Raw genomic sequence first — 163,063 nt, forward strand, 5'->3', positions numbered from 1 at the left:
GACCGACGCTTTTCTTTTAATTCTTTTCCTTTCATTTGATTTACTTTAACGTAAACCCTTTTCAGGACAAGACAGACGGGAAGCATAACTATACAATTGTTAACTGTATCTTATCCAACTCAATCCTTAAGCCTGAATATCATCCTTAACGACCTGTCGCGTGATATGTAGGCAGTTGCCCAGCTGATGAGCGTGCGGAATTTGTTGCGGTAATTTACCAGTGAAATAAGGTGAACGAACAGCCACATAAACAAGGCTAAAAAGCCACCGAAATGGAGCTTGTTCTTAAACAGGTCAACCACTGCTTTATTACGGCCTATTATAGCCATATCACCTTTGTCGAAGTATTTAAATGGTACAAGCGTTTTGCCTGTTGCCATAGCAGTAAAGTTTTTAGCCAGGGTACGGCCTTGTTGTATAGCCACTTGTGCCAGTTGCGGGTGCCCCTTTGGATACAGCGGATCGGTGATTTGTACGCTTGAGTCGCCAATGGCGTAAACATCATCCAGGCCGGTTACTTTGTTATGCTCATCGGTCACCATGCGTTTACCAATGCCCAGGCTGGTTTCGGGGATGCCCTCGAAAGTGTTAGCGGTAATACCGGCTGTCCATATCAGGGTTTTCGCTTCAATTGTTTCACCTGTTGAGAGGGTGATCACGCTGCCGTCGTAGTCCCTTACCTGAATGCCCGATTTTACAATAACACCCAGATCGGTCAATATTTTACGGGCCGCGGCATGGGTTTTCTCACTCATTGGGGCCAACAGGTTAGGGCCGCCATCTACAATATAGATCTGGCTTGGTGAACCAGCCAGTTCCGGGTATTCTCTGCGAATCACCCGTTTGCGCAATTCGGCAAGCATGCCCGCCACTTCAACACCGGTAGGGCCGCCGCCGGCAATTACAATGGTAAGCAGTTTTCTTTTTTCTTCGGCATCAGTAGCCAGGGTTGCTTTTTCGAGCGTGTTCAGCAAAGTGTTACGCATTTTCAGCGCATCATCAATGGTCTTCATCGGGATGGCGTATTTCTGCACGTTCTCGTTACCAAAAAAGTTTGATTTGGCACCGCTCGCAAACACCAGATAATCGTATTCAATGCTGCCGTTGCTCAGGTAGGCTACCTTGTTTTGGGTATCAACCTTTTGCAGTTCGGCCATGCGGAAGCGCAGGCTTTTGTTTCTGAATAATTTACGGAAAGGGTAGCTGATGTTTGATGGTTCCAAGAAACTGGTAGCTACCTGGTATAGCAGGGGAGGAAAGTAGTTGTAGTTGTGCCTGTCTACCAGTGTAATATCATAGTTGTTGTTTTTTAGCAGTTCCTGCGCAAGGTTTACGCCTGCAAATCCACCGCCTATAATTACAATTTTTTTTGGCACTAATTGAGTTTTCATTTTATTAACTATTTAAAGTTCGCATACAGTACATCATGTTTCCGTTGCCCTTATCAATTGTTGCTGATGATATGCCGTATCGAAATTGAATTATCTATGTATTAAATACAAATTGTTATTTGTGCTAAGTTTGTGTTTTGTTTTCTTTTGGTTGATTAACAATGTGTTATGTTTATGTGCGACTCATAGAATTAAATCGATTTAGTATACAAATTGACATAATTTTAATGGTGTATTTGTAACACTAACGTCAATAAATAAGGGTAGTTCTGCTTAATGCCTTTTATGAATTTTGGCTGACAAAAAAGTGATTTGTCAACCCTTTTTTTGGAATTAACTAAACAACTATTTATGGAACACAGATTTTTAGGTGCATCGGGCTTACAAGTGCCTGTGCTTAGCTTTGGTACTGCTACCTTTGGCGGTGGTAACGAATTTTTTAAAGCCTGGGGCGATACACAACTCGACGAAGCAAAAAGATTGGTAAACCTTTGCCTTGATGCAGGCGTTAACTTTTTTGATACTGCCGATGTATACTCACACGGCGTATCTGAAGAAATACTGGGCAAAGCGCTGGAAGGTATCCGCAACAAGGTGATCATTTCTACAAAAGCTACCTTTAATATGGGCGGCGGCCCCAATGATGTAAGTTCATCGCGCTACCACCTCATCAAATCGGCCGAGGATAGTTTACGCCGCTTAAAAACTGATCATATTGATGTTTACCACATGCATGGCTTTGATGGTAACACCCCCGTTGAAGAAACCCTGCGTTCCCTTGACGACCTTATTTCGGCTGGTAAGGTTCGCTACATTGCCTGCTCTAATTTTTCGGGCTGGCATTTGCTGAAATCCCTGTCAACATCAGAAAAATATGGCTGGGCTAAATACATAGCACACCAGGCTTACTATTCACTGCTCGACCGTGAATTTGAATGGGAACTGATGCCTGCCGGTATAGATCAAAAGGTAAGTACCATAGTTTGGAGCCCGCTATCTTCAGGCCGTTTAGGCGGCAAGTTCCGTCGCGGCGTGCCTGTACCCGATGATAACAGGATCAGCCAGGGAGGTTCGCATGGCCCGGCAACAAACTTTGAGCGTTTGTATGATATTGTCGACGCGCTTGATGAAGTGGCCGAAGAAGTTGGTAAAACCGTACCGCAGGTAGCCCTTAATTGGTTATTGCAACGCCCTACGGTGGCCAATATAGTGGTGGGTGCCCGTAACGAGGAGCAACTGAAACAAAACTTAGGTGCCATAGGCTGGAATTTAACCACAGAGCAGGTGAAGAAACTTGATGCCGCCAGCTATACCGACCCAATATATCCATACTGGCACCAGCGCCAGGATACCAAACTGAACCCGCTACCTAATTTTTATAAGTAATAAGGTTCTTTTTTGGAAATATTGAAAATGCAGTTCCGCCTAACCGGGACTGCATTTTTTGTTCGCGGATAAAAATATAAGATGAATTAACCGGTTTTATATACTAACTTAGGTTAAGTAATTATGCAACAGGTTATTGAAACTTTTGTAAGGCTATTCAGCATATCAACCGTAAGGTATTTTATACTGGCGGGGATACCTTTTTTGCTGTATTATAAATTGCTTAACGGCTGGTACAGTCAATCAAAAATTCAAAAGCGCGAAGCTGCCGGGAGCGATTTTTTTCGGGATATACTGCATTCCATGCAAACTACAGCGGTATTTACGGTTATTGGTTTCGCTATCTTATATACGCCTTTCAAAAGTTTTACACGCATTTATGAGGGCATAACTGATTACCCTTTATGGTGGATCCCGGTCAGTTTATTTTTAAGTCTTGTGGTACACGATACCTATTTTTACTGGATGCACCGTTTACTGCACCACAAAAATCTGTTTAAGTACGCGCACGTATTGCACCATAAATCAACCAATCCATCACCGTGGACATCCTACTCGTTTCACATTCTTGAAGCGGTTGCCGAAGGTTTAGTATTGCTGGTGATCACGCTGCTTATTCCGATGCATTTCATTACGCTGATATTATTTGTGCTGACGGGCTTTGTTATTAATGTTTACGGGCACCTTGGTTATGAGATAGCGCCTAAATGGCTGCGTAAAACTTTCCTGTTTGAAATTTTTAACACATCGGTTCATCATAACCTGCATCATAGTAAGTTTAAGGGTAACTACGGCCTGTATTTCAGGTTGTGGGACAGACTGCTTAAAACTGAAAACCCCGACTACGTAAAAGAGTACGACCGCATACAGGAACAGCGTTTAAATAGAAAACGTGCCAAAACCTATCAGCCATCAGCACCTGCCGAATTTGATCAAACCGTAAATCTTTCTGCCCTGAACGAGAATAGCCGGGGATAAGCTAAATTTACAGCAGTTTTAATACCTGCTTATGCCAAACAGCCTTTCTGCCATTATCGAGATACTCGGTACTATCGCCTTCACTATTTCGGGTGTATACTCGGCTATGCAAAAAAAGCTGGATATATTGGGCGTTATCATTATCGGCTTTGTTACGGCTATCGGAGGCGGTACTATCCGCGATGTACTCATCGGCCATACCCCGGTTACCTGGATGCAGGATCTTACCGGACCGGTAGTAATATTAGCCACGGCCATCATCACCATATTGTTTAAAAAGCGGATAGGGAATTTCAAGGTAACACTCTTTTTGTTCGATGCGCTTGGCCTGGGTTTGTTTACCGTTATTGGTTTGCAAAAAGGGCTGGCGGCAGGTTTACACCCGGGTGTTTGTGTAGCGCTGGGTACTATCACCGGTTGCTTTGGCGGTGTATGCCGCGATATTTTGCTGAACCATATTCCTGTTTTGTTTCATAAGGAGATCTACGCCACGGCCTGTATCATTGGCGGTGTGGTATATTTCATGCTGATCAACACCTGCGGCAGATCAATAACCGAAATGGTTGCCGTGATTGTTATTTGCAGCATCCGTATCATCGCCTATCGTAAAAACTGGAAACTGCCGGCCCTGTAAATCTTATTGGTTTTATCACTTTAATATGAATGCGCAATGTGCAAATCCGAACGTTGCAGTGTTCGGTTACGATACAGTTTTACAGGTTTTATTTTTATTAACGCATTGATTTATAATTGATTGTATTTAAGGCAAGGTATTGGTTTGTTTTACAGCGGTTTAGCTAAATATCCATAACCTTAACATACTTATGATCAGGAACTATATAAAAATGGCCTGGCGTAACCTTGTAAAAAACAAAGTGTACGCTTTCATTAACATTGCAGGTTTATCAGTAGGCATGGTAGTAGCCATACTAATTGGCCTCTGGATGTGGGATGAATTGTCTTTTGATAAGTACCATCAAAATTATTCGCGCATTGCGCAGGTAAAGCAACACCAAAGCTTTGATGGTACCATACGTACCAGTTCGGCTATTCCTTTCCCCTTGGGCGATGAGATGCGCAAAAGTTACGGCAGCGATTTTAAGTATATGGTCATGTCATCGTGGACGTGGAAACACATGCTATCGGTTGATGATAAAAAGATCTCGCAATCGGGTACTTACATGCAGCCCGACGCGCCCAAAATGCTTACCCTTAACATGCTGAAAGGAACCCGCAACGGCCTTAGTGATATGTCGTCGGTATTGATCAGCCAATCGGTATCAAAAGCATTATTTGGCGATGCCGACCCAATGGGTAAAACGCTTAGGATCGATAACAATTTTCCGGTAAAAGTTACCGGCGTTTACGAAGATCTGCCTTACAACACAGAGTTTTACGACACCAAATTTTTAGCGCCATGGGATCTCTACATCACCACCGAACCCTGGATAAAACGCTCAACAACCAACTGGTTCAATAACTCTTTTCAACTGTTTGTACAGATTGCTGATAATGCCGATATGGCCAGGCTATCGGCAAAAATAAAAGATGTAAAACTACGCAAGATAGGCAAGCGGGATATGAGATTTAATCCGCAGATCTTTCTGCATGGTATGGATAAGTGGCACCTGTGGTCGGAGTTTAAAGGGGGCGTAAATACCGGCGGCCGGATACAATATATATACATGTTTGGTGCTATAGGCATATTTGTACTGCTGCTGGCCTGCATCAACTTTATGAATTTGAGTACTGCGCGATCAGAGAAGCGGGCTAAAGAGGTGGGCATCCTTAAATCGATAGGTTCAAACCGCGCGCAGCTGATCGGGCAGTTCTTCGGCGAATCGTTAATGATCACGGTGCTGGCATTTGTGGTTTGTTTACTGATGGTACAATTATGCCTGCCATTTTTTAATACCGTGGCCGATAAAAAGATCACCATCTTGTGGACTAACCCTACATTTTGGGCCTGCTGCCTGTCGTTTTCGCTAATTACGGGTTTAATAGCAGGCAGTTACCCCGCATTGTACCTTTCATCATTTAAACCGGTGAGCGTGTTAAAGGGTACTTTCAGAATGGGACGTTTTGCCGCCATACCAAGGCAGGTGCTGGTTGTATTGCAATTTACGGTTTCAGTGGTGCTTATTATTGGTACGGTGATCGTTTTCAGGCAAATACAGCATACAAAAGATCGCCCGGTAGGATATGATCGCGATGGTTTGTTATCCATCGATATGGCTACTGCCGATCTGCATACGCACTTCGCCGTTTTAAGGCAAGATCTCATCAATTCGGGCGCTGTGCTTGACGTGGCCGAATCATCAAGCCCCGTAACCAGTGTAAACAGCAACAGCAGCGGTCTGGAATGGAAGGGCAAAGACCCCAACATGACCGACGATTTCGGCACCATCGGCATCACACAAAGTTATGGCAGCACCCTGGGCTGGCAGTTTATTGATGGCCGCGATTTTTCAAAAGATTTTCTTACCGATTCGAGCGGTATAGTTATTAACGAGTCGGCAGCCAAATACATGGGCATGAAGCACCCGGTAGGCGAAACCGTAAAATGGGGTAAAAATTATAAGATCCTTGGTGTTATAAAAGATATGGTAATGCAATCGCCGTACGAACCGGCCAAGCAAACAATATTTTATCCGGATACCAGCATTGGCGGCGTGTTAAACATCAGGGTAAACCCTAAAATGAGCATGACGGCCGCTTTACGTACTATTGAGGACGTGCACAAACGCTACACGCAAGAACCTTTCAGCTATAAATTTGCCGATAAAGAGTACACAGCCAAATTTTCGGCCGAGAGCCGCATTGGTAAACTGGCGGCTTTCTTTACCATTGTGGCCATATTTATCAGCTGCCTGGGTTTATTTGGTATGGCCTCCTTTATGGCCGAAAAACGTACCAAGGAAATAGGGATCCGCAAGGTGCTGGGGGCTACCATATTTACATTATGGCGCCTGTTATCAAAAGATTTTGTGGTGCTGGCTATAATAGCGTTGGTAATAGCTATGCCTTTATCTTACTATTTTATGCATAGCTGGCTGCAAAATTACCAGTACCGTACCGAAATTGCCTGGTGGATATTCGCGCTGGCAGCGGTTGGCGCGATAATAATTACCCTGTTAACGGTTAGTTATCAAAGTATTAAAGCTGCGCTGGCCAACCCGGTACGCAGCATAAAGGCCGAATAACCTATACGTCATCATAACAAAAACAAGGCTGCCGTTTTAATTACTGTTTACAGGATTATTACGGTGGCTTTTTATGTTAATATGCATTGTGTTCAATAAAATCGCTTTTTGTTCATTTTAAGATAAATAATGATCAAATTACATCTTGCTAATTAATTTATATATCTTTAATTAAGCACGGCGCGACTAACCAATGAAGAAAATATCCGTAGTTTTTGTATTTATATTATTTTGTGTTACTGTTTGTTACGGCCAGGCAGAAAAAGTTGGGCACTTAAAACGGCAGCTGCCGTTTATAAAAGATAGCCTGCGTTATGTTGACGCGCTGAACCGGCTGGCCATGCTGATGTATGAAAATGACATTGACAGCACTGTTATTTATACCACCCAGGCACGTGGTATAGCCACGCGCTTGCAATATGCCAAGGGCATGGCTGATGCCACCAATAACCTGGGGATCTATTACGATATTAAGGGAAACCTGCAACTCGCCCTCCGTTATTACAACGATGCCTATAACCGGTATAAGATACTTCACGATACCTCAAATATGGTGCAGGGGCACATGAACATTGCCCAGGTATTTAATGAAATTGGTAAAGATCAAAAATCTATTAGAGGTTTTAAAGAAGCCATAAGCCTTGGGCGTAAGCTGGGCCATGATTCTATAATGGCATTGGTATGGTACAATTATGTACTGATGTATTCGGATAAATTACCGAAAGATTCTGTTGATCTGTATATAGGTAAGGCGAAAAAGATAGCCGCCAAATATAAAGATGAGCGTGTAATACTGGCAATAGAGCAGTTAGTGGCTGACAATTATGTAAGTAATGGTGAGCGCGACAAAGGCGTTGCCATGTTACAAAATACGGTTAACGATGTACTGAAAAGAAATCTTTACTACCTGAGTTTGGACATGTTGATAGACCTTGGCGATATCTTTGCCAAAACAGATTCGGCAAGGGCGGTAGGCTATTATCAGCAAGCGTTAAAGATAAGCGACGATAAAGAATACCGCATCTACACCCAATCTATCACCAAAAAACTGTACGATTTTTATAACGGTAAAAAAGATACCGCGACCGCATTTTATTACAGCCAAAAACTACTCACCATTCGTGAAGAACAGGAGAAAGTTGATAACAGTTCGGGGATTGATTATATTGAATACGCCATAAAAGACCAGCAACTGGATTCGGCAAGGGTACAGGCCGATTATCAGCAAAAGTTTTTGGTATTGGCTATACTGATATGTGTTATGACCATTGTGATCATCATTGTACTGTGGCGCAACTGGAAACAATCGCGCCGTACCACCGAGGTGTTGCGCACCCAGTTTCAGCAAACCGAAACAACTATGGAAGCGCTGGATGTGATGAACAAGAATTACGCGCGTGTGATTAAAATTGTAGCGCATGATCTTCGTAACCCTATTGGCGCTATTTACACCATCACCACCATGATTGATGATGATACCACACCCGAAGAAACCAGCGAGTATGTTAACCTGATAAAGGTATCTACCAAAAATTGCCTCGAACTGATCAACGAACTTCAAAAAACAGATTTCGACAGCCAGCAGGAACTCAATATTGAGGAAATAGATTTTGACGAATTATTAAGTCAGTCGATACAATTACTTAGCCTGCGTGCTAAAGAAAAAAGCCAGGAATTGCTGCTCAATACCAATTTAGGGGTGAAGATACATGGTGATAACGAGAAATTGTGGCGGGTGATCAACAACTTGGTAGTGAACGCCATTAAGTTTAGCCCGGAGGGAAGCGAGATAATGATAGATACCCGCCTGCTGCAAAAGGATATATTGATAGTAATAAAAGATAAGGGTATAGGCATCCCGATAGCGATGCAGAGTAAGATTTTTGATCCGTTCACTACGGCCCGCCGTTCGGGTACGCAGGGTGAGCAGCCTTTTGGTTTGGGCCTGTACATCAGCAAGCAGATCATCGAGGCACATCACGGTAAAATATGGGTAGAAAGCGAGCCGGGCAAGGGTACTTCGTTTTATATAGAGTTGCCGGTTTAACAAACCGTTATTAAAATCAGATTGTCAGCCCTAAATCAGTTTTTTTCTCCGTGGCATCCAAGCGCTGTTATATTTCGTTACTAAGCTAAATCTGCCATAACCCGGCAGGGATACTACTTAAAAAATATGAAGAAAATAGTTTGTTCAGTGATCCTGCTTTTATCAGTAGGATACGTGGCGCTTGCATCATCGCCGAAAAAAATAACATCACCGGTAAATGGTAAAGCTGCCAAGGTTGATACCGCTACTTTTGCTACCGGTTGCTTTTGGTGTACCGAAGCCAAGTTTCAACAGTTAAAGGGGGTGAAGAAAGTATATTCAGGTTTTACAGGCGGCACCGCCGTTAACCCAAGTTACGAAGAGGTTTGCACCGGCAAAACCGGCCATGCTGAGGCTTGTAATATTATTTACGATCCGCAGCAAATTACTTATGATGAATTGCTTGAAGCCTTTTTTGTAGCGCACGATCCAACCCAACTTAACCGCCAGGGCAACGATGTAGGCACGCAGTATCGTTCGGCCATATTTTACCACAATGCCGATCAAAAAACCAAAGCTGTTTATTATATTGATAAACTGAATGCTGCCAAGGCCTATAAAAATAAGATAGTTACCCAGGTAGCGCCGTACAAAGTGTTTTACAAGGCCGAAGATTATCACCAGAATTTTTATAACCTTAACCCCGATCAACAGTATTGCAAATACGTAATACAGCCCGAACTGGAAAAATTCAGGAAGGTGTTTAAAAATAAACTGAAGAATTAAGTATAAAAATCATGTCATTGCGAGGTACGAAGCAACCTCGTCGTCTACAGAGCTGATTTGAACAGCTACGGGATTGCTTCGTGCCTCGCAATGACATATAGTAAATGGATAACCAATGAGATCAATACTAAGTATAGCCACCATCATACTACTGCTGTTCGGCAAAAGCTACGCGCAGCAAGCTAAAACCGTGGCCGGGCACGAAAACAACCCTTATTACTCCAATACCGATACCAAACATTTAAAGGTATCAAACAAGGAATGGAAGAAGATTTTACCTGCCGACCTGTACGCCGTAGCCCGCGAACAAAATACCGAACGCGCCTTTACCGGTAAATACTGGAAACAAGACACGAAGGGTACTTATTATTGCGCGGTATGCGGCAATAAACTCTTTAAATCGGATGCTAAGTTTGCCAGTACCTGCGGTTGGCCGAGCTTTTTTGAGCCGGTGCGCAAAAACAGTGTAAACTATAACGAAGATAATTCATTGGGCATTCAGCGTATTGAGGTTACCTGTGCCCGCTGCGATTCGCACTTAGGGCATATATTTGACGACGGTCCGCCCCCAACCCATAAAAGATATTGCATGAACTCCGTTTCACTTGATTTTGAACCGGATGGTTTAACCAAATAAGGGAATAAACAAAAAAGACCTTTAGCAACTGGCTAAAGGTCTTTTTTGTTATTTATTGATCTTGCCTTTCCAAAAATTGATCTTCTGGTAAAAGTCTTCAAAGTCGAATGGTTTAATAATATAGTCGTCCATACCGGCTTCAAAACATTCTTCGCGGTCTTTTTCGTAAGCTCCGGCTGTCATGGCTATAATTACCGGTCTGTTGCCGCCGTATTCTTCAATAATTTTGCGGGTGGCCTGTAATCCGTCCATCTCGGGCATTTGCACATCCATCATCACTATATCGTAATGTTGCCTTTGTAATGAGGATAGTACTTCCAGTCCGTTAGCTACTACATCGCAGGTTTGCCCAATATTTTGGAGCGCCTTAATTACTATTTTTTGGTTGATGATATTATCCTCGGCAACCAGCACACTTAAGGTAGTATCCGGAACGGTTACGTTGGCAGCAATTACAGGCGTGCTTGCTTCTGTTTTTTGCACCGGAGCCTGTGCCAGTTTATCCATCAGCATTTTTTGAAAGTACGATTGCTTTATCGGCTTATCAACCACAGCGGCGAACAGGTTAAGGTCTTTTTTATTTTCGGGAGGAAAGTGCCCCACCGAACTGAACAGTACCAGCGGCATCTTGTTGCCGTACTTACTTACAATTTGCTTTGCTACTTCAATGCCGTTAAGATCAGGCATCAGCATATCAATAATGGCAATATCGTAGTGTTGGTGTTCAATGGCCTTTATGCCGTCGGCGCCGTGCTCAAATATATCGGCATGCATGCCCCAGTGCTCGCAATGGCCTTGCAAAATGCGCAGGTTGGTAAGGTTATCATCAATAATGAGTGCACGCTTGCCCGCCAGGTCTTTAGGTACTTTTACAGGTTTGTACTCCTTAACGCCGGTGCTGGCCTTTATATGAATGGTGAATTTAAAGGTGGTGCCAACGTTAACCTCACTTTCCACCCAAATGCGGCCTTCCATTTTTTCAACCAAACGGGCGCTGATGGCCAAACCAAGGCCCGTGCCGCCATATTTGCGCGTGGTAGATGAATCAACTTGCGAGAAGGAATTGAACAGTTTATGCATCTTATCTTCGGGGATACCGATGCCGCTGTCTTTTACCGAAAATTCCAGTTCGTATATATCATCAATTTTGTTGGCCAGTTTAATGCTGGTAAGTATTTCGCCGTGGTCGGTAAACTTAATGGCATTGCCCACCAGGTTCACTACAATTTGCCGCAGGCGGGTCATGTCGCCGATAACTTCTAACGGCACATCGGGTTCTATCACGTATAGCAGATCGAGCCCTTTATCGTGCGCCCTTAGCGCCAGCAGATCATAAGTTTCTTCAACTATTTTATGGATGAAGAAAGGGTGCTCTTCCAGTTCCAGCTTGCCCGATTCAATTTTTGAGAAATCGAGAATTTCGTTGATGATCTCCAGCAGGGAGTCGGCGCTGATGCGGATAGATTCTACAAAGTCGAACTGCTCTTCGTTCAATTGTGTGTTGCGCAGCAAACTCGTCATACCAATCACACCGTTCATCGGCGTGCGGATCTCGTGGCTCATGTTGGCCAAAAACTCCGATTTAGCTTGATTTTGAGCATCGGCCAGGCGGCTTTTTTCTTCCAGCTGTACGTTAAGGTCTTTAAGGTGCTGGTCGAAAAGGTATTGCTGGGTAATATCATCAAACGTCCACAACATACCGCTGATGTGTTTGGATAGGGTAGGCGTACAGCAAACATTCAGCACAAACAGGTCGGGTTCGGTAAAGATCCATTGCCAATCCTTCACCCGTTTATCTTTCGATTGAAAGAGCTGCATGCCACGCTTAAAAATATCTTCTTTATTACTGGCTTTGGCGCGCAACTGCTGCATAGCTGCCGAAAGATGGGCGGGCTCTACATTGCCGCCATCTATATTAAACAGTTTGGCAGCTTCTTCGTTCACCCAGCTGTTATTGCCGGTATCGTCAATAAAAACAATGCTTTGCGGTACGGTTTGCAAAATAGCGTTAAAACGCACCTTCAATTCTTCGAGCGAATAATAAGTGCGTGCCAGTTTAGCGGTTTCGTTGATCTTGCTGAAGCAGGTGTTGATAAACTCCACAAAATCTTCGCTGAAATCAATATCATTTTGCCATACTAACAGCATATAACTGGTAAAATCCAGCTGTTTTACAGGCAGCATCACCAGCGCGGCCGGCGAATTGAACAGCAAGAGCAACTCAGGCTTAAAAGCCTCGACCGGTAGATGATAAAACCTGGGTTGGAGCCCGTCGTTAAACGCTTCCAGAATTTCGGGGCTCACATATACCGAATCACTATCGTCACTGCCTTTTTGTATCACACGGGCGGTAAGCGCGTCTTCATACTTGATCAGCATAACCTGATCGGCACCTGATGCCTCCTGCAAATAAGCCATGTTACGCTGCATTATGGCTGTCCAATGCTCGTAACTATCGTTTATGCCTAACCGGGCGATAAAATTTAAAGCCCGTTTAGCCCAGTTGATATTGGTATATTGTTGTTGCAAAGCGTTATATAAATGATTTTATGGCCGCTATAACCTGGTCGGGAGCGCTAATGTGCGGAAAGTGGCCTTCGGCATCAACATATAATAATTTACTGTTGCTGATGTGTTGGTTAAGATATTCTGCAACTTCTTGCGGCACGGCAATATCGTGTTGTGTTTGCAGCAGCAGGGTTTCTTTTTGCAGCTTGCCAAGCTCTTTACGCACGTCCGATTCAAATATCACCTTCGCTACTGACAAAGCCACATCCGGCCTGATCTCGCCCAGCGTACGGGCAAAGCTTTCGCCCAGTTCGGGTTGGTCAGGGTTGCCCATGGCTGCTGCTGAAAAGCCGCTTACCCAGGCGTAGTAATTGGTGGTCATGGTTTCGTACATGCTATCCAAAGCGGGCTGGGTGAAGCCGCCTGTGTAGTTTTCGCTCTCATCATTCAAATACCTTGGCGACGCGCCAACAAAAACCACTTTCTTAAATATAGCCGGGTTTTTAACGTTGGCCAGCAGGGTGATCATGGAACTTACCGAATGCGCAATTACAATGGCATCTTCCAGTTGCAGGTCGTTTACTATAGCCAGCAGGTCATCGGCATAACTGTTCAGCTTATTATATTTTATAGGGCTGTAAGCTGCCGGATCGGCATGGCCGCCGCCTACATTATCATATAGCACGAGGCGGTAATCATCTTTAAAAGCCTGTTTCACGGCATCCCATGCGGTTTGGTCAGTACCGAAACCGTGGGCGAAAATGATGGTTTGTGCGGCATCAAGGTAACCCTCAATATTTATGTTATTCTTCTTTTTCAGATGTGAGGTCATAGCACAAAAATTAACCGTATTCGGGGTTTACGTAAAAAAACGAATATAGGTTTCCTCCTGTATAAAACATTAGCGCTAATGCTCTTAAATGAAAATAATATTCGAAATATAGCTGTAAACGAAGGTTTTAATTTTAGGTTAGCCGGAAGTTAAACTTTGTGTAATGTATTTTATTGGGGCGAAACCGCGAATGAATTGATTTTTATGAAGTGAGTATGGTTTGCCTAATAAACACTGTCGGGTACCTGATAATCCATTATAAAATCGGCAATTTCCTGCTGTTCTTCGGTGCTTAAGTGTGTGCCTGTATATGCCCAGGTGCCATTTTCTTTATTAAGATCGATAGTGCCTAAAAAATCGGGATTGTTTTCATCGGAGGGTTCGGGTTTCTTATCGGTGCCATCCTCGGGCAGGAAACCGCTGTTGAATAATTTGTATACGCCGCTATCCCAAATGCCGCGTTCGGTAACTATTTCTATTTGCCTTGCTTGCGTGGTGCCTTCGCCTATTTTTACAATTACCATATCCTTTTGTATTTATTATTAATGGTACAATGCAGGCGCATAGTTGTTTGTATTTGGTTTATTCAGCTTGTGTCGATTGGATGTTTTTAATTCCTTTTTGAGGCTGTAACCGTCAACTAAAGTGTTAAACAAAGCGCATAGTCAACTCACCCGGTCTACGCTTCGCTGGACCTCCCTCTCTTCGGCTTTGCCGTAAAGAGGGGGGAATAAAAAAGCAAAAATCCCTTCTCTCCGCGAGCGGAAAGAAGGGATTCGAAGTTCTTTATTTTGCAAGATCATCCAACCCTCTTTGCGCAGCAGAGAGGGTGGTCCAGCGAAGCGTAGACCGGGTGAGTTAGCTATACGATTCGCTTTTGCCGCAAAGTGCATAGTTGTTTGTATTTCCTTCATTGTGGATAGATAATTTCGGCAATACTGCATACTCCATCGCCTCATTTTCCTATTTTTGCCATCGTGACTGTAAAGAAAAAACCTGCCGCTCCTCCACGTAAAAAACCTGCCGTTAAGCGTAAGCCATCGCCCCGAAAAAAGAAGAAGACCAACAAGATCAACACCAACCTCATTATTGCTCTTACCGGGATAGCGCTCATTTTACTGTCGCCATTTTATTACGGTTATGTGCTCAATACTTTTTCGTCGGCCTGGCAATGGGTGAGGGATTTCGGGAAAGATCCGCATTACCGTACCTACAAAAGCTTCGGTATCAACATCCCTACAAAATATACGGTGCATGGTATTGATGTATCGTACGCACAGGGTAAAATAGACTGGCACAAGGTAAAGGCCATGCAGGAAGACAGTGTGCACATCACCTTCGCGTTTATAAAAGCTACCGAAGGCGTTTTACTGGTCGATCCGTACTTTAAGCGGAACTGGCGCGAGGCGGCCAAAGCAGGCATTATCTGCGGAGCGTATCACTATTTCCGGCCCGAAAAAAGCGGCAAATGGCAGGCTCGTTTCTTTATGCAGAATGTAAACGTAGAGAAAGGCGACATGCCCATGGTAGTTGATGTGGAAACCCTGAAAGGCGCATCACCCGAACAAATGCGTAAAGAGCTGAAAGCGTTTTTAGAAAGCGTGGAAGCCAAAACCGGCACTAAACCTATTATTTATTCGGGTTTGAGTTTTTATAAAGATTACCTGCAAAGCTATTTTGAAGGCTACCGTTTGTGGATAGCCCATTACTATAAACCCGAACTAAAAGCAGGCCGGAATACCCAATGGTTGTTTTGGCAGCACTCCGACAAGGCAAGGGTGAACGGTATTAACCACACGGTTGATTTCGACGCTTTTCACGGCGACTCGATAGCGTTCCGCAATATGCTGATCACCGAGTGATTTAGTCGGCGTATTCCCACGCGCTTTGGTAGGCGTTCATCTTTTCGGCATAGTCAATCAGGTTGGCATAAAACGGCAGAACCGATAGGGTAGAGCTGTCGCCAATGATCACCAGTTTCTTTTTGGCGCGGGTCATGGCCACGTTCATCCGGCGGATATCGGCCAGGAAACCTATCTCGTTATCGGTATTGCTCCGCGTCATGCTGATGTATACCATATCGCGTTCCTGCCCCTGAAAACTATCGACCGTGTTAATCGAGATCTTTTTTAAATACGGTTGCAATGTGGTTGATGCGCTGATGAGTTCGTTAATGGTATAAATTTGCTGCTTGTACGGCGCTATGATGGCTATCGACGGAAATTGCGCCGCCGGGTAATGTTCGTCTAATTGCGTCGCCATCAATTCAAGGTGCTTCAGCAGAAACACCGCCTCTTCGGGATTGGTTACGCTGGTACCTTCCTGTTTTTCGTTAAAGCCGCAGCCCGCAGTATCAATAAACAGCAATGGCCTGTCTTCGTTAAACAGCAAATGTTCTGCAACCGATGGATGGGCGATCAGCCTGTCCTGGTAAAATACGCCCGACGAATAACCCATAATTTGGTTATGCATTCGGTATTGCTCTTCCAGCAGTATTACCGCTTCGGGGTATAGGTTAACGCATTTCTCAAACAGGGTAGTACCTAATCCGTTTCGGGCGGCCTGTATTGATTTTATGGTAGGTTGCAGCTGACAATGATCGCCCGCTAAAATTACTTTTTGCGCTTTGATGATGGGAATCCAGCAGGCAGGTTCAAGCGCTTGCCCGGCTTCATCAATTACAACGGTGTTAAATTTTAAGTGCCTTATGGTGTAATGGTTTGCGCCCACCAGCGTGGCGGTAATTACCTGCGCTTTTTCTATTACATCGTCAATAATAAACTGTTCGGCATCGTCGGCTGCCTTAACCAGTTTACGGGCTTCGTTAAACAGGGCATTGCGCTGGTCGCGCTCGGCTTTGCCGAAACTGCGTTTGTATTTATGCGCCATGTTTTTGTACTCGCCTGCCTGTTTGCGCAGCTTTTTAATTTCCTTGCTATCCTTATGCTGGGTAGTTTGATGATCGAGCGTGAGGCTCATCAACCTTTCAGATACCCTTGCCGGGTTGCCGATGCGCAGCACATTAAGGCCTTGTTCGCTTAGCTTTTCACTTAACAGATCAACGGCGGTATTGCTGGGCGCTACTACCAGTAATTGTTTTTTGCCATGCTGCAAGAGTTGTTTAATGGCTTGTACAATGGTGGTGGTTTTACCCGTTCCGGGCGGACCGTGCACTATAGCCAGATCCTTAGCCGAAATGATCTTATCAACCGCCGCCTGCTGCGATGCATTGAGGTTAGTAACCGCTATCGGCAATTTTTCATCAGTAAATGCCGGTGCTATATTGCCCGTCAACACGTTGATGAGGTGCCCTTCGGGTTTGCTTTGCATGGCGGCGGCTTGTTTAAGCGCCTTCTGCATTTCCTGGTAAGTATTATCGTCGAACAACAGGTCGATGCCCAGTTTACCGTTGCGGGTCCAATCGGGCAACTCGTCGGTATTGAGGGTGAATTTTAACCGGGTATTATTTTGGTATACAACGGTACCTTCAATACGGTCGTTTTTAGCATCGTGATTGGAGAATAAGGCCACAGGCACCCCTGTACGAAACTGGTGCGCTATATCATGATGGGTGGTACGTTCAACCTCTACCTGCAAATAATCACCACGCCCCAGTTCAGTATCCCTTATGGCAACAGGGTACCAGGTAATGCCGCTTCCGCGACGATCAGCCGCTGATGATGTTTCAGTAAGTTTCAGATATTGGCTGCGATCCTCATCCCATTCCATCTTCAACAGATCAGCCTGCTCCTTAAAATAATCCATCCGCAAATATATTAATGCTTTGCGAGTGTAGCCGGGCGAAATAGTTATTTACCGATTAGTGTAATTCAGCAAATGGAAATTACTGTGTCATTGCTGTGAGGTACGAAGCAATCTCGTAGCTATTTAGGTTTGCTCTGTATACGACGGGATTGCTTCGTCGTTCCTCCTCGCAATGACAATTTTTTATATCCAATCAAAAGATTTCTTAAACATTGACAATATAATCCACCACTTGCTGTTGCTCTTCATGGCTTAGCAAATCTCCTTCGTAATGCCATTTCGCGTTGCTTTCTGTGGTTATCTTTCCTAAGTAGTCTGGGTTGGCCGCGTCGGCCAGGTCGTTGTTTTCTTTGCCTATTTCCAGCGGTTCGGTAAAGAGGATGGTTTTATCGTCGAAGGCGCTTTTGTATAACTTGTAAACGCCTGTTGCATGCACTTGTTCACCGGGGCTTTTTTCAATTACCGGTTCAATAATCAATTTTCTTTCACTGCCATCGGGGCTAATTACTGTAAAGGTTACGGGGTTGATCATGGGGGCTTGCTTTGCGTTACAATATCAGGACAATTTTATAAATAATTTGTTTCCGTAAAGCCAAGATATGATTACAAAGAGAGATTGAAAAAGTTGAAATATAAAGCATATATTGTAAATATGTACATACATTTATACATTGTTTATTCCTAACTTTTTGGCTATATCGATATGAAAATAAGAGTATTTACTTTTTTGCTGATTTTAACCGGGGTGCAAACTTCATTGGCGCAAATTAAAACCAAGAAGCCTGTGCGCAGGGAGGTTATAATAGCTTTAAAATATGTAGGAAATTACGGATTAGGAGATAAAGCGACTACCACTCAATTTGATGATAAAGGCAATAAAATTGTCAAGGCTAATATGCAGGGTGATAATTTGTTTTGGATGCTGATTCCGTACGATAAAAACCAACCTAACAATTTTCATTGGCCGCTAAATACATATCTGAATGAATTACATGCAGAACCTTATCAATATTTATACAAAGATATTTTCTTGATAAATGATATTAACCAAAATGGGATCTATCAAGCTTTTTGCAACGAGTATAAACTTAACAAACAAAAGCTCATTAAAGATCAACCTAAACCGGAAGAATTTGCTTCCGGATGGAAAAATAACGATGTATACCTGATGCAAACCAAAAGCGGCGCAGTAGCTAAAATGTGGATCATTGATGCCTTGTGGGATGAATATACAGTAAATGACAAGCCGCAGTTTTTTAAGGGACTATATCCTCGTACTTTGAATTTTGAAAACTATCACATATTTACCCTCAAAACTATCATCAGTTTAAAGCCCGTCATCGGCACTGATAATGATGAAGACAATGCATGCATATTGGTAAAGAAAGATGCAGCGTTAATTCCCTTTGAAAAACCAAAAGGCAGATAGGGATGGATTTTTTATGCCGATATTTCATGAATTGGCAAATTTCAAGATTCGGCACCCTTAAGTGCTTATGTAAGCTGATTGTCTCCGACTCATTTCTCTCGAATTATTAACAGATTTTATCCTCGACGATCACTTATTGTCTTGTATTTAAAGATCATCTGATTCCCCTGTAGACGATCATCAGCCCAAAACATTTTAAATAAAATGCACCTTGTGATATTTGCCTGACACAAATTTTGTGATGATAACACAATTATGACAAAACCCGTTTTCAATGTCATGGAGGCGTAAAATAGGTTTAAATACGTCAACTTGGTTTACTAATATCGTCAACTTGGTTTACATTTGTACTGTCGTTTTAAACGTTATGAATACACCAGTACACATCAGCAACACAAGCACAACACGCACCCCGGTAAGCGGTGGCAGCAGCTTGCTAAAAAATACCACTAATTACGTAGTAGGTGCTTTGGGCGAAGGCCTTAAGCAGAATTTTTTAGGCGCTGATATCAACATGGAGTTTTTAACGCTTACCATTCGCGTAATGGCATCGGCATCAATAAAAACAATACAGCAAAAAGTAATAAAGCCCATCGCGGCCAAAACACGCACGGCTGTAAAATACCCATCACTTAGTCAACCAGCATTTTAACAACCACCAACACAATTTAGTAATGAAACAGTTTTTCGCCTCCACCATACATAGAAGCCTTACGGTGATAGCCCTCGTGCTGGCATCGTTTACAACAAGCTTTGCCCAAACAACGGTAAAGGGGGTAGTTACCGACGCCCGCACACATGAAGCTATGGCTTATGTGTCTGTCGCTTTTGCCGGTACCTCACAAGGTATGAGCACCGACGGACAAGGCCACTACAGCTTAACCACCAACGCAACCGACCGTAAGCAGATACAGGTATCTTTTGTGGGTTACCGCACCGTGTTAAGAGATATTGAGGTAGGTAAAGATCAAACCATCAATATAGCATTAACCGAAGAACGTAATAACTTAGCCGAAGTGCTTATTAAATCGGGCAAGAAGAAGAAATATACCAACAAGAATAATCCCGCTGTTGAACTCATTCGCCAGGTTATTGCCCACAAAGCGCAAAACCAGGTAGAAAACTATAACTACGCCGAGTACAAACAGTACGAAAAGATGGCCTTTTCGTTAAGTAACCTGTCGGATAAATTCAGGCAGCGCCGGGTATTTAAAAACTACCAGTTCCTGTTCCGCGAGCAGCAAGATTCAACAGCTATCGGCGGTAAAACATTGCTGCCGCTTTATATGGAAGAAAAGCTATCGAGCAATTACTTCCGCAAAGCGCCTTATGTTAAAAAGCAAATAATTGAAGCCAACAAACAGGTAAAGTACGATGAGAACTTTGTTGATAACCAGGGTTTGGCCGCATACTTTAACCGTATGTACCAGGATATCAATATTTATGATAATAACGTATCCTTATTGAGCAACCAGTTGTTGAGCCCTATTGCCAATAACTCTCCCGATTTTTACAAGTTCTTTATTACCGATACGCTTAAAGATCAATCGCCAAAACTGATTGAGTTGAGCTTTACTCCGCGCAACACCAATAACATGCTGTTTGAGGGTAAAATATACATCACCATGGATGGCAACTATGCCGTGCAAGGCGCGTTCTTAACCGTTAATAAAAACATCAACCTCAACTTTGTGCGCCAAATGGAGGCCTCGCTATCATTTGAGAAAAACAATGATGGCCGTTACCACCTGAGCCAAAGTAATCTGCGTATCGATTTCGGTTTGAACAAAAACAAAGGCGGCGGTATCTTCGGTGAGCGTTTGGTTACCATTAACGATTTTGTGATCAACACCCCACGTCCTAAAGAAACTTACGATGGCCCTGCACAGGTGTTTGTTTCAAATGCGGAGAAAAAGGATGACCTGTACTGGACAGCAAGCCGCCCTGTAAAGCTGGATTCGGCATCAGCCATGGTGTATAAAAACATTGATAGCCTGCAAACTATCCCATCGTTCAGGCGTACTATGGATATTGCCACGCTGGTATTGGCCGGTTACAAAAACTTCGGTCCGTTTGAGGTTGGCCCTATCAATACATTTTATAGCTTTAACCCGGTAGAAGGTTTCCGCGGCAGGTTAGGCGGTCGTACCACTACCTCGTTAAGCACACGCTACTATTTTGAAACTTACGGCGCTTATGGTGCAAAAGACGAACGTTTTAAGTACTTTTTAAGCTCAACATATTCGTTAAATAACAAGTCGATCTATTCATTCCCTCAAAACTACATCAGGGCAAGTTTTCAGCACGATACAAAAATACCGGGACAAGAGCTGCAATTTGTTCAGGAGAGTAACTTCTTCCTGTCGTTTAAAAGGGGCGATAATGATATCTGGTTATACAACGACATTTTCAGGTTTGATTATGTGCACGAGTACCTGAACCACTTCTCGTACGCGGTTGGCTTTAAAAAATGGAACCAAAGCCCTGCCGGCGCCTTATTGTTCCAAAACCTGATGCCGAACGGCGAGCTTAACAATGTAGGCTTGATCCATACTACAGAGCTGTCGTTACAACTGCGTTACGCTCCGCATGAGAAGTTTTATCAGGGCAAATTATACCGTACGCCAATTCCTGATAAGTACCCGATTTTTACATTAAACTATACACAGGGTATTAAAGGTTTCTTTGGCGGCGATTACAGCTATTCAAACCTGGTAGGTAATATCAGCAAACGTTTCTACCTGTCGCAATTAGGTTATACCGATATTACTACCGAGGGTGGTTACCTGTTTGGCAAAGTGCCTTTCCCGTTGCTGGATATTCACCACGCCAACCAAACTTATGCGCTGCAATTACAATCGTACAACCTGATGAACTTTCAGGAGTTTGTGAGCGACCACTACGCCAGCATATTTATTGACCATAACTTTAACGGTTACATTTTTAACCGCGTGCCATTGCTTAAAAAGCTGAAACTGCGTGAGGTTGTTAGCTTTAAGAGCCTTTGGGGCGGTGTAAGAGATGAGAACAACCCTGCGTACGATCATTCGTTACTACGCTTCCCTAATGCGGGCGGCGGTACCTATTCGTTAGGTTCAACACCGTATATGGAAGGCAGCGTGGGTATAGGAAATATATTTAAACTGATACGTGTTGACCTTGTTAAAAGGTTCACTTATCTCGACCACCCGGGCGCGCCGGAGTGGGGCGTAAGAACCTTAGTGAAATTTGATTTTTAATTGTAGTTTAGTAAACCGGGTTGACGTATTAAATACACAACGGTATAATAATTGCATATTATAATCATATAGTTTTTTAAACACCCTGTTAGTTTAAATATTCAGCGGAGAAAGATAATGAATACACAGAACGAGGATAGTAAGAGAGTTGCATGTAAGCTGGTTTATTTGCTTAAACGCTTTACCGATCAGTGGATGGATAAACGTTTGTGCAGTGTGGGGCATCCAGGATTTAATAATTCGCACCTGCCTTTGTTAATGAGTATTGGCACTACAGGTATATCAAACAGCGCGCTTGCCGGCAAGCTTAACGTAACCAAGCAGGCTACCAGTAAGGTAATTAAAGAACTGGAGAACATACACCTTGTTAAAAGCGAAAAAAGTGCTAATGACGCGCGTGTAGCCATGTTATACCTTACCAACGAGGGCGAAAGCTTTTACCAGAACGTAAAGAAACAGGTGTTTGAATTAGAAGACGAATATAAAAAAGTAGTAGGAGTTAAAAATTACGAGATAGCTATAGATGTAATGCTGAAGCTGATCACTTTTCACGAAGAAAATAACTGTGTTTAACAATAAGAGGCTGGTTTAATACAAACTGATAACCTGCTTTATATTCAAAGACACATCCTATATATCGCCCGGCCGTGGTTTACCCACCGGCCGTTTTTTTTGCTTTATAGTTTCACTCATCCTGACATCGCTTTGCTCGTCGTCCCTCTCTACGTAAACGTAAAGAGGGATTTTTGATTTTAGTATCAATAACCCTCTTTGAGCAAAGCTCAGAGAGGGTGGTCCAGCGAAGCGTAGACCGGGTGAGTCAATCGTAAACTACACTATAAATAGTATCGATATAACGCTGATCAATAAATGGAAAACGCCCATCACCAGCCTGTCCGACTGTTCATCGTTCAATTTGTAATCGAGCGGGTTTATCTTTAGTTTGCGTAGTATTAAAATACCCGATACACCTGTTATCAGGGTTAAGCCAATTACCAGAAATTGGGTCTTATCGTAAAAATTCTCGGCCATATCACTTATCTTTTAGGTAGCCTGGTCAGTTACAGGAATATAATTAATACATATTTATATCTAAATATTATAAAGTATAGTATTTATTGTGTTCATTATAATAAACGTGTTCACTTTGTTCATTCTGCCCTTTTTGAGCTCGAAACGGCAATTCTCACTTAACTTTCCAATAAATAAGACCGTATTAAACGGAGCATCAAAATGCCTGCGATGCGTATGATTTCAACAGCGGGAATTTAATAAGGATAGCTGCGATTGATAAGGCTGGTTTTGAAAAACATCTAATCACTATATGATATGAACAACGGAGACATCTTAGCCGATAAACTTGACTTTACATACAAAAAGGAGGAAGGCCCGGGTGAAGTACGAAATTTGGTGGCTATATGCCGTAACTACTGGTACTTGTTTGTACTAAGTTTAATTGTTTGCCTTGGTGCCGCGTTCTTTTATGTGCAATACGCCCCCAACCAGTGGAATATATTGAGTAAAGTAATTGTTGAGGAAGATAATAACTCACCGGCTAAATCGCTTACTAATGGTTTAAATGCCGATATGGCCTCGATATTCGATATGAAGAACAGTGCCGATAACGAGGTGAAGATTTTGCAATCGCGCGGATTACTGAAAACGGTTATAGCCGATATGCAGCTTAACGTGCATGTGTATGATGATAATGGTTTAAGGCAGCACGAATTATTTGACGAAGCTCCTTTTACCGTTACTATGGATTACAAATCTGATTCGTTAAAGCTGGATGGATATAAGATAATAGTAACCGATGCAAGCCACTACCAAATAGGCAAGTTGAAAAGCGACAATCTGGAAAATGCCACTTTTGGTCAGCCCGTATCGTTTGATCATTATAATGTTACCCTCAACAAAACAAAATACTTTCAGCCGCAGGGCGATTATAAACTGGTTGTAAAAACCATTAAACAAACAGAGAAAGAACTTTCTTCGGCTTTCGCGGTAGGGTTGGATGATAAGCAAGCCACCGTGATTAACCTGCAATTAAGCTACAATAATCCTAAACGGGGTGAGCAGGTACTTGAAAAACTAATGGAAGTTTACCTGCGAAACAACCGCGCCAACAAGATCCGTATTGCCGATAGCACCATGAAGTTCATCAACACCCGTTTGGCGGTGGTTGGTACCGAACTGAATAATGCCGAAAAAACACTGGAACAATACAAGGTAAAAAACAAAATATCAGACATTAACGCCCAGGCCAAGGCATTGATAACCGGTGCCGACGAATATCAGGGCAAACTGAATGATAACGAGGTGCAATTGGCTATAGCTAACGATTTGTACAAGTACGTTAACGATGGCAATAATCCGCAGGTTGTACCAAGCTCGCTTATCACCAAGGATATGGCATTTGGTACGGCTATAAACGGCTATAACGAAATGCTGCTGCGCAGAGAGCAACTGAAATTGACATTAACCGAATCGAGCAATATTATCAAGAACCTCGATCAGCAAATTGAGCTGGCCAGGCTTGCGCTGATGTCGAGCCTGAAAAATTACAGACAGAGTTTGCAGGTATCGTTGTCGGCCTTTAAAAGGCAGAACGCCACCATTGAAGGTAAAATATCAAGCGCCCCTGTTAAAGAACGAATCTACCTGGACTACGCCCGCCAGCAAAGCTTGAAGCAGGATCTTTACCTGTTCCTGCTGCAAAAGCGTGAAGAGACGGCCATCTCGCAAACGGCTACGCTGGCCAGCTGCCGGGTGCTTGATGAAGCCGAAAGCATTGATGAGCCATTCGCCCCCAAAAAATCACTGATCTATATGATCGCTTTGTTTGCCGGGGTATTTATACCGGCTGCGGGTTTAAGCGCCAAGGAGATCTTTAACATCCGCATCAATACCAAATCAGATATTGAGAAACATACCAATGTGCCGCTGCTGGGCGAAATCAGCCGCAATGTAAACCGTAAAAAGTTGTTGGTGTATAACGATAACAGGTCTATCATATCTGAAGAAATAAGGGCCTTGCGTACCAGTTTAAAATACGTTACCGAAAAAGGAAAGTGTAATGTGATCCTGTTCACCTCCAGCATGAGCGGCGAGGGTAAATCATTCATCTCGCTTAATTTGGGTAACTCCATCGCGCTTTCGGGCAAAAAAGTTGTATTGTTAGAGCTCGACTTACGTAAACCACGCCTGCTCGAAAATATTGGGGTTGATAACAATTACGGCTTCACCAATTATGTAATATCAAGCGAAAAGAATGCCATTGATAAACTCATCAAGCCATCAACCTTTAACGATAATTTCTCTTTCATCTCATCGGGCCCCATACCGCCAAACCCGGCAGAACTGCTGATGAGCGACAAGTTGAAAACATTGATAGATGACCTGAAAACCCGTTTCGATTATGTGATTATTGATACAGCCCCGGTAGGCATGGTATCTGACGCGCTGATTATTGAGGAGTTTTCCGACATTACTTTTTACGTGGTAAGGCAAAACTACACGCTCAAATCGCAGCTGGGAATAGTGAACGATCTGCACAAAACTAAAAAGGCAAAACACCTGTACCTTATAGTAAATGATATCGAAATTAAAAAGAATAGCATAACAGGCTATGGCCACGGTTATGGTAATTACGGCTACCAAATACCCGAACCAACCAGCAACAAGTTTTCGGCACTGATAAAAAGATTAAAGCCGGTAACCAGATAAAGTAAACTTTATGCTGCAAACTATCCAAACCAATCTCCACCGTTATTTTAACAGGGGGCACGAGCGTTCTTTAAAAACAAAAAAGAACATCGTAAAATCCATCCTGTTAAAAGGCGGCAGTGTGGCCGTTTCTCTTACACTGATACCGCTTACTATCCATTACATTAATCCAACCCAATATGGTATTTGGCTTACGCTAAGTTCTATTATTACCTGGGCAGGGCTGTTTGATATGGGGCTGGGTAATGGCCTGAAAAATAAGCTCACCACCATGATCACGCTGGGCGATGTCTCGGGAGCACGCAGTTATATAAGTTCTACTTATGCGCTGCTGTTTATCATCGCTTTGCTGATGTTTTTGGTGTTTTATTTTGTAAACCCGTTTATCGACTGGCGTACGGTGCTCAATGCCAAAGGTAGTTCAGGCGCGGAGTTGAGTCGTGTGGTGCTGATCGTGTTCGGTTGTTTTTGCTTTCAGTTTGTTATTCAGTTGATTAACAATGTGCTAACGGCTAACCAAGTGCCTGCAAAGGTAGCGCTGATAAGCCTGATAGGGCAGATCTGTTCGCTGGCGGCTATCCTGGTACTCACCAATGTAAAACAAGGTACACTGACAGATCTGGTGATCGTAATAGCGGGTATCCCACTGGTGGTTTTAATATTTGGCAGTATATGGTTTTACCGCGGCGAATACAAGCACATTGCGCCTGGGTTTAAATACGTGAATTTTAAATATGCCAGGCAGTTACTGGCCGTAGGCAGTGCTTTCTTTATTATTCAGATCAATGCGCTGGTGTTGTACGAAACGGATAATATCGTTATAACACAGTTGTTTGGCCCTAAAGAAGTAACCACGTTTAACGTAGCGTACAAGCTGTTTTCTATTATCTTGATGTTCTTCGTAATTGTGATCACCCCGTTTTGGAGTGCCTTTACCGAGGCCTATACCAAAAACGATTATGAGTGGATTCGCAACGCGGTGAACAAGATCAACAAATTGTGGCTGGTATTGAGTTTTTGCTCGGTGCTACTGCTTATTGTATCGCCATGGCTGTACAAGGTATGGCTGGGTAAAAGCATTACTATGCCAATAACGCTGTCAATAGCCATGTGCCTGTACACCATCACCATTATTTGGCAAGCTATACACGTGCAGTTATTGAATGGCATAGGTAAAATAAAGTTGCAGGTGTATTTGGGGATAATAGGGTCGATAGTCAACATCCCGCTATCCATCTTTTTAGGCCGGCTGCTGGGTATAGCAGGTGTTACGCTGTCAAACATCATTCTGTTTGTCATTATGGGCATAACTTTTTCTATCCAAACAAATAAAATAATTAACCGTACCGCTACCGGCATTTTTAATGCTTAGCGTGCTTTGAATAAACAGGTATAAATATTTAGCGTATGAGCCCGATTTATTTCATCAGGAAGATTTACAGAGGATTACGGTTTTTGTATTATAAACTGTCGCGGGGGTACTCGTGGCTTATATCCTGCTTTAAGTTTTACCTTAACGGGGTCGATTTTCAACGAGATTTTGTAGGCTATGGTATCCCCATTTTAGATATAAACATGAAGGGGAAGTTCAGCATCGGTAAAAAATTCTGGTTCAACGGCGGTAAATACCATGCCATGGGGGGCAGGCAGCAGCAATGCTATTTTGTAGTAGCTGCCGGCGGCGAACTTACCATAGGTAACAACGTAGGCGTAACCTCGGTAGCCATTATTTGCCACAACAACATCAGCATTGGCGATAACGTGAAAATAGGCATCAATACCGTGATATACGATACTGACTTCCACTCGCTGTACGCCGATATGCGCAAAAGCATTCCCGAAAGGTTAGATGGTGTAAAAACCAAACCGGTAGTAATAAAAGAGGGTGCTTTTATAGGCGGACACACCACCATATTAAAAGGGGTAACCATAGGTAAAAATTCAATAGTTGGCGCGGGGTCGGTGGTGTTTCAAAGCATTCCCGATGAGCAGATATGGGCGGGCAATCCGGCGGTTTACATCCGCGATACATCGCCTTATTATCAACCGGCTTTTAAAACAGCATAAAATGGCACAAAGAGTATATCCGCTTTTATTATTGGTATTGATACTGGCATCGTACTTTCACATGCAGGCTATTGTACTGGCTATAGCGCTGTTTATAATTGCCATGCCCATGCAGTGGCATTTTACCGCCATAAAAATGGCCCGCTTGTTCGCGGTGTTATTGCTGCCTTCGGTATTGGGCCTTATTGCCGGGTATAAAAACGATAACTACCTAATTATAAAAGATTTTTACTACTTCCTGATGCCGGTGCTCTTCATCGCGTCGGGCATAGTGCTGGCCTGCCGTATCACTATCGAAAGCTTTTTGAAAACGCTGGTTGTGGCGGGTACAGTAGTAACGGGTTTGGTTACGGCTATATCGGTATCCTACGTAGGCTTTGGCGCGCTTACCGATCCTTATTCGGCGCATTATGCCATTGGTATAGTGGGTACGCCGGGGCCGCCCATAGCATTCGCGTGTTTGCTGCTTACTTATAAGTTTAATATCAGGCTGTATAAACCTATGATGTTTAACGCCCTGGTGGCCATTAACGCGTTCGGTATCTACATGTTCGCGTCGCGTACTTATCTCATCATTACGTTATGCTTCCTGTTTTTACTGGTGGCCGATAAAATGAAGAAGGTATGGATACTGCCAATCATCTTTATCATCGCAAGTATATTCATCGTGTTGCCGTTCAACTTATTGCAGGGCGATTCATCCAATCCCTTCGTAAATAAAATACTGCACTCTTTCTCTGAAATGAGCATCGGCGAATACAATACCGAGCAGGATATCAATACCAAATACCGTGGTTACGAATCATTTATGGCACTAAAAGGTTATGCCGAAGGCGATGTGAAAGACTGGATCTTCGGCGGTCTGGGTAAACTGATCGACCTTAAAACCTTTGTGCGCCTGGGCGAAGATTCTGATTTTCAGTTTATCCCCGTGCTGCATAATGGCTGGCTGTATATACTGGTAAAAACGGGTATTACGGGTGTAATGGCCTACATTATTGTATTCTTCACCCTCATTGCCATCAACTGGAAAAAATATGCCGATGCGCGCGGAAAGCCTGTAATACGCCTTTTTGCCGCCTTAACGGTGGGCTGTATACTTAGTCTGCTGCTTACCAATTACATAGTTACCGCGTTTTTTAATGTGGAGATGAGCATCATCATGATAACGCTGGGCTATAGTTACCTCAACTTCCACTCGCTGCTGTTTAAGCTGAAGGAGATGGAAAAACCAATTGAAATAAAAGTAACCGGGTTTCAGGCCTCTTAGCTATTAGATATATGAAACAGACAAACACCAATCCTGTAAAAGTTACGATAATAACCATCGTATACAATGCCGAAGCAACTGTTGAAGAAACCATATTGAGCGTGATAGGGCAAACCTACCCGAATATAGAATACATTGTAGTTGACGGTGGCTCTACCGATGGTACACTGGCCATTATAGAGAAATACCGCAACAAGATCAGCCGTTTCGTATCCGGCCCGGATAAGGGTATTGGCGATGGTTTTAACAAAGGAATTGCCATGGCCACAGGCGAGTGGATAGGCATGATCAATGCCGACGACTGGTACACCTCAAACGCGGTAGAAGTAATGATGGATAATGTAACCCCGCAGGATGTGGTTTGCTGCGGCAATATTATGTTGGTGGGTAACAATGGTTTTGAGAAGGAGAAAAAGAGCAAGGTGGGTTGGCTCAACTTCGGTATGTATATTATGCACCCAACCTGTTTTGTAAGACGCGAGGTTTATCAGGCAGTCGGCAATTACGATATAGGCCTAAAAATAGCCATGGACTTTGATATGTTTTTACGTATAAAACGTAAAGGTTTCAAAATAAGATATATAGATAGTTTGATTGTGTACATGCGCACCGCCGGTGTAAGCAGCGATACCGCTAAAATGCACCGTGAAGAACTGGCCGTAATGCGCAGGCATTTGCGCGGTTTAAATTACATCAGTTCGTACGTGTTCAATTATCTGAACCGCCTGCGCTGGCGCTTTGTGTACAACGATCCTTTCAGAACGCAATTAAACTAACGCTATTAGCCTGTGAAAAAAAAGATACTGATATCGGCTTATGCTTTATCCCCGGTGAAGGGGTCGGAGTTTGCGGTGGCCTGGAACACGGTTACCAAACTGGCCGATCATCATGAACTGTGGGTACTGTACGGCATGTCTGATGATCACATGGGCGATACGCAAACCATGCGGCAGTATATTATCGACCATCCGCTGCCATCGGTTCATTTTATTGAGGTGCGCGGGAGTTGGCTGGCCAATACCATTAACCTGCTGAACAAGGTTGGCTTGGGCTGGTTCTTTTATTTCGCTTATTATTTATGGCAAAAGGAGGCTCTAAAAACAGCCCGCGAAATTTTAAAAAGGGTTGATATTGATGTAGTGCACCAACTGGGGCCTATTGGTTTTCGTGAGCCGGGTTTTTTGTGGGAACTGAATAAACCAATGGTTTGGGGGCCGATAGGCGGGATGATATTCACAGATGAACGCCTGTTGCAGGGCAAAGCTCTATTAACCCGGTTAAAGTTTCGGTTAAAGAACAGTATTAATACCTATCAGCTTAATTCGGGCCGAATAAGAACTGCTTTTGAAAAGGCCGATGTATTGTTCACCTCCACGCAATCGGGCAGGGAAATAGTGAAAGAAAAGTTTGAGAGGGATAGCTATTACTTACCAGAGGTAGGCATTTTAAAGCAAATGCCTTTTGATCGCGATAAGTTTAAAAATATTGCAGACGGAAAGGTAGAACTGGTATGGTCTGGCAGTCATATTGAACGTAAAAACCTGGAATTATGCCTTGATGCACTGGCTAAGGTTAAAGCGAGCAACTGGGTACTCAATGTATTAGGCAGCGGTCCGCTTACCGAAAAACTGAAACTCAAAGCAAGCCAATTAAATATAGGCGACCGCATTAAATGGCATGGCCACTTAAAACGGGAAGAGGCTATAAACGTAATGGCGCAATCGCATCTACATATTATTACCAGTATTGCCGAAGATAATACTACCGTAATATTTGAGGCCATGAGCTTTAACGTACCCACGCTGGCGCTTAACCATTGCGGCATGCGTGATGTAATTTGCGATAGCTGCGGCATCCGTATAGATATAGACGACCGCGATATGATGGTGAACAATTTGGCTGTGGCTTTAAACGGATTACTCACCAATCCGCAACGCTTGGAAATACTGGCCAAAAACACAGGTATTTGCGCCGATTCGCACAGCTGGGATAAACGATTGGTACGGTTAGAGAATATGTACAACGAGGCAATTTCATTGCATAACGAGCGTAAACGGGTTCCTGAAATATTAATGGCATAACCAAATGAAGTTGGACTTAAACAGCAAGATAAAATTAGGTATCGATGCCAAATGGTTCTTCGAGGGGCCGCCGAGTGGTAACATGGTGGTAAAAAACCTTGTAGACGAAATTATACGCAACAACCGTGGCCGCTATGATATTTACCTGCTGCTTACCCAAAAATCGAAAGCGCAGGCCATTGCACATTTCCCGGCAGGGATAAACCTTATTTTTTTGCCAAACGTGCCCAACCTGTTATCCAACATGCTCATCATTCCTTACGTGGCCTGGAAACATAATATCGAAGTAATGCTGTTTCAAAATTTCAGCAGTTTATGGTCGCTGGGTTTGTATACTATTGCCTATATACATGATGTGCTGTTTCTCGATCATCCTCAATATTATACCAAAGCCGAGCTGCTTTACTTTAAAAACATGAAGTACCTCGCCGCCCGTGCGGATATGATCATCACCATATCGGGTACGGAAAAGGAGCGACTGGTAAAAAATCATGTATCCAGCGAAAACAAAACCGCTGTGGTGTATCATGGTATAAACGATCATTTCAAAACATTATCCAGCTACCCCTTGCAGCAAATGGACGATGTAGCCCGCAAGTATAATTTGCCCGGCCGCTACTTGCTGTGTGTGGGGAGGGTGAACATCCGAAAAAATTTGATCAGCCTGGTGAAAGCGCTGGCATTGATAGATGACCCGGCTATTAAACTGGTGATCGTGGGTGAACAGGGCAGCATTAATTCGCAAATTGAAGACCATATTGAAGCCGGCAATTTAAAGGATAGGGTAGTGTTCACCGGGCATGTACCCGAGGAAGACCTCTACCTGATCTACGCCCGGGCGACAATCTTTTGTTTTCCATCATTTGCCGAGGGCTTTGGTTTACCGCCTTTGGAGGCCATGCAATGCGGCGTGCCCGTAGTGGTATCAAACCGCACGGCTATGCCCGAGGTATGCGGCGACGCGGCGGTTTATATCGACCCGGATAGCACTTTCGATATCGCCCACAAAATAAATAACCTGCTAAACGATGTAGATTATTACCGCCAAAAGGTTACCGAAGGTATCAACCACGCTAAAAACTTTACCTGGGAACGTTCGGCTAATAAAATCCTCAACATAATTGATAACGCGTATGTTAATTGAAAAGATCATACGCAAACTAAAAGGCAACCCCGATTATAAGTGGGAGAACAGCTACAGCCTGAAGGAATTATTCGTGATCCTGTCGGGGCGCTTTAGCCAGTTGCTGCGTGGGGCATGGGGCAAAATGTTCTTCAAAAGCTCGCACGGTCTGGTGTTTATGGGTTCAAACGTGGTGATCAAACATGCCTACCTGTTTTCGGCAGGCACCAACCTGATACTGGAGGATAATGTGTATGTTAACGCTTTATCGTTCGATGGTATCAATATCAAAAACAATGTTTCCATAGCCCGCAACTGCACCATTATTTGCACAGGGGTAATATCGCAAAAAGGCAAAGGCATTACCATTGGCGATAACAGCGGCATTAACGCGGGCACATATTTAGCCGGGCAGGGGGGAATTGAAATAGGGGATAACGTGATCATAGGGCCTGGGGTAAAGATATTTTCAGAGAACCATAACTTTTCCGATCTGCATGTGAACATTAAAGACCAGGGTGTATCGCGCAGCGGGGTTACTATCAAAAACAATTGCTGGATTGGTGCCGGTGTAACCATTTTAGCCGGGGTTACCATTGGCGAAGGTTGCGTTATAGCAGCGGGCAGTATCGTAACCAAATCGGTAGCGGCAAATTCGGTAGTGGCAGGTGTGCCGGGTCGGGTATTAAAAAGCCGCAAAGAACTAAACAGCAGGGATATCCCGGTATAATATTAATTACAGATACAGTATAATGAGCAACGGTTTCAATAAGTTTAAAGGATCATGCCTGTTTATCGCCTGCGGCTTTATCAGTTGGCTGCCGTTTCACACATTGCGTATTGGGCTGTTGCGTTTGTTAAAAGCAAAAATAGGCAGTCGGGTGGGTATTTACAGGGGCTTTGAAGTACGTAGTCCATGGAAGTTGCGGGTGGGCAATAGCTCTATCATAGGTCATAACGCCCTGCTTGATGCCCGCATGGGTTTGCATATAGGCAGTAATGTGAACATCAGTAACGAGGTAATGATATGGACACTGCACCACGATTATAATACTACCGATTTTGCGCAGGTAGGTAAAACGGTAGTAATTGAAGATTATGCCTGGCTATGCTCACGTTCGGTAATTTTACCGGGAGTAACCATTGGCAAGGGCGCAGTTGTAGCCGCGGGGGCGGTGGTTACCAGAGATGTGCAGCCTTACACCGTGGTAGGCGGCATACCGGCCAAACCCATAGCCAAACGAATGGAAGATCTTACTTATGATCTGGGCGATGCCATATTGCCCATCATATAACAATCCGGTTTAAAGCTTCCAGCTGATATTTGACTTGAGTACCCGCATAGGGTTTCCGCCAAAAATATTGTTTTCGCCCACCAGTTTTTTGGTCACCAGCGAATTAGCCGCCACAATACTTCCCGAAGGGATAACAGAACCTTTTAATATAGTACAACGGCAACCCACCCATACTTTGTCGCCAATAATTACTTCTTTAGGATGATTGAATACTTCGCCGTTCTCGTCGAATATATGGTGAAAGTCAGTATCCATAACTAATGATTCCCATGAGATGCCGCTTTGGTTACCTATCTCTATCTTTTTGGCGGCTACCAGCGCGCACTCTGTGCTCATGTTAAAATCTTCGCCTATAATCAGCTGTCCCTCGGGGCCAACATTGATCTTGCAGCCGTGCATAATAAAGGCCCTGCCGTTAAATACCACTTCGCCGTAAACCTCCCAAATAGCCCGCGACCGCTTAAAATCAGATATGCCGATGCGACCGTAGCCAATTTGTACCATGGCCGTTTTAATGGGGCCGTTCAGCGTAACCTTTCCCTGGGTTTTGTATAAGTATACATTGTTTGATATAAATACAGGCAGCTTAACAGCGGTTTTAAAAGGGAAGTATTTCAGGTTGAAAACAATGGTTTTAAGATTGATCCTTTTCAGCAGTTTCAGCACCTTGCTCATACGTTGATAGTTGTTTAATGTAGCTATACTTTAATTATACCACAATTTATTTACAACTCCAATTCGGCATAATATCTATTCTATTCGCCTGTGAACAAATTCATTCAGTTTGTTCATAACAGCCTGAAACACGGCATTTAAGGGCTTTCGTCCGTATAATTATTAAACTTTTGAAGCCGGGGGATAACACATCATCAGGTACTCAAAAATAGTAATTAATTATATCCGTGAACTAAAACATTTGAGAATATGCGTATCGCCATCATTGGAACCAGGGGAATTCCGAACCACTACGGAGGTTTTGAACAATGTGCCGAATATTTAGCGGCAGGCTTAGCAAAAAAGGGCTATGAGGTTGTAGTTTACAACTCGCACAACCATCCTTACCAGGAAAAAGACTGGAACGGGGTGGAGATACGGCACTGTTACGATCCGGAATTTAAGCTGGGTACAATAGGCCAGTTTCTTTACGATCTTAACTGCATAAAAGATGTGCGTAAAGATAAGTTTGATGTGATCCTTCAATTGGGTTACACCAGCGGTTCGGTTTGGGGATGGTTGCTGCCGCGCAATGCCGTAGTTACCACCAATATGGATGGCATGGAATGGAAACGTCAGAAGTATTCAAAACCGGTACAAAAGTTCCTGCAATTTGCAGAGAAACTGGCCGTAAGGTATAGTGATCATTTAATTGCCGATTCGGTAGAGATACAACGTTATTTGGGTGGAAAATATCATAAACCGTCAACCTATATACCGTACGGAGCTATCGTTTTTGAACAACCCAAGACTTCAATTTTGGCCGATTATGAGCTGGAACCATACAACTACGATATGCTGATTGCCCGTATGGAGCCGGAAAACAGTGTAGAGATCATACTGGATGGCGTGGCCAAATCAAAGCTTAACCGTAAGTTTTTGGTGGTAGGCTGTACAGATAATACGTTCGGCACTTATCTTAAAGATAAATTTAAAGATCATCATAATATTGTTTTCTGCGGAGGTATTTATGATATGGGTAAATTGAACAACCTGCGCTATCATTCTAACGTATACTTCCACGGGCATACAGTGGGTGGTACCAACCCTTCGTTACTGGAGGCAATGGCATCAAACAGCCTGATCTGCTCGCACAATAACAAGTTTAACAAAGCCATTTTGGGTGATGACGCGTTGTATTTTGCAAATGCCGATGAAGTGGCCGATAGTTTAATAGCCGCCGTAAAAAGCAGCGGTGTTTATAATAAGTTTTTGGTGAATAATAAGGATAAAATTAACAATATTTATACCTGCGAAAACATCATCAATTCTTATGCAAGCCATTTTGAATCGATAGTTTTGGAAAGAACCAAAGTATACCCGAATGTATCCGGCCGTACCGAGGTTGCTTTAGTGCTTGAAAATTCATAAACCTAACCATATATGCCTATAAAAAAACAGTTTCTTACTTTGCTTTGCCTCATCAGCATGGCCACCGTGTTATTCAGTTCGTGCTCGTACAAACAAAACCAGGTGCTTTTTGAAAACCCGGTGGGCGCGGCACCTGTAAGCAACACAGGCTACGAAGCACCGATATATAAAATTAAACCACAGGATATTTTGCAGGTTCGTAACCTGCAAAATATCAAATACATAGTTGAAGATGTTTCATCGGCTGCCACACCATCGGGCGGCGGCTCATCATCATCAGCTAACGCGCAGGGCCAGGCTTACCAGGTAGAGGAAGATGGAACAGTCGCCTTACCGGTTATAGGCCGCATCCCGGTGGCGGGTTTATCAAGACTGGAAGCTGCCAAGAAAATAGAGGCATCATACAAAGAAAAACTGCTTAAAGATCCCATTATTGAGGTGAAGATAGTTAACCTGAAAGTTACCCTTTTTGGCGAAATAAAAGTGCCCGGCAACTACCCGTTAATTAAAGATAAAACCACGTTGGTTGACATCATCGGCGAGGCCGGAGGTTTAACAGATAAGGCGAACGAAAAAACGATAAAGATCATTCGCGGGGGGACATCAAATCCGCAAACCACGGTGATAAATTTAAGCGATATCAACTCGCTCACCAACCCGGCAATTGTACTGCAAAACCAGGACATTGTTTATGTGGCGCAAAACAAACGCGCCATCCGCAGCGAGAAATTACAAAATTTTTCTTTAATAGCACAGCCCGCTTTGCTGTTACTGAACACCGCGCTAATTATACTGACTTTAGCCAAGTAAAATACACGATTACGGTTGCAAATGACGGCGCGAGGCCTGTCTGTTAACCGTAATCGTTACAAGTTTTATGCTATCCAAGCAGGCTGCTGGTAAAGGTGAGTTTTATTTTAGTTTGAAAGTTTTGAATCACCTTGAAGATCTCCTTCAGCGTAACCCGCTCAATTTTGCTCAATCCCGAAATATCTATGTAGTTATCCGGCGAGGTATGATCGTGCAGCAGCTGTATGGTTTGGTTTTTAAGCCGCATGCTCATCAAAAAATAGTACGATTGTGTTAGCTCATTATACTCGGCATCGGTGAAGATGCTTTTCTCTTTCAGCGCTTTCATCCGTTCACCTGTATTTACTTCAAAAATGCTGTTCTTAAGCGCGTAAACCCGCACGAGGTCAACAATGGGCGACATGGCTTTTTTAATATCGAATACCTCGCGCGAGTCTTTAGTAAAGGTACGGATATTGTTAAAAAAGGTTAGCGGCGGCTCGTATTGCAAAGCGTTTTTAGCCATGTGGAAAAATAAGCGGCCTAATGGTTCCTGTAACTTTTCGCCCAAAAAATCATGCAGCTCATCCATTATCGTATCATCGCCATAAATGGTGCGGCAATCAAAAAAGGTAGAAAAATTGATCACCGTTTCCGGTACCGATTCGTCCATCCATTCCTCGTAATTCTTTTTCCAGTGCGATAACGAGTGTGTCCACTTAGGGTTTTGCGCCATAAAGCCACCGGTACAAAAGCTAAAGCCAATGGTATCCAGCTTGGTTGATACCTGCGTGGCAAACTCCAGGAAATAATCCCTTACCAGTTCGCGGTGTTCGTTGGCCTTGTCTTCGTAAATAATGGCGTTATCCTGGTCGGTTTTAAAGGTTTGCTCTTTACGGCCCTCGCTGCCCAGCACCATAAAAACAAATTTGGCAGGCGGCTGCCCTAAACCGGCAATTACATGCTCAATTACCTTTTGGGCAATGGTATCGGCAATGGTGGTTACTACCTGGTTGGCTATTTGGGCATGTACCCCGCGTTGTAATAGCTGGTTCACAAAGGCTGGTACGGCATCCCATTTGCGCTTCAATTCATCATCAGAAACGGCCGACTTTACCGACTGAATAAACACCAGCGGGGATTGCGCCTGCTCGCTTAATAACTTGTTCCGGCTTAAAAAACCGATGTAATCTCCATCGCGTTTTACCAGCAGGTAACGTGTTTTGGTGCTGAACATCATTAGCAAGGCTTCGTAAACATAAGCTTCGGCATCAACACTTACCACCGGTTTATCCATAACGGTATTGATAGCATCCTGTGGATTACGTTGTTGCGCTATCACTTTATCGCGCAGGGTAATATCGGTTACGTAGCCTTCAATTTTATGTTGTTCGTTGCAAATGAAAAGACAGCTCACTTTTTGCGCAGCCATAATACGCGCCGCCTCGTGGATAGGGGTAAGGCCGCTGCATTTTACAATGGAGCGGTACTCAATGCTCTCTATCTTCCGCGAATATAGCTGATCGGCTGCCGAATAATCTTCTTCAACGGCCGTGGGGCGCTTAAAAAAATGCACAAACTCTTCGTTCTGCATACGTTTGCCAAACTCCGACGAAAAGTACTGGAAAAATGCTTCGTTCGATTTGCAAAGCGCCCTGAAATCGCGGCGGTGCAAAAAGTAAACTGTGGTGCCCTTGGTGGCCATTACCGTACGCAACGACTGCCGCCTGTTGAGCAATACCGATACGCCGCCGTAGCAAAAGCCGGGTTCGTGTATCTCAACCAATCGTTTATTTTGGGCGCTATCGTAAAAAAAAGATTCGTAATGGCCTTTCACAATAATATCCACACCCTTCATCTTGGTTATTTCCTGCTGATAAATAATGGTGTCTTTATTATAGCTGATCTCCTGCAACTGGTCGGCCACTTGCAGCAGCGTATCTTCGGGGAGCAGGTTAAACGGTGTTACGCTCTTAAGAAATTCCAATCGTTCATTCATACCAGATAAAAGATTAAAATGCCTATCAATACTACTAATAACGCAGGTAATACGCAACCTGTATTTTTACCTGTAGGATTTCGCCATTTAGCAGCTTCCGCGTTTTGCTCATCAATAAGTTTTGAGGTTATTTCGCCGCGGTTAAGCAGTTCAAAATAGCATTCCGCGGTAGCCTCGGTATCCACCAGCGCATTATGCTGGCCTTCCAGTTCTTTGTAAAAAAGTACCCTGTATAATTCATCTAATCGCAGCTGTCGTGGCATGGGATTGCGGGCCAGGTATTTTGAAGCCAGCATAGTGCAAAAAACGGGGAGAGTGTGCAATGGATTATCAATGCCTGCACGGTGAAGGTCGGCGCTGATCACATAATAATCGAGCTTGATAAAATGGCCTATAACCATTGGCCTGAACCTTAGCATATCGTTCACCAGTAAATTCATCACCTCGCTGCGGCTTTTGCCATGTTGGGCAAGGTACTCATCGGTGATGCCATGCACGCGCAAGGCCGATTCGCTGATCTCGAAATCAGTATTGCGGATATAATGATCCTGCCGTTTTATCTCCTCACGATCGTGATTATAAATTATCCATGAAACCTGAACCGCGTGAGGCCAGTTATCGACGGCCGTATAAGGCACCGACCAGTTTTTGGGCAACCCGGAAGCTTCGGTATCAATAAACAAAAAATAATCACTCACAAAATAGCAGGTTTGGCCATACGGCAGGTTTAGGCAGTGAATTTACAATAATTTACCTTTTATCAGCAAACCACACAAAAAAGTCGCGGTAACTATTATGCTACCGCGACTTTGATTTTTTTGATATAAAGCGATTGCCGTTATATTTTTATACATAAAATAGGATAACCATATTATGAAAACATTAAGTGTTTGTAACATTGTGCTATTGGTGAGCGGCTAACAGTATGTTAGGTTTTTATTAAACTGTTTGGAATTCAGGTTTTTATATCTTCATAAACATCCGTTGCTTTTTTGTTTAAAAGATATTAACCCGTTAACCTATTTCTAATGCACTTGCTTATTAGTTACTTTGTAACTTTTAAAACTACCTTATACCAATGGAAGAGGATATCCTGCTACAGATAAGTAACCGAATAAAAGAACGTCGTCGCGAAAAGAATATAACCGTACAGGAACTTGCCATAAGGGCCAATGTAAGTAAGGGACTTATTTCACAAATTGAGAACAGCCGTACTATACCATCATTAATAGTATTGATAGATATTATTAAATCGTTGGATATAGATTTGAACGAGTTCTTTAAAGATATCCGCTCAAAAGATAATCAGCAGCCTATACTTATAAAACGTAAGGAAGATTATGATCATTTTGAGAAGGAGCATGCCAATGGCTTCAGTTACCAGCGTATCTTCACACAATCTATACAGCAATCAACCATCGATATCGTTATATTGGAGTTAACTCCCGATGCTAATCGTCCGTTGGTAGAAACCGAAGCTTTTGAGTATAAGTACATACTAAAGGGTAGGGTAGAGTATCAGTTTAATGATGACCTGATAGCGCTTAACGAAGGCGACTCGATGCTTTTCGACGGCCGTATACCCCATACACCACGCAGCCTTAGCGATACAGGCGCTACCATGCTGGTGATTTACTTTTTTGAAGATAAAAAATAGCCGGTTTTATTTCGCCATTAATACTTAACTATACTTTAACACAAAATTAGTTTGATTTTAATAAACAAAGTTTAGTATTGTTAAACTTTATTTGTGCGATAAATGGCAATAAAATTAGTAGTATTTGATATAGCCGGTACCACGGTTAAAGACGACCACGATGTAAGCAAAGCCTTTCAGGCGGCGCTGAAAAAGTTTGGTTACGAGGTTCCCGTCGAGCTGATCGATCCATTGATGGGCTACGAAAAAAATCAGGCCATCAGGCAAATGCTGCGCCTGCACGAGCGTCGCGAAGAAAAGATCACTGCCGAACTGGTAGGCAAAATACACAAGGAGTTTGTACAGCAAATGATACTGCACTACCGGCAAGCGCCCGGTATTGAGCCATTGCCCAATGTAGAAGAAACTTTTGCCGCGCTCCGTGCCAAAAATATACAGGTAGGTATCAATACAGGTTTCTCGCGCGATATTGCCGACGCTATAGTAAACCGCCTGCAATGGCAGGAAAAAGGTTTGATAGATTATTTGGTAGGATCTGACGAAGTAGAGCTTGGTCGCCCGCACCCGTACATGATCCAGAAAATGATGGATGCCGCCGGCATTAAAACCGCTAAAGAAGTAGCCAAAATTGGCGATACCGAAGTTGATGTACGCGAAGGCCAAAACGCAGGTTGTAAATATGTAATAGGCATAACCACCGGCACATTCACCCGCACCGAGCTGGAAGCCTACCATCCAACCCATATAATTGACGATATAGCACAAGTTATTGACATAGTTAGCGCCAAATAAAATGAGTATCATTAACAATTTGCGCGCAAAGGTCGCGGGATGGCCTTACGCTTTATTATCGGTAATGGCAGCAGTATCTGCTTTTGGGGCTTATACTTCTATGTACGCTTTCCGCAAGGCTTTTGCGGCGGGTACATTTACCGGTCAGCATTATTTTAATGTTGATTATAAGGTTTGGCTGGTAATAGCGCAGGTGGTGGGGTACACCTTTAGTAAATTTTACGGTATAAAGTTTATTGCCGAAGTAAACCCGGCCAGGCGGGCGCAAAGCATATTGCTGCTCATTGGTGTATCATGGCTGGCATTGTTGGGCTTTGCGTTTGTACCTGCACCTTACAATATAGTTTTTCTTTTTATCAACGGTTTTCCGCTCGGTATGATATGGGGGTTGGTCTTCGGGTATCTCGAAGGCCGCCGCTCAACCGAGTTTATGGCAGCCGTTATGTCTATAAGTTTAATATTCGCGTCGGGTTTTGTGAAAACTGTGGGGCGTACGCTGCTTAGCGCGTTCCATGTAAACGAATATTGGATGCCGTTTATCACCGGGGCTATTTTTGTACTGCCCCTGCTGCTGTTCGTTTTTTGTTTGGAACTGATACCGCAACCATCCGCAGAAGATAAACAACAGCGTGCCGAGCGCACACCCATGAACGCCACCGAACGCAGGCAATTTATCATGCGTTTTTTGCCGGGTATTATCCTCACGCTTATTATTTACGTACTGCTCACCATAATGCGCGATGTACGCGATAATTTCGAGGTAGAGATCTGGGCTGATCTGGGTGTGAAAAGCAACAGTATTTATACCAATATCGATACGCTTATCTCTGTCATTGTACTGGTAGCCATGAGCTTACTCATCCTCATTAAAAAGAACTTACGGGCATTCAGCGTTATTCACCTCATGATCATCGGCGGTTGTGTGCTGGTAGGCGTGTCAACCATATTGTTTGATCTGGAAGCCATCAGCCCAATAACTTGGATGACCATGGCCGGGTTAGGTTTATACCTGGGTTATGTACCCTACAATGCCATTTTCTTCGAGCGGATGATCGCTTCATTCAAATACCGAAGCAACGTCGGTTTTGTGATGTACATAGCCGATGCCGCCGGATATTTAGGCAGCGTAAGCGTACTACTCATCAAAGAACTGGGCAGGCCTACCATTAGCTGGGGCGCGTTTTTTAAGGAAGGCGTTCTGATTGTTGCCATAGTTGGCGGCGTAAGCGCGGTAATGTCATTAATATATTTTTTACAAAGCGCGCGAAAAAGTAATAAAAGCGCTAAAAATTTAAACATCATCACGGTATGAAACAAAAGTCGGCAATAGTTATAGGAGCAGGCATAGTGGGCCTTGCAACGACAAGGGCACTGGCTACACGAGGTTATAAAGTCACCGTATTTGAACGTAACGAGCGTGCTGTGGGTGCATCAATACGTAATTTTGGTATGGTGTGGCCAATAGGGCAGGCCACCGGGCCAATGTTTGAAAGGGCCATGCTGTCTCGCAGCATCTGGAAAACGGTTTGTACCGAAGCCGATATCTGGCATGACGAAGTTGGCTCGCTGCATTTGGCTTATCATGATGATGAGCTACAGGTAATTGCCGACTATGTGGAAGCCAACAAAAATGACCGCGACTGCGCCTTACTTACACCGGCCGAAGCACTGAAAAGATCACCGGCTGTAAACCCGGATGGTTTAAAGGGCGCTTTATGGAGCGGCGAAGAAATGATCATTGAGTCACGTGTAGCGGTAGGGCAGGTGGCCGCTTACCTTGCCGGTAAATTCGGTGTTGAGTTTCATTGGAACACGGCCATAAGCCAAATTGAAGCGCCAAAGGTTTACTCCGGTAAACGTACCTGGGAGGCCGACGAAATATTTGTATGCAGCGGTGCCGATTTTGAAACCCTGTATCCCGAATTATTCCTGCAAACCAATATCAGCAAATGTAAACTGCAAATGATGCGTTTGGTTACCCAGCCCGAGGGTTGGCGCATAGGTCCGTCGCTTTGCGGTGGTTTATCTATGATCCATTATCCAGGTTTTCAGATAGCTGCTTCATTACCTGCGCTTAAGCAGCGTTATGAGGAACAGTATGCCGAACATTTAAAATGGGGCATCCATGTAATGGTATCGCAAAATGGCGGCGGCGAACTTACTATAGGCGACTCGCACGAATATGGTTTGGTGCACGATCCGTTCGATAAGGAATTTATTAACAAATTAATTACCGACTACCTGCATACCTTCGCTACTTTTAAAGACTGGAAACTGCTGCAATCGTGGCATGGCATCTACCCAAAAATGATGAACGGCGAAACCGAATTTATCACCGATCCGGAACCGGGTGTAACCATCATCAACGGTGTTGGCGGCAACGGGATGACACTGTCATTCGGCCTTTGCGAGCAATATTTTGCGGGCAGGTGATCTGCTAATTGAGCTTTTCAATAACCTAAATAGAGAAAAATGCGTCTGGTTTAACTACCGGGCGCATTTTTATTTCGCTGTAAATCAGTGATAAATAATTTATTTCAAATAAAAACTATAAAATCTATGTGAATAGTAGTTTAAATGTGTATGTTTGCATCATAATAATTGTTCTTTATTATACTTATCCAGAAAGACAGAGGGAAAGGCCCTATGACGTCTTAGCAACCTGTACCGGCTCTTGAGCTTGTAAAAGGTGCTAATTCCTGCTCCGCCACAAAGGAGGAAGATAAGATGACAAATATTTTAAGACTCGCTCAGCAGCTTTTCTTTTTTGCCTCTTTTCCGGATAAGTCGATACAAAAACATAACTGTTAACGATTTATAAAAAGAGAAACAAAATGAGAATTTACCTTGATAACGCCGCAACCACTCAACTTGATAGCGAGGTATTTACCACCATCACCCCTTACTTACTCGAATTTTTCGGAAATCCTTCGTCGCATCATGAGCATGGCAGGCAGGTAAAAAGTGCTATTGAGCAGGCAAGGCAAACCATTGCAGGTTTACTGAACGCGTCGCCGAACGAGATCATCTTTACAAGTGGTGGTACCGAGGCCGATAACACGGCCATACTATCAAGCGTACGTTCTCACCAAATAAAACACGTTATCACTACGCCTTTTGAACACCATGCGGTACTGCACACGCTGGAAGAACTGCAAAAACAAGGCGAAATAAAATTAAGCTTCATCAATATAGATAGCAGGGGTAACCTTGATATCGATCACCTCGAAACCTTATTGCAAAACAATACACGCTCGCTGGTATCGGTAATGCATGCCAATAACGAAATTGGCAACCTGAACGATATCGAATTGATAGGCGAGGTCTGTTGTAGCTACGGAGCAATTTTTCATTCAGATACGGTTCAAACCATCGGGCATTACCGCCACGATCTGTCAAAACTAAAAACACATTTTTTAGCAGCTTCGGCACATAAGTTTCATGGGCCAAAAGGGGTAGGGTTTCTTTACTGTCGCGATGGTGTACAACTTTCGAGGTTGTTGCACGGCGGCTCGCAGGAACGCAAATTAAGGGCAGGTACCGAGAATATTCACGGTATAATTGGCCTGGCAAAAGCGCTGGAAATAGCTTACCGCGATATTGATGAGCATCAAAAATATATACAAACATTAAAAAACAGGATGATCTATAAACTACAGGAACAGGTTGGCGATGTATATTTCAATGGTAATTCGGCCATTGCAGATAAAAGTCTTTACACTGTGCTAAGCGCGAGCTTGCCGGTTAACGCCAACGCTTTCGATCTGTTAGCTTATCTCGATCAAAACAACATCTCGGTATCGGGCGGCAGCGCCTGCTCTACCGGCTCGGCATCGCATGTATTACAGGCCATTAATGCCGATGCATCGAGGAACACCATTCGTTTCTCGTTCAGTAAATACAATACCGCTGCCGAAATTGACCATGCAGTAAGCGTGTTAGCAGCGGTTTATGATTCGGTTGCAGCATAATTAATTAGGATACAAATAACAACATAAATACATAATCACCATGAGTTTACGATTAGGAGACAAAGCGCCCAACTTTACGGCGCAAACATCATTAGGCGAAATAGATTTTTACGAATTTTTAGGCGACAGCTGGGGCGTGCTATTCTCGCACCCTGCGGACTATACACCTGTGTGTACTACCGAGCTTGGCCGCACGGCATCATTGAAAGATGAGTTTGATAAACGTGATGTAAAGGTAGTTGCCCTGAGTGTTGACGGAGTAGAATCACATAAAGGCTGGATACAGGACATTAACGAAACCCAGAATGTGGAAGTGAACTTCCCGATCATAGCAGATGAGCACCGCGAAATAGCCGAGGTTTATGATATGATTCACCCGAATGCATCGCTAACCGCAACGGTAAGGTCATTGTTCATCATAGCGCCCGATAAAACCATTAAACTGATCATTACTTACCCGGCATCAACAGGAAGAAATTTCCAGGAAATATTACGGGTGATAGATTCATTACAGCTAACCGCCAATTACAGCGTAGCCACACCTGCCGACTGGAAAGAAGGCGAGGACGTGGTGGTGGTACCCGCAATTAAGACGGAAGATATCCCGGCCAAATTTCCTAAAGGTTTTACCCAGGTTAAACCTTATTTGCGCTTAACACCGCAACCCAACAAATAATTTATTGAGCAATTTGATGAATGAGTGCAGGATGTGATAACAACATTGTAGGTTAATTAGTTATCATGCCCACTCAATCACTCATTCACCAAATCACTCAATAACACAAAATAGTCGCGTGACCGAGAGGAGAGGTGGGGGTCTGCAAAACCTTATACGGCAGTTCGAATCTGCCCGCGACGTCTGTAAAAATTACTTGCAATGTCAAAAAACCGTTGCATAAGGTAATTGTTGAGAATATGAATACTTTATCTTATAAATTGCAGTTCGAAATACATCATATCAATAAAAGACATGGAAAATAAAAGTCGCCGAAAATTCATACAAACAAGTTTAACCGCTACAGCGGCAATAGCGGTAGGTTTACAGGCCAAAGGCGCGTTTGCCGCCGATGCATTAGCAGGTGCCGAGCCTTTTAAATTTACACAGGTGGCATTGCCATTTAAATATGCCGATCTGGAGCCAAGCATCGATGCTTTAACCAACGAAATACATTATACCAAGCACCACACCGCTTACATTAAAAATGTAAACGATGCCATAGTTGCCGAAAAGATACCCTACACTACCGAAAAGGAATTTTTTGCCAATGCTTCAAAATTATCAGCAAAAGCACGTAACAATGCAGGCGGCGCCTGGAACCATAACTTCTTTTGGTTAAGCCTGCGTGCACCGGGTGGTGCAGGCCCAAGCGGCAAACTGGCTGATGCTATCACTGCTTCATTCGGTTCGCTTGATAAGTTTAAGGCCGAATTTAATGATGCCGCTACCAAACGTTTTGGTTCGGGTTGGGCATGGTTGGTTAATGATGGCGGCAAGCTGAAAGTAACTTCAACCGCTAACCAGGATAACCCGCTATTTGACAATGCCGAAGTAAAAGGCACGCCGCTTTTAGCGCTTGATGTGTGGGAGCACGCTTATTACCTTAAATACCAAAACCGCAGGCCTGAATACATCGCCGGTTTTTGGAATGTGGTAAACTGGGATGCCGTAGCTAAAAGATTAGTATAAAACATTTAACATAAAAAGCAAAGCGCCGTGTACGAAAAATACACGGCGCTTTGTGTTGTAAAAGGTATTGGTTAAAACCTTACTGTTTCCGGTTCGTAATGGTACACGATCTGGAAGGGAGTGTTTTTAAGCTTGGAGGAGATCTGGCCAATACGCAAATCTTCGGGTTGCAGGGTAGGTTCGCATACCGAATAGGTTTTGCCCTTGTAAACTATAGGTTTGCCTACAGGCTTATCAAGCTGTACCGCTATGGTTATATGTGTAGGATACAGCATGGCTATCATTGGCTTATTGTAGATCTCGCGTACCAAATAAAAGAACAAGGCTGCCCGGTCGTCACAATCGCTGTATTGGGCAAACAAGGTTTCCTCCGGCGACAGGCGTTTTTCCTTGCCATAGTTTTCCTCATCATCTTCATATAAAAAGGCGTAGCGGGTAAAACGCATCAGGTAATCGATGCCTTTCTTTTGGCTCATGCCTTCCAGGTTCTTCTTTAACAGCGGAATGAGTGAACCGTAAGTTTCTTTACTTAGCGGGATGTTAAAATACGATTCAAAATCAACACCCGGATAGTTGGCGAAGATGCTTTGCACGTCCTTATTCAGCTTCACATTAAAGTGGTATACTTTATGCTTATACTCAAACTCCAGCTTTTTCTCTACGTAGTTTTCCGGTTTAAAATCGGGCATGCGGGTAACCTTGTATGAGAATGCCTTTTTAGCTTCGGGCACTATAATATCTACCGGGTAAGGCGGATCCTTATGTAGGTCTGTTTTAGCATAATCGTGGTAATTGAGGCACATGTATTTTTTGTTGTTTACCTCAAAAAACGGAATATCGCTTATGTCTTCATCGTTATAAATATAAAATATCACTTTGTAGTCGGCGGTAAGTGCCAACCTTGCATCGTAGCCCGATTTGGCGAGCAGGAACCATTTGTACAGGGTGTAGCGACTATAATTATCAGCTTTGGGGCTTATTTCCTGCGCTGTTTTACGAATAAGTTGATAATACAGCCAATCGTTAAGGTGGTGGCCGTTTTTATAAGCCAAAAGCGAATCCATCAGTGGCTGATAGACTGATTGGCTGATGCTACTATAAAAGGCTTTTATATCTGCCGGTTTTAATTCGGCAGGTGCCGCGATAACCATATCGGTGTTGATCTCAGCGTTGAAGGTGCCGTCGTAAAAGTCAATAGAGAAGCTGCGCTTATCTTGCCCGTAGGTAGTTGTAAGTGTTAAAAGGAGTAAAACTGTCCCGAATATTTTGAATAAGCGGTCCATAATTGGTTACTTTAATTATATATAAATATAATAATAAATTAATATATAAATCAAAAGTTTTTATTAAAGAAACTATTTTATGTTTTATTGACAAAATTGTAGCAGAAGCATTGGTGTATTTTTTACACTTTTGTATACATGGATACAAATACCGATCAAAAATTCCAGGCCTTAAGCAAACTGGCCGACGGCGATTTCGAAGCTTTTTTATATGATTGTGACGGCACCCTGGCCGATAATATGCCCGCCCATAAAGCAGCGTTTATAAAATTGGCCGCCCAAAGCGGTGTTGACCTTGATGGCGCCGCCATTGTTGATGAACTTGCCGGCTGGCCTGTGGTTAACGTAGTAGAAGAAATTAACAAGCGTTTTAACAGTACATTCGACCCGGTAACTTTTGCCGAGCAACGCTACAAGATATTTTTCGACGAGTTTATTGATGATACCCTGCCGATTGATTTTGTGGTAGAACACTTGAAAGCCAACGCGGGTAAGATCAGGATAGGTATAGTATCCGGAGGACACAGGCACGCGGTTGAAAAAACGCTGCGCATATTGGGCATATACGAACTGGCAGATGTATTGGTATGCGCCGGGGAAACCCCGCATGGCAAGCCTCATGCCGATCCGTTTTTGGCCGCCGCGGCAGCACTGGGTGCCGATCCGGCAAAGTGTATGGTGTTTGAGGATGGCGATGCAGGTGTAAAAGCCGCCGAAGCCGCCGGTATGCAATGGATTCGTATAGACAAGATATAATTTCCCTCAATATTTAAAAAACCTGCAATACATAATGCATTGCAGGTTTTTTTATGTCTTTTTAAGTTTTTGAAAGGATAAAATATTGTATATGAAGCACTGTTTGACAAATTATTTAACAAAAAATATAAAATCTATAGGATTAGTAGTTTATTTTATATAAGTTTGCTGTCAATTACCACAATGTACTTTCAATAATGAAAAAGCTATCACATACTGTTCCATCTCAATGGCTAAATATTGACAACAATATTTTAGTATGTGTATGTTGTTGTTGCTGATCTCCCCATCCCGATAAGTCTTAAAATTTTTCAGGTTTTTTTAATTGCTCATACCTAACTGTAACTGCTTACAGCTGTGTTTTGCTGCGCCTCGAAATAAATTTTCATGCTACGGGTATGCACTGCCGCCAACGGGGCAGTCAATAAAACATTCAAATTTTACCGGATTTAAAAAGGAGGTTTAACGGAATACAACATTTATCAAACCAGTTAACTGCTTAAACAGCAGTAATAAACATAAAGGAGATGCACAAGGCACCTCCCCAGCATTCAATCAAACTGAAACAGGTTATCAATTGGCGTTGCACCTGAATCAATCATATAATTAAACATTGTAAAAATATGCAAAAAAATGACAATGCCGGGCAGTGGTATAAAACCGCCCTGCAAAGCTCATTAGTAAACAAAAAACCGGCTTATTCACGTAATTTAACATTTGCAAAGCCGGGTGTTACTAATTTCTTTTCGCTTTTTAACAGGCAAACGGCCCTTGTGCTTATCAGCCTTATATTAACAGTTCCGTTTGCGGCAAAGGCGCAAAATACTCCCATTATTAACTCCACACTGGAGGGCAGGGTAGTTGACGCGCAAACCAAAGAAACCTTGCCGGGTGCATCGGTATCAATAAAAGGTACCACCCACCAGGTAGCAACCGATGGCGATGGTAAATTTAAATTTGTTACCGGCCAAAAATTCCCGTATACCCTTATTGTAACCTTTGTGGGCTATACCACGCAGGAAACTGTGGCCAATAGCGGCACTATCGAAGTTCGCCTTCAACCGGCATCGCAACAGTTAAATGATGTGGTAGTGGTAGGTTACGGTACTCAACAACGTAAAGATGTAGTAGGTTCCATTTCTAAAATAGATCCGTCTAAAACAAAAACAATACCCGAGGGGAGCTTTGATGCGCAATTGCAAGGTAAGGCAGCCGGTGTACAAATCAATTCAAACATTGGTGTACCGGGTTCTGATATCTTCATCCGGGTACGTGGGGCTACTTCAATTAACGCGAGCAATAGTCCGCTATATGTAATTGACGGTGTATTTGCCAATAACGGTACGCTGCAAAACATTGGCCAAGACAGGGCTACATCGCCATTGGCGGATATAAATCCATCAGATATTCAAAGTATCGAGGTACTGAAAGATGCCGTTGCCATAGCTATTTACGGTTCGCGCGGTGCTAACGGTGTAGTTATAGTAACCACTAAACGCGGTAATTACGGACAGAAGACCAAAATAGAGTTTAGTGCTACAGAAGGTTTCGCGAAAGCGCCAGCCGATAGGGTATGGAAAACTACCACCGGCCCCGAGCATGCTTTGCTGGTGAACGAATACAGCCGCAATATGGGCAAGGCCGAGCCTTTCAGACCGGCCAGCGAGGTTGTTAATGGTGTAGCAGGCAGGGGATTACCCCAGGATCAGCCTACTTATGATCGTATGAGTTACCTGAACCGTACCGCAAGCCTGCGCGATTATGATCTGGGCATCAGCGGAGGTTCCGAAAAAACGAAGTTCTACTTAGGTGCCGGGTATACCAACCAGGAATCTATCTGGAAACCAATGTCGTTTGAGCGCGAGAGCATGAAGATCAACCTCGATCATAAGATCAGCAGCAAGATCTCTATAGGTACAAGCAATACCCTGAGCAGAAGCTACCGCAACCAGGCCCGCCCGGCAAATGGGGGTAATGGTACACTGTTACAGGCATCGTTAAACATACCAACTTACCTACCCATATTTGATGCCAATGGCACACCGCTTAAATGGGTGAACTTTGATAACATCGCTACGCTAACCAGCCGTGTTAACCTATGGTCAACCAGTTTACATTATATAGGTAATACCTATTTAGATATCGAGATCAGCAAGCACTTGAAATTCCATTCGAGCGTGGGTGTTGATTACAACAACTACGAAGAGAACGAATATTGGCAAAAGAACACCATTTTGGGTAATGCCGGTGGTAAGGGCACGCAGAGCGTAACGGCGCTGTCAACCCTGGTTAACGAGCAAACGCTGAACTATAATAACAAAGTTGAAAACCACAGTTTTGGAGTACTTATTGGTAACACCATACAAGGGCAGTTTGTAAAGAACGTAACCGCTACAGGTACGAATTTCCCTAACGACTCATATACTCAAATTTCATCGGCGGCTTTGCAAACAGCATCGCAGTCAAACTCGGTGAATAAGCTGGCTTCGTTCTTTTCGAGGGTAAGTTATGATTATGCCAAAAAATATTATTTAGAGTTTACCGCACGTGCCGATGGTTCATCAAAATTCGGTTCGGATAAACGCTGGGGCTTTTTCCCGGGAGCAGGTGTTTCATGGCGTATTAACCAGGAGAAATTCCTGAAAGATGTACAGCAGATCAGCAACCTGAAACTACGCGCCAGCTATGGTAGCGTGGGTAACCAGGAAGGCATCGACGATTTTGCATCTCGCGGATTATGGAATGGTGGTTATGGCTATTCAGACCAGGCCGGCGGGAGCGAAGGTCCAGGTACGGCGCCATACCAGTTAGGCAACAGCCAGCTGCATTGGGAACGCACCACACAGTTCAGCGTTGGGTTAGATCTGGGCTTGTTTAACGATCGTTTAGGTATTGAGTTTAACTACTACAATAAAAAAACCAGCGATGCATTGCTGAAGATTCCTTTGGCCGCCATAGCAGGTTTCCCGAGCTACTTTAACAACTTCGCGCAGATCAGCAATAAAGGTTTCGAGTTGGGCATTACATCTACCAACGTTAAAACAGAAAGCTTTAACTGGAGTACCGAGTTCAACATCTCACAAAATAAAAACAATATAGATAAGATTCAGGCCGATATTCCATTCGCAGGTCGCGATTTGATCCGCCTGCAACAAGGTAAACCGCTGTACTCTTACTGGTTATACAAACAACTATCCGTTGACCCTCAAACCGGTGATGCCGTATTTGAAGATGTAAACAAGGATGGTAAAATTACCGCCGAAGACCGCCAGATAGTAGGTAGCACATGGCCTAAGTTCTTTGGTGGTTTAACCAACAACTTCAGCTATAAAAGCTTTGATCTGGGTATCTTCTTTACTTACTCATTTGGTAACAAAGTATGGAACCACAACCGCATGCTGGGCGAAACCGGTGGTACGCTGGATGCCAACCGCGTGTTACTGGCCTCACAACTGGACAGGTGGACAACTCCCGGACAAATTACCGATGTACCAAGGTTAACTGATGCCAACTATTCAAGGCAGGAGAACAGCCGCTTTTTGGAAGATGGCTCGTTTGTGAGATTGCGCTCACTGTCATTTGGTTACACATTGCCAAAATCACTTACCGAGAGGGCTAAAATTGAGCGCCTGCGTGTATTTGTTACCGGCTCAAATCTGCTGCTGTTCACCAAATACAAAGGTGCCGATCCGGAATCAAACATCGGCCGGGATAACATACAGGGATACGATTATGGCGTGCCGCCGCAGCCGCGCACCATTCAATTCGGTTTAAACTTAACGCTTTAATATCATGAAAAAATTAACATATATAACACTTTCGCTGATAACGGTATTCGCGCTGTCGTCGTGCAAAAAGTACCTTGAAACCGAGCCTAAAAACTTTGTTTCCGACGAAACACCCATATTCGATGCCATTTCCAGTCAAACCGCTTTGCGTGGTGTATACCGCCAGTTAGGCTCAACCGGTTATTATGGCGAAACTTATGTTACGTTAGGTTATTTTCCTACCGGGGATGTGAAAAACCTCACTACAGGCGGCGCGGCTAACCTGGTGAATGTGAATTTCAGGGCTGATGATGTGAACTTTAATACCGCGTGGACGGCTATTTATTACACCATTAACCGTGCTAACAACGTAATTACCCGCGTACCTGATGTGCAAGATCCTTTGTTTACCGACGCTGCCAAGAACCAGGTAGTAGGTGAGGCAAAATTTATCCGCGCGCTGGCTTACTTTGATTTGGCCAGAGCATGGGGCGGCGCGCAGATCATCCTGAAACCAACCACATCCATACAAGACCTGCCGAACATAAAACGCAGCACTTTAGATGAAACCTATGCGCAGGTATTAAAAGACCTGGACGAAGCCGAAGCTGTATTGCCCGATGCAGTAAACCGCATACGTGCTACAAAGCGTACCGTTTGGGCATTAAAGGCAAGGTTATACCTGTACCGCCAGCAATGGGCATTGGCCGAAGAATTTGCAACCAAGCTGATCGATAAACCGGCCGATTACAAACTGTTGAAGCCTTTCAGCTCGTGGTTTGCCAATAATGTGGTGGCTACGCAGGAGTCGATCTTTGAGTTGGAATACAGTGCCATTAACCAAAGCACCATCCGTGCGCAAATGCAGCATCCTACCAATGGCGGTACCTATCGCTACGCGCCAACAGATAAGTTTGTGCAGTTACTGAATGATCCTGCTGTATCGGGTGGCCGTAAAGCCTTAATAGGCAGCGTCACACAGGCCGGTAATACCTTGTGGTTTGGTAATTTATACTATCGTAAAGATGCTACCGATCCTGCTTATATTTTCAGGATAGCCGAAATATACCTGATCCGTGCAGAAGCAAGGGCGCACCTTAATAAATTATCAGATGTGGATGGCGCCTTGTTCGATTTGAACCAGGTACGTGCAAGGGCAGAAGTAGCACCGTCAACCGCTGTTACGCAGCAGGAAATACTATTGGCAATTGAGAACGAACGCCGTGTAGAATTTGCTTGGGAAGCACACCGCTGGTTTGATTTGGCACGTACCGGAAGGGCTAAAACAGTGCTGGAGGCCATCGACCCTAACATTAAAGTTGAAGCTTATGAGTTACTGTTCCCGGTACCTATTACGCAAATACAGCTCGACCATAACTTAACGCAAAACCCCGGCTACATAGGCAATTAATTTATCAGACCGCTATTAAAATTATAACCGTATGAGTTTTTTTAATATATCCAAAGGACATTCTTCGCAATGGAAGAATTATGAAAAACTGGCGCTGCGCTTCTTCTTCATTTATTTTGTGATACAGGCCGTACCGCTCGACTGGAAGTTTTATCGTGCCCTGTTTTCGATAAACTGGCTGCACCTCAATTTTTACGACCTGTTCAGCCTATCGAAATACTCACCGCAATTCTTTTCACTTACCGGCTACAGCAACTGGCTGGTGGCTATAGTGATAGCTTTAGCGGGCACCGCTATTTGGACGGCCGTGCAAAAAAAAGAAGAGAATTACGACAGCCAGCTTTACTGGTTGCGGGTAATATTGCGTTACAGGCTGGCTATCGGCATTATCGCTTACGGGCTCATCAAATTGTTCCCGTTGCAAATGCCGTATCCATCGTTAAGCAACCTGCACACCAACTACGGCGATTTTTTTGCCTGGAAGATATATTTTCATACCATAGGTATAGTACAAGGCTACGAGGTGTTTTTGGGCATAGCCGAAATACTGGCGGGCGCGCTGCTGTTCTTTCGCCGTACGGTTACTTTTGGTACCGGTATTATACTGGGCTTTACCGGTAATGTACTGGCTGCCAATATAGCTTATGATGCCGGCGAGCAGGTGTACAGCGCCTACCTTGTAGTCATAGCCCTGTTCTTATTCGCTTACGATGCGCCGCGTTTATATAACCTGCTCATCCAGGAAAATTATACCATCGCCAATAAGTTCAACCCTGTTTTCAGCGAAAGTAGGCTGAAGAAACTGCGCATCGGTTTACGTGCGGTATTTGTGTTGTTTGTAGTGGTTTTAGGTTTTACTACCTATGCCAACTACAATACCGCGCCCTATAAATTACCGCAAACGCCGGGCATAAAAGGCACCTATGGCTTTTACAATGTACGCCAGTTTAAGTTGAACAATAAAGAGATCCCGTATACTACTACCGATAGCAACCGCTGGCAAAATGTAGTGTTTGAAAAATGGGCGACCATCAGTATCAAGATAGCCAAGCCTATTAAGCTGGACGCTGGTACAGGCGATGTATACCAGGTAAACGATATCGACCGCGATTTTGAATCGGCAGGAGTAGGCGGCAGGCGTTATTATGCCTACAAGGCTGATACACTGGGTAGAACCATATCGCTTCAAAACAAAAACAAATACTACCCTAACGAAAAGTATCAGCTTAGCTATCAATTGGTAAACGATTCTACCATTATTGTTCAGGGGGTAAATGAACACCGCGATTCGGTATATGCCGTGCTGGACAAGATCACCAAGAAATACCTGTTGTTTGAAGGCCGCAGAAAACCTATAAAACTGTAAGGCCATGGCAGCATACACAGATACAATTGCAGAAGAACCTGTAGCAGCGGTAAACGCCGCCGCTACAGGTTCAGATACGGCAGCCCCGGTTTGGACAAATACCGAGAAGATAGCCTTCCGTATCGCTTTTATCTTCTTTTTTATACTGACGGTTCCGCTCACGCTGGAGTACTATCAGCAATGGTTTAATATAAATTGGCTTAATCCTCATATCCGCGATCTGGGAGGCCTTGGTGGTTCTGGTCTTTACTTTACAAGTATTAAATCAGAGAGCGGCATATTTGGATTGGCCAGTTATATCAACTGGGGCATAAGTTTGGTGATCGCCATTATTGGTGGAGGCATCTGGACATTGATTGACCGTAAAACTACCAATTACCGGGTATTGTACTACTTTATTACGGTAGCTGTAACCTTCGCCATGATCACCCGTTTGCAGGGGCTTACCTTTTCAAAGATCTTCCCTTCGCAAATGCCCGAACTGGCCTTAACGCAACTGAATACCCCCTTTGGCGATTTTGTAGCGCAAAAACTTTACTGGATACAGCTGAGCTTTGTACCCCGCTACGAAACCTTTTTAGGCTTGGCCGAACTGCTGGTAATGATATTGCTGTTCTTCCGTAAAACAAGGGCGTTTGGTGCCGCGCTGGCGATATCAATGATAGGCAACATTGCCATATCAAACCATGTGTATGATGGTGGCGTGCATGTGCTGGCATCGTTTTACGCCCTGGGCGGCACTTTTGTATTGTGGCGCTACCTGCCCGCGATATGGAATTTGCTGGTGCGCGAAAAAAATGTAAAGCCGCAATTGTATTATTTTCCCTTCAACAAGCCCTGGCAAAAGGATGTCCGCATTGGGCTTAAAGTGTTTACGGTGGCTATTTATTTTGTACTGAGCGCTTATCTGCATTACGATAACTACAAGCACGACTCATACAAAGTACCTGCAAAGCCGGGATTGGCTAACTCACGTGGGTTATACGAGGTTACCGAATTTAAGGTGAATAATCAGTCTGTGCCATACTCGCCGCTTGATTCTTTACGCTGGCAAAATGTAACGTTCGAAAAATGGTCTACCATATCATTTACAGTATTCAACATCTTCAATATACATGGCGAAGCGGGGCGGGGCAAGCAGTTTAAAGATGTTGACCGCACGTATGAGTCGGCAGGTACCGGCGGTGGCCGCAGACATTATTATTATGAGGCCGACACCGTGAAAAAGATCCTTGTGCTATATAACAAGAACAAAAGATATAAGGACGAAAAGCTGTTGCTGCATTATAACCGGCCGAATAATAACCGCATTGTATTATGGGGCAACAACGAGTATAAACAACCCATTTATGTAGTGCTGGACAGAAACGACAAGCAATACGCGCTTTACGAGGGCCGCGAAAAGCCCTTTATTGATAAACCCTGATAATATAAATTTTAGCAATTAATAATCATGGCTGAAGTAATTACCGAACCCCAAACCGCTCCCGCTAATACCGAAGTGAAAATACCGGCACAGGCATTTGAATTTAACCCCTGGACAAATATCGAGAAGATAGCTTTCCGCATAGCCTTCGTGTTTTTCGGTTTGTTCTCTATCCCGTTAGATGAAGGCTTTTATGTGTTCATTTACAATATCGATTATGCCCACTTAAACTACCGGCAGCTTACCGAAATTGTGGCATTCTTTAATCCGCAGTTCATAAACATATTTTCGGCAAGCGGCTTTTTTGGGCTGGAGAGTTATGTGAACGTGCCCCTTGTGCTGCTGGTAGCCTTGCTTACCGCGGCTATCTGGACAAAACTTGATAAAAACAGTAAAGAATATCATAAGCTCTACTATTGGGTAAGGGTAATTGCCCGTTACCGTGTGGCTTATGCCGCTATCGCCTGGGGGTATAAAAAGCTGTTCATTATGCAAATGCCCAGCGGAAACGAGGGCTTGTATAATACCGAGTTTATCGATTTTTTCGCCAAACGTTTGTATTGGGAGGCAATAGGGGTAGCTCCGCGTTACGAAGTGTTCTTGGGCTTCGCCGAATTTATAGGCGGCTTCCTGCTGCTGTTCCGTAAAACTACGGGATTAGGCGCGGCTATTACCTTTGTGGTGTTCGGTAACATCGCGATAGCAAACCACGCTTATGATATTGGTGAGCATGTACCAAGCGCAGGTTTGGCCGCTGTTTCGCTGTTTATTTTATGGTATGATCTGCCCGGTATATGGAATTTGATAGTGAACCAAGTGAATACCCGCATAGTGCATTACTACCCGGTATTTAAAGTGCGCTGGCAAAAATACCTGCGCTGGGCTATTAAGTATTCGTTCAATTTTGTATTCGTGCTGTTGTTCTTCATTTTTGAAGTGTATGGCTATACGCATAACGATTTTTATAAGATCCCGAACACACCAGGTTTAGCAGGAGCAAAGGGCTACTACAATGTAACCGAGTTTAAGCTGAACGGCAAGGTGATCCCGTATTCGCCGCTGGATAGTATACGATGGCACGATGCCGCTTTTGAAGAATGGTCGTCATTAAGCTTTAAGGTAGCCAACAGGCCGCAACAGATAGAAATGTTTGCCGCAGGCAGTTACCCCGGCAATGATGAGGTGTACGATGGGAAATGGCATTTTGACTGGCGCGGCGATATCCGTAGGTTCAAAGAGGGAAAGAAAAAGAAGAAGCACAGCGCTGAGGGGCGCGATCTGAGTATCACCTGGGAGCTATCCGGCTTAGGCGGCAGGCAATACTATTATTATAAGGCCGATACGGTTAATCACGTATTGCATCTTATCAACAAAAACAAAGCGAACCGCGATCAGAAACAGGAGCTACATTACAGCAGGCCAACGGCAAACCGGGTTATTTTGTGGGGAACAAACGAGTTTAAAGATTCTATTTACGTGGTGTTAGACCGTACCCATCAGCAATACCCGTTAGCTGCCGAGCGCGATACCAAACTCACGTTTACACCATAAATGAACGATAAGCGGAAATTAGAATATCTTTGCGGTTTACATAAACAGCATGCTTGATATTCTTTTTCGCGACGAACACCTGATAGCTATTAACAAACCACATGGTTTGCTGGTGCACCGTTCGCCCATTGCCATTGATGCCGAGGAGTTTGCCCTGCAAATGCTCCGCGATCAGATTGGCCAAAAGGTGAACCCCGTGCACCGTATAGACAGGAAAACCGGCGGACTGCTGCTGTTTGCTTTCGATAAACCAACAGAGATAGCCATGCAGCAGCAGTTTATGGAAAACCAGGTGAGCAAAAGCTATTTGGCCATAGTACGTGGTTATACTGATGACAGCGGCGAGATAGATTACGCCTTACGTAAGGAGAACGGAACTTTGCAGGAGGCCTTTACCGCTTACACTACCTTACATCGTGCTGAAATTGATGTACCGCTGGGCGCGCACGCCACTTCAAGGTATTCGCTGCTAAGGGTGGTGCCCACTACGGGGCGTATGCATCAGATCCGTAAGCATTTAAGCCATATTTTTCATCCTATTATTGGCGACCGCACACACGGCTGCAATAAGCAAAATAGGTTTTTTAAAGAGAAGTGGGACATGACCACCATGTTGTTACACGCTGAAAATTTAGCGTTCAAACATCCCGTAACCGGTGAACAGGTAACTATAAACGCGCCTGTATTGCCTGGTTTTAAACAGGTTATGGATATGATGGGCTGGGCTTTGTAATCAATAGCCGAAATCAGTATCTCGTAAAAATATTGTTTCAATAACGATTTAGCATCACGTTTTCAAAAACAAAATTGTAAGGCACGTTGTAATTATTAAAAAAGCGTGTTATGTTAGCCCCTGTTAGTTATAGACTATTCCATGATGGAAAGTATCGTGTTATTTCCATTATCCCTGTAAATGAAACCCTTCCAAACGGGATGCTGCATTCAACGGGTGTGTATAAACTTTCTGAAGGGCCTGTAGGTTTGGGCGAGATCGTGTTTGACAGTAAGATGGAAAACTGGGAGTATAACGGCTTCGGCGACATCAGCTACCAGCAGGTAAACGAAATAATGCTCTACATAAAAAGGATAAACGAAGAGCAGGACGAACTGTAGCATTTAGCCACGTTTCTGAATGATCTTGGCACCTTTCTTAATCATTAGTTGCTGCTCTTTCGAAAACTCTTCGCGACCGCCAAAATCCTGCACCCAATACTTTTTACTGGTTGATACGCCCACTTCTTTAAAACCCGGGTTCATGAGGTTGCGGCAATGGCCTTCGCTTTTAAACCAGCCGTTTTGTACTTCCTCAATGCTTATTTGCCCAAAGGCTATGTTTTCGCCAATCTCAAAACTACGGAAACCTTTGTAGGTATACCCCGCGTTAATAATACGGTCCTGAATGCGGCGGCCATCTTTGCTTTCGTGGTTAAAGTAGTTGCGTTTGGCCATATCTTCGGCATGGCCTTCGGCAGCCTTTTCGAGTTGTTCGTTCCAAACCAGGGGAGGTGCGGGCGGCATGTATTGCGTACCACATTTGCAACCGGACTGGCGCACGCGGTTTATTCGGTCTAAAAACTCCTGCTTAAAACTGCTGTTACTGTAGTCCTGCGTGTTGCTAAGCAGTATCAATATAAAACTTAATCCTGCTATACTTAATCCCAATCGTTTCATATATCAGTATGACAAACGATAAAGCCGGTGGTTTAATTATGTGGCTTTGCTGATTTTTAAATCAAGATCAGATAGATGCCAGCTTTTTAGTCACAACAGGTTTAGCGGTTCTTTTATTCAACGCTTTCTTTTTTACCGGTTGATTATCGGCTATGCTGAGTGTTTTAGCGGTATTGATGCGTAAGGTATCGCTCAATAATTTTGATTTGCGAAGCGCTATTGAGGCCTTCTTTTTATCCTTCATTTTGGTATACAGCCTTGCGTAACTTTTTTGCACCACAGCCTGTTTAGGCGCAACGCCGGTATGGGTGGATAGCGCGAGTGCCTCGTTCAGATCGCGCATGGCAAGGGTATAATCTTTAATATCGGTTTTTATGGCTGCCAGTTTTATCAGCGATGTAATAATGTTGGCTGTATCATTCTTCATCCGCGATAGCGTGTTCGATTGCAATATAAACCATTTGGCCTGGCTGTATTTTTTTTGAGTATGATATATCTTAGCCAGGTTATCAAAAGAAGTACGCAAACCTGTAGTATCGCTGTATTTGCTGTACACATGCAACGCCTGATAGGTATAGTTAAGGGCCTCGTTTTGGCAATTGAGTTTTTGGCGTTTATTCAACAGGCTATCGTATTGCAGCATGTATTCACCGGCTATTTGAATATAGATGGGGCCTTTCAGCGAATCGTTAGTAGTTAGTTGCAATTGTTGTTTCAGGCTATCAAGGCCAATACGGAGGGTATCGGTATCACCGGCAATGGCTGATGATCTTATGGAAACGGCAATAATAATTGTAATCAGGGTAAGCAGTTTTTTCATATACTGTACAGGCTGTAAAATAACTTATTACGCCTACAACAAATAGAATGCCCCAATTTTGCTTCTGCCCAAATTATTTCATCCGCATAAAAACATTATAGCCTTTAAGTATGTTTCGGGCATTTGGTGGTTGAAAAATATTCCGGATAAAAAATAAGCCGATAATGCAGATCATCGGCTTAGTATAATATTTAGTACAATAAATGTTCAGGAAATTATTTTATCAGCAGCTCGTACTTATTTAAAAAGTTGCGCAGAAAAGCCACTTTGGTAAACAGCAGGTTGAAAGTGATAATACCCACAATAGCGGTTGTAATACCAAACAATACATCCAGCACATAGTGGTGACTGGTGTACACTGCCGAAAACCATATACCTATCATCACCAAACCAAAAAACAGGTTAACCCAACCCAGTCGGTTTTTAATGCCATAATACAGCACAATAACCGGGTACGATGAATGCAGCGAAGGCATAGCCGCGAAAACGTTTGACCCCTTAGCGTAAATGGTTTGAAATATATTCACCCCAAAAAAGCGGTCGAATTTAAATAGCTCGCCGGTATTGCCGGGAGTATGCTTAATAAAATCAAAACCGTGATGCTGCACATACCATGGCGGTGCGGCAGGGTAGGTGTAATAAACCACAAAGCCCAGCAGGTTAACCAAAAAGAAGGTGAGTAGAAAGCTCAAAAACTGCCTGCGGTTATAAAAAAACAGGTAAACCGCAAAACCCATAGGTACGGGGATCCAGCAGAGGTAAAATATACCGCTCATTACATCTAAAAATGTAAGGCTGTTTAGTCGCCAGTATTCGTTGGGGGTAAGCAGGCTGCTGTTGAAATTAATCCCGAAGATAGATTTTTCGGCATTGTACAGGCCTGCGATATGTACCGGGTTATAATCATAATTAGGAAAAGCCTTCATATAATCATAAATGATCCAGTAGATCACGAAGATGGCAAAACCTGTAATAAACTTACGCGTAATGCCCGACGCGTAAAAGAACGCGTTAAAAAGAAATACGAGAAATAACTGGTCGGTTTTAAAACCTACCAGCAGCCATGATAGCAGCAGGTATGCAATAGAAGCAAGCGAAACAGTAAGTACCGATGTGGTGTTTAATGTTTTAACTGCGGCAGCAGTTTGTGCCATATTATTTTTTAATGAAATCTGAACGGAACACCTTGTCCCACATAGGTGAGCTTACGCCATAACCTTTGCTTGGGTCGGAGTAGTGATGCAGCATGTGGTGCTGCTTAATTTTTTTCCAAAAGCTGTTTTTGAAATTAAAGTGATGTATAGCATAGTGAGATATATCATACACCAGGTAACCTATAATAAAGCCCGGGAAAAATGCATTGGCATAATGCAGCGGTAATAACCATTTAAACAAAAAGTAAAAACCGGTAGCCAGCGGAATACTTGCCGATGGCGGCATTACCAATCTTTTGGCATCGCTTGGGTAATCATGATGTACGCCGTGGAAAATAAAGTGCAAACGCAATGCCCATCCGGCTTTAGGTACAAAATGGAAAACAAAGCGGTGTAAAATGTATTCAACAAACGTCCATACGAATAAGCCGCCCAACACCAGGCCAAAGAATAAGCCTACGCCAATATTATCTTCAAAAAGCGCAAGGTATGAGCAATATAGAATAACCGGAACGTACACATATAATGGTACGGTGTAATGTACTTTAGATAAACTTTCAAGGAAGTCGTTTTTGAACATCCTTACCGATTCCTGTGAATTTGAAACAAAATTCTTCATCTTACTATTCAGGGTTTAAACCTTTCTGTTATTTCTTTGCCTGTTGATATATCTGTGCCCTTAAATTCCACATATATAACGTTTGGCGACCAAAAGGCTCCTCCATTAATCCTGATGAAAATACGGTTAAGAATTACTTGCCTTTTAGAAATAGTTACGAAGATATGATATTTTCCGTCACTTCCCTTCATTAACGTGAGCGGAATTTTTTTGTATGACACAAATCTGATATCGTACTTATCCTTGCCCACATTTTTAATATTGAGCCCGTAAGCGAATTTTCGCTGTATAAAATTGAGCTCTTCGCGTTGCCCTTTATCGGTATAGCGCAGCCAGTAAGCATGCACCGGGCCGTCGTCTTCATCAGCTTCGCCGTTCTTATTCAATACAATATCGTAGGCTACGGTATTGGTATTAGGATCGCGCTGTAAATAAAATAAACGTAAATGATTGGCTGCCGGGGTAGGGAACTTTTCATCTGCAAGGGTATCTAACTTAGCAATGCCATGGTTATTTACACTTGCAGATGCGGTAAAACATACGAACGAAAAAAAGAATAGTACAGTAAAAATTAACCTCATGCTTACGCCTGTTCCTTTTCTTCAAGGGCTTTTTTAGCGTCTCTTAACCTGTTAAAAGCGGTAACGTTGGTTAAAACGGCCAGTATGGTAATAGGTATAGTGAAGATCGACATGGTTTCGAACACGTGGTACCTGATACCCGGGATAAACAATTTATAATCGCCGCCAATGTAGTTAGACATGATGCCGCAAAGCATGGCGCAAAGGCCAATGGTTACCACACGCTCGGGGCGTTGCATCAAGCCGCCTTTTACCTCAACACCTAATCCTTCGGCACGTGCACGTACATAGCTTACCATCATAGAGCCGATTAGCGCTATAAACGCGAATATCGAACTTAAAAAATAGTGGTGTGCTACCAGGTAATAGCAAATACCTAAAAACATGATGAGTTCGCTGTAACGGTCGAGTACCGAATCGTACAGTGCGCCAAAGGTTGATTTCATGTTGCCTAAACGGGCTACCTGCCCATCAAGCATATCAAATAAGCCTGCAAATAGGATAAGGCCACCGGCCCAGCCTACATAGCTAAAATCAATACGGCTGCCACCTTCGGCGCCGGTAATAAATATAATGGCCACACCCACATTCAGTATAAAACCGATTGAGGTAACCGCGTTAGGTGTAAGGCCAAGTTTGATCAATACCTTTACAAAAGGATCGATCACCTTATAAATACCCAGCTGCAAATTGGTGCGCAGCGTTGTAGTTGTTGTTGTTTGTGCCATAATTTTTAATTCGTGTTATTAAAAATCAAACGTTAAACGGGTGCGTATACCCCATTCAGATACATTTGGGTTATCTAAATAGTTAAATCGCTTAACCAAATCTAAACGTATAAATTTAAAAATATTTTCAATACCTACACTACCCTCAACATAAGGGGTTTTACCAAGTGCATAAGTTATAGGCGCGCCATTGGCATCCACCGGAAACTGGTAAAGGTTAGGGTGAAGAGATGGATCATTCTCGCTTCTGATACCGCCATAAAGCGCCTTGAATGATACAACCTCGCGCCATTTTAGTTTTTTAAGCAGCGGGATCTTGTTAAAGAAGAAACCATAAAAATGCTGATCGATATTGATAGCCTGGTAATGATCGCTCACAAACTCCAAAAAGTTCATCAGGTTGTATGATTCAATATCGTAAGCATAACTCTGGTTGGCCCTGTGTATGTTCAGCAGGGGATAAGGTACCTGCCCGAATATGCGCCCGGCCTCAACCGATACATCGGCATAACCGAATACCGAAAGGTAAAAGTGCTTATCTATACGGCCAAATATCCTGTTGTAATTGTATTCGCCGTTGAAAAGATCTTTCACGCCGCGAGTATAGTTAAAATAAAAGATAGGATACTTGGTTGGCACCGTTCTGCGAAACATTTTACCTTGATAATACAATTCGTGCGGTGCGTAGCGCAAAGTAGCCGATAGCTCGGTAGTAGTGAGATCTTTATCGGTAGTAAGGGTATTATTTATAAAATTGTTGAAATATAATGACCCGGCAGGCTCCTGTGTCCACTTCGTAAAGCCCAGGTTAACCGAAAAACGGTTCTTAAACTCGTGTACATAATCAAGCTTGTAATAATCATTATACAGGTACTTGTCGTTATTACCCCGCTTAAATGATAGCAGGAAGTTGTCCTCGCGCACAAAATCGAGCACTAAACCGGGTATCTTGGTATCGCGCTGAAAGCTTGCCCTTATAAAATGCTGCGGGAATTTATAGATGGATTTATTATTAAGTGAGAACGTACCGCTTAAAAAATACTTCCAGCGTTCATCCTTAAAACCATAAGCCGCGTAAGTTTCAAAGTAAACCCGCGTGCTCAATTCAGGCGTGGTACGGCCGCCCAAACGCAGCCTGAAACCTTCTACCGGGTTAAAGCTGTAAAATGAGTTAGCAGGGCCCATCTCAAATTTACCGAAGCCTTTGTAGCCAAATACCAGTAACGAAGCAATATCAGATAAGCGCCTGTAAGACGGCATGTGGGTAAGGCTGTCGATGTTTTTGTAAACCTTTGATTCGGCCGTGGTAAGCGTATCCAGTCGGTTCTCCGTCCAAAAACGCTCGTCGCGGTTTTTTACCTCGTCGTTTTGTTCAACGGCATCGCCCCGGTAGGTACTGTCGGGCCGTGGCGAACCAACCGCGTAGTTTTTAAAGGTGAGCGTTCGTATACCAAACAAACCACCATTGCTTTTTTTGTTGAAACCAAAATCGGCAAGTGTGCTGCTTTTACTCAGGTGATAACGGCCATCGGGGTTTTGCTCAAAATCCAGATCAACCCGCATCGATTTAACGAAGTTAAGGTTGATGTTGCGGTTCAAATATAAAACGGCACGCTGCACGGCGTAGTTACCATCGGTAGTGATATACATTTTGCCTTCAAAAAGCATATCTGTAGTGTTGCGAGGCGTAAAGCTTAGCTCCACCAGTTTGCTGTTATTTTCGGTAGTAACGGTATCGGTAATAAAGAATTTGTAAAATGTTGGGGCCGGGCCCGATATAGGACTAAGCCACTGGTTGGTAAGTAAAAATATATTGGTATCGTATATATTTACTTCGGCGTACATGTGCTTAAAGTACTGGCCCATACCATCGTTATCAATAAACGACCCGAAGTTTACACCGCGTTCGCCCAGTACAATGGTCTTCTCCCTTTTAGGATCTTTACGGTAATAGTACTGCGATATCTTTTCGTTCAAATAAAACGGCAACAGCGTTTTGCCCGGTACGGTGGTACTATCGCGGTTCTCGATAATGAACTTATACTTACGGAAGAATTTCTTTTCGGACAGTTTATCGGATACGTTGAGGAACGAAAACTGCATTTTATCGTACATTTTGTACTCCACAAACGGGTAGCTTTCGGGCTGGTTCTTCTCCTTATTTTCAATAACCTTGCGGATGAGCTCAACTGCAGGATTGTTCTTGTTGCTGTATTTTGCACGTTTGGCACCCTTTATAGATACCTCGTCAAGTTCCTGTGCCTCGGCTACAAGGCGAACATTAACCGTTTGTTCGATGCCCGGCTTAATATTTAAAGTGGCTGATTTATAGCCAACAAATGAAACCTGTATAGCAGTTTGCGGTTTGGTAGAGCGGATGGTGAATTTACCCTCGTTACCGGTACTTACACCAATGGTGCTGCCGGTAAACGAAACCGATACATAAGATATGCTTTTGTGGGTGCGGGCATCGGTAACTATGCCGTTAACAACCGTGTTTTGAGCAAACAGTATGGATGAAGTGAGTAGGAATAGGGGGAATAAAAGTAATTTTTTCAACAAGATTTTACAGTCCATTTATATGATTGAGCGTTACGCGAAAACAAACTTTTTTTGGAGGAAATAATTATACCCTATACCCACCACCAACGACACAATTATTTTTGATATATATTTATCTAAACCACCAAAGTGTGTAGCTAAAAAAACGCCTCCGTTGTTCAATATCAAATTACCTATCCAAACCACTATGTACTTAATAATTTGTGTAGGCGCATTCTTTTTTTTACCATCAAAAACCCAAAACCGGCCTAAAGCGAAGTTGGCAACGCCGCCCATAACCGTACCCGTAAAGTTTGAATAAAGGTACCACACATGGAAAACCTCATTACATACCACGGTGGTCAGATAGTCAATTACTGATGCTATTAACGAAGATGCCTGGGCTTTTATAAACGTAGCCATAATATAAACTATATTCCTAAATCATTAAATAGCAATTCATTAATATTATTTGCCGGCGTACTTCATTTACCAGGCCTGTAAGGCAATTGTTGTTTTAGCTTTGTTATATTGACGTAAAAAACAGCAAAAAGTTACTTACTATAAATAATTTTTAATTGGCGCGAAAGTACGCAAAAAAGCCCGGTTATTTATAACAATAACCGGGCTTTACAATTTATAGTTTTAACTATTGTTCGCTTTCAACAAGTTCTTCGTAATAGTCAAGTCCTAAGTGGGTTATCAAATCTTCGCCCATCAGGTAACGCAAAGTGTTTTGCAGTTTTATCAGTTGTTTGAAAATATCATTCTCGGCCGGTAAACCAGGTGCGGTTTGCGGCGATTTTAAGTAGAATGATAACCACTCCTGTACGCCGCTCATGTTAGCGCGTTTAGCGAAATCGCTAAATAAAGCTAAGTCAAGCGCGATAGGCGCAGCTAAGATTGAGTCGCGGCAAAGGAAGTTGATCTTAATTTGCATAGGGTAACCCATCCAACCGAAGATATCGATGTTATCCCAGCTTTCTTTGTTATCGCCATGAGGAGGGTAGTAGTTGATACGGATCTTGTGGTAAATCTCACCGTACAATTCAGGATTGCTTTCCGGTTTTAAAATATCTTCCAGTACACCTAATTTTGATACTTCTTTGGTTTTAAAGTTATCCGGATCATCCAATACCAAACCATCGCGGTTGCCCAAAATGTTGGTAGAGAACCAGCCTCTAACACCCAAAGCACGAGCCTCGAAGCCCGGAGCCAAAATGGTTTTCATTAAGGTTTGACCGGTTTTGAAATCTTTACCCGCAATCGGCGTATGAGTTTCTTTAGCTAATTCAATAAGTGCAGGAATATCTACAGTTAAGTTAGGCGCGCCGTTAGCGAAAGGAATACCTAATTTTAACGCTGCGTAAGCATAAAGCATACTTGGTGCAATTTGCTTATCATCATTTTTTAAGCCTTGCTCAAATTTTTCAAGTGAGCTGTGTACGTCAGATGCTTCAAAGTAAACTTCGGTTGAACCGCACCATACCAATACAACGCGATCAAGACCATTTTTTTCTTTAAAGTTGGTGATGTCCTCAATTAATTGCTGGGCCAGTTCATAACGGGTTCCTTCTTTAACGTGGGTACCATCAAGGTTTTTAGCGTAGTTTTTATCAAACGCGGCTTTCATAGGCACAATGGCCTGTAATTCTTCTTTTACAGCTTCAATGTGATGTTGCTCTAATACACGCGCGTGGCTCGCAGCCTCGTATACGTTATCGGCGTAAACATCCCATCCGCCCCAAACAATATCATTAAGATTAGCCAATGGCACAAAATCTTTGATTTTAGGGTTACGGTTTTCAGTTCTTTTACCTAAACGGATATTGCCCAATTGAGTAAGAGAGCCGATAGGTTGTGAGATGCCTTTTTTTACAGCTTCAACACCGGCAATCAGTGTGGTTGCTACGGCGCCGAGGCCAGGAAGTAAAATTCCTAATTTACCTTCAGCAGGTTTAATGTTGCTTTTCATTCTTCTTCTTCTGTTAATTATATAATATGGTTTAGAGCCACTTATTAGCTTTATACCAATTAAGCGTTTCTGTTAAGCCGGCATGCAGGTCATAGTGCGGGGTAAAACCAAGGTCGTGTTTTGCCTCCTCTATATCGCAATACCAGTTAGCAGCAGTAAGTTCATTAAGTTTCTCAATATTCAGTGCCGAAGCCTTATTGCTCAAAGAACTAACTTTTTCGGCAATACCGGCTATCACTTTTACAAAGTTTACAGGCAGATGAAATTTGTAGGTACGCAAATTTAACACACTTTTTGTTATATCTCCTAACGCGTATTTATCATAAAAATTTCCGTCGGCTATGATATAAGTTTTTTTATTACCTGCGTATAAGGCTTTTATGCTGGCCTTCGCCAAATCTGTTACATAAATAAAGCTCAGCTTTTGCGCTTTTGAGCCAATATAAGGTTCAATGCCCTTAACAACCTGTTTAAAAAAAATAAATATATCCTTATCACGCGGGCCATAAACCGCCGTTGGGCGTAGTATGGTATAGTTTAAGGTTTTAAATACTTTAAGGCGTTCTTCGGCTGCCAGTTTGCTGCGGCCATAAGCAGTTACCGGGTTTGGTGTAGTGTTATCTTTTATTATACCATCAAGGCTATGCAAAGGGCCTACGGCGGCAAGGCTGCTGATCAGCACCAGCTTTTTCACGCCCGAATCGGCAGCAGCTGCGGCTAAATTGGCCGTATTGCCGGCGTTTATAAGGTCGTATTCACGCTGCGAACGCGCTTTGGTAACACCCGCGGCATGTATAATATAATCGAACTTCTCATTTTTCAGCGTTTCGGTCAATGCCTCGCGATCGCTGAAATCCGGGTAGATATATTGAATATCAAACTCTTTAAGGTGGTCTATCTTACTGCTTTTACGTACAGCGGCGCACACCTCTAAGTTGTTCTTTAAAGCTTCATTAACAAGATGATACCCTACAAAGCCGCTTGCACCGGTTATTAAAACCCGCTCCTTCATATATTTTTTTCGTAGATACGGTATGTTTTGTACTGATTGCCGCCTATGGCTTCAATAGCACGGTTTACCATCTCATTGTGTTCAAGTGTCCAGCTGGCCTCGGCGTAATCGAGGTTTTTGCGGCGGTATTCTTTAATAATGCTGCCATACAAACAAGCTTCAATCCCCATTTTACGGTAGCCATCTATTACACCAAGCAGCATAATGCGTATGCCACGTATCTTCTTTTTATTGAATAATAATTTGAAGATACCGGTAGGCAATAAGCGGCCTCTTTTAATGGTGCGCAATATTTGGTTTACATCGGGTACGGCTACGCCAAAACCTACTATTTTACCATCCTGCTCGGCCAAAAAGGCAAAGTCGGGGTCTAATATCATTTTCAGATCCTTTGCTATGTAATCAAACTCATCATTCGTCATCGGGAAGAAACCAAGGTTTTTATCCCAGGCATGGTTATACACCTCGCGCAGCGCGGCAACTTCCTGTTTGAAATTTTTAAGGTTGATTTTGCGGATGATGATATTGCTGCGCGTTAAACGCTGTTGCAGCTTATCGAGCAAGGTAAGCGATTTATCGTTATAATGCTGGCCTTTCCAGCTGTAAGCAAAAAGATCAACCTGTTTGGTTAAGCCGTATTTCTCCACCAACTCAATATAGTATGGCGGGTTATAGGTCATCAACACTACAGGCGGACTATCGAAACCTTTGATCAATAAGCCTGCTGTTTCGTTGGTTGATGGATTTGCCGGGCCAACCAGTTTGGTAGCGCCTCTTTCCTTTACCCAATCGGTAGCCGCGTCGAAAAGCATTTTGGCGGTTTCCCAATCGTTAATACAATCAAAAAAGCCAAAAAAGCCATCGGTAACATTATTGAAGCTGTTATGGTTGTTGTTAAATATAGCGGCTATACGGCCAACTATTTTATCGCCATCATACGCCAAAAACAGTTGCAGAGATGAGTGCTTGAAAAAGGGGTGGGTGTCAGTTAAAATGTCCCTTTGGGCGATAAATAGTTCAGGGACATAGTTAGGATCGTTCTTATACAGATCGTGCGGGAAATCAATAAAAGCCGCGAGTTCTTTTTTCGATTTAACCGAAACTAATTGTTTCATTATGGTATAATGATGTTTATGTAGTGGTACAATTAAATAGAGCACCGTTGTCGCGGTGCTCTATTTAATTTATATTCTTTCTTTGATGGTGGTAACTCCCACCTCTTTGAAGGCTTTCGATATTTTTTCAACAGCTTCGTCTATCTGGTCAAAAGTATGTGTGGCCATTAACGAGAAGCGGAGTAAAGATGAATCAGAAGGTACAGCAGGTGATACAACCGGGTTAACGAATATACCATCGTTTTGCAGCTGGTTGGTTACCAGGAAAGTTTTATCGTTATCACGTATGTAGATAGGCAATATCGGGCTTTCTGACGCGCCAATATCAAAACCTTCTTCTGTAAATAATTTAGTAGCGTAGTTGGTGTTCTCCCAAAGCTTGGCAATACGCTCAGGCTCTGATTCGATAATATCTAACGCGGCAATTACGCTGGCTACAGAGCCCGGGGTCATGCTCGCGCTGAACATTAATGAACGTGCACGGTGTTTAAGGTAATCAATAGTATCATGATCGCTGGCGATGAAACCACCTAATGATGCCAGTGATTTACTGAATGTGCTCATGATCAGATCTACCTCGCCGGTTAGGCCGAAGTGTGACGCTGTACCCGAACCATTTTCGCCGATAACGCCTAAACTATGCGCGTCGTCAACCATAATGTTGGCACCGTACTCATCGGCAAGTTTCACAATTTCAGGTAACTTAACAATGTCACCTTCCATGCTGAAAATACCGTCAACCACAATTACCTTAACTGCTTCCTCTGGCAGCAAGCTAAGCTTGCGCTGAAGATCAGCCATATCATTGTGCGCGTATTTTATAACTTTTGAAAAAGAAAGACGGCTGCCATCTATTAAAGAAGCGTGGTCATACTCGTCAAGTATCAAATAATCGTTACGGCCTGTAATGCACGACAGTACCCCCAGGTTCACCTGGAAGCCGGTACTAAATAAAACCGCGGCTTCTTTACCTACATAGGTAGCCAGCTTGTTTTCTAATTCGATATGTATGTCAAGTGTACCGTTTAAAAAACGAGAACCTGCACAGCCTGTACCATATTTATCAATTGCTCTTTTGGATGCTTCTTTGATCTTAGGATGGTTGGTTAACCCCAAATAGGAGTTTGACCCGAACATGAGTACGCGTTTATTATTAATAATAACTTCAGTATCCTGTCCTGATTCGATTGGTCTGAAAAACGGATACAGACCTTTCTCCCTGATCATATTTGCATCCTGGAACTGAGCAATCTTTTGGTGTAGCTTTTTACCCATGTATTAACCCTGCTTAAATTTTTTGTAAAAATAGTATGAATAAATAATATATAACGATGTCGAGTGTAAATTTTTTATCACCCTCCAAAAAATTACCATATTCATTCTAACCTGCAAATTAATCAAATTTTTTATTTAATCAGTGTCAAATTTTTTCATTTCGCTATAAAAAAGATTAATAATCGGGTGTTTAGTAACAGGTAACACAACCTTTACGTAAAAATTTTGTTGTGTGTAAAAAGTAAGTCATATTAATAACATATTAGCAAACAATCGCTTAAATATTACAAAGTATTTAGAATTATTGAGCGTAGTTTTGCTGCTTATAAAAATCTACTATATCTGTTTATATGAAAAAAATTCCACTATTGATATCCTGTTTCAACCTGTTATCAATAACCGTTTTTGCCCAAATCAGAACAGATAGCTTGCCCGAAACCGTAAATTTAAACCAGGCCATTGATTTCGCGCTGCGCAATCAACCTGTGGTAAGGCAGGCTTCTATCGATGAGCAAATCAACGAACGCGATATTCGTATTGGTTTGGCAGGGTGGCTTCCCCAGGTTACCGGTACAGGCAATGTACAACATTATTTTAAAGGTAGCCCGGTTGCGGGTGCTGCCGGCGGCGGTTTGCCGGGTGGTACCACTGGTGATATCAGTAACCTTTCTACTTTAGGTTTACAGGCCAATCAGGTATTATATAATAATGACGTATTCCTGGCTGCGCGTGCTGCCCGTTATTCGAGGCAATATTATAAAGAGAATGTGGTAAGCAGCCAGATTAATGTAGTGGCCGATGTAAGCAAGGCCTTTTTTGATGTATTGCTCTCTCAAAAACAACTCAACATTACCAACGAAGATATTATACGCCTGCAACGCAGCTTAAAAGATGCCAGCAGCCGCTACCAGGCCGGTGTATCTGATAAAACAGATTACAAACAGGCTACTATTGCGCTCAATAATTCAAAGGTTACCCGTAAACAAACAGAAGAAGCTATAAAAAGCAAACTGGCTTATTTAAAGCAAATTATGGGTGTGAGCAAGGTAGGTGATTTAACCTTGGCTTATGATTCGAGCCGTTATGAGCAGGCCGCTTTAATAGATACCAACCAAACGCTCGACGTTAATAACCGTATCGAGTACCGTTTGCTGCAAAGCACCAAATCATTACGTAACCTTAATGTAAATTACTACAAGTGGGGCTTTTTGCCATCGTTATCGGCATTTGCCAACTACAACTTAATATACGCCAATAAAAATCTGTCAAACCTGTATACCAATACATTCCCTAACGGTTACGTAGGGCTATCGTTAAGTATACCAATATTTACGGGTACAAGGCGTTTGCAAAACTTAAGCAAAGCCCGCTTGCAGGAAGACAGGGTTGATCTCGACATAATCAATACCAAAAACTCGCTGAATACGGAGTATGTGCAGGCTTTGGCCAACTACAAAACAAACTATACGGCCTGGCAATTGGTAAAAGAAAACGTAGAACTGGCTAAAGACGTATACAATGTGGTAAGCCTGCAATACCGCGAAGGTGTTAAAACCTACCTGGATGTGATTGTATCGCAAGCCGATTTGCGTACCGCGCAGCTTAACTATTATAACGCGTTATTTCAACTATTATCAAGTAAGATAGATTTTCAAAAATCATTAGGAACCCTTACACCTCAACAAAACTAAACTACCGAATATGAAACACAATTATATATATTGGCTGGCTCCAATCATCATCCTAACATGGTCAGCATGCGGTAATAAACAGCCGCAGGCAGGTCCGCCACCTGCTACCCCGGTAAACGTAACCGAGGCAAAAAAGGCCGAATCAGTTTATTACGACAGTTACCAGGGTATTGTGGTGGCACTTAACAATGTTGAGCTGCGCAGCCAGGTGCCGGGTTTTATAACAGGCATCTTCTTTAAAGAGGGTGAGGTAGTACAAAAAGGTAAAGCGCTATACGAAATTGACCGCCGTAAATATCTTGCTGCTTATCAGCAGGCACAAGCCAATGTATTAAGTGCGAAAGCCAATTTGGTAAAAGCGCAAAAAGATATCGACCGCTATAATATGTTGTTGAAGAACGACGCGATTGCCCGCCAAACGGTTGATCAGGCATTGGCGGCTTTTGAAACCAGTAAAGGCCAGGTTGCCGTAGCCGTGGCAGCGCTTGAATCTGCCCGTACCGATCTTTCTTACGCTACCATTACCGCGCCTTTTACAGGCCGTATAGGTATATCGCAGGTTAGGTTAGGTTCGCAGGTATCATCAGGTACTACCTTACTAAATACCATATCAACCGAAAACCCTATAGGTATTGATGTTGTGATCAACGAGCAGGATATTGAACGTTTTTACAAACTGCAAAGCAGCACCAACGATACTACCTTTAAACTAAAACTGTCTGACGGCAGCATGTATAATAAGCCGGGTAAAATTGTAGCTATTGATAGGGGAGTTAACAACCAAACCGGTAGTATTAAGGTAAGGGTGCAATTTACCAATGATAAAGATGTGCTGCGCGATGGTATGAGCGGTGTGTTACAAGTACTGAACAACCAATCGGGCGACCGTATCCTGATTCCGTACAAATCAGTAACCGAGCAAATGGGTGAGTTTTTTGTGTTTACCGCTAAAGATACCATTGCCTTGCAGAAAAAGGTAGTGCTTGGCCCACGTATACAGGATAAGGTAATTGTAATGGATGGTTTAGAAGTTGGCGACAAGGTGATCACCGAAGGTTTCCAGCGTTTACGCGACAGCGGTAAGATCACTTTAGGTCCGCCGCCGGGACAAGCTGCACCTGAAATGAAAAAGGGCGCGGGTAAATAACCAAGCGTTCCTGCCTTATATCTACCCATTAAAATTGTACTTGCGGGTGTATGTTTTATGCCCGTTTAAAATATAAAAAAGAATGATTGCAGAAACCTTTATACGAAGACCGGTTACCGCTATTGTTATATCATTAGTGATTGTAATAGTAGGTACACTCGCCATTATGAGTCTTCCGATAGGCCAGTATCCTGAAATTACACCCCCTACGGTACAAGTTACCGGTACATACACGGGTGCCGATGCACTCACGGTGGAGCAAACTGTTGCTACACCGGTAGAGGTACAGGTAAACGGTACCCCGGGCATGACCTATTTGCAAAGTAATAGTACCGGTAACGGTGCTATGAGCATGACGGTTAACTTTGAAATTGGTACCGATATTAATATTGCCGCGCTCGATGTGCAAAACCGTGTAGGTATAGCCCTGCCAACCTTGCCGCAGGAAGTACAGCGTTTAGGTATGATCGTACGTAAACGTAACCCGAGTATTTTGATGCTTGTGGCCATGTTTTCACCAAAAGGATCGCACGATGTAACCTTTGTAGATAACTATACCAACGTATTTATTAAAGATGCGCTTTTGCGTACCAAAGGTGTGGGGGACGTATTTACCCGTGCCGATGACTTTAGTATGCGTATCTGGCTTAAGCCGGATAAACTGGCTGCCTTAGGCATGACCGCCGCCGACGTTACCGCTGCCTTACAGGAGCAAAACGCGCAGGTAGCCGCGGGTACAGTAGGTTCAACCCCGCAAATGACCGGGCAAACGTTTGAATATACCGTACTGGTAAAAGGTCGTTTAACCCAGGCATCGGAGTTTGAAAACATAGTAGTAAGAACACAGCCTAACAATGGCGCTATAGTGCATTTAAAAGATGTGGCCCGTGTGCAGTTAGGTAAATTCAACTACGCCGGTAACTCATTTGTTGATGGTAAACGTGCTTCGTACCTGTTAATATACCAGGCGCCCGGCAGTAACGCTATTGAAACTGCCGACGCGGTTACCGCTACGATGGAAGATTTGAAAAAGACCTTCCCTAATGATATTTCTTACGTAGTACCTTTCGAATCGGTAACTGTGGTAAAGGTATCTTTGGATGAGGTGGTAGAAACCCTGGTTATCGCGCTTGCGCTGGTAATTATAGTGGTATTCCTCTTCCTGCAAAACTGGCGTACAACGCTTATCCCGGTACTGGCTATCCCGGTATCTATTATTGGTACGTTCATCTTCTTTATACCGCTCGGCTTTACTATTAATACGCTTACCATGTTCGGTTTCGTACTGGCTATCGGTATTGTGGTGGATGATGCCATTGTGGTGGTAGAGGCCGTGCAGCACTACATGGATGAAAAGGGCATGTCGCCGAAGGATGCAACCCTGCATGCCATGCGCGATATCTCGGCCCCGGTAATTGCCATTGCCCTTATTTTGGGCGCGGTATTCGTACCGGTTGGTTTTATACCGGGTATTGTTGGTCGTTTGTATCAGCAGTTCGCTATTACCATCGCTATATCGGTATTGATATCGGCATTTGTGGCGCTTTCATTAACGCCGGCATTGTGCGTACTGATATTACGTCCGCATAAGATAGACGAAAGCTCAAAAGGCCTTGATAAATTCTTCTTTAAGTTTAACAGCTGGTTTGATAGGGTAACCCATAAATACCGTAACACGGTTGATAAGGGTATCAAACATTCCAAGTTTGTAATTATTATACTGGTATGTATCATTATAGGTACGGTATTACTCTTCAGGGCTAAGCCATCAGGATTTATTCCGCTGGAGGATGAAGGCCGTGTGTTCGTTACTTATGATTTGCCGGAAGGTTCATCAACCGAAAGAACCGTTGCCGTATTGCACGAAATGATGAAAGTGCTGGACAGCGTACCTGCTATTAATCACTACGCGGCATTGGGTGGTTTGAACGCGGTTAACTTTGCAACAAAATCAAACAGTGCTACCATATTCGTTCAGCTTAAAAAATGGGAAGAACGTACTAAGGAAGAAGATAAACTGCAAGGCGTTATCGCTACCCTGCAAAAAAAGCTGGCACGCTTTAAAGAGGCCAGTGTGGTAGTTATCTCACCTCCGGCAATTCCGGGTTTGGGTAACACCGGTGGTTTCTCGTTCATTTTACAGGAAAGAGAAGCAGGTGGCGATATTAAAACCTTTGAGAAAACACTGCAAACCTTCCTGGCTGCTGTAAACCAGCGACCGGAAATTGCACGCGCGTTCTCGTTCTTCACGGCTCGTACACCGGCTTACCAGTTGACCATTGACCGTGAAAAAGCTAAAAAATTAGGCGTGCAGATCAATGATATCAACACTGCCCTGCAAACCTACATGGGTAGCTCGTACATTAACGACTTTACCGTGTATGGCCGTAACTTTAGGGTAGTAGCCCAGGCCGATACTAACTATCGTACCAATATCCAAAACATCGGGCAGTATTTTGTGCGTAACTCATCGGGCAGCATGGTGCCTTTAAGCACGCTTACCAGTTATAAGGTAATCGAAAACGCGCCGCTCATTTCTCACTACAACCTGTTCCGTTCTGCCGAGATCAACGGTGGTACCAAGCCGGGTTACAGTAGTGGTGATGCTATCAACGCGTTGAAAGAAGTAGCCGCTCAAACTTTACCGCAAGGCTATGGTTACGAGTTCTCGGGCTTAAGCCGTGAGGAGTTGTTATCGGGTTCAAAAACCATTTACATCTTCGCGTTGTCAATCGGTTTCGTGTTCCTGTTCCTTGCCGCCTTGTACGAAAGCTGGTCGGTGCCGTTCTCGGTACTGTTGGCAGTGCCGCTGGGGGCGTTTGGTGCAATCTTGTGCCTGTACTTCTTCCCAAGTTTAACCAATAACGTTTACGCGCAAATAGGTTTGATAACGCTCATAGGTTTGGCGGCCAAGAACGCCATCCTGATTGTAGAGTTTGCCAAGGAGCGTGTTGATTTGGGGGTTGACCTCGAAGACGCGACGCTTGAAGCGGTACGACTACGTTTAAGGCCGATCATCATGACGTCGATGGCATTTATATTGGGTATCTTACCTTTATTGTTCTCATCAGGCGCTGGTGCTGAAGCCCGTAAAACAATCGGCTTTACAGTATTCGGGGGGATGGTCGCGGCAACATCGCTGGCTATATTTATAGTGCCGGTATTGTTCTACATTATTACCAAGTTTGCCTACGGCGAAGAGAAACTGGCCGAATTAAAGGCTAATCACAAGCCAGATCCGGATCACGATCCGCAAGCGTAATTTACGCGATACATATAAGCAGAATGGCCCGGTTTACCGGGCTTTTTTGCTTTAGTGCAGTTTATAATATACACTTTGATAATACAGTGTTGACATGGTTTTAATACACTTTGTCAGCCTGACAGGACATATTGTTTTTAATAATATATGATACATACTATATCATATTATGAAATTTAAGCTGATATGCGCTAATATTAAACGACTGAATAACAATTTGAAAGATATTTCAATTATGAAATATTTCGTCATATTTCATGTTGCGGCTTCCGTCATACAAATATCACAACACACTAAGCAGGCCTTGTTGGCAGAGTATTTGTAAAGGTTGACATGAAAATCTAAATGATTATTTACAAAAACACACAACAATGAAAACAATGACTAAAATTGTAGCTACAGCCCTTACAGCAGTTGCTATCTTTATCGGAACTACTAATGTACAAGCACAAACTAATGATAAAAGCGCATGGCGTTTAGGTTTCGGTTTAGAAGGCGGTATTCCAACAGGTAAAATAAAAGACTATACAAGTTTCCAATTAGGTGGTACTGCCCGTTTACAATACGGTTTGGCTGATAACTTAGCCCTTACTTTAACATCAGGTTACTACAACTTTTTTGGTAAAGATGTAACCCAATCAGGTGTAACTTTTAAAAATGATGACATCGGTATCATCCCGGTAAAATTGGGTATCAAATCGTTCTTTACCGATAACCTGTACTTTGGTGCAGAGGCCGGTGCCGGTTTTGCTACTAACGAAGGTAACAACACTAAATTAATATTAGCGCCAACTTTGGGTTGGGCCGATAAATCATGGGATGTAGGCGTTAAATACGAAAACTTCTCAGGTCAGAGTAATAACTTTGGTACTATCGGTTTACGTTTAGCTTACGGCTTCTCGTTGTAATCAACAGTACTTTAAAAGCAAAAAGGCCCGCAATTCGCGGGCCTTTCTGCCTTATATAAGGTTTTGCTTAGCTTAATTTGCCTAAAGCTTCTTTTATTCTTCTTACAGCCTCAATCAGTTTTTCTTCTGATGCCGCGTATGATAAACGGAAAGAAGTTTTATCGCCGAATGAATCGCCGCCTACTGTGGCAACATGGCCTTCTTCAAGCAGGTAAATGCTCAGTTCATCAGCATCGTTAATGGTTTTGCCATTATAGCTTTTACCGAAGAACGAAGTTACATCAGGGAAGAAGTAGAACGCGCCATCGGGCAGGTTAACTTTTACACCGTCAATATCTTTTAACAGGTTGTACACAATGTCGCGGCGTTTTCTGAATTGCTCGCGCATTTGGTGTACGCTCTCTAAACCGCCTTCGTAAGCGGCAACACCGGCACGTTGGGTAATTGAGCAGGTACCTGAAGTGATCTGACCTTGCATTTTATCGCAGGCAGCCGCAATTTCTTTGTTTGATGCCGTGTAACCAATTCTCCAACCAGTCATGGCATAAGATTTTGAGAAACCATTGATCACTACCACACGGTCCTTAATGCTGTCAAACTGGGCGATTGATTCGTGCTTGTCAACAAAGTTGATGTGCTCGTAAATCTCGTCAGACAGGATATAGATTTGCGGATGCTTTTCGAAAACCTTTACCAGTGACTCCAGCTCTTCTTTAGTGTAAACGCTGCCTGTAGGGTTACATGGCGACGAGAACATGAACAGTTTTGATTTCGGGGTAATGGCAGCTTCCAGTTGCTCGGCAGTAATTTTAAAGTTTTGCTCAACGGTAGTGTTAATGAAAACGCTGTTACCTTCGGCAAGTTTTACTACTTCAGAGTACGAAACCCAGTAAGGGGTAGGGATAATTACCTCTTCGCCAGGGTTAACCAAACATAAAACCGCGTTAGCGATAGCCTGTTTAGCACCGGTTGATACTACGATCTGGCTAATGTCGTAATCAAGGTTGTTCTCGTCCTTAAGTTTCTTCACTATAGCTTTACGCAGATCCGGGTAACCGGCTACGGGTGTATAATAGGTAAAGTTTTCATCCATCGCCTTCTTAGCGGCATCCTTAATATGTTCAGGGGTATGAAAATCAGGCTCACCAAAGCTAAGGCTTATCACATCAACACCTTTAGCAGCAAGCTCACGGCCCATTTTGGCCATTTTAATGGTTTGTGATTCCGACAGGTTATTTATCCTGTTACTTAATGTACTCATATTATTTGTGTTATCGCGGCAAATATAGAAAATAAGTTTACTGCTACTTACTGATGTTATTTTTTAAATTTGAACTCTAAATTCGGAACGCTTTGAGGGAACAGAAAAGAATCATTTTAATTTCGCTGATAACGGGTGCTGTGCTGATGTTTGCGAAGTTTATTGCCTACTTTTTAACAGCCTCAAACTTTGTACTTACCGATGCTGCCGAAAGCATTGTGAATGTGGTAGCCAGTTCGTTCGCGTTCTTCAGCATTTATCTTTCTTCGCTTCCGCGCGATGAAAACCACCCTTATGGGCACGGTAAGGTAGAGTTCTTTTCGGTATTTATCGAAGGCGCGCTCATCGGCATTGCCGGTATCATGATCATCATAAAATCAACCTATAGCATATTTCACCCAACCGCTATTCACGATCTTTTATTGGGTGCCACTATTATTGGTATCACCGGGTTGATCAATGGCGCCTTGGGGTATTACATGATACGAAAAGGTAAAGAGCTTCGCTCTATAACAGTTGAGGCCGATGGGCACCACCTGCTTACCGATACCGTTACAAGCATAGGCCTGGTGGTAGGCTTATTATTGATTCATTTTACTAAGATACTTTGGCTGGATAGCGCGCTTTCTATCGCTGTTGGCTTATATATCGTATTCACAGGTTATAAACTGGTACGCCGTTCGGTTGGCGGATTGATGGATGAAACCGATTTTCAGCTGGTAAACAACCTGCTGAAAGTACTAAGCGATAAACGTAAGGACGAATGGATAGATATTCATAACCTGCGTGCGCAAAAGTATGGTAATGAGCTACATATCGATTGCCATTTGACCCTGCCAAATTATTTCGACCTGATACGGGTGCACGAGGAGGTTTCTTTGGTGGATAAGATGATCAACAGCGAAGCCGGCATTAAAACCGAGTTATTTATACACACCGACCCTTGCCTGCCCGACTGCTGCCACTATTGCAGTATGCCCAATTGCCCCATACGCTCGGAGCCTAAGCGTATTGAGATAGAATGGACCTTGGATAAGGTAATGCCTAATAAAAAGCACTTCGAATAACCATGAGCAAAATAAATTTACGGGTTTACGGCTTGCTGATCAACAGCGATAACGAATTGCTGATAAGCGATGAGCAGGAGTACGGTATGAGGTTCAGCAAATTCCCGGGTGGGGGATTAGAGTATGGTGAGGGCTTGATAGACGGCCTTAAGCGTGAGTTTATGGAAGAATGTAATATGGAAGTGGAGATATTAAGCCATTTTTACACTACTGATTTCTTTATTAAATCGGCCTTTGCCAATCACATAGATACGCAACTGATCAGCGTGTATTACCTCGTAAAGAATGTTGATCCGTTTAACCTGGTAATGAAAACCACGGCATTTGATTTTGATGGAGAGGGCGAAGCGTTGCAAGCTTTCCGCTGGAAAAAAATCAGTGAACTGCAACCCGCTGATGTTACCTTTCCGATAGACCAGCACGTGGTTAAACTGTTAAAAACACAATATGAATTTAGCTGAAAGAGATTTAAAAGTTATATGGCATCCTTATACGCAAATGCAAACCGCCAAGCCACCTGTACCCATAGTACGCGGCGAGGGCGCTTGTTTGTACGGTGAGGATGGCAAAAAATATATCGACGCGGTATCGTCGTGGTGGGTAAATATACATGGTCACGCTAACCCTTACATAGCTCAAAAAGTTGCCGAGCAATTGCTGAAACTGGAGCATGTGATCTTCGCCGGGTTTACGCACCCCGCGGCTGTTGAACTGGCCGAGCGACTGCTGGCCATATTGCCCGCTAACCAGGCAAAAGCCTTTTACTCCGATAACGGCTCTACCGCCATTGAAGTAGCCATTAAAATGTGCCTGCAATACTGGAGCAACCAGGATAAACCACGCACAAAGATGCTGGCCTTTAAAAATGCCTATCATGGTGATACTTTTGGTGCCATGTCGGTAAGCGGGCGCAGCGCTTTCACGGCTGCTTTTGATAGTTTGTTGTTTGAGGTGGAGTTTATCGATCTGCCAAATGAAGATAATATTGGCAATCTCAAATCTCACATCTCCAATCTCAAATCTGACCTCGCTTGCTTTATTTTTGAGCCATTGGTGCAGGGTTCAGCAGGGATGATCATGTACGAGGCTAAATATTTAGATGAACTGATGGCGCATTGCCGTGAGCAAGAAGTACTCACCATTGCTGATGAAGTATTTACCGGTTTCGGGCGTACAGGGAAACCGTTTGCCTGCGATCACCTAAACACCCAGCCGGATATCATGTGCTTTTCAAAAGGACTTACCGGCGGCACCATGGCCTTCGGTTTAACCACCTGCACGCAGGCCATATATGATGCCTTTTTAAGCGACGATAAGTTGAAGACCTTGTTCCACGGGCATTCTTACACTGCTAACCCGGTAGCCTGCGCGGCTGCTTTAGCCAGTTTAGATCTGTTTTTGGATAACGCTACCGCGGATAATATCAACAGGATAGTAGCTGCCCATACTCTGTTTGAAGAAAAGATAAAACATCACCCTAAAATAAAAGCCACCCGCCAAACCGGTACCATACTGGCTATGGAATGGGAAACGGGCGATAATACTTCGTACTTTAGTTCGCTGCGTGATAGGCTATACTATTACTTTTTGGATGCCGGAGTTGTACTGCGCCCGCTTGGCAATATTATCTACATTTTACCTCCTTATTGCATTAGCAACGACGAGCTAAACTATATTTACCGCAAAATTGAGGATGCCCTCGAAGAAATTTGATCCCTATGGAACTGAACACAATTTTACCAAACATAATTGCTGATAACCAATTACACGCCCGCTGGTTAAACACGCTTTCGCTGATGGAAAACACCGGCGCACGCAAAATATCTGCCAGTGAAGACCCGATAACGGTTACCTATATCATACTGAAACATGCCGCCGAAGAACACCGCCATGCTTTCTACCTCAAAAAACAAATAGAAAAAACAGGCAACGATTTATGTCCAACTTACGCTGCCGAATACCTGCTGGCACCGGCTTACAGTAAATATTATTTGAACCAGTTGGATGTAGAGGTTTGCCGTTATCTTAAAAAGGAACTTGGCCTTTCAGGAAAAGAATTACGTTTCGCTGCGTACCTGTTAGTTACTTACGCCATTGAAGTGCGTGCCGATGAACTATACCCGATTTACCAGGACGCGCTGGATGCCGTAGGCAGCAAAATAAATGTAAAATCGATCATATTGGAAGAAGAAGGCCACCTCGAAGAAATGATCAACCAACTTCAGCACTTCTCACCCGACTGGCAACTCCACGCCAGCAAAGCTGTAACCATAGAAACCAAACTGTTTGGCGACTGGGTAAATGCTTTGGGGAATGAGTTGAATTGAGTTGTAGGTTGTGTGTTGAAAGTTGTGGGTAGGAGGTTCCGGGTTTGAGATTTCAGGTTCCTGTTTTTAGTTCTTACGCTCTCGCGGGCTTGCAGCCCGTGAGTAAGCATGTTTGCAGCTTTCAGCTGCCGGATACCCGTTTCACCTTTGACAACTTTTTAAAAGTTGCCAAAGGTTGATCCTTGAAAATGCATTCTCCGCTGTCGCGAATTTAGCATAGCGTAACTCGTGACGTACGCATGGCGTAAGCTTTCAGCTTACATACTAAATACGCATATTGTATAGCGGCGGGACGCCGCGGGATAGTCGTCACTCGGCTGTAGCCGTAGCGACTGCGGAAGTGTAAAAGTTTGCATACCGATAGGCTAACTCACCCGATCTTCGCTTCGCTCGACCACCCTCTCTACTTCGTAAAGAGGGAATTTAAGAAGTATACTTTTACTGCGATTTTTTTACCCTCTTTTTCGCTTGCGAAAGAGAGGGTCGCCCAGCGAAGCGTAGGCGGGGTGAGTCAATCGCCAGTGCAAAAGCACAAACCTAACATACCCTAAAGAATGCGGCATCGTAAGGAACGGATAGCATAAGCCCTGCCACAGCACAACCCAAACATAGTTCCTTGCGCAGCCGCGACTTTTTTCTTTGGTGACTTTCTTTTTTGAGAGAAAAAAGAAAGTTACATCCACTAACGTTCAATAAAGCATAACCATTCCTAATGAAAAGCCAACCGAATAATAGATGTTTCGTACCTCAACATGACAGGGGGGTAGTAAGGCTGACAATCCACTTACAACTTCATATACTCCGTAAATATCTGCTGCATAAAAGCTTTGCCATATTGCAAAGTGCTATCAGTGAGTTGTTTATTTTGGTCTTTGTTCTGAATAAATATCACTTGCTGACCGCCGCTATCGTACGATACTACCTGGTTGGGTTGCATAAAGCCAAAACCGTTGTCCCAATCGAAAAACGCAAATGGTTTTGAATAGGGGTTCAGCAGGTTTTTCGACCATTTGAACTGGTTATGCGGCAGGTCAAGCTGAGCGAGCAGGGTAGTGGCAATATCGGTTTGGTTACCAAGTTTATTGATCCTTTTGCCACGGTATTCGGGTTTTATCACATCGCCAAAAAACAATAGCGGGATATGGTATTTTTCCGGCTCGAACGGGTCGGCGTTGTTGCGTGGTAAACGATGACCATGATCGGCCACTAAAATGAATAGCGTGTTTTTGTACCAGTCGTATTTTTTAGCCAGATCGAAATATTCTTTTAAACTGGCATCGGTATAATAGGCCGTGCTCCTGAATTTATTACTCAAATCATCCCCCGGAAAATGCGGCGGAACCGGCAACTCAAAAGGCTCGTGGTTGCTCAACGTTTGCACGTAAGAAAAGAAGGGTTGCTGCTGGCCTTTTAAAAACTTGATGTTCTTTTTCAGCACCACATCGTCATGCGCTCCCCATTTGGAGTTCATGTCTTTTTGCTCAAAGTTCTTCTTGTCTATCAGGTTATCTATTTTATGGCTTAACAGGTAAGCCTTAAAGTTCATAAACTCGCTTTCGCCGCCATAAAAATAGGAGGTAGGGTAGCCCAGTTTTTCAAATACGTTACTCAATGCAGGCAGGCGTTCCTGTTTGCCATTATCAACAACTATGGTACGGATGGCCTGCGATGGAAAAGCGCTCAGTATGGCTACAATGCCCTTATCGGTACGATCGCCGGCAGAGTACACACTATCAAACAATACCCCTTCACGGATGAAATTCTCAAAGTTTGGCGCATCACCCTTTTCACCGCCTAATGATTCAATTACGTCGGCCGTATAACTCTCCAGTTGGAAAATGACAATGTTCGGGCGGTTAGTGGTAAGTATGTGCGTGGTGCTGTCGCGCTCGACCTTATACATGCTGTTCACCAATGCCGTTGCCTCGCCCGGGTGCATAAAAACGTAGGGGTTGTATGGCGTTTTGAAATTTTCAACCGTATTATGCAGCAGGTTCCATTCGGTATTGAGGGCGCTTTGGTTAAGTATCTGCTTATCAGAAAAGTAGGCCATACTTTGGTTCATGGGGGCCACCTGTAAGCCGCCGCGTATCACCAGTACATTTAAGCCAACAAGCAAAAGCGCTAAAAATGGTTTTGCATATATGGAAACCTGTGGCTTTTTAAAGTTGTAATCTATAATTACATGCGATAATAAGATACCCGATGCCAGCAGGAACGCGCCGATAAGCAAGCTAAAGCCGATAGGCGATGAGCCGGTAGAGGCAACCGCTTCTGATGGTGAATGATAAAATGTATCAAATACCCTGAAAATGATCTTGGTACCCCATTCCCTAAAGATGTTGAGGTTAAGAATAGCGATCAGCGAGATGATGAATATGCAGAAGTATACGTAGATCCTTAAAAAAATGGGCTTGATGTAACCTCTCGGGATAAACCAGTTAATGATAAAAGCCAGCAGGGGAATAGCCGAAATATAAGCGGCGGTAGAAAAATCGATACGGACGCCGTAGAGGAAGCTTTGTATAATTTCGCTGACGGTAACGTTCTTGAACTTATCAATAAAATACAGTTCAAAGGTAGCCCGGGTTATTACCGAGAAGACTACCCAAAATATCAGGAAACGGACAAAAGTAATTAGGCTCTTTAACATTGAGGCGCAAAAATAGCGAATTACCTCAATGTTAAAAAGCCTTTATTAAATTGTTAATCAGTGATGACAGTAATTCTTAGTTACCGCCGCCACCCATAGCTTTAAGATCTGAAATGGTTACTTTTTCAAAGTCGGCCGGTATAGCGAATATGCCTGCCGGTACTTTATCGCCTGTAATTGATTTCAGGTTGATGTTAATGGCTTGTCCCATTTGTAAAGTAGTGAACTGAACCGGTATGCCACCTGCTTTTTTAAAGTGGGTGCTCATCATGTTGGTAGGGATAGTAATATCATTAGTTACCCAGGCATCGTAGTTGCTGCCGCTTTTGGTATCTTTTACAGTTACTTTTTTACATTTAAAACCATTGATCACTTTAGTTTCGGTTGTAGGGGTGAAAGTAAAATCAGGAGATTTTGATTTAAAATCTTCCAGTTCGGCAGGAGTAGCTATGGCTGCTTTTTTAATTGATGCAACAGGTACGTCAACCAATACCGCGAAGAAAGTGCCTTCGTTAGTGCCGATAAATTTAATATCTGCCGGGCCTTGCTGCATGCTGTACGCGCTGCTATCGCCTTTGAAATATGTTTTGGCATCAATAGTGCCCTGCGGCGACTCAATAGTATAGGTAATAACACCTTCTTTATACTCTTTTTGCGCACTTGCGCTCATTACAGTGGCGGTAAGCGCTAAGCCCAGAGCAGCCGAGAAAAATTTGATATTCATGGTCGTTGTTTAATTAATACAATGTAGGTTTTTTATACTTGTATAGCAATTATATTTTTCAATTAGATGGGGCTATAAATGATTTGTTACGCTTGAGCAGATAATATTTTACATGATGCGCTCGTGCCGCGTTTACCAATTCATTTATTAGTTTTTTCCCGTTATCGGCCGCTATAATAAGCATTTTGCAGCTATTGTTATGTAATAAAGAAGCAATGTCAATTTCAGGATTACCGCTGACGTAAACGTAATGGATATTTATATCGCTTGCAGGCAAGCGGTTAGCAGCAGATGTGAGTATTAAAATAGTCAATGATCGAAATCTTAGCAATCCACCGTTTTTGTAAACTAAGCTTGTTTTTACATTGCTATCGATATTTGCCAATGTTATAGTGGTTACCTTGCTGCTATCCAAATAAGGCTGTACCGAATATTGATAGCCTTTATCATCGGCCGGTATATCGGTAATTACTACGGCCTTGCTTCCCTGCCTTAACACGATGCCAGTATGCTTACGCAGATTAAAAAAAGCCACATCACTGCTGCTGTAAGCACGGTATTTTTTATAGCTGATACTGATGCAAAACAACAGAAGCAAACCAATGCCGGTTTTTAACAGCTTGCTGTTTTTATTGTAGATGAAATAAAAGCCTGTGATAATGATGGCATACAGCAACAAATATTCGGCAGTGGTAAGCCACACTTTGCTGATGCCGGCAAAAGGTGCATGCTCTACAAAAGCCAGCACGCGGTTCATCAGTAGTATTAATTGCTCGGTGATGTAAGCCAGCCACTTGCTGATCAGCCAATGCTCGGGCAGTAACAGGCAGGCAATCCCGGTATACATAATGGCCGCCGAAGGTATGAGGATGAACAGGTTGCTGAATAAAAAGTAAACCGGTATTTGATGGAAATAATAAGCGCTTAGCGGAAAGGTGATCACCTGCGCGGCTATGGATACCGAGCATAACAGCCACAACTTATCCAGCCATTTATTTTTTACGGGTATCCATTTATAAATAACAGGTTGCAGCACAATTAAACCGGCAACGGCAAGGTAGGAGAGTTGAAAGCCTACATCGGTAATTAAAAAAGGATCGGACAGTAAAAGCGCGAAAGCCGAAAAACCCAGCAAGTTGAGCGTATTGATATACCTGCTATAAGTTTTACCCGCCACAATGAGAGACAGCATTACCGCTGCCCTGCACACTGGCGGCGAAAACCCGGTGAGTAAAGCATAGTACCACACCAGTGCGATGATGATACATGCGCGTATCAAACGCCCATGTTTATATCTATCTAAAAACGATAACAGGAACCCCAAAACTAAATACACCAAACCCACGTGCGCACCCGAGACAGAGAGTACATGAATGGTACCCGTTTTTGAATAGGCCTGCAAAATATCGTTACTTAAATCGGCTTTGTAACCGAGTATGAGCGTAGATGCTACGGCCGCCGCATCCGGATTATGAATGTTGGCTTTTAGTTTTTGTACCAGTTGCTGCCTTAAACGCGAGGCGTAACTGATGATAGGATTGCCTTTATCTACATCAAGCACCCTATACTGGCCGGGGTACAGATAAGCCTGGTGATAGATGTTCTTATTGGCCAGGTACTTTTTGTAGTTGAACTCCGCCGGGTTAAATGGCGGGTCAACCTCGTTATATTTCGCGGGTATCAGCAATATATCGCCGTAATATAAGCTGCTTGCGGTGGTGTCTTTAATCGAGATCAGCAATTGCCCTACGGTGTTTTTTCGCTTATGGCCGTTTATACTTTGTATGACGGTGGCGGTGAATTTGTAGAGATCGTTTTTTAATACAGGTTCACTGTTTATCTTTACAATGATGCTACTGCCGGTATACTTAGAAAAGTGAAGTGGATCATTAACCTGTTTGCTGCGGATAGCGTTAAAAATGCCTGCCGATGTGAGGGTAAGCAAGATCAGCACACCGCCCAGCCAGCGCATTTTATAAATGCCCAGCTTTTTATAACCTAAATTAAGAATAATGAATATAGCCGAAAGTAATAAGAATACAATCCCAAACAACCATACCGGCGTGGCTGATAAACAGCCAATGCCAAAGGCGATACCCAGCAGGTAGGGGATCAGTAAAATTATAAACGGAATTTCGCCTTTATGACCGGCAATCATATCTATTAGCCCTGGTTTGGTTGCCGATAAAGATATGTTTTAGCCTCCGGAATTAGAGCTGATCGCGCACTTCGAGCAGGAATTTTTTCAGGTTATCCAAAGCATCTATCACACGCTGGTTATCTTTGGTATCGCCCATGTTATTTTTGAGATGCTCTTTTGCGCCGTTAAGCGTATAACCTTTATCACGTATCAGGTGAAAGATCACCTTCAGGTTTTCAAGGTCTTCGGGGGTAAAGTAACGGTTGCCTTTTTTGTTCTTTTTAGGTTGCAGAACATCAAATTCTTTCTCGTAAAATCTTATTAACGATTGATTTACATCAAACATGGCCGATACCTCACCCATGGTGTAGTACATCTTGTTTATTTCACGTTCTTTGTAAGGCATACCTGCAAAGGTAAAAGATAATTTTCAATTTCGGATTTCGGATTTTCAATTTCGAATTTATTTATCAATCTCTGTATATAATTACTTAGTATCATCCCGTTAAGGTTTCTCAATATATCGTAGTGTAACATATTGTGTAATTATGAGTATAAATTATACAAAATTTTACATTTTTGCACCTTACTGCATTCTACAAATAAAGTACTTACTAATGACTGCTAACGAAATACGTCAGGCTTTCCTGGATTTTTTTGCTTCTAAGGGGCATACTATTGTGCCTTCTGCGCCTATTGTTATTAAAAACGACCCAACCCTGATGTTTACCAACGCGGGGATGAACCAGTTTAAAGAAATATTTTTAGGTGAAGCGCCTGCGAAAAGTCCGCGTGTGGCAGATACGCAGCGCTGCCTGCGTGTATCGGGCAAACATAACGACCTGGAAGAAGTGGGTATCGATACCTATCACCATACCATGTTCGAGATGTTGGGCAACTGGAGCTTTGGCGATTACTTTAAAAAGGATGCCATTGCCTGGAGCTGGGAACTGCTTACCGAAGTTTATAAATTACCTAAAGACCGTCTGTACGTTACTTATTTTGAGGGCGACGCAAAAGAGGGTTTGGAAAAAGATACCGAAACTTACGAGTTATGGAAAACCTATGTTGACGAAGCGCACATACTGCCCGGCAACAAAAAGGATAACTTTTGGGAAATGGGCGAAACCGGCCCATGCGGACCATGCTCTGAAATTCACTTTGACAGCCGTCCCGATAATGAGCGTGCCGAAGTAAGCGGCGCTACGCTGGTAAATGCCGATCACGACCAGGTGATCGAAATTTGGAATAATGTATTCATGCAGTTTAACCGTTTGAAGGATACATCGCTACAGCAACTGCCGGCTAAACACGTGGATACCGGTATGGGTTTCGAGCGTTTGGTGAGGGTGCTGCAAGGTAAAACTTCCAACTACGATACCGATGTTTTTCAACCGATGATCCAGTTCATCGCCGACAAATCGGGCAAACAATATAATGCAAAGTCAGTACCTGGTGATACCGATTGGAATGAAGCCGTAGCCATGCGTGTATTGGCCGACCATATCCGTGCCATCAGCTTCGCTATAGCCGACGGACAATTGCCATCAAACAACAAAGCAGGCTACGTAATCCGCCGGATCTTACGCAGGGCTGTGCGTTATTCGTATCAATACCTTGGCTTTAAAGAGCCTTTCTTTAACCAATTGGTGCCTTTATTGGCCGAACAGTTTAAGGATGTATTTACCGAATTGTATAGCCAGAAAGATTTTGTACAGAAAGTTATTTTGGAGGAAGAGGTTTCTTTCTTAAGAACCTTGTCAGTGGGAATACGTCGATTCGAGAATTATTTTTTAGTAGATGGAGATGCATCAATTGCTGATTATTCTAATGAATTAAGTGAGTTTTTAAGTGATAGATGGGATTACGCTACGGATAGAAATAATAAAAAAGTGGCTGGCAAATTCGCTTTTGAGCTTTCAGATACTTATGGATTTCCGATAGACCTTACAGAATTAATGGCCCGGGAGAAAGGTTTTACTGTTGATATAGATTCTTTTAATAGTGCGCTTCAAGAACAAAAATCCCGTTCCCGCGCAGCTACCGCTATTGATACCGGCGACTGGACGGTGATCCGCGATGAAGAGGCTGTAGTATTCACCGGTTACGATGAAACCGACAGCATTGCACATGTAGTAAAATACCGCAAGGTAACCGCCAAGGGTAAAGATCAATACCAGCTGGTATTAGATAAAACTCCTTTTTATGCCGAAAGCGGTGGCCAGGTGGGCGATAAGGGCGAACTGGTTTTTCCTAACGGAGAGATCATTTATGTAACCGACACCAAAAAAGAGAACGGCCTTACCGTTCACTTTACCGATAAATTGCCAACGGATATTCTCGATGCGCTTACCGCCATCGTTGAGCCATCCCGCAGGCATAGTACCGAGAGTAACCACTCGGCAACGCACTTGCTGCATGCCGCTTTAAAGCAGGTATTAGGCAGCCACGTAAACCAAAAAGGTTCATTGGTAAATGCTGAATATTTGAGGTTCGATTTTTCGCACTTCAGTAAAGTTACCGATGAAGAATTGGCGCAAATAGAGGCAATTGTAAATGCTAAGGTACGCGAGAATGTTCCGCTGAAAGAAGAGCGTAACGTACCGTATCAGCAGGCGATAAATAGCGGTGTTACTGCTTTGTTTGGTGAAAAGTATGGCGATTTTGTACGGGTGATAACTTTTGATGATACCTTCAGCAAAGAGCTTTGCGGTGGTACGCACGTAAAAGCAACCGGGCAGATCGGTTATTTCAAGATCATCTCTGAAAGCGCTGTTGCGGCAGGTGTTCGCCGTATTGAGGCCATTACCGGTATTGCTGCCGAAAACTATATCAACGCCCAAACCAAATTGGTAACGGATATTAAAGAGCTGCTGAAAAATCCGAAGGATCTTTCAAAAAGCATCGAAAGCCTGCTCGAAGAAAATGCCAAACTGAAAAAGGAGCTTGAAAAAAGTGTGCTCGAAAAATCCTCAGGTTTAAAAAATGAACTGGCCGAAAAAGTAGAGAACATTAACGGTATCAATTTCATCGCCCAAAAAGTGGCGCTGCCAAATGCCGATGCTATAAAGAACCTGGCTTATAACCTGAAGGACATTGTACCCAACCTGTTCCTGGTGTTGGCTGCCGATATTGAAGGCAAACCAAACCTCACGGTAATGATCACCGAAGAACTGGCCAAAGAGAAAGGCCTAAATGCAGGCAACATCGTCCGCGAACTGGCCAAAGAGATCCAGGGGGGCGGCGGCGGCCAACCATTCTACGCCACAGCAGGCGGTAAAGATATCACCGGATTAGACAGGGCACTTGAAAAAGCAAGGAGTTTTGTAGCGTAGATTATAAATCTACACCATTCTACCCAAAACGCGTCATTGCCTTTACGAAGCAATGACGCGTTTTTTTATGCGTGTTTCCCGTCAGCAAGCAGCTTCGGGCGAAAACGGGCAGAACTTTAAGGCCATGAGCGCAAAGGCGGGCATAGTGAACTTGTTGCATGCGGGGGAGGAGTGAGCGGCAGGGCAAAAGTTCCAGCCCCAAGTTCTGCACGTTTTGCAGGGGAGGCCTTGTGCGGCAAAGAAGCCTATTGCTGGACAAGGGTTTTGTTACTTTTACCCTCAAAAGTAATGGGGCCCTGCGCCCAAGAGCAGGCTAACGTTGATTATAGCACAAGCTTAATCTAAGTAGAGATTGCTTCGTGCCTCGCAATGACGCGTTTATATTTTTCAACTATTAATGCCTTCCATGTCCTCCATGCCCACCACGATTCCCGTGATTGCCATGGCCGTTACCATGCCCGCGGTTTACCACGTGTACCCGGTTAACTACACGTGTATGGTTTACTACTCGCGGACGTGATACATAATGTGTTCTGTTAACCACTCTTGGGCGGGCTACATAATGCGTTCTGTTTATTACCCGTGGACGGCTTACATACCTGTCGCGTACTACAATGCCGTTGCCGCGGTAGCCGCGATATTTTACGTAACGGGTGCGGTCGTTATTAAAATAACGGTAAGGCCTGTCGCGGTAAACGGCTACTTTATAACCATTGTTAATGTTGTAGGTGTTGTAACGCACCGGTAACGATCTGCGCCATACCCAGTTGCCGCCATCTAAGTAAACGTATTGACGTGTTGGGGCATAATAATAGCTCTCCACTTCGGGCAGGTAATAATAGTTAACGGTACTGTATGCGGGCGGCGGTGTCCAGGCGCCTATATTAACGTTTAAACTAACTTGTGCTTTGGTGCTGGTGTAAGTGGCCGCAAGCAAAACTGTAGCTGCAAGCAGGCCTTTAAGAGGGTTTTTCATGTTATCTGTAAGTATCTGTTTTATATGTTGGGCATTAATCAAACTTTGTGCCTATTTAATTGACAATGCTTTACTAAAAAGGTTTAACTTTATATATTTGGGGCTTTACAATCAGTAAACAAAAACTGAATACTATTTTCTATGACAGTTCTTACAGGCGCACAGGGTGATAAATATGAATTGGTGGTTGGTTTAGAGGTGCACGCGCAGTTATCAACCAACAGCAAGATCTTTTCGCCCGATTCGGCAGCTTTTGGCGCTGAACCAAACCACCACATTAGTGCCATATCATTAGGGCACCCCGGTACTTTACCTTTTACCAATAAAAAGGCGGTAGAGTACGCGGTAAAAATGGGTTTGGCCTGTAATTGTAATATCAACCTTAATAATAGCTTCGCACGTAAAAATTACTTTTATGCCGATCTGCCCAAAGGTTACCAAATCTCGCAAGATCAGGCACCTATATGTTTGGGTGGTTCGGTAAAGGTAAAACTGGCCGACGGTAGCACTAAAACGCTTACACTGCACCACATCCACATGGAAGAGGATGCAGGCAAAAGCTCGCACGATAACCACAGTACCGATTCGCTGATAGACCTGAACAGGGCAGGAGTACCGCTGATAGAAATCGTATCCAACCCTGATATCCGCAGCAGCGAGCAGGCCGTTCAGTTCCTTACCGAAATTCGTCGTTTATTGCGTTACCTCGATATTTGCGATGGCAACATGGAGGAAGGTAGTATGCGTTGCGATGCCAATATTTCCATCCGCTTAAAAGGCGCTACAGGATACGGCAACCGCTGCGAGGTGAAAAACCTTAACTCTATCCGTAACGTACAGCGTGCCATTGAGCATGAGTTTGCCCGCCAGGTAGAAGTGATAGAAGCAGGCGGCCATATCGACCAAAATACTCTTAATTTTAATGCCGATACCGGCGAAACATCGGTATTACGCTCCAAAGAAATGGCGAACGATTACCGCTATTTCCCGGAACCCGATCTGCAACCGATACGTTTAACGGTAGATTACGTAAACAACATCCGCGAAAGCCTGCCCGTTTTACCGGCCGAACTTTACGAAAAATACACCCAAACTTTGGGCCTTTCAGATTATGATGCCTCGGTAATTACTGCCGATAAAGAGGTGGCCATGTATTTTGAAGAACTGATAAAAAATACACCTAATTATAAAGCAGCGGTTCACTTATTGATGGGGCCGGTAAAATCGCACCTTAATGAAAGCGGTAAACATATCAGCGACATCGGGTTGAAGGCGGCTAACCTTGCCGGGTTGATTAAATTGATTGACGACGGCCTGGTAAATAATACGGTAGCCTCGCACAAGTTGTTCCCGGCTATGCTGCATGCGCCCGATAAAACTGCCGAAGAATTGGCTAAAGAGCTTAACTTGCTCATCAGTGCCGATACCGATGAACTCGACCAGTTCATCCGCGAAGCGATAGCGAAATTCCCTGATAAGGTAAAGGAATACCATAAAGGCAAAAAAGGCGTTTTAGGCTTGTTCATGGGCGAGATCATGAAACGCTCGAAAGGGAAGATCGATCCGCAGAAAACCAACCAGCTATTAGTAAAAGAGTTAGAAGCCTCAAAATGAGAAACAGCTTAAAGTATATCGCCTTCGCGATATTGGCAGTATTTATTGCGTCGTGCCAAAAGGATGAAAATAGTTTTCATATAGCAGGTAAGTTAGCCAATCCGGGACCAATAAAAACGGCTTACTTACTTCGTTTGGATAGTACACAGCTTACTGTTGTTGATACAGGCATACTTGATGAAAAGGGCGAGTTTGAACTGAAATTTTCATCGCCTTATAAAAACCTGTATAAAATACGCCTGGCCGAAACATCTTACGATCTGATAGCTAAAAATGGTGATGATATTACCTTTTCGATAGAATTTGCTAACGGTAAAGGCCCTGTTAATATTAAAGGCTCCGCAGAGACGAAAGAGTTACTTGAGTTTAACAGGATAAGCAGTTTTTGGGGAGGCAAAAATTCTAAATTGGCGCTTGAGTATGAGCAAAAAAGCCAGAAGGGTGCCAATAAAGATTCACTTTTAGCTGTATACAGACCTGTTTTTCAAAGTAACCTAAGAGATTACAATAAAGAAACGATTGATTTTATTAATAAAAACAAGGACAGTTTTACAGCATTCTACGCGTCAACCTCGGTTGATCCGCGCGAAAATGAGCAGCAGTTGGTAGCTTATGCCGATGCCATAAAAGATAAGTTTACGGATAACCCGTTCGTGCAAAAGTTTGTTAAGCAGATGGCCATTGTAAAGCCGGTATCGGTAGGGCAAAAAGCACCCGATTTCACCATACAGGATATGGATGGCAACCCCATTAATTTGGCCGATTACAAGGGTAAATACGTAATGCTTGATTTTTGGGCATCATGGTGTTTGCCTTGTCGCCAGGAAAACCCTAACGTGGTTAAGCAATACGCCATTTATCACCCTAAAGGCTTTAATATATTGGGTATATCGCTCGATCAGAAAGTACCTGCCTGGAAGGATGCCATAGCAAAAGATAAATTAACATGGGCGCACGCGTCTGATCTGAGTAATTTTGATGGACCAGTTGAGCGTCTTTATCAAATAGAATCCATACCTTCAAATTTTATAATTGACCCACAGGGAGTTATCGTTGCCAAGAATATAACCGGGGTGCTACTTGAAGATTTTCTTAAAAAAACGTTTAATAAGCCTCAATAAATTGTTAATATATCGTGATACTTAACAATTTGTTAATATTAGGTTAACTATTTACTTCAATTAAGCGTATACTTTTATGCAAAAATTTAACGGATGAGTAACACTGCCAAACAAAAGATTTTAATTGTTGATGACGAACCGGATATATTGGAGCTGATTGAGTACAATTTAAAAAAAGAAGGTTACCAGGTATTTTTGGCCCACAATGGCCAGGAAGCGGTAACTGAAGCTAAACGCTCATTGCCCGATCTGATAGTTCTTGATATCATGATGCCTAAAATGGATGGTATTGAAGCATGCCGTATTATGCGCACCATGCCCGAGTTTAAAAATACCTTTATGGTGTTTTTAACTGCCCGCAGCGAAGAATACTCAGAAATTGCCGGTTTTAACGTAGGCGCTGATGATTATATAGCTAAACCTATAAAACCACGCGCGCTGGTAAGCCGCATCAATGCTATATTACGCCGTAATGCTCCATCTGAAGATGTGGTAGATAACAAACTGGAAATTGGCGACCTGGTTATCGACCGCGAAGCTTATTTGGTATACAAAGCAGGCGAGCGTATTGTATTAGCTAAAAAAGAATTTGAATTATTATACCTGCTGGCCTCAAAACCGGGCAAGGTTTATACCCGCGAAGTGATCCTGAAAAACATCTGGGAAGATTCAGTGGTAGTAACTAACCGTACTATTGATGTACACATCCGCAAACTACGCGAAAAACTTGGCGACGATTGCGTATCAACCGTAAAAGGTGTTGGTTACAAATTTGGCGCTTAAGCTGTGAAAATATTAAATTAAAAAAATGGATGGTATCAATTACCATCCATTTTTTGTTTATAGCTATTTGCTTGCTGCTGGCTTGCGTTTGGTTGTTGTGGCTTTTGCAGCTACTGCTTTTTTAACAACGCTGGTTTCTGCTTTAGCCTTTGTGGTTACCGCTTTGGCTTTGGTCGTGGCATCGGCTTTTATGGCTTTCACTTCTTTTTGAGCCTTGGCAGTAGTCGCTTTAGCTTTTTCGGTTATGGCTTCGGCTTTGTCGGCTGCTTTGGCTTTTACACCGGCGGCGGTAGCCTTGGCCTTCGCGGTGGTATCAGCTACTTTTTTGCTTGCTGCTGTTTTGGTAGCGGCAGTCTTTTTGGCTACGGTTACTTTCTTGGCCGTAACTTTTTCTTTCAGTTCTTCTATTTTATCGCCGGCTTTGTCTGATAGTTCTGCGGCTTCATCTTTGGTGCCTTCCCAAATATGACTGATCGTTTCTTTCACCTTTTCGAAAAATCCCTTTTCGTCGTTAACTGGTTGAGTTGATTTAGTACTCATGATATGTATGCTTTAATTGATAGATTAATTTGTTGATTATAAAATATTTAACAAGTGGTGTCGGGCTTTTGTTTTATTGGTGATATAGTGACAATAGTTGGCCTTATCAACGGTTTATTTTGCGGTAGTAAAGCCGATTAAAGCAACCGCGTGCGGTATAAAATTAAAAGCGTATTTTTGCAGGCTATAATAAAATATGAAGATCCCAAAGTTTGCCGACCTGATACTGTTTGAGAACGATGACCTGATTGTGGTTAATAAGCCACCTTTCATCAGTTCGTTAGATGAGCGTGAAGGCGGAGAGATAAATATGCTGCGCCTGGCGAAGAATTATTCGGACGACGCGCAGATATGCCACCGTCTGGATAAGGAAACCTCCGGTGCCCTTATAATAGCCAAGAACCCCGAAGCATACCGCTCTGTATCTATGCAGTTTGAAAGGCGCCAGGTTAAAAAAGTATACCATGCCGTAATTGATGGCACGCATGTGTTCGAGAACCTGTTTATCGATCTGCCTATACTTAACGTAGGTAAGAGTAGTGTTACCATCAGCAGGCAGGATGGTAAACGTGCCGAAACCTGGTTCAACTCCTTAAAATACTATAAACACTACACGCTGGTAGAGTGCCGCCCGGTAACAGGCCGTATGCACCAGATCAGGATACATTTGGCCACGCAAAGGGCTTCCATAGCGGGAGACGAGATGTACAAAGGTCAGCCCGTTTTTCTGTCGAAACTGAAACGTAAATACCATTTAGGCAAAGAACAGGAAGAACTGCCCATCATGAAACGCTTTGCGTTACATGCCTACGAGGTAAGTTTTAAACTGCTCAACGGCGAAGAAGTAACCATCCATGCCCCATACCCTAAAGATTTTGAAACGCTATTAAAGCTGCTGGATAAGTTTGACGCGTAAGGGAAAATGATTGAGTGATTTAGTTAATGATTGATTGAGTGATATTGATTGATCAGTGATATAAAAAGGAAAGAGCGAAAACCATTGGTTTTCGCTCTTTCCTTTTTTATGCTTAATAAGTGACTAATGCCCCAATGACTAAATCACTCATTCACCACTCACCAAATCACTAATTAAGTAGTGTATCCAAGTATTTTCAATACTTGTTTGCTGTTTTGTTCTTCGCCGAATACTTCGAAGTTGAATGTTTCATCGCGGTTGCGGCGGATAATTACATGCTTGGGCGATGGCAGCAGGCAGTGGTGTATACCGCCGTATCCGCTTAATACTTCCTGGTAAGCTCCTGTGTTAAAGAAGCCAAGATATTGCACCTTACGGGTTTTAGGCATGTACACACTGTTCATGTGCGCTTCCTGGTTGTAATAATCTTGTCCGTCGCAGGTGATACCGCCAAGGTTAACACGGTCGTACTCCGAATCCCAGTTGTTCACCGGCAGCAGGATGTATTTTTGATTGAGTGCCCAAACATCAGGCAGGTTGGTAATGAAAGAACCATCCAGCATCAGCCATTTTTCCCTGTCGTTCTGTTGTTTACGGCCAATCACCTTGTATAAAATACCCGAAGCTTCGGCCACTGTGTATTTACCAAACTCGGTAATGATATCCGGTTCAATAGTATCGTGCTCAGCACAAATCTCTTTAATACGGCTAACGATCTCGTTGATCATGTACTCGTAATCAAAATCGAACACCAATGAATCTTTAAACGGCATACCACCGCCAATATCTAAAGTATCCAGATCAGGGTTTACCTTTTTGAATTTGCAATACAGGGTAACGTATTTTTCCAGCTCGTTCCAGTAGTATGGCGTATCAGATATACCCGAATTGATAAAGAAGTGCAACAGCTTTACCCTGAAATTAGGGTTCTTCTCAATTTTGTTGTGATAAAAGTCGATCACATCCTCCATACGTACGCCTAAACGCGAAGTATAGAACTGTGAATCGGGCTGCTCTTCTGCCGCTATACGGATACCCAGGTTACAAGGCGTATCCATCTCGATCTCGTCATCGTAAATGTTAAACTCTTCCTTGTTATCCAGCACCGGGATGATGTTTGTAAAACCATCGTGCAGCATATCCACAATATATTGCTTGTATTGGAAGGTTTTAAAACCGTTGCAAATCACGGTGATATCTTTTGTTACAGTACCTTTTTTCTCCAGTGTATCAATCATCGGCATATCAAAAGCTGATGATGTTTCCAGGTGGATCTCGTTCTTAAGTGCCTCTTCAACAATGTGTTTAAAGTGCGAACTTTTGGTGCAATAACAGTATTTATAACTACCGCGGTAGTTGTTTTTAATTATGGCCTGCTGAAATAACAGCTTGGCCTGCTGTACTTTCTTCGAAATTATTGGCAGGTAGGTAAAACGCAGGGGGGTACCATACGTTTCAATCATCTCCATCAAATTAAGATCATGAAAGTATAATTCATCATCTATTATCTCAAAACCATCCTGCGGGAAACCTACACTTAGGTCAAGAAATTCCTGGTAACTCTGCATGTTATAAAATTTTGGCAAAAATGTAAAATTCAAACGGATTTTTCAGCTATTTATTAGGCCTAATTTTATAGTTGAAATGTAATTTGTTTTGTGCTCGGTTTTTGAGCGGATTTATCGCTTGATTATGATGCCGGTTATATGAAAATGAATGTTTGTAATATGCTTGTATATAATATGTTATGTTGGATAATTTGCGAATGTTACACTTTCTGCTCCCAAAGTTTTTTAAACCGCAGAAAGTGTACTTTAAAGAAGCTTTAAACGTATGTGGATAAAGAAACAGAGAATATCTCCCAATCGAAGGCCGAGAAACTGATTTTTCTCATACAAAAGATGATGAACAGGTAATAGTTTTTGATTTTTGACTTTTAACTTTTGAATTAAAACAAGGGCGTTTCCCTCCTTCGTCGGGTCGGGCTTTACGTTGCAAATCCTCGCCTTGCCTCATACTCAATTCCTTCCCGCGCTGTGGTTTTTTCACTGCAATCCCTAACGCGGCGGATACAACATTTACAATCAGCACTAATAACAAAAACTTAACAAACAACAGGTACTCATAATACGTTAATTTTCAAAACGAAACAATCTCAATATGAACATGAAAGCAGCATATTCAACCATTATTGCTTTTACACTTTTGTTGGTAACTGCAAGTTTTAAAAGCGGAGTAAAAACATCTTCAACGGCAGCGCCTCCTGTGGAGGGTTGGTTTTTCCGGGCCGTTAGCGGCTACCCGGCAGCTATACGGTTTGAACCGGTGGTGTTATTTAAAAACGGCGACTTTTATGAAGTGAGCGACGAACCCATCGATCAGCTTAACATAGCCGAATCAAAAAGTAAAACCCCCAAGGTTTGGGGTAAATGGCGTAAAAGCGGCGAAACCTACTACCTCACCAACAGTAAAGGCCAGGAGCACGATTATAAATTGGGTAACGGAAACTGGTTTCCGGCCTATCCTTATACAGGTGCCGTCAAACTGAAAAAGGGGTATCAAAAGGTAAGCGGCGGTGATTACGGCAACGGACTTAATGCCTTATCCATAGCAAAAATAAACTTTGTTGATGCTACGCATTTCACCGAAGGCAGTAATACCGGGGTATCAACACCCGCTGCCAAGGCCTGGAATAAAACAAGCGCCGCCGGAACCTATAAAGTTTACGATAACACCATTGAACTTACCTTTACCGACGGCAAAACCGTTAAAAAGTCCTTCGCGTTCGGTGCTTCGGGTAGACCGGCAAAAGCAACCAACACGATGATATTTATTGGAGGTGATGCTTACACTGATACGGAATAATAACCAAAACTATTTTGGCGTAAAAGAAACAATAAATGTGCTTTGTATTAATACAGAGTGCATTTATTGTTATAAAAAGATTTATAATGATTTACTTGATATAAGTAATTGTAGAATGCATATTTGATATCTGCATAACTCTTAACACTATCAAAAAATGAACAAAATGCTGATCGCTATGATGCTGATGCTTAATCTACATAACAGTGATCAATCGTTGGATATAAGCGACATTATCAAAAAATCAGAGAAAATCGCTTCTGTCAAATTCGATAGAGACGCCATGGATAATAAATATACCGCCAAAAAGTGGGTGGTATGTAACAGGTTCGTGAAAAACAATGATCTCAGCAATATTTTGCAAGATGCCAACAAGGGTGAATGTGTTGACAGCACGGCTTCATACCGTTTAAATGTCGAATCATATAAACAAAGCGAAACCACCAACCCCATATCCATGAAAGCCGATGAAGATTTTAACTATGTTGAAGTAGTTACACCTTGTTATGATAAAAAAAGGAATGTTTTTACAACTATCTTATGGATCAAAGATAAAAGCTATACAAGTGGTTTCTGTATATTGGTTGATTACAAGGTGGTTAAGAATAAGTGTATTTTTATAAAAGGCTATCCGATGGTTATTTCTGACATTCAGCAAATAGACTGACTTGCCTTTATATTTTTCAAAAATTTTACTTTAATGCTGGCAAATGTACTTCCGCCATCATGCACCTCGCGCTGCCGCCGCCAAGAGTTTCTATAGTACTGATGTCGGCATACACTGGTTTACTGTAGCTGCTAAGTAACTCTTTTTGCTCGTTGTCTAACGAGTCCCAGGCGCTTTTCGACATCACCAGTAAACTTTCGCCGGTCTTGTTTTGTATTTCGAGCATGTTTCCTGCAAAATGATTCATCTGCTCAAAACTGATCGGAATGATCTCTTTACCCGTTGACGAAAAAGCGTCGATCAATTGTTCCAATTCTTCATCGTTGGTAATGGTATCCAGGCATATTACCACATATTTACTGCCCATTGCCATTAGCACGTTGGTATGGTAAATGGCTTTCCCATTTTGATCGAAAGCATGGAACAATACCGTTTTATAACCCGACTGTTCACTAAACTCCTGTAAAACATCCTCATTAGTACGTGGCGAAATGCAGGCATAAGCGATCTTGTTTTCCCGGTCGAGAACCATACTGCCGGTGCCTTCCAGAAATTTATCTTCCAACTCGTAACGGCTGAGGTCGGTAATATGGGCTACCTTAAAATCACCTTGCAAATCCCTTAAAATATCCTCGCGGCGTTCCAATCTGCGGTTTTCGGCCTGCATAGGGTATAAGTACACCGTGCCGTCATCATGAAACGATACCCAATTATTAGGGAAGATGGAATCGGGCGTGTGTGGCTGCGGTGTATCATCAACCATAATTACATTTACACCGGCATCGCGCAGTATTTTCACAAAGCTATCAAACTCATGCACCGCTTTGGTTTGTGCGTCCTGCTGTTCCGCATCGCGATTTTGAAAAGCGTTACTATCAGCTGTTTGCTCGTTAAACCCGAAATTAACCGGGCGAATCATTAATATGTTGGAGGTGGTTTGCATATTAGTTATTTGTCTGAACCGGAATTTTTAGAATTTATGAATTTACAGAATGAACTTAAATGGTTAACAGGATTGAGTAATAATTTAAGTAGAAAAATTCTGTTCATTCCTTAATTCTCCCAAATTCTGGTTCGGACAATATTATGAATTTACAGAATGAATGAGAATAGGGATATAGGCAAGGAATTAAAAAACATTCTGCCAATTCCTTAATTTTCCCAAATTCCGGTTCAGACAACTGCCTCTCTCCACAACGGCATACTCATGCAATGGAAACCACCGCGGGCGCGTGAAAGTTCGGCCGAGGGCATCAGGATGAGGGTGTCGGTAAGGGATTGCGGGTCGAGTTCGTTGTTTTCAAATTTTTGGAGCAGTTCATCTACCTTAATAATGGTAAAGCCATTCTGCTTAAATGCTTCTACGGTTTTGTCGTTGCGGTCGTACCCTAAAACAACGCCTTCTTTAAGCGCCAGCAGGTTACATGAGTCTGTCCATTGCTCACGGGCATCGTAAGGGAAAGTATTATTGCCCGAGTAAATAAACTTGGTATCGCCCTCGCTGCCAAAATCTTTTTTGCTGATATCTGATAACAGGTGTTCGATATTGTCGAACGTTTTTGGTCTTTTACCTTGCCTGAACTGTACTATTTCGGGTTTCTCTTTCAGTTTTTTGTCGGCAAACCAATTGGCCGGGCCTTCTTCTTTAACAGGTTTATCGGCCACTGCCAGCGAATGTAATACCACCCACATATCGCGTTTTACTTGAGTGAAAACGGTATCAATGTGCATATAATCGCGCTTGTGCGGTATTTTAACTACGGTCACTTTTTTAACCACATCGTGCTCAAATAAAAGCTTTATGGCTTCATCGGCACCGCTGGTTGACGTACGCTCGCTGCAACCTATAATTAAATGCTGCGGACTCACCATCATTACATCGCCGCCCTCTAAAGTGGTTTTGGTATCGGTATCCTCGCCGGGACGTAAAAAGTGCTGCACGGTTTCGGGAATCTCCAATATGTTATCCCTGAATTTAACGAATAACGGATGGTTAAAAAAGATATATCGCACCAGCAAACTCTCGCGGAAGCGTGCCTTTTTTGCAGGTTTATTCAGCAGTATATGGTTGTTAACGGCAATCCCCAGGTCCCTCGAAAATATAAGGTTGGGGATAGGGGCAAATATCATTTCGTCATCATTCAGCGAGCCGGAGATGAAAATTTTCGCCAGTTCAATAGGAGGGGTGTCTATCAGTTTCAACTGTAAACGATAATTGCAGCCCTCAATGGCACAAACCGAGGCCACGAGCTTTTTGCGGATATCGGTTTCCTCTAAAATGTCGCTTAACAGGGTTTGCAGCTCAATTACCTTGGTTGAGGCATGAAAGTTTTTATTATCGGGTTTGTAAAAAGAGCGGTCTTTACCCAATTGCTTTAGTTTGCCTTTTATTTTATCAGGATCGAGAAAGTACAGCAACAGCTTAACGTAATAGTCGTATTCTTTTTTACGGAGGGTATCCAGGTGCACTATATCCTCAAAAAGCCAGTCTTGCGCTTTTGAAGGTACCACTTTGCCAAGGCCGCTATCGGGGCTGTGTATGAGCAATGCGCGCAGGTTGCCTATCTCTGAAGTAACATCTATTTTAAAATCTTTATCGTTAAGTGTCATACAGTTTGTAAACAACAAATCTATTCAGAAATTATCAATAAAATATCATGCGGCTTTAACTCACCCAGTCTACTTCGTGCGTAAAAGCAAAAGGCTGAAAGCTGAAAGGTAAAAGGATAAAGGTAAAAGGATAAAGGTTAATGACAGATGACAAAATGCCGAATGACAAAAAACTTTGCGCAGCAGAGAAGGGTGTCGAGCGCAGCGATGACGGGATGAGTCACCACCATTGAATTTTTATATAGAACTCCCGGCATTTTAATTAATTTTGCCCGATGAATTTTATTGTTGAAGCAGCCGTTAAAGCGGTTAAAGACTTATACCAAACCGATATTGCCCCCGCGGATATCAATTTACAGGAAACCCGTAAAGAATTTGAAGGCCAGTTAACTATTGTAACCTTTCCGTTCACCCGTTTTTCACGTAAATCGCCCGAGCAAACCGGTACCGAAATTGGCGAATACCTGAAGGCCAACCTGCCCGAAGTAGCTGCTTTTAACGTAATAAAAGGCTTCCTCAATATTTCTATCAGCGATGCTTTTTGGCTGGATACCTTGTACAACGAAATATTACCGGCAAGTTTCGCCGAAGCAAAGCCAAACGGACAAAAGGTAATGGTGGAATATTCATCGCCCAATACCAATAAACCGCTGCACCTTGGCCACATTCGCAACAACTTATTAGGTTATTCGGTAGCGCAAATTTTAGGCGCGGCCGGTTATGAGGTGATAAAGGCCAACCTGGTGAACGATCGTGGTATCCACATTTGTAAATCAATGTTGGCCTGGCAACTGTTTGGTAATGGCGAAACTCCTGAATCATCGGGTCTTAAAGGCGATCATTTAGTGGGTAAATACTATGTAATATTTGATAAGGAATACAAAAAACAGATAGAAGCTTTAAAAGCTGAAGGCCAAACGGAAGACGAAGCTAAAAAGAACGCTCCGCTGATAAAGCAAGCCCAGCAAATGCTGCAACAATGGGAAGCCGGCGATGAAGCGGTGATCAGCCTGTGGAAAACCATGAACAGCTGGGTATATGCCGGATTTGCCGATACTTACAAGGCGCTTGGCGTTGACTTTGATAAATACTATTACGAATCAAATACCTACCTGTTAGGTAAGGATATTATTGAAGAAGGGCTTGCAAAGGGTGTTTTCTTCAAAAAAGAGGATGGCTCTGTTTGGATAGATCTTACTGCCGACGGACTGGATGAAAAACTGGTTTTACGTTCGGATGGTACATCGGTTTACATTACCCAGGATTTGGGTACAGCGCAATTAAAGTATAACGAATTCCACATGGATAGGTCGATATACGTGGTGGGTAACGAGCAGGATTATCACTTTAAAGTGCTTTTCCTGATACTGCAAAAATTAGGTAAGGCCGGTGCCGGTGGCTTGTATCACCTATCGTACGGAATGGTCGATTTGCCTTCGGGTAAAATGAAATCGCGTGAGGGTACGGTAGTTGATGCCGACGATCTGATGGCCGAAATGGTGCAAACAGCCAAAGAACAAACGGATGCTGCCGGTAAGGTAGATGGTTTTGGTGAAGAAGAAAAACAGCAGTTATACCATACCATCGGTATGGGCGCGTTAAAATACTTCCTGTTAAAGGTTGACCCGAAGAAACGACTGTTGTTTGACCCTAACGAATCAGTAGATTTTCAGGGACATACCGGCCCGTTCATTCAATATACACATGCCCGTATCCGTTCGGTATTGAGCAGGGCAGGTATAGGTTTTGATGATCGTACACCTATAACCGAACTGGCCAAAGAAGAACGCGACCTGATCGTATGGCTAAACCAGTTCCCGCAGATCATAACTACAGCGGCTAACGAATACAGCCCGGCGGTAATAGCCAATTACGTATACGAACTGGCTAAACTGTTCAATAAATTCTACCACGAAAAATCAATACTTTCTGCCGAAGATGATACCCTGAAACAGTTCAGGCTGCAATTATCGGCAGCATCGGCCAAGGTGATCAAGAAAGCCATGGGCTTGCTGGGCATCGAAGTGCCGGAAAGGATGTAAAAGAGTATAGTGTTTGCATTTTAACTTTGACAACTTTTTAAAAGTTGTCAAAGTTATATGCGGTTCTCTGTTAAACAAGAATAGGCGTATCGTTATGTATCAAGCTTTAACCTTTACGCTTTAGCCTTTCAGCTTTTACCTCTAAACTTATCCGCCACTACCAATTCCTTACTCCCCGGTGTGTATTTGTAAAACCCATTGCCCGATTTTACACCTGTGCTACCCGCCGTTACCATATTTACCAGCAGCGGACAAGGTGCATATTTAGGGTTGCCAAAACCGCTATGCAATACATTTAAAATAGCCAGGCAAACATCCAAACCAATAAAGTCGGCCAGTTGCAGCGGACCCATGGGGTGCGCCATCCCAAGCTTCATTACGGTATCAATTTCGTGCACACCGGCCACGCCTTCGTACAAAGTATAAATAGCCTCGTTTATCATAGGCATCAGTATGCGGTTGGCCACAAAGCCGGGGTAGTCGTTTACCTCTACCGGGTCTTTTCTCAGTTGCTTCGATAACTCCATAATGGTGGAGGTAACCTCATTGGTGGTGCTGTATCCGCGAATTACCTCTACCAGTTTCATTACCGGTACGGGGTTCATAAAGTGCATACCAATTACATTGCCCGGCTTTTTAGTGACCGACGCGATGCGGGTGATGGATATAGAGGAAGTGTTTGAGGCCAGTATGGTATCCTCGCCGCAAATATCGCTAAGTTGTTTAAACAGGTTCAGCTTAATATCCGGGTTTTCGGTGGCGGCTTCTACTACCAGATCGGCGTTTTTTGCGCCTGCGGTTAAATCGGTATAGGTGGTAATGTTGGCAAGGGTATCAGCTTTTACCTGTTCAGTTATGCTGCCTTTTTTTACCTGCCGGTCGAGGTTATTGGCAATAGTTTGCAAGCCCTTGCTTAAAGCTGCCTCGTTTACATCAACTAAGGATACTGTAAAGCCGTATTGCGCGAAGGTATGCGCTATACCATTCCCCATAGTGCCCGAACCTATAACCGTAATATTTTTCATTGGTGTGCTGTTTGTAATTGATATACTAATGTGAGGCAAATTATTCGCATAGCAAAATGCCGCTTATAATTGAATGTAATCGCCTGCCTCAATAATTATCTTTTTATCAATAGCCGGATATTCCGGGATATGGCCCAGCAGTTTTGCACCGGTATAATCCAATATGTATTTCTCCGAATAGCTATCGCTGATGCCGTTAAAGATAATGCCCTCCAGTGGAATGCCGTATTGTTTTAAGGCCGCAACCGATAACAAGGTATGGTTGATACTGCCCAAATAATTACGCGATACGAGTATTACCTTAGCGTTTAGTTGCTTTATCAGGTCAATCAATAAGTTGCCCGAATTAAGCGGTACCATCAATCCGCCTGCGCCTTCAATTAGTAAGCGGTTATTTGTTTCGAGGAGATTGATCTGTTGCAGATCTATCGTAATGCCATCCAGATCGGCCGATTTATGGGGCGAATAAGGCTGTGTTAAACGATATGCTTCGGGGTGAAAAACGGTTTCGGTATTCGATACCAGGCTCTGTACTTTCAGGGTATCGCTATCATCCAAATCGCCGGATTGGATAGGTTTCCAGTAGTCGGCCTTTAGTTTTTCTACCAATATGGCCGATACAATGGTTTTGCCAATGCCGGTGCCAATGCCGGTTATAAATAATGGTTGTTGATCAGCCATGTAGCAATGTATTAATGGTGTTAGTAAGTAAAGCGATCTCCTCTATAGTATTATAACTATGCAGGCAAATCCTGATCCGTTCGCTGCCCTGTGGCACTGTCGGGCTAAATATCGGCCTGATGTCCATTCCTGCTGCCTGTAATGCTGCGGCTACCTCGCGGGCTTTTTCGTTGCTGTTTAGTATCAGGCATTGTATCGGGCTATCGCTGGCCAGCAGGGGATAGGCAGGGTTATGTTTTACGCCTTGTTTAAAAGCGGCTATATTGTTTTGTAAAGATTCAATCTCGCTATCGGCATCCTGCAAAAACTCATAAGCCATTTTTACTGATGCCAGTTGATGAAATGATGCCGCCGTGGTATAAATAAAAGAACGCGCGAAATTGATGAGGTATTCCCGCAATTTGTTGCTGCCTAAAACTATCGCCCCATGGCAACCCAAAGCTTTACCGAAGGTAACTATCCGCGCAAAAACTCTACCCTGTAAGCCTTGTTCGGCTACAATCCCTTTCTTATGCAGGCCAACGGCATGCGCTTCGTCAACAATAAGGGCGGCGTTGTATCTTTCGGTAAGCTCAATAATTTCTTTTATAGGCGGGGTGTCGCCATCCATAGAATAAACACTTTCAATACCCACATAGCAATTGCCTTTGGCCTGTTTCAGTTTGTCATCGAGGCTTTGCAGATCGTTATGCTTAAAGGTATAGCGGTTAGCGTGACTTAAACGTGCGCCGTCAATTACAGAGGCATGTATCAGCTCGTCTAAAATAATGGTATCGCCGCGTTGCGGGAGGGATGAGAACAAGCCTACGTTGGCATCGTATCCCGAATTGAATAATAATCCAGCTTCACTATCGTGCCAGCTGGCTATTTCTTTCTCTAAAGTTTCGGTATAAGTTAAGTTGCCGGCCAGCAAGCGCGATCCGGCGGAGCCGTTCATGCTACCGGGGTGCTGGTTTACCTCTGCGGTTATTTTTTCTTTTAGTGCGGACGATCGCGCGAAACCAAGATAATCGTTTGAGCAAAAATCTATCAGGGTGTTCTCCGGCTTTAGGGTTCGGTAAATACCTGCCGACTTCCTTTCGGCGAGTTTTTGTTCTATAAAGTTTTCAAACGACCTCACAATGCGAAAATGAATTTCGGCTAAAATAAGAAAAGCGGCCGATAGCCGCTTTTCTTTAAATTAATTTTGTGATGGAGGAGGGGTTCCGCCGTCACCGCCGCCCTGGCGCATTCTGCCCATTCTTTCTTTTTGTTGCTTGTCAAACGCTTCAGCTTGTTCTTTAGTTAATAAAGCTTTCACTTTGTCGTTCGATGCTTGCATCAAAGGCATCATAGCCTTCATCAACTCTTGTCTGTCGGCATTGTCACCGGCAGCTTTTCTTACGCTGTCTCTTTTAGTGTTTTGCTCTTTGTAAATAGCAACAATCTTAGTGGTCTGATCGTCAGTTAACTTTAAATCAGATTGTAGTTGTTTAGCCCTGTCTTCGGGGCTCATTCTACGGCCACCACCGCCACCCTGGGCATGGCTTACTGCTGCAATTCCTAAAAACAGGCAGCACATTAACAAAATCTTTTTCATTCTTCTATTTGTTTGGTTTTTATAGATGTTTTGATAAAAGTAATGTATAATGGTTTAGCCGCACCCGTGTAACTTAATTGTTGCTTGTAACTTAGTTGTTGCTTTGCAGCTTGGATATTGAGCGTTGCATTTGGGCCATCATGGCTGTTAAACTTTCCATAGTAGGCTCCGGTGTTGGGGTAGGTAACTGTGTTGATATATAGCCCTTCGCCTTCCATATTTCCAGTATATCCTCGCCGCCTATTTCATAAGGTTCATACGCCGGATTGTCTGACATTAGTTTCAGCTTTTTGTTATCCCTGAATTTGTTGCCTATACGTTTATATACTACACCTTCGGTTTTTGATAACACCACGTAGGTTTCACCTTGTTTAATATCGCCCCAGTTTTCTACATACTCACCTATTATAATAGTACCCGATAATAAAGGCAGCATCGAGTCGCCTTTTATTTCGAAAGCACGGTAAGTGCCCTGCTTAAACATGGGCAAATAAAACTTAGGTAGTTTTGATACATATTCTGGGTCGGCGTAGCCATTCATATAGCCCGCACTGGCCTTCATAGGTACCAGTTCAATATTCTCGTTATCATCCTTATCTACCGATATACTAAGCACCCTCAAATTGGCCGGATTACCTTTTGGCTTAGGCGCCCATTTCTCATCGATGGTTTCTTTTATAAAATCATCAATGGTTACATCAAAGAAAGATGCTATCGTTTTTAGCAATCCGTATTTTGGTTCAGCTCTTTCTTCTTCATACGCACCCACTAAAGATCGTTTTATACCAACCTGATCTGCAAATTGTTGCTGGGTTAAGCCTTTCTTTTTCCTTAGGAATTTAATATTTGATGAAATAATTGACATAAAATTTGGATTTGCTAAAATAGTTAGTATTTTTATGCTCATAAAATTAGTAATTATTTTTTAAACAGCAAATTTTATTATCATGAAACGCTTTATTTATATCATTACAGACAGAAACAGAAACAATTTGCACGTAGGCTTAAGCTCGGATTTGCTAAAAACACTGGAGTTTTACAAACAGATGCCAACCCTGTTTTTCGACAGCGCGCAGCAGCTTACCCGCCTTGTTTATTTTGAAGAGATAAATTCTGAAGAGATGGCTATGGAGCGTTTTAAATTTGTGAGCACTTTTACCCGCATGCAAAAAGAAAGAATGATCAGGGCTGTTAATAAGGAGTGGGTTGATCTTACTATTGGTTTAAGCCACGAAGGGAACACCCGTGTAAGACCACAGCTGCGCCCTTCAATTAGCCCACGCCGCGCGGTTACTTTTTAATGAATTTTAACGCGCCCGAGTTCATGCAGTACCTTTTACCGCCACGGTCGGCAGGTCCGTCGTCAAATACGTGGCCAAGGTGCAGGCCGGTGCTTTTTTCAACCACCTCGTCGCGGCTCATGCCAAAGCTGCGATCAGTTACTATGGCAATTTTGCTCATACTAACCGGTTTAACAAAACTCGGCCAGCCGGTGCCGCTGTCAAATTTATCGTCGGATGTAAATAATACTTCGCCGGTGGCAGCGCTAACATAAACACCTTTTTGGTGGTTATTCCAGTATTCGTTCTTATAAGGGGTTTCGGTGCCCTGTTCAACCATAATGTGGTATTGGTTGGGCGTAAGCTTGGTTTTCCAGACTGATTTATCTGCCTTGGTAACTTCTTTGGCAGCGTCGTTCTTTTTATCGGTTTGGCCTTTTGTGTTTTCGCAGCCAATAGCTGTAATAACACCTAATATCAGTATAATTATTATTGACTTTTTCATACTTAAAGATACGTATGAAAATGCCCTGTAGTTTGTCAGCTAACGGTCTTGTTTATAAAGCCGGGGAGGGGATGAGCAAAGCGGTTACGGTATGCAAAACCCCGTTAAGCTGCTGCACATCAAAACGACTGATCAAACTTTGGCTTCCGTTTTCATCGGTAAGCGCTATATTGCGATTAGCATCTATCTTAGCTGTAAGCTTGCTGCCTGCAAGCGTGGTAAATACAGCCTGCCCATTATTCATTTTTATTTGCCTCGCAATATCTGCCGATGTTATTTTACCGGCCAGTATATGGTTATTGATCAACCTTGCCAGTTCTATTTTATGTTCGGGTTTTAGCAGGGTGTCGATAGTACCGGCAGGTAAAGCCGCGAACGCTTTGTTGTTAGGCGCTAAAATAGTTATGGGTGCAGTACCTGTAAACTGTGTTGATAACCCCGCCTTTTGTATAGCATTTAGCAAAACCGTAAAGTTTTTAGCCGTAGCTAAATTATCATAGATACTTTTTGTTGCAGGCATGCTATCGCCTTCAATGGTTTTCACCTGCGCGCTAACATGCAAACATAGCAAGCCTGCTAAAAAGGCTAATATAAATTTCCTCATCACTATAAAATTACCAACCCGGTGTAAATGCAAGCCCGAATACCGGTTTTTTAACATCGGTACGGTTGAATGGAATTGCAAAATAAGGTTCTAAAATAAGTGCACCGAAAAGGTTAACACGTAATGATATACCGGCACTTAGCGCAGGCACTCTTTGGTTTGTATTATATAGCGGACTATTTTTATCCTCAACCGTATTGCCGTTACTGTCCAAAATTGGGTTTCCGTTAACATCCCTTGCAATATCGTAACCTAACAAATCGGGTGCCTTTTTGAAGATCACTTCGTTGCCTTTACTCCAGGCTAAACCCGCGTCAAAAAACAGGTTAAGATCTGTAAACAAAAATCCCGATTTAATTTGTGCCAGCTTTTCCGGACCGGTGAATGGTAAACGAATCTCAAAATTTGCTACTGCTATTCTATCACCCGATAATTGATCGATGTTAAAGCCATTAGTTGAAAACCTTTGGGCATTGTAAAAGCTTTGTGCTTCGTAACCCCTGATCAGGAAAGGATAACCCACATATAAAGGATACAAACGATTATCACTATTGCCAAAACGCCCGGTGCCATATAAACGGGCAGCGAAAGTAACCGGGGCCACACGCACATATTTCCTTAAATCGATAGTAGGCGAGAAGAAATTGAATGAACCGAAAACATATTCGGCCTCTAAATGATACCTGAAACCATTAAGCGGCCCGGTAACTCCGAAGAAAGAGTTATCGCCAATTAAAGCCACATTGGCTTTTAACAACGTGTATGATTTAAGGCTGAAACCCAACGTATTTTCAACTTCATCATTATTAACCTTTTTACGGTCGGAATTATAAAAATAAGAAAGGTTATTTACCGTATCAATTACCGATGTTGTACGGTAACGATCTGTACGATAAGAGTTGTATGATGCACCGGTACCAAATTGCAATCGGTTAATCCGTGAAATAGGGTAAGAGGTAAATATATTTACCGCATCTTCAAAGTTCCTTACGATATAGTTATCGCTGTTGAACACCAACTCGCGGTTACCATTAATTTCCTGATAATCGTACGACTGATTGTAGAAACCAAACTGGTAAGGAATATGCGATACGCTGATACCTTTATCCCACCTGCCTTTTTGATTAACATAGGCAAACTGGGCACCAAAATCGTAGATCTGTCCGTTTACGTTAGCGGCGGCATATATTTGATTTTGGCCCAATATATCGCTGAATATAGCTTGTATACCACTTGACAAGCCTGTGCCGTAATAGCTGTTTACTCCAATACCGATACCGCTGCTCGCCAGGGCATCCATTTTGAACATCGGGCGGTAAGGCGAGCTTTTGATCGAATCGCTGCCTATACGCGGGTAAGCCAAAAAGTTGTTGAGGTTGGAGTTGATCAGGTCGACACCTACCGAACGCGGCGGCGGCAACATTCCCGCTGCAAAGTTTACATCGGTAGCCTGTACCTCTTTTGGTTTAAAATCGGTAGCCTTGGCATTGTATAATAGATATTTCTGCTTGCGGTAATAAGAGTATAAAACGTCATCGTTATTTGACACGCTCAACGCAGGCGAAAATTCCGTAATACCACTGATACCGGTGAATAACTCCGTCATCTGCTCAATTTTACCTGTTGCAGGTTCAAAGCGGTAAAGGTTGCGGTACCCATCGCGGTTTGACAGGAAGAAGATCTTATTACCATCGGCCGAGTAAACCGGGTTAAGGTTATTGGCACCGTTAAATATCATGTAGTCGGTTACCTTGCCGGTGGCTATATCCAGTTCGGCCAGGTTAAAGCTGATATCCTGCGAAGTTGATCTGTCGTAAGTAGTACGGTCGCTTGCGAAAACTATCTTTTTACCATCGCGCGAATAGTTCGGCTGGTAATCGGAGTATTTATCGTTAGTAAGCTGTTTTAGTTCTTTGGTTTCGAGGTTGTAAGTATACAAGTCGCCCTGGCCTTCTGATAAACCCTGGAAAGCGATATGCTTACCATCCGGCGACCAGGTAAGGTTACCGAATTGTTCGGCTTTACCCATCGAGAGGTCGTATTTTACACGGCCATTATTTACATCAACAACCAATAACCTGTTGCGGCCTTTGTTGAATACGCTGAAAGCAAATTGCTTGCTATCCGGCGACCATGCGCCAGCTGACTCGATAAAGTTAAATTCATCAATATGCGTGTTAGATACCTTGCTGCTTAACCGCCTGATGATACGGCCCGATTTGGCATCGGCGAGGTAGAGGTCTATCGTAAACAGATCCTTCGACGACAGGAAAGTAAGGTACTTACCATCCGGACTTACAGTAGGGGCAACGCTCATTTCGCTGCCGCTTTTTTCGTCTATCACGCGGTAACCTACCGGTTTCTGTACGGTATCTAATAGTAGCGGTTTGTAGGTGTTCTCAATAGAGTTTTTCCAAAGACGCGACAGGGTTTTATCATCATAGCCAAACGTACGGCGGATACCATACTCCAATCCAAAGCGTGCCGTGTTTTTAAAGAAAGGCACAATTACGGTATCGCCATAAGTTGAACCAATGAACGACCAAAAGGCCTCGCCATAGCGGTAAGGGAAGTATTTATTGCTCTCGGTAAGGTCTTTTACCGATGGGATATCTTTATTTAAATAGGCATCGCGCATCCACATGGCGGTGTAAGGGTCTTTTTTACCGATGGATAAGTACTCGGCCATACCCTCAATCATCCACAAGGGGATGTTCCCCAGGTTTTCGTAGCTGGTTGAATCTTTGCCTAATAAAATATGGTACTGAAACGCGTGCACCAATTCATGGCCAATTACGTGCCTGGTGGTATGGTTAGTTTCCATTACCGGCATCACCACGCGGTTTTTTAAACCTTCGGTAACACCACCTGTACCCACGCTGATCTCGCCGTCAATAGCGGTTGTTTGCTGAAAATCGGGGTGGTTGTTATATAATATTACCGGGTTAGCAATATTAAAGGTATCCCTGAAAACCTGTTGATGCAAGGTGTACCAAAGCTCATTCTCCTGCGCGAAACGTTTGATCAAACTATCATTATGCATGTAATAATAGATATCAAAGTGCGGGGTTTTATACAGCTTAAAGTTCAGTTTTTTGTAGCGCACCTTGTTTTGGCCAAAGTACTGCGCGTTTGCCTGCGTGGTAAGTAATACAGGCGATGCAAAGCAAAGGGCGATAAGGATATATTTTACAACTTTATATACAGGGGTAAAAGTTTTATTCATGGTTGATGAATTGATAATAACTTAGGGCTAATTTACTTAAATGGCTAATTAAATTTATAAGCTGTTAAAATAATTATTACTGTGTTACAGGTTGTTCACCTTCGGGCTGTGTTTCGGGAGTGGTGGTTTCAGGCGCTGTTATCGCGCTGTCGGCATCAAAGCCCATGCTATCGGTTGATGTGGTATCTACCGATATATGCGGCGATGGGCACATGTACTCTTTGGTTATCTTCACCCATGGCTTAGGGAATGCGCCATAGGTATAGCCCGATTTAGGATCGCCATATACTTTCTCCATAAAACGACCGAATATTGGCAGCGCGGTACGCGAGCCTTCGCCGGTTTCTGATGTTTTGAAGTGTACGCTGCGGTCATCGGCGCCTACCCATATACCGGTAACCAAATCTTTGGTGATGCCCATATACCAGCCGTCTACATAGTCGGATGAGGTACCTGTTTTACCACCTATCTGGTTGTTTTTCTTCCATATATCGTACTCCCAAAGGGCTTGTGAAGTACCACCCGGTTCTTCCATACCACCACGGAACATGTACAACATCAGCCAGGCAGTTTCCTCGCTCAATACCCTTTCGGTTTTAAGCGTAAACTCCTGCAATACATTACCTTGCTGATCGGTGATTTTTGTTACCAGCAGCGGGTCTATTTTTTCGCCTTTATTAAGAAAGGTACTGTAAGCCCTTGCCATTTCATAAACCGATACATCGTTTGAACCTAATGATACCGATGGTACCGATTTTAACGGACTTTCTATTCCGCATTTATGCGCGTATTCCACAATTTTATCCCAGCCTACCTTTTCGGTTAGCTGCGCGGTAATAGAGTTTACAGATCGGCCCATGGCCCAGCGTAACGACATTTCTCGGTACGAAAAGTTGAAATCGGCATTGTTGGGCTGCCAAACTTCGTCCTTACCGTTATCCTTATATTTTATGGTGACCGGTTTATCGGTAAATTTATCGCACGGAGTGTAACCGTTATCAAGCGCGGTTAAATAGGCGAACGGTTTAAAGGTTGAACCCGCCTGGCGTCTTGATTGCTTTACGTGATCGTAATTGAAGTACTTATAATCGATACCACCTACCCAAACTTTTATTTTACCGGTGGTTGGTTCAATGGTGATCATCCCCGTATTAAGGATGTGCGCGTAATATTTAATAGAATCGATACTGGAAAAGGTGGTGTCTTTTTCGCCGTTCCAGGTGAATACCTTCATCCTTTTTTTGGTTTTGAAGTAGTTCTGGATCTGTACGGTATCGCCTTTGTATTTCTTTTCTAAAAGCTTGTAAATGGGCAAGCGCTGCTCGTTTTTCAGGATAAAATCTTTTATTTCTTCACCCTTTGAATCTCTCCACGGGTTTTTATCGCCCCAAACGTTATTAAAGCGTTTTTGCAGCGATTTCATTTTTTCAACAACCGCTTCTTCGGCATACTGTTGCAGGCGCGAATCAATGGTGGTATATATCTTCAGGCCGTCTTCGTACAGGTTGTAATCATTATCCTTGCACCATTTATCCAGCCATTTTTCTACCGCGCGACGTATGTACGAGTCGCCATGCGAATCGTTATCCACATAACTTAAATCGAGATTAAGCGGAAGAGTTACATTGCTTTTGTACTGAGCCTCATTAAGATAATTGTTCTTTTTCATTTGCCCCAAAACCACATTCCGGCGTTCAATAGCCCGCTTAGGGTTGCGTATAGGGTTGTATGTAGATGTGGCTTTCAGCATCCCGATCAATGTAGCCGCCTCTGCCGGATTAACCAGGTCGGGCGTTTTATCGAAATATTTAAGCGCCGCTGTTTTTACCCCAAAGGTATTATTACCGAAAGGCACGGTATTGAAATACATGGTAAGTATTTCCTGCTTGCTGTAAATATGCTCAATCTTGAATGCGGTAAGCCATTCTTTAAACTTATAAACCACCGTGCTCAATACCGGGATATATCTTACTACACCCTGCGATTTCTTTTTACGGGTTTTGAAAAGATTTTTAGCCAGTTGCTGTGTAATGGTACTGCCGCCGCGCCTGTCCCCCTTGGCGGTGGAGAGCATACTGCTAAAAAATGATACTACATCAACACCGTTATGTTTGTAAAAACGCTCATCTTCGGTAGCTACAAGGGCATTAATGAGGTTAGGAGATATACTTTTAAAATCGACAGGAGAGCGGTTTTCCTTAAAATACTGCCCTATAAGCTTGCCGTCGGCAGTATAAACTTCTGAGCCAACTGATAGTGTTGGCATTTTAATATCCTGCATATCAGGTGAATAACCGAATAGCCACAGGAAGTTTAGCTCGATAGAGCAAAAAAATATGATTGTGAAGTAAATAAATATAACAAAATAGCGCAGGTATTGGTTTCTTATGCGTCTGAACATGTGGTAAAGATGTAAAAATATGGTGCTAAATCATAGCGGGATAATAAATATTAACAACGTAAAAATATCACGTAAATTTTAGGTTCATATTTTTATCTGCTTATTTTTTAATTATGAAGGATATAAAAAGTAAATTAAAGGTCGATCAAGGTAAAAAATTCAACTTAAAAGACTATGATCCGGCCTACTCGGCCGACCTGAAAAAGGAAGATGCCGAAGGCATACTGCAAGGTTTGGTAGCCGAAATTTCGGAATTGCAAAACCAATTATACGCTGCCAATAAGCAATCGCTGCTGATAATTTTTCAGGCGATGGACGCGGCGGGTAAGGATAGCGCCATTAAGCATACCATGAGTGGCATCAACCCGCAAGGCTGCCAGGTATACAGTTTTAAACAGCCCAGCACCGAAGATTACGACCATGATTTTTTGTGGCGACATTACAAGGCTTTGCCCGAACGCGGCAGGATAGGCATCCATAACCGGTCGCATTACGAAAATGTGCTGGTTGTAAAAGTACACCCCGAATATGTACTGAAGGAGAGTATCCCCGGTATTGATAGCGTAAAGAAGGTAGATAAGGATTTTTGGGCGCAACGTTACGAGAGTATCCGCCAGTTTGAAAAACACCTTACCGCTAATGGTACGGTAATTATCAAATTCTTTTTAAACCTTTCAAAGGAAGAGCAGAAGGAGCGTTTTCTGAAACGGATAGATGACCCTTCAAAGAACTGGAAATTCTCGGCCGCCGATTTGCAAGAGCGCGGATATTGGGATGATTATATGCAGGCCTACGAAAAAGCCATCAGCGAAACATCTACAACAGATTGCCCTTGGTATGTTATCCCGGCAGATAAAAAATGGTTCACCCGTGTAGCGATATCAACCATTGTATTGGATACGCTTAAAGGATTAAAAATGGCCTATCCGGAGTTGTCAGATGATGATAAAACGAGGTTGGATGGTATCAAAACCGAACTGGTTAATAGCAAATAAGAATATAAATAAAGAAAATGTTCAGCCGCTCGCCTCCAGGCGAGTGGCAACTATCCCACGGCCTCCGGCCGTACTCAAATAATGAAAATGCTTTCGGCCGGAGGCCGGGTAATAATGGTCACTCGCCCGGAGGCGGAGCGACTGCGAAATTGTTAATATAAAATCCTTTTACTCTACTGTAATTTCATCCGCAAAAATATACGACGGACTGCCTTTGCTTTCGTGCCACTCTGGTAGTGGGCCATATTGTTTAGCAATCACTTTAATGAAACGGGTACGCAGGTTAATGTCGGCACTGAAATCCTGCGTTTGCGCTTTGGTATCGGTAACATCAACTTTGGTATTAACCGTGCTTACAAGCTTATAATTTTTGCCATCGTTTGATACAAGGTACTGCACATTTTTAGGGAACACAATCCACGAGCCGCTATCCTGCAAAGTACCAAGGCTTACCTTTTTAACTTCTTTAACCTGTCCAAGGTCAAGCACCGCTTCCAAATCCTTACCCTGGTAGCCCTGCCAGTTGCCTATGCGCCAGTTGGCCTTACCACGGATGCCATCTATGAGTGCGATATCGCCTTGTGCGGCATAATTGGGCAGGTAGCGGTTGGTAAGCGTTAGCTTAATATCGCCCCTTATTTTAGTAAAGGTGCCCACATCTACAAAACTTTGTTTGCCATTATTAATAGCGATGGTTTTTACAGTAGTGCTGTTGCTAATGCTGAACGGCTTGGTGTATAGGGTAGAGCTTGCTGTAGGTTCAGTTCCATCTAATGTGTAATATAATTTCGCGAGACTATCGGCACTTGATATGCTGATGCTCATAGGGCTGGTAAAGGTTTGCGATGGCGCGATGATGTACGGGTTAGGAACGATCAGGTTATCGGTAATGGCCGACTTGCCCTTTTCCAGATCCTGCATAAAGATCTTATTAGGTAACCTGCCGGTGAATACTTCAAAATCGCCGCCTTTGTTAATGTCAGTAAAATCAAGATATAGCTTGTTGTAAACCTCTTTGTTGAAGTTCATACCCTGCAAATAGGTATTGGCCCGTGTAATAGCCGCACCGCTGTTACTGATCACAAATTTTTTGCCGTTCTCTAAATTAATGGTGGCTTTTTCAAACTGCGGCAGGCCTATCTGGTATTGCAGCTGACCCGGCGCTATGTTGTAAATACCCAACGCACTCATTACATACCATGCCGACATCTGCCCGCAATCTTCATTCCCGGCCAGGCCGTCAGGCTGATCACTGTATTCTTCATCAAAAATTTTGCTGAGCATGTACTGTGTTTTATGCGGCGAATTGGTGAAGTTGTACAAGTAAGCAATATGATGACTTGGCTCATTGCCATGTGCATACTGACCGATCAAGCCCGTAACATCGGCTTGCTCTCTGCCGCTTAGTTTAGCTTGAGTGGTAAATAATTCATCTAACTGAATTTCAAAATTAAGCTTGCCACCCATGCTTTTCATCAAACCTTCCACATCCTGCGGAACCAAAAATGAGTATTGCCAGGCATTGCCCTCGGTGTAGTTATTGTTGATCTCGGTTGGCTCAAAAGGGTTATACCAGCCGCCATTGGCGCGGGCCTGCATAAAGCTATTTTCGTCGTTGAAATTGTTTTTCCAGTATTGGGCGCGCTGTATGTATTCGGTATAGTCCTGCGGTTTGTTCAGCATTTTGGCCATTTGGGCTATGCACCAATCATCGAAAGCGTATTCTAAAGTTTTAGATACCGACTCATGTTCATCATCGCTAAGTACCACACCATTTTTGCGGTAAACATCAAGCCCGAATTGCGTGCGATTAACGGCGGCTTTCATAGCGGTAAATGCCTTCTCCGCATCAAAATCGCGGATGCCTTTGGCGTACGCGTCAACAATAACCGGAATAGCGTGATTGCCCACCATACAATAAGTTTCGGTACTTGCCAGTGGCCATATCGGCAGCAGGCCGCCCTCATCATACATTGCCAAAAACGATTTGATAAAATCGAGCGTGCGTTTGCGATCGATGATGCTCAACAGCGGGTTTTCGGCACGAAAGGTATCCCACAACGAGAATACGGTATAATAGTTAAAGCCCTGCGCGGTATGAATCTTTTGATCGAGGCCGCGATATTGGCCATCCACATCGTTATAAATATTGGGGGCCAGCATGGTATGGTACAATGCTGAGTAAAATATCACCTGTTTTATCCTCGCCGGGTCGGGTAATTTCTTTTTTGTTTCGGGGCGACCGTATCCATTATATACACCGTTTGATGTTGATGGCTGCATAGGCAGAGGCGGAGCGCCGCCTTCCACCTGTATTTTTGAAAGCTCTACATTCCAGGCGGCTTTAGCGGCTTTTCTTACTTTCGCGAAATCGAAATCGGGCACCTCGGCATCCAGATTTTTCAATGCGCCTTCGGCACTAACGGCAGATATCCCCACTTTGGCAATTACTTCGCCGGGGTTATCAAACTGTATGTACATCTTTATGTTTTTACCCTCGGCCTTGTTTTTGCCTTGCTCAACCTTATCGTTAACGGCTATACCGTAGGTTTTAAATGGTTTGGAGAACTTAGCGTAGAAGTATACATGCTGATCGTTAGCCCATGATTTTGATTTGCGAAAACCACGGATCTCATGGTCGTTAACTACTTCAATCCACGATTCAAGCACCTCGTCGCGGTGTTGCAGGTCGATAATGATATTGGCTTGCGCTGTCTTCGGGAAATCGTACCGGTGTACGCCCACGCGTTGCGTAGCGGTAAGTTCGGCCTCTATATCGTATTTTGAAAGTTCGGTTTTGTAATAGCCGGGAGAGGCTTCTTCATCTTTCTTTTTAAATGGCGAACTGTATTCGGTGTTCTTAAATTTAGGTTCGCCGGTAGTTGGCATAAATAGTACGTCGCAATAATCGGCAATGCCTGTACCGCTTAAGTGCGTGTGCGAAAAACCGTAAACTACGGTATCGGTATAATGGTAACCCGAGCAGCCATCCCAACCGGTTAACCTGGTATCCGGACTAAGCTGTACCATTCCGAAAGGCATTACCGCGCCCGGGTAAGTATGCCCGTGGCCACCTGTACCTATAAACGGGTTAACAAATTGCGTGTAATCTTTCTTTTTTTGGGCCGATGCCGTTACGGAAATGATTAATACCAATGCGCCGGTTAAAACGCCGCGTATTACAGATACCATTGATTGATTTTTAGATTTTTTAATTAACGCAAAATACTACGTTTAGTGTGAATATCTGAAAAAATCCAACAACCTGAACGAAATTTGTATCTGTAAGTAAAAAGGCGTGGCTAATACGCTCAACAAGTGCGCTTTGATTTGTTTGTGCGGATAACTGCCTATTATATTCTTGTACCCAAGCTATCTGTATTAATCTTTGATCTCGAACTTATCGGCATCCTTTAAAAAGGGGAGGGCGCGGCGTGCTTTTTCCAGTTCGTAGGCTATAATGGTGAAGGTGTACACGTCTTCTTCGTCGCGTTTGTAGTATACCACGTTGCCGTTGGGGTCTATGCAGGTTGAATCGCCGGAGTGGTATACCTCGTTGCCATCGTGACCTACACGGTTTACACCTATTACATAACTTTGGTTCTCCACCGCACGCGCGGGGATAAGGGTACGCCAGTGCAAAGCACGGCGCTCGGGCCAGTTAGCCACAATCAGCAGCAGATCATACTCGGCATCTACATTACGCAACCAAACCGGGAAACGGAGATCGTAACATATAACCGGGCAAATTTTCCAGCCGTTAAGTTCAACAATTAATTTTTTTACGCCAGCGGTATACGTTTCGTGTTCTTTACCAAGGGCGAATAAATGGCGTTTATCATAATGCTCATAGCTGCCATCGGGGCGCATCCATATCAGGCGGTTGTAGCATTTGCCGTTTTCGGCAATAATGAGGCTGCCGGTAATTACGCAATCAAATTTTTTGGCGGTGGTGTGCATCCACTCCATGGTTTTGCCGCCCATCGGTTCGGCTAAAGTGGCGGCATTCATGGTGAAGCCGGTATTAAACATTTCGGGCAGGATGATCAGATCAGTTTTTTCGCGGATGCCGGATAACCGGAGGGTTATATTCTGGAGGTTTTTATCAATATTTTCCCAAAATAAATAGCCCTGAAATACTGTGATCTTTAAATTATCCATAAGCGAAATGTTTTTTATAGGTTCGGCAAATAATAGCCTTGTACGTACATACTATGCTTTAGGTTATTAAACCTTCATCAATCTATCAACGGCTTTATCGAGCGTTTCTTGTCTTTTGGCAAAACAAAAACGTAATACATGATGATCAGTACCCTTGCTATAAAACACCGATGTAGGGATAGATGCCACCCCAAATTCTTTAGTTAAACGTATGGCGAAGTCCATGTCTTTCTCGTCGGTAATGTCATTATAAGTTACTGACTGAAAGTATGATCCGTAGCATGGTAATAGCTTGAAACGGGTCTGCTCAAGTCCCTGCCGAAACGAATCTCTCTTTTGCTGAAAAAAGCCCGGCAAGTTCAGATAATTATCTTCATTTTTTAAAAATTCGGCCAACCCATATTGCATAGGTGTATTCACGCTGAACACCAAAAACTGGTGGATCTTGCGGAATTCCTTCATCATATATTCGGGCGCTATGCAGTAACCAACCTTCCAGCCGGTGGTATGAAAAGGCTTACCTAAGGATGCGATGATGAAGCTGCGGTCGCGCAATTCGGGGTAAGCGGCAATGCTGTGGTGGGTTTCACCATCGTATATCAGGTGTTCGTATACCTCATCGCTTAAAATAAAAATATCCTGGTTTTTGATGAGGCTGTATAACTGCTCGATATCCTCCTTATGCAAAATGGTAGAGGTAGGGTTATGCGGCGAGTTAAGGATGATCATTTTTGTACGGTTGGTGATCAGCCTTTTTACCATCTCCCAGTTAATACGATAATCGGGCGGATCAAGCGACAATGATTTTACCACGCCGCCCATCAGTTTAATGGCAGGGGCATAGCTGTCAAAAGCAGGTTCAAAAATAATTACCTCGTCGTTAGGGTTAACTACCGTGCTTATTGCTGTAAATAATGCCTGTGTACCGCCTGCTGTAATAGTGATCTCCGTTTCGGGATTGTATACCGCGCCGTAAAGTTTTTCGGTTTTAATAGCCAGCTGTTCGCGAAGCGACATAACGCCTCCCATTGGCGCATATTGGTTATGACCTTGTTTCATGGCAGCATTAACAAGGTCGGTTAACTCGGCAGAGCACTCATAATCAGGGAAACCCTGCGAAAGATTAATAGCGCCAACCTCATTGGCCAGGGCCGACATGGTAGTGAATATGGTAGTTCCGGTTTGCGGAAGTTTTGATATAAAAGGAATCATCAATGGCTAAAATAAGCGTTTTAATGTTTGAAGGGTGTGATTTGTTGAAAAATATGGTTTGGTAGAGGGTGGGTTTAACTACATAAAGCTATTAACCACAGAGGGCACAGAGGTTTGCACGGAGTTACACAGAGATTTTTTTGAGATTGTTAGGTTTTATAATTGATAATAAAAGAACTTTTCTTTCAAAACAAATACTCTATGTAAACTATTAGCCTTTCTCTGTGTAACTCCGTGCAAACCTCTGTGAACTTTGTGGTAAAAAACAATAGCCATAAAAAACAATAATCATAAATGTCATCACACCGCAATTACCAAATTCTTTCCACTTTCGCTTTTCTTACTTTTATTTACCTTAGTAAAATGATGAAGCCTCTAAAATTTATTAGTGCCCTGTTTATATTAGCAGCTATTGTTTCGTGCCAATCAAAAACCAAAAGCGGCGTGCCCGTTGTAGGTTTTGTAGAGGCTTTTGAAGATGCTACCATATCGCAAGCCAAAACCGGTTTTGTTGACGCCCTTAAAAAGAACGGCTTTAGCGAAGAACAAAAGAACATCAAAATAGAATACAGTAACGCCCAGGGCGATATCCCAATGCTTACGCAGATCGTTAACCATTACGTATCTGAAAATGTCGACCTGTTGGCAACCTCAACTACTTTATCATCGGTAACTGCCGTTCAAAAAACAACCACCATTCCCATCTTCGAAATGGTATCGCCTACGCCGGAGCGTATGAATGTACTTAAAGACGGTAAGGCACCGGTTAACCTGTTCGGTACGGTGGAAGATCTGAACTACATCGATACCTCGTTTTCCATCATCCCAAAACTGCTTAAACCAAAAGGAGCGAAGCTGGTGATCGGGATGATCTATAATCAATCTGAACCACAATCGGCCGACGCTATGCAACGTATTAAGGGCCTGGCAGATAAATTGAATGTTACGCTGATTGCCCTGCCGCTTAATTCATCTGCCGATGCGCAACTGGTAACGCAATCGTTATTGGGTAAAAACATCGACGCGTTTTTCGCCAATCCGGATAATACCGTGTTTGCTGCGTTTGAAACCATTAAAAAGAATTGCGACCAAAAAAACGTGCCCATTTTTACCAGCGAAGCCGGTTTGGTGCAGCGCGGAGCAGTAGCCGCTTTTGGCGCCGATATTTACCAATGGGGATACCAGGCAGGTGAACAGGCTGCTCAATATTTAAAAACACATAAAACCGATGGCCTGAAACCCGAAATGGTGAAGATCAGGAAAAGGGTATACAATCCGGAAATGGTTAAAAAATATAATATCAGCATCCCCTCAAATTTTGAAGCTGTAAAATAAAATGGATTTTTACCTTACCGCGCTTTTACAGGGTTTGTGTTTTTCGGGCATCGCGCTGGGTATTTTCATATCCATGAAAATCTTTAACATTCCGGATATTACTACCGATGGAAGTTATACGCTGGGCGGTGCGGTAACGGGGGTATTGCTCACCCATCATCAACCGGTGTACATTGCCTTGCCTGTTGTACTTTGCGCGGGGGCATTGGCAGGCGCGCTTACGGGCATCATCCATACCAAATTAAAAATAAATGCCCTGCTCGCCGGTATTTTAGTCATGACGGCTTTATACTCCGTTAATTTAACCATAATGGGGCGCTCTAATTTGCCGCTTATTGGTACCTCTACACTGTTCGATCTGCTGCATGTGATCACCGATCCTAATCAAAATACATTTTTAATATTGGCTGTAGTAGTGTTCATTGTGATACTGTTAATAGGTTACCTGCTCAAAACAGATTTCGGGCTTGCTATGCGGGCTACGGGTAACAGTGAAAGCATGATCAGGGCATTAGGTGTAAATACCGACCGCATGAAGATCACCGGGTTGGCACTGGCCAACGCTTTGACCGCGTTGAGTGGTTATTTAATGACGCAGTTTCAGGGCTTTGCCGATATCAATATGGGCATTGGGGTAGTTATAGTAGGTTTAGGCTCGGTAATTATTGCCGAAACATTTATCAACTGGTTAAGCATTACTTCTATATGGGTAAGCCTGGCCCTGGTACTGGCCGGGGCGATAATATTTCAACTGGTGCTGGCTATCACGCTTGATATAGGGGTGGATGCCAACCTCCTGAAAATGGTAACTGCTGTATTTGTTTTATTGATAGTGGGGATACCGCGTTTAACCTTTAAAAGATAACGATGATACAGTTAAGCAACGTAACCAAGGTATTTAATAAAGGTAAACCCGCCGAAATAACGGCGCTCAATAATGTGAGCGTTGAGATTAAAACGGGTGAATTCGTGGTGATAGTAGGGGCTAATGGTTCGGGAAAGAGTACGCTGCTTAATTTGGTAGCGGGCAGCGTTATTGCCGATGAAGGCAGAGTGCTGATTGATGATAACGATGTAACAAAACTTGCAGACCACCATCGCAGTAAATGGATAGCAAGGGTATTTCAAAATCCGCTAAGCGGTACCGCGCCCGATTTGAGTATATTGGATAATTTCAGGCTGGCGGCTATCCGTACCAAAAGTAAAGGCTTATCGATAGGTATTAATGCCGGGTTTAAAAATGAAGTGAGAACCAAAATTGCCACGCTGGGCATGGGGCTCGAAAATAAGATAGAACAACCCATGGGTACCTTATCCGGCGGACAAAGGCAGGCACTTACCTTACTGATGAGCGTTATGGACGATTGCAAGGTGCTTTTACTGGATGAACCTACCGCGGCGCTCGATCCGCGATCTGCCGGGGTGGTGATGCAAACTGCTGATAAACTGGTAAAAGATTTCGCGCTGACCTCAATTTTAATCACCCATAATTTAAAAGATGCCTATAATTATGGAACACGCATTATACAGATGGGCGAGGGGCAGATATTAAAAGACATTCCACAGTCACAAAAATTACAATTAAAGCAAAATGACCTTTTTGATTGGTTTAGTTAGGCTCCCGTAAAAAACTGGCAAAGTTATTGTAAAAGGGTAAGTATGATGAAGACTAACAACTTTGAAACCATATACGACGCTTACCAACTGGTAAACGGTGCAAAAATAAAAGGCAAAAAACAAGACGAAATATTTGAGCTTGGCCATTACGATGCTAACAAACGCGGCTATACCGTGTACCCTTACGAAGAAGGCGTACGCTATAAAGACTTTAGCGTACTGGTATCTGAAAAAGAACTTAAAAACAATTACCTGATAGAAGTGGTAAAAGTAAAAGCCATCAATTCGGGTGTATCGCAGGTTGATGTGATGCAGGATATCAATAGCTTGAGAAGCGCTTAATTACCGCATTTTATTAAACTATTGCTGTCGCGAGTTTAGCATAGCGTAACTCGTGACAGAGCGTGCCGAAAGCTTTCAGCTTTCGTAAACAACAGTATGTATATTGAATTGGTTAAGCTGAAAGCTTAAGCCATATGTTATCCGAGTTACGCTATGTTAAACTCGCGATAGTGTATTAAAAAGAATCATATCTGCCTGTATAACACCTCTTATTTCCCTAAACCATTAATCTGCTGTATCTTAATTTTTGTAATACCGGTACTTTATCGTTACTTTTGCAGCAAAACATACTGCAATGCTACGGATAAACAACTTCTGCAATAAAAATGTGGTGCGGCCTATGGCCTCGCTTCATAAGCAGTGTGCAGCTACGTTACCACTCTTCTCTGTGCCGGTATAGTACAGTATCCTTACCAAAAAACGTACACAATTACTAATTACAATTTTTATTACGGCTTTTAATTTTAAGCCATCATCATAAATTTTTTTATGGACACTTTTTATTCTGTTGATGAAAAATATCTGCAGGCAGTTGACGAGTTAGCTTACGGCGAACGACCAATGGGCTTGCGTTTACTTACCGAGATCATCAATAACGACCCAACTTATGCCAAGGCGCATTACCAGTTGGGTAAAATATATTATTACGAGGTGCACGATTATCAAACCGCCGGTTATCATTTCAAAACTTGTATCGACCTTGAACCTACCTTTCCGAACGCGTATTATCATTACATGCGTTTACTGGTATTTTTAAATATGAAAACCCAGGTAATTAAGGTAAAGGAAAAGGCGCTTACTGTACCGGGTGTTTCCGCTGCTTCAATTTACAAGGTATCGGGTTTATTTCAGGAAAAGAACAAGAACTGGACAGCCGCCCTTGCCGATTACCGAACCGCTTTTATGGAGGTTACCGATAAACAGCAAAAAATTGATATTGAAGAAGCGATTGAACGTGTAAAATCAAAAATTCAACAAAAGCAGTCTTATACTTATGAGGTTATAGAGTAAGGGTTCTCATACTGGATTAAACAAATGCGTCATTGCGAGGAACGAAGCAATCTTTTAACGATACAGGGCCACTCTGTAAGTAGGGGATTGCTTGGTTCCTCGCAATGACGCATTTTTGGTTTAGCTTGTTATTTTCTAATCGCTACTTGCGATTTCGACATAACCTTCTTTATTAATATTTACTTGCGTTATTCAATAACTCAATATCAGCCTCGCTTAAATTAAGCTGTGCTGCTTTCGCAATATCATTGAGCTGTTTGGTGCTCGTGGCACTGGCAATAGGGGCGGTGATGCCCGGCCTTGCAATTACCCAGGCCACGGCTACCGTTGCCGGGTTAACGGCATGGTCTGCCGCTACTTTATCCAGTGCATCCAATATCCTGAAACCGCGCTCATCCAAATATTTCTTTACACCGCCGCCACGCTGGCTCTTGTTCAGATCATCCTGCGAGCGGTATTTGCCGGTTAAGAAACCACTGGCCAGCGAGTAATAGGTAATTACCCCGATGTTGTTTTCGCGGCAAAGCGGCTCCAGTTCGGCTTCGTAACCTGCACGGTCATACAAATTATATTCGGGTTGAAGGCTTTGGTAGGCGGCCAAATTATTTTCGGCACTTACCTGTAAAGCTTCCTTTAAACGATCTGCCGTAAAGTTTGAAGCGCCTATCGCGCGTACTTTACCTTGTTTTATCAGGTCGCTGTAAGTTTCGAGTGTTTCGGTAAGCGGCGTGTCTTTATCATCGTCGTGCGATTGATACAGGTCGATGTAATCGGTTTGCAAACGTTGCAAAGAATCTTCAACGGCTTGTGTAATGTAAGCTCTCGATAGCCCCTTTTTACCTTCGCCCATTGGTTTGCCCACCTTGGTGGCAATGGTAACCTTATCGCGCTTGCCCGATTTTTTTAACCAGTTGCCAATAATGATCTCCGATTCGCCGCCTTTATTGCCGGGTACCCAGTAAGAGTATACATCGGCGGTATCAATCAGGTCGAAACCCGAATCAACAAAGGCGTCCAGCAGCTCAAACGATGTTTTTTCGTCTGCTGTCCAGCCAAAAACATTCCCTCCAAAGGCAAAAGGGTTTACATATAATCCTGAACTTCCAATCTCTCTCTTTGTCATACTTAAAATTAAATGCTTATTGATGTGAATAATTAATTTGCTCGGCCAGTTCGTCTACCCAACCCGAAAAATAAGGTTCGGTACCGGCAACACGCACCCAGCGGCCATCATCATCTTTAGCAATAATTAAATGCAGGGTATTATCAACAGATTTAAATTCGTAGGCGGGCCCATAACCGTCGTACACTGTTTGTTGTACCATGCCATCAATCTGGCTGTCTGATCCGGTGAGTGTTGCTTCAAATATTCCTTCCATAATAATAAGTTTAAGTGTTAAGAACACCAAAAACGCTTATTGTGTTTGCAATGGCAAAGTGCTTTATTGTCTGATATATGTAATAAGAAACCTCGTGTATTAAGTGCATATTAATTATTTATTAAAACTATTAACTGTACTAAGCTGTTCTTTAAAAGTATTCTGAAACCTATTTTAAGCATTATGAAAAAGAGTAAACCGAATTATTTCCAGGTTTCCCAGGGTGTTTGGGGAATGAAAATAACTTTTGTAAACATATATATGATAGCCAACCGCCGCAGCGCGGGTAAAGGTTGGGTATTGGTTGATGCAGGTTTACGGGGTACGGCAAAAAGGATCATCGCCATGGCCGAATCATTATTCGGACCGGGTACCAAACCTGCCGCTATTGTACTTACGCACGGGCATTTCGACCATGTGGGTGCCTTGCAGGAACTTTTAAAATACTGGGATGTGCCTGTATACGCGCATCCGCTGGAAATACCTTATTTAACTGGGGCATCATCATACCCACCGGCTGATCCAACCGTAGGTGGCGGACTGATGGCCCTCATGTCGTGGGCGTATCCTTCAAAACCTATCAACTTAGGCAGCAGGGTGATCCCCATTGATAAATACGATGGTGTGCCCGAACTACCGGAATGGAAAGTGATCCATACTCCCGGCCATACGCCGGGTCATATATCGCTATTTTGGCCGCTGAATACTACGCTGATAGCGGGGGATGCTTTTACTACCACCAAAACCGAATCGGCTATTTATGTGCTTAATTTTATCCGTAAGCTATCCGGTCCACCAAAGTACTTAACTACCGACTGGCACGCTGCCGGTAAATCGGTACGTAAACTGGCTGCCCTGCAACCGCGCATCGCGTCTACTGGGCATGGCGAAGTAATGCGGGGTAAAGAATTGCAAACAGAATTGAGTTATCTGGCCAATAACTTTAAAGAACTGGCGGTGCCGCATCATGGCCGTTATATAAAACGCGCGGCAATGGCCGATGAAACAGGGGTGAAATACGTACCGTCGTATACCGACGATAGCAACATTAAACTAAAGGCCGCCGCTATTGCTGTTGCGGCTACGCTTGCGGGCTTTTTAATAACACGGGTAGTAAATAAGCGACTGGTTTAACACCAATAGCCTATATTTACCGGGTGGAAAATTTAACACCCGACCCGCAGATACTGGTTGACGCGGTACAAACTAAAATGCCTTTCGGTAAGTATAAAGACACGCTGATATCAGATATCCCGATATCATACCTGGAGTGGATGCACAGCAAAGGCTTCCCTCCGGGTAAGCTGGGAATGCTGTTATCAACCGTGTACGAGATAAAAATTAACGGAGTGGATAAGATATTGTTCCAAGTTAAGCAAATGATCAGAAACAGGAAGCAGTAAACGCTCTTCTGTTTACTTAAGGCTGACCATCCGCTGCAATTTCATCTTCGTATATTCAGTTAGTTATATGTCTGTTCAAGGTTTATTGAAAACGACATTGACCATTAAATTTATCAAAGATGAAAAACTGTATATTATATTTAGCGTGCACATTCCTGCTGTTTAGCTGCGTAAACGGTCAAACTAAAAAAGGAGCAGACAAAAATGACTTTGCCGCTGTTCCTGCTGCCAAACCCGGCGAAGAGGTTGCCACTTTTGGCGGAGGCTGTTTTTGGAGCATGAGCGAAGCGCTATCCGAATTAAAAGGAGTGAACAAGGTAGTAGCTGGATTTGCCGGTGGCGCAACTGCCAACCCTACTTATGAAGATGTATGTACCCGTACCACAGGCCACGCCGAAACTGTACAGGTTTATTACGACCCTAAAGTTATCAGTTACGAAACCCTGGCGGAAGGTTTTTTCAGCGCGCACGACCCCACTACATTGAACAGACAAGGCCCTGATGAGGGTACAGATTATCGCTCCATCGCATTTTACCGCACTGCTGCTGAAAAAGCGACACTTGAAAACGTAATTAAAAAGGTGAATGCATCAAAGCATTACAATAATCCAGTAGTTACACAGATGGTGCCCTTCAAAGTATTTTACGCCGCCGAAAATTATCACCAGGGTTATTATAAAGCCAATCAGGGTAGTTTCTACATTCAATCGGTATCAAAACCCAAAGTTGAAAAATTTAGGAAAGCGATGAAGGCGTATTTGAGGTAGGGTGGGAGTCCGAAAGTCGGGAAGACAGGAAGTCCGGAAGACAAAATATATTGCTGGGGAGTCTGAACGTTACTATACAAAGAAGTCCGGAAGCTCAAGGCTTCCGGACTTCTTTGTTATACGAGTTGAGAAAACTTTCCGTCTTCCGGACTTCCCGTCTTCCCATCTTTCGGACTTTCTTTCCCGACTAAAGAATTACTCCCCTCTCTTCAAACCGTATTTTTCGATTTTACTGTAGAGGTGGCTTCTTTGAATATCGATATCGTCGGCGGTTTTTGATACGTTCCAGTTGTTTTTTTCCAGCTTGAACTTAATGTATTCGCGCTCGGCGAAGTCTTTATATTCCTGGAAGTTTTTGAACTGGTTGAAATCTGTTTGGGGCGCGGCTGCTACCACGGCGGCACTTACGCTTACCGGTGCCGATGGATTGGCGAAGGCCCTTACATCGTTATCGGTAATGATCTTATCGCTCAGGATGATCAGTCTTTCTACCATGTTGCGCAGCTCGCGGATATTACCTGTCCACGGCAGTGCTTTAAGGGCATCTAAGGCCGCGTCGGATATTTTTTTAACCGGCATACCGTATTCACCACAAATCTCCTCTAAAAAGCTTTGGGTAAGCAGGCCGATGTCTTCTTTACGATCAACCAGCGGTGGTACATGGATAAGGATAACGCTTAAGCGGTGGTACAAGTCCATACGGAAGTTGCCATCTTCAATCTCCTTTAGCAGGTCTTTGTTAGTCGCGGCTACTACACGTACATCTACCTCAATCTCTTTTTCGCCGCCCACACGGGTAATTTTGCTTTCCTGCAAGGCACGTAATACTTTGGCCTGGGCCGAGTGGCTCATATCGCCAATCTCATCCAAAAACAAAGTACCGCCATTGGCCGATTCAAACTTACCTATCCGTTGTTTTATAGCCGATGTAAACGAACCCTTCTCGTGACCGAACAACTCACTCTCGATCAATTCCGACGGAATAGCCGCGCAGTTTACCTCGATGATAGGGGCGTTTGAGCGGTTTGATTTTTCGTGCAGCCAGCGTGCTACCAGTTCTTTACCGCTACCATTGGCGCCGGTTACCAGCACCCTTGCATCGGTAGGGCCAACGCGATCAATGGTTTCTTTTATTTTTACTATGGCCTGTGAGTTACCCAGTATAGGGCGCACTTTTGATACCTTACGTTTTAAAACCTTGGCTTCAACAACCAAACTTCCCCTGTCGAGGGCGTTACGTACGGTGATGAGCAGGCGGTTAAGATCGGGTGGTTTCGATATAAAATCGAACGCGCCTTTTTTACTGGCTTCAATAGCTGTTTCAACCGTGCCATGGCCGGATATCATGATGAAAGGCAGATCGGGTTTTATCGCCAAACCTCCCTGCAATACCTCCATGCCATCCATGCGGTTCATTTTAATATCGCACAGTACCAGGTCGTAATCGTTATTACGGATCAATTCTAAGCCGTCAATGCCGTTGTCAACATCCTCAACCTGGTAATCTTCATACTCTAATATCTCGCGCAGGGTACTGCGTATTGCCCTCTCATCATCAATTATTAAAATTTTAGCCATGTTTATATTTAGTCAATAAGATATTAAAGTTTACAGTGAATCTAATGTATGATATATGTATACAAAATTAAACACTTTTGGTTTTAAAAAAATAAACCCCCTCCTTATAAAGGGAGAGGGTGTGCAGCAGCAAAGCTGTAAGCCGGGTTCTGTTCCGCCCGTTTTAAGGGGGCGGCTTCTATCATTTATCTGGCCCTGTTATCGCTAACAGGTTCAAGCAACCTACCCATTCCGGCAATACTGTAAACAGTAAAAAGAAGCGAGCAGCTTCACGTCCGGAACCTATTTGGTCTTTCAACTCCTGAGGTTTACCGCGATCCCGGTTACCCGGAAAAGCCGTGAGCTCTTACCTCACGTTTTCACCCTTACCGTAATTAAAAACCACGGCGGTATATTCTCTGTGGCACTTTCTGTCGCCGGCTGCCGGCGCCTTCCCGTTAGGAAGCAGGATGCTCTGTGTTGCCCGGACTTTCCTCCATAAGCAAGCTCATAGCGATAGAACGTTTTGCAAATGCAAAGGTAGGGTTTTATTTGGGAAGTCTGTATAAGTCGGGAAGTCCGGAAGACGGGAAGTCAGGAAGTCGGAAAGGTTAAAGCTGAAAGGCGAAAGCGAAAAGGTAAAAGCGAAACTATCCATTCCAAAACCTTTGTTATTCTACAATAACTTTCGGACTTCCCGACTTACGCGGACTTCCGGACTTTCTATCTTCACAACTACTTACACGCTTTCAAACTCTTCTCCACCTCGTTTAAATTGATCACCCCGGTTTTATTACCGAAGCTGTTACCTACATAGGTTAGCACCTCTGCAATTTCAATGGGGGCAAGGTTGGCGGGGGGCATTTTATTATCAAAGAATTTTCCCGATACATTGATTATTCCACTCAATCCGTTTTGCAGATAGCAGGGTAGCTGCGCCCGGTTTTTAGCGATGAATACGGTATCGGTAAGCGGTGGCATTAGTGTAAGCAGGCCTTCGCCATTTTTACCATGGCAGTTTTGGCAACGGGTTTGATATATCACGCTGCCACTGGTGTAATAACGTTTAAATTCAATTTCGGCATCGCTTTGGCACGATACCACCGCGAAGGCTATAGCCAGGCACAGTAGGCCGATGATCTTGAGCTTTATCATTTGGCTTCGGCCTGTTCAGGTTCGGTACGCAATGTTTTAATATCGGCTATCAACTTCTGCACTTCTTTTTCATCAACACCGGAGTATGAGCCGCGGATGCGTTTTTGCTTATCAACCAATATAAAAAAACCATCATGAATAAATTGCTCCTTGGCATCTTCTTCGGGGCGGGTTACGAGGTAGCTTTCAGATAGTTTGTAGGTTTCATCCTTTTTGCCTTGCAGTAGCCACCAGGTATTGCCTTGTACGTTTAGCTTGTCGGCATACTTTTTCAATACCTTAACGCTATCGTATTTAGGGTCGATACTGTAGGAGATGATCTTAAAATCGTTCAGGTTTTTAAATTCATTGTACACGGCCAGCATGTTACGGTGCATCACCGGACAGATAGACGGGCAACTGGTAAAAAAGAAATCGGCCACATATATTTTACCATCCAGGCTTTTGTTGGTAATACTATCGCCATACTGGTTAATAAACTTAAACGCCGGTATGGTATGGTAAACGGTATCGGTTACTTCCTTGCCGTTCACTGTTTTGGTTACAGGTTCGCGCTCGCCGTATATAGGCAGCTTTTGCGTATCGGCAGTATTAAAAGTACAGGCATTAAACAGCAGCAATGCAATTGCCGCGGTTCCAATTAGCTTTTTCATTTATTTTTTATGAGTTAACAAAAATTTGTTTGAAGCTTCAACAGCGGCCTTTGTTAATGAATCTATCTTAATTATTTGTGCATGCTGATCGTTCAGGTACTTCATGGCTTCATCATGCGATTTGGCTGAATAGTCCGGTTCAAAATGGTGCATCCAGTCGTCCATAGCGCTATCGGCAGCGGTGGCGGTTTTACTTAAATTTAGCGCTATGTCATGGTCTTTAGCCGCCAGGGTAGGTTGTGTAAGCAGGGTATCCAGCTGCATTTTGTTTTTGATAAGCGCGTCCTTATCGGCCATTACCTTATCATGCAATTCTATCACTTTATTGTATACCTCTTTTTCCTGTTGTTTATTATCGGCACAACTAAAAATGGTGAGGCTTAAAAGCGCGGCGGCAAATATTTTTTTCATGGTATATTAAAATTGATCTTGCTGTATAAATATTCGGCTATCATTATCTTGTAAACATAATATAATCGGTACCCGGCAGCGCGGCTGCACCGGCAAATTTGAGGTGCTGACCAACCTGCGCACGGTGGTGTGTGCCGTGGTTAATGATATGCGTTAATATTTGAACCAGTGTATTGGTGAAAGGCATGCCGTTTGAAGTTTGGTACGAAATGGTACCTTGCAGATCTTCATCCGTAAGTGATGCGAGGTGCTCCATCCATAAGGTATAATTGCTGTCTACAATGGCTCCTAATGCATCGGCAGGCCAGTTTTTCGGTTGCAGGTCAACATCATCAGCCTCAATATGCAAACCCTTGCAACGGTAAAGCCATCTTTGCTGGGCTGCCAACAGGTGGGCCATAATTTGTACAGCTCTGTCGGTATGCGGGCTTTTCAGCAGGGTATCAAGTATCAGGTGATTGGCGTACTTGTCGTAATTAAACAGGTGGATGAAATAATCTTTCATTCACCAAAGGTAGGTAACGCATATATAATATAACAGGGCGGGTAAAATTATTACAAACTGCTTAACAATTAAATAATATTAACTGTAGGATAAATACATACGTGTGGAGTAGCTTTATAATAATTAAAAATTGAAGGCTATGAAATTGATCAGCTTATTTTCAAAACTGCTTGGCGGTTTGCGCGAATGGATGGTGTTAAAAAGCATGCGTTCATCGTTTATACACTAAGTATTTATTCTGAAACGCTTTTTAAATACAATTATATTGTACAATTTGGGCTTAACTTTTAGCTCAATTTAATGGAGAACGCTGCGCGTACGTCTGATTTTAATAAACAACTTTTTGGTGATGATTTTGCCTGGGGCGTGTCAACTGCGGCATTCCAGGTAGAAGGTTCGTGCGATATTGACGGCAAAGGGCAGTCGATATGGGATGCTTTTACCGCCAAAAAGGGCAAGGTATTAAATGGCGATAATGCCGACATCGCCTGCGATTTTTATAATAATTACCAGCGGGATATCGACCTGATAAAGGAAATGAATATCCCCAACTTCAGGTTCTCCATCTCGTGGACACGTATTTTACCTGAAGGAACCGGCGCTATCAACCAGGCCGGGATAAATCATTATAACAAAGTTATTGATTATTGCCTGTCACAAGGCGTTGAACCCTGGCTTACCATATACCATTGGGATTTGCCGCAGGTGCTGGAAGCTAAAGGGGGCTGGACAAACCGCGATGTTATAGGCTGGTTCACCAACTTTGCCGAAATATGCGCCCGCAGTTTTGGCGACAGGGTGAAACACTGGATGGTAATGAACGAACCTGCCGTATTTACCGGCGCAGGCTATTTCTTTGGCATCCACGCGCCGGGCAGAAGCGGGATCAAGAATTTTTTACCCGCCATACATCACGTAGTGCTTAGCATTGTGGCAGGGGCAAGGGTGTTGCGAAACCTGTTGCCGCATGCCAATATAGGCACCACCTTTTCATGCTCGCATATCGAGCCACACTCCAACAAGCCACGAGATATAGCCGCGGCCAGAAGAGCCGACGCGCTGATCAATCGTTTATATATTGAGCCTATATTAGGTTTGGGTTACCCTGATGAAGAGATTCCGGTGCTAAAAGGCATCCGCAGGTATTTTTACCCGGGCGATGAAGACGATATGAGTTTCGATTTTGACTTTATCGGCATACAAAATTACACAAGGGAGATTGTGCGTTATTCCTTTTTTACGCCCTACATCAGCGCGCGATTGGTAAAGGCCGAAAACCGGAATGTGCCGCTAACCGATATGCGCTGGGAGGTTTACCCGCAGGCTATATACGAGGTGATTAAAAAGTTTAGCGCCTATCCGCAGATAAAAAATATCCTGATCACCGAAAATGGAGCCGCTTTCCCTGATACGGTTAACGACGGCAGGGTTGACGATGCCAAAAGGGTAGATTATTTGCAAAACCACATAGCACAGGTATTAAAAGCCAAAAATGAAGGCCATAACGTAAACGGCTACTTTGTATGGACTTTAACCGATAATTTTGAATGGGCCGAAGGTTATCATCCACGCTTTGGGTTGATCCATGTCGATTTTAAAACGCAGCAGCGTATAATCAAAGGGTCCGGTCGATGGTATGCCGATTTTCTGAAATAGCTTTTAAACTATTGCAGATTGCTCGGGTTTATTAAGACGTATAAAGAATGTGGTTCCCTGCTTTTCGGCGCTTTTAAGCCATATCTTGCCGTTGTGTTTCTCTACTATTTGCTTGCAAATGGAAAGCCCCAGGCCTGTTGATGTTTCGCCGAATGTACCCGTGCGCCTTGCATCGGTAAAAGAATTGAAAACTTTGTCCTGAATACGCTCGGGTATGCCTATGCCATTATCTTTTATGGCAATTTGTACAAACTTAGGTTGCTCGGTTACCTCAACTATTATTTTGCCCCCAACCGGACTAAACTTTATAGCGTTGCTTAAAATATTGGTGATCATTCGCCAAATTTCCTGCTTGCTGATAAACAGACTGATCTCTTTATCCGGCACAATCAGTTCAATTAACTGTTGTTTGTCTTCGGCTTTAAGGGTAAGTATGGTAACGCAATTTTTAACAATGTCTATAATATCATTAAACTGACCGCTCAATTCCGAATTTTCGAGCTTGCCCGAGTAGATGATCTCCTTGGTGAATTCCAGGGAATTATAAGAGATCTCTTTTATGTAGTTTAAGAACTGCTGGTTCTCTTCAGATATTTCGCCGTTGCTCAATATCATATCGGCTAATGAGATGATGCTGGTAAGCGGGTTCCGCAGATCGTGCGCTACGGCATACAGTGCGCGGTCTTTTTCTTTGCGTTGTTCAGCCGAATTTATCTGTATCTGTATACCCGGAATTTCCTGCTGCACACCATCACCTTTATTGCTAATAAATGTTGCCTCCGGAGTTTGTGCCGAGGCAGTTGCAGCGCGGTCAAACCCCGATTTTTTTAGGTGGGCACGTATCTGTCCGTGAGGTTTTATAAGCGCCGGTGAGCAGAAGATATTCTTATACTGTGCGTACATACGTTTAACTATGTGATAAATGCTTAAAAAGCTAATTTACATAACTACGTAGTAAACACCTAATTGGTTTTGAAAGTTTTTAACAAAAAAGCAATATTTTTGAAATTTATACAACAGTTGACTGCTTTTGCAGCTGAATATAAAATGTGGTACCTGCACCGGGAGTGCTTTCGAACCAAATTTTACCATCGTGTTTTTCTATGATCTGCTTACAGATGGAGAGGCCAAGGCCGAACGATTTTTCGCCTGCTGTTCCGGGTCGTTTGGCATCGGTAAACATGTGGAATACCTGGGTTTTTAAATTATCGGGAATGCCTATGCCTTTGTCTTTTACGGCAACGCACACATCATTATCGTTATCAATTACGGTTACATAAATAACCGAACCAAACGGACTAAACTTGGTAGCATTGCTGATAAGGTTGCTGATCACCCGCCATATTTTTTCGCGGCTGATGAAGAGTTCTTCCGGTGTATCCAGTAATTCGAGTACTATCTTCTGATTTTTTTCGGCGGCTTTAAAGCGCAATAATTCTACACTATTGCTAAGCAAAGCGTTGATTTCTACAAACTCCTTATTCAGTTTACCATTGCTATTGTTGGTGGCCTCCAGTATCTCGTTAATCAGTTCGAGCGAATTGTAGGATGTTTCTTTGATCAGATTGATGAGCTCTTTTTGCTCGTCGGTGTATTCATCATCCATCATGGATGAGGTAAGCGAGGCTATACCACCCAGCGGGTTTCGCAGATCGTGCGCTACGGCACGCATAATGCGGTCTTTCTCACGGTTGTGGCCGTTTAGTTCGGTCAGGGTATCTTCCAGCACGTTGTTCTGCTCGTTAATTTGCTTATTAAGGTTATTAACGGTAAAGAAAGCCTTGCGCGATCGCTTCCAGTTGCGGTAAATAAGCGATATAATAACCGATAGCATTACGGCACATATAATGGCCACATACAAATAGGTTTTTTGCAACTTGTTATTATTACTAAGCGTATTGATCTCGTGTTGCTGCTCGTAATTGGCCAATTGCTGGTTTACATCGCTTTCTTTGAGCGATAAAAGCTTCTTATCTATCGAATCTTTCTGAACGTTGTACACCTGTAAATAGCGCACTGCCTTCTCAAAATCTTTGTTCTTTAAGTAATAATTGGCCAGTAAACGGTTCCAGTCGGCCTCGGCATTTTCATTTTTCAGGGTATCCAGCTGTCGCCGCATTACAGCAAGCAGGCTTTTTAACGAATCTATCTGGTTATTATCCAAATAGAGCTGCCCCAGTTTTACTTCTGTTAGCTGAGCGTCAATATTGTCATTTCCCTTGCGCAGGTTGATGCTGATACTTTTCTTTAGCAAATCGATAGCCTGCTGATGCTTGCCTTGCTTAACTAGTACCTCGGCCATGTTACCATACACTACGCCTAAGCCTATATCCATAAAGTTGGCCTTTTCAGGGTAATTGTGCCCGTAAGCTTTGATATATTCAATAGCACTGGTAAAATAGAACATGGCGCTATCGGGGTTGTTCAGTTTTTTATAACCCAGGCCAATGTTATCCAGTATTTCCTGCCGGCGATAAAAGGCCACAAAGTTTTGCTTACTGCTCGATTGCTTGTAGCTGTCTTTAAAATAGTTTACTGCAAGCTTGTAATGCCCTTGCTTGTACATGATCATACCCATGCGGTAGGTATAATCGGATAGGGCATCGTTGTTAAGGTAGTTTTTACCTACCAGGTAACCCTGATAAAAACACTCGTATGCATCGTTGTAACGCTTAATATCAAACAGTACATCGCCTTTTGAAAAATTAGCTTCGGCAAAGTTTTCGGAGTATTGTTTGGTGGTGACGCTCTTTTTGGCGTATTGCACCATGCTATCGGCATACAGTAAGCCATTTACATTATCGCCTTTAGCTCTTTTGGTAGCCACATAATGCAGGCCGTAAGTTCTGAAGCGGTCGTTTATAGTAGGGTGTGGAATGGTAGCTACGGCAGAATCGAGATACCGCATGCTCTCGTTTATCTTATTATGAAATATGAGTTGCTCGGTATTCTTAAATATTACTTTAAACTCATCTGAGTAATCGCCGTTGTCTGCGGGTTTGTGTGTACATGTTACACTAAACAGCGTTGCTATACAGCAAAGCCATAAAACACGGCTTTTAAGCGAATAGTTCAAATAATCAGAGGAATTAGCCAAGGGTCAATTAACTAATAGATAATCAACAAATATAATATTCTGCACCGTAATCATATTACTTAATATGATTAAATTAATCAAAAAATAACTGTAAATAATACTATTTAAAAGCCTCCTCACCCGTGATGTCGGCTCCTGTGATAAGTAGGTGAATATCATGTGTACCTTCATACGTAATTACCGACTCAAGGTTCATCATATGGCGCATTATTGGGTAATCTCCGGTAATTCCCATGCCGCCAAGTATTTGGCGGGCTTCGCGGGCTATGTTTATGGCCGTTTCCACATTGTTTCGCTTAGCCATGGAGATCTGCGCGGCGGTAGCCCGGTTCTCATTTTTAAGTGTAGCGAGGCGCCAAACCAGTAATTGCCCTTTAGTGATCTCGGTGATCATTTCGGCCAGTTTTTTTTGTTGCAGCTGAAATGCCGCTATAGGTTTGCCGAACTGCTGCCGTTCTTTTGCGTAACGCAGGGCGGTATCGTAGCAGTCCATAGCCGCGCCCAATGCACCCCAGGCAATACCGTAGCGGGCCTGATTAAGACATCCTAACGGACCTTTTAAGCCTGCTGCATTGGGTAACAGGTTTTCTTTGGGTACTTTAACATTATCAAATACCAGTTCGCCGGTGGCCGATGCACGTAACGACCATTTGCCATGTGTTTCAGGCGTGCTGAAACCTTCCAGGCCGCGCTCCACTATTAATCCGCGTATTTTACCGGCTTCATCCTTAGCCCACACAATAGCTATATCGGCAAATGGCGCGTTAGAGATCCACATTTTGGCACCATTGAGCAGATAATGATCGCCGGCATCTTTAAAGTTGGTCGTCATGCTGCCGGGGTTCGATCCATGGTCGGGTTCGGTTAGTCCGAAACAGCCGATCAGCTCGCCGCTTGCCAGTTTAGGCAGGTATTTTAGTTTTTGCTCTTCAGAGCCATAAGCATATATCGGGTACATCACCAATGAGCCTTGTACCGACGCGGTGGAACGTATTCCCGAATCGCCGCGTTCAATTTCCTGCATAATAATGCCATAGGCCATGTAGTCAAGCCCAAGACCGCCATATTCGGCCGGAATAGTAGGGCCGAAGGCGCCAATTTCGGCAAGGCCCTTTAATAATTGTTTCGGAAATTCGGCTCGTTGGGCGTAATCTTCTATAATGGGGCTTACCTCTTTCTTAACCCAGTCGCGCACACTTTGGCGAATAAGTTTATGTTCGTCGGTAAGTAATTCATCTATTAAATAATAATCAGGCGATTCAAAAAGGTCAGTTTTAGCCATGGGGTTTAATATTTGGAATAGTCAAATCTACATAAAGCAACTTAGATTGGGCAATTACTTAATGTTAATTACTTTTGATGCATGATCACAGTAGCACTACACGGCGCGGAGTTTTTTGCATACCACGGCTTTTACGCCGAAGAGCAGGTAATAGGCAATAAGTTTTTGGTAGATGTAACGGTACAGTTTTTACCGCAGGGCGATTTAAACGGCGACGAAATGACCAATACCGTAAATTACGAGCACATATACAAAATATGCTGCGAAGAAATGAAGCATCCCCGAAAGCTCATAGAAACCGTAGCCCAGGCTATTGCAGACAAAATTAAGGCAGACTACCCCTTCGCCGAAACCATCACCCTAACCCTCAAAAAGCAAAACCCACCCATGAAAGGAAAGGTGGAATATTCAGCAGTGACGATTACGTTATAATGTGCAGATTTTTTGATGTGCAAATGTGCAGATGATTTTCGGATGTGCAAATTCATTGATGTGCAAATATGCAGATGTGCAGATAATTGATTGATCAGTTAATTCATTTCAACATCAAAAGATCATCTGCACATCTACATATCCGCACATTTGCACATTAAATAAATCAATTCGTATTTAAAATCAACGGTGGTTCATCGTATTCTATCATTTTTTGGCGTTGCTCTTTGGGGATAGATACCGATTTGTTGGCCGAATAATCATAGCTGATACAAACGGTTTTCCCTGTTGTGCATACCTCATCGCCGTTGGGCGTGTGTTTTACCAGTACGTGCATTACATCAAAACTGCTGTTGCCTATGCGGGTAGTGCGCACATAGCACGATATTTTATCGTTAATGGTAAGCGGTTTCAGGTAATTGATCTCCGAGCGACCTAAAATGACCCCGGCACTGGTCCAATCCCAGCCGATGGCATCGCGCCAGTAGTTTGAACGGGCTATTTCAAAGTAGGTAAGATATACCGCGTTATTAACGTGTCCGTACGAATCCATATCCGAAAAGCGGATAGGGATGTCGGTTTTGTATTTATATAATGATAGTTTTTCAGGCATAAAATGTCAATTTGTCTGTATTAAATAAAGAGAACGGACAAAATGACCGTTGATTCTTGTAAAAACGGGGTTGGTACAAGAGTTGAACAACCCTCCACGAAGTTAATAAAAAGATAAAAAACTTAGGAGGATATAACAATGACTTTAGTAAAATTTGCAAACGGACACAACAAACGCGCTGTAAACCCATTTTTTAGCGACGTATTCGATTCATTAATTAACGATTCATCTATCATCGGTCGCGGCCCAGCCGTTAATATTGCCGAAACTGAAAACGAATTTCATATCGAATTGGCTGTACCCGGTTTGAAAAAAGAAGATTTTAAAATTAGCCTTGATAAAAATGTATTAAGCGTTGCTGCTGATAAAAAGGTAGAAAATGTGGAAGAAGGCAAAAAATACAGCAAACGCGAATATAGCTACAATTCTTTCAGCAGGTCATTCACCTTGCCAGAAAGTGCAGATCACGCCAAAATTGAGGCCGACTACACTGATGGTATCTTAACCCTGAATGTACCTAAAAAAGAAGAAGCTAAAATTCAATCAAGAGAAATTACTATTAAATAATAATAGTAACAAAGAGTGTTTTCATAATAAGTTGGTTTGATGAAAAGGCCGTTTCCGCAAGGAACGGTCTTTTTTAGTTACTCATAATACATCATTACGAGTTTACCAATTCAATGGACTTTTATGACTCAATGACGCATGTTAATTGTTTGATAATTAAATATATGAAAATTTATAATGGGGAAAACAAGGCAATCTCTTCGGAGATAGATTGGCTAAATAGCTAGTAAAATATGCATTTCTCTAATTCTTTGTATATAGCCATATCTTCAGTTATTAATAAGGAAAGATTTTGCTTAAACACATCTGGATTGATGCTTGTAGTAATACCACAAAAATTCTTGATCTTATTAACCTCATCTTTGATATGAATATCAACAATATTCGTTACAAGCTTATCGTATTCAAGTTCATTAAATATCTGCCCCTTTTCGGTGCAATATTTTATTAATACCTCTTTATCAAAAATATAGTTTTCAATTTCCCAACGAATCAAGACCCTATGCGATTTAGGATTGTTTTGTAAATACTCATATCTTTCTTGTTGTGAGGTTGGTTTACCTGATGAGATATCTCGATCTTTCAGAACAAGTATATCAATCTCAGAAAAAACCTTTGATAGAAGTGCAATAGCAATTTCACTGCGTTGGTCTAACTCCGTATTGCCTCCACTTGAAATAAATAATGTATCATGGTACTTTTCATTGAATATATTATTATAAACTTTGGCATCTAAACCTTTTTCTTCGCCATAAGTTCCGGGTTTATCTTTACCTTCACAATATATTAGCTTTTTGGGGCTAACTAATCCTGTTAAATCAGCTAAGGCTGTTTCAAAAATACTACTCCAATTGCCTCTTGTTTTTTTCATTGAAGTTAGCACATGAGTGCTTGCAGCCCAATCTATATCAGGTTTAAATTGAATTATATCACATTCATCTTTCAAATCCTCTTGCAGTGCCCTTAAAAGTCCAATGCTATGAGTTGCAACCCAAATTTGACAATTAGGCCCTATTAGTCTATTTATTTCAATGAAAAGATTTTTTTGTATGGCAGTATTTATGTGTAATTCAGGTTCATCGAAAAGAAAAATGGTATCATTATACTCATCTTGTCTTAAATAAAGATCAAGTAAAATATCAACTACTTCTTTCTCTCCTGATGATAAAAAATTAAACTCAAAGGAATTTTGATAGTCGGGTTTTTTAAAGAATAATGTTCCTTCACCCGCTTCTATATCTCCAATACTGACTATTTCTAATTTTAAACAATTTGTAAGAGAACTGTTTAAATCGCTTATTATTTTTGCCTTTGCTTCACTTGGTTTGCAATCTTGTTGATGAAGGAATTTATTAAATTTAATATATAGCCGTCTATAGTTATTTTCCATTTTATCATCAATGTCGATTGATGCAGAAGCTCCATAATTATTCAATCTTATTTCTGGAATTGCTTTTGATTGATCAACTTTTAAATTGGCATTATAGCGATATGGACTCCTAAAAGAAAAGATTGTATTTTCCAACCCCGATGCCAACTTTTGTTCTTTTATTGTATAAAAAGTGCCTGGAATGTCGAAATCAATTAATATATTCCTGTAATCATAATTGTGGATTTTATTTAATGAATGAAAATCATATCCTTTTCTGCCTTTTTCACCAATAGTAAGAAAAGCATTATTAACAAATAACATTGCATCAAACACACTGCTCTTGCCGCACCCATTAGGTCCTACTAAAGCTATGATACGCTTGGGATTTTCGCCTAGATCAATTGTTAAATCATGAAACCTTTTATATCCATTTTTTAATTGAATTTTTTTAATCTTCATCAAATTGTGTTTAGGTTGTTCAATAAGTATGAATCTATTAGTAATATACTTTCCCCAAAGATTGCTTCTTGAGTCAGTGGTGCTCGGGTTAGATATGGAGCCTAGCTGCGCATATTAATATACTGCAATGGCTGCCCGAAATCTTCAGTGCGGCAAAGGCTTATTACGGCTTGCAGGTCATCAATCTTTTTGGCTTGTACACGTACCTGGTCGTCCATAATGGATGCCTGTACTTTAAGGCCGCTGTCTTTTATCTTTTTTACTATCTTTTTGGCGGCCTCTTTATCAATGCCTTCCTTAACCTTAATTTCCTTACGAATCATATTGCCCGACGCGTAATGCTCGTCGCCAAAATCAAGCGCTTTGGCATCCAGTCCCTGTTTAATCATCCGGCTGATGATGGCATCCTGAATAGCTTTCAGACGCATATCATCTTCGGTAACAATAGTAATGGCGTTGGTTTTCTTATCCAATTCAACGGTGCTTTTTGAATCGTTAAAATCATAACGGTTTAAAATTTCCTTTTTCGCGTTGTTCATGGCGTTATCAAGGGTTTGTCCGTCTATCTTGCTTACAATATCAAATGATGGCATAATGGTAGAATTTAAAAAGTACAAAGCTAATGTAAACAATGTATTTATTTAACCTGTATAATATAAAATACGTACATTAACTAACCTACTGCTTCATGATGAGTTAATATTAACTTAACAAATAAATAAGCACATTTGTGAACGCCGCTGTAAAGCGGTGTATTTTTATATGGATACCAAACGCATACCATTAGTAAACAGGGAAATAAGCTGGTTGTATTTTAACGACAGGGTGTTGCAGGAAGCTGCCGATCCAACCGTGCCTTTGATTGACAGGATCAGGTTTTTGGCTATATTTTCTTCAAACCTTGATGAATTTTACCGCGTAAGGGTAGCAACACTCAATCGTTTAGCCAACCTGAACGAAAAATCGAAAGAAATACTGGGCTATAATCCTAAAAAGATTTTAAACCAGATAAAAAATATTGTAGTAAAGCAGGAACGTAAGTTCAACAACCTTTACGAAAACATTATTGTAAAGCAGCTTGCCGAAGAAAAGATCTTCCTGTTGGACGAAAAGCAGCTGAACGTAACCCGCGGTACCTTCGTTAAAAATTACTTTCGCGAAAAGCTGCTGGCTACACTGGTGCCTATTATGCTGGAAGACGGCGCCTTGCTGCCCGAATTGCGCGACCGTGCCGTATATTTCTTTGTAAAACTTACCAAAAATAAAAAATCGCGCTATGCGCTGATCGAATTTCCTGATAACCTTTCGAGGTTTTTGGTATTGCCCGAAACCAATAACCTGAAATTTATCATCCTGCTTGACGATATTATCCGTTATAGTTTGGAGGATATCTTCTTCATTTTCGATCATGATTCCATTGAGGCCTACTCCATACAGCTTACCCGCGATGCGGAGCTTGACCTGGATAAAGAGGTAAGCGAAAAATTTGTTGATGCCTTAGCTAAAAGCTTGCAGAAACGCAAAAAGGGTAAGCCGATGCGTTTGCTGTATGATACCGATATGCCGCTGGATATGTTGAACCATTTGGTGCAAAAAATGGGACTGAACGGCGAAAGCTTAATTCCGGGTAACCGATACCATAACTTTAAAAACTTTATATCGTTCCCTAACGTAGGCAGACCCGAACTGGAATATGCCCGTAACCCACAATTAGCGGTTGACGATCTTTCGTTCGGTAAAAGCTTAATGAGCATGATAGCTAAGAAAGATTACATGGTGAGTACGCCATATCAGTCTTTCGATTATATCATCCACTTTTTACGCGAAGCCGCTATCGATCCGAAGGTAAAAGAGATCAGTATCTCGGTATACCGTTTGGCCGAAAATTCGAGGGTAGTGCACGCGCTAATTAATGCCGCTAAGAATGGTAAAAAGGTGAACTGCCTGGTTGAGTTGCGCGCGCGTTTTGATGAGCAAAACAATATTTTTTGGAGCGGCAGGCTCGAAGAGGAAGGTGTAAACGTGGTTTACGGTGTGCCGGGCTATAAGGTACATTCAAAAATATGCCTGGTTACCCGTACCGAAAAAGGGAAGGCGGTGCATTATGCCTGTCTTTCAACCGGTAACTTCAACGAAAAAACGGCGCAGATTTATGCCGATCATACCCTGTTCACCATGAACCCTAAAATAACTGCCGACCTGGTAGATGTATTTAAGGCATTGAACAAGAATACGTTGCCAAAGGGCATGAAGAATTTGATTGTATCGCCGATAGATTCGCGCCCGGCAATATACAAGCTGGTTGATAATGAGATAAAGAATGCCAAAGCCGGTAAAAAGGCTTACATGATACTGAAAATGAATAGCCTTGCCGATGAACAATTGATAGGCAAGTTATACCAGGCCAGTAACGCGGGCGTTAAAATACAATTGATCATAAGGGGGATGTGCTGCCTGGTTGCAGGTATGAAAGATTACAGTGAAAATATCAGCGTAATTAGTATTGTTGATAAATACCTGGAGCATGCCCGTGTACATATTTATTGCAATGGCGGTAAAGAGCTGATCTACCTTACTTCGGCCGATTTTATGAGCCGTAATATTGATAACAGGGTAGAGGTTGGTTTCCCTATTTATGATGAAGCTTTGCGCAAGGAAGTAAGGGATATGATAGATCTTCAATTGTTGGATAATACTAAATCGCGCGAGATCTCGGCCACAAATTCAAATAAATACCATAAAACAAAATCGGCCACGCCACACAGGGCGCAGGTAGAAATTTACGATTACCTTAAACATAAAAACAAATAATTACGTGAGATACGCTGCTATAGATATAGGTTCAAACGCGGTAAGGTTACTTATTGCTGATATTACTGAGAATAACAATTCTATTTCCTTTAAAAAGAACACCATGATACGGGTGCCCCTTCGCTTGGGCGACGATGCTTTTTTGAATCAGCATATTTCTGATAAAAAAGCGGGCGATCTTATTAAAGCTATGCAGGCTTTCAGTAATTTAATTGACGTATACAAGGTAACCGAATACATGGCCTGTGCTACATCGGCTATGCGCGAAGCCAAGAATGGCCCCGAAGTAGTTAAGTTGATCAAAGAGAAAGCCAACATCAACCTCGAAATAGTACATGGCGCTACCGAAGCCCGTATTATTTACAACAGCCATGCCGAGCAAACTATCGACAAAAGCCGTAACTACCTGTATATTGATGTAGGTGGCGGCAGCACCGAACTTTCATTGTTTTCGGCAGGGGAGTTGCTTGCTTCACATTCGTTTAACTTAGGTACCATCCGCATTTTGGATAACCAGGATAAAGAAGAAACCTGGGATGAAATGCGCGATTTTATCCGTAAACATACCAAAGGCCTTAAGGATATTGCAGGTATAGGCACGGGTGGTAACATTAACAAAATATATAAACTATCCGAGCAAAAGGATAAGTCGCCATTGGCATTCACCAAGCTGAAATCGCTGTATAATTACTTAAACTCATTTTCGCTGAAAGACCGCATTAATGTGCTGGGCTTAAACCAGGATAGGGCAGATGTAATTATCCCGGCCTGCGAAATTTTTATGACCGTGATGAAGACTGCCGGTATCAAAAATATCTATGTACCAAGCGTGGGTATGGTTGACGGTATTATTCAAACACTTATAGAAAAGAACTTCCCTGATGCCAGGTGAAAAAAATATTAAGAAATTACAAAATAATTATAAAACTGTTCTTATATTTGTAGTGCCCTTCTCATAGGGCATGTTTTTCATAGGTAGATGTAGGGTCGGGTACTTGTATTCGACCCTTTTTTATGCCCTCAACTTTTATCCCTCCCGTTTTGTTATACTTGCAATTATGAAGAAAAAGATAGTGGTTGCCATTACCGGTGCCAGCGGCGCTATTTATGCTAAGTTATTGTTAGATAAGTTGCAGCAGCTCAGCAGCCAGGTGCAGGAGGTAGGCGTTGTAATATCTAACAACGCTAAAGAGGTTTGGCGTGTGGAGCTGGATAATGAGGATTACAATAACTATCCCTTTAAATTTTATAGTAAAACAGATTTTAACGCGCCGTTTGCATCCGGTTCGGCAAGGTTTGATACCATGGTGATCGTACCGTGCTCTATGGGTACGCTCGGCCGCATAGCAGGCGGAATATCCGACGACCTGATTTCCCGAGCTGCAGATGTAATATTGAAAGAGCGGCGCAGATTGATACTCGTAGCCCGCGATACGCCCTTAAACCTCATCCATATCCGTAATATGGAAACCGTTACCCTTGCCGGTGGTATAATTTGCCCGGCAGTACCCTCATTTTACAGTAAACCCCAAACCATAGAAGAAGTAGCCATGACGGTAGTAAACCGTGTAATAGACCTCATTGGTTTGGAAAATGAAAGTTATAGGTGGAGCGAACAATAGTTAGTCAATAGTTAGTGGATAGTAGTCAATAGTTAGTGGATAGTAGTCAATAGTTAGTTAGTTAGTTAGTTAGTTAGTTAGTTAGTTAGTTAGTTAGTTAGTTAGTTAGTTAGTTAGTTAGTTAGTTAGTGCCGGATGGCAGGGAGCAGCTTTCAAATCATCAAAACCCTTATAACCAAAAGAGCCCGATAAATTGTTATCGGGCTCTTTTGGTTATTGTTTTATTTAAACATCGTGTTTAACAAGTGAAGCTATCTCTTCTTTTGAAAGCGGATGGTCTTCATCGTGTTTTACACCTCTTAACCTGTCTTTAAGCCTTGTGCGTATCAGGTACATACATGGCACCAGTATCAGGGTAATAATGGTTGCAAAACCCAAACCAAATATCATTGTCCATGCTAATGGTCCCCAAAAGGCTACGTTATCACCACCAAAGTGGATGTGAGGTTTGAATTCAGTGAATAGGCCCACAAAATCGATATTGAAACCTACAGCCAAAGGTATTAAACCTAATATGGCCGCTGTTGCGGTTAATAACACCGGTGTCATCCGGGTACGCCCGGCTTCAACTACGGCATCGTGTAAGCTCATACCTTGTTCAAGCAACAGATCGGTAAACTCAACCAGTAGTATACCGTTACGTACCACCACACCGGCAAGCGCGATAATACCAATACCTGTCATTACAATAGCCATTGTCATACCAAATATAGTTACCCCCAATAGTACACCGATTATACTAAAGAATATTTCGCTGATAATGATCAGCGTTTTACCTATCGAATTGAATTGCATCATCAGGATAACCAATATCAAACCAAATGAAGTTAACAACGCCCCACCAAGAAAGGTAACTGCTTCCATTTGATCTTCCTGGCCACCACCCTGACGTATAATTACATTGTCGGGCTTTTTAAAATTGTTTACTGCTCTTAAAATATTAGCATTAACCTCGTTGGCATTGTAAGGCTTAATTACGTTTGAACCCAAGGTTAATACCCTGCGCTGCTGTTTACGCTTAATGTTACTAAATGTGTTGGTATAACGAATATCGGTAAAGGCGGAAATAGGCACCTGACGTATAGCACCACCTGTTGCCATATCGCGATAGGTGATTTTTAGATTTCGTAATTCGTCAATATTTCCGCGCTGCTCTTCAAGTGCTCTAACTTTAATTTGGTAATCATCCTCCTTCGTGTTACGGAAATCAGCTGCTTTGGCTCCGAAAATGGCCGTAGCAAGATTTTGTGTGATTTGCCCGGTTGATATGCCTTCGCGGTTCGCGCGTTCACGGTCAATGTCAAATACAACCTCGGGTTTATCATTCTGCACGTCGGCTACAAGGTTTTCTATACCCGCAATATTTTGTTTCTCCAGGTAAGCTTTTAAACGGTTTCCCGTTTTAACCAATGTATCAATATTATCACCTATAATTTCTATACTGATATCCTTTTGTACCGGCGGACCGCTGGCTTCTTGTGCAACCGCGATAGTAACGCCAGGTACTATATTTTGTAACTGGTTACGAATATCAGCGAGTATAGGCTTGGTATCTTTACTATTACGTTTGCCAAACTCTACAAAAGCTACTGTCACCTTACCACGGTTCTGATAATCACCCTGATCTTCATCCTGTGGGTCGGTAACGCTTTTGGTAACGTTTGAAATGATTGACGAAACGATATCTTTATTCGGTTCAACTATTTTTGCAACGCGCTGCTCAACCTTGCGTGTTACCTCATTAGTAGTAGCCTGATCGGTACCGATAGGCATAGTGATGTAGATATACGCGAAGTTAGGATCGCCCGAAGGAAAAAACTCAGGTGTTTTACCAAAAGTGGCCGTTAAAAATATCGCCAGTACAAACAAACCTACTGTACCTAACAGCATGGTAACCGGGCGGCGTACAGCGCGATCAAGCCATTTGGCATACCAGTTTTGAAACTTTGGCCACGAGTTTTTTTGGAATCTGTCAATGATTTTTAACAGGAAGAAGTGATTGATCAGGTACAGTACAATAAAGAGTACCATTAGGTTACCGAAACCAAAGTTTAGCAAATAACCAATAACTGTAAAACCAACCAACCAAAGTAATGTGCGTTTGGTAGCTTTGTCAAACTTAGGATTTTCATGTTCACCATCGTGGTGAGGCTTCATAAAGTCAACCGCGAATACAGGGTTCATGATATAGGCTACAACCAATGAGGCCAGCAAGGTGATGATCAGCGTAATAGGCAGGAAGAACATGAACTCGCCGATGATACTGTTCCAGAACGCCAGTGGAATAAATGGTGCAAGCGTAGTCATGGTTCCTGAAAATACCGGGAGGAATACTTCACCTGCAGCCATCTTCGCAGCTTCTTTAATAGGCACCTTACCGTTATTAAATATACGGTGTGTATTCTCTATCACCACAATAGCATCATCCACCACTATACCCAACGCGAGCAGGAAGGAGAACAGAACTATCATGTTCAACGTAAACCCTATCCATGGCATTACCAGGAAGGCGATAAAGCACGACAATGGTACCGACAGTGCCACGAAAATGGCATTAGTGGTACCCATAAAAAACATCAGTATGACGGTTACCAATATAAAACCAATAATAATCGTATTGATCAGGTCGTTTAGTGTTGTACGTGTTTTGTCCGATTGATCGCCTGTAACGGTAATGTTCAATCCTTTAGGGAAGACAGATTTCTGTTTTTCTTTTATCAGAGCATTTATCTTGTCAGATGCCTCTATCAGGTTTTCACCGGCTCTTTTACTAACATTCAGGGTAATAACGTTCTTAAACTTATCCTGATCAGGGGTTTTTAAACGGGCATAGCTCTCTTGTTCTAAAAATGAATCTTTTACCTGTGCTATATCGCGCAGATATACAGCCTGACCTTTGGGGTTACGAATAACCATCTCGGCAACTTCGTCGGCGTTCTTGAAATCCTTTTTTATATCGATACTACGGCGTACACCATCAGTTTTGATAGTACCGGCAGACGCCAGGATATTTTCTCCACCTATTGCCCTTGTAATATCATCAAAAGTGATCTCGGCGGCCGACATTTTATTCAGGTCAACATTCACCTGTATTTCAGGAGTTAATGCACCAATTTCATCAACTTTTGATATTTCCTTATAACCCTCTATTTCATCCTTTAACAGATCGGCATATTCTTTAAGTCTTTTAAGATCGTAATCTCCGGAAAGGTTTATGTACAGAATAGGCAGATCGGACACGTTAATATCAGACACCGTTGGCTCTTTAAAATTATCATCATTCTGCGGCAAATCCTGGCGTGCTTTATCAACAGCATCCTGCACATCTATCTTAGCATCTTTAACTTTAATGTTAGCGTTAAATTCGGCTGTAATGATAGATACGTTTTGCACCGAGTTAGAAGTTACTTTCTTTAAGCCCTTAAGCGATTTAAGCTTTTTTTCAATTTGCCTGGTAACTAAATTCTCCACATTTTGCGGAGATTGCCCCAGGAATTGTGTAGTTACAAAAACTTTGGGCACAGCTATATCCGGAAAATTTTCTTTCGGCAGGTTGTTATAGCTTATCAGTCCAAGTGCCGTGATCATGAACATGAGCACATAAATGGCTGTTTTATTATCAATGGCCCAGCTTGAGGGCGCAAATTCTTTTTTGAGATCTTTCATAGTTAACAGATCAGGATACGTTAATTAAATTGCAGATTTTGAAGCCTTAATTTTGTCACCATCCTCAATATCGGCGGCGCCTTCGGTCACTATCTGATCACCTGCTTTTAAGCCTGATAAAATTTCGGTTTTACCACCGTAGGTAACCCCCGCTTTAATAGCATTACGTTTGGCGATACCGTTTTGGTTAACATAAACATAATCGCCCTCCTCCGAGCGTTGTATGGCTTTTACCGGGATGATAATAGCGTTAGCTTTTGTATAATCTGCAATCTTTATAATCGCCGTCATGTTTGGGCGTAATGTTTTGCGCTGAGGCAATTTTATTTCAACACCAAAACTGCGGGATGTAGGATCAATAACCTTTGCCGCAAAGGTTACAGTGGTAGTCAGCGAGTCGTTAGCATCAGGCACTAATATTTTAACCTGATTACCTGTTCCCACACTACCTGAATATGATTCAGGCACATCGGCCTTAACCTTCAGTACATCGGCATTCACTATTCTGATGCCGGTTGTACCCGGTTGCGCAACCTGCCCCAGTTTTAGATCCATCTGGTCTATCGTTCCGCTTATTGGCGAAACTATGCGATACATATCCGATTGCTCACGTAATGCTGATAAAGCTTTTTTGTTGGCTTGTAAAGTGGTTTGAGCTTGTAGAAATTGCACTTCAGTGCCGATCTTTTGATCCCATAGCGCTTTTTGACGATTAAAAAGCGTTTGGCTAAGATTTACCTGTGCTTCAGACTGTGCTATATTTTGGCGTAACACATTATTATCTAATTGAGCTAATATTTGACCCTTTGATACATGCTGACCAACTTTTGCATAAATAGCAGTGATTGTACCCGGAGATTGTGGGTAAGCAGTAACGTTATCCTGCGCGTCAATTTTACCTTGTATTTGTACAAAGTTGGTAAATTTGCCTGTTACCACGTCTATAATTCCTACTTCGGTGGTCTTCGCTGAATCTGTGCCGCCCACTTCACTTTGTAGCTTAGCTATTTTAGTATTCAGATCTGCCTGTTGTTTCTGTAGTTCGGCCAGTTCGGCTTTTTTATCTTTCGGTGCGCTTGAGCATGCTGCCAAAAACACTAATGAGGTGATGTATATATAATTTTTCATTTGTTATATTGTAATGTGATTGTTTAGTTAATACGTCCGTATGCTTTATCAAGATCAACCTTGCTTACCAGCACATTGTAAAGGGCTTGTATATAATCGTTATTGGCTTGCTCTAATGCAGTTTGAGCTTGCGAAACCTCAATGCTTGAGCCTACACCCTGCTGATATTTAATGCGCGATACCCGCAGTACTTCCTGCGCCAGTTCTCGACTTTTAGTTTGGTTATCGAGCGAGTGTACACCATTTATATATGTCACATTAGCTGAACTTGCCTGTAACTTAAATCCATTAACCGCGTTGTGCAGGTTGTTTTTGGCCTTTTCAACCTCTATAAGTTTTTGCTTTAATTGATTACTGCGTTGTCCGCCGCTGAAAATTGGCACGTTAAGAGAAAAACCAATATAGTTGTTGGTATAAAACTTATCGAACAAATAGCGCCATTGGTTTTCTTGGAAAACACCCTGATAGCCCCCATTGGCAGTTAGCGTTGGTAAAAACTCAGCCTTTTTTGCTTTAGCATCTAATTTGTTAAGGTCTATTTGGGTTTGCAGTAAACTGTACTCAATACGGTTGCGGTAAAATGCAGTATCAGCAGCATTTTCCGCCACATTTTTGTTAAGGTCGATATTCTCAAGCTTATCCTTCAGTATCAGTTCTGTTTCTATCGGCATTCCCATTTGAAACTTCAGCATCTGGTTGTTCAACGTTAAGGCGCGTACGGCATTATCACGATTGGTTACGAGGTTATTATATTGTACCGATAAACGGTCAACATCAATCTTTTCTACAAAACCCTGTTTGTTTTGCGCGGTAGTTTCGTCAAGTTGTTGTTTTAGCTGTTTAATGTTGGCATCAAGCAGTTTGATCTGCTCGTTGCTCACCAGTACCTGATAATAAGCCTTGGTAACATTCACATTTGTTTCAATTTTTGAACGTGTTAAACTACGTTGCGATAGTTCTTTAAATACCTTTACTGCCTGTAAACCAACAATGAATGTACCGCTAAACAGTAGCTGTGTTGCAGTTATAGTATAATTATTGGTGTACTTAATAGGGCCGAAAGGGAACTGCACCAAACGAGCATTCGGATCAATTGATTGCCCGGGCTGTAATCCGATAAAGTTAGGACCAACACTAACAGGTGGTTTTAAAAAATCCTGGAAAGTAACTGAGCCGTTGATTTGCGGCAGGCCCTGCCCGATGGTTTCTTTTACCCTGTAGCCGGCACTTTTAACATCCAGCGCGGCATTCTTTACCGAATCCTGGTTTTCATAAGCATAGTTGATACAATCCTGCAAACTGAAACTGTAGGATGTAGCTACCGGGGGCGTTGCCTGCTGCGCGAAACCGCTAAGCGCGGTTAGCCAAAGCAACGTGGTTAGTAATATTTGTTTTGTATTCATGTATATATTGTGAGGTTGTGTGTTTTTTAGTGATTGACGTATGGTTTATTTAGCAAGTTACAAGCTCAAAGAAAATGCTTCGGTTTGACAGCCCTGTGTCAGCAGTTACTTTATTCATCATTTTTGTTTATATATTTATTTAGTAATTCGTGCCCTTGCATGGTACATATCCCGAAAGTGAAATGCTCCAACAACTGGTACTGTACTTTCCATGTATTAAACTCGGCCACCGGGAATATCAGCGTATTAAACCCGAACTCCACCTGATGCACCCGCATGCGCGCTATAATGCGCACATCAATTTCGGGGCGCACATAGCCTTGTTCTTTGCCTTTGGTAAGTAGCTGCTCCAATGTTTTCATTAGTATATCCACCTTGAAATTCTGAAAATACGTCCAGGCATCGGGGTGGTACTTCTGCATATCATGTATCACAATAGGGTTTATGCGCGAAAAAACATCTTCAGACGCCTTCATCATCCCCACCAATTCTTCTATCGCGTTGCCATCAGCGTTAATGAGGCCGCAAATCTGGTCTTCGTCTTCCTGTAGCTTGCGTTTTACCAATGCAGTAACCAGTTCGTTCTTATCCTTAAAGAACTGGTAAATGGTTTTTTTCGACATACCCAGCTGTTTGGCTATATCGTCCATCGTTACGCTCTTTATCCCTGCCTTTAAAAAAAGCTCTTCGGCTCCTGTTAAAATCCTGTCTGTCTGTTCCATTGTGTCGCCACAAAACTATGGAAACATTTTTTGATTTCAAAGTTTCCATTAATACAAAAGATATTAACAGATGTGCAGATGATGTATGAGGACGATCGCCCATTGTTTAACATCTGCACATCTGCTAATTTGCATATCTGCACATCAATCCCTCATCTGCACATCTGCACATCAATCATCTGCACATTCGCATATCTGCACATCAAAAACTATCTTTGCAAAAATTTTAAAGAACTATGCACTTAACAGCTTTATCAGCAATATCACCTATTGACGGGCGCTACCGGAACACAACTGCCGGTCTTGCTGAATATTTTTCTGAATATGCCCTTATCAAGTACCGTGTATTTGTTGAGATAGAATACTTTATCGCATTGTACGAGCACCCGCTGCCGCAACTGCAGGATTTTGATAAAGGTCTGTCGGAAAAGTTACGTGACATTTATAAAAATTTCAGCGAAGCCGATGCCGAAAGCATCAAAACCATCGAAAAAACTACCAACCACGATGTTAAAGCCGTTGAGTATTTTATTAAGCAACAGTTTGATAATCTTGGCCTTGAGGCTTACAAAGAGTTTATCCACTTCGGTTTAACTTCGCAGGATATTAACAATACAGCCATTCCATATACTTTTAAACTGGCACTTACCGAAAGCTATCATCCGGCCATTACCGAGCTGGTTAACACGCTTAAAGGTTTTGCTGCCGATTGGGAGCATATACCTATGCTGGCCCATACGCACGGGCAACCGGCATCACCAAGCCGTTTGGGTAAGGAAATACAGGTATTTATTGAACGTTTAGAGAAACAACTTGCCTTACTACAGCAGGTGCCTTATTCGGCTAAGTTTGGTGGTGCTACGGGTAACTTTAATGCCCATAACATCGCTTACCCGACTATCGACTGGAAGGCCTTCGGCAATCACTTTGTAGATAACATTTTAGGATTGAGCCGCTCGCAGTATACTACGCAAATTGAGCATTACGATAACTTTGCCGCGCAATGCGATGCTTTGAAGCGCATCAATAATATCCTGATAGATCTTGACCGCGATATGTGGACCTACATATCAATGAACTACTTTAAGCAGAAAATTAAGGCAGGTGAGGTAGGCTCATCGGCCATGCCGCATAAGGTGAATCCGATTGATTTTGAAAATTCGGAAGGTAACCTGGGTATTGCTAACGCTTTATTTGAGCATTTGGCAGCCAAATTGCCTATATCAAGATTACAACGCGACCTTACCGATTCTACCGTGCTGCGTAACATTGGTGTACCTGTTGCGCATACGCTGATCGCTATAAAATCTACTATTAAGGGATTAAACAAACTGTTGCTTAACGAGGCTGCCATCAACGCGCACCTGGAAGCTAACTGGGCTGTGGTAGCAGAGGCTATACAAACCATTTTGCGTCGCGAAGCATACCCTAACCCTTACGAGGCATTGAAGGAGCTAACCCGTACCAACACACAGGTTAACGCGCAAACAATAGCTGAATTTGTGGATACCCTGCAAGTAAGCGACAGCGTTAAAGAGGAAATCAAACAGATCACGCCGTCAAATTATACAGGGATATAAGTCACCTATAGGTCATAACTAAATTAGTGTATACTACTAATTGAAATCCTGTTTAAATTTGTTTTTAATATAAATAAGAAAAGATGAACATCAACGTATATACTGAATCTACACCAAACCCGGCAACAATGAAGTTCATTGTGAACAAGTTGCTGATAAACGGCAGTGTTGACTACGCGACAAGAGATAGCGCCGAAGGCTCTGCTTTTGCTAAAGAGTTGTACAAATTTTCGTTTGTTAACGGTGTGTTTTTTGCAAGTAACTTTGTTACCGTTACCAAAACTGAAGATGCAGACTGGAACGATATTGAGCCGATACTAAAAGAGTTTGTAAAAGGCGCGGTAGAATCCGAGCTGTCTGTACAAAAAGAAGAGCAACAGGAAGTTAACTTTGAAGGTACCGATACTGAAGTTAAAATTCAGCAAATATTACATGATTACGTTCGCCCGGCTGTAGAGCAGGATGGCGGCGCTATTTCATACCGCTCATTTGATGAAGGTGTGGTAACAGTTGAACTTCGCGGTTCATGCAGTGGTTGCCCGTCATCTACCATCACCCTTAAAGCCGGTATTGAAAACCTGCTGAAACGTATGGTGCCTGAAGTTACCGAAGTGGTATCAGAAGCATTATAAAATATACACGAATTACACGAACCTGTTTGGTGAATACCAATTTCACTGATGAGTAGGTAAATAACACAAAAGAGGCCGTTACTTAGTAACGGCCTCTTTTGTGTTATTATAGGAATATTATGTGTTGTTTTCTTAGTGCGTAAACTTAATCCTGTTAGTGAAATTCATAAACACCAGGCAAGTTCGTGTAAATCGTGTTTATTATTTAAAGTACTTCTGAATATACCCTAACATATCCTCTGTTATTTTACCGTTGGTAGCCAACAGTTCGCGGGTTTCTATGCATTCGTCGCCGCCTTTAAAATTAACAACGGTACCGCCTGCCTGCTTTACTATCACTATACCGGCAGCCACATCCCAGGCGTTAAGGTTATACTCATAAAACGCCTCAAAGCGCCCACAGGCTGTATAAGCCAAGTCAACAGCTGCCGAACCTAAACGGCGCAGGCCATGGCAATTACGCATCAGGTCGGCAAAGAGTTCAATATAGATATCTTGCTTGCCGAAATCATAATACGGGAAACCGGTTGCCAGTAAACTCTTCTCTAAAGTGGGGGTATTGCTTACTTTTATTTCTACTCCGTTAAGGTATGCCGGCGCACCTTTCCAGGCGTAAAAACATTCATCCATATTTACTTCGTAGATGATGCCTGCTACCAGTTCGTCATATTCTTTTAGCGCTATGCTGATAGAAAATACAGGCAAACCATGAATAAAATTGGTCGTGCCATCCAGCGGATCAATGATCCAGTTATAACGTTCGCTTACTTTAGTGCTTGTTTTTTCTTCGGTAATAAAACCCGCTTCGGGTAATATGGCTTCTAAACCGGCAACTATTTTTTGCTCAGCTGTTTTATCAACGTACGATACCAGGTCGTTAAGGCCTTTGTATTCAATTTTATCGGCACTAAAAGTTTTACGTTCCTGCCTGATGAATTCGCCTACCTGTTTTGAAAGCTCAACTACCTGCTTTACTATTTGCTCCATAAATGTTATTGCTGAATGTTTAACAACCTACTTATGCCGTAGCCGCCTTTTTACGAAAGTTTGCCGATACCAATACCAACCCGCCTAATACCAATATTAATGAGATCATTTCGGCCTGGGTAAATGAAATGCCTGCAACGTGGTACTTGGTATTTACACGTATCAGTTCGATAAAGAAACGTTCTAAGCCATTTAATATCAGGTAAATTCCAAAGAATACTCCCGGTACTTTGATACGATCGCGGATGCTCCATAAAAACAGGAACAACAACAGGCATACGATGCACTCATAAAAAGAGGTTGGGAAAACAGCGTCTTTAAGTTCGTAACAGAACTTGCCTACGCAGTTGGGGATGGGGTTATTATGATCTACCTCGTTTACGTTATGCGGAAATTTGAAGGCCCACATCCAATCGGGAGCCCAGCTTAACCAGCCCGGTTTAGGCGCGTTGTTTACAATACCCCAATCACCATCGCCCGACATTTGGCAACCAATACGGCCAACAGCGTACGCGAGCATCATGCCCGGTCCGCCAATATCAAGCATGGTTAAAGGCTTTATGCCATGCTTATTGGCTATGTATAATACTGCTGCGCCGCCGCATATTAAGCCACCGTAAAAGGTTAAGCCGCTGAAACCTATCAGCATCCCAACAGGATCGGCCATAAATTCGCCCCAATTTTCGAGTGCGTTAAACAGCTTTGCACCGGCGAAACCGAATACAGCAGCCCATAACAGGATGCTGCCCATCAGGTCGTGCGTTGGCATTAATACCCTTTTTGTTACCGGTTCGGCTAAGCGTTGTTTTTTATTTTCGGCATAAGCCCAATAAGTTATACCTGCGGCAAATATGATACCGCCAAGCAGGTTACCACGCGACGATAGGATAAAGGCCTGTGTATCGTTAACCAACTCGCTGTAGTGTAAAGCGGCATCAATTAGTTTGTAACCTAATATAAACCCGAATATGGCATTACCCAATAATTCGCCGGTTGTGATGGCCTGGCCAATGGTAACTGTTTTTTCAAACGGATGTATTTCGCCCAGCTTTTCGCGGCGTTGAAACTCTTTGGTAAAAGCCCAGTAAGCGGCCATAAAAGCAAGCGCTACAAAAAAGCCGAAAGTTTGTATAGGCAATGGAATATCAAGCCCGGTGAAGTATTTTATCAGCGCGGAGATAGTAGGGAACATAGGCAGTAATTTGTGGGACGAATATATACTTTAATGCACTAATATTTCTTCGGCTTCTGTAATTTCTACATCACCGTCGGATGAAATATTTGTTAAGTATACTTTCTTTAATTCATTAACCAAAACAGGATCGTATTTGGCTTTCACTTTCACGTAGTTACGGGTAAAGCCGTGCATATAGCCTTCTTTAATATCACCCTCAAACAATACCTCTTCGGTTTTATTCAGCTGAGTTTCGTAAAAGGCACGGCGTTTTTTCTCCGATAATATATGCAGCATTTTGCTCCTTTCGGCACGGGTTGAGCCCGGTACCGAACCGGTCATTTCGGCAGCTAATGTGTTTTCACGCTCCGAATAGGTGAACACGTGCAGGTATGAAATATCAAGATCGTTCAGGAAATTATAAGTATCGACAAAATCTTCGCGGGTTTCGCCGGGGAAACCGACGATCACATCTACACCGATGCAGCAATCGGGCATTATGGCCTTAATTTTAGCTACACGGTCGGTATATAAATTACGTTTGTAGCGGCGGCGCATCAGCCCCAATATCTTGTCAGAGCCTGATTGCAGCGGGATATGAAAATGCGGTACAAACCTTTTTGAAGTAGCCACAAAATCAATGATCTCGTCGGTTAGCAAATTGGGCTCGATGGATGAAATGCGGATGCGGTCGATACCTTCTACCTCATCAAGCGCCTTTACCAAGTCGAAGAACTTATCTTCGCGCTGACCATTGCGGATACCGAAATCGCCCAGGTTTACACCTGTAAGTACAATTTCTTTTACGCCTGAAGCGGCAATATCAGCGGCCTGTTTCAATATATTTTCAATGGTATCGCTACGGCTGGCGCCACGTGCAAGCGGAATGGTACAAAAGGTGCAAGAATAATCACAACCATCCTGAACCTTCAGGAATGTGCGGGTACGATCGCCAAATGAATAGGCAGGCACAAACTGGTTAGCTTCAGATACAGGCTGATTTAAAACCAGTGCCTTTGGCTTTTTGGTAAGATCGGTAATATGATCAATGATCTGGAATTTTTCGGCAGCACCCAAAACCATATCAACGCCTGGTATTTCGGCAATTTCCTTTGGTTTCAGTTGCGCGTAGCAACCCACAATAGTTACATAAGCATTAGGCGAAACCTTCAGGGCTTCCTTAACTATCTTTTTACACTTTTTGTCAGCATTTTCGGTAACAGAGCAGGTATTGATCACAAATACATCGGGCGTATCGGTAAAATCCACAGTACTATAACCCGCCTGACTAAACATGCGACCAATACTCGACGTTTCCGAATAATTAAGCTTACAGCCCAGTGTATAAAATGCTACCTTCTTGTTCATTTTTTGCAAGCTGCAAAGATAGAAAATTTGATTGAATTGTTAATTACGTTGATTAACTGATGGTTTGGCTAATGTAAAATTTAAGGTTGGGGTTCAAAAGAGTACAAACAACTCACCCCGACATCGCTTCGCTTGTCACCCCTCTCTCCGCAAGCGGAAAGAGGGGAATATACGTATTATTTTATTCAGCCCTCTTTACGGCAAAGCCGTAGAGGTACTGTCTTTAAAAGCAAATAATATTTAATAATTTTGATCATTCAATGAGG

138 protein-coding genes, 1 tRNA gene, 1 other RNA gene and 1 riboswitch are annotated in these 163,063 nt (G+C 42.9%); of the genes, 74 read left to right on the top strand and 66 right to left on the bottom strand.

The annotated features are described in order from the left end of the window. Positions 1-119: 119 nt before the first annotated feature. A complete protein-coding gene (locus AC07NA_RS23220; RefSeq protein WP_494900164.1) occupies positions 120-1,391 on the bottom strand; it encodes an NAD(P)/FAD-dependent oxidoreductase in 1,272 nt (423 codons plus the stop codon). Between the two features lie 351 nt (positions 1,392-1,742). Between AC07NA_RS23220 and AC07NA_RS23225 the strand changes: the two genes are divergently transcribed. The 7 genes from AC07NA_RS23225 to msrB (AC07NA_RS23255) all read left to right on the top strand — a co-directional run bounded on the left by AC07NA_RS23225 (position 1,743) and on the right by msrB (AC07NA_RS23255) (position 10,407). Beyond that, complete coding sequence (locus tag AC07NA_RS23225) at positions 1,743-2,777, top strand: aldo/keto reductase (RefSeq protein WP_494900165.1); 1,035 nt, start codon at positions 1,743-1,745, stop codon at positions 2,775-2,777. 123 nt (positions 2,778-2,900) lie between these two features. Further along, on the top strand, positions 2,901-3,755 hold the full coding sequence (locus tag AC07NA_RS23230; RefSeq protein WP_494900167.1) for a sterol desaturase family protein: 855 nt from the start codon (positions 2,901-2,903) through the stop codon (positions 3,753-3,755). 31 nt (positions 3,756-3,786) lie between these two features. Continuing rightward, a complete protein-coding gene (locus AC07NA_RS23235) occupies positions 3,787-4,389 on the top strand; it encodes a trimeric intracellular cation channel family protein (protein ID WP_494900168.1) in 603 nt (200 codons plus the stop codon). Positions 4,390-4,579: 190 nt separating this feature from the next. Continuing rightward, entirely contained in the window at positions 4,580-6,958 is a 2,379-nt protein-coding gene (locus AC07NA_RS23240; protein ID WP_494900169.1) for an ABC transporter permease, read from the top strand. Positions 6,959-7,151: 193 nt separating this feature from the next. After that, positions 7,152-9,005, top strand: a complete 1,854-nt coding sequence (locus AC07NA_RS23245) for an ATP-binding protein (protein ID WP_494900170.1) — start codon at positions 7,152-7,154, stop codon at positions 9,003-9,005. Positions 9,006-9,131: 126 nt separating this feature from the next. Further along, positions 9,132-9,770 carry a peptide-methionine (S)-S-oxide reductase MsrA gene (msrA, locus tag AC07NA_RS23250; RefSeq protein ID WP_494900172.1) on the top strand — a complete coding sequence of 213 codons (639 nt, stop codon included), beginning with the start codon at positions 9,132-9,134 and terminating at the stop codon, positions 9,768-9,770. Between the two features lie 115 nt (positions 9,771-9,885). Continuing rightward, on the top strand, positions 9,886-10,407 hold the full coding sequence (msrB, locus tag AC07NA_RS23255) for a peptide-methionine (R)-S-oxide reductase MsrB (RefSeq protein WP_345211114.1): 522 nt from the start codon (positions 9,886-9,888) through the stop codon (positions 10,405-10,407). Between the two features lie 48 nt (positions 10,408-10,455). Here msrB (AC07NA_RS23255) and AC07NA_RS23260 read toward each other — a convergent pair whose 3' ends face one another. The 3 genes from AC07NA_RS23260 to AC07NA_RS23270 all read right to left on the bottom strand — a co-directional run bounded on the left by AC07NA_RS23260 (position 10,456) and on the right by AC07NA_RS23270 (position 14,271). Continuing rightward, positions 10,456-12,936 (bottom strand): hybrid sensor histidine kinase/response regulator, encoded by a 2,481-nt coding sequence (locus AC07NA_RS23260; protein ID WP_494900173.1) that lies wholly within the window; start codon positions 12,934-12,936, stop codon positions 10,456-10,458. 4 nt (positions 12,937-12,940) lie between these two features. Continuing rightward, positions 12,941-13,747 carry an alpha/beta fold hydrolase gene (locus tag AC07NA_RS23265; RefSeq protein ID WP_494900174.1) on the bottom strand — a complete coding sequence of 269 codons (807 nt, stop codon included), beginning with the start codon at positions 13,745-13,747 and terminating at the stop codon, positions 12,941-12,943. A 224-nt stretch (positions 13,748-13,971) separates the two neighbouring features. Beyond that, a complete protein-coding gene (locus tag AC07NA_RS23270) occupies positions 13,972-14,271 on the bottom strand; it encodes a hypothetical protein (RefSeq protein WP_494900176.1) in 300 nt (99 codons plus the stop codon). A 453-nt stretch (positions 14,272-14,724) separates the two neighbouring features. Between AC07NA_RS23270 and AC07NA_RS23275 the strand changes: the two genes are divergently transcribed. Then, positions 14,725-15,609: a glycoside hydrolase family 25 protein gene (locus AC07NA_RS23275; protein WP_494900177.1), complete on the top strand. Its 885-nt coding sequence runs from the start codon at positions 14,725-14,727 to the stop codon at positions 15,607-15,609. A 1-nt stretch (position 15,610) separates the two neighbouring features. Here AC07NA_RS23275 and AC07NA_RS23280 read toward each other — a convergent pair whose 3' ends face one another. Both AC07NA_RS23280 and AC07NA_RS23285 read right to left on the bottom strand, forming a co-directional pair. Then, the gene (locus tag AC07NA_RS23280; protein ID WP_494900178.1) at positions 15,611-17,512 is read right to left on the bottom strand and encodes an AAA domain-containing protein; all 1,902 of its coding nucleotides are present in this window, start codon (positions 17,510-17,512) and stop codon (positions 15,611-15,613) included. Positions 17,513-17,717: 205 nt separating this feature from the next. Beyond that, positions 17,718-18,044 (bottom strand): hypothetical protein, encoded by a 327-nt coding sequence (locus AC07NA_RS23285; protein ID WP_494900180.1) that lies wholly within the window; start codon positions 18,042-18,044, stop codon positions 17,718-17,720. 171 nt (positions 18,045-18,215) lie between these two features. Between AC07NA_RS23285 and AC07NA_RS23290 the strand changes: the two genes are divergently transcribed. From AC07NA_RS23290 to AC07NA_RS23305, 4 genes are all read left to right on the top strand, one after another. Next, complete coding sequence (locus tag AC07NA_RS23290) at positions 18,216-18,941, top strand: hypothetical protein (RefSeq protein ID WP_494900181.1); 726 nt, start codon at positions 18,216-18,218, stop codon at positions 18,939-18,941. A gap of 367 nt (positions 18,942-19,308) precedes the next feature. Continuing rightward, positions 19,309-19,593, top strand: a complete 285-nt coding sequence (locus tag AC07NA_RS23295) for a hypothetical protein (protein WP_494900183.1) — start codon at positions 19,309-19,311, stop codon at positions 19,591-19,593. A gap of 22 nt (positions 19,594-19,615) precedes the next feature. After that, the gene (locus AC07NA_RS23300) at positions 19,616-22,180 is read left to right on the top strand and encodes a DUF5686 and carboxypeptidase-like regulatory domain-containing protein (protein ID WP_494900184.1); all 2,565 of its coding nucleotides are present in this window, start codon (positions 19,616-19,618) and stop codon (positions 22,178-22,180) included. Positions 22,181-22,297: 117 nt separating this feature from the next. Further along, positions 22,298-22,753, top strand: coding sequence for a MarR family winged helix-turn-helix transcriptional regulator (locus AC07NA_RS23305; protein ID WP_345212911.1), 456 nt, complete (start codon positions 22,298-22,300; stop codon positions 22,751-22,753). A 258-nt stretch (positions 22,754-23,011) separates the two neighbouring features. On the opposite strand, the gene AC07NA_RS23310 is transcribed toward AC07NA_RS23305, so the two are convergent. After that, positions 23,012-23,212 (bottom strand): hypothetical protein, encoded by a 201-nt coding sequence (locus AC07NA_RS23310; RefSeq protein ID WP_345212912.1) that lies wholly within the window; start codon positions 23,210-23,212, stop codon positions 23,012-23,014. Positions 23,213-23,509: 297 nt separating this feature from the next. Between AC07NA_RS23310 and AC07NA_RS23315 the strand changes: the two genes are divergently transcribed. The 9 genes from AC07NA_RS23315 (at position 23,510) to AC07NA_RS23355 (ending at position 33,742) form a co-directional block, all read left to right on the top strand. Beyond that, on the top strand, positions 23,510-25,906 hold the full coding sequence (locus AC07NA_RS23315) for a GumC family protein (protein WP_494900186.1): 2,397 nt from the start codon (positions 23,510-23,512) through the stop codon (positions 25,904-25,906). Between the two features lie 10 nt (positions 25,907-25,916). Next, positions 25,917-27,278: a lipopolysaccharide biosynthesis protein gene (locus AC07NA_RS23320; protein WP_494900188.1), complete on the top strand. Its 1,362-nt coding sequence runs from the start codon at positions 25,917-25,919 to the stop codon at positions 27,276-27,278. 35 nt (positions 27,279-27,313) lie between these two features. After that, on the top strand, positions 27,314-27,973 hold the full coding sequence (locus AC07NA_RS23325) for an acyltransferase (RefSeq protein WP_494900190.1): 660 nt from the start codon (positions 27,314-27,316) through the stop codon (positions 27,971-27,973). Position 27,974: 1 nt separating this feature from the next. Further along, positions 27,975-29,243: a hypothetical protein gene (locus AC07NA_RS23330; RefSeq protein WP_494900192.1), complete on the top strand. Its 1,269-nt coding sequence runs from the start codon at positions 27,975-27,977 to the stop codon at positions 29,241-29,243. 11 nt (positions 29,244-29,254) lie between these two features. Next, positions 29,255-30,019 (top strand): glycosyltransferase family 2 protein, encoded by a 765-nt coding sequence (locus AC07NA_RS23335; protein ID WP_494900193.1) that lies wholly within the window; start codon positions 29,255-29,257, stop codon positions 30,017-30,019. Positions 30,020-30,031: 12 nt separating this feature from the next. After that, positions 30,032-31,324, top strand: a complete 1,293-nt coding sequence (locus AC07NA_RS23340; RefSeq protein WP_494900195.1) for a glycosyltransferase family 4 protein — start codon at positions 30,032-30,034, stop codon at positions 31,322-31,324. 4 nt (positions 31,325-31,328) lie between these two features. Beyond that, entirely contained in the window at positions 31,329-32,468 is a 1,140-nt protein-coding gene (locus AC07NA_RS23345; protein ID WP_494900196.1) for a glycosyltransferase family 4 protein, read from the top strand. After that, positions 32,458-33,177, top strand: a complete 720-nt coding sequence (locus tag AC07NA_RS23350; RefSeq protein WP_494900197.1) for an acyltransferase — start codon at positions 32,458-32,460, stop codon at positions 33,175-33,177. Before AC07NA_RS23345 ends, AC07NA_RS23350 begins: the two co-directional genes overlap by 11 nt. 292 nt (positions 33,178-33,469) lie before the next feature. Continuing rightward, a complete protein-coding gene (locus AC07NA_RS23355) occupies positions 33,470-33,742 on the top strand; it encodes a DapH/DapD/GlmU-related protein (protein ID WP_425562996.1) in 273 nt (90 codons plus the stop codon). A 9-nt stretch (positions 33,743-33,751) separates the two neighbouring features. Here the strand turns inward: AC07NA_RS23355 and AC07NA_RS23360 are convergent, their stop codons facing one another. Beyond that, positions 33,752-34,417 (bottom strand): acyltransferase, encoded by a 666-nt coding sequence (locus AC07NA_RS23360; protein ID WP_494900198.1) that lies wholly within the window; start codon positions 34,415-34,417, stop codon positions 33,752-33,754. 249 nt (positions 34,418-34,666) lie between these two features. Here AC07NA_RS23360 and AC07NA_RS23365 point away from each other — a divergent pair, with 249 nt between their 5' ends. Further along, the gene (locus tag AC07NA_RS23365; RefSeq protein ID WP_494900200.1) at positions 34,667-35,827 is read left to right on the top strand and encodes a DUF1972 domain-containing protein; all 1,161 of its coding nucleotides are present in this window, start codon (positions 34,667-34,669) and stop codon (positions 35,825-35,827) included. Between the two features lie 12 nt (positions 35,828-35,839). Continuing rightward, positions 35,840-36,637, top strand: a complete 798-nt coding sequence (locus AC07NA_RS23370; protein ID WP_345212924.1) for a polysaccharide biosynthesis/export family protein — start codon at positions 35,840-35,842, stop codon at positions 36,635-36,637. Positions 36,638-36,707: 70 nt separating this feature from the next. On the opposite strand, the gene AC07NA_RS23375 is transcribed toward AC07NA_RS23370, so the two are convergent. Beyond that, on the bottom strand, positions 36,708-38,615 hold the full coding sequence (locus tag AC07NA_RS23375; protein ID WP_494900202.1) for a DUF294 nucleotidyltransferase-like domain-containing protein: 1,908 nt from the start codon (positions 38,613-38,615) through the stop codon (positions 36,708-36,710). Further along, positions 38,612-39,313, bottom strand: coding sequence for a 3'-5' exonuclease (locus AC07NA_RS23380; protein ID WP_345212926.1), 702 nt, complete (start codon positions 39,311-39,313; stop codon positions 38,612-38,614). The genes AC07NA_RS23375 and AC07NA_RS23380 overlap by 4 nt, the downstream gene beginning before the upstream one ends. 380 nt (positions 39,314-39,693) lie before the next feature. Here AC07NA_RS23380 and AC07NA_RS23385 point away from each other — a divergent pair, with 380 nt between their 5' ends. The 8 genes from AC07NA_RS23385 to AC07NA_RS23420 all read left to right on the top strand — a co-directional run bounded on the left by AC07NA_RS23385 (position 39,694) and on the right by AC07NA_RS23420 (position 46,722). Continuing rightward, a complete protein-coding gene (locus AC07NA_RS23385) occupies positions 39,694-40,272 on the top strand; it encodes a helix-turn-helix domain-containing protein (protein ID WP_494900204.1) in 579 nt (192 codons plus the stop codon). A gap of 102 nt (positions 40,273-40,374) precedes the next feature. Continuing rightward, entirely contained in the window at positions 40,375-41,064 is a 690-nt protein-coding gene (locus AC07NA_RS23390) for an HAD-IA family hydrolase (RefSeq protein WP_494900206.1), read from the top strand. A gap of 1 nt (position 41,065) precedes the next feature. After that, entirely contained in the window at positions 41,066-42,376 is a 1,311-nt protein-coding gene (locus tag AC07NA_RS23395) for a DUF5690 family protein (RefSeq protein WP_494900208.1), read from the top strand. Continuing rightward, positions 42,373-43,497, top strand: a complete 1,125-nt coding sequence (locus tag AC07NA_RS23400; RefSeq protein ID WP_494900210.1) for a TIGR03364 family FAD-dependent oxidoreductase — start codon at positions 42,373-42,375, stop codon at positions 43,495-43,497. Before AC07NA_RS23395 ends, AC07NA_RS23400 begins: the two co-directional genes overlap by 4 nt. Before the next feature lie 181 nt (positions 43,498-43,678). After that, a riboswitch (SAM riboswitch) is annotated at positions 43,679-43,793 on the top strand. Between the two features lie 105 nt (positions 43,794-43,898). Then, positions 43,899-45,035 carry a cysteine desulfurase family protein gene (locus AC07NA_RS23405; RefSeq protein WP_494900212.1) on the top strand — a complete coding sequence of 379 codons (1,137 nt, stop codon included), beginning with the start codon at positions 43,899-43,901 and terminating at the stop codon, positions 45,033-45,035. 40 nt (positions 45,036-45,075) lie between these two features. Continuing rightward, the gene (locus tag AC07NA_RS23410) at positions 45,076-45,711 is read left to right on the top strand and encodes a peroxiredoxin (protein ID WP_494900214.1); all 636 of its coding nucleotides are present in this window, start codon (positions 45,076-45,078) and stop codon (positions 45,709-45,711) included. 112 nt (positions 45,712-45,823) lie between these two features. Beyond that, positions 45,824-45,894 (top strand) — tRNA-Cys (locus tag AC07NA_RS23415). Between the two features lie 111 nt (positions 45,895-46,005). Continuing rightward, complete coding sequence (locus AC07NA_RS23420) at positions 46,006-46,722, top strand: superoxide dismutase (protein WP_494900215.1); 717 nt, start codon at positions 46,006-46,008, stop codon at positions 46,720-46,722. A gap of 71 nt (positions 46,723-46,793) precedes the next feature. On the opposite strand, the gene AC07NA_RS23425 is transcribed toward AC07NA_RS23420, so the two are convergent. Beyond that, on the bottom strand, positions 46,794-48,005 hold the full coding sequence (locus AC07NA_RS23425) for a hypothetical protein (RefSeq protein ID WP_494900217.1): 1,212 nt from the start codon (positions 48,003-48,005) through the stop codon (positions 46,794-46,796). Between the two features lie 138 nt (positions 48,006-48,143). Between AC07NA_RS23425 and AC07NA_RS23430 the strand changes: the two genes are divergently transcribed. The 8 genes from AC07NA_RS23430 (at position 48,144) to AC07NA_RS23465 (ending at position 59,395) form a co-directional block, all read left to right on the top strand. Further along, positions 48,144-48,761, top strand: coding sequence for an HAD family hydrolase (locus AC07NA_RS23430; protein ID WP_494900219.1), 618 nt, complete (start codon positions 48,144-48,146; stop codon positions 48,759-48,761). 623 nt (positions 48,762-49,384) lie between these two features. Continuing rightward, a complete protein-coding gene (locus AC07NA_RS23435) occupies positions 49,385-52,549 on the top strand; it encodes a SusC/RagA family TonB-linked outer membrane protein (RefSeq protein ID WP_494900221.1) in 3,165 nt (1,054 codons plus the stop codon). A gap of 4 nt (positions 52,550-52,553) precedes the next feature. Then, the gene (locus AC07NA_RS23440) at positions 52,554-53,939 is read left to right on the top strand and encodes a RagB/SusD family nutrient uptake outer membrane protein (RefSeq protein WP_345212936.1); all 1,386 of its coding nucleotides are present in this window, start codon (positions 52,554-52,556) and stop codon (positions 53,937-53,939) included. A gap of 31 nt (positions 53,940-53,970) precedes the next feature. After that, the gene (locus AC07NA_RS23445) at positions 53,971-55,305 is read left to right on the top strand and encodes a DoxX family protein (RefSeq protein WP_494900224.1); all 1,335 of its coding nucleotides are present in this window, start codon (positions 53,971-53,973) and stop codon (positions 55,303-55,305) included. 4 nt (positions 55,306-55,309) lie between these two features. Beyond that, on the top strand, positions 55,310-56,731 hold the full coding sequence (locus tag AC07NA_RS23450) for a hypothetical protein (protein ID WP_494900226.1): 1,422 nt from the start codon (positions 55,310-55,312) through the stop codon (positions 56,729-56,731). A gap of 27 nt (positions 56,732-56,758) precedes the next feature. Next, positions 56,759-58,282, top strand: coding sequence for a hypothetical protein (locus AC07NA_RS23455; protein ID WP_494900228.1), 1,524 nt, complete (start codon positions 56,759-56,761; stop codon positions 58,280-58,282). Positions 58,283-58,331: 49 nt separating this feature from the next. Continuing rightward, positions 58,332-59,015 carry a pseudouridine synthase gene (locus tag AC07NA_RS23460; protein WP_494900230.1) on the top strand — a complete coding sequence of 228 codons (684 nt, stop codon included), beginning with the start codon at positions 58,332-58,334 and terminating at the stop codon, positions 59,013-59,015. A 110-nt stretch (positions 59,016-59,125) separates the two neighbouring features. Continuing rightward, entirely contained in the window at positions 59,126-59,395 is a 270-nt protein-coding gene (locus tag AC07NA_RS23465) for a hypothetical protein (RefSeq protein WP_494900232.1), read from the top strand. Positions 59,396-59,398: 3 nt separating this feature from the next. Here the strand turns inward: AC07NA_RS23465 and AC07NA_RS23470 are convergent, their stop codons facing one another. From AC07NA_RS23470 to spt, 12 genes are all read right to left on the bottom strand, one after another. Beyond that, complete coding sequence (locus AC07NA_RS23470) at positions 59,399-59,953, bottom strand: CAP domain-containing protein (protein WP_494900234.1); 555 nt, start codon at positions 59,951-59,953, stop codon at positions 59,399-59,401. A 67-nt stretch (positions 59,954-60,020) separates the two neighbouring features. Beyond that, positions 60,021-60,773: a hypothetical protein gene (locus AC07NA_RS23475; RefSeq protein ID WP_494900236.1), complete on the bottom strand. Its 753-nt coding sequence runs from the start codon at positions 60,771-60,773 to the stop codon at positions 60,021-60,023. A gap of 215 nt (positions 60,774-60,988) precedes the next feature. After that, on the bottom strand, positions 60,989-61,927 hold the full coding sequence (locus tag AC07NA_RS23480; protein WP_494900238.1) for a phosphatase PAP2 family protein: 939 nt from the start codon (positions 61,925-61,927) through the stop codon (positions 60,989-60,991). A gap of 1 nt (position 61,928) precedes the next feature. Beyond that, positions 61,929-62,546, bottom strand: a complete 618-nt coding sequence (locus AC07NA_RS23485) for a sterol desaturase family protein (protein WP_345212945.1) — start codon at positions 62,544-62,546, stop codon at positions 61,929-61,931. Positions 62,547-62,554: 8 nt separating this feature from the next. Further along, on the bottom strand, positions 62,555-63,127 hold the full coding sequence (locus AC07NA_RS23490) for a DUF4833 domain-containing protein (RefSeq protein ID WP_494900240.1): 573 nt from the start codon (positions 63,125-63,127) through the stop codon (positions 62,555-62,557). A 2-nt stretch (positions 63,128-63,129) separates the two neighbouring features. Beyond that, positions 63,130-63,855 carry a CDP-alcohol phosphatidyltransferase family protein gene (locus AC07NA_RS23495; RefSeq protein ID WP_345212947.1) on the bottom strand — a complete coding sequence of 242 codons (726 nt, stop codon included), beginning with the start codon at positions 63,853-63,855 and terminating at the stop codon, positions 63,130-63,132. Positions 63,856-63,873: 18 nt separating this feature from the next. Further along, positions 63,874-66,432 carry a DUF5686 and carboxypeptidase-like regulatory domain-containing protein gene (locus AC07NA_RS23500; protein WP_494900243.1) on the bottom strand — a complete coding sequence of 853 codons (2,559 nt, stop codon included), beginning with the start codon at positions 66,430-66,432 and terminating at the stop codon, positions 63,874-63,876. Positions 66,433-66,447: 15 nt separating this feature from the next. Beyond that, entirely contained in the window at positions 66,448-66,819 is a 372-nt protein-coding gene (locus AC07NA_RS23505) for a GtrA family protein (protein WP_345212949.1), read from the bottom strand. Between the two features lie 226 nt (positions 66,820-67,045). Beyond that, a complete protein-coding gene (locus AC07NA_RS23510; RefSeq protein ID WP_345212950.1) occupies positions 67,046-68,371 on the bottom strand; it encodes an inositol-3-phosphate synthase in 1,326 nt (441 codons plus the stop codon). 31 nt (positions 68,372-68,402) lie between these two features. After that, positions 68,403-69,383 carry an NAD-dependent epimerase/dehydratase family protein gene (locus tag AC07NA_RS23515; protein ID WP_345212951.1) on the bottom strand — a complete coding sequence of 327 codons (981 nt, stop codon included), beginning with the start codon at positions 69,381-69,383 and terminating at the stop codon, positions 68,403-68,405. After that, positions 69,380-70,498 (bottom strand): GNAT family N-acetyltransferase, encoded by a 1,119-nt coding sequence (locus tag AC07NA_RS23520; RefSeq protein ID WP_494900246.1) that lies wholly within the window; start codon positions 70,496-70,498, stop codon positions 69,380-69,382. The genes AC07NA_RS23515 and AC07NA_RS23520 overlap by 4 nt, the downstream gene beginning before the upstream one ends. Positions 70,499-70,567: 69 nt before the next feature. After that, positions 70,568-71,773, bottom strand: a complete 1,206-nt coding sequence (spt, locus tag AC07NA_RS23525; RefSeq protein WP_345212953.1) for a serine palmitoyltransferase — start codon at positions 71,771-71,773, stop codon at positions 70,568-70,570. A 350-nt stretch (positions 71,774-72,123) separates the two neighbouring features. Here spt and AC07NA_RS23530 point away from each other — a divergent pair, with 350 nt between their 5' ends. From AC07NA_RS23530 to AC07NA_RS23545, 4 genes are all read left to right on the top strand, one after another. Further along, positions 72,124-73,464, top strand: a complete 1,341-nt coding sequence (locus AC07NA_RS23530) for a TolC family protein (RefSeq protein ID WP_494900248.1) — start codon at positions 72,124-72,126, stop codon at positions 73,462-73,464. A gap of 10 nt (positions 73,465-73,474) precedes the next feature. Next, positions 73,475-74,611 carry an efflux RND transporter periplasmic adaptor subunit gene (locus tag AC07NA_RS23535; protein ID WP_494900250.1) on the top strand — a complete coding sequence of 379 codons (1,137 nt, stop codon included), beginning with the start codon at positions 73,475-73,477 and terminating at the stop codon, positions 74,609-74,611. 82 nt (positions 74,612-74,693) lie between these two features. Continuing rightward, a complete protein-coding gene (locus tag AC07NA_RS23540) occupies positions 74,694-77,873 on the top strand; it encodes an efflux RND transporter permease subunit (protein ID WP_494900252.1) in 3,180 nt (1,059 codons plus the stop codon). Between the two features lie 371 nt (positions 77,874-78,244). Beyond that, positions 78,245-78,781 carry a hypothetical protein gene (locus AC07NA_RS23545; protein WP_494900254.1) on the top strand — a complete coding sequence of 179 codons (537 nt, stop codon included), beginning with the start codon at positions 78,245-78,247 and terminating at the stop codon, positions 78,779-78,781. 67 nt (positions 78,782-78,848) lie between these two features. Here the strand turns inward: AC07NA_RS23545 and AC07NA_RS23550 are convergent, their stop codons facing one another. Then, positions 78,849-80,042: a pyridoxal phosphate-dependent aminotransferase gene (locus AC07NA_RS23550; protein WP_494900256.1), complete on the bottom strand. Its 1,194-nt coding sequence runs from the start codon at positions 80,040-80,042 to the stop codon at positions 78,849-78,851. 92 nt (positions 80,043-80,134) lie between these two features. Here AC07NA_RS23550 and AC07NA_RS23555 point away from each other — a divergent pair, with 92 nt between their 5' ends. The 4 genes from AC07NA_RS23555 to AC07NA_RS23570 are packed head-to-tail and all read left to right on the top strand — an operon-like array spanning position 80,135 to position 83,436. Next, complete coding sequence (locus tag AC07NA_RS23555; RefSeq protein WP_494900258.1) at positions 80,135-81,109, top strand: cation diffusion facilitator family transporter; 975 nt, start codon at positions 80,135-80,137, stop codon at positions 81,107-81,109. 2 nt (positions 81,110-81,111) lie between these two features. After that, a complete protein-coding gene (locus AC07NA_RS23560; RefSeq protein WP_494900260.1) occupies positions 81,112-81,570 on the top strand; it encodes an NUDIX domain-containing protein in 459 nt (152 codons plus the stop codon). Then, on the top strand, positions 81,557-82,822 hold the full coding sequence (gene bioA, locus AC07NA_RS23565) for an adenosylmethionine--8-amino-7-oxononanoate transaminase (protein WP_494900262.1): 1,266 nt from the start codon (positions 81,557-81,559) through the stop codon (positions 82,820-82,822). The genes AC07NA_RS23560 and bioA overlap by 14 nt, the downstream gene beginning before the upstream one ends. A gap of 5 nt (positions 82,823-82,827) precedes the next feature. Further along, a complete protein-coding gene (locus AC07NA_RS23570; protein ID WP_494900263.1) occupies positions 82,828-83,436 on the top strand; it encodes a hypothetical protein in 609 nt (202 codons plus the stop codon). Positions 83,437-84,220: 784 nt separating this feature from the next. Here AC07NA_RS23570 and AC07NA_RS23575 read toward each other — a convergent pair. The 4 genes from AC07NA_RS23575 to AC07NA_RS23590 all read right to left on the bottom strand — a co-directional run bounded on the left by AC07NA_RS23575 (position 84,221) and on the right by AC07NA_RS23590 (position 89,359). Then, positions 84,221-86,089 (bottom strand): LTA synthase family protein, encoded by a 1,869-nt coding sequence (locus tag AC07NA_RS23575; RefSeq protein ID WP_494900265.1) that lies wholly within the window; start codon positions 86,087-86,089, stop codon positions 84,221-84,223. Positions 86,090-86,165: 76 nt separating this feature from the next. Next, positions 86,166-86,813, bottom strand: a complete 648-nt coding sequence (locus AC07NA_RS23580) for a DUF4412 domain-containing protein (protein ID WP_345212964.1) — start codon at positions 86,811-86,813, stop codon at positions 86,166-86,168. Between the two features lie 58 nt (positions 86,814-86,871). Continuing rightward, a complete protein-coding gene (locus AC07NA_RS23585; RefSeq protein ID WP_494900268.1) occupies positions 86,872-88,971 on the bottom strand; it encodes a ComEC/Rec2 family competence protein in 2,100 nt (699 codons plus the stop codon). Positions 88,972-89,023: 52 nt separating this feature from the next. Then, positions 89,024-89,359 (bottom strand): MerR family transcriptional regulator, encoded by a 336-nt coding sequence (locus tag AC07NA_RS23590; protein WP_345212966.1) that lies wholly within the window; start codon positions 89,357-89,359, stop codon positions 89,024-89,026. A 211-nt stretch (positions 89,360-89,570) separates the two neighbouring features. On the opposite strand from AC07NA_RS23590, the gene alaS reads away from it, so the two are divergent. Beyond that, positions 89,571-92,288: an alanine--tRNA ligase gene (alaS, locus tag AC07NA_RS23595; protein WP_494900270.1), complete on the top strand. Its 2,718-nt coding sequence runs from the start codon at positions 89,571-89,573 to the stop codon at positions 92,286-92,288. A gap of 52 nt (positions 92,289-92,340) precedes the next feature. Continuing rightward, the gene (locus AC07NA_RS23600) at positions 92,341-92,463 is read left to right on the top strand and encodes a hypothetical protein (RefSeq protein WP_494900272.1); all 123 of its coding nucleotides are present in this window, start codon (positions 92,341-92,343) and stop codon (positions 92,461-92,463) included. 219 nt (positions 92,464-92,682) lie between these two features. On the opposite strand, the gene AC07NA_RS23605 is transcribed toward AC07NA_RS23600, so the two are convergent. Further along, the gene (locus AC07NA_RS23605) at positions 92,683-93,264 is read right to left on the bottom strand and encodes a hypothetical protein (protein WP_494900274.1); all 582 of its coding nucleotides are present in this window, start codon (positions 93,262-93,264) and stop codon (positions 92,683-92,685) included. A 141-nt stretch (positions 93,265-93,405) separates the two neighbouring features. Between AC07NA_RS23605 and gatB the strand changes: the two genes are divergently transcribed. The 3 genes from gatB to AC07NA_RS23620 all read left to right on the top strand — a co-directional run bounded on the left by gatB (position 93,406) and on the right by AC07NA_RS23620 (position 96,782). Beyond that, positions 93,406-94,878 carry an Asp-tRNA(Asn)/Glu-tRNA(Gln) amidotransferase subunit GatB gene (gene gatB / locus AC07NA_RS23610; RefSeq protein WP_494900276.1) on the top strand — a complete coding sequence of 491 codons (1,473 nt, stop codon included), beginning with the start codon at positions 93,406-93,408 and terminating at the stop codon, positions 94,876-94,878. Further along, positions 94,875-95,999 (top strand): redoxin domain-containing protein, encoded by a 1,125-nt coding sequence (locus AC07NA_RS23615; RefSeq protein WP_494900278.1) that lies wholly within the window; start codon positions 94,875-94,877, stop codon positions 95,997-95,999. The genes gatB and AC07NA_RS23615 overlap by 4 nt, the downstream gene beginning before the upstream one ends. Positions 96,000-96,092: 93 nt before the next feature. Beyond that, positions 96,093-96,782, top strand: coding sequence for a response regulator transcription factor (locus tag AC07NA_RS23620; protein ID WP_345212971.1), 690 nt, complete (start codon positions 96,093-96,095; stop codon positions 96,780-96,782). 63 nt (positions 96,783-96,845) lie between these two features. On the opposite strand, the gene AC07NA_RS23625 is transcribed toward AC07NA_RS23620, so the two are convergent. Beyond that, positions 96,846-97,322, bottom strand: coding sequence for a hypothetical protein (locus tag AC07NA_RS23625; RefSeq protein ID WP_494900280.1), 477 nt, complete (start codon positions 97,320-97,322; stop codon positions 96,846-96,848). Between the two features lie 196 nt (positions 97,323-97,518). Here AC07NA_RS23625 and AC07NA_RS23630 point away from each other — a divergent pair, with 196 nt between their 5' ends. Continuing rightward, positions 97,519-98,238, top strand: a complete 720-nt coding sequence (locus tag AC07NA_RS23630; protein ID WP_494900282.1) for an RluA family pseudouridine synthase — start codon at positions 97,519-97,521, stop codon at positions 98,236-98,238. Between the two features lie 173 nt (positions 98,239-98,411). On the opposite strand, the gene AC07NA_RS23635 is transcribed toward AC07NA_RS23630, so the two are convergent. After that, complete coding sequence (locus AC07NA_RS23635) at positions 98,412-99,806, bottom strand: arginine decarboxylase (protein WP_345212974.1); 1,395 nt, start codon at positions 99,804-99,806, stop codon at positions 98,412-98,414. Between the two features lie 598 nt (positions 99,807-100,404). On the opposite strand from AC07NA_RS23635, the gene AC07NA_RS23640 reads away from it, so the two are divergent. Together AC07NA_RS23640 and AC07NA_RS23645 are read left to right on the top strand one after the other, a co-directional pair. Continuing rightward, positions 100,405-101,103: a hypothetical protein gene (locus AC07NA_RS23640; RefSeq protein ID WP_494900284.1), complete on the top strand. Its 699-nt coding sequence runs from the start codon at positions 100,405-100,407 to the stop codon at positions 101,101-101,103. A 157-nt stretch (positions 101,104-101,260) separates the two neighbouring features. Beyond that, positions 101,261-101,770 carry a hypothetical protein gene (locus tag AC07NA_RS23645; RefSeq protein WP_494900286.1) on the top strand — a complete coding sequence of 170 codons (510 nt, stop codon included), beginning with the start codon at positions 101,261-101,263 and terminating at the stop codon, positions 101,768-101,770. A 25-nt stretch (positions 101,771-101,795) separates the two neighbouring features. Here AC07NA_RS23645 and ctlX read toward each other — a convergent pair whose 3' ends face one another. Both ctlX and AC07NA_RS23655 read right to left on the bottom strand, forming a co-directional pair. Continuing rightward, the gene (ctlX, locus tag AC07NA_RS23650) at positions 101,796-102,713 is read right to left on the bottom strand and encodes a citrulline utilization hydrolase CtlX (RefSeq protein WP_494900288.1); all 918 of its coding nucleotides are present in this window, start codon (positions 102,711-102,713) and stop codon (positions 101,796-101,798) included. Positions 102,714-102,943: 230 nt separating this feature from the next. Continuing rightward, the gene (locus AC07NA_RS23655; RefSeq protein WP_494900289.1) at positions 102,944-104,380 is read right to left on the bottom strand and encodes an arginine deiminase family protein; all 1,437 of its coding nucleotides are present in this window, start codon (positions 104,378-104,380) and stop codon (positions 102,944-102,946) included. Between the two features lie 275 nt (positions 104,381-104,655). Between AC07NA_RS23655 and argS the strand changes: the two genes are divergently transcribed. Further along, on the top strand, positions 104,656-106,422 hold the full coding sequence (gene argS, locus AC07NA_RS23660) for an arginine--tRNA ligase (RefSeq protein ID WP_494900291.1): 1,767 nt from the start codon (positions 104,656-104,658) through the stop codon (positions 106,420-106,422). Between the two features lie 128 nt (positions 106,423-106,550). On the opposite strand, the gene AC07NA_RS23665 is transcribed toward argS, so the two are convergent. The 5 genes from AC07NA_RS23665 to AC07NA_RS23685 all read right to left on the bottom strand — a co-directional run bounded on the left by AC07NA_RS23665 (position 106,551) and on the right by AC07NA_RS23685 (position 110,572). Further along, positions 106,551-107,447, bottom strand: coding sequence for a 3-hydroxybutyryl-CoA dehydrogenase (locus AC07NA_RS23665; RefSeq protein WP_494900292.1), 897 nt, complete (start codon positions 107,445-107,447; stop codon positions 106,551-106,553). A gap of 63 nt (positions 107,448-107,510) precedes the next feature. Then, positions 107,511-108,128, bottom strand: coding sequence for a dethiobiotin synthase (bioD, locus tag AC07NA_RS23670; protein ID WP_494900293.1), 618 nt, complete (start codon positions 108,126-108,128; stop codon positions 107,511-107,513). Next, positions 108,121-109,248: an aminotransferase class I/II-fold pyridoxal phosphate-dependent enzyme gene (locus AC07NA_RS23675; protein WP_494900294.1), complete on the bottom strand. Its 1,128-nt coding sequence runs from the start codon at positions 109,246-109,248 to the stop codon at positions 108,121-108,123. The genes bioD and AC07NA_RS23675 overlap by 8 nt, the downstream gene beginning before the upstream one ends. A 60-nt stretch (positions 109,249-109,308) precedes the next feature. Continuing rightward, positions 109,309-109,707 (bottom strand): hypothetical protein, encoded by a 399-nt coding sequence (locus AC07NA_RS23680; protein ID WP_494900295.1) that lies wholly within the window; start codon positions 109,705-109,707, stop codon positions 109,309-109,311. A 91-nt stretch (positions 109,708-109,798) separates the two neighbouring features. Continuing rightward, entirely contained in the window at positions 109,799-110,572 is a 774-nt protein-coding gene (locus AC07NA_RS23685) for an XRE family transcriptional regulator (protein WP_494900297.1), read from the bottom strand. A gap of 82 nt (positions 110,573-110,654) precedes the next feature. Between AC07NA_RS23685 and AC07NA_RS23690 the strand changes: the two genes are divergently transcribed. Then, positions 110,655-111,008 carry a GIY-YIG nuclease family protein gene (locus AC07NA_RS23690; RefSeq protein WP_494900298.1) on the top strand — a complete coding sequence of 118 codons (354 nt, stop codon included), beginning with the start codon at positions 110,655-110,657 and terminating at the stop codon, positions 111,006-111,008. On the opposite strand, the gene msrB (AC07NA_RS23695) is transcribed toward AC07NA_RS23690, so the two are convergent. From msrB (AC07NA_RS23695) to AC07NA_RS23710, 4 genes are all read right to left on the bottom strand, one after another. Beyond that, the gene (gene msrB, locus AC07NA_RS23695) at positions 110,998-111,492 is read right to left on the bottom strand and encodes a peptide-methionine (R)-S-oxide reductase MsrB (RefSeq protein ID WP_494900299.1); all 495 of its coding nucleotides are present in this window, start codon (positions 111,490-111,492) and stop codon (positions 110,998-111,000) included. The two genes, AC07NA_RS23690 and msrB (AC07NA_RS23695), sit on opposite strands and share 11 nt — an antisense overlap. 52 nt (positions 111,493-111,544) lie before the next feature. Further along, positions 111,545-112,096, bottom strand: a complete 552-nt coding sequence (locus AC07NA_RS23700; protein ID WP_494900301.1) for a fasciclin domain-containing protein — start codon at positions 112,094-112,096, stop codon at positions 111,545-111,547. A 10-nt stretch (positions 112,097-112,106) separates the two neighbouring features. Next, positions 112,107-115,322, bottom strand: a complete 3,216-nt coding sequence (locus tag AC07NA_RS23705) for a tolB protein precursor (RefSeq protein WP_494900303.1) — start codon at positions 115,320-115,322, stop codon at positions 112,107-112,109. A gap of 76 nt (positions 115,323-115,398) precedes the next feature. Continuing rightward, on the bottom strand, positions 115,399-117,723 hold the full coding sequence (locus AC07NA_RS23710) for a penicillin-binding protein 1A (RefSeq protein WP_494900305.1): 2,325 nt from the start codon (positions 117,721-117,723) through the stop codon (positions 115,399-115,401). Positions 117,724-117,836: 113 nt separating this feature from the next. Here AC07NA_RS23710 and AC07NA_RS23715 point away from each other — a divergent pair, with 113 nt between their 5' ends. Further along, positions 117,837-118,718 carry a polyphosphate kinase 2 family protein gene (locus AC07NA_RS23715; protein ID WP_345212990.1) on the top strand — a complete coding sequence of 294 codons (882 nt, stop codon included), beginning with the start codon at positions 117,837-117,839 and terminating at the stop codon, positions 118,716-118,718. 168 nt (positions 118,719-118,886) lie between these two features. Here AC07NA_RS23715 and AC07NA_RS23720 read toward each other — a convergent pair whose 3' ends face one another. The 3 genes from AC07NA_RS23720 to AC07NA_RS23730 all read right to left on the bottom strand — a co-directional run bounded on the left by AC07NA_RS23720 (position 118,887) and on the right by AC07NA_RS23730 (position 124,091). Further along, the gene (locus AC07NA_RS23720) at positions 118,887-121,910 is read right to left on the bottom strand and encodes a GH92 family glycosyl hydrolase (RefSeq protein WP_494900307.1); all 3,024 of its coding nucleotides are present in this window, start codon (positions 121,908-121,910) and stop codon (positions 118,887-118,889) included. Between the two features lie 189 nt (positions 121,911-122,099). After that, positions 122,100-122,879 (bottom strand): amidohydrolase, encoded by a 780-nt coding sequence (locus AC07NA_RS23725; protein WP_494900309.1) that lies wholly within the window; start codon positions 122,877-122,879, stop codon positions 122,100-122,102. Positions 122,880-122,945: 66 nt separating this feature from the next. Next, positions 122,946-124,091 carry a methionine aminotransferase gene (locus AC07NA_RS23730; protein ID WP_494900311.1) on the bottom strand — a complete coding sequence of 382 codons (1,146 nt, stop codon included), beginning with the start codon at positions 124,089-124,091 and terminating at the stop codon, positions 122,946-122,948. 363 nt (positions 124,092-124,454) lie between these two features. On the opposite strand from AC07NA_RS23730, the gene AC07NA_RS23735 reads away from it, so the two are divergent. The 5 genes from AC07NA_RS23735 (at position 124,455) to AC07NA_RS23755 (ending at position 128,396) form a co-directional block, all read left to right on the top strand. Beyond that, a complete protein-coding gene (locus AC07NA_RS23735; RefSeq protein ID WP_494900313.1) occupies positions 124,455-125,426 on the top strand; it encodes an ABC transporter substrate-binding protein in 972 nt (323 codons plus the stop codon). 1 nt (position 125,427) lies between these two features. Then, on the top strand, positions 125,428-126,291 hold the full coding sequence (locus tag AC07NA_RS23740; protein WP_494900315.1) for an ABC transporter permease: 864 nt from the start codon (positions 125,428-125,430) through the stop codon (positions 126,289-126,291). A gap of 2 nt (positions 126,292-126,293) precedes the next feature. Beyond that, positions 126,294-127,043: an ABC transporter ATP-binding protein gene (locus AC07NA_RS23745; RefSeq protein WP_494900317.1), complete on the top strand. Its 750-nt coding sequence runs from the start codon at positions 126,294-126,296 to the stop codon at positions 127,041-127,043. Positions 127,044-127,085: 42 nt separating this feature from the next. Continuing rightward, on the top strand, positions 127,086-127,385 hold the full coding sequence (locus AC07NA_RS23750; protein WP_494900319.1) for a hypothetical protein: 300 nt from the start codon (positions 127,086-127,088) through the stop codon (positions 127,383-127,385). A 489-nt stretch (positions 127,386-127,874) separates the two neighbouring features. Continuing rightward, positions 127,875-128,396 carry a tetratricopeptide repeat protein gene (locus AC07NA_RS23755; protein ID WP_494900321.1) on the top strand — a complete coding sequence of 174 codons (522 nt, stop codon included), beginning with the start codon at positions 127,875-127,877 and terminating at the stop codon, positions 128,394-128,396. 172 nt (positions 128,397-128,568) lie between these two features. Here AC07NA_RS23755 and AC07NA_RS23760 read toward each other — a convergent pair whose 3' ends face one another. Further along, positions 128,569-129,519, bottom strand: a complete 951-nt coding sequence (locus AC07NA_RS23760; protein ID WP_494900323.1) for an aldo/keto reductase — start codon at positions 129,517-129,519, stop codon at positions 128,569-128,571. 16 nt (positions 129,520-129,535) lie between these two features. Beyond that, positions 129,536-129,775 carry a hypothetical protein gene (locus tag AC07NA_RS23765; RefSeq protein ID WP_345213000.1) on the bottom strand — a complete coding sequence of 80 codons (240 nt, stop codon included), beginning with the start codon at positions 129,773-129,775 and terminating at the stop codon, positions 129,536-129,538. Between the two features lie 183 nt (positions 129,776-129,958). Here AC07NA_RS23765 and AC07NA_RS23770 point away from each other — a divergent pair, with 183 nt between their 5' ends. The 3 genes from AC07NA_RS23770 (at position 129,959) to msrA (AC07NA_RS23780) (ending at position 131,945) form a co-directional block, all read left to right on the top strand. Next, entirely contained in the window at positions 129,959-130,909 is a 951-nt protein-coding gene (locus AC07NA_RS23770) for an MBL fold metallo-hydrolase (protein WP_345213001.1), read from the top strand. Between the two features lie 23 nt (positions 130,910-130,932). After that, positions 130,933-131,178, top strand: coding sequence for a DUF3820 family protein (locus AC07NA_RS23775; protein WP_494900326.1), 246 nt, complete (start codon positions 130,933-130,935; stop codon positions 131,176-131,178). A gap of 119 nt (positions 131,179-131,297) precedes the next feature. After that, positions 131,298-131,945 (top strand): peptide-methionine (S)-S-oxide reductase MsrA, encoded by a 648-nt coding sequence (gene msrA / locus AC07NA_RS23780; protein WP_494900328.1) that lies wholly within the window; start codon positions 131,298-131,300, stop codon positions 131,943-131,945. A 195-nt stretch (positions 131,946-132,140) separates the two neighbouring features. Here the strand turns inward: msrA (AC07NA_RS23780) and AC07NA_RS23785 are convergent, their stop codons facing one another. From AC07NA_RS23785 to AC07NA_RS23810, 6 genes are all read right to left on the bottom strand, one after another. Next, the gene (locus AC07NA_RS23785) at positions 132,141-133,523 is read right to left on the bottom strand and encodes a sigma-54-dependent transcriptional regulator (RefSeq protein ID WP_494900330.1); all 1,383 of its coding nucleotides are present in this window, start codon (positions 133,521-133,523) and stop codon (positions 132,141-132,143) included. 122 nt (positions 133,524-133,645) lie between these two features. Then, positions 133,646-134,035, bottom strand: an RNA gene (gene rnpB / locus AC07NA_RS23790) — RNase P RNA component class A. A gap of 202 nt (positions 134,036-134,237) precedes the next feature. Next, positions 134,238-134,657, bottom strand: coding sequence for a c-type cytochrome (locus tag AC07NA_RS23795; protein WP_494900332.1), 420 nt, complete (start codon positions 134,655-134,657; stop codon positions 134,238-134,240). Beyond that, positions 134,654-135,310 carry an SCO family protein gene (locus tag AC07NA_RS23800; protein ID WP_494900334.1) on the bottom strand — a complete coding sequence of 219 codons (657 nt, stop codon included), beginning with the start codon at positions 135,308-135,310 and terminating at the stop codon, positions 134,654-134,656. The genes AC07NA_RS23795 and AC07NA_RS23800 overlap by 4 nt, the downstream gene beginning before the upstream one ends. After that, complete coding sequence (locus AC07NA_RS23805) at positions 135,311-135,721, bottom strand: hypothetical protein (RefSeq protein ID WP_494900336.1); 411 nt, start codon at positions 135,719-135,721, stop codon at positions 135,311-135,313. 43 nt (positions 135,722-135,764) lie between these two features. Then, positions 135,765-136,226, bottom strand: coding sequence for a DinB family protein (locus AC07NA_RS23810; RefSeq protein ID WP_494900337.1), 462 nt, complete (start codon positions 136,224-136,226; stop codon positions 135,765-135,767). Between the two features lie 300 nt (positions 136,227-136,526). Between AC07NA_RS23810 and AC07NA_RS23815 the strand changes: the two genes are divergently transcribed. Continuing rightward, on the top strand, positions 136,527-137,882 hold the full coding sequence (locus AC07NA_RS23815) for a GH1 family beta-glucosidase (protein WP_494900339.1): 1,356 nt from the start codon (positions 136,527-136,529) through the stop codon (positions 137,880-137,882). A gap of 3 nt (positions 137,883-137,885) precedes the next feature. Here AC07NA_RS23815 and AC07NA_RS23820 read toward each other — a convergent pair whose 3' ends face one another. The 3 genes from AC07NA_RS23820 to AC07NA_RS23830 all read right to left on the bottom strand — a co-directional run bounded on the left by AC07NA_RS23820 (position 137,886) and on the right by AC07NA_RS23830 (position 142,261). Then, a complete protein-coding gene (locus AC07NA_RS23820) occupies positions 137,886-138,785 on the bottom strand; it encodes a sensor histidine kinase (protein ID WP_494900341.1) in 900 nt (299 codons plus the stop codon). Between the two features lie 106 nt (positions 138,786-138,891). Further along, positions 138,892-140,979, bottom strand: a complete 2,088-nt coding sequence (locus AC07NA_RS23825) for a tetratricopeptide repeat-containing sensor histidine kinase (protein WP_494900343.1) — start codon at positions 140,977-140,979, stop codon at positions 138,892-138,894. Positions 140,980-141,079: 100 nt separating this feature from the next. Further along, positions 141,080-142,261, bottom strand: a complete 1,182-nt coding sequence (locus tag AC07NA_RS23830) for an acyl-CoA dehydrogenase family protein (protein WP_494900345.1) — start codon at positions 142,259-142,261, stop codon at positions 141,080-141,082. An 81-nt stretch (positions 142,262-142,342) separates the two neighbouring features. Here AC07NA_RS23830 and folB point away from each other — a divergent pair, with 81 nt between their 5' ends. Next, complete coding sequence (folB, locus tag AC07NA_RS23835; protein WP_494900347.1) at positions 142,343-142,693, top strand: dihydroneopterin aldolase; 351 nt, start codon at positions 142,343-142,345, stop codon at positions 142,691-142,693. 166 nt (positions 142,694-142,859) lie between these two features. Here the strand turns inward: folB and AC07NA_RS23840 are convergent, their stop codons facing one another. Next, positions 142,860-143,306, bottom strand: coding sequence for an acyl-CoA thioesterase (locus AC07NA_RS23840; protein ID WP_345213014.1), 447 nt, complete (start codon positions 143,304-143,306; stop codon positions 142,860-142,862). A 138-nt stretch (positions 143,307-143,444) separates the two neighbouring features. Between AC07NA_RS23840 and AC07NA_RS23845 the strand changes: the two genes are divergently transcribed. Continuing rightward, entirely contained in the window at positions 143,445-143,873 is a 429-nt protein-coding gene (locus tag AC07NA_RS23845) for an Hsp20/alpha crystallin family protein (RefSeq protein ID WP_345213015.1), read from the top strand. 223 nt (positions 143,874-144,096) lie between these two features. On the opposite strand, the gene AC07NA_RS23850 is transcribed toward AC07NA_RS23845, so the two are convergent. After that, on the bottom strand, positions 144,097-145,704 hold the full coding sequence (locus AC07NA_RS23850) for an AAA family ATPase (protein ID WP_494900348.1): 1,608 nt from the start codon (positions 145,702-145,704) through the stop codon (positions 144,097-144,099). Between the two features lie 101 nt (positions 145,705-145,805). After that, positions 145,806-146,297 (bottom strand): YajQ family cyclic di-GMP-binding protein, encoded by a 492-nt coding sequence (locus AC07NA_RS23855; RefSeq protein WP_494900349.1) that lies wholly within the window; start codon positions 146,295-146,297, stop codon positions 145,806-145,808. 169 nt (positions 146,298-146,466) lie between these two features. Here AC07NA_RS23855 and ppk1 point away from each other — a divergent pair, with 169 nt between their 5' ends. From ppk1 to AC07NA_RS23870, 3 genes are all read left to right on the top strand, one after another. After that, a complete protein-coding gene (gene ppk1 / locus AC07NA_RS23860; protein ID WP_494900350.1) occupies positions 146,467-148,515 on the top strand; it encodes a polyphosphate kinase 1 in 2,049 nt (682 codons plus the stop codon). 4 nt (positions 148,516-148,519) lie between these two features. Continuing rightward, a complete protein-coding gene (locus tag AC07NA_RS23865) occupies positions 148,520-149,407 on the top strand; it encodes a Ppx/GppA phosphatase family protein (protein WP_345213018.1) in 888 nt (295 codons plus the stop codon). 166 nt (positions 149,408-149,573) lie between these two features. Continuing rightward, positions 149,574-150,137: a UbiX family flavin prenyltransferase gene (locus AC07NA_RS23870; protein ID WP_494900352.1), complete on the top strand. Its 564-nt coding sequence runs from the start codon at positions 149,574-149,576 to the stop codon at positions 150,135-150,137. A gap of 225 nt (positions 150,138-150,362) precedes the next feature. On the opposite strand, the gene AC07NA_RS23875 is transcribed toward AC07NA_RS23870, so the two are convergent. From AC07NA_RS23875 to AC07NA_RS23890, 4 genes are all read right to left on the bottom strand, one after another. Then, the gene (locus tag AC07NA_RS23875; protein WP_494900353.1) at positions 150,363-153,803 is read right to left on the bottom strand and encodes an efflux RND transporter permease subunit; all 3,441 of its coding nucleotides are present in this window, start codon (positions 153,801-153,803) and stop codon (positions 150,363-150,365) included. Between the two features lie 24 nt (positions 153,804-153,827). Next, positions 153,828-154,931 (bottom strand): efflux RND transporter periplasmic adaptor subunit, encoded by a 1,104-nt coding sequence (locus AC07NA_RS23880; RefSeq protein WP_494900355.1) that lies wholly within the window; start codon positions 154,929-154,931, stop codon positions 153,828-153,830. A 23-nt stretch (positions 154,932-154,954) separates the two neighbouring features. Then, entirely contained in the window at positions 154,955-156,334 is a 1,380-nt protein-coding gene (locus tag AC07NA_RS23885; protein WP_494900356.1) for a TolC family protein, read from the bottom strand. Positions 156,335-156,444: 110 nt separating this feature from the next. Further along, positions 156,445-157,056 (bottom strand): TetR/AcrR family transcriptional regulator, encoded by a 612-nt coding sequence (locus tag AC07NA_RS23890; protein ID WP_345213023.1) that lies wholly within the window; start codon positions 157,054-157,056, stop codon positions 156,445-156,447. A gap of 236 nt (positions 157,057-157,292) precedes the next feature. Between AC07NA_RS23890 and purB the strand changes: the two genes are divergently transcribed. Together purB and AC07NA_RS23900 are read left to right on the top strand one after the other, a co-directional pair. Further along, positions 157,293-158,636 carry an adenylosuccinate lyase gene (gene purB, locus AC07NA_RS23895; protein WP_494900357.1) on the top strand — a complete coding sequence of 448 codons (1,344 nt, stop codon included), beginning with the start codon at positions 157,293-157,295 and terminating at the stop codon, positions 158,634-158,636. 83 nt (positions 158,637-158,719) lie between these two features. Then, positions 158,720-159,268, top strand: a complete 549-nt coding sequence (locus AC07NA_RS23900; RefSeq protein ID WP_345213025.1) for a NifU family protein — start codon at positions 158,720-158,722, stop codon at positions 159,266-159,268. A 201-nt stretch (positions 159,269-159,469) separates the two neighbouring features. Here AC07NA_RS23900 and AC07NA_RS23905 read toward each other — a convergent pair whose 3' ends face one another. Genes AC07NA_RS23905 through mtaB form a run of 3 tightly spaced genes read right to left on the bottom strand, consistent with a single transcriptional unit; the run spans position 159,470 to position 162,797 of the window. Continuing rightward, on the bottom strand, positions 159,470-160,255 hold the full coding sequence (locus AC07NA_RS23905) for an inositol monophosphatase family protein (RefSeq protein WP_345213026.1): 786 nt from the start codon (positions 160,253-160,255) through the stop codon (positions 159,470-159,472). A gap of 31 nt (positions 160,256-160,286) precedes the next feature. Next, positions 160,287-161,447 (bottom strand): prolipoprotein diacylglyceryl transferase, encoded by a 1,161-nt coding sequence (locus AC07NA_RS23910; protein ID WP_494900358.1) that lies wholly within the window; start codon positions 161,445-161,447, stop codon positions 160,287-160,289. A 30-nt stretch (positions 161,448-161,477) separates the two neighbouring features. Further along, a complete protein-coding gene (gene mtaB / locus AC07NA_RS23915) occupies positions 161,478-162,797 on the bottom strand; it encodes a tRNA (N(6)-L-threonylcarbamoyladenosine(37)-C(2))-methylthiotransferase MtaB (protein WP_494900359.1) in 1,320 nt (439 codons plus the stop codon). Between the last annotated feature and the right edge of the window lie 266 nt (positions 162,798-163,063).

Source organism: Mucilaginibacter sp. GW821-FHT07G05, assembly GCF_059418565.1.

Coding starts and splice junctions, on each gene's coding strand:
- AC07NA_RS23605 (WP_494900274.1), bottom strand. CDS start 93,264: ATGAAAAACCCTCTTAAAGGCCTGCTTGCAGCTACAGTTTTGCTTGCG.
- AC07NA_RS23315 (WP_494900186.1), top strand. CDS start 23,510: ATGAACAACGGAGACATCTTAGCCGATAAACTTGACTTTACATACAAA.
- AC07NA_RS23220 (WP_494900164.1), bottom strand. CDS start 1,391: ATGAAAACTCAATTAGTGCCAAAAAAAATTGTAATTATAGGCGGTGGA.
- AC07NA_RS23880 (WP_494900355.1), bottom strand. CDS start 154,931: ATGAAAAATTATATATACATCACCTCATTAGTGTTTTTGGCAGCATGC.
- AC07NA_RS23795 (WP_494900332.1), bottom strand. CDS start 134,657: ATGATAAAGCTCAAGATCATCGGCCTACTGTGCCTGGCTATAGCCTTC.
- AC07NA_RS23295 (WP_494900183.1), top strand. CDS start 19,309: ATGAATACACCAGTACACATCAGCAACACAAGCACAACACGCACCCCG.
- AC07NA_RS23465 (WP_494900232.1), top strand. CDS start 59,126: ATGTTAGCCCCTGTTAGTTATAGACTATTCCATGATGGAAAGTATCGT.
- AC07NA_RS23640 (WP_494900284.1), top strand. CDS start 100,405: ATGAAAGCAGCATATTCAACCATTATTGCTTTTACACTTTTGTTGGTA.
- AC07NA_RS23665 (WP_494900292.1), bottom strand. CDS start 107,447: ATGAAAAATATTACGGTTATAGGTTCGGGCACTATGGGGAATGGTATA.
- AC07NA_RS23870 (WP_494900352.1), top strand. CDS start 149,574: ATGAAGAAAAAGATAGTGGTTGCCATTACCGGTGCCAGCGGCGCTATT.
- spt (WP_345212953.1), bottom strand. CDS start 71,773: ATGGGTAAAAAGCTACACCAAAAGATTGCTCAGTTCCAGGATGCAAAT.
- AC07NA_RS23485 (WP_345212945.1), bottom strand. CDS start 62,546: ATGAAGAATTTTGTTTCAAATTCACAGGAATCGGTAAGGATGTTCAAA.
- AC07NA_RS23395 (WP_494900208.1), top strand. CDS start 41,066: ATGAGTATCATTAACAATTTGCGCGCAAAGGTCGCGGGATGGCCTTAC.
- AC07NA_RS23225 (WP_494900165.1), top strand. CDS start 1,743: ATGGAACACAGATTTTTAGGTGCATCGGGCTTACAAGTGCCTGTGCTT.
- AC07NA_RS23910 (WP_494900358.1), bottom strand. CDS start 161,447: ATGTTCCCTACTATCTCCGCGCTGATAAAATACTTCACCGGGCTTGAT.
- AC07NA_RS23365 (WP_494900200.1), top strand. CDS start 34,667: ATGCGTATCGCCATCATTGGAACCAGGGGAATTCCGAACCACTACGGA.
- AC07NA_RS23550 (WP_494900256.1), bottom strand. CDS start 80,042: ATGAGTACATTAAGTAACAGGATAAATAACCTGTCGGAATCACAAACC.
- AC07NA_RS23635 (WP_345212974.1), bottom strand. CDS start 99,806: ATGCAGAGTTACCAGGAATTTCTTGACCTAAGTGTAGGTTTCCCGCAG.
- AC07NA_RS23290 (WP_494900181.1), top strand. CDS start 18,216: ATGAAAATAAGAGTATTTACTTTTTTGCTGATTTTAACCGGGGTGCAA.
- AC07NA_RS23845 (WP_345213015.1), top strand. CDS start 143,445: ATGACTTTAGTAAAATTTGCAAACGGACACAACAAACGCGCTGTAAAC.
- AC07NA_RS23710 (WP_494900305.1), bottom strand. CDS start 117,723: ATGTTCAGACGCATAAGAAACCAATACCTGCGCTATTTTGTTATATTT.
- AC07NA_RS23625 (WP_494900280.1), bottom strand. CDS start 97,322: ATGAGTACTAAATCAACTCAACCAGTTAACGACGAAAAGGGATTTTTC.
- AC07NA_RS23730 (WP_494900311.1), bottom strand. CDS start 124,091: ATGATTCCTTTTATATCAAAACTTCCGCAAACCGGAACTACCATATTC.
- AC07NA_RS23370 (WP_345212924.1), top strand. CDS start 35,840: ATGCCTATAAAAAAACAGTTTCTTACTTTGCTTTGCCTCATCAGCATG.
- AC07NA_RS23830 (WP_494900345.1), bottom strand. CDS start 142,261: ATGGCTAAAACTGACCTTTTTGAATCGCCTGATTATTATTTAATAGAT.
- AC07NA_RS23480 (WP_494900238.1), bottom strand. CDS start 61,927: ATGGCACAAACTGCTGCCGCAGTTAAAACATTAAACACCACATCGGTA.
- AC07NA_RS23875 (WP_494900353.1), bottom strand. CDS start 153,803: ATGAAAGATCTCAAAAAAGAATTTGCGCCCTCAAGCTGGGCCATTGAT.
- msrB (WP_345211114.1), top strand. CDS start 9,886: ATGAGATCAATACTAAGTATAGCCACCATCATACTACTGCTGTTCGGC.
- AC07NA_RS23785 (WP_494900330.1), bottom strand. CDS start 133,523: ATGGCTAAAATTTTAATAATTGATGATGAGAGGGCAATACGCAGTACC.
- AC07NA_RS23240 (WP_494900169.1), top strand. CDS start 4,580: ATGATCAGGAACTATATAAAAATGGCCTGGCGTAACCTTGTAAAAAAC.
- AC07NA_RS23760 (WP_494900323.1), bottom strand. CDS start 129,519: ATGACAAAGAGAGAGATTGGAAGTTCAGGATTATATGTAAACCCTTTT.
- ctlX (WP_494900288.1), bottom strand. CDS start 102,713: ATGCAAACCACCTCCAACATATTAATGATTCGCCCGGTTAATTTCGGG.
- AC07NA_RS23515 (WP_345212951.1), bottom strand. CDS start 69,383: ATGAAGGAGCGGGTTTTAATAACCGGTGCAAGCGGCTTTGTAGGGTAT.
- AC07NA_RS23700 (WP_494900301.1), bottom strand. CDS start 112,096: ATGAGGAAATTTATATTAGCCTTTTTAGCAGGCTTGCTATGTTTGCAT.
- AC07NA_RS23810 (WP_494900337.1), bottom strand. CDS start 136,226: ATGAAAGATTATTTCATCCACCTGTTTAATTACGACAAGTACGCCAAT.
- AC07NA_RS23335 (WP_494900193.1), top strand. CDS start 29,255: ATGAAACAGACAAACACCAATCCTGTAAAAGTTACGATAATAACCATC.
- AC07NA_RS23770 (WP_345213001.1), top strand. CDS start 129,959: ATGAAAAAGAGTAAACCGAATTATTTCCAGGTTTCCCAGGGTGTTTGG.
- AC07NA_RS23360 (WP_494900198.1), bottom strand. CDS start 34,417: ATGAGCAAGGTGCTGAAACTGCTGAAAAGGATCAATCTTAAAACCATT.
- AC07NA_RS23540 (WP_494900252.1), top strand. CDS start 74,694: ATGATTGCAGAAACCTTTATACGAAGACCGGTTACCGCTATTGTTATA.
- AC07NA_RS23440 (WP_345212936.1), top strand. CDS start 52,554: ATGAAAAAATTAACATATATAACACTTTCGCTGATAACGGTATTCGCG.
- AC07NA_RS23840 (WP_345213014.1), bottom strand. CDS start 143,306: ATGCCTGAAAAACTATCATTATATAAATACAAAACCGACATCCCTATC.
- AC07NA_RS23445 (WP_494900224.1), top strand. CDS start 53,971: ATGAGTTTTTTTAATATATCCAAAGGACATTCTTCGCAATGGAAGAAT.
- AC07NA_RS23530 (WP_494900248.1), top strand. CDS start 72,124: ATGAAAAAAATTCCACTATTGATATCCTGTTTCAACCTGTTATCAATA.
- AC07NA_RS23475 (WP_494900236.1), bottom strand. CDS start 60,773: ATGAAAAAACTGCTTACCCTGATTACAATTATTATTGCCGTTTCCATA.
- AC07NA_RS23300 (WP_494900184.1), top strand. CDS start 19,616: ATGAAACAGTTTTTCGCCTCCACCATACATAGAAGCCTTACGGTGATA.
- purB (WP_494900357.1), top strand. CDS start 157,293: ATGCACTTAACAGCTTTATCAGCAATATCACCTATTGACGGGCGCTAC.
- AC07NA_RS23745 (WP_494900317.1), top strand. CDS start 126,294: ATGATACAGTTAAGCAACGTAACCAAGGTATTTAATAAAGGTAAACCC.
- AC07NA_RS23715 (WP_345212990.1), top strand. CDS start 117,837: ATGAAGGATATAAAAAGTAAATTAAAGGTCGATCAAGGTAAAAAATTC.
- AC07NA_RS23270 (WP_494900176.1), bottom strand. CDS start 14,271: ATGGTAATTGTAAAAATAGGCGAAGGCACCACGCAAGCAAGGCAAATA.
- AC07NA_RS23245 (WP_494900170.1), top strand. CDS start 7,152: ATGAAGAAAATATCCGTAGTTTTTGTATTTATATTATTTTGTGTTACT.
- AC07NA_RS23855 (WP_494900349.1), bottom strand. CDS start 146,297: ATGCCATCATTTGATATTGTAAGCAAGATAGACGGACAAACCCTTGAT.
- AC07NA_RS23435 (WP_494900221.1), top strand. CDS start 49,385: ATGCAAAAAAATGACAATGCCGGGCAGTGGTATAAAACCGCCCTGCAA.
- folB (WP_494900347.1), top strand. CDS start 142,343: ATGATCACAGTAGCACTACACGGCGCGGAGTTTTTTGCATACCACGGC.
- AC07NA_RS23265 (WP_494900174.1), bottom strand. CDS start 13,747: ATGACCTCACATCTGAAAAAGAAGAATAACATAAATATTGAGGGTTAC.
- AC07NA_RS23235 (WP_494900168.1), top strand. CDS start 3,787: ATGCCAAACAGCCTTTCTGCCATTATCGAGATACTCGGTACTATCGCC.
- AC07NA_RS23470 (WP_494900234.1), bottom strand. CDS start 59,953: ATGAAACGATTGGGATTAAGTATAGCAGGATTAAGTTTTATATTGATA.
- msrA (WP_494900172.1), top strand. CDS start 9,132: ATGAAGAAAATAGTTTGTTCAGTGATCCTGCTTTTATCAGTAGGATAC.
- AC07NA_RS23310 (WP_345212912.1), bottom strand. CDS start 23,212: ATGGCCGAGAATTTTTACGATAAGACCCAATTTCTGGTAATTGGCTTA.
- AC07NA_RS23630 (WP_494900282.1), top strand. CDS start 97,519: ATGAAGATCCCAAAGTTTGCCGACCTGATACTGTTTGAGAACGATGAC.
- AC07NA_RS23800 (WP_494900334.1), bottom strand. CDS start 135,310: ATGAAAAAGCTAATTGGAACCGCGGCAATTGCATTGCTGCTGTTTAAT.
- AC07NA_RS23580 (WP_345212964.1), bottom strand. CDS start 86,813: ATGAATATCAAATTTTTCTCGGCTGCTCTGGGCTTAGCGCTTACCGCC.
- AC07NA_RS23560 (WP_494900260.1), top strand. CDS start 81,112: ATGAGCAAAATAAATTTACGGGTTTACGGCTTGCTGATCAACAGCGAT.
- AC07NA_RS23850 (WP_494900348.1), bottom strand. CDS start 145,704: ATGAAGATTAAAAAAATTCAATTAAAAAATGGATATAAAAGGTTTCAT.
- msrA (WP_494900328.1), top strand. CDS start 131,298: ATGAAAAACTGTATATTATATTTAGCGTGCACATTCCTGCTGTTTAGC.
- AC07NA_RS23535 (WP_494900250.1), top strand. CDS start 73,475: ATGAAACACAATTATATATATTGGCTGGCTCCAATCATCATCCTAACA.
- AC07NA_RS23450 (WP_494900226.1), top strand. CDS start 55,310: ATGGCAGCATACACAGATACAATTGCAGAAGAACCTGTAGCAGCGGTA.
- AC07NA_RS23575 (WP_494900265.1), bottom strand. CDS start 86,089: ATGTTAAAGAGCCTAATTACTTTTGTCCGTTTCCTGATATTTTGGGTA.
- AC07NA_RS23820 (WP_494900341.1), bottom strand. CDS start 138,785: ATGTACGCACAGTATAAGAATATCTTCTGCTCACCGGCGCTTATAAAA.
- AC07NA_RS23905 (WP_345213026.1), bottom strand. CDS start 160,255: ATGGAGCAAATAGTAAAGCAGGTAGTTGAGCTTTCAAAACAGGTAGGC.
- AC07NA_RS23505 (WP_345212949.1), bottom strand. CDS start 66,819: ATGGCTACGTTTATAAAAGCCCAGGCATCTTCGTTAATAGCATCAGTA.
- AC07NA_RS23590 (WP_345212966.1), bottom strand. CDS start 89,359: ATGCCTTACAAAGAACGTGAAATAAACAAGATGTACTACACCATGGGT.
- AC07NA_RS23400 (WP_494900210.1), top strand. CDS start 42,373: ATGAAACAAAAGTCGGCAATAGTTATAGGAGCAGGCATAGTGGGCCTT.
- bioD (WP_494900293.1), bottom strand. CDS start 108,128: ATGGCTGATCAACAACCATTATTTATAACCGGCATTGGCACCGGCATT.
- mtaB (WP_494900359.1), bottom strand. CDS start 162,797: ATGAACAAGAAGGTAGCATTTTATACACTGGGCTGTAAGCTTAATTAT.
- AC07NA_RS23325 (WP_494900190.1), top strand. CDS start 27,314: ATGAGCCCGATTTATTTCATCAGGAAGATTTACAGAGGATTACGGTTT.
- AC07NA_RS23320 (WP_494900188.1), top strand. CDS start 25,917: ATGCTGCAAACTATCCAAACCAATCTCCACCGTTATTTTAACAGGGGG.
- AC07NA_RS23280 (WP_494900178.1), bottom strand. CDS start 17,512: ATGGATTATTTTAAGGAGCAGGCTGATCTGTTGAAGATGGAATGGGAT.
- AC07NA_RS23375 (WP_494900202.1), bottom strand. CDS start 38,615: ATGAATGAACGATTGGAATTTCTTAAGAGCGTAACACCGTTTAACCTG.
- bioA (WP_494900262.1), top strand. CDS start 81,557: ATGAATTTAGCTGAAAGAGATTTAAAAGTTATATGGCATCCTTATACG.
- AC07NA_RS23330 (WP_494900192.1), top strand. CDS start 27,975: ATGGCACAAAGAGTATATCCGCTTTTATTATTGGTATTGATACTGGCA.
- AC07NA_RS23585 (WP_494900268.1), bottom strand. CDS start 88,971: ATGATTGCCGGTCATAAAGGCGAAATTCCGTTTATAATTTTACTGATC.
- AC07NA_RS23765 (WP_345213000.1), bottom strand. CDS start 129,775: ATGGAAGGAATATTTGAAGCAACACTCACCGGATCAGACAGCCAGATT.
- AC07NA_RS23720 (WP_494900307.1), bottom strand. CDS start 121,910: ATGGTATCTGTAATACGCGGCGTTTTAACCGGCGCATTGGTATTAATC.
- AC07NA_RS23815 (WP_494900339.1), top strand. CDS start 136,527: ATGGAGAACGCTGCGCGTACGTCTGATTTTAATAAACAACTTTTTGGT.
- AC07NA_RS23405 (WP_494900212.1), top strand. CDS start 43,899: ATGAGAATTTACCTTGATAACGCCGCAACCACTCAACTTGATAGCGAG.
- AC07NA_RS23690 (WP_494900298.1), top strand. CDS start 110,655: ATGAAACGCTTTATTTATATCATTACAGACAGAAACAGAAACAATTTG.
- AC07NA_RS23900 (WP_345213025.1), top strand. CDS start 158,720: ATGAACATCAACGTATATACTGAATCTACACCAAACCCGGCAACAATG.
- msrB (WP_494900299.1), bottom strand. CDS start 111,492: ATGAAAAAGTCAATAATAATTATACTGATATTAGGTGTTATTACAGCT.
- AC07NA_RS23885 (WP_494900356.1), bottom strand. CDS start 156,334: ATGAATACAAAACAAATATTACTAACCACGTTGCTTTGGCTAACCGCG.
- AC07NA_RS23510 (WP_345212950.1), bottom strand. CDS start 68,371: ATGAAAAGCAACATTAAACCTGCTGAAGGTAAATTAGGAATTTTACTT.
- AC07NA_RS23805 (WP_494900336.1), bottom strand. CDS start 135,721: ATGAAAAAAATATTTGCCGCCGCGCTTTTAAGCCTCACCATTTTTAGT.
- AC07NA_RS23655 (WP_494900289.1), bottom strand. CDS start 104,380: ATGACACTTAACGATAAAGATTTTAAAATAGATGTTACTTCAGAGATA.
- AC07NA_RS23500 (WP_494900243.1), bottom strand. CDS start 66,432: ATGGACTGTAAAATCTTGTTGAAAAAATTACTTTTATTCCCCCTATTC.
- AC07NA_RS23385 (WP_494900204.1), top strand. CDS start 39,694: ATGGAAGAGGATATCCTGCTACAGATAAGTAACCGAATAAAAGAACGT.
- AC07NA_RS23705 (WP_494900303.1), bottom strand. CDS start 115,322: ATGAATAAAACTTTTACCCCTGTATATAAAGTTGTAAAATATATCCTT.
- ppk1 (WP_494900350.1), top strand. CDS start 146,467: ATGGATACCAAACGCATACCATTAGTAAACAGGGAAATAAGCTGGTTG.
- AC07NA_RS23755 (WP_494900321.1), top strand. CDS start 127,875: ATGGACACTTTTTATTCTGTTGATGAAAAATATCTGCAGGCAGTTGAC.
- AC07NA_RS23460 (WP_494900230.1), top strand. CDS start 58,332: ATGCTTGATATTCTTTTTCGCGACGAACACCTGATAGCTATTAACAAA.
- AC07NA_RS23430 (WP_494900219.1), top strand. CDS start 48,144: ATGGATACAAATACCGATCAAAAATTCCAGGCCTTAAGCAAACTGGCC.
- AC07NA_RS23570 (WP_494900263.1), top strand. CDS start 82,828: ATGGAACTGAACACAATTTTACCAAACATAATTGCTGATAACCAATTA.
- AC07NA_RS23390 (WP_494900206.1), top strand. CDS start 40,375: ATGGCAATAAAATTAGTAGTATTTGATATAGCCGGTACCACGGTTAAA.
- AC07NA_RS23425 (WP_494900217.1), bottom strand. CDS start 48,005: ATGGACCGCTTATTCAAAATATTCGGGACAGTTTTACTCCTTTTAACA.
- AC07NA_RS23545 (WP_494900254.1), top strand. CDS start 78,245: ATGAAAACAATGACTAAAATTGTAGCTACAGCCCTTACAGCAGTTGCT.
- alaS (WP_494900270.1), top strand. CDS start 89,571: ATGACTGCTAACGAAATACGTCAGGCTTTCCTGGATTTTTTTGCTTCT.
- AC07NA_RS23725 (WP_494900309.1), bottom strand. CDS start 122,879: ATGGATAATTTAAAGATCACAGTATTTCAGGGCTATTTATTTTGGGAA.
- AC07NA_RS23495 (WP_345212947.1), bottom strand. CDS start 63,855: ATGGCACAAACAACAACAACTACAACGCTGCGCACCAATTTGCAGCTG.
- AC07NA_RS23615 (WP_494900278.1), top strand. CDS start 94,875: ATGAGAAACAGCTTAAAGTATATCGCCTTCGCGATATTGGCAGTATTT.
- AC07NA_RS23890 (WP_345213023.1), bottom strand. CDS start 157,056: ATGGAACAGACAGACAGGATTTTAACAGGAGCCGAAGAGCTTTTTTTA.
- AC07NA_RS23305 (WP_345212911.1), top strand. CDS start 22,298: ATGAATACACAGAACGAGGATAGTAAGAGAGTTGCATGTAAGCTGGTT.
- AC07NA_RS23520 (WP_494900246.1), bottom strand. CDS start 70,498: ATGAAACAATTAGTTTCGGTTAAATCGAAAAAAGAACTCGCGGCTTTT.
- AC07NA_RS23230 (WP_494900167.1), top strand. CDS start 2,901: ATGCAACAGGTTATTGAAACTTTTGTAAGGCTATTCAGCATATCAACC.
- AC07NA_RS23490 (WP_494900240.1), bottom strand. CDS start 63,127: ATGAGGTTAATTTTTACTGTACTATTCTTTTTTTCGTTCGTATGTTTT.
- AC07NA_RS23620 (WP_345212971.1), top strand. CDS start 96,093: ATGAGTAACACTGCCAAACAAAAGATTTTAATTGTTGATGACGAACCG.
- AC07NA_RS23735 (WP_494900313.1), top strand. CDS start 124,455: ATGATGAAGCCTCTAAAATTTATTAGTGCCCTGTTTATATTAGCAGCT.
- AC07NA_RS23600 (WP_494900272.1), top strand. CDS start 92,341: ATGACGCGTTTTTTTATGCGTGTTTCCCGTCAGCAAGCAGCTTCGGGC.
- AC07NA_RS23680 (WP_494900295.1), bottom strand. CDS start 109,707: ATGAAAAAGATTTTGTTAATGTGCTGCCTGTTTTTAGGAATTGCAGCA.
- AC07NA_RS23420 (WP_494900215.1), top strand. CDS start 46,006: ATGGAAAATAAAAGTCGCCGAAAATTCATACAAACAAGTTTAACCGCT.
- AC07NA_RS23355 (WP_425562996.1), top strand. CDS start 33,470: ATGATATGGACACTGCACCACGATTATAATACTACCGATTTTGCGCAG.
- AC07NA_RS23350 (WP_494900197.1), top strand. CDS start 32,458: ATGTTAATTGAAAAGATCATACGCAAACTAAAAGGCAACCCCGATTAT.
- gatB (WP_494900276.1), top strand. CDS start 93,406: ATGACAGTTCTTACAGGCGCACAGGGTGATAAATATGAATTGGTGGTT.
- AC07NA_RS23685 (WP_494900297.1), bottom strand. CDS start 110,572: ATGTCAATTATTTCATCAAATATTAAATTCCTAAGGAAAAAGAAAGGC.
- AC07NA_RS23455 (WP_494900228.1), top strand. CDS start 56,759: ATGGCTGAAGTAATTACCGAACCCCAAACCGCTCCCGCTAATACCGAA.
- AC07NA_RS23750 (WP_494900319.1), top strand. CDS start 127,086: ATGATGAAGACTAACAACTTTGAAACCATATACGACGCTTACCAACTG.
- AC07NA_RS23740 (WP_494900315.1), top strand. CDS start 125,428: ATGGATTTTTACCTTACCGCGCTTTTACAGGGTTTGTGTTTTTCGGGC.
- AC07NA_RS23410 (WP_494900214.1), top strand. CDS start 45,076: ATGAGTTTACGATTAGGAGACAAAGCGCCCAACTTTACGGCGCAAACA.
- AC07NA_RS23285 (WP_494900180.1), bottom strand. CDS start 18,044: ATGATCAACCCCGTAACCTTTACAGTAATTAGCCCCGATGGCAGTGAA.
- argS (WP_494900291.1), top strand. CDS start 104,656: ATGAATTTTATTGTTGAAGCAGCCGTTAAAGCGGTTAAAGACTTATAC.
- AC07NA_RS23645 (WP_494900286.1), top strand. CDS start 101,261: ATGAACAAAATGCTGATCGCTATGATGCTGATGCTTAATCTACATAAC.
- AC07NA_RS23345 (WP_494900196.1), top strand. CDS start 31,329: ATGAAGTTGGACTTAAACAGCAAGATAAAATTAGGTATCGATGCCAAA.